The 226931-nt window shown below is 64.0% G+C and carries 217 protein-coding genes, 2 tRNA genes, 2 pseudogenes and 2 riboswitches (2 of these 223 only partly in view); of the genes and pseudogenes, 110 read left to right on the top strand and 111 right to left on the bottom strand.

Annotation, left to right across the window (positions count from 1 at the left end; translation table 11 throughout):
• On the top strand, positions 1–525 hold the end of the coding sequence (locus CI41S_RS05270; protein ID WP_139484478.1) for an MFS transporter. The gene continues 699 nt to the left of window position 1, outside the view; the window shows 525 of its 1224 coding nt (coding positions 700–1224); the start codon falls outside the window, past its left edge; it ends in the stop codon at positions 523–525.
• 472 nt (positions 526–997) lie between these two features.
• On the opposite strand, the gene CI41S_RS05265 is transcribed toward CI41S_RS05270, so the two are convergent.
• From CI41S_RS05265 to CI41S_RS05255, 3 genes are all read right to left on the bottom strand, one after another.
• The gene (locus tag CI41S_RS05265; protein ID WP_139484479.1) at positions 998–1759 is read right to left on the bottom strand and encodes an SDR family oxidoreductase; all 762 of its coding nucleotides are present in this window, start codon (positions 1757–1759) and stop codon (positions 998–1000) included.
• Positions 1760–1770: 11 nt separating this feature from the next.
• A complete protein-coding gene (locus CI41S_RS05260; protein ID WP_139857709.1) occupies positions 1771–2532 on the bottom strand; it encodes a proteasome-type protease in 762 nt (253 codons plus the stop codon).
• A 149-nt stretch (positions 2533–2681) separates the two neighbouring features.
• The gene (locus CI41S_RS05255; RefSeq protein ID WP_139857708.1) at positions 2682–3134 is read right to left on the bottom strand and encodes a hypothetical protein; all 453 of its coding nucleotides are present in this window, start codon (positions 3132–3134) and stop codon (positions 2682–2684) included.
• A gap of 229 nt (positions 3135–3363) precedes the next feature.
• On the opposite strand from CI41S_RS05255, the gene CI41S_RS05250 reads away from it, so the two are divergent.
• Entirely contained in the window at positions 3364–4959 is a 1596-nt protein-coding gene (locus CI41S_RS05250) for an ABC transporter substrate-binding protein (RefSeq protein ID WP_139857707.1), read from the top strand.
• Between the two features lie 77 nt (positions 4960–5036).
• Here the strand turns inward: CI41S_RS05250 and CI41S_RS05245 are convergent, their stop codons facing one another.
• Together CI41S_RS05245 and CI41S_RS05240 are read right to left on the bottom strand one after the other, a co-directional pair.
• Positions 5037–5459 carry a carboxymuconolactone decarboxylase family protein gene (locus tag CI41S_RS05245; protein ID WP_139484483.1) on the bottom strand — a complete coding sequence of 141 codons (423 nt, stop codon included), beginning with the start codon at positions 5457–5459 and terminating at the stop codon, positions 5037–5039.
• A 57-nt stretch (positions 5460–5516) separates the two neighbouring features.
• Positions 5517–6359, bottom strand: coding sequence for an alpha/beta fold hydrolase (locus CI41S_RS05240; RefSeq protein ID WP_430649997.1), 843 nt, complete (start codon positions 6357–6359; stop codon positions 5517–5519).
• Positions 6360–6681: 322 nt separating this feature from the next.
• Between CI41S_RS05240 and CI41S_RS05235 the strand changes: the two genes are divergently transcribed.
• Positions 6682–7413, top strand: coding sequence for a protein-L-isoaspartate(D-aspartate) O-methyltransferase (locus tag CI41S_RS05235; protein ID WP_139857706.1), 732 nt, complete (start codon positions 6682–6684; stop codon positions 7411–7413).
• A 214-nt stretch (positions 7414–7627) separates the two neighbouring features.
• Here the strand turns inward: CI41S_RS05235 and CI41S_RS05230 are convergent, their stop codons facing one another.
• The 3 genes from CI41S_RS05230 to CI41S_RS05220 all read right to left on the bottom strand — a co-directional run bounded on the left by CI41S_RS05230 (position 7628) and on the right by CI41S_RS05220 (position 9010).
• Positions 7628–7984: an Mth938-like domain-containing protein gene (locus tag CI41S_RS05230; protein ID WP_139484485.1), complete on the bottom strand. Its 357-nt coding sequence runs from the start codon at positions 7982–7984 to the stop codon at positions 7628–7630.
• A gap of 200 nt (positions 7985–8184) precedes the next feature.
• Positions 8185–8478 (bottom strand): GYD domain-containing protein, encoded by a 294-nt coding sequence (locus CI41S_RS05225; protein WP_172626983.1) that lies wholly within the window; start codon positions 8476–8478, stop codon positions 8185–8187.
• A 313-nt stretch (positions 8479–8791) separates the two neighbouring features.
• Positions 8792–9010, bottom strand: coding sequence for a hypothetical protein (locus tag CI41S_RS05220; RefSeq protein ID WP_139484487.1), 219 nt, complete (start codon positions 9008–9010; stop codon positions 8792–8794).
• A gap of 134 nt (positions 9011–9144) precedes the next feature.
• Between CI41S_RS05220 and pdhA the strand changes: the two genes are divergently transcribed.
• Genes pdhA through CI41S_RS05205 form a run of 3 tightly spaced genes read left to right on the top strand, consistent with a single transcriptional unit; the run spans position 9145 to position 12335 of the window.
• On the top strand, positions 9145–10242 hold the full coding sequence (pdhA, locus tag CI41S_RS05215; RefSeq protein ID WP_139857705.1) for a pyruvate dehydrogenase (acetyl-transferring) E1 component subunit alpha: 1098 nt from the start codon (positions 9145–9147) through the stop codon (positions 10240–10242).
• Positions 10235–11215, top strand: a complete 981-nt coding sequence (locus CI41S_RS05210) for an alpha-ketoacid dehydrogenase subunit beta (protein ID WP_139858573.1) — start codon at positions 10235–10237, stop codon at positions 11213–11215. Before pdhA ends, CI41S_RS05210 begins: the two co-directional genes overlap by 8 nt.
• A gap of 19 nt (positions 11216–11234) precedes the next feature.
• Entirely contained in the window at positions 11235–12335 is a 1101-nt protein-coding gene (locus tag CI41S_RS05205) for a dihydrolipoamide acetyltransferase family protein (RefSeq protein WP_139857704.1), read from the top strand.
• 36 nt (positions 12336–12371) lie between these two features.
• On the opposite strand, the gene CI41S_RS05200 is transcribed toward CI41S_RS05205, so the two are convergent.
• The 3 genes from CI41S_RS05200 to CI41S_RS05190 form a co-directional block, all read right to left on the bottom strand.
• Entirely contained in the window at positions 12372–13214 is an 843-nt protein-coding gene (locus CI41S_RS05200) for a transglutaminase family protein (protein ID WP_139857703.1), read from the bottom strand.
• Positions 13215–13253: 39 nt separating this feature from the next.
• Entirely contained in the window at positions 13254–14198 is a 945-nt protein-coding gene (locus tag CI41S_RS05195; RefSeq protein WP_139857702.1) for an alpha-E domain-containing protein, read from the bottom strand.
• 176 nt (positions 14199–14374) lie between these two features.
• Complete coding sequence (locus CI41S_RS05190) at positions 14375–15793, bottom strand: circularly permuted type 2 ATP-grasp protein (protein ID WP_139857701.1); 1419 nt, start codon at positions 15791–15793, stop codon at positions 14375–14377.
• Positions 15794–16018: 225 nt separating this feature from the next.
• Here CI41S_RS05190 and CI41S_RS05185 point away from each other — a divergent pair, with 225 nt between their 5' ends.
• The 3 genes from CI41S_RS05185 to CI41S_RS05175 all read left to right on the top strand — a co-directional run bounded on the left by CI41S_RS05185 (position 16019) and on the right by CI41S_RS05175 (position 18082).
• Positions 16019–16774: a competence/damage-inducible protein A gene (locus CI41S_RS05185; protein WP_139857700.1), complete on the top strand. Its 756-nt coding sequence runs from the start codon at positions 16019–16021 to the stop codon at positions 16772–16774.
• A gap of 1 nt (position 16775) precedes the next feature.
• A complete protein-coding gene (gene gpt / locus CI41S_RS05180; RefSeq protein ID WP_139857699.1) occupies positions 16776–17303 on the top strand; it encodes a xanthine phosphoribosyltransferase in 528 nt (175 codons plus the stop codon).
• Positions 17304–17467: 164 nt separating this feature from the next.
• Complete coding sequence (locus CI41S_RS05175) at positions 17468–18082, top strand: hypothetical protein (protein ID WP_139484495.1); 615 nt, start codon at positions 17468–17470, stop codon at positions 18080–18082.
• Positions 18083–18256: 174 nt separating this feature from the next.
• Here CI41S_RS05175 and CI41S_RS05170 read toward each other — a convergent pair whose 3' ends face one another.
• Positions 18257–19279, bottom strand: coding sequence for a methionine synthase (locus CI41S_RS05170; protein ID WP_139857698.1), 1023 nt, complete (start codon positions 19277–19279; stop codon positions 18257–18259).
• A 100-nt stretch (positions 19280–19379) separates the two neighbouring features.
• Between CI41S_RS05170 and CI41S_RS05165 the strand changes: the two genes are divergently transcribed.
• From CI41S_RS05165 to CI41S_RS05150, 4 genes are all read left to right on the top strand, one after another.
• On the top strand, positions 19380–20099 hold the full coding sequence (locus tag CI41S_RS05165; RefSeq protein WP_139857697.1) for a glutathione binding-like protein: 720 nt from the start codon (positions 19380–19382) through the stop codon (positions 20097–20099).
• A 161-nt stretch (positions 20100–20260) separates the two neighbouring features.
• Complete coding sequence (locus CI41S_RS05160) at positions 20261–20872, top strand: 2-hydroxychromene-2-carboxylate isomerase (protein ID WP_139857696.1); 612 nt, start codon at positions 20261–20263, stop codon at positions 20870–20872.
• On the top strand, positions 20872–21846 hold the full coding sequence (locus CI41S_RS05155) for an NADPH:quinone oxidoreductase family protein (protein WP_139857695.1): 975 nt from the start codon (positions 20872–20874) through the stop codon (positions 21844–21846). The genes CI41S_RS05160 and CI41S_RS05155 overlap by 1 nt, the downstream gene beginning before the upstream one ends.
• A 113-nt stretch (positions 21847–21959) precedes the next feature.
• Positions 21960–24005, top strand: coding sequence for a methyl-accepting chemotaxis protein (locus tag CI41S_RS05150; RefSeq protein ID WP_139857694.1), 2046 nt, complete (start codon positions 21960–21962; stop codon positions 24003–24005).
• Here the strand turns inward: CI41S_RS05150 and CI41S_RS05145 are convergent, their stop codons facing one another.
• The 11 genes from CI41S_RS05145 to CI41S_RS05095 form a co-directional block, all read right to left on the bottom strand.
• Positions 24006–24686, bottom strand: coding sequence for an alpha/beta hydrolase (locus CI41S_RS05145; RefSeq protein WP_139857693.1), 681 nt, complete (start codon positions 24684–24686; stop codon positions 24006–24008).
• Positions 24683–25573, bottom strand: a complete 891-nt coding sequence (locus CI41S_RS05140) for a crotonase/enoyl-CoA hydratase family protein (protein WP_139484501.1) — start codon at positions 25571–25573, stop codon at positions 24683–24685. The genes CI41S_RS05145 and CI41S_RS05140 overlap by 4 nt, the downstream gene beginning before the upstream one ends.
• 134 nt (positions 25574–25707) lie before the next feature.
• Positions 25708–27126 carry an amidase gene (locus CI41S_RS05135; RefSeq protein ID WP_139857692.1) on the bottom strand — a complete coding sequence of 473 codons (1419 nt, stop codon included), beginning with the start codon at positions 27124–27126 and terminating at the stop codon, positions 25708–25710.
• Positions 27119–28291: a M20 aminoacylase family protein gene (locus CI41S_RS05130; RefSeq protein ID WP_139857691.1), complete on the bottom strand. Its 1173-nt coding sequence runs from the start codon at positions 28289–28291 to the stop codon at positions 27119–27121. Before CI41S_RS05130 ends, CI41S_RS05135 begins: the two co-directional genes overlap by 8 nt.
• 7 nt (positions 28292–28298) lie before the next feature.
• Entirely contained in the window at positions 28299–29819 is a 1521-nt protein-coding gene (locus tag CI41S_RS05125) for a M81 family metallopeptidase (RefSeq protein ID WP_139857690.1), read from the bottom strand.
• Between the two features lie 252 nt (positions 29820–30071).
• Positions 30072–31712 (bottom strand): ABC transporter ATP-binding protein, encoded by a 1641-nt coding sequence (locus CI41S_RS05120; RefSeq protein WP_139857689.1) that lies wholly within the window; start codon positions 31710–31712, stop codon positions 30072–30074.
• A gap of 118 nt (positions 31713–31830) precedes the next feature.
• A complete protein-coding gene (locus CI41S_RS05115) occupies positions 31831–32718 on the bottom strand; it encodes an ABC transporter permease (protein WP_139857688.1) in 888 nt (295 codons plus the stop codon).
• Between the two features lie 3 nt (positions 32719–32721).
• Entirely contained in the window at positions 32722–33663 is a 942-nt protein-coding gene (locus CI41S_RS05110; RefSeq protein ID WP_139857687.1) for an ABC transporter permease, read from the bottom strand.
• Positions 33664–33999: 336 nt separating this feature from the next.
• Positions 34000–35298 carry an ArgE/DapE family deacylase gene (locus tag CI41S_RS05105; RefSeq protein WP_139857686.1) on the bottom strand — a complete coding sequence of 433 codons (1299 nt, stop codon included), beginning with the start codon at positions 35296–35298 and terminating at the stop codon, positions 34000–34002.
• 197 nt (positions 35299–35495) lie between these two features.
• Positions 35496–36803: a D-amino acid dehydrogenase gene (locus CI41S_RS05100; protein ID WP_139857685.1), complete on the bottom strand. Its 1308-nt coding sequence runs from the start codon at positions 36801–36803 to the stop codon at positions 35496–35498.
• A gap of 66 nt (positions 36804–36869) precedes the next feature.
• A riboswitch (glycine riboswitch) is annotated at positions 36870–36984 on the bottom strand.
• A gap of 3 nt (positions 36985–36987) precedes the next feature.
• Positions 36988–37092: riboswitch (glycine riboswitch) on the bottom strand.
• 89 nt (positions 37093–37181) lie between these two features.
• Positions 37182–38312: a M20/M25/M40 family metallo-hydrolase gene (locus tag CI41S_RS05095; RefSeq protein ID WP_139857684.1), complete on the bottom strand. Its 1131-nt coding sequence runs from the start codon at positions 38310–38312 to the stop codon at positions 37182–37184.
• Between the two features lie 258 nt (positions 38313–38570).
• Here CI41S_RS05095 and CI41S_RS05090 point away from each other — a divergent pair, with 258 nt between their 5' ends.
• On the top strand, positions 38571–40172 hold the full coding sequence (locus tag CI41S_RS05090) for an ABC transporter substrate-binding protein (RefSeq protein ID WP_139857683.1): 1602 nt from the start codon (positions 38571–38573) through the stop codon (positions 40170–40172).
• 99 nt (positions 40173–40271) lie between these two features.
• On the opposite strand, the gene CI41S_RS43295 is transcribed toward CI41S_RS05090, so the two are convergent.
• Both CI41S_RS43295 and CI41S_RS05085 read right to left on the bottom strand, forming a co-directional pair.
• The gene (locus CI41S_RS43295) at positions 40272–40415 is read right to left on the bottom strand and encodes a hypothetical protein (RefSeq protein WP_172626984.1); all 144 of its coding nucleotides are present in this window, start codon (positions 40413–40415) and stop codon (positions 40272–40274) included.
• Between the two features lie 299 nt (positions 40416–40714).
• A tRNA-Leu gene (locus CI41S_RS05085) sits at positions 40715–40801 on the bottom strand.
• Positions 40802–41037: 236 nt separating this feature from the next.
• On the opposite strand from CI41S_RS05085, the gene CI41S_RS05080 reads away from it, so the two are divergent.
• Positions 41038–41460: a twin-arginine translocation pathway signal gene (locus tag CI41S_RS05080; protein ID WP_139857682.1), complete on the top strand. Its 423-nt coding sequence runs from the start codon at positions 41038–41040 to the stop codon at positions 41458–41460.
• Between the two features lie 60 nt (positions 41461–41520).
• Here CI41S_RS05080 and CI41S_RS05075 read toward each other — a convergent pair whose 3' ends face one another.
• Entirely contained in the window at positions 41521–42723 is a 1203-nt protein-coding gene (locus CI41S_RS05075) for an FAD-dependent monooxygenase (protein ID WP_139857681.1), read from the bottom strand.
• Positions 42724–42730: 7 nt separating this feature from the next.
• Positions 42731–42976, bottom strand: coding sequence for a zinc-finger domain-containing protein (locus CI41S_RS05070; protein ID WP_139484603.1), 246 nt, complete (start codon positions 42974–42976; stop codon positions 42731–42733).
• 251 nt (positions 42977–43227) lie between these two features.
• On the opposite strand from CI41S_RS05070, the gene CI41S_RS05065 reads away from it, so the two are divergent.
• Together CI41S_RS05065 and CI41S_RS05060 are read left to right on the top strand one after the other, a co-directional pair.
• Entirely contained in the window at positions 43228–44364 is a 1137-nt protein-coding gene (locus tag CI41S_RS05065) for a hypothetical protein (protein ID WP_139857680.1), read from the top strand.
• Positions 44365–44422: 58 nt separating this feature from the next.
• Entirely contained in the window at positions 44423–45175 is a 753-nt protein-coding gene (locus tag CI41S_RS05060; RefSeq protein ID WP_139857679.1) for an alpha/beta fold hydrolase, read from the top strand.
• Here CI41S_RS05060 and CI41S_RS05055 read toward each other — a convergent pair.
• A complete protein-coding gene (locus tag CI41S_RS05055) occupies positions 45161–46558 on the bottom strand; it encodes a hypothetical protein (RefSeq protein WP_139857678.1) in 1398 nt (465 codons plus the stop codon). The two genes, CI41S_RS05060 and CI41S_RS05055, sit on opposite strands and share 15 nt — an antisense overlap.
• Before the next feature lie 209 nt (positions 46559–46767).
• Between CI41S_RS05055 and cysE the strand changes: the two genes are divergently transcribed.
• The gene (gene cysE, locus CI41S_RS05050) at positions 46768–47595 is read left to right on the top strand and encodes a serine O-acetyltransferase (RefSeq protein ID WP_139484517.1); all 828 of its coding nucleotides are present in this window, start codon (positions 46768–46770) and stop codon (positions 47593–47595) included.
• A gap of 131 nt (positions 47596–47726) precedes the next feature.
• Positions 47727–47942 carry a DUF3126 family protein gene (locus CI41S_RS05045; RefSeq protein ID WP_139484518.1) on the top strand — a complete coding sequence of 72 codons (216 nt, stop codon included), beginning with the start codon at positions 47727–47729 and terminating at the stop codon, positions 47940–47942.
• Between the two features lie 55 nt (positions 47943–47997).
• Here the strand turns inward: CI41S_RS05045 and CI41S_RS05040 are convergent, their stop codons facing one another.
• Positions 47998–48708, bottom strand: a complete 711-nt coding sequence (locus tag CI41S_RS05040; RefSeq protein ID WP_139857677.1) for a hypothetical protein — start codon at positions 48706–48708, stop codon at positions 47998–48000.
• A 217-nt stretch (positions 48709–48925) separates the two neighbouring features.
• On the opposite strand from CI41S_RS05040, the gene CI41S_RS05035 reads away from it, so the two are divergent.
• Entirely contained in the window at positions 48926–49255 is a 330-nt protein-coding gene (locus CI41S_RS05035) for a DUF6949 family protein (RefSeq protein WP_139857676.1), read from the top strand.
• 159 nt (positions 49256–49414) lie between these two features.
• On the top strand, positions 49415–49945 hold the full coding sequence (locus CI41S_RS05030) for a gamma carbonic anhydrase family protein (protein ID WP_139857675.1): 531 nt from the start codon (positions 49415–49417) through the stop codon (positions 49943–49945).
• Positions 49946–49963: 18 nt separating this feature from the next.
• Here the strand turns inward: CI41S_RS05030 and CI41S_RS05025 are convergent, their stop codons facing one another.
• Positions 49964–50218 carry a hypothetical protein gene (locus tag CI41S_RS05025; protein WP_139857674.1) on the bottom strand — a complete coding sequence of 85 codons (255 nt, stop codon included), beginning with the start codon at positions 50216–50218 and terminating at the stop codon, positions 49964–49966.
• Positions 50219–50287: 69 nt separating this feature from the next.
• On the opposite strand from CI41S_RS05025, the gene CI41S_RS05020 reads away from it, so the two are divergent.
• Both CI41S_RS05020 and CI41S_RS05015 read left to right on the top strand, forming a co-directional pair.
• Positions 50288–50596 (top strand): hypothetical protein, encoded by a 309-nt coding sequence (locus tag CI41S_RS05020; protein ID WP_139857673.1) that lies wholly within the window; start codon positions 50288–50290, stop codon positions 50594–50596.
• Between the two features lie 148 nt (positions 50597–50744).
• Positions 50745–51278, top strand: a complete 534-nt coding sequence (locus CI41S_RS05015) for a hypothetical protein (RefSeq protein WP_175607148.1) — start codon at positions 50745–50747, stop codon at positions 51276–51278.
• A gap of 126 nt (positions 51279–51404) precedes the next feature.
• Here the strand turns inward: CI41S_RS05015 and CI41S_RS05010 are convergent, their stop codons facing one another.
• From CI41S_RS05010 to CI41S_RS04970, 9 genes are all read right to left on the bottom strand, one after another.
• Complete coding sequence (locus tag CI41S_RS05010; RefSeq protein WP_430650005.1) at positions 51405–52214, bottom strand: dienelactone hydrolase family protein; 810 nt, start codon at positions 52212–52214, stop codon at positions 51405–51407.
• 357 nt (positions 52215–52571) lie between these two features.
• The gene (locus tag CI41S_RS05005; protein ID WP_139858571.1) at positions 52572–53057 is read right to left on the bottom strand and encodes a hypothetical protein; all 486 of its coding nucleotides are present in this window, start codon (positions 53055–53057) and stop codon (positions 52572–52574) included.
• A 178-nt stretch (positions 53058–53235) separates the two neighbouring features.
• The gene (gene fabA / locus CI41S_RS05000; RefSeq protein WP_139857671.1) at positions 53236–53766 is read right to left on the bottom strand and encodes a bifunctional 3-hydroxydecanoyl-ACP dehydratase/trans-2-decenoyl-ACP isomerase; all 531 of its coding nucleotides are present in this window, start codon (positions 53764–53766) and stop codon (positions 53236–53238) included.
• 33 nt (positions 53767–53799) lie between these two features.
• Positions 53800–54411, bottom strand: coding sequence for a TetR/AcrR family transcriptional regulator (locus tag CI41S_RS04995; protein ID WP_172627921.1), 612 nt, complete (start codon positions 54409–54411; stop codon positions 53800–53802).
• Between the two features lie 156 nt (positions 54412–54567).
• Complete coding sequence (locus tag CI41S_RS04990; protein WP_139857669.1) at positions 54568–54954, bottom strand: helix-turn-helix domain-containing protein; 387 nt, start codon at positions 54952–54954, stop codon at positions 54568–54570.
• 10 nt (positions 54955–54964) lie between these two features.
• Complete coding sequence (locus CI41S_RS04985; protein ID WP_430649996.1) at positions 54965–55249, bottom strand: type II toxin-antitoxin system RelE family toxin; 285 nt, start codon at positions 55247–55249, stop codon at positions 54965–54967.
• A gap of 73 nt (positions 55250–55322) precedes the next feature.
• A complete protein-coding gene (locus CI41S_RS04980) occupies positions 55323–55583 on the bottom strand; it encodes a hypothetical protein (RefSeq protein ID WP_139857668.1) in 261 nt (86 codons plus the stop codon).
• A 162-nt stretch (positions 55584–55745) separates the two neighbouring features.
• Entirely contained in the window at positions 55746–56360 is a 615-nt protein-coding gene (locus tag CI41S_RS04975) for a transglutaminase-like cysteine peptidase (protein ID WP_172626986.1), read from the bottom strand.
• Between the two features lie 333 nt (positions 56361–56693).
• Complete coding sequence (locus CI41S_RS04970) at positions 56694–57311, bottom strand: PilZ domain-containing protein (RefSeq protein WP_139484529.1); 618 nt, start codon at positions 57309–57311, stop codon at positions 56694–56696.
• Between the two features lie 313 nt (positions 57312–57624).
• On the opposite strand from CI41S_RS04970, the gene CI41S_RS04965 reads away from it, so the two are divergent.
• From CI41S_RS04965 to CI41S_RS04955, 3 genes are all read left to right on the top strand, one after another.
• Positions 57625–58776, top strand: a complete 1152-nt coding sequence (locus CI41S_RS04965; RefSeq protein ID WP_139857667.1) for a zinc-binding dehydrogenase — start codon at positions 57625–57627, stop codon at positions 58774–58776.
• 185 nt (positions 58777–58961) lie between these two features.
• Entirely contained in the window at positions 58962–60824 is a 1863-nt protein-coding gene (locus tag CI41S_RS04960) for a cyclic nucleotide-binding and patatin-like phospholipase domain-containing protein (protein WP_244626407.1), read from the top strand.
• A gap of 202 nt (positions 60825–61026) precedes the next feature.
• A complete protein-coding gene (locus tag CI41S_RS04955; protein ID WP_139857665.1) occupies positions 61027–62166 on the top strand; it encodes an amidohydrolase/deacetylase family metallohydrolase in 1140 nt (379 codons plus the stop codon).
• 206 nt (positions 62167–62372) lie between these two features.
• On the opposite strand, the gene CI41S_RS04950 is transcribed toward CI41S_RS04955, so the two are convergent.
• Positions 62373–63593: an ABC transporter substrate-binding protein gene (locus CI41S_RS04950; RefSeq protein WP_139857664.1), complete on the bottom strand. Its 1221-nt coding sequence runs from the start codon at positions 63591–63593 to the stop codon at positions 62373–62375.
• A gap of 355 nt (positions 63594–63948) precedes the next feature.
• Between CI41S_RS04950 and CI41S_RS04945 the strand changes: the two genes are divergently transcribed.
• Positions 63949–65958: an SPFH domain-containing protein gene (locus CI41S_RS04945; RefSeq protein ID WP_139857663.1), complete on the top strand. Its 2010-nt coding sequence runs from the start codon at positions 63949–63951 to the stop codon at positions 65956–65958.
• Positions 65959–66116: 158 nt separating this feature from the next.
• On the opposite strand, the gene CI41S_RS04940 is transcribed toward CI41S_RS04945, so the two are convergent.
• Positions 66117–67721: an ABC transporter substrate-binding protein gene (locus tag CI41S_RS04940; protein WP_139857662.1), complete on the bottom strand. Its 1605-nt coding sequence runs from the start codon at positions 67719–67721 to the stop codon at positions 66117–66119.
• Positions 67722–68034: 313 nt separating this feature from the next.
• Between CI41S_RS04940 and CI41S_RS04935 the strand changes: the two genes are divergently transcribed.
• The 6 genes from CI41S_RS04935 (at position 68035) to CI41S_RS04910 (ending at position 76781) form a co-directional block, all read left to right on the top strand.
• Positions 68035–68895, top strand: coding sequence for an FAD binding domain-containing protein (locus CI41S_RS04935; RefSeq protein ID WP_139858569.1), 861 nt, complete (start codon positions 68035–68037; stop codon positions 68893–68895).
• A 4-nt stretch (positions 68896–68899) separates the two neighbouring features.
• On the top strand, positions 68900–69394 hold the full coding sequence (locus CI41S_RS04930; protein ID WP_139857661.1) for a (2Fe-2S)-binding protein: 495 nt from the start codon (positions 68900–68902) through the stop codon (positions 69392–69394).
• Entirely contained in the window at positions 69391–71649 is a 2259-nt protein-coding gene (locus CI41S_RS04925; protein ID WP_139857660.1) for a xanthine dehydrogenase family protein molybdopterin-binding subunit, read from the top strand. The genes CI41S_RS04930 and CI41S_RS04925 overlap by 4 nt, the downstream gene beginning before the upstream one ends.
• Positions 71650–71826: 177 nt before the next feature.
• A complete protein-coding gene (locus CI41S_RS04920) occupies positions 71827–72903 on the top strand; it encodes an AraC family transcriptional regulator (RefSeq protein ID WP_172627920.1) in 1077 nt (358 codons plus the stop codon).
• Between the two features lie 126 nt (positions 72904–73029).
• Positions 73030–75027, top strand: a complete 1998-nt coding sequence (locus tag CI41S_RS04915; protein WP_139857658.1) for a serine hydrolase — start codon at positions 73030–73032, stop codon at positions 75025–75027.
• A 176-nt stretch (positions 75028–75203) separates the two neighbouring features.
• Entirely contained in the window at positions 75204–76781 is a 1578-nt protein-coding gene (locus CI41S_RS04910) for a winged helix-turn-helix domain-containing tetratricopeptide repeat protein (protein ID WP_172627919.1), read from the top strand.
• A 69-nt stretch (positions 76782–76850) separates the two neighbouring features.
• Here CI41S_RS04910 and CI41S_RS44925 read toward each other — a convergent pair whose 3' ends face one another.
• Entirely contained in the window at positions 76851–76979 is a 129-nt protein-coding gene (locus CI41S_RS44925; protein ID WP_283813062.1) for a hypothetical protein, read from the bottom strand.
• Here CI41S_RS44925 and CI41S_RS04905 point away from each other — a divergent pair.
• Entirely contained in the window at positions 76978–77790 is an 813-nt protein-coding gene (locus tag CI41S_RS04905) for an alpha/beta fold hydrolase (RefSeq protein ID WP_139857656.1), read from the top strand. The genes CI41S_RS44925 and CI41S_RS04905 overlap by 2 nt on opposite strands.
• 154 nt (positions 77791–77944) lie before the next feature.
• On the opposite strand, the gene CI41S_RS04900 is transcribed toward CI41S_RS04905, so the two are convergent.
• On the bottom strand, positions 77945–78751 hold the full coding sequence (locus CI41S_RS04900; protein ID WP_244626406.1) for an ornithine cyclodeaminase family protein: 807 nt from the start codon (positions 78749–78751) through the stop codon (positions 77945–77947).
• Between the two features lie 525 nt (positions 78752–79276).
• Here CI41S_RS04900 and CI41S_RS04895 point away from each other — a divergent pair.
• Complete coding sequence (locus tag CI41S_RS04895; protein WP_139857655.1) at positions 79277–80017, top strand: bestrophin-like domain; 741 nt, start codon at positions 79277–79279, stop codon at positions 80015–80017.
• Positions 80018–80162: 145 nt separating this feature from the next.
• Positions 80163–80543, top strand: a complete 381-nt coding sequence (locus tag CI41S_RS04890; RefSeq protein WP_139857654.1) for a COG4315 family predicted lipoprotein — start codon at positions 80163–80165, stop codon at positions 80541–80543.
• Positions 80544–80601: 58 nt separating this feature from the next.
• Here CI41S_RS04890 and CI41S_RS04885 read toward each other — a convergent pair whose 3' ends face one another.
• Positions 80602–81174, bottom strand: coding sequence for an HdeD family acid-resistance protein (locus CI41S_RS04885; protein ID WP_194475346.1), 573 nt, complete (start codon positions 81172–81174; stop codon positions 80602–80604).
• A gap of 222 nt (positions 81175–81396) precedes the next feature.
• Between CI41S_RS04885 and CI41S_RS04880 the strand changes: the two genes are divergently transcribed.
• Entirely contained in the window at positions 81397–81618 is a 222-nt protein-coding gene (locus CI41S_RS04880; RefSeq protein WP_139484547.1) for a dodecin, read from the top strand.
• A gap of 166 nt (positions 81619–81784) precedes the next feature.
• Here the strand turns inward: CI41S_RS04880 and CI41S_RS04875 are convergent, their stop codons facing one another.
• Positions 81785–82345 carry a GNAT family N-acetyltransferase gene (locus CI41S_RS04875; protein ID WP_139857653.1) on the bottom strand — a complete coding sequence of 187 codons (561 nt, stop codon included), beginning with the start codon at positions 82343–82345 and terminating at the stop codon, positions 81785–81787.
• An 18-nt stretch (positions 82346–82363) separates the two neighbouring features.
• Positions 82364–84721, bottom strand: a complete 2358-nt coding sequence (locus CI41S_RS04870; RefSeq protein WP_139857652.1) for an Orn/Lys/Arg family decarboxylase — start codon at positions 84719–84721, stop codon at positions 82364–82366.
• Between the two features lie 226 nt (positions 84722–84947).
• On the opposite strand from CI41S_RS04870, the gene CI41S_RS04865 reads away from it, so the two are divergent.
• Positions 84948–86105, top strand: coding sequence for an acyl-CoA dehydrogenase family protein (locus tag CI41S_RS04865; RefSeq protein WP_172627917.1), 1158 nt, complete (start codon positions 84948–84950; stop codon positions 86103–86105).
• Between the two features lie 31 nt (positions 86106–86136).
• On the opposite strand, the pseudogene CI41S_RS04860 reads toward CI41S_RS04865, so the two are convergent.
• Positions 86137–87276: pseudogene (locus CI41S_RS04860) on the bottom strand (DJ-1/PfpI family protein); the annotation flags it as partial.
• A gap of 191 nt (positions 87277–87467) precedes the next feature.
• Between CI41S_RS04860 and CI41S_RS04855 the strand changes: the two are divergent.
• Positions 87468–87863: an ester cyclase gene (locus CI41S_RS04855; RefSeq protein ID WP_139857649.1), complete on the top strand. Its 396-nt coding sequence runs from the start codon at positions 87468–87470 to the stop codon at positions 87861–87863.
• 71 nt (positions 87864–87934) lie between these two features.
• Here CI41S_RS04855 and CI41S_RS04850 read toward each other — a convergent pair whose 3' ends face one another.
• The 4 genes from CI41S_RS04850 to CI41S_RS04835 form a co-directional block, all read right to left on the bottom strand.
• The gene (locus tag CI41S_RS04850) at positions 87935–88543 is read right to left on the bottom strand and encodes a tetratricopeptide repeat protein (protein ID WP_139857648.1); all 609 of its coding nucleotides are present in this window, start codon (positions 88541–88543) and stop codon (positions 87935–87937) included.
• 237 nt (positions 88544–88780) lie between these two features.
• Entirely contained in the window at positions 88781–90514 is a 1734-nt protein-coding gene (locus CI41S_RS04845; RefSeq protein ID WP_139857647.1) for an adenylate/guanylate cyclase domain-containing protein, read from the bottom strand.
• A gap of 133 nt (positions 90515–90647) precedes the next feature.
• Positions 90648–91088 carry a cupin domain-containing protein gene (locus tag CI41S_RS04840; protein WP_139857646.1) on the bottom strand — a complete coding sequence of 147 codons (441 nt, stop codon included), beginning with the start codon at positions 91086–91088 and terminating at the stop codon, positions 90648–90650.
• 62 nt (positions 91089–91150) lie between these two features.
• Positions 91151–91705, bottom strand: coding sequence for a PAS domain-containing protein (locus CI41S_RS04835; RefSeq protein ID WP_139857645.1), 555 nt, complete (start codon positions 91703–91705; stop codon positions 91151–91153).
• Positions 91706–92444: 739 nt separating this feature from the next.
• On the opposite strand from CI41S_RS04835, the gene CI41S_RS04830 reads away from it, so the two are divergent.
• The gene (locus tag CI41S_RS04830) at positions 92445–93242 is read left to right on the top strand and encodes a rhomboid family intramembrane serine protease (RefSeq protein ID WP_139857644.1); all 798 of its coding nucleotides are present in this window, start codon (positions 92445–92447) and stop codon (positions 93240–93242) included.
• 189 nt (positions 93243–93431) lie between these two features.
• Positions 93432–93860 (top strand): CBS domain-containing protein, encoded by a 429-nt coding sequence (locus tag CI41S_RS04825; protein ID WP_139484558.1) that lies wholly within the window; start codon positions 93432–93434, stop codon positions 93858–93860.
• Between the two features lie 2 nt (positions 93861–93862).
• Here the strand turns inward: CI41S_RS04825 and CI41S_RS04820 are convergent, their stop codons facing one another.
• On the bottom strand, positions 93863–94912 hold the full coding sequence (locus tag CI41S_RS04820; protein ID WP_139857643.1) for a patatin-like phospholipase family protein: 1050 nt from the start codon (positions 94910–94912) through the stop codon (positions 93863–93865).
• Between the two features lie 239 nt (positions 94913–95151).
• Between CI41S_RS04820 and CI41S_RS04815 the strand changes: the two genes are divergently transcribed.
• From CI41S_RS04815 to CI41S_RS04800, 3 genes are all read left to right on the top strand, one after another.
• Positions 95152–96225 (top strand): hypothetical protein, encoded by a 1074-nt coding sequence (locus tag CI41S_RS04815; RefSeq protein WP_430649995.1) that lies wholly within the window; start codon positions 95152–95154, stop codon positions 96223–96225.
• A gap of 276 nt (positions 96226–96501) precedes the next feature.
• Complete coding sequence (locus tag CI41S_RS04810) at positions 96502–98985, top strand: putative bifunctional diguanylate cyclase/phosphodiesterase (protein ID WP_139857641.1); 2484 nt, start codon at positions 96502–96504, stop codon at positions 98983–98985.
• Between the two features lie 454 nt (positions 98986–99439).
• A complete protein-coding gene (locus tag CI41S_RS04800; protein WP_139857639.1) occupies positions 99440–100219 on the top strand; it encodes a molybdate ABC transporter substrate-binding protein in 780 nt (259 codons plus the stop codon).
• Between the two features lie 336 nt (positions 100220–100555).
• Here the strand turns inward: CI41S_RS04800 and CI41S_RS04790 are convergent, their stop codons facing one another.
• Both CI41S_RS04790 and thrS read right to left on the bottom strand, forming a co-directional pair.
• A complete protein-coding gene (locus CI41S_RS04790; RefSeq protein WP_139484565.1) occupies positions 100556–101119 on the bottom strand; it encodes a nitroreductase family protein in 564 nt (187 codons plus the stop codon).
• An 88-nt stretch (positions 101120–101207) separates the two neighbouring features.
• Complete coding sequence (thrS, locus tag CI41S_RS04785; RefSeq protein WP_139857637.1) at positions 101208–103253, bottom strand: threonine--tRNA ligase; 2046 nt, start codon at positions 103251–103253, stop codon at positions 101208–101210.
• A 208-nt stretch (positions 103254–103461) separates the two neighbouring features.
• On the opposite strand from thrS, the gene CI41S_RS04780 reads away from it, so the two are divergent.
• On the top strand, positions 103462–104769 hold the full coding sequence (locus tag CI41S_RS04780; protein ID WP_139857636.1) for a COG3904 family protein: 1308 nt from the start codon (positions 103462–103464) through the stop codon (positions 104767–104769).
• A 106-nt stretch (positions 104770–104875) separates the two neighbouring features.
• Positions 104876–106012 carry an MFS transporter gene (locus CI41S_RS04775; RefSeq protein ID WP_139858567.1) on the top strand — a complete coding sequence of 379 codons (1137 nt, stop codon included), beginning with the start codon at positions 104876–104878 and terminating at the stop codon, positions 106010–106012.
• Between the two features lie 230 nt (positions 106013–106242).
• Here CI41S_RS04775 and CI41S_RS04770 read toward each other — a convergent pair whose 3' ends face one another.
• Entirely contained in the window at positions 106243–107544 is a 1302-nt protein-coding gene (locus CI41S_RS04770) for an alpha/beta hydrolase (protein WP_430649994.1), read from the bottom strand.
• A gap of 308 nt (positions 107545–107852) precedes the next feature.
• Between CI41S_RS04770 and CI41S_RS04765 the strand changes: the two genes are divergently transcribed.
• Positions 107853–109223, top strand: coding sequence for an APC family permease (locus CI41S_RS04765; RefSeq protein ID WP_139857634.1), 1371 nt, complete (start codon positions 107853–107855; stop codon positions 109221–109223).
• Between the two features lies 1 nt (position 109224).
• Entirely contained in the window at positions 109225–110430 is a 1206-nt protein-coding gene (locus CI41S_RS04760; protein WP_139857633.1) for a hypothetical protein, read from the top strand.
• A gap of 399 nt (positions 110431–110829) precedes the next feature.
• Here the strand turns inward: CI41S_RS04760 and CI41S_RS43290 are convergent, their stop codons facing one another.
• Positions 110830–110997, bottom strand: coding sequence for a hypothetical protein (locus CI41S_RS43290; protein ID WP_172626989.1), 168 nt, complete (start codon positions 110995–110997; stop codon positions 110830–110832).
• Positions 110998–111072: 75 nt separating this feature from the next.
• Positions 111073–111387: a membrane protein insertion efficiency factor YidD gene (gene yidD / locus CI41S_RS04755; protein ID WP_139484570.1), complete on the bottom strand. Its 315-nt coding sequence runs from the start codon at positions 111385–111387 to the stop codon at positions 111073–111075.
• A 311-nt stretch (positions 111388–111698) separates the two neighbouring features.
• Here yidD and CI41S_RS04750 point away from each other — a divergent pair, with 311 nt between their 5' ends.
• Together CI41S_RS04750 and CI41S_RS04745 are read left to right on the top strand one after the other, a co-directional pair.
• Complete coding sequence (locus CI41S_RS04750) at positions 111699–112622, top strand: COG3904 family protein (protein WP_172627916.1); 924 nt, start codon at positions 111699–111701, stop codon at positions 112620–112622.
• A 751-nt stretch (positions 112623–113373) separates the two neighbouring features.
• On the top strand, positions 113374–113520 hold the full coding sequence (locus CI41S_RS04745; protein WP_244626405.1) for a hypothetical protein: 147 nt from the start codon (positions 113374–113376) through the stop codon (positions 113518–113520).
• Positions 113521–113619: 99 nt separating this feature from the next.
• Here CI41S_RS04745 and CI41S_RS04740 read toward each other — a convergent pair whose 3' ends face one another.
• From CI41S_RS04740 to CI41S_RS04730, 3 genes are all read right to left on the bottom strand, one after another.
• Positions 113620–113808 (bottom strand): hypothetical protein, encoded by a 189-nt coding sequence (locus CI41S_RS04740; protein ID WP_139484572.1) that lies wholly within the window; start codon positions 113806–113808, stop codon positions 113620–113622.
• 597 nt (positions 113809–114405) lie between these two features.
• Positions 114406–114669: a hypothetical protein gene (locus CI41S_RS04735; RefSeq protein ID WP_139857631.1), complete on the bottom strand. Its 264-nt coding sequence runs from the start codon at positions 114667–114669 to the stop codon at positions 114406–114408.
• A gap of 766 nt (positions 114670–115435) precedes the next feature.
• On the bottom strand, positions 115436–115882 hold the full coding sequence (locus CI41S_RS04730) for an iron-sulfur cluster assembly scaffold protein (protein ID WP_139857630.1): 447 nt from the start codon (positions 115880–115882) through the stop codon (positions 115436–115438).
• A gap of 241 nt (positions 115883–116123) precedes the next feature.
• Here CI41S_RS04730 and folE point away from each other — a divergent pair, with 241 nt between their 5' ends.
• The 4 genes from folE (at position 116124) to CI41S_RS04710 (ending at position 119727) form a co-directional block, all read left to right on the top strand.
• Entirely contained in the window at positions 116124–116819 is a 696-nt protein-coding gene (folE, locus tag CI41S_RS04725; RefSeq protein ID WP_139484577.1) for a GTP cyclohydrolase I FolE, read from the top strand.
• Positions 116820–116846: 27 nt separating this feature from the next.
• The gene (gene hisI, locus CI41S_RS04720) at positions 116847–117275 is read left to right on the top strand and encodes a phosphoribosyl-AMP cyclohydrolase (protein WP_139857629.1); all 429 of its coding nucleotides are present in this window, start codon (positions 116847–116849) and stop codon (positions 117273–117275) included.
• Between the two features lie 117 nt (positions 117276–117392).
• Complete coding sequence (locus tag CI41S_RS04715; protein ID WP_139857628.1) at positions 117393–118394, top strand: transglycosylase SLT domain-containing protein; 1002 nt, start codon at positions 117393–117395, stop codon at positions 118392–118394.
• A 154-nt stretch (positions 118395–118548) separates the two neighbouring features.
• A complete protein-coding gene (locus tag CI41S_RS04710; protein WP_139857627.1) occupies positions 118549–119727 on the top strand; it encodes a DUF2336 domain-containing protein in 1179 nt (392 codons plus the stop codon).
• Positions 119728–119781: 54 nt separating this feature from the next.
• On the opposite strand, the gene CI41S_RS04705 is transcribed toward CI41S_RS04710, so the two are convergent.
• The 3 genes from CI41S_RS04705 to CI41S_RS04695 all read right to left on the bottom strand — a co-directional run bounded on the left by CI41S_RS04705 (position 119782) and on the right by CI41S_RS04695 (position 121850).
• On the bottom strand, positions 119782–120360 hold the full coding sequence (locus tag CI41S_RS04705; protein WP_139484581.1) for an Hpt domain-containing protein: 579 nt from the start codon (positions 120358–120360) through the stop codon (positions 119782–119784).
• A gap of 9 nt (positions 120361–120369) precedes the next feature.
• A complete protein-coding gene (locus tag CI41S_RS04700; protein WP_139484582.1) occupies positions 120370–120915 on the bottom strand; it encodes a response regulator in 546 nt (181 codons plus the stop codon).
• A 155-nt stretch (positions 120916–121070) separates the two neighbouring features.
• Positions 121071–121850: an NAD kinase gene (locus CI41S_RS04695; protein WP_139484583.1), complete on the bottom strand. Its 780-nt coding sequence runs from the start codon at positions 121848–121850 to the stop codon at positions 121071–121073.
• A gap of 158 nt (positions 121851–122008) precedes the next feature.
• Between CI41S_RS04695 and CI41S_RS04690 the strand changes: the two genes are divergently transcribed.
• From CI41S_RS04690 to CI41S_RS04685, 3 genes are all read left to right on the top strand, one after another.
• On the top strand, positions 122009–123583 hold the full coding sequence (locus CI41S_RS04690; protein WP_139857626.1) for a S10 family peptidase: 1575 nt from the start codon (positions 122009–122011) through the stop codon (positions 123581–123583).
• 310 nt (positions 123584–123893) lie between these two features.
• Entirely contained in the window at positions 123894–124025 is a 132-nt protein-coding gene (locus CI41S_RS44920) for a hypothetical protein (RefSeq protein ID WP_283813061.1), read from the top strand.
• A gap of 268 nt (positions 124026–124293) precedes the next feature.
• Positions 124294–124512: a hypothetical protein gene (locus CI41S_RS04685; protein WP_139857625.1), complete on the top strand. Its 219-nt coding sequence runs from the start codon at positions 124294–124296 to the stop codon at positions 124510–124512.
• Between the two features lie 196 nt (positions 124513–124708).
• Here CI41S_RS04685 and CI41S_RS04680 read toward each other — a convergent pair whose 3' ends face one another.
• The 3 genes from CI41S_RS04680 to CI41S_RS04670 form a co-directional block, all read right to left on the bottom strand.
• The gene (locus tag CI41S_RS04680) at positions 124709–125656 is read right to left on the bottom strand and encodes a fumarylacetoacetate hydrolase family protein (protein ID WP_139857624.1); all 948 of its coding nucleotides are present in this window, start codon (positions 125654–125656) and stop codon (positions 124709–124711) included.
• Positions 125657–125673: 17 nt separating this feature from the next.
• Complete coding sequence (locus CI41S_RS04675) at positions 125674–126258, bottom strand: ferric reductase-like transmembrane domain-containing protein (RefSeq protein WP_244626404.1); 585 nt, start codon at positions 126256–126258, stop codon at positions 125674–125676.
• Positions 126259–126332: 74 nt separating this feature from the next.
• On the bottom strand, positions 126333–126824 hold the full coding sequence (locus CI41S_RS04670) for a peptidase associated/transthyretin-like domain-containing protein (protein WP_139857622.1): 492 nt from the start codon (positions 126822–126824) through the stop codon (positions 126333–126335).
• 342 nt (positions 126825–127166) lie between these two features.
• On the opposite strand from CI41S_RS04670, the gene CI41S_RS04665 reads away from it, so the two are divergent.
• Complete coding sequence (locus CI41S_RS04665) at positions 127167–127739, top strand: cysteine dioxygenase family protein (RefSeq protein ID WP_139857621.1); 573 nt, start codon at positions 127167–127169, stop codon at positions 127737–127739.
• A 36-nt stretch (positions 127740–127775) separates the two neighbouring features.
• Here the strand turns inward: CI41S_RS04665 and CI41S_RS04660 are convergent, their stop codons facing one another.
• A complete protein-coding gene (locus CI41S_RS04660; RefSeq protein WP_139857620.1) occupies positions 127776–128657 on the bottom strand; it encodes a LysR family transcriptional regulator in 882 nt (293 codons plus the stop codon).
• A 192-nt stretch (positions 128658–128849) separates the two neighbouring features.
• On the opposite strand from CI41S_RS04660, the gene CI41S_RS04655 reads away from it, so the two are divergent.
• Both CI41S_RS04655 and CI41S_RS04650 read left to right on the top strand, forming a co-directional pair.
• Positions 128850–129311 (top strand): (2Fe-2S)-binding protein, encoded by a 462-nt coding sequence (locus tag CI41S_RS04655; RefSeq protein WP_139484592.1) that lies wholly within the window; start codon positions 128850–128852, stop codon positions 129309–129311.
• Positions 129312–129313: 2 nt separating this feature from the next.
• The gene (locus CI41S_RS04650) at positions 129314–131488 is read left to right on the top strand and encodes a xanthine dehydrogenase family protein molybdopterin-binding subunit (RefSeq protein WP_139857619.1); all 2175 of its coding nucleotides are present in this window, start codon (positions 129314–129316) and stop codon (positions 131486–131488) included.
• A gap of 25 nt (positions 131489–131513) precedes the next feature.
• Here CI41S_RS04650 and CI41S_RS04645 read toward each other — a convergent pair whose 3' ends face one another.
• On the bottom strand, positions 131514–131732 hold the full coding sequence (locus CI41S_RS04645) for a GDCCVxC domain-containing (seleno)protein (RefSeq protein ID WP_139858565.1): 219 nt from the start codon (positions 131730–131732) through the stop codon (positions 131514–131516).
• 266 nt (positions 131733–131998) lie between these two features.
• Between CI41S_RS04645 and CI41S_RS04640 the strand changes: the two genes are divergently transcribed.
• The 8 genes from CI41S_RS04640 (at position 131999) to CI41S_RS04605 (ending at position 137939) form a co-directional block, all read left to right on the top strand.
• A complete protein-coding gene (locus CI41S_RS04640; RefSeq protein WP_172627960.1) occupies positions 131999–132433 on the top strand; it encodes a hypothetical protein in 435 nt (144 codons plus the stop codon).
• Between the two features lie 73 nt (positions 132434–132506).
• On the top strand, positions 132507–132803 hold the full coding sequence (locus CI41S_RS04635) for a hypothetical protein (protein WP_139857618.1): 297 nt from the start codon (positions 132507–132509) through the stop codon (positions 132801–132803).
• A 9-nt stretch (positions 132804–132812) separates the two neighbouring features.
• The gene (locus CI41S_RS04630) at positions 132813–134240 is read left to right on the top strand and encodes a TolC family protein (protein ID WP_139857617.1); all 1428 of its coding nucleotides are present in this window, start codon (positions 132813–132815) and stop codon (positions 134238–134240) included.
• 13 nt (positions 134241–134253) lie between these two features.
• Positions 134254–135609 (top strand): multicopper oxidase family protein, encoded by a 1356-nt coding sequence (locus tag CI41S_RS04625; protein WP_139857616.1) that lies wholly within the window; start codon positions 134254–134256, stop codon positions 135607–135609.
• Positions 135610–135663: 54 nt separating this feature from the next.
• Positions 135664–136125: a cupredoxin domain-containing protein gene (locus CI41S_RS04620; protein WP_139857615.1), complete on the top strand. Its 462-nt coding sequence runs from the start codon at positions 135664–135666 to the stop codon at positions 136123–136125.
• Between the two features lie 28 nt (positions 136126–136153).
• Positions 136154–136450: a copper-binding protein gene (locus CI41S_RS04615; protein WP_139858563.1), complete on the top strand. Its 297-nt coding sequence runs from the start codon at positions 136154–136156 to the stop codon at positions 136448–136450.
• Positions 136451–136586: 136 nt separating this feature from the next.
• Positions 136587–136856 carry a hypothetical protein gene (locus tag CI41S_RS04610; RefSeq protein ID WP_139857614.1) on the top strand — a complete coding sequence of 90 codons (270 nt, stop codon included), beginning with the start codon at positions 136587–136589 and terminating at the stop codon, positions 136854–136856.
• A 168-nt stretch (positions 136857–137024) separates the two neighbouring features.
• Positions 137025–137939 (top strand): NAD(P)-dependent oxidoreductase, encoded by a 915-nt coding sequence (locus CI41S_RS04605; RefSeq protein WP_139857613.1) that lies wholly within the window; start codon positions 137025–137027, stop codon positions 137937–137939.
• A gap of 109 nt (positions 137940–138048) precedes the next feature.
• Here the strand turns inward: CI41S_RS04605 and CI41S_RS04600 are convergent, their stop codons facing one another.
• A complete protein-coding gene (locus tag CI41S_RS04600; protein ID WP_139484261.1) occupies positions 138049–138591 on the bottom strand; it encodes a tetratricopeptide repeat protein in 543 nt (180 codons plus the stop codon).
• Between the two features lie 321 nt (positions 138592–138912).
• Between CI41S_RS04600 and CI41S_RS04595 the strand changes: the two genes are divergently transcribed.
• Entirely contained in the window at positions 138913–139242 is a 330-nt protein-coding gene (locus tag CI41S_RS04595) for a His-rich protein BRANT (protein WP_244626403.1), read from the top strand.
• 128 nt (positions 139243–139370) lie between these two features.
• Here the strand turns inward: CI41S_RS04595 and CI41S_RS04590 are convergent, their stop codons facing one another.
• The 5 genes from CI41S_RS04590 to CI41S_RS04570 form a co-directional block, all read right to left on the bottom strand.
• Positions 139371–139820 carry a DUF3237 domain-containing protein gene (locus CI41S_RS04590; RefSeq protein ID WP_139857612.1) on the bottom strand — a complete coding sequence of 150 codons (450 nt, stop codon included), beginning with the start codon at positions 139818–139820 and terminating at the stop codon, positions 139371–139373.
• 5 nt (positions 139821–139825) lie between these two features.
• Entirely contained in the window at positions 139826–140836 is a 1011-nt protein-coding gene (locus CI41S_RS04585) for an NADP-dependent oxidoreductase (protein ID WP_139857611.1), read from the bottom strand.
• Between the two features lie 15 nt (positions 140837–140851).
• Entirely contained in the window at positions 140852–141826 is a 975-nt protein-coding gene (locus CI41S_RS04580; RefSeq protein ID WP_139857610.1) for a zinc-dependent alcohol dehydrogenase family protein, read from the bottom strand.
• A gap of 219 nt (positions 141827–142045) precedes the next feature.
• Entirely contained in the window at positions 142046–143164 is a 1119-nt protein-coding gene (locus CI41S_RS04575; protein ID WP_139857609.1) for an alkene reductase, read from the bottom strand.
• 66 nt (positions 143165–143230) lie between these two features.
• Positions 143231–143794, bottom strand: a complete 564-nt coding sequence (locus CI41S_RS04570; protein WP_172627915.1) for a TetR/AcrR family transcriptional regulator — start codon at positions 143792–143794, stop codon at positions 143231–143233.
• Positions 143795–144031: 237 nt separating this feature from the next.
• Here CI41S_RS04570 and CI41S_RS04565 point away from each other — a divergent pair, with 237 nt between their 5' ends.
• From CI41S_RS04565 to CI41S_RS04555, 3 genes are all read left to right on the top strand, one after another.
• The gene (locus CI41S_RS04565) at positions 144032–144427 is read left to right on the top strand and encodes a hypothetical protein (protein ID WP_371815123.1); all 396 of its coding nucleotides are present in this window, start codon (positions 144032–144034) and stop codon (positions 144425–144427) included.
• Between the two features lie 431 nt (positions 144428–144858).
• The gene (locus CI41S_RS04560) at positions 144859–145575 is read left to right on the top strand and encodes an outer membrane protein (protein ID WP_139484267.1); all 717 of its coding nucleotides are present in this window, start codon (positions 144859–144861) and stop codon (positions 145573–145575) included.
• Between the two features lie 186 nt (positions 145576–145761).
• Positions 145762–146001, top strand: a complete 240-nt coding sequence (locus tag CI41S_RS04555) for a DUF6719 family protein (protein ID WP_139857607.1) — start codon at positions 145762–145764, stop codon at positions 145999–146001.
• Positions 146002–146056: 55 nt separating this feature from the next.
• On the opposite strand, the gene CI41S_RS04550 is transcribed toward CI41S_RS04555, so the two are convergent.
• Positions 146057–146311, bottom strand: coding sequence for a hypothetical protein (locus CI41S_RS04550; protein WP_139484269.1), 255 nt, complete (start codon positions 146309–146311; stop codon positions 146057–146059).
• 506 nt (positions 146312–146817) lie between these two features.
• Here CI41S_RS04550 and CI41S_RS04545 point away from each other — a divergent pair.
• Together CI41S_RS04545 and CI41S_RS04540 are read left to right on the top strand one after the other, a co-directional pair.
• Positions 146818–147186: a hypothetical protein gene (locus CI41S_RS04545; protein WP_244626402.1), complete on the top strand. Its 369-nt coding sequence runs from the start codon at positions 146818–146820 to the stop codon at positions 147184–147186.
• Complete coding sequence (locus tag CI41S_RS04540; protein WP_139857606.1) at positions 147183–148031, top strand: alpha/beta fold hydrolase; 849 nt, start codon at positions 147183–147185, stop codon at positions 148029–148031. Before CI41S_RS04545 ends, CI41S_RS04540 begins: the two co-directional genes overlap by 4 nt.
• 89 nt (positions 148032–148120) lie before the next feature.
• Here CI41S_RS04540 and CI41S_RS04535 read toward each other — a convergent pair whose 3' ends face one another.
• The 4 genes from CI41S_RS04535 to CI41S_RS04525 form a co-directional block, all read right to left on the bottom strand.
• Positions 148121–148603: a hypothetical protein gene (locus CI41S_RS04535; protein ID WP_139857605.1), complete on the bottom strand. Its 483-nt coding sequence runs from the start codon at positions 148601–148603 to the stop codon at positions 148121–148123.
• A 133-nt stretch (positions 148604–148736) separates the two neighbouring features.
• Positions 148737–148940 (bottom strand): hypothetical protein, encoded by a 204-nt coding sequence (locus tag CI41S_RS04530; RefSeq protein ID WP_139857604.1) that lies wholly within the window; start codon positions 148938–148940, stop codon positions 148737–148739.
• Positions 148941–149067: 127 nt separating this feature from the next.
• Positions 149068–149244, bottom strand: coding sequence for a hypothetical protein (locus CI41S_RS43285; protein ID WP_172627914.1), 177 nt, complete (start codon positions 149242–149244; stop codon positions 149068–149070).
• Positions 149245–149289: 45 nt separating this feature from the next.
• Positions 149290–149478 (bottom strand): hypothetical protein, encoded by a 189-nt coding sequence (locus CI41S_RS04525; protein ID WP_139484274.1) that lies wholly within the window; start codon positions 149476–149478, stop codon positions 149290–149292.
• A gap of 194 nt (positions 149479–149672) precedes the next feature.
• Here CI41S_RS04525 and CI41S_RS04520 point away from each other — a divergent pair.
• The 4 genes from CI41S_RS04520 to CI41S_RS04505 all read left to right on the top strand — a co-directional run bounded on the left by CI41S_RS04520 (position 149673) and on the right by CI41S_RS04505 (position 151786).
• A tRNA-Thr gene (locus CI41S_RS04520) sits at positions 149673–149747 on the top strand.
• Between the two features lie 179 nt (positions 149748–149926).
• Positions 149927–150634, top strand: a complete 708-nt coding sequence (locus CI41S_RS04515) for a HoxN/HupN/NixA family nickel/cobalt transporter (protein ID WP_139857603.1) — start codon at positions 149927–149929, stop codon at positions 150632–150634.
• Between the two features lie 170 nt (positions 150635–150804).
• Positions 150805–151278, top strand: a complete 474-nt coding sequence (locus tag CI41S_RS04510) for a hypothetical protein (protein ID WP_139484276.1) — start codon at positions 150805–150807, stop codon at positions 151276–151278.
• 55 nt (positions 151279–151333) lie between these two features.
• Complete coding sequence (locus tag CI41S_RS04505; RefSeq protein ID WP_172627913.1) at positions 151334–151786, top strand: hypothetical protein; 453 nt, start codon at positions 151334–151336, stop codon at positions 151784–151786.
• 250 nt (positions 151787–152036) lie between these two features.
• Here CI41S_RS04505 and CI41S_RS04500 read toward each other — a convergent pair whose 3' ends face one another.
• The 3 genes from CI41S_RS04500 to CI41S_RS04490 all read right to left on the bottom strand — a co-directional run bounded on the left by CI41S_RS04500 (position 152037) and on the right by CI41S_RS04490 (position 155715).
• Positions 152037–153353: an ISNCY family transposase gene (locus CI41S_RS04500; RefSeq protein ID WP_172627912.1), complete on the bottom strand. Its 1317-nt coding sequence runs from the start codon at positions 153351–153353 to the stop codon at positions 152037–152039.
• Between the two features lie 223 nt (positions 153354–153576).
• Positions 153577–154953 (bottom strand): sensor histidine kinase, encoded by a 1377-nt coding sequence (locus CI41S_RS04495; protein WP_139857601.1) that lies wholly within the window; start codon positions 154951–154953, stop codon positions 153577–153579.
• Between the two features lie 90 nt (positions 154954–155043).
• Positions 155044–155715, bottom strand: coding sequence for a response regulator transcription factor (locus CI41S_RS04490; protein WP_139482397.1), 672 nt, complete (start codon positions 155713–155715; stop codon positions 155044–155046).
• Between the two features lie 748 nt (positions 155716–156463).
• Here CI41S_RS04490 and CI41S_RS04485 point away from each other — a divergent pair.
• Positions 156464–157006: a D-glycero-alpha-D-manno-heptose-1,7-bisphosphate 7-phosphatase gene (locus tag CI41S_RS04485; RefSeq protein ID WP_139857600.1), complete on the top strand. Its 543-nt coding sequence runs from the start codon at positions 156464–156466 to the stop codon at positions 157004–157006.
• A 244-nt stretch (positions 157007–157250) separates the two neighbouring features.
• Positions 157251–157631: a VanZ family protein gene (locus tag CI41S_RS04480; RefSeq protein ID WP_139482396.1), complete on the top strand. Its 381-nt coding sequence runs from the start codon at positions 157251–157253 to the stop codon at positions 157629–157631.
• Here CI41S_RS04480 and CI41S_RS04475 read toward each other — a convergent pair.
• Entirely contained in the window at positions 157628–159040 is a 1413-nt protein-coding gene (locus tag CI41S_RS04475) for a mannose-1-phosphate guanylyltransferase/mannose-6-phosphate isomerase (RefSeq protein ID WP_139857599.1), read from the bottom strand. The two genes, CI41S_RS04480 and CI41S_RS04475, sit on opposite strands and share 4 nt — an antisense overlap.
• A gap of 438 nt (positions 159041–159478) precedes the next feature.
• Here CI41S_RS04475 and galE (CI41S_RS04470) point away from each other — a divergent pair, with 438 nt between their 5' ends.
• On the top strand, positions 159479–160483 hold the full coding sequence (gene galE, locus CI41S_RS04470) for a UDP-glucose 4-epimerase GalE (protein ID WP_139857598.1): 1005 nt from the start codon (positions 159479–159481) through the stop codon (positions 160481–160483).
• Between the two features lie 59 nt (positions 160484–160542).
• Here the strand turns inward: galE (CI41S_RS04470) and CI41S_RS04465 are convergent, their stop codons facing one another.
• Positions 160543–160767, bottom strand: a complete 225-nt coding sequence (locus CI41S_RS04465) for a hypothetical protein (protein WP_244626401.1) — start codon at positions 160765–160767, stop codon at positions 160543–160545.
• A gap of 174 nt (positions 160768–160941) precedes the next feature.
• Here CI41S_RS04465 and CI41S_RS04460 point away from each other — a divergent pair, with 174 nt between their 5' ends.
• Entirely contained in the window at positions 160942–162105 is a 1164-nt protein-coding gene (locus CI41S_RS04460; protein WP_139857597.1) for a hypothetical protein, read from the top strand.
• Between the two features lie 224 nt (positions 162106–162329).
• Here CI41S_RS04460 and CI41S_RS04455 read toward each other — a convergent pair whose 3' ends face one another.
• The 7 genes from CI41S_RS04455 to CI41S_RS04425 form a co-directional block, all read right to left on the bottom strand.
• Positions 162330–167276: an Ig-like domain-containing protein gene (locus CI41S_RS04455; protein ID WP_139857596.1), complete on the bottom strand. Its 4947-nt coding sequence runs from the start codon at positions 167274–167276 to the stop codon at positions 162330–162332.
• A 318-nt stretch (positions 167277–167594) separates the two neighbouring features.
• The gene (locus CI41S_RS04450) at positions 167595–169427 is read right to left on the bottom strand and encodes an ABC transporter ATP-binding protein (RefSeq protein WP_139857595.1); all 1833 of its coding nucleotides are present in this window, start codon (positions 169425–169427) and stop codon (positions 167595–167597) included.
• Positions 169427–170419: a glycosyltransferase family 2 protein gene (locus CI41S_RS04445; protein ID WP_139857594.1), complete on the bottom strand. Its 993-nt coding sequence runs from the start codon at positions 170417–170419 to the stop codon at positions 169427–169429. The genes CI41S_RS04450 and CI41S_RS04445 overlap by 1 nt, the downstream gene beginning before the upstream one ends.
• The gene (locus tag CI41S_RS04440; RefSeq protein ID WP_139857593.1) at positions 170416–173355 is read right to left on the bottom strand and encodes a trifunctional glycosyltransferase/class I SAM-dependent methyltransferase/polysaccharide deacetylase; all 2940 of its coding nucleotides are present in this window, start codon (positions 173353–173355) and stop codon (positions 170416–170418) included. Before CI41S_RS04440 ends, CI41S_RS04445 begins: the two co-directional genes overlap by 4 nt.
• Positions 173352–174515 carry a glycosyltransferase family 2 protein gene (locus CI41S_RS04435; RefSeq protein WP_244626400.1) on the bottom strand — a complete coding sequence of 388 codons (1164 nt, stop codon included), beginning with the start codon at positions 174513–174515 and terminating at the stop codon, positions 173352–173354. The genes CI41S_RS04440 and CI41S_RS04435 overlap by 4 nt, the downstream gene beginning before the upstream one ends.
• Positions 174516–174527: 12 nt before the next feature.
• The gene (galE, locus tag CI41S_RS04430) at positions 174528–175511 is read right to left on the bottom strand and encodes a UDP-glucose 4-epimerase GalE (RefSeq protein WP_139482388.1); all 984 of its coding nucleotides are present in this window, start codon (positions 175509–175511) and stop codon (positions 174528–174530) included.
• A 646-nt stretch (positions 175512–176157) separates the two neighbouring features.
• Entirely contained in the window at positions 176158–176475 is a 318-nt protein-coding gene (locus CI41S_RS04425) for a hypothetical protein (protein WP_139857592.1), read from the bottom strand.
• A gap of 569 nt (positions 176476–177044) precedes the next feature.
• Between CI41S_RS04425 and CI41S_RS04420 the strand changes: the two genes are divergently transcribed.
• From CI41S_RS04420 to CI41S_RS04400, 5 genes are all read left to right on the top strand, one after another.
• On the top strand, positions 177045–178259 hold the full coding sequence (locus tag CI41S_RS04420) for a glycosyltransferase family 4 protein (protein WP_139857591.1): 1215 nt from the start codon (positions 177045–177047) through the stop codon (positions 178257–178259).
• Complete coding sequence (locus tag CI41S_RS04415; protein ID WP_244622245.1) at positions 178259–179251, top strand: NAD-dependent epimerase/dehydratase family protein; 993 nt, start codon at positions 178259–178261, stop codon at positions 179249–179251. The genes CI41S_RS04420 and CI41S_RS04415 overlap by 1 nt, the downstream gene beginning before the upstream one ends.
• Positions 179252–179355: 104 nt before the next feature.
• Positions 179356–180183 carry an FkbM family methyltransferase gene (locus CI41S_RS04410; protein WP_139482385.1) on the top strand — a complete coding sequence of 276 codons (828 nt, stop codon included), beginning with the start codon at positions 179356–179358 and terminating at the stop codon, positions 180181–180183.
• On the top strand, positions 180170–181225 hold the full coding sequence (locus CI41S_RS04405; RefSeq protein WP_172627911.1) for a glycosyltransferase family 2 protein: 1056 nt from the start codon (positions 180170–180172) through the stop codon (positions 181223–181225). The genes CI41S_RS04410 and CI41S_RS04405 overlap by 14 nt, the downstream gene beginning before the upstream one ends.
• 7 nt (positions 181226–181232) lie before the next feature.
• Positions 181233–182567 carry a hypothetical protein gene (locus CI41S_RS04400; RefSeq protein WP_139857589.1) on the top strand — a complete coding sequence of 445 codons (1335 nt, stop codon included), beginning with the start codon at positions 181233–181235 and terminating at the stop codon, positions 182565–182567.
• A gap of 30 nt (positions 182568–182597) precedes the next feature.
• On the opposite strand, the gene CI41S_RS04395 is transcribed toward CI41S_RS04400, so the two are convergent.
• From CI41S_RS04395 to CI41S_RS04375, 5 genes are all read right to left on the bottom strand, one after another.
• Positions 182598–183416: a polysaccharide pyruvyl transferase family protein gene (locus CI41S_RS04395; RefSeq protein ID WP_172627910.1), complete on the bottom strand. Its 819-nt coding sequence runs from the start codon at positions 183414–183416 to the stop codon at positions 182598–182600.
• A 59-nt stretch (positions 183417–183475) separates the two neighbouring features.
• Positions 183476–184333, bottom strand: a complete 858-nt coding sequence (locus CI41S_RS04390; RefSeq protein WP_139857587.1) for a glycosyltransferase family 2 protein — start codon at positions 184331–184333, stop codon at positions 183476–183478.
• A gap of 105 nt (positions 184334–184438) precedes the next feature.
• Entirely contained in the window at positions 184439–185944 is a 1506-nt protein-coding gene (locus CI41S_RS04385) for a lipopolysaccharide biosynthesis protein (protein WP_172627909.1), read from the bottom strand.
• 426 nt (positions 185945–186370) lie between these two features.
• The gene (locus CI41S_RS04380) at positions 186371–187276 is read right to left on the bottom strand and encodes a beta-1,6-N-acetylglucosaminyltransferase (protein WP_139857585.1); all 906 of its coding nucleotides are present in this window, start codon (positions 187274–187276) and stop codon (positions 186371–186373) included.
• Between the two features lie 320 nt (positions 187277–187596).
• Positions 187597–188730, bottom strand: a complete 1134-nt coding sequence (locus CI41S_RS04375) for an acyltransferase family protein (protein ID WP_139857584.1) — start codon at positions 188728–188730, stop codon at positions 187597–187599.
• A gap of 269 nt (positions 188731–188999) precedes the next feature.
• On the opposite strand from CI41S_RS04375, the gene CI41S_RS04370 reads away from it, so the two are divergent.
• Positions 189000–189806, top strand: a complete 807-nt coding sequence (locus CI41S_RS04370; RefSeq protein ID WP_139857583.1) for a galactosyl transferase — start codon at positions 189000–189002, stop codon at positions 189804–189806.
• Between the two features lie 75 nt (positions 189807–189881).
• On the opposite strand, the gene CI41S_RS04365 is transcribed toward CI41S_RS04370, so the two are convergent.
• On the bottom strand, positions 189882–191237 hold the full coding sequence (locus CI41S_RS04365; RefSeq protein WP_139857582.1) for a glycoside hydrolase family 16 protein: 1356 nt from the start codon (positions 191235–191237) through the stop codon (positions 189882–189884).
• A gap of 294 nt (positions 191238–191531) precedes the next feature.
• On the opposite strand from CI41S_RS04365, the gene CI41S_RS04360 reads away from it, so the two are divergent.
• The 4 genes from CI41S_RS04360 to CI41S_RS04345 all read left to right on the top strand — a co-directional run bounded on the left by CI41S_RS04360 (position 191532) and on the right by CI41S_RS04345 (position 196277).
• Complete coding sequence (locus tag CI41S_RS04360) at positions 191532–192329, top strand: glycosyltransferase family 25 protein (RefSeq protein ID WP_172627908.1); 798 nt, start codon at positions 191532–191534, stop codon at positions 192327–192329.
• A 73-nt stretch (positions 192330–192402) separates the two neighbouring features.
• Complete coding sequence (locus CI41S_RS04355) at positions 192403–193593, top strand: glycosyltransferase (RefSeq protein ID WP_172627907.1); 1191 nt, start codon at positions 192403–192405, stop codon at positions 193591–193593.
• Between the two features lie 100 nt (positions 193594–193693).
• Positions 193694–194947 carry a hypothetical protein gene (locus tag CI41S_RS04350; RefSeq protein ID WP_172627906.1) on the top strand — a complete coding sequence of 418 codons (1254 nt, stop codon included), beginning with the start codon at positions 193694–193696 and terminating at the stop codon, positions 194945–194947.
• 319 nt (positions 194948–195266) lie between these two features.
• Positions 195267–196277, top strand: coding sequence for an acyltransferase family protein (locus tag CI41S_RS04345; protein ID WP_172627905.1), 1011 nt, complete (start codon positions 195267–195269; stop codon positions 196275–196277).
• 18 nt (positions 196278–196295) lie between these two features.
• Here CI41S_RS04345 and CI41S_RS04340 read toward each other — a convergent pair whose 3' ends face one another.
• Entirely contained in the window at positions 196296–197369 is a 1074-nt protein-coding gene (locus CI41S_RS04340) for a glycosyltransferase family 2 protein (protein ID WP_172627904.1), read from the bottom strand.
• 254 nt (positions 197370–197623) lie between these two features.
• Between CI41S_RS04340 and CI41S_RS04335 the strand changes: the two genes are divergently transcribed.
• From CI41S_RS04335 to CI41S_RS04300, 9 genes and pseudogenes are all read left to right on the top strand, one after another.
• Complete coding sequence (locus CI41S_RS04335; RefSeq protein ID WP_139857576.1) at positions 197624–199546, top strand: HAD-IIIC family phosphatase; 1923 nt, start codon at positions 197624–197626, stop codon at positions 199544–199546.
• 58 nt (positions 199547–199604) lie between these two features.
• On the top strand, positions 199605–201041 hold the full coding sequence (locus tag CI41S_RS04330) for an MBOAT family O-acyltransferase (RefSeq protein WP_139857575.1): 1437 nt from the start codon (positions 199605–199607) through the stop codon (positions 201039–201041).
• A 59-nt stretch (positions 201042–201100) separates the two neighbouring features.
• Positions 201101–202198 (top strand): hypothetical protein, encoded by a 1098-nt coding sequence (locus CI41S_RS04325; protein ID WP_139857574.1) that lies wholly within the window; start codon positions 201101–201103, stop codon positions 202196–202198.
• A 57-nt stretch (positions 202199–202255) separates the two neighbouring features.
• Complete coding sequence (locus CI41S_RS04320; RefSeq protein ID WP_139857573.1) at positions 202256–202495, top strand: acyl carrier protein; 240 nt, start codon at positions 202256–202258, stop codon at positions 202493–202495.
• A gap of 6 nt (positions 202496–202501) precedes the next feature.
• Complete coding sequence (locus CI41S_RS04315; protein ID WP_139857572.1) at positions 202502–202963, top strand: VOC family protein; 462 nt, start codon at positions 202502–202504, stop codon at positions 202961–202963.
• Positions 202960–203421, top strand: a complete 462-nt coding sequence (locus CI41S_RS04310) for a hypothetical protein (protein ID WP_139482365.1) — start codon at positions 202960–202962, stop codon at positions 203419–203421. The genes CI41S_RS04315 and CI41S_RS04310 overlap by 4 nt, the downstream gene beginning before the upstream one ends.
• Positions 203422–203556: 135 nt before the next feature.
• On the top strand, positions 203557–204540 hold the full coding sequence (locus CI41S_RS04305) for an NAD-dependent epimerase/dehydratase family protein (protein WP_139482768.1): 984 nt from the start codon (positions 203557–203559) through the stop codon (positions 204538–204540).
• Positions 204541–205075: 535 nt separating this feature from the next.
• Positions 205076–205360: pseudogene (locus CI41S_RS45130) on the top strand (Wzz/FepE/Etk N-terminal domain-containing protein); the annotation flags it as partial.
• Between the two features lie 294 nt (positions 205361–205654).
• Complete coding sequence (locus CI41S_RS04300; protein ID WP_244626436.1) at positions 205655–207490, top strand: polysaccharide biosynthesis tyrosine autokinase; 1836 nt, start codon at positions 205655–205657, stop codon at positions 207488–207490.
• Between the two features lie 363 nt (positions 207491–207853).
• Here the strand turns inward: CI41S_RS04300 and CI41S_RS04295 are convergent, their stop codons facing one another.
• A complete protein-coding gene (locus CI41S_RS04295) occupies positions 207854–208981 on the bottom strand; it encodes a polysaccharide biosynthesis/export family protein (RefSeq protein WP_139482767.1) in 1128 nt (375 codons plus the stop codon).
• A gap of 691 nt (positions 208982–209672) precedes the next feature.
• On the opposite strand from CI41S_RS04295, the gene CI41S_RS04290 reads away from it, so the two are divergent.
• The 3 genes from CI41S_RS04290 to CI41S_RS04280 all read left to right on the top strand — a co-directional run bounded on the left by CI41S_RS04290 (position 209673) and on the right by CI41S_RS04280 (position 212553).
• Positions 209673–210194, top strand: coding sequence for a hypothetical protein (locus CI41S_RS04290; protein WP_139857571.1), 522 nt, complete (start codon positions 209673–209675; stop codon positions 210192–210194).
• Positions 210195–210385: 191 nt separating this feature from the next.
• On the top strand, positions 210386–211690 hold the full coding sequence (locus CI41S_RS04285) for a hypothetical protein (RefSeq protein WP_139857570.1): 1305 nt from the start codon (positions 210386–210388) through the stop codon (positions 211688–211690).
• 224 nt (positions 211691–211914) lie between these two features.
• A complete protein-coding gene (locus tag CI41S_RS04280) occupies positions 211915–212553 on the top strand; it encodes a hypothetical protein (RefSeq protein ID WP_172627903.1) in 639 nt (212 codons plus the stop codon).
• Between the two features lie 109 nt (positions 212554–212662).
• On the opposite strand, the gene CI41S_RS04275 is transcribed toward CI41S_RS04280, so the two are convergent.
• Positions 212663–212995: a hypothetical protein gene (locus CI41S_RS04275; RefSeq protein ID WP_139857568.1), complete on the bottom strand. Its 333-nt coding sequence runs from the start codon at positions 212993–212995 to the stop codon at positions 212663–212665.
• A gap of 1194 nt (positions 212996–214189) precedes the next feature.
• Between CI41S_RS04275 and CI41S_RS04270 the strand changes: the two genes are divergently transcribed.
• The gene (locus CI41S_RS04270; RefSeq protein ID WP_229173195.1) at positions 214190–214858 is read left to right on the top strand and encodes a metallophosphoesterase family protein; all 669 of its coding nucleotides are present in this window, start codon (positions 214190–214192) and stop codon (positions 214856–214858) included.
• A gap of 163 nt (positions 214859–215021) precedes the next feature.
• Here CI41S_RS04270 and CI41S_RS04265 read toward each other — a convergent pair whose 3' ends face one another.
• From CI41S_RS04265 to CI41S_RS43275, 4 genes are all read right to left on the bottom strand, one after another.
• Positions 215022–216398 carry an undecaprenyl-phosphate glucose phosphotransferase gene (locus tag CI41S_RS04265; protein WP_244626399.1) on the bottom strand — a complete coding sequence of 459 codons (1377 nt, stop codon included), beginning with the start codon at positions 216396–216398 and terminating at the stop codon, positions 215022–215024.
• A gap of 696 nt (positions 216399–217094) precedes the next feature.
• Positions 217095–217367 carry a hypothetical protein gene (locus CI41S_RS04260; protein ID WP_139857566.1) on the bottom strand — a complete coding sequence of 91 codons (273 nt, stop codon included), beginning with the start codon at positions 217365–217367 and terminating at the stop codon, positions 217095–217097.
• Between the two features lie 523 nt (positions 217368–217890).
• A complete protein-coding gene (locus CI41S_RS43280; protein WP_172627902.1) occupies positions 217891–218043 on the bottom strand; it encodes a hypothetical protein in 153 nt (50 codons plus the stop codon).
• 204 nt (positions 218044–218247) lie between these two features.
• Positions 218248–218388, bottom strand: a complete 141-nt coding sequence (locus CI41S_RS43275) for a hypothetical protein (RefSeq protein ID WP_172627901.1) — start codon at positions 218386–218388, stop codon at positions 218248–218250.
• Between the two features lie 211 nt (positions 218389–218599).
• Here CI41S_RS43275 and CI41S_RS04255 point away from each other — a divergent pair, with 211 nt between their 5' ends.
• Together CI41S_RS04255 and CI41S_RS04250 are read left to right on the top strand one after the other, a co-directional pair.
• Positions 218600–219628: a UDP-glucuronic acid decarboxylase family protein gene (locus CI41S_RS04255; RefSeq protein ID WP_139857565.1), complete on the top strand. Its 1029-nt coding sequence runs from the start codon at positions 218600–218602 to the stop codon at positions 219626–219628.
• 198 nt (positions 219629–219826) lie between these two features.
• The gene (locus tag CI41S_RS04250; RefSeq protein WP_139857564.1) at positions 219827–221146 is read left to right on the top strand and encodes a UDP-glucose dehydrogenase family protein; all 1320 of its coding nucleotides are present in this window, start codon (positions 219827–219829) and stop codon (positions 221144–221146) included.
• An 8-nt stretch (positions 221147–221154) separates the two neighbouring features.
• Here CI41S_RS04250 and CI41S_RS04245 read toward each other — a convergent pair whose 3' ends face one another.
• The 6 genes from CI41S_RS04245 to CI41S_RS43270 all read right to left on the bottom strand — a co-directional run bounded on the left by CI41S_RS04245 (position 221155) and on the right by CI41S_RS43270 (position 223862).
• Positions 221155–222189 carry an NAD-dependent epimerase gene (locus CI41S_RS04245; protein WP_139857563.1) on the bottom strand — a complete coding sequence of 345 codons (1035 nt, stop codon included), beginning with the start codon at positions 222187–222189 and terminating at the stop codon, positions 221155–221157.
• Between the two features lie 127 nt (positions 222190–222316).
• Positions 222317–222718 carry a hypothetical protein gene (locus CI41S_RS04240; protein WP_139857562.1) on the bottom strand — a complete coding sequence of 134 codons (402 nt, stop codon included), beginning with the start codon at positions 222716–222718 and terminating at the stop codon, positions 222317–222319.
• Positions 222719–222774: 56 nt separating this feature from the next.
• Entirely contained in the window at positions 222775–223050 is a 276-nt protein-coding gene (locus tag CI41S_RS04235) for a hypothetical protein (RefSeq protein WP_139857561.1), read from the bottom strand.
• A 57-nt stretch (positions 223051–223107) separates the two neighbouring features.
• Complete coding sequence (locus CI41S_RS44915) at positions 223108–223230, bottom strand: hypothetical protein (RefSeq protein ID WP_283813060.1); 123 nt, start codon at positions 223228–223230, stop codon at positions 223108–223110.
• Between the two features lie 127 nt (positions 223231–223357).
• Positions 223358–223552, bottom strand: coding sequence for a hypothetical protein (locus CI41S_RS04230; RefSeq protein WP_139482349.1), 195 nt, complete (start codon positions 223550–223552; stop codon positions 223358–223360).
• Between the two features lie 154 nt (positions 223553–223706).
• On the bottom strand, positions 223707–223862 hold the full coding sequence (locus CI41S_RS43270; RefSeq protein ID WP_172626826.1) for a hypothetical protein: 156 nt from the start codon (positions 223860–223862) through the stop codon (positions 223707–223709).
• A gap of 498 nt (positions 223863–224360) precedes the next feature.
• Here CI41S_RS43270 and rfbA point away from each other — a divergent pair, with 498 nt between their 5' ends.
• Together rfbA and rfbB are read left to right on the top strand one after the other, a co-directional pair.
• Positions 224361–225245: a glucose-1-phosphate thymidylyltransferase RfbA gene (gene rfbA, locus CI41S_RS04225; RefSeq protein WP_139857560.1), complete on the top strand. Its 885-nt coding sequence runs from the start codon at positions 224361–224363 to the stop codon at positions 225243–225245.
• 7 nt (positions 225246–225252) lie between these two features.
• Positions 225253–226344, top strand: coding sequence for a dTDP-glucose 4,6-dehydratase (rfbB, locus tag CI41S_RS04220; RefSeq protein ID WP_139857559.1), 1092 nt, complete (start codon positions 225253–225255; stop codon positions 226342–226344).
• 66 nt (positions 226345–226410) lie between these two features.
• Here rfbB and CI41S_RS43265 read toward each other — a convergent pair whose 3' ends face one another.
• Positions 226411–226563, bottom strand: coding sequence for a hypothetical protein (locus CI41S_RS43265; protein ID WP_172627900.1), 153 nt, complete (start codon positions 226561–226563; stop codon positions 226411–226413).
• A gap of 253 nt (positions 226564–226816) precedes the next feature.
• On the opposite strand from CI41S_RS43265, the gene ku reads away from it, so the two are divergent.
• Positions 226817–226931, top strand: the beginning of a protein-coding gene (gene ku, locus CI41S_RS04215) for a non-homologous end joining protein Ku (protein WP_139857558.1). 854 nt of this gene lie beyond the right edge of the window; the window shows 115 of its 969 coding nt (coding positions 1–115); the start codon lies at positions 226817–226819; the stop codon falls past the right edge of the window.

Raw genomic sequence — 226931 nt, 5'->3', positions numbered from 1 at the left:
GCGGTGCTGTTCGGCGGCGTCACCGCGCTGCTGCCGATCTATGCCCGCGATATCCTGCAGGCCGGTCCGCTCGGCCTCGGCATCCTGCGCGCCGCGCCCGCGGTCGGCGCGCTGTTGATGACGATGGTGCTGGCGCGGCACACGATCAATCGTCGGGTCGGGATGCGCATGTTCCAGGCGGTGATCGTGTTCGGTGTGGCGACGGTGGTGTTCGCGTTGTCGCAGTGGATGTGGCTGTCGGCGCTGGCGCTCGCGGTGCTGGGCGCCGCCGATACGATCAGCGTCGTGATCCGCTTCTCGCTGGTGCAGCTCGCCACCCCCGACGCGATGCGCGGCCGCGTCGGCGCGGTGAACTTCCTGTTCATCAACGCCTCCAACCAGCTCGGCCAGTTCGAAAGCGGCGTCGCCGCGGCGCTGCTCGGCACCGTACCGTCAGCCGTGCTCGGCGGCGTCGCCACCGTCGCCATCGCGCTGCTCTGGATGAAGCTGTTCCCGACGCTGCGCAACGTGGAGAAGCTGGAGTAGGGCGGGCTCTCGCCACCGTCATTGCGAGCGAAGCGAAGCAATCCACCCTTCCCCCGCGGGGACAGATGGATTGCTTCGCTGCGCTCGCAATGACGGTGCTTGTTGGTTCACCTCGCCCCGCTCACGTCCGCCGAAGCCTTGGCGAAGGCGGATGCGGGGAGAGGTCGGATTGCATCGTCAGATGCAATCCGGGTGAGGGGGACTCTCCGCGAGTCGGCTCTCACCTTGTAGGGCGGACTCCCCCTCATCCCATGGCGGGGGTGCTTGCATGATTTCGGAATATTGGAAGATTACCCCTGACTTGCCCGACATGTCAAGCCGCCATGTCGAGCGCCGGCCGCCGGCTACTTTGCATGGGGTTGTTTTCGCCATATTGGCGGTTCGCCCCTGCGACGGGCCCTCATCCCGACCTTCTCCCCGCATCCGCCTTCGCCAAGGCTTCGGCGGACGGGAGCGGGGAGAAGGAGGAAGATCAGCCGCGGCCGACGAACGGCATCTTGGTGGCCATCACCGTCATGAACAGCACGTTGGCGTCGAGCGGCAGGCCGGCCATGTAGGCGACCGCGTCGCCGACCGCCTTGGCGTCCATGCGCGGCTCGTGCCTGGTGGTGCCGTCCGGCTGCAGCACGCCGGGGCCGGCGACCATGCGGTCGGTCATCGGGGTCGCGGCGTTGCCGATGTCGACCTGGCCGACCGCGATGTCGTACATGCGGCCGTCGAGATTGGAGGACTTGGTCAGGCCGGTGATGGCGTGCTTGGTCGAGGTGTAGGCCGCCGAGAACGGCCGCGGCGCATGCGCCGAGATCGAGCCGTTGTTGATGATGCGGCCGCCGCGCGGCGTCTGGTCCTTCATGATACGGAAGGCGTGCTGGGTGCACAGGAACGGCGCGGTGAGGTTGGTGTTGACCACCGCCTGCCACTGCTCGAGCGACAGGTCCTCGAAATTGACCGGCGGCGCGCCCATGCCGGCATTGTTGAACAGCACGTCGAGCCGGCCATAGGTCGCCTTCACCTTGTCGAACAGCGCGGCGATCGCGGCCGGGCTGGTCATGTCGGCGGTGACGCAGAGGCTCTTGCCGGCGGGGCCGAGCTTGGCGGTCTCCTCCAGCATCTCGAGGCGGCGCCCGGCGAGCACGACGGTGTAGCCTGCGTTCATCAGGGCGAGCGATGCCGCGCGTCCGACGCCGGTGCCGGCACCGGTGACGAGCGCGATCTTGTTGGTGGCCTCAGACATCTGGTTTCCTCTTACTTGGTTTTTGCTTCGGTTTCGTTCTTGTAGGGCGGCCGCGGGATGTTCTGGTGCGCCGCGCGCAGCGCCGCCGACCAGCGCGAGCGCAGATCGTGGAAATAGGGCTCGCCGGCCTCGATGCGGTGGTTGAGGTCGGCCTCGCAGGCATCGGTGCGGACCACCAGCACGTCGATCGGCAGCCCGACCCCGAGATTGGAGCGCATCGTCGAATCCATCGAGATCAGGCCGGTCTTGAGCGCCTCATAGAGCTCGACGTCGTAATGCATGGCGCGGTCGAGCACCGGCTTGCCGTATTTGTGCTCGCCGATCTGCAGGTAGGGCGTGTCGATGGTGCATTCGATGAAGTTGCCGGCGGTGTAGACCATGAACAGGCGCATCCGCGAGCCCTTGATCTGGCCGCCGAACAGGAACGAGACGTCGAAGGAGATGTCCTCGGCGCGCAGCGCATCGCCCTCGTTGGCATGCACGGCGCGGATGGCGCGGCCGATCCGCTGCGCCGCCTGGAACATGGTCGGCGCGTTCATCAGCGTCTCGACCTCGCCGCTGTTCGGGTCCTGCATGCCCTCGGTCAGGGTCGACAGCACCGACTGGCTGATCGCGAGATTCCCGGCGCTGGCAATCGCCATGATGCGATCGCCGGGCTTTTCGAAGATGTGCAGCTTGCGGAAGGTCGAGACGTTGTCGAGCCCCGCATTGGTGCGGGTGTCCGCGATCATGACGAGCCCGTCCCGCACCAGAATTCCGCAGCAATAGGTCATTTCCAGTCCCCGAACGGCCCGAGTTTTCGGCGCCAAACTAGTAGCCAATTTCGGAGGCGCATCCAACCCCAATTCCCTGGCGCGGGAGGGGCGGCGAATGGGGAAATGGTCCTTGGGGCAGGGGCTCGGCCGCGCGTTTCGGGGCGGGATCAGAACCAGTCGAGCATGTTCGACACGATGTAGAGGATCGCGAGCACGAACAGGATGCCGATCAGGAACATCGACACCTCGACGGCGATCGCGCAGACGCCGAGCGTGGCGGACACGCCGGCCAGGAGCTTCTCCTCGCGGAAGATCACCGAGAATACGGCGAACGCGATCGCAAGCAGGCCGAGCGTGATCGCGGCCAGCGAGAAGTTGCCGTGCAGGCGGCTGCCGAGCGATGGCTCGCGGTGCGGCGCCTGGTACTCGACGCCCTTCAGCCGGGCGACGAGGCGGTCCTTCACGCGCGATCCGGTATCGACCACGACCTGATCGACCGGTGGCGGCGGTGCGACCACGGGGATCACCCACTGCGGCAAAATGGCCGCCATCAGCGCCAGCAGGCCGACAATGCTGCCGATGATTCCAAGTCGGCGGTTGTGTGCAATGGAGGCGGTCATCGAAGCTATGTGTCAAAGGTCCGATTGCCCTTTAGTTGCCGCCGGTGTCGGCAAGGTTCATGGGTGATCCGGAACCCCGTGGTATTCAGGCACTCGGGCAGGTTTCACCTGACGATCTGCGTTGCGCGCATCCGGCAATGAACTCACGCGCCGCCGATTGCGACGCGCTTTGCCTTATGCTCGACTGCTTGCGGGAAGCGACAAGAACAAGAAATTCCGGGAGGCGAGAATGGGGTTGAGACTGGCTGCGTGCGTCGCGGCATTGGGCATCGCAGCAATGGCCGCCAGCCCCGCATCGGCGCAGAAGAAGGGCGGTACGCTGCGGCTCTACCACAACGACAATCCGCCCTCGACCTCGCTGCTGGAGGAATCCACCATCGCCTCGGTGATGCCGTTCGCGGCGGTGTTCAACAATCTCGTGGTGTTCGATCCGGCCAAGGTGCACGAATCCATCGACACCGTGATCCCCGATCTCGCCGAGAGCTGGTCGTGGGATTCGACCAGCACCAAACTGACCTTCAAGCTCCGTCACGGCGTGAAATGGCACGACGGCCAGCCGTTCACCGCCAAGGACGTGCAGTGCACGTGGCGGATGCTGATCGGCAAGGCCGAGACCCAGGACTTCAAGCGCAACCCGCGCAAGGTCTGGTACACGAAGCTGCAGGACGTCAGCATCAAAGGCGACGATGAGGCGACCTTCGAACTGACCGAGCCGCAGCCCGGCCTGCTGGCGCTGCTCGCCAGCGCTTTCTCGGTGGTCTATCCCTGCCACGTGCCGCAGCAGGTGATGCGCACCAAGCCGGTCGGCACCGGGCCGTTCAAATTCGTCGAGTTCCGCCGCGGCGATTCCATTCGCCTGGTGCGCAACCCGGATTACTTCAAGAAGGACCGGCCGTATCTCGACGAGATCACGGTGCGGAGCATCGACAGCCGCGCCACGCGGATGCTGGCGTTTTCGACCGGCGACTACGACATCACCTTTCCCTCCGACGTCAGCGTTCCCCTGATGAAGGACGTCAAGGCGCGGGCGCCGAGCGCGATCTGCGAGATGACGGCGACCAACACCCAGATCAATCTCCTGGTCAACCGGGTCAATCCGCCGTTCGACAATCCGGACATCCGCCACGCGATGTCGCTGGCGCTCGACCGCAAGGCCTTCAACACCATCCTGTTCGAGGGCAGTGCGCGGCTCGGCGGCGCGATGCTGGCGAAGCCGGAAGGCGAGTGGGGCATGCCGGCCGAGGTGCTGTCGACGCTGATGGGCTACAGCCCCGATACCGAAAAGAGCCTCACTGAAGCGCAGGCGATCATGCAGAAGCTCGGCTACAGCGACGCCAAGCCGCTGTCGATCAAGATCCAGACCCGCAATCTGCCGACCTACCGCGATCCGGCCGTGATCCTCGCCGACCAGCTCAAGAAGATCTACATCGTGGCCGAGCTGGATATTCTGGACACGCCGCGCTGGTACTCGCGGCTGCAGCGCAAGGATTATACGATCGGCCTCAACGTCACCGGCGTCAGCGTCGACGATCCCGACGGCAACCTGGTCGAAAACTATTCCTGCAACTCCGAGCGCAACTACACCCAGTATTGCAACGCCGACGTCGACAAACTGCTTGCCGCGCAGTCGCGCGAGCTCGACAAGGACAAGCGGAGGAAGCTCGTGTTCGACATCGAGCGCATCCTGGTCGACGATGCGGCGCGGCCGATCATCCTGCACTCATCGGCCGGCAATTGCTGGCAGCCCTATGTGCGGAATTTCCATCCGCACGACAACAGCCAGTACAACAATCTGCGCTTCGAGGATGTATGGCTCGACAAATGACAGATGCGTAGGGTGGGTAGAGCCAACGGGGCCGCGCGTAGCGCTGACCCGTTGGTTCCACCCATCCTACGACGCATCTACTCCTGTCCACGTCCCGCCGGCGCATCGACGAGGAACGCGTCGTCCACGGGCACGCCGAGCGCGGTGACCAGCCGGTTGGTCTCAGCGGCCATGCCGACGATCGCCAGCAGCTCGTGATACTCGGCCTCGGTCATGCCCTTGGCGCGGGCGGCCGCGGTGTGGGAATGAATGCAGTAGCTGCAGCCGTGGGCCACCGAGACTGCGACGTAGAGCATCTCCTTGACCTTCGGATCGAGCGCGCCCGGCGCCATCACCTCCTTGATGCTCTCCCAGGTTCGCCGCAAGGTTTTCGGATCATGCGCCAGCGCGCGCCAGAAATTGTTGACGAAGTCCGATTTGCGCGTGTTGCGGATATCGTCGAAGACGGCGCGCGCCTCCGTGGAAAGTTCGTTATCGGAGAGCAGTTTTACTGTTGCCACGGCTTCTCTCTTTGCACCGGTTTGAAACGACGGCGATCATAGCAGTTCAGGCTCCGATCAGGAGCCCAGAAAATCCAGCAGCGCCGCGTTGAACAGCACGGGATCCTGCAGGAAGGCGAAGTGGCTGGCATTGGGCAGGATCAGCAGGCCGGCGCCCGGAATGGTCGCGGCCATGTATTCGGTATGCTCGCGCTTGATGCCCTCGTCATACTGGCCGTCGGCGATCAGCACCGGCGCGCGGATTGCGCGGAGCTGCTCGTCGGTCCAATTCGGCTGGGTCTCCCACATTTTCTCGATCTGCTGCAGGAACTGGTCATATTCGCCCGGCGTCGGCGAGAGCCGCTCATACTCGGTCTTCGCCCGCGCGATGAATTGCGCGAAGGTCGGGTTCTTGTCGATGTCCGGCTTGAGGCCCGACGTCTGGGTATTGGCGCCGAACGCAAACACGCGGGTGACCCGATCGGGATGGCGCATCGCCATGTCCAACCCGATGATGGCACCGTCGCTCCAGCCGACGATCGCGGCCCGCGGAATCTGCAGATGATCGAGCAGGGCGACGACGTCGTCCGTCATCAGATCGTAGCCGAACGGCTGCGCGTTGCGGGTGCTGCGGCCATGGCCGCGGCTGTCGACGCAAATCACGCGATGCCGGCGCGCCACCTCCGGCACCTGCAGGCCGAAATAGTCGGAATTGGACAGCCCGCCATGGAGAAACACCACCGGGCTTCCTTCACCGGTCTCGACATGGAACAGGCTGATGCCGTTGATCTCGGCGCGTGCGCTGCGCCCTGCGATGGGCGGCGGCGTCGCCGGCAGCATCTGCCAGCGCTCGGCAGCTATGGCGTGCGGGATGCGCGCCAGGCCGAACAGCGCAGTTGCCAGAAAGAGACGTCGGTCCACGGTTCAATCTCCTCAATCGGACGCAGTGGTGCAGCGTCCACAGCTTGGCCGCCGATTGTGGAGGGATAAGGATTCCGGGCGCGTGCCAGGCGATCGCTCTAAAATGTGATCCCGGACGAGGGCAGGAAGGAAACGATCTACTGTCCGTGGAGTGAAGCGGGGCTCCGTCCGATCCCGCCGTTTCGCGGCAATGCGTGCGAGGAGCCAGCTTACCGACGCGATGCAATCGTGGTATGAAGTCGCACTGGAGGATCGCCCGACCGATCTGGCTCAACGGTGATCGGTCGGCGCGAACGATGCACCGCTCGTAGAGCGCACGGTCATGAAGCCGCTGCTGCTGTTCGTGCTTTCCATGGTTACCTTCGCGCGGGACGCGGCCGCAGAGGATGCGGAATGCGTCCGTGAGCGCGGTGCCATGATCGAAACCATCCGGGCCTATGCCCAGTCCGACGCCCGTGCCTTGGGACCGCAGGGCCTGTCGGAGCGGGTCCTTGAGGCCATGAAGCAAACGAAACGCCACCTGTTCATCGCCGAGCGATCTTGTTCCATCGCATACGTGGACGGGCCGGTCCCGATCGGACTCGGACAGACCATATCACAACCTTACATCGTGGCCTTGATGACCCAGTTGGCCGCGGTCGCGCCCGATCATGTCGTGCTCGAAGTCGGTACCGGTTCGGGCTACCAGGCCGCGATCCTTGCGCAGTTGGCGCGAAAGGTTTGCACCATCGAAATCATCCCGCAATTGGCCGAAGGCGCCGCGAAAACACTCAAGAAGCTCGCGTATGACAATGTGAGCGTCAGGCTCGGCGACGGCTATGATGGCTGGCCCGAATGCAGTCCCTTTGACGCCATCGTCGTGACCGCAGCGCTCGGGGAGGTGCCGCCGCCTCTGATCGAGCAGCTAAGAGTGGGTGGCCGGCTGGTGATGCCGGTAGGGGCCGGTTACAGCACTCAGCAACTCACGGTCGTCGAGAAGATCGCCCCCGGCAAGACGGCGACGCGCGCGGTCGCCCTCGTGCGCTTCGTACCCTTCACACGTTCAAATGATTAGCAGTTGCCGACCGTGGTCACCCTTCAAACGAAGGTTGGCGTTCAAACTTGACTCGGTAGGCTGGCCGCCAGCATGAGGAGGCGGCCGTTGAAAACTGCGCTCCCAAACAGTCTTGAGGCAGTCCGACTGGATACCCCGAACGTCCCGGGTGCGAGAACGTTTATCGTGTTGATGAACATGGCTCATCGAGCGCCCACCCCACATGAACACCGATTCAACAAGTTACGTGAAAAAGACCGATCTTCCTCGCACGCGAGCCGTTGAACGTTTGAATCGCCTCGGGAGTCGGCTGCAATAGGACCGTGCAACTCCTCTTCGCAAGATAGGCTTCGGCTTCCTGCGATAGATGCACATTTCCGAATTGGCCCGTGCCCAAAATCAGCTGCTTGCATCCGTCCTCGAAGACGAACTTCGCTTCGTCCTTCGAGACGATATGCGAGGTGCCGTAGTATTTCTTCGACAGCTTTTTCTTCCGTTTCGTCACTTCGCCGGACAGGCGAATGATCACGTCGTGTTCATAGGTCTTTCCGTCAATCGTGATACTGCCGAATGTGGTGCCTTCGATTTCCATGGCATGACCTCCTCATGATCGCGGCACAAAGCCCGGTTTCTTCCGCGGCAGACGAACCTGGTATCGAAGCATCATGGCCCAAAACAGTGCAGATATGCCTCCTTTCGATGAAGGATTGTGCTACCCGCGCACGGGTGTTGAAATCGCGACGGCCGCAATCGATCACGCCGCGCAGAGGCTCGTCGTGAAATCCGAAGCCGCTACGGAAGCTCGGATATCAGCTTGGTCCACTCCGCCTCGGGCCAGGCACGTGAGGTGCTGGTACGCACGTTTCCCTGAGAACCGATTGCAAGCGCGAATTTTGTGACGTGGTCGCCGAGAGGCGCTTCGGCGATGACAAGGATGTCATGCGCGCCGGAGGTAAGATAAACCTCCTTGAGCTCGACCCCGAATTTCTTAGCGAGCTCTTTCGCCGCCGCGCTGCGCTTGGGAGCATCCTTGACAGCCCGAATTCCCTGGTCGGTCCAGTTGATCGTCAATACGAATGTCGCCATGTCGTCCTCCAAGGGTTGCACATCCCTTGCTTGCCGCATACGCGCGGCAGGCCAACCTGCTCCATGTGGAAGTTGAGGTCGCGCCACAAAGGTCGGCGCTGCTTTCAGAATGCGATGCCTGCCGACGGCATGATCGCTGCCCGTTCCATCAAACGGCGACCTCGGCCCGTCCCGTCTTCACGGCAGCTCGTCACAGACTACGCCATATCGTGTGCTCGAAAAAGAGGACTCCGCATCGTCATCGGAGGCGCGGTGTCGACTCTAGGCGCCGCAGCAAGCGTTCGACACTACATCGACGGCCATCTGGTGCCGGTCAGGTGTGGGTGTAGTCGCCGGGCTTCAATCCGAGCGCCTTGACGGCGGCTTCCGGAAGCGGCCCCCACGCTTCGACGCTTTCATTCGGGGCCATCATGTCCGCAATAATCGCCGTGGCCTTGGCCGGATCCCCTTCAGCCACGAAGAAGACCGAGCGAACCGGCGGGCCGCCGTCCAACGGCGCAGTTGTTACCAGGACAACCTGACCATTTGCCATGCTCTCATATACCGCTATCGCGGTGCGGTTTCCACGATCGCGTCAGTCGATCTCCGTTAACCTGGTATTGCGTCGTCCCAGCACGAACACCAAATGATCGACATGGGAGGCGGGATCGCTCCAGGAGTGAGAGCGTGGCCAGCAAAAGGGCAAACGAAGAGCTCCCCGTGATTGCGCGCTTTGAGGTGCGCCGCCGCAATTGCCTCGCGCCGGACGGTTCGGCGGTCCGGCCGCTGCCCGCCTTCGCCGCTGATGCCAAGCTGCTCGTCGAGCTTTACCGGTCCATGGTGCTGCTGCGCCTGTTTGATCGAAAGGCTGTTGCATTGCAGCGCACCGGTCGGCTGGGAACCTATGCCGTTTCGCTGGGCCAGGAGGCGGTATCGGTCGGAGTAGCGAGTGCGATGCGGGAAGAGGACGTCCTGCTACCCTCCTATCGCGACAATGGCGCGTTGCTCTGGCGTGGTGTCAGGCTGGAGGAGATATTGCTGTTCTGGGGCGGCGACGAACGGGGCAATCAATTCTCCGGTCCAGTCCACGATTTCCCGTTTTGCGTTCCCGTCGGATCGCAGGCGCCGCATGCCGCGGGCGTCGCCTATGCCTTGAAGCTGCGCAAGGAGCCGCGTGTCGCCGTATGTCTGTTCGGCGACGGCGCCACCTCGAAAGGCGATGTTTACGAGGCAATGAATTTTGCCGGCGCACACAAATTGCCGGTTGTGTTCGTCGCCACCAACAATCAATGGGCCATATCGGTACCGTTGCGGCTTCAGACCGGTTCTGAAACGCTGGCGCAGAAGGCCATCGCCGCAGGCTTCAGCGGCGAGCAGGTGGACGGGAATGACGTGGTGGCCATGCGCGCCGCCGCCGAGGAAGCCATTGCCGCTGCTCGCAACGGCACAGGCCCTCGCTTCATCGAAGCGGTCACCTACCGGCTCGGCGATCACACGACCTCCGATGATGCATTGCGCTATCGCTCGCCTGAAGAAGTCCAGGCGCATTGGAAGGAAGAGCCGCTTGCGCGCTTCCGGTCATATCTCGTGGGCCAGAAGATGTGGACCAAGGCGGACGAGGAGCGGCTTGCCGCCGAGTGCCATGAGCGCATCGAGGCGGCGGTCGAGTGCTATCTGTCAACGCCGCCGCGCCGACCCGAAACCATGTTCGACAACCTTTATGCCGATCTGCCCGAGACGTATGTCGCGCAGCGGCACGAACTCGCGGGAGAGGACGATGCCTGAGGTCACGTTGGTCGAAGCCATCAATCTGGCGCTCGGCCGCGCGATGGAGGATGATCCCGATGTGGTCGTGCTTGGCGAAGATGTCGGCCTCAATGGCGGCGTGTTCCGCGCCACCGTGGGCTTGCAAGAGCGCTTCGGTTCGGAGCGCGTTCTCGATACGCCGCTTGCCGAACTCCTGATCAGCGGGCTCTGCGTCGGCATGGCGGCGCAGGGGCTGAAACCCGTCGGCGAAATCCAGTTCATGGGATTTCTCTACCCCTGCCTCGATCAACTGGTGAACCATGCATCCCGAATGCGCAACCGGACCCAGGGACGGCTCACCTGTCCGATGGTTCTGCGCACGCCGCATGGCGCGGGAATCCGTGCACCCGAGCATCATTCCGAAAGCACCGAGGCGATGCTGGCCCACATACCCGGCTTGCGTGTGGTCATGCCTTCGTCGCCGGACCGCGCCTATGGACTTCTGCTCGCCGCGATCCGCGATCCCGATCCCGTGGTGTTTCTGGAACCGACGCGGCTCTACCGCGCGGCGAAAGGCGAGGTCGAGGATAATGGCGAAGCCTTGCCGCTGGATCTCGCCTTTGTCCTGCGGGAAGGTCGCGACGTCACGCTGATCAGCTGGGGCGCGATGGTGAAGGAAACGATGGCCGCCGCCGAAGCACTTTCTGCCGAGCGCATTGCTGCCGAGGTCATCGATCTCGCCACCCTCAAGCCCTATGACGAAAATACCGTGCTTGGTTCGGTCGCAAAGACCGGACGCTGCGTCATCGTGCATGAGGCGGCGCACACCGGCGGATTTGGCGCGGAGATCGCAGCCCTGGTCGCCGAGCGCGGCCTGTCCTCCCTGCTTGCACCCGTGATCCGCGTCACCGGCTACGACACGATCGTGCCGATGGCGCGTCTTGAGCAACACTACATGCCTTCGGTCGAACGCATCGTGACCGCAGCCCGGAAGGCATGCCAGTACAACTGAACTCCAACGGACCTGTCCCATGCGCCAGTTCATGTTGCCGGATCTTGGCGAGGGTCTTGAAGAAGCGGAAATCGTCACCTGGTACGTCAACGAAGGCGACCACGTCGTCACCGACCAGCCGCTCGTTTCTGTCGAGACCGACAAGGCGGTGGTCGAGATACCGTCGCCGTCGAGCGGACGCATCGCGCACCTGTTCGGCGCCAAGGGCGACATCGTGAAGGTCGGCGCGCCGCTCGTGGAGTTTGCCGAGGGTGCCGAGCAGGACACCGGCACGATTGTCGGCGAGCTCGCTACAGGCGAGGAGCAGCCGGCGGCCGCTACCCGTTCTGAGTCGCCTGCGCGGCCGGACGCTCAAGCATTTCCGGCGGTGCGTGCACTCGCACGCAAGCTCAACGTCGCGCTTGATCTCGTCGAAGCGACGGGGCCGGGCGGCACCATCACCCGGGCCGATGTCGAGCGGGCTGCGAAGCGGATGTCTCACAGCGGGCCGGCTGAGCCCCTGCGCGGTTTGCGGCGCGCGATGGCCCAGCGCATGGCGGCTGCGCATGCCGAAATCGTCCCTGCCACAGTCACTGATGAAGCCGATATCGAGGATTGGCGGCAGGGCGAGGATGTGACGATCCGGCTGGTGCGCGCCATCGCCGCCGCCTGCAAGGCTGAGCCTGCGCTCAATTCCTGGTATCATTCCGACACTGCAGAGCGGCGTCTGATCGAACGCATCGATCTCGGTATCGCCGTCGACACCGGAGGCGGCCTCATCGTTCCGGTGTTGCGCAACGTCGCGGAGCGGAGCGTAACGGACTTGCGGGCGGGACTCGACCGCCTGCGGGCTGACGCAATCGCGCGCTCGATACCCCCGGAAGAGCTGCGCGGTGCGACGATCACGCTGTCGAACTTCGGAATGATCGGTGGCCGGTTCGCCAATCTGGTCATCGTGCCGCCGCAGGCGGCAATCATAGGCGCCGGCCGGATTTCGAATCGGGTGATCGCACACCGGGGGCAGCCTGCAGTCAGACGCGTGCTGCCGTTGTCGCTCACCTTCGACCATCGGGTGGTGACGGGCGGCGAAGCTGCCCGCTTCCTGGTCGTCCTCAAGTCCGACCTCGAACTGACCTCGTGAGCCACCCAGTTCTGCGCCGCGCATCGCGGAGGCGGCTTACGACTGCGTCTGGCTCTGCCACTGCCCGGGACGCCCGGCCTGGTCGACCTTGACGGCAACCGTCAGCGTTTCGTTGCCGCCGCCGTAGCGGGTGCCGCGCACCGGCGCGGCGCCGAGATAGTCGAGGCCGATCGCGACGCGGGCGTGGGCGTCGGTGGTGCAGATGCCGTTGGCGGCATCGAAGCCGACCCAGCCGAGATCGGGCACGAACGCCTCGGCCCAGGCATGGCCGGCCTGCTGGTTGACCATGCCGTCGGAGCGCAGGAAGTGGCCGGAGACGAACCGCGCCGGCACGCCGCCGGCGCGCGCGCAGGCGATCAGGATGTGCGCGTAGTCCTGGCAGACGCCGCGCTTCAGCGCGAACGCCTCGGAGGCCGAGGTCGCGCTGGTGGTCGGATCCTCGTCGAAGGTCATATGCTCGTAGATCTGCACCATCAGCGCGTGCAGAAAGCCGAGCACGTCGCCGTCGGCTTCCGCGCGCAAATCACGCACGAACGTCGACATCGCCGGGTTGAGATCGGTGAGTGGCGTCGGGCGCAGGAATAGGCTCGGCGGAAACCGCTCGTCGCTGCCGCGCAGCACGCCGCCGGTGTCGTGGGTCTCGATCAGGCCTTCGCAGTGGATGGTGAGGTCGGTGATCGGTCCATGCGTGAGCACATGAGTGAGGTTGCCGAACGCGTCCTCATGGCTGTCGAGTCGGGAATCGGTCGAGACGTCGATCTGCCAGTCCGCGACATACTGCCCGTCATGGCTGCCCGGCGTCATCCGCAGGATCTGGATCACGTTCGAGGCCGCCGGCTCGTAGCGATAGGTGGTGGTATGGGCTATCCGCAGGCGCATGGCACCAGGTCCGAATTGAAGGCAGCGGCGACGTAGTCGCTACATCAGATACTGCTTGGCGATGATTTCGCCCAGCCGCGAGTTATCCGCAAGGAATTCCTGGATGAACTCGTGCACGCCGTGCTGGAAGATATCGTCCATATGGCTGTGTTCAAGCCGGTTCCGGATGCCGCGGGCGTGGCGCTGGGCGGCGCCCTGGCGGCCATAGGCGACCCCGATCTGGTCGAGATTGCGCACCAGATTGCTGTAGCAGCTGGCAAGCGACCGCGGCAGCGTGTCGTTGAGGATCAGCAAGTCGGCGATCAGCCAGGGTTTCAGGGTTTCCCGGTAGACCCAGTGATAGGCCGTGGTCGCCGACACCGAGCGCAGGATCGAGGTCCACTGGTAGTAGTCCAGGGGACCGCCGACATGCTCCTCCTCGGGCAGCAGCACGTGGTACTTCACGTCGAGAATGCGCGCGGTGTTGTCGGCGCGCTCGAGATGCACCCCGAGCCGCGAGAACCAATAGGCGTCGTTGCGCAGCATGGTCCGGTAGGCCGAGCCGTCGAAGCGCAGCGAGGTCTCCTGCACGAAGCGGAGAAATTTGGCCAGTTCCTCGCGGTTGGCGGGCGCCTTGTTCCAGACCGCCTGCAGTTCGATCCAGGCCGAGTTGATGGTGTCCCACATCTCCGACGTCAGCGCGGTGCGCACCGAGCGCGAGTTCAGCCGCGCGGCCTCGATGCAATTGCGGATCGAGGAAGGGTTTTCCGGCGAGAACGAGAGGTATTCGACGACGCTCTCCGCGTTGGCTTCCTTGTAGTGGTTGTAGAAATTCGCACCGACCCCGGCGGTCAGCAGCGCGGAATCCCACTCATTGGTCTTGCCGATATAGGCCGCCGGCAGCGCGGTGACGCGCAAGGTCGCGTCGATGGTGCGTGCAAGGTATTCGGCGCGCTCGACATAGCGGGCCAGCCAGAACAGGTTTTCGGCGGTGCGCGACAGCATCCGGCAATCCTCACAAAGCGTGACGCATTTCGAGTTCACCTCCCCCTGAAAGGGGGAGGTCGGCGCGCAGCGCCGGGTGGGGGTCTTCTCTCCATTCGGCGTATGCGGCCGACCCCCATCCCGACCTTCCCCCTTGCAGGGGGAAGGGGTACTTCCGTGCCAAGCTCTGCTTCAAATCACTCACTCAATATCCAGGTGTCCTTGGTGCCGCCGCCCTGGCTCGAATTGACCACGAGCGAGCCTTCCTTCAGTGCCACCCGGGTGAGACCGCCGGGCACGATGGTGGTGTGGCTCGAGCCGGTCAGCACGAACGGGCGGAGGTCGACATGGCGCGGCGCCAGCCCCTTGTCGGTGCAGGTCGGGCAGGTCGACAGCGCCAGCGTCGGCTGCGCGATAAAGCCCTCCGGCTCGCGCTTGAGCTTGTCGCGGAACGCCTCGATGGTCGCCTTGGTGGCGGCGGGGCCGATCAGCATGCCGTAGCCGCCGGAGCCGTGCACCTCCTTGACGACGAGGTCGGCGAGGTTGTCGAGCACATAGGACAGATCCTGCGCCTCGCGGCAGCGCCAGGTCTGCACGTTCTTCAGGATCGGCTCCTCGCTGAGGTAGAATTTCACGATGTCGGGCATGTAGGAGTAGATCGCCTTGTCGTCGGCGATCCCGGTGCCGACGGCGTTGGCGAGCGTGATGTTGCCGGCGGCATAGGCCGACATCAGGCCGGGCACGCCGAGCGCGGAATCCGGCCGGAAGGTGAGGGGATCGAGGAAGTCGTCGTCGACGCGGCGGTAGATCACGTCGACCCGCTTCAGCCCCTCGGTGGTGCGCATGAACACCTCGTCGTTCTTGACGATGAGGTCGCGGCCCTCGACCAGCTCGATGCCGAGCTTGTCGGCGAGGAACGAGTGCTCGTAATAGGCCGAGTTGTAGACGCCCGGCGTCATCAGCGCGACCGTCGGCTCGGCCGAGGCACTGTGCGGCGCCACCGAGCGCAGCGCCGAGAGCAGTTCGTCCGGATAGCGCTCCACCGGGGCGACGCGGTGGCGGGCGAACAGGTCCGGAAACAGCCGCATCATGATCTCGCGGTTTTCCAGCATGTAGGACACGCCGGACGGCGTGCGCGCATTATCCTCCAGCACGATGAAGTTTTCGGCGTCGGTGCGGATGATGTCGATGCCGGCGATATGGACGTAGATGTCGTGCGGCACGTCCTGGCCGTTCATCTCCGGCCGGAACACCGGGTTCTGGAAGATCAGGTCCTCGGGGATGATGTCGGCGCGCAGGATGTCGCGGCCGTGATAGATGTCCTTGAGGAACAGGTTGAGCGCGAGCACGCGCTGCTTCAGGCCCGTTTCCAGCAGCGTCCATTCGCTGGCCGACATGATCCGCGGGATCACGTCGAACGGGATCAGCCGCTCCTGGGCTTCGGCGTCGCCATAGACCGCGAAGGTGATGCCGATCCGCCGGAACAGCAGTTCGGCCTCCTGGCGGCGATATTCCAGCGCATCCGGCGGCGTCTCCTTGAGCCAGCGGGACAGCTCCTGGTAGGCCGGGCGCAGATCCTCGCCGAGGCCGTTCATCTCATCGAACGCAGCTGCCATAAGTCTCGACTGCCCTCCCAAGCCACGTGACACAGTGCATGAGTTGAGGTGTGGGTAGCAAGGGGCGGGCCAGCGCGATATGCATTGGCCTGTGGCATCTGCCGGGGGATAGCTCGGCGAGCTGCCCGAAAAACCGGCTGAGCTCTGCTTAATTCGGCGGCAAAATCCCGTGACATCAAGCCGTTGGATCGGCAAAGTCAGGGGGCAAGTTAAGGAAATGAGACCATGAGCGAGATCGTCACGGCAGGGCTTCTGGTGATCGGCGACGAGATCCTGTCCGGCCGGACCAAGGACAAGAATATCGGCTTCATCGCCGAATACCTGACCAACATCGGGATCGACCTGAAGGAAGTCCGCGTCGTCGCCGACGAGGAGGCCGACATCGTGGCCGCCCTTGATGCGCTGCGGCATAGATACACCTATGTCTTCACCACCGGCGGCATCGGGCCCACCCATGACGACATCACCGCCGACAGCGTGGCGAAAGCGTTCGGGGTCGACATCCACCATCACCCCGAGGTGGTGGCGCGGTTCAGGGAGCGCTGGAGCGGACAGGACCTCAACGAGGCCCGGCTGCGTATGGCGCGTGTGCCCGACGGCGCCGAGCTGATCCAGAGCGCGACCATTCTGGCGCCCGGGTTCAAGCTCGGCAATGTCATCGTGATGGCCGGCATCCCCAGCATCATGCAGGCGATGATGGACATCGTGGCGCCGACCCTGAAATCCGGCGTGCGGATGCTGTCGGATTCGGTGCGGGCCGATGCGCGCGAAGGCGATATCGGCGGTCCGCTGCGGGCGATCGCGCTGGCGCATCCTGACACCATCATCGGCAGCTATCCGTTCCAGGACGAGAACCAGAAGCCGAACACCAATCTGGTGGTGCGCTCGCGGGATCCGGACAAGCTGGCCGCTGCGATGGCGGAGGTGAAGGAGATGCTGAAGCAGCTGCATGCCGCGCAGAACAAACCGGCGGTGGGTTGATATGGCCGATAAGCCTTCCGATCAGATCGCACAGGAGCGCGCCGGCCGGCCGTTTCCGGTCTCATGGGATCAATTCCACCGCGATTGCCGGGCGCTGACCTGGCGGCTCAATGAGGTCGGGCCGTTCCATGCGGTGATTGCGATCACGCGCGGCGGGCTGGTGCCAGCCGCGATCGTGGCGCGCGAACTCGGCTTGCGCGTGATCGACACGGTCTGCATCGCCAGCTACGACCACGACAAGCAGGGTGACCTGAAGGTGCTCAAGGGCATTTCGGAGCAAACAGCAAAACTCGGCGGCGGCACCGGCAAGGGTCTTCTGATCGTCGACGACCTCGTCGACACCGGCAAGACCGGCAAACTGGTCCGCGAGCTGCTGCCCGACGCGCATTTTGCGACCGTCTACGCCAAGCCGAAGGGACGCCCGCTGGTCGACACCTACATCACCGAGGTGTCGCAGGATACCTGGATCTACTTCCCGTGGGACACCGCGCTGTCGTTCCAGCCGCCGATCCGCGACGGCGCGGCCTAGAGAGTCACCTCGCCCCGCTTGCGGGGAGAGGTCGGATCGCATGCAGCGAAGCGGAATGCGATCCGGGTGAGGGGGACTCACCGCGAGCCCAATGCTCACCGACCTTGCGGAACGCCCCCTCATCCCGACCTTCTTCCCGCAAGCGGGGAGAAGGAGAAAACAAGATGCCCCTGCAAAACCGCGTCACACCGACCGGCGAGATCGTCGCCACAGAACATCGCGGCACCTTCACCGGCAATCGCGGCATCATCCATGATCCCGCGACGCGGACGCTGCTAAACAAGCGTTGGTCGACGCCGGCCTGGCTCACCTGTGTCTGCGAGTTCAGGGGACGGCGACGCGAGGTGATGAGCCGGCAAAGCTGGACCGAGCTGTTCTTCCTCGACGAGGCCACTGCGTTTGCGGCGGGGCACCGGCCCTGCTTCTACTGCCGCCGCGACGATGCAAAACGGTTTCGTGCCGCCTGGGAGACGGCCAACGGCGTCAGCGATCTCAAGGTCAAGGCGATGGACGCGGTGCTGCATGCCGAACGGCTCGATCGCCGCAACAAGCGGCTGCATCCGCTGCCGATGCCGCTGCATCAATTGCCCGATGGCACGATGGTGCAGGCGGACGGGCAGAGCTATCTCGTCGTTGATGGTGCCACGCTGCGTTGGTCGTTCGCGGGCTACAGCCGGGCTGATGTAACGGACGACGTCATGCTGTTGACGCCGCCCTCGACGGTGCGGGCGTTTCAGGCCGGCTACCGGCCGGTGCTGCATCCGAGTGCTGCACTTTAGGCTCTGCGCTTTAGGCTCCCTCTCCCCGTTCTTTACGGGGAGAGGGGCGGGGTGAGGGGGCTGGCCCCGCATGCTCCGTTGACGGATGGATTTTCGGAGACTCCCCCTCACCCGAAATTCAAGCTTCGCTTGAATTTCGACCTCTCCCCGCAAGCGGGGAGAGGTGCAGCGCGACTACGCCAGCTGCTGCCGCGCCAGCTTTGCGCCGGCGCCGAGCGCGACCAGCTTCGCTTCCGCGATGTCCCGCCGCATCGGCGCCATGCCGCAATTGGTGGTCGCGATGATGTTGCTCTTCGGCACGAATTTCGACACGGCCTCGATCACCTTGACCACGTCCTCCGCAGTCTCGACCTCGTCGCTGGCGACGTCGATCACGCCGGCCTGCACGATCTTGCCGGGCAGCGCCGCCAGCAATTCCAGCGGCACCTTGGAATTGCGGCACTCGATCGCGACCTGCTGGATCGCGCTCTTGTCGATCACCGGAAACGTCTCTTCGTACTGCCGCCACTCGCCGCCGAGCGTCTGTTTCCAGTCGGTGTTGGCCTTGATGCCGTAGCCGTAGCAGATGTGAACCGCGGTGGCGCAGGTCAGTCCCTCGGCGGCGCGCTCCAGCGCCTTGATGCCCCAGTCGCGGACCTCGTCCATGTAGACGTTGAAGGCGGGCTCGTCGAACTGGATCATGTCGACGCCGTCGGCCTGCAGCGCCTTGGCTTCCTGGTTCAACAGCTCGGCGAAGGCGAACGCCATCTTGACGCGGTCGCCGTAATACTGGTCGGCGATGGTGTCGATGATCGTCATCGGGCCGGGCAGGGTGAACTTCAGCCTGTTCGTCGTATGGGCGCGCGCGACCCGCGCCTCGCTTTCATGGACGCGGCCCTTCAGCTGCAGCGGCGCCACCACCTGCGGCACCATGGCTTTGTAGCGGTCCTTGCGGATGCCCATCTCGACCTTGTGGGCGAAGTCGATGCCCTCGATCTTTTCCAGGAAGCCGTGCACGAAATGCTGGCGAGCCTGCTCGCCCTCGGTGACGATGTCGACGCCGGCATCCTCCTGCAGCTTGACCGCGAGCATGGTGGCGTCGCGCTTGGCGCGGACGAGCTCGGCGCCCACCGACCTCCAGGGCGCCCACAGCACATTCGGCTCCGCCAGCCATTCCGGCTTGGGCAGGGATCCGGCGATCGTGGTTGGAAACAGCATGGGAGCCTCCCGGACGGTTCGGATTGAGCGCCTGTCTGCCATGTCCTATGCTCGCCGTACAGAACAACAAAAATCTGTGTGACGGGGAATAAAAACGCCGATGATCGACCTGCACTACGCGCCGACGCCGAACGGCTGGAAAATCTCGATCATGCTGGAGGAACTGGGGCTGCCCTACACGGTCATCCCGGTGAACATCCGCGCCGGCGAGCAGTTTCGCCCCGAGTTCCTGGCGATCAGCCCGAACAACCGAATTCCTGCGATCGTCGACCATGCGCCCGCCGACGGCGGCGGGCCGTTCTCGGTGTTCGAGACCGGCGCGATCCTGATCTATCTCGCCGACAAGACCGGGCGCTTCCTATCCAAGGAGTTGCGTGCGCGTTCGACCGTCATCCAATGGGTGATGTGGCAGATGGGCGGGCTCGGGCCGATGCTCGGCCAGCACGGCCATTTCGCGCTCTATGCGGCGGAGAAGATTCCCTACGCCATCGAGCGCTACCGCGACGAGACGGCGCGGCTCTACGGCGTGCTCGACCGCCAGCTCGGCAAGACCGGCGCCTATATCGCCGGCGGCGATTATTCGATTGCCGACATCGCCTGCTTCCCCTGGACCATGACCCACAAGGCGCAGGGCTTTACCCTCGACGACTTCCCGAACATCAAGCGCTGGTACGCCATCGTGCGCGCGCGCCCGCAGGTGCAGGCCGGGCTTGCGATCGGCAAGTTCGTCAAGGAGCCGTTCGACGAGGAGTCGCGCAAGAACATGTTCGGCGCGAGGGCGAAGGAGTTGAGTGGAAAAACGGAAGTACCGTCATCCTGAGGTGCGAGCCTCTTCGGCGAGCCTCGAAGGATGAATCGGCCCGGCTGGTGGCCGTCGATCCTTCGAGGCTCGCAAGAGCTCGCACCTCCAGCGACAAAGGCAAAGCCTTTGCGCGGGGATGGCGGAGATGCAGCACTGCAAACACGATAAAAGGAAACGCCATGATCGAATTCTTCTTCGACTGCTCCAGCCCCTGGACCTATCTCGCCTGGCACAACATCCAGCCGCTGGCGAAGGAATTTGGCACGGCGATCAGCTGGCGGCCGATCCTGGTCGGCGGCATCTTCAACACCGTCAATCCGTCGGTCTATGCGCAGCGCGAGACGCCGGTGCCGCTGAAGGCGCGCTACATGAAGAAGGACCTCGGCGACTGGGCCCGCTCGGCGGGGCTCGCGATCAAGATGCCGCCGACGGTGTTTCCGGTGAACAGCGTCAAGGCGATGCGCGGCTGCATCTGGCTCGGCAACGAGGCGATGGTGCCGTTCGCCCGCGCCGTGTTCGAGGCCTATTGGGGCGACGACAAGGACATCTCGCAGGACGCGGTGCTGGGCGAGATCTGCGCCAAGGTCGGGATCGATCCGGCGAAGTTTTTTGCCGGCATCGGCGATCAGGCGATCAAGGATCAGCTCAAGGCCAACACCGACGAGGTGATGGCGCGCGGCGGCTTCGGCTCGCCGACCATCTTCATCGGCAAGACCGACATGTATTTCGGCAACGACCGCCTGCCGCTGATCCGCGAGGCGTTGGCCCGCAGCAAGGCGAGCGCCGCCTGATGCCGAAAGCCGTCGTTTGCCGCGAGCTCGGACCGCCCGAGCGATTGCAGCTTGAGAGCTTTGCTTCGGCGCCGCTGAAGCCGGGCGAGGTGCGGGTCGCGATCCGCGCCGCCGGGATCAATTTCCCCGACATCTTGATGGCTGCGGGCGAGTATCAGCTCAAGCCGCCGCTGCCGTTCACCCCGGGCTCGGAAGCATCAGGCGATGTCGTCGAGGTCAACGAGGCCGCGGGCGTCGCCGTCGGCGACAAGGTGATCGTCAAGATGCGCTTCGGCGCCTATTGCGACGAGACGGTGGCGACGCCTTCGCAGCTCGTGCCGGTGCCCTCGACCTTCGACTATGCGGAGGGCGCGACGTTTCTGGCCGCGCATGGCACCGCCTATCACGCGCTGATCGACCGCGGCCAGATCAAGCCGGGCGAGGTGCTGCTGGTGCACGGCGCCGGCGGCGGCGTCGGGCTCGCCGCCGTCGAGATCGGCAAGCTGCTCGGCGCCACCGTGATCGCGGCCGCCTCGAGCGAGGAGAAGCTCGCGATCGCCAAGGCGCGCGGCGCGGATCATCTCGTGCTTTACGCGCGCGAGCCGTTCCGCGACGCGGTCAAGCGCCTCACCGACGGCCGCGGCGCCGACGTCGTGTTCGATCCAGTCGGCGGCGAAGTGTTCGAGAACTCGATGCGCTGCATCAACTGGGGCGCGCGAATCCTGGTGGTCGGTTTCACCGGCGGCATCGGGCTGGCACGGACCAATCTCCTGATGATTAAGGGCGCCAGCGTGCTCGGTGTCCGCGCCGGCGAGGCGGTGCGGAAAGACCCCGCGCTCGGCGAGGTCAGGATCAAGGCGCTCAGCGAGTGGGCCGAGGCCGGCAAGGTCCGGCCGAACATCTCGCACCGCCTGCCGCTGGAGGATTTTGCGAGGGCGATGCGGCTGCTTATCGAGCGCAAGGCGATCGGGCGCGTGGCGCTGATCACTCGGTAGAAGTACGTATATTGCGCGCGCTATGCGCATCGCGTGCTCAAAACTTGAGCCGCGGTGCCCAAAGGCTTTTTTACCAATCGGCCGTACTCATGATTCAACGGGAATTTTGAATCATGTTGAAAAACACCAGGATACTTTATCGTATTGCCTTTTCCGCTCTGCTGCCTCTGATCGCCTTCGCTGCACTGGCGATCTACGACATCTCGGCGAAGTGGTCCGTGCGAGCCGACATCGCCCAAATGCAGCCGATCGCCGAGGGCGTCGGCAAGCTTAGCCGCCTGGTGCATCAGCTGCAGCGCGAGCGCGGCCTGTCGTCGGCCTATCTCGCCAGCAAGGGCGCTCAGATGCGAACGGAGCTCGGCGAACAGCGCAAGCATACCGACGCCGAGCGGGCGGTCGCCGCGCCGGTGCTTGCGGACCTGAAGCGATCGGGAACCGTGGAACTTGCCGCGGCTGCGCAGGCCGCGCAGGACGGCCTCGACAAGCTCGAGCCCCGTCGCACCGAGATCGATGCTCTCGCCATCGCGCCGCCCGCCGCGGTGGGCTATCTCACCGACACGATCGGCCGGCTGATCACGGTGATCACCGGTATCGCGAAGCTCAGCAGCGATGACGAAATCTCGAAGTCGATTGCAGCTTACGCCAATTTGATCGAGGGCAAGGAGCGCGCCGGGCAGGAGCGTGCGGCGGTTGCCGGCGGTATTGCGGCGGGCCGCTTCGAACCTCAACTCTACGTGCGTGCTATCGGTCTCGCCGCTGCGCAGGAAGGCTTCTTCAGCGCGTTCCGCGCAGTGGGCACACGCCAGGCGCGCGAGCTGTTCAGCGGGACGATGTCAGGTCCGGCGATCGATACGTTCAACGCCATGCGCAGGACCGTGGAGCAGGGCGGGCTCGTCGGCGACTTCAAGTCGCTCGACAGCAAGTCGTGGTTCGACGCCGCCACGGTCCGGATCGACATGCTCAAGAGCGTCGAGGATGGCCTGGCCGCTGAGTTGGCGCGCCTGATGACGGACAAGAAGGAAGAGGCGACGATGAGCCTCGACCTGGTTGCCGGCATGATGCTGCTGGCTTTGCTGCTGGGATCATTGGCGGTGCTGGCGATGGCACGCAGCATCACTGGCCCGATCAACACGCTGGCATCCAACATGACCGGGCTCGCGGAAGGGCGCCTCGATCTGCAGGTCGGCGCCACCGACCGTGGCGACGAGATCGGCGTGATGGCGCGCGCCGTGCAGTTTTTCAAGGAAAGCATGATCCGCGCGGCCGAGCTCGCCGCGAAGGACGCCGAGGCCGTCAACCAGCGCACGGCCCGTGCCGCGCGCGTCGGTGACCTGACTGACCGGTTCCACGACGATATCGGTGTCGTCATCGACTCCGTGATCACGGCGTCGTCGCAGCTCGAAGCGACAGCTGCGCAGATGAGCAAAAGTGCCGACATCACCAGCAGTCAGGCGGCAAGCGTCGCCGAAGCGACGCATGCGGCGTCCGGCAACATGCAGACCGTCGCCGCAGCGACCGAGGAGTTGTCGGGCTCGGTCAGCGAGATCGGGCGTCAGGTGACGCAGTCGGCGCAGATTGCGCAGCGGGCGGCGGCCGACGGGCGGCGCACCAACGAGACGGTGCAGGGCCTTTCCGCCGCTGCGGAGAAGATCGGTGACGTCGTCAAGCTGATCAGCGAGATCGCCAGCCAGACTAATCTTCTGGCGCTCAATGCCACGATCGAAGCGGCCCGTGCCGGCGACGCCGGCCGCGGCTTCGCAGTGGTCGCCGCCGAAGTCAAGACACTGGCGGAGCAGACCGCCAGGGCGACCGACGATATCCGCGCGCAGATCGGCGCAATCCAGATGACATCAGGTGACGTCGTCACCGCAATCCGCGGCATGACGGCCACGATCGACGAGATCAACGAGATCGCCTCGTCGATCGCCAGCGCCGTGGAAGAGCAGGGCGCAGCGACCCAGGAAATCGCCCGCAACGTGCAGCACGCGGCCGAGGGAACCGGCGACATCTCGGCCAATATCAGCGTGGTCACGGGCTCGGCGAACGAATCCGGGCGGGCCGCCAGCCGGGTGCTCGGCGCGTCGGAAGAGCTGTCGCTTCAATCGGCGCGGATGCGAAGCCAGGTCGAGAGCTTCATCAACAGCATCAAGGCTGCCTGATCACCGCGCGTCTTTTGCAAACTGCCCGTCCCGCAGGAACGCGATCGTCTGCGCGATCGCGCCCCTATTGCGCACCAGCCAGGGATGCGAGCTGCGGATCACGATGTGATCGGCCATGCCGTCGAGTTTGGTGTTGGCCACTGACACCCGTCCGTCATGCGGCCGCGGCAGCATCACCGAGGTGATCGGATAGATCGAGCGGCTGCCGGCGATGATGCCGAGCGGATAGTCGGGTCGCGGCAGCAGCGCGGCGGTAGCGGCGTCGCGCAGCGTGCCGAGCTGTTGGCCGGCCGGGCCGAAGAAGGCGCGATAGGCGGAAAAATCCTTCAGGCGGTCGGCGATCTCGCTGCCGCCGTTCGGCGTGCCCAGCATCACGACGCGGCCGAGCCGCGGCGGGCGATGTCTTGCAAGATAGACGCGGGCGAGCAGACCGCCCATGGAATGGCAGACGAAATGCACCGCGCCGCCGCGGCCGTTCGCGAACAACTCGATCGCAGGATGGATGTCTTCGGCCAGCGCATCGAGCGGTTTGCGCCGGCTGTCATAGTCGAGGTTGAGGGTGGCAAAGCCTGCGGCCTCAAGCGCCAGCTCCATCCGGCGGAACGAGCGCGCCGTCCTGCTGATGCCATGCAGCAGGACGACGCCATCGGATGCAGACGCCTCGGGAGGCCGTTCGTTCACTTATACTCGCGCTCTGGCCACCACGGGAAATAGTCGGGCATGTCCGAGGAGACCTTGTTCTTGAACTGCGCCGGGCGTTTTTCCAGGAACGACACCACGCCTTCCTTGACGTCGTCGGAGCGGCCGCGGGCATAGATGCCGCGGCTGTCGACCTTGTGCGCCTCCATCGGATCGTCGGCGCCCATCATCCGCCACATCATCTGGCGGATCAACGCCACCGACACCGGTGCGGTCTTCGCCGCGAACTCCTTTGCGAGCGCGCGCGCCGTCGGCAGCAGATCGTCCGGCGGCACCACCTTGCTGATGAGCCGGCCGGCAAGCGCTTCCTGCGCCGGGAACACGCGGCCCGAGTAGCACCATTCCAGCGCCTGCGAGATGCCGACGATGCGCGGCAGGAACCAGCTCGAGGCGGCCTCCGGCACGATGCCGCGCTGCGAGAACACGAAGCCGAAACGCGCGGCCTCCGACGCGATGCGGATATCCATCGCAAGCTGCATGGTGACGCCGATGCCGACCGCCGGGCCGTTCACCGCGGCGATCACAGGCTTCAGGCACTTGAAGATGCGCAGCGTCACCTGGCCGCCGCCGTCGCGCACCTGCGGATCGCTGTAGTCGACGCTGCCGTCGGCATTGCGTTTGACCGGGCCGCGCCGCGCGTCGCGATCGAAGGTGTTGGCGCCGGAGGAGAGGTCGGCGCCGGCGCAGAAGCCGCGGCCGGCGCCGGTGACGATGATCGCCCTGACGTCGTCGTCCTTGTCGGCCTTGTCGAACGCGTCGATCAGCTCCTGCTGCATCGTGGCGTTGAAGGCGTTGAGCTTGTCGGGCCGATTGAGCGTGATGGTGAGAATCTGCTCGGCGACCTCGTACTTGATCGTCTCATACGCCATGGGGATGATTTCCTCTCGGTTTTCTTGAATGGAGCGCGCAACGCGCGTCTCCATCCAGTTAACCCGGCAATGCATCCCTTGTGAAGAAGTCGGATGCGCGGTGTACCCCACGCATCGCGACTTGCGTTGAGGCGCTACTTCTTCGGCGGCGTCGGCCACGGCTTCTGCGGGCCGCGCAGGCCCTCGAATGCCTTGCCCATGCCGAGCACGCCGATGTCGTCGAAGCGGCGGCCGATGATCTGGACGCCGATCGGAAAGCCCTTCTTGTCGTAGCCGCCGTTGATCGACAGCGCCGGGTTCTCCGACATATTCCACGGCACGGTAAAGCAGATGTGCTCGAACGGCTTTGCCGGGTCGTTGAGCGGCGCGGCGAACTCCGCCGGGAAGTTCACCACCGGCGACACCGGCGAGATCACGTAGTCGACGTCGCAGAACAGTTTTGCGGCGGCGGCGCGGATCGCCATCGTGGTGTTGAAGCCGCGCACCACGTCGACGCCTGAGAGCTTTGCGCCGGCCTCGGCCCAGCTGAAGATGTAGGGCAGGGTCTTCTCGCGCTCGGCCTGCGACAATTTCGACAGCTCGTCCCAGGTCCGCGCCCGCCAGAAATGGTCGAGCCCCCCGAGGATCTCCGGCGTCATGATGCCGTCGATCTCGGTCACCACGGCGCCGCCGGATTCGAACGCCTTGGCCGCCTTGACGACGACCTCGCGGACTTCCTTCTCGACCTTCTGGCCGGCGCCGGCGTCGAGCATCAGCCCGATGCGCAGCTTGCGCGGCGACTTCTCCAGTGCCTTCCAGTTCACCTCCAGCGCCGGCAGGCTCATGCCGTCGCGGCGGTCGGGACGCGACAGCACGCTCATCATCAGCGCGGCGTCGTCGACCGTGCGGGTCATCGGACCTGCGACGCGGCCGACATAGGGCGGGTCGATCGGCACGCGGCCCAGACTCGGCTTCAGCGCGACGAGGCCGCACCAGGCGGCCGGCAGCCGCACCGAGCCGCCGATGTCGGTGCCGAGATGCAGCGGGCCGTAGCCGGCGGCGCCGGCCGCACCGGCGCCGGCGCTGGAGCCGCCGGGGTTCTTGCTGACATCCCAGGGATTGCGGGTGAGCGGATGGAACGACGACAGCCCCGAAGACAGCATGCCGTAATCCGGCATCGTGGTCTTGGAGAAGATCACGCAGCCGGCCTCGCGCAACCGCGCCGCCGGCGGCGCATCCTTCTCGGCCGGCACGAGCTTGACGCTGGCGGCGCCCAGCGGCACCGGCTGACCCTTGGTCGCGACGTTGTCCTTGATGGTGGCGGGAACGCCATCGAGCGTGCCGGTCGGCTCGCTCTGCTGCCAGCGCTCGGTCGAGGCCTTCGCGACCTTCCGCGCGCCATCTGGATCGTAGAGGTAGAGCGCCTTGATGTGCGGCTCCCAGCTCGCGACCTGGGCGATGATCTCCTCCAGCACCTCCGACGGCGAGAACTGCTTGGCGCGATAGCCGGCCAGCAGGTCGGTGGCGGAGAGATCGTGCAGCGAAGTGATGGCGTCCTGCTTCGGCTTATGCATGGGCACCTACCGGCAGGCGTTTCTCGATGATGCGGGCGAACATGCTGGCGCCGATCGGCAGGATCTTGTCGTCGAGAACGTAGCCGGGATTGTGCACGGGCACGGAACCATCATGGCCGACCCAGAAATAGGCGCCGGGCACGGCCTGCATCATGTCGGCGAAATCCTCGCTGCCCATCTTGGGCGTCGAACGCGTGATCACCTTGGCCGGATCGACAACGGTGCGCGCGACTTCCTCGACGACGCGGGACTGCTCTTCCTGATTCACCAGCACGCTGAAGCCGTCGCGGATCTCGACCGAGATTTCGGCGTCATACGCCGCCGCGAAGCCGGCGGCGATTTCGCGCATGCGCTTGCGGATCAGCGCGCGGATCTCGTCGGAGAAGCAGCGCACCGTGCCGCACATCCAGGCGTCGCCGGGAATGACGTTGTAGGCCGAACCGGAGTGGATCTGCGTGATCGACAGCACCGCAGCCTGCAGCGGATCGACGTTGCGGCTGACGATCGACTGCAACGCCTGTCCGAGCGACATGGCGATCACGACCGCGTCCTTGGAGCGCTCCGGCATCGCGCCGTGCGCGCCGTAGCCCTGAATCCTGATGTCGAAGAAGTCGGCGGCGGCCATCGCTGGGCCGGGCAGGATCGCGATCTCGCCATGGTTGAGGTCGGGCGCGTTGTGCAGGCCATAGACCTCGTCGCAGGGGAATTTCTGGAACAGGCCGTCCTTGATCATGGCGCGGGCGCCGCCGAGGCCTTCCTCGGCCGGCTGGAAGATGAAATGCACGGTGCCGTCGAAATTGCGGGTCTCGGCGAGATAGCGCGCCGAGCCGAGCAGCATCGTGGTGTGGCCGTCATGGCCGCAGCCGTGGAAGCGGCCCGGGATGGTCGAGCGCCACTTCAGATTGGTGTTCTCCTCCATCGGCAGTGCGTCCATGTCCGCGCGCAGGCCGATCTTCTTGCCGCTCGTGCCCTTGCCCTTGAGCACGCCGACCACGCCGGTGCCGCCGAGGCCGCGGTGCACCTCGATGCCCCAGCTCGTCAGCTTGTCGGCGACGATGCCCGAGGTCCGCACCTCCTCGAACCCGATCTCGGGATGGGCATGCAGGTCCCGCCTGATCGCGGTGAGCTCGTCGGCAAAACTGTCGATGCGGTCAATGGTGGGCATGATCTCTCTATCCGTTGCTGCGTGATGGGGAGGAGGGTGTGAAGGCGGGGCCGTTCGGCTTGATGCGGATGCCGGGACGCAGATGCTTCCACGGCAGCGTCGCGGGATCGGCCGGCATCGGGCCGGGCGCGGCGCAGATCAACAGCTTCTCGGCGATCGGCTCGAAGTCGGCGCGGAAATGCACCGAGCTCTTGTTGACCAGGATTTTCTGCGCGGTCGGCTCGATGCCGACATAGCGGTACATCGCCTGGTCGGCGAGCTGAGCCTTGTAGGAGGCGACCACGACGCGAACGTCGCCGATGCGCAAACAGGCCGACGGCCCCATGTCCATGTCGCGGCCGCCATAGAACGGCCCGGGCGCGATGAACTTGCCGTCCGAGAGTGTTTCGACGAGGAAGCTCTCGCGATATGGCGCATCGCCGGGCGTGCCGGACTTGCCGCCGAGCTCGAGCGTGACGGTCGCGCCTACGCCGGCTTCATGCGCCGCCTGCGCCGATTGCGGATCGCAGATCACGCCGGTGGCGCCGCTCGCTCCGTTGCGCACCAGCGCGCGCAGCATGCCGGTGGTATCGGACGTGCCGCCGGCGCCGGGATTGTCCTGGGTGTCGGCAATGACGATCGGTTTTGCTGCCGATCGCGCCAGCTCCATCGCGTACCTGATACCATCGTCGGGAGAATAGATGCGGCCGTCGAAATCGTCTTCATGGCCTTCGACCAGCGCGGCGACGCTGTCGGCCGCGGCATCCGCATCGGCCTGCGTGCGGCCATAGGCGAACACGCTCGGGCCGCAATCCCTGAAATCGGCGGCCGGGAAGCCAAACGCAAATGAAAGCGTCGGCACCGCCGCGCTCTCCAGCGCCGCGAGCTTCTGATAGATGCCCTTGGCCGGCTGGTCATTGGTGCATTGCCAGCTGATCGGGATCAGGAACGGCAACTGCCGGAACGCTTTTGCGAGCCGCTGTCCAGACTTGAGCAGCAAGGCAAGATGCCTGGCGCTGGCACGGCCGGTGTCGGCCATGTCGACATGCGGATAGGTGCGGTAGGCGATCAGCGCGTCGGCATGCGCGATCATCTCGGGCGAAACGTTCGCATGCAGGTCGAGGCTCGCGACCAGCGGCACATCCGGGCCGATCGCCTTGCGAACGCGGGCGAGGATCTCGCCTTCGCCGTCGTCAAGGTGCTCGGTCACCATCGCGCCGTGCAAATCGAGATAGACGCCATCGACCGCGCCGGCGGCGGCAATGCCGTCGACCATCTCGGTCACGATGCGCTCGAAGGCGTCCTTCGTCACATGCGCCGACGGGGTGGCGCCGGCGGCGACGGTGGGGACCAGCTCCCAGCCATGGGCCTCCGCCGTCTCGACGAAGCCGGCGAGACCGGCGTTGATCCGGCGCATCACCTTGAGCACGCCGGCGCCATGCGTCATCGCCGGCCAGCCGCCGCCATGCACGAAATCATCGTAGGTTGCCTTCGTCGGCGCGAAGGTGTTGGTCTCGTGCAGGAAGCCGCCAACGGCGATGCGGGTCATCAAGTGGTCTCGACACTTTTCTTCGATCGTGATGCGATTGGAAGGGATCGCGTCATGACCTGGTCTGTTTGCTGAGCTTGATCTTCCGGACAACCGGCGGCCGCTTCCGGATCATGCTCTGGCGGGCGACGTTAAGCGTGTCGTCGCGCCCAGCGCAAGCCGTCGAGCACCTCCGGATTTGCATGCCCTCAACGCAGTCCGTCATTCCGGGGTGATGCAGCAGCATCGAGCCCGGAATGACGGCGGAGGGGGTTACTCCGCCGCTTCGGAAACCGGACGGAAATTCGCAAAATCCCAGCCGCGTCCGGGGGCGGCGTCGAGCAGTGCGCGGGTATAGGCCTGCTGCGGATTGGTCAGCACCTCGGCCGCCGGTCCCTGTTCCACGACGCGGCCATGCTGCATCACGGCGACGTCGTCGCAGATCTGCGCGGCGACCCGCAAATCATGGGTGATGAACAGCAGCGCGATGCCGAGCCGCTTCTGGATTTCGTCGAGCAGATCGAGCACCTGCGCCTGCACCGAGACGTCGAGCGCAGACACCGCTTCATCCGCCACCAGCACGTCAGGATCGAGCGCCAGCGCGCGCGCAATCGCGATGCGTTGCCGCTGGCCGCCGGAGAACTGATGCGGATAGCGCGAGATGGCGTCCGGCGGCAGGTGGACGAGCTTGAGCAGCTGGCGCGCCCGGGCCAGCGCATCCTTGCGCGGCATGCCGTAGTTGATCGGTCCCTCCGCGATGCTCTCGCCGACCGTGACGCGCGGATTGAGCGAGCGGTAGGGGTCCTGGAAGATGATCTGGATCTTCTGCCGATGCGGCTGCAGCAGCCGGCGCGACAGGTCGGAGATCTCGCGGCCGGCAAGCCGCACGCCGCCCGAGGTCGGATCGATCAGGCGGACGATGCAGCGCGCCACCGTCGACTTGCCGGAACCGCTTTCGCCGACGATACCGAGCGTGCGGCCCTTGCGCAACGTGAGGGTGACGTTCTGCGCGGCGGCGACCTCGCGGGCTTTGCCGAACAGCGAACGCTCCCGGTAGACCTTGCCGAGCTCGTTGGCCTCCAGCACGACCGGCTCGGTGGTCTCGGGGCGCGGCGTCCGCGGCACCAGGCTCGGCACCGAGGACAGCAGGTTCCTGGTGTATTCCATCTTGGGATGGCGCAGCACGTCCTGCAGCGGACCGGTCTCGACCAGCCGGCCGTGCCGCATCACCGCGACGCGGTCGGCGATCTCGGCGACCACGCCCATGTCGTGGGTGATGAACAGCACCGCGGTGCCGTGATCGCGCTGCAGGTCGCGGATCAGGGTCAGGATCTGCTTCTGGGTGGTGACGTCGAGCGCGGTGGTCGGCTCGTCCGCGATCAAAAGCTTCGGCTCCAGCACCAGCGCCATCGCGATCATGATGCGCTGGCGCTGTCCGCCGGAAAGGCGGTGCGGGTAGGAGGCGAAGATGCGTTCGACGTCGGGCAGCCGCACATGCTCCATCATCGCCAGAATCTTCTGGCGGCGTGCGCGGGCGTCAAGGTCGGTGTGGGCGCGCAACACCTCGTCGATCTGGCGGCCGACATGCACCACCGGATTGAGCGCGGTCATCGGCTCCTGGAAGATCATCGCCATCCGCGTGGCGCGCAGCTGGCGCAGCCGCCGGTCGCTCGCGGTCAGCAATTCCTCGCCGACCAGCTTGACGCTGCCGCCCGACGGAATCAGCGTGCCCTTCTGCTGCAGGCCCATCACCGTCAGCGACGTCACCGACTTGCCGGAGCCGCTTTCGCCGACCAGGCAGAGCGTTTCGCCCTCGGCTACCCGCAGCGACAGGTCGTCGATGATGCGGTGCGCATCGGCCTTGCGGCCGAGGCCGACGACGAGGTTGTTGATGTCGAGGACGACGTTGGTCATCTGGTCTCTCCGCCGTCATTGCGAGCGAAGCGAAGCAATCCATCGCGCCGCCGAAAGAAAGAGTGGATTGCTTCGTCGCTGCGCTCCTCGCAATGACGACATGGCACACTTACCACCATCATTTCCCCTCACGTTGCTTCATGCGGGGATCGAGCGCGTCGCGAGCGGCATCGCCGATCAGGTTGACGCTGAGGATGGCGATCGAGAGCAGCAGGCCCGGCCAGAAGATCAGCTGCGGCTTGACCTGAAAATAGGCGCGGCCTTCGGCCATGATGTTGCCCCAGGTCGGCGTTTCCGGCGAGATGCCCGCGCCGAGGAACGACAGGATCGCCTCGGTCAGGATCGCGGATGCGCAGACATAGGTGCCTTGCACGATCAAAGGCGCGATCGTGTTCGGCATCAGATGCCGCCACATGATCTTGGGCAGGCTGGAGCCGACCGAGATCGCGGCCTCGACATAGGGTTCCTCGCGCGCGGTGAGCACCACCGAGCGCACCAGCCGCGCCACGCGCGGGATTTCGGGAATGGTGATCGCGACCATCACGGTCCAGATGCTGGCGCCCGACAGCGACACCACGGCGATGGCGAGCAGGATGGAGGGGATCGCCATCAAGCCGTCCATCACCCGCATCATCACGGCATCGACCCAGCGGAAGAAGCCGGAGACGAGCCCGATCAGCAGCCCGATCACGATCGAACAGACCGCGGCGCCGAGCCCGATCACCAGCGAGATCCGCGCGCCGTAGATGATGCGGGACATGAGGTCGCGGCCAAAGGCGTCGGTGCCGAGCAGGAACTGAGCGCTGGCGGGCTTCAGCCGCTGCGCCGGCGCCAGCAGCAGCGGATCGTGCGGCGCCAGCAGCGGTGCGAAGATCGCCATCAGGATGATGAGGGCGAGGCAGATCGTCGCAACCGCAATGATCGGCGTCGCGGTGAGGAAGCCGAGCCGCAGGCGGAACGGCCGCGTGACCGGTATGGAGGACTCTGGAAGGGTATCGATCGCCATCGCTCAGTACCGGATACGAGGATCGAGCAGGGTGTAGGCGAGGTCAATCAACAGATTGACCGCGACATAGATGCCCGACGTTAACAGGATCATCGCCTGGATCACCGGATAGTCGCGCGCCAGCACCGCATCGACGGTGAGGCGGCCGATGCCGGGCAGGTTGAACACGCTCTCGGTGACGACGACGCCGGAGATCAACAGCGCAAAGCCGGAGCCGATCACGGTGATGACCGGCACCGCGGCATTGCGCAGCGCGTGGCGCAGCAGCACGCCGGCCTCGCCGATGCCCTTGGCGCGCGCGGTGCGGACGTAGTCCTCGCCCAGCACGTCGAGCATCGAGGCGCGCGTCATGCGCGCGATCAGCGCGACATAGATGAAGGAGAGGGTGCAGGTCGGCAGGATGAGCCGCTCGAAGAACGGGCCGAAGCCGGCCGAGAGGCTCTTGAAGCCCTGCACCGGCACCCAGCGCAGGTCGATCGCGAAGATCTGGATCAAGACGTAGCCGATCACGAACACCGGCACCGAGAAGCCGAGCACCGACAGCCCCATCACGAAACGGTCGATCCAGGTGCCGTGCTTCCACGCCGCAATGACGCCGAGCGGCACCGCGACCAGGATCGAGAGGATGATGGTCGCCAGCGCGACCGAAATCGAGGGCTCGAGGCGCGGACCGATCATCTCGAGGATCGGCTTGTTCGAAATCAGGGACACGCCGAGATCGCCGTGCAGCAGCTTCATGATCCAGGTGTAGAACTGGATGTAGATCGGCTCGTTGAGTCCGAGCGAAGCGCGGATGCGATCGAGTTGCTCGGGCGTCGCGTTGTCGCCGGCGAGGATAGCGGCGGGATCGCCCGGCGTCAGCCGCAGCAGCAGGAACACGAACAGCGCCACCACGCCCATCACGGGAATGGCGGCGAGGATGCGGCGAAGGAGATAGCCGAGCATTGCGTTATCTCCTGCCGCCAAACGGTGCGAAGCGAAGGCTGGACCGCATCATGTCATTGATGTTCCTGTGATGTGTCTCATGCGCTTCTGCGTCTTTGGTCGCAAATTTAGCGCGAAAGGCAATGAATTTGCAGGCAAATCTTGTGCCAACGGGGCCGCAATATCAAGGCGCGGGTCAGGCGGTCTGAGGCCCGGGGAGCGCGATGTGGTGCCAACATCTGTACCGTTTTGACGTCCCCTAATCGTCCCCTCCCGTTTGCCTGAAGCTGCGATCTCGAATTGCACATGCGCTCGGCCATCGACCTGAAGCGACAGCCCCGCTCACACCCAGCCTGCTCACGTCTTTGTCACTCCGCACCATCCGGCGACGAACAGCGCGATGCTCTGCGTTGTCTTGCGAAGGCTCTCGAGCTCGACACGTTCGTTGAATGCGTGCGGGCCGATGCCGTAAGGACCATAGCAGAGTGCAGGGATGCCGTAGTCGACGCAATAGTAGCGGGTGTCGTTGACCGCCGTGGACAGCCGCTCCTCCATCGGAGCCCGGAACACGGATTGATGGGCGGCGGACAGCACAGCTTCCGCCGCACTGCCGGGCTCGCACACCGCGGCGTCAGCCTGAAAACCGCTCCACACCAGTTCGGCCGGATTGTCTGCGAGGAAGTCGTCGGCCTTGTGCGCCTCGGCGAGGCATTCTTCGATGCCGCGCATTGCATCCTGCGGCGTCTCGCCCGGCAGCAGGCCGAGCCGGCAGTCGAGCTCGCACCAGGCCGCGGTCGAGCTTGCCCAGTCGCCACCCTTGATGATGCCGACGTTGAACTTGATTGGGTTCTTGACGCCGCGGAACCAGCTGTTGTCGAGCGCCCGTGCGTTGAGTGCCTTGGTGTAATCCTGGAACGCGCGCACCAGATGCATCGCCGACAGGATGGCGCTGGTGCCGGTCTCGGAGTAGGCGACGTGCACCGGCGTGCCGCGCACGCGCAGCCGAAACCAGATCGCGCCGACCTGGGCGCGGGTGAGCGTGTGGCCGGTGGGTTCGGGAATCAGGCACGCGTCGGCGCGATAGCCGCGCATCAGGGTCGATAGCGCGCCGTTGCCGGTGCTCTCTTCCTCGGTCACGGTCTGCAGATGGATGCGGCCATTCGGCGCATAGCCGGCGCCTCTGATCGCATCGAGCGCGAAGATCATCGCCGATACGCCGGCCTTCATGTCCTGCGCGCCGCGCCCGAACATCCAGCCGTCGCGCACGGTGGCTGCGAACGGCGGCACTTCCCAGAGGTCGGCGGGGCCCTCCGGCACCACGTCGATGTGGCCCTGCAGGATCAGGCTGCGTCCGCTGCCTTTGCCGTTGAGGGTCGCGACAACCTGCCGCGATCCGGCCAGATCGATGCCGTCCATCGGCGCCGCCTTCGGATGGCTCATCAGATCGACGTCCGCCAGGCTGAACGTATCGACGTCGTAGCCGCGCTTTGCGAACTGCTCGGCCAGCCAGCGCTGTTGCGGCGCTTCCTGTCCGCGCAGGCTACGGAACTGCACCATGCGCGACAGGAACGCGACCTGATCATCGAAATGTCGGCCGACGGCCGCGCACAGCTCGCCGGCAATCTGATCCGGCCTGGTCAACGTCTCAGTGGTCATGTCCCGCCTTTCTTCTCGTTCACAAGCCCATGGACCGCCATGTCACGCATGCGCGCAGCTGCGATGCGCAATGTCCGCTCCTGAAATGGCTTGCTTCTCCCCATGGTAAGGCTAATCCCTGTCACGTGGTGGTTCTCAGCGAATTCCGGCCTGCCCACACTCTCATACGCTCATATTCCTTCGCTTCGGCCGGATAATTAGAGGAAAGCTGCGTGAGCGGTCTCGGCCGCATCGGTCTGCGACGGCACCATCGGCGGCGCACCAAGGCCGCGCCAATCGTCGATCGCCTGGGCCACCAGCTGCGCTGTCGCGGCCGACAGGGTCCAGCCGAGATGACCGTGGCCGGTGTTGTAGAACACGCCGGGAATGCGCCCTGCACGGACCACCGGCATCATGTTCGGCATCATCGGGCGCAGGCCCGCCCACGGCGCGATTTTCGAGGTGTCGACTGCCGGGAAATGATGTCGCACCCAGTCCACCAGCGGCTGGATACGGTCGGCGCGAATGTCGCGGTTGAAGCCGTTGAACTCGGCGGTGCCGGCGACGCGGAAGCGGTCGGCGCCGAGCCGGCTGGTCACGATCTTCGCCGCTTCATCGAGCAGGCTGACCGTCGGCGCGGCCTGCCGGCTTTGCGGCGCATCGAGCTCGACGGTGATCGAATATCCCTTCACCGGATAGACGTTCACCCGGTCATGAAGCATCGCAGCGAAGTGACGGCTCGCCACTCCCGCGCAAATGACGATGCCGTCCGCTTGCAGTTCGTGCCGCGCGGCAACCGCCGCGTCATGCGCGGCCGCCTCGCTCCAACTGACGCGGAATCCGTCGTCGTGGCGGACGATCGCATCGACATTGGCTTCGTGAATCATGGTCGCGCCGCGGCGGCTGCAGGCGTCGGCGAGGCCACGGGTGAATTTGTGGATATCGCCGGTCGCATCCGACGGCGTGAAGAAGCCGCCATAGCACGGCGTCTGCAGCGCCGGCTCGATGCTGCGGATTTCATCTGGCGTCACCGGCCGGCGATCGAGCCCGCCCTGCTGCAGCAGCGTGTTGACCCGCAGGCCCGCATCGAAGCCGGCCTTGTCGTGATAGATGTGCAGGATGCCGCGCCGTTCGAGATCGAAGGCGATGTTCTCGCGCTCGGCGATGGAAAACAGATGCTTGCGCGCCTCGATGGCGAGCCGCGTGGTCTCGATGGTGTTGTCGCGATAGCGGCCGATGCTGCCGACGAATTCGCCGATCCATGAGTATTTGTGCCAGCTCGGCATCGGATTCATCAGCAGCGGCGCGTCGCTTCTGAGCATCCAGCGCAGCCCCTTGAGAATGGTCGCGGCGCTGTTCCACACTTCGGCATTGCTGGCGGAGAGTTGTCCGCCATTGGCGAACGACGTCTCCATCGCAGCGTAGCGATGCCTGTCGAGGACAGTCACCCGGTAGCCGCGTTCGAGTAGGGCGTAGGCCGTCGTCACGCCGGTGATGCCGGCGCCAATGATCGCGATGTGAGGCATGATGGTCTTCAGGCTCCCGTGTTGTTAGAGTCGCCGAGCCGCCGGTGAAACCGGTGTCGGCGCCCCATCTGTCACGGTACCTGAGAGCTTGATCCGCATCGGGCCGAGGCCAGATCGCGGACTATCCCCTTCGGTGGACGCACGGCCTGTCGTGTTGGGCCATGTTCGTCTCTCTCCAGATCGTCCTGACGATACGGTCCTTTTGCCTGAGAGTTTCCGGGGCGGTTGCTCCGTCGGCGCCGATGCGAATGCGTGATGCATTCGCGTCGATCTCTCCCGCATCGTCGATTTGGACGGCCGGACCGTAGGCGAAGCCAAAAAATTGGACAAGGCTAAATTTCGATCCGGCGCTGCCAACGTGTTGTGCAGTGCAATCGATTAGTCCAGCGTCGCCAGCAATGCTGCCATCAGCCGGCCGCGCTCGGCGAGGCTGTCGACTTCGATGTGCTCGTTGAGCGTGTGCGCATCGGCGCCGCGCACGCCGAGACCATCGAGCGTCGGGATCCCCATCGCACCGGTGAAATTGCCGTCGGAGCCGCCGCCGGCGCTGCCATGCGGCAGGTCGAGCCCCATCGCGCCCGCGAGGCTTTTGGCCTTTTCGTACAGCGCCATGGTGCCGGCGTCCGGCTCCCACACCGGGCGGGTGACGCCGCGCGTCACCTTGAACGTCACGTCGTTGGACGTGCCCGACAGCGCCAGCATGCGCTCGACGCCGCGGTCGAGATCGGCCTGGCGCTTGGCCATGCTGAGCGCCTCACCGGTGCAGGTTGTCGCAACGCAATTGACCCACTGGCCGCCATGCACGATGCCGACCGAGAAGGTGCAGTCCTCGGTGGTCATGCCGTCGATGGCGAGGATCTGCCGCGCCATCTCGCGGATCGCAGAGCGTCCGGAGGACAGCGTCGCACCGGCGTGGCTCGGCTTGCCGACGGCCTCCAGATTGAAGCGCGCGATCGCGTAGCGGCCGGTGACGACGCCGTTGTTGGGCCGGCCGGGCTCGGGCACCAGCACATATTTGTTGCGCGCGGCTTCCGCTTCGATGATGTCGCGGGTCGACGGCGTGCCGACTTCTTCATCGGGCGTGAACAGCACGGTGATCGGCAGCGGCGTCGTGAACGCGGCGCGCGCCAGTTGTCTGATCGCCTCGAGCGAGAGGTAGTTGCCGCCCTTCATGTCGAAGATGCCGGGGCCGAAGCATTTATTCCCCTCGCGCCGCCATGCGAGCTTCTCGATGGTTCCGACCGGATGCACGGTGTCGAGATGGCCGGCGATCAGGATGCCGGGCTGGCCCTGTTTCGGATGCGGAAAGCGGGCGCGGACGCAGCCGGCAAAGCCCTGGCGTCCGGCGATGCGCTCGATCGTCGCACCCATGATCGCCATCTCGCGCGCGGCGAGGTCGAGCATCCGCTCGACCGCGGCAGCGTCCCAGGTCGGGCTCTCGCATTCCACCCAGCTGCGCAGGCCCTGCAGCATCGCTTCGGAATCAAAGGGAAGATTGGCTGGGTTCATGATTTTTTCTCTTCTGTTGTTATGGCGACGGCCGCGCGCCTACGAAAATCGCAGGCGACGACTTTGTAAAGTCAAAATGCTGGCGCGGCACAATTCGTTTGTGTACGTGCGATCTCCCTTGAAACCGATTGACGCGCACCGTGCTTGATGCAAGTCTCGATTTCGCAAGCCATACAGCAGGTTAGTTCGCCCAAACAACGAACCGCATGCATAACGAATAAGCCGGCTTTGACCAATTACACGTCAGGAGAAATCGTAATGTTGCCTATCTCGCGTTGGAAGCGCCGCACGATAGCGGCCGCGTTGTCGGCGATCGCGCTGTCGTTCGCGGCGCCGCAAGCCATGGCCGCGCCCAAGACCGTCACCGCGGTGATGCATTCGGATCTGCGCGTGATCGATCCGATCATGACCACGGCCTATATCACCCGCGATCACGGCTACATGGTCTACGACACGCTGCTGGCGACGGATTCCAGTTTCAAGATTCAGCCGCAGATGGCGGACTGGAAGATTTCCGACGACAAGCTGACCTACACCTTCACGCTGCGTGATGGCCTGAAGTGGCACGACGGCGCGCCGGTGACGGCGGAGGACTGCGTCGCTTCGCTCAAGCGCTGGGGCAAGGCCGACGGCATGGGCCAGAAGCTGATGGACTTCGTCGCCAGCCTCGAGGCCACCGATGCCAAGACCATCACGCTGAAGCTGAAGGAGCCCTACGGCCTGGTGCTGGAATCGATCGGCAAGCCGTCCTCGCGCGTGCCGTTCATGATGCCGAAGCGTCTCGCCGAGACGCTGCCGGACAAGGCGATCCCCGAGCAGATCGGATCGGGTCCGTTCAAGTTCGTGCAGGGCGAATTCCAGCCCGGCGTGAAGGCGGTCTATGAGAAGAACAAGGACTACGTGCCGCGCAAGGAGCCGGCAAGCTGGACCGCCGGCGGCAAGGTCGTGAAGGTCGACCGCGTCGAATGGATCACGATGCCCGACGCGCAGACCGCGGTGAACGCGCTGCAGTCCGGCGATATCGATTTCATGGAGCAGCTGCCGTTCGACATGCTGCCGGTGCTGGAGGCAAGCAAGGATCTCAAGATCGAGGTGTTGAACAAGTTCGGCTTCCAGACGCTCGGGCGCATGAACTTCCTGTACCCGCCGTTCGACAATCCGAAGGTGCGTCGCGCCGCGTTCCTGGCGATGAACCAGAAGGACGTGCTCGATGCGCTGGTCGGCAATGCCAAGTATCAGCAGGTCTGCGGCGCGTTCTTCGTGTGCGGCACGCCGCTCGAGACCGACGTCGGCGCCGAAACGCTGGTCAAGGGCAACGGCTTGGCGCAGGCCAAGAAGGCGCTCGCCGAATCGGGCTATGACGGCACGCCGGTCGTGGTCATGGCGCCGGGCGACGTCACCACGCTGAAGGCCCAGCCGATCGTTGCGGCCCAGCTGTTGCGCGATGCCGGCTTCAAGGTCGATCTGCAGGCCACCGACTGGCAGACCGTGGTGACCCGCCGCGCCAGCCAGAAGCCGCCGAAGGAAGGCGGCTGGAACATGTTCTTCACCAACTGGGTTGCCGCCGACGTTGCCGATCCCATCGTCAACGCATCGATCACCGGGCGCGGCAAGAACGGCGGCTGGTTCGGTTGGGCCGAGGATCCCAAGATCGAGGAACTGCGCGACAAGTTCGCGCGCGCGGGCTCGGCTGAGGAGAAGAAGAAGATCGCCGCCGAGATCCAGACCGAGGCCTATGATCAGGTGATCTACATTCCGCTCGGCCAGTATACGGTCCCGAGCGGATGGCGGAAGTCGCTGACCGGCGTGCTCGACGGTCCGGCCACCCCGATCTTCTGGAACATCGACAAGTCGGAGTAGGGCGAAGCGACGAACCGTCACGCGACGCCAATACATCGCACAAATGAAAATGGCCGGGCATCGCCCCGGCCATTTTGCTTTTCGCCCGGTTCCCGGCGGTCAGGTGTGACTGTCGCGCACCTGCTCGAGGCCGTCCTGCACCGGCGGTCCACCCTGCGGCGGCTTGCGCTCGGGCGACGGCGGATCCTTGCGCCGGTCCTGTTCACTCGCCGCGGGCTTGTCGGAAGGATACTCGTTCGTCATCGTCATGCTCCAATTGCTGCATGACAACAATTCTGCTGCGGAGATGTTCCAGAGCTGCATGGTCGCTAGCTTGCGCGTGTTGCAACAGGCGGGTCAGCGCCGCGGTACCCGCCTTGCATGTTGAATGTCTTGTTGAATGTCTTGAAAAGTTCGCAAGTGTCGTCGCGATGATGACGGGGCTCATTGAGCAGAATGTGTTGTTGCGTGCCATCGCGGCATTCGCGGTGTCTGCTTTGTGCGAGGACACGTCGTGGCACGTTGCGGCCTGCCGAGCCGTGACTCTCTCCGCGAGCGAAGGCTGGTGCGGGCGGTGGGACTCGAACCCACACGACGTTGCCATCGAGGGATTTTAAGTCCCTTGCGTCTACCAATTCCGCCACGTCCGCGTTGCCTTGCGCGTTGCGCCAGGCGCGCCGATATCTAGCGCGTTTGGTGCCGGAGTGGAATTGCCATTATCCGGCGCGAATGGATGCGGTTTCAATGGTTTAGCGCGGCGGCCGCAATCCCCATTGCGTCCGGCGCCGGTTAAGGGATAAGGCTGCGCGCCGCCGCGATTGAGCCTCAATCCGGACACCGGCGGCTGCTTTAGGCAATCTCAATACTGTCTGACTAAGAAAGCCGAATGTCCGTTCGCATCCCACGCTGCCGAAGCTCGCGCGCAGCGGCTGCAATTGCGCTGCTCGCTCTCGCGGCGGGCGCCTCCGGCTGCGCGCAGATCGGCGACAGCCTCTCGCCGGCCTTTGTCGATCCGGCCAAGTACGAGCTTTACGACTGCAAGCAGCTCGAAACCGAGCGCAAGAACCTCGTCAGCCGTGCCAAGGACCAGGAAGCGCTGATGAACAAGGCGCAGACCGGCGTCGGCGGCACCGTGGTCTCCGAGATGGTCTATCGCAACGAGCTGATCTCGATCCGCGCCCAGCAGAAGCTCGCGGAGGAATCCTGGCGCAGCGGCAAGTGCCATGAAACCCCGCCGGAGACGGCCTCGGCGGCGCCGCCGCCCGCACCTCCGCCCGGCGCGAAGCCGTCGCGGTCCGGGCTGCGTTGAGACACCAGCGCGTTTTCGCATCAAGTGGAATCCGTTTCGCGTGAAGACGGCGCGTCCGCTTCACGCCCGCCAGTCGTAGATCCAGTCCTGCCGCGCCAGCATGCGCTGCGGCCCGATCGCGCGGATCGCAAGATCGCGCGCGATCGCCGCAGGCCCGCTCAAATGATAGATGCGGCCCTGCCGCCGCGCCAGCCGCTGCACCTTGAGCACGCGTGCGCGCCGCATCTGTGCGTAGCGCTGCAGCGCGGCGGGAATGCCGGCGATGCTTTCACCGGTGCTGTCGCTCAACGCCTTGGCGAGCACCGCCGCGTCCTCGATCGCCATGCCGGCGCCCTGTGCGGCAAACGGCAGCATCGCGTGCGCGGCGTCGCCGAGCAGTGTCACCGCACCTTCGCTCCAGCGGCCGATATCGGGCAGGGTGAACAGCGCCCATTTGCGCCAGCCGTCGACCGCACCGATCAGCATCCGCGCGGTCGCCGGCCAGCGCTGTGAGGCGAATGCGTCCTTGATCTCTCTGGTGTCGCCGGGCGCGCTCCAGCCCGGCCGGTTCCAGGTGCCGGCGACGATCGCGACCACGTTGATCTGGCGCCCGGCCGAAATCGGGTAGGCCACGAGATGCGCGTCCGGTCCCATCCAGAGCTGCACCCGCGGCGAGGTGTATTCACGGGGCAGGGCGGTCGCGTCCAGCGTGCCGCGCCAGGCGATCAGGCCGGAGAATTGCGGCTGCAGGTCCGGGAACAGATGTCCGCGCACCGACGACCAGATGCCGTCGGCACCGATCAGCGCCACCGCAAGTTCCTGCTGCCGTGCATTGCCGCGGCGCTGGACCACGGTCAGCCCTTTGGCGTGCTTGGTCACATCCTCGAACTGGCAGCCGAGGCGGAGATCGATGTCGGGATGATCGTTGACCGCGGCCTCCAGCGCGGCCTGCAGGTCGGCGCGGTGGATCACCCAATAGGGTGAGCCGGCGCGGAACGCCGCCGCCTCGCCGAGCGGCATCCGCACGATCTCGCCGCCGGCCCGCGCGCTCATGATGGCGACGGATTCCGGCGTCACCGCGCGCCGCGCCAGCCGTTCCTTGAGCCCGAGCTCGACCAGCACGCGGCTGGCATTGGGGGAGATTTGAATGCCGGCGCCGGCTTCCTCGAGCCGCTCGGCCTTTTCCAATACGACGACGCGGAACCCTTGTGCCGCCAGGGTCAGCGACGCGGTCAGTCCTCCGATTCCGGCGCCTGCAACGATGACGGTTCGCGTCAGCGCCACGGAACGGTCAGGCGACCTTGTCTTTCAGCACGCATTCGGGCGGACGCGCCTCACCGGGCGCCAGGTCGGAGGCGAAGCGATACAGCGTCGAGCAATACGGGCAGATGATCTCGTTGTCGTTGCCGAGGTCGAGGAACACATGGGGGTGGTCGAACGGCGGGTTGGCGCCCACGCACATGAACTCCTGCGAGCCGATCTCGATCACTGAAACACCGGCATCGTTATGGAAGTGCGGAACGACGTGGTCGGACATATTCTCACCTTGGATGGCAAAGACGACAAAAACGCAATCAGCAGCATGCAGCATCGCGAAATGCCGCGCACCATACTGGCGGGAACAGTTGATTCCTAGAGCCCCGACGGCCCATTTGCTCATGCAAATTCGACACAATCTTGTCGTCCCAGAGAAGCCCTTCTTTGGTCGCAGCCGTTGTGTCGCAAAAACGGCACACTATTTCCAAGGCTACTCAAACTAAGGCGAATTAAACCAGAGGTTTCGGTGGAATGAACCGGGTGCGGCTCAGTTTTGCGGTGGCAGGCCTCGCGGCAAGTGCTGTGCTGGGTACGGCCATTTGGCCGCACGCCCGCGACGCCGGTGTGGTGCTGGCCGCACGGGACGATCCTGCTGCGCTCGCCGATCTCAGGATCAATGCGGCCCTGCGCGACAACCCGGCGTTGATCGCTGATAACATCGAGGCTGCCCTTGCGTCCGGTGACGCCGATCTCGCGGCGAGCTTCGTCGCGCTCGCGCGTGAGAAAAATATCGCGCTCGATGACAGCATCACCAAGCGCGTCGACGATGCGATCGCCGAGCAAGCAACCACGATGCATTTCGCCAAGGGGTTCGCGACGGGCCTCGTGACCGGCAATGCCGACGATGTCGCAAGCCTGTCCGGCACTGTCGCAGGCGATCTGTTCGTGTTCGGCGACATCAGGGATGTGGTGCGCGAGAGCAAGCATCTGGCGATGGGTGAGGATACCGATCATCTGGTGCTTGGGCTTGCAACCGCGGGCCTCGCAGTGACGGCGGCGACCTACGTCTCGGTCGGTGGCGCCGGACCGCTCCGCGCCGGGCTGACGCTGGTCAAGGATACCCGCAAGGCCGGACGGCTGAGCGAGGGGCTGATCGCATGGGCGGGACGCTCGACGCGCGAGGTCGTCGACGGGCCGGCGCTGAAAGAAGCCGTCGCATCCGGTTCGGTGCTGCGGCCGGCGGAAACCGCGAGCGCGATCCGCGCCGCGTTCCGGGCCGAGAAAGCCGGCGCGCTGGTGCGCGTCGCCAAGGATGTCGGGCGCATCGGCGAAGCGGCCGGCGTTCGCGCGGCGCGCGACACGCTGAAAGTCGCGGAGAACCCGAAGGAGCTCGCGCGCGCCGCCCGCATTGCCGAAGCCAAGGGCGGCCAGACCCGCGCGATCCTGAAGCTGCTCGGCCGCGGCGCGCTGTTGCTGGTGGCCGGGACATTCAACCTGACGATGTGGCTGTTCGGCGCGCTGCTTGCGCTGTTTGGCTTCCTGTCCTCGATCAAGGCAACCACCGAGCGGGCCACCGCCTGGTGGCTGAGGCGGAGCAAGGCGCGCCGCCTGCAGCGGCAACTGGCGGCCGCTCCCGTCGCGCTGGCGGGCGCTGCAGTCCAGGGCTAAGCTTGCGACCGGCTGCCGGTCGCCAATCCCAAACCTCCCAGAAAAAACGGAACTGACGATGCCGAGTTTCCATCACGGCGATGTTGAAATCGCCTATCTCGACGAAGGCGAGGGCGAACCGATCGTGCTGGTGCACGGTTTTGCGTCGAGCAAGAACGTCAACTGGGTCTATCCGACCTGGGTATCGGATCTGGTCAAGGCCGGCCGGCGCGTCATCGCGCTCGACAATCGCGGCCACGGCGACTCGGCAAAGCTCTACGATGCCGAACAGTACGAGATCGCGATCATGGCAAGCGATGTGATCGCGCTGATGGATCACCTCGGAATCGCGCGCGCCGATATCATGGGCTATTCGCTGGGCTCGCGGATGACGGCGATCCTGGCGCTGCAGAATCCGGATCGGCTGCGCTCGGCGATCCTCGGCGGCATCGGCATCGGGCTGATCGAGGGCGGCGGGCCTGGCGAGAATGTCGCCCTGGCGCTCGAAGCGCCGTCGCTTGAGGATGTCACCGATCCGGTCGGCCGCACCTTTCGCGCCTTTGCCGACCAGACCCGCTCCGACCGGGCTGCACTCGCGGCCTGCCTACGCGGCTCGCGCCGGCTGATGACGCGCGAGGAGGCGGCCGCGATCCGCGTGCCGGTGCTGGTTGCAGTGGGCAGCAAGGACGAGATCGCCGGCTCGGCGTTCGCGCTCGGCAAGGTCATCCCGGGTTCGGAAGTGCTCGATATCCCGAACCGCGATCACATGCGGGCGGTCGGCGACAAGGTCTACAAGACCGGCGTCATCGACTTCCTGTCACGGCGCAAGTAGGTCGTCGACCTCATCGTCCCCAGTGAAGGCGCGCGCTGCCGCGATCAGCACCACAAAGGTCGCGACCCAGGCCATGCGCGCGCCGTAACGGTCGTGCGGGCCGGAGATCACGCCGCACACCACGGCATTGCCGAGCAATGCGAGCGTCACCGTGCCCGCAAGCAGCGTGAGGTCGTCGCGCTTCCGCCGCCACAGTCCGCGACCGAACAGCAGCGCGACCAGCAGCATCGAGGCCAGCGCGACCGGCACGTGGAAGCGGTTGATCGTAGTGAAATCGACCTGCCATTGCTGTTGCTTGGCCTTGCGCATCGGCGCGAGCTGCGCCGGGATGTAGCGCTCGATGATGCCGTAGGTATGCGGGATCCAGCCATTGGTGCCTTCGCCGGTCGCGACGTGCATCAGCTGGTCGGCGGTCGCGGCCAGCGCGGCCTCTGCCTGCCATGCCGGATAGGCGGCCAGCGAGTGCAGCACGATGAAGCCCATCTCGTCGTTCAGGCCCTGGAAGCGGCCGAGCGCGTTGAACATGCTGTTGCCCCACAGGAAGTCGTCGGCGGTCGGCGGCAGCTGGTCGCGATAGGGGCAGAGTTTCAGTTTCTCGTTCGCACAATGATCGCGCAGATATTGCGCGACGATGCCATCCTGCAGCATGCGGCCGAACGGGACGCCGTAGCCGCCGGGCGTCCAGGCGAGCTGTCCCGACAGCGAAAAATTCGCCGCCAGCAGCATCACAGCTCCAGCGACGATGGTCAGGCTGCCCTGCGCGAGACCTGCGAGCGGGATTTGCCGGCGCAGCCACGGGCGTGCGATCCAGCCGACGCAGCACAGGCCGAGCAGCACCGCGAGCGTCGCGCTGTGGGTCGCGGCCGAGAACGCCGTGAACACGAACAGCGCGGCTTTCTCCAGCGCCGAAATCCGCGCGCCGTGCAGCACGAGGACGAACAGGGCGAGCACCGACAGGCCGGCAAAGATGTCGGTCAGCAGCATGCTCGAAAGCCAGGGCAGGGCGGTGGTTGCGATCAGCGCGAGACTGATGGCGACCAACCGGACCGGGCGGGCAAGGTCGAGCACGCGCAGCACGAGTTGCAGGATCCACAGCGTTGCCAGGCTCTGGATGCCGAGATTGAGCCAGAAGCTCGCTTGCTCGCCGAGATGCAGGTAGATGCCGAACACCGTGGACCGGCTCGGCACCAGGTACCCCTCATACCAGCGCGCGAGGTAGCCGCCGGTGTCCCACTGGAGCAGCGGATAGCCGTTCCAGAAGGCAGGCGCCAGCAGCAGCAAGGGAATGGCAATGGTGGCGATCCAGACCGACCGCGTATCGGCCCGGCGCGCCCCTAAGACCTGGGTCTTGATGGTGTATCCCCCCGTAAGTGGGCCGACCATGCCCAAAACCACGGTCGGGACGAAATCCGCCAATAGTTGCAGAGGGACGGCTTGATTTCGGCAAAATCCCGACCACCTGCCCTAGGCGTGCTCAAGGCGTCCTTGGGGCCGCGTTCGGCTGGGGGTTTACCGTTACCGAGCCATCCCGGGACGCAGATAGTGCGCCGTGCTATAATCTACAACCGAACAACCGAATTGCGAGAGCAGCTATGGCAGTTCATCAGGTCAATCCGCAGGGGGGCAAGCTTGCGGCACTCGATCCGATCTGGGATCGCATCCGCAACGAGGCGGAAGACATCGTCCGGCGCGAGCCGGAACTTGCGTCCTTCATCTATGCGACCGTGCTGCATCATGACCGCCTCGAAGATTCGGTGGTGCACCGGCTTGTCGAGCGGCTCGATCACGCCGCGCTGTCGGGCGATTTGATCCGCCAGGCCTATGCCGAGGCACTGCGCGATGCGCCCGATATCGGCAATGCCTTCCGCGCCGATCTCGTCGCGGTCTACGATCGCGATCCGGCGACCTCGCGCTTCATCGATCCCTTGCTCTACTTCAAGGGCTTTCACGCGCTGCAGACCCACCGTCTCGCGCACTGGCTGTACCAGAAGGGCCGCAAGGATTTTGCCTTCTACCTGCAGAGTCGTTCGTCGGCCGTGTTCCAGACCGATATCAACCCGGCCGCCAGGATCGGCCGCGGCATCTTCCTCGATCATGCCACCGGTTTCGTCTGCGGCGAGACTGCGGTCATCGAGGACGACGTCTCGATCCTGCACGGTGTCACGCTCGGCGGCACCGGCAAGGAGAACGAGGATCGCCATCCAAAAATCCGTCATGGCGTCCTGATCGGCGCCGGCGCCAAGATCCTCGGCAACATCGAGATCGGTCATTGCGCGCGCATCGCCGCCGGCTCCGTCGTGGTCAAGCCGGTGCCGCACAACGTGACGGTTGCGGGCGTGCCCGCGAAGATCGTCGGTGAAGCCGGCTGCGCCGAGCCGTCGCGCACCATGGATCAGATGCTCGGCGCGATCGGGCTTTGATTTCATTCGTTTTCTGAGCACGCACTGTGTGCGTGAACGTCACGTTGCCGGAGCCTGAAAAGGCTCTGGCGATCCGTGTCGTCTCGTCCTAAAACCTCCCCGGAAAATGATCGACCAGATTGGAGACTGCCGTGGACGTTCAGGAAGTCAGGAAGCTTGACGCGTATCTCAAACGCGTATTCGGCAATCCCAAGATCCGCGTGGTGCCGCGGCCGAAGAAGGACGACTCCGCCGAGGTCTACATCGGCGAGGAATTCATCGGCGTGCTGTTCGTCGACGACGAGGACGACGATCGCTCGTTCCAGTTCCAGATGGCGATCCTGGAAGAGGATCTCAGCGAGTCATAGTTCGGCGCGATGCCGAACGGTGGGCAAAGGCGCGGAGAATGAATCTAGGTCTGCGCTAGCCCTTCGCGCTGTGCATCTGTGCGGCGAGGCGCTCCATCGCGTTGGCGATATCGCGCCATTGTGCGAGCCAGCTGCGCGGGAAGCGGAAGGTCAGGTCGGCGCCATCGATGCGCCGCTCGCTCAGGCACATGCCCGGCGTTGAGGTGTCGCGCGTGCAGCGCGCGGTCAGCGCCGGCTCGCTCGCGCTGAACAGATCCTCGCCGGCATAGGGCGAGCCGTCGCGAAACGCGCGGCTCGTCAGGCCGTCGTCGGTGGCGGCGGCGGCGTCGAGATAGCGCGGATAGATCGTACGGATGCGAACCTCGGGCGCCATGGAATCGTGGTGCGCCGCGATCGACACGAAGATGCGGTCGATCGGCTGCACCTTGTCCTCGACGGTGTCGGCGCTGTAGTGCTTCGGCGCCGCGGGCGCCTCGAGCGACGGATAGAGGAAGCTGAGGTCGACGCGCTCCTGCGGCCCGGAATGGCGCTGGACCTTCATCCGCACCGCCGCGGTCGGCACGTTGAACAGCGTGCCGCCGACGCTGACCGGCAGCCGCGACGGGTCGCTTGCCGGAACCGTGGTGTAGGTCGGCCACAACAAATACGCGACGAGCGCGATCGCGCCGGCAGCTAACACCGCCGACAGCATGATCGGAACGATGTGCGCGCGCGGATTGCGGCGGGTGTCGCGGGCGAGATGCTGGGCCGTCGAGAGCAGGGTCATGAGCGAGGCAAGGGGACCGGGGCGGGAGTAACCGAATCACCTGCCGACTATGCCACGCGATGGCGGATTTCCGTATGATTCCAATGGAATCCCGGCACCGCCGGCCATGCGCAAATGCGTCGTCCACCACGCCGGATTAACCTTTTCTTAAGGATGCTGTGGCGGTGGCCCGGCAATTCTGCGAAGCAGGGTGGCCAGTTGCGTAGCGGAAGTTCCGATGTCGCCCGATACCTTGAATTCGCTGTTCTCGCTCTTCATCGGCTTTGCGCTCGCGGGCGCGTTGGCCAGCGGCTATCAGGCGATGGCCGAGCGTCCGGCCGGGTTCGGCCTGCTGCACGAGGGCGTGGCCCCGAAGACGTTCGCCGCGGTTCCTTTCCTGGTGTTTGCCGCGCCCTTCATCATCATGCGCAACACGCTGCGCGGCGCCCGGATCGAGCGCCGCCGCTTCGAATTCGTGATGATGGCAACGATCATCTCCGGCTTCTGGAGCCTGATGTCGGGCACCTTCTTCGTGATGACGCTGCGCGCCGCGGGCCTGATCGCCTGATCCGCCTCCCGCTTGCTTGAAACCATATCCGCCGCTGTGCCAAGGTCGCCTCGACCGGGGCTTCGGTCCTGATTGAATCAGAGCCGAAGCTGCGGATGGATTTGACGCGTTTTCGTCACGCGAAGGAGTGTCGCGCGAAAACGCTCCAGGGAGACCTTGATGGCGATCTACGAGCTCGACGGGCAGGCGCCCGATCTTCCCGCCGACGGCAACTTTTTCGTCGCTGATACTGCCGTGGTGATCGGCAAGGTGCGCCTCAAGCCGCGGGCGAGCGTCTGGTTCGGCGCCGTGCTGCGTGGCGACAATGAATGGATCGAGGTCGGCGAGGGCTCCAACGTCCAGGACAATTCGACCCTGCACGTCGACCCCGGCTTTCCGCTCGTGATCGGCAACGACGTCACCATCGGCCACAACGCGATCGTGCACGGCTGCACGCTGGAGGACGGCGTGCTGATCGGGATGGGATCGATCGTGATGAACGGCGCGCGGATCCGGCGCGGCAGCGTCGTCGGTGCCGGCGCCGTGATCACCGAGGGCAAGGAATTTCCGGAGTACTCCCTGATCATCGGCGCGCCGGCGCGCGCGATCCGGACGCTCGATGCCGCCCAGATCGAGCAGATGACGAGGCCAGCCAAGTCGTATGCGATCAGGGGACCGCAATACAAGGCAGGACTTAAGAAGGTCGGTTGAGGAAGATCGGCTGAGGCGTCAGCTCTTCCGGCCGCGCTTGCGCGCGTTCTTCGGCTGAGCTGCAGGGCCTTGCTTCGTTGCGTCTTGCTTTTTCGCGTCCTGCAGCCGCGCGCTCTTGCGCAGCGCGTCCTTCAGGTCGATCGGAATGCCGTGCTTCTTGAGCAGGTCGGCAAAGGCCTCGTCGGCGAGCTCCTGCAAGGTCGCCATCCGGTCGCGCGCGAGCTGCTTCAGCTTGTCGAACGTGTCGTCGTCAAACTCGATCAGCTTGCGCAAATTGCATTGCTCCAATGTCAGCCGGAACTGCCGCCTTGCGGGTCGGTTGATCTCCGCAAGGAGATTCCCATGCGCAAATTATCCGCCACCGCCGCACTCGCGACAATCGCAATTCTGCTGGCGCCTGTGGTTGCCGTCGCCCAGAGCACGGGCACCGGCACCGGCAGCTCCTCAACCGGCAGCTCCAGTCCGACGTCGCCGCAGACGTCGTCACCGCCAGGCACCAACAGCGCCGGCACCGCACAATCCTCGGGCCGGCCGAACACCGGCGCAGGTGTTACGACCGGGTCGGCGCCGGCTCCAAGCTTCGACAAGGCCATCGAGGATGAGAACCGGCAGGTCGATCGGCGGTTGAAGGGCATCTGCCGAGGTTGCTAGGCTCTCGGGCCGCCGTTCTGGTTAACGCTGGTCGCGCAGAAGTGAGCGCGACATAGCGCGCGGGCGGGAAGCTGCGGTCTTACATTGGTTTAGCATGATCGGACGCAGGGACGCGTCGAAGGATTCTTCTTTAGAGGAGTAACGGGTGATGTTGCGTAAAACGATGATTGCCTTGATGGCGACGGCCGCGGTCGGCCTGCTCACGGTCGACGCCGCGTCCGCACGTGGTGGCTTTGGCGGCGGCGGCTTCCGCGGCGGCGGCGGCGGTTTTCACGGCGGCGGCTTCGGCGGCTTCCGCGGCGGTGGGTTTGGCGGCGGTGGCTTCCGCGCGATGGGCGGCGGCTTCCGGGCCGCGGCGATCGGCGCTCCCGGCTTCCGTGGCGGCGCATGGGCAGGCCGTGGCTGGCACGGCGGCGGCTGGTATCGTCGCGGCTGGGGTTACCCGCTCGCGGCGGCAGCGATCGGCGCCGGACTGGCCTACGGAGCCTACGGTGGTTATGGCTATTACGACGACTATTATGGCGGCGGCTATCCGTACTACGCCGGCTATGGCTACGGTTACGGCCCCGGATACGGTTACGATGACGGATACGGTTATGGAGACGGCGGCTGCTACCTCGTCCGCCGCGGCGTCATGACGCCCTACGGCTGGCGGGTCCGCAGCGTGCAGGTTTGCAACTGACGTTAACGAACGACGCCGGCCGATCGACTTGATCACCCTGCCGGCTGTTGTTGCGGCCTCGGCGCTTTGCGCCGGGGCCGTTATCTTGCCGGGCGCATCGCGCAAGCCCGCCGACGCCCAACGTCGTCAGCCGAGCACGCCGTATTTCTTCAGCCAGGCCTGCATCTGCTTCCAGCCGTCCTCGGCGGCCTCCTTGCGATAGCTCGCGCGATAGTCGGCATGGAAGCCGTGCGGCGCACCGGGATAGATCTTGAACTCGGCGGTCTTGTTGTTTGCGGCCAGCGCTGCCTTGAAGGCTTCCACGCTGGCAACCGAAATGCCGGTATCCGCTTCGCCGTAGAGGCCAAGCACCGGCGCCTTCATGTCAGGTGCGAGCTGCATCGGGCTCTTCGGCCACAGCGGGTTCGGCGGATCGAGCGGCGCGCCGTAGAAGGCGACGCCGGCCTTCAGCGCGGTCGAATGCGCGGCGTACTCCCACACCGTGCGTCCGCCGCGGCAGAAACCGACGATGCCAAGCCGCGAGGTATCGCCGCCCTGCGATTTGGCCCAGGCCACCGTCGAGTCGAGGTCACCCAGCAGTTCGGCATCGGGCTTGCCGTTCACGAGTTGCACCAGCTGCGGGGTATCGGTGATCTTGGTGAGGTCGCCCTTGCGGAAATAGTAATCCGGCGCCACCGCGAAGGCGCCAAGCTTGGCGAGCCGGCGCGTCACGTCCTTGATGTATTCGTGGATGCCGAAGATCTCCATTGCGACCAGCACCACCGGCGGATTGTTGACGCCGGCGGGGCGGGCGAAATAGCCGGGCATCTCGCCATCGGCGACCTTGATCCTGGCGTCGCCGACCGTCAGCCCGCTGGTGTCAGTCGTGATCACGTCGGCACGCACGGGACCTGCGGCCAGCGTGTAGCCCGCCGCAACCGCGGCCGATGCGGTCATGAAGCCGCGGCGCGATACCGGCGCGGGTTTTGTCAATCCGATGACATCCTGGGTCAGAATGGGTTCGGCGCTCATCAACGTCCTCCTGCGGGATCAAGGAGGCGCATTCAGCAAACAAAGCGTCCGCTGGCAAATCACCAGCCTGCGAGGATGGCGCGCAAAAAAACAAGGCCGTCGACGTAGTATACCGTCAACGACCTTGCCAGCCCCGGATATTGAAATCGGCTCACGCCATCCGGTGATTTAAGGATGACTCGGATTCGAAGGGCGATATGTGAACCACTTCACAAACCCTGCGATTAATTCACGCTAGCGGGCGAACCGGAGAAATACGGGGTTTGGTCGGACGGCAAGGGATCAGCCGCGCGAGCGGTGGCGCTTGCGATAGGCGCTCCGCTTCGACCGCTTTCGCGGCGAGGGCTCCGCGGCCGGCTCATTGGCTTGCGCGTTGGCCTGCGCCTGGCGCAGACCCTCGATCTGCTCGGTCAGCGCGGCGATCTGTTCGGAGAGCTTCTTGTTGTCGGCCTGCTGCGCGGCGATCTGCCGGCGCAGGGTCTGCAGCTGGTCCTGCACCGTCTGCAACTGGTCGATCGATTCCTGCTGGGTCGCTTCCAGCCCCTTGGTCTTTTCCACCAGGGCCTCGGAGACCTGCGCGGTCTTCGCCTGCAGCTGGCGGGCGGCCACCATCCGATCGGTCTCGGGCATGTTGCCGGTAAAGCTGCGGTAAAGCGCGATCGAGCCGATCCCGAACAGCACCAGCACCAGCGCCACCGCGCCGATCGCAATTGGCTGCACACCAATACGGCTGCTCAGCTCTGCATTCCGGGGGGCAAGTTCGACCATGCGACCAAAACCGGACATCAACTGAAAGGTTCCGATTAGCACAACCTCTCGGCGCGGGCAAAACCGGGCATTCAAGCGGGCCGCCACCCGATCGGCGAAATGCCGCAAATTCGAAGCTTTTGCCCCAAACCGGGACGGGGCCGGGGCGGAGTGTGCCCGCGCGCGCCCCGGCCGCGTCTCAGGTCGCGGACGCGATCAGGCCGACTCTCATGTCTCTGGCGACATAGACGCAGGTGTCGTCGGCCAGCACCCGGCCATCCGCGATGCCGAGAACCAGCCGGCCACGCCTGACCTGGCGCATATCGACTTCATAGCGCACCCGCCGGACCGCCGGCGTGATGTGTCCCCTGAACTTGACCTCGCCGACACCGACCGCGCGGCCTCGGCCGGCGGAGCCGGACCAGCCCAGCCAGAAGCCGACAATCTGCCACATCGCGTCGAGGCCGAGGCATCCCGGCATCACCGGGTCGCCGGCAAAGTGGCAGGCGAAGAACCAGTGCTCCGACGTGATGTCCAACTCGCCGACGACATGGCCCTTGCCGTACGCGCCGCCGTCCAGGCTGATCTCGGTGATGCGGTCCATCATCAGCATCGGCGGCGCCGGCAGCTGCGCATTGCCGGGGCCGAAATAGCCACCCTCGCTCGAGCGCTGCAGATCCAGCTTGCTGTAGGACGATTGCGGCGTGTGAAAATCGTGCGGATTGAACATGATGACATCAGATCTTTGACTTCTGGCTGAACCTTAGCTGCCGCGCCTCGAGGGCCGGATCTGCGCCTTCGCCGGCAGCTTCAGCGCGGCGGCCATGAAGGCCCAGATGTCGTCGGTGAGCCTCGCCCGATCGGGCCGCCGTTCGCCGGTGAACGCACCGATCAGCGCCTGGCGGATGCCGCCGATCATCAGCGCGATGGTGAGGTCGGGATCGATGTCGGCGGAGACGATGCCGTCACGCTGCGCCGCCTCAATCATGCGTGCGCCACCCGCGAGCTGCCGGCGGGTGAAGGCCGTCTCGACATCCAGCACCTCCGGCGCCCGGCTCAGCGGACCGATCACCAGCGGCGCAAACGGGTGGTCGTAGTGAAACGCGACATAGGCGCCGATCCGGGCTTTCTCCCGGACCGCCCAGCTCGTTGCCGGCAGCTTGGCCCCGGCAAACGCCGCCTCATCGAGCTGGCCATAGAACGCCTCGACGACGGCGGCGATCAGGCCGGCCTTCGATCCGAAGTGATGATAGGCGAGCCCGACCGACACACGCGCGCGCCTGGCGACGGCCTGCATTTCGAGGTGGCCGTGGCCTTCGATCAGCTCGTCCTGCGCCGCGGCGAGCAGCTTTTCGCGTGTCCCAAGGCCCGTCACAATTATCTTCCGTTGGCTGAATTGAATTCAATTCAAGCCTGCGCTCATGAACGTGTCAAGCGGACAAACTGCAACGGACGAGGTCGCTCGCCGATGCTGCGAGAACGTGATGTTCAAGTTGTGGGCGAACGCCAATGCACGGCTGTGCCGATCGACCTAAGGGCCCGCGAGCCACGCAACAGGCACGTCAAGGGCGCGGGCAAGAGCCTCGATCGTTTCGGGAGTGCCCGGCTTTTGTCCGGTTTCGATTTCGGAAAGATACCCTTGGCCGATGCCCGCCGTTTCAGAAAGCGTAACTTGCGACACGTTGCGCCACTTGCGTATTGCCTTGAGCCGGCTCGCACCGCGCAGAATCAGTTCGGTCACCTCCGACGGCAACAGAGCAATGGGATCGCCTGCCAATTCCGCTTTGCGGGCGTCATACATCGCGATGTCATCGGCATCTTCGCGATCGCCGGCTGCAGCGACCAACGCGTCATATTCGCTGCGCGGCATAACCACCATTTCATCTCCGTTCGGGGCTTTGATAATCTGAACGCTCATGGTTGCCTCGTCATCGATAGGTGGTTGTTTCGCGCTTGCCGATGTAGATCGCAAGGATCGTGGTCTGGTCTTCGTCAAACAGAACCCGATAGCGCCCGACACGCATACGATAGCCATCGCGTCCTTGAAGGCGCTTCACGTCACCGAGGCCGGTCATGGCATAGCGGTGAAGGGCGTCTGCAATCGCGGCGCGAGGCGCCGCCGGGAGCTGGTCGAGGTCTTTCGCCGCCGCGTGGGTGAGAATGATCGTCTTCACAGCGATAATATCGCCGAAAATGGCGATAAAATCAAACAAAACAGCGATATTTCGCGCAGTGCCAGCGATACTTTTGCAAGCCGACAAGATGGGCAGCCGGACTCTAAACGGACTACCGCCTTATCCAAGGCTTCCCGCCCATCGCCACCCAGACCAGGTAGAGCGCGGCCACGAGGGTGAACGCATTGCAGCCGATATTGAAGACGTAGGTGAACGGCGCCTCACCGTAGGAGAGAAGGCGAGGCGGGTAGTTCTTGCGGTATTGCAAGATATCGCCGTGGTCGATCCAGTATTGGAGCCTGCCACCAACGGTGAATGCAACAAACAGCCCCGCGGCACCCAATCCGATCCTGGCTGCGATCCTGCTCCACATGTCTCGGTCATCGCGTAGTCGCTCTACGCCCCGTTTATCGGCTTGCCCCCCAAAAAAGGGTGCGCCCAGGCTTTGGGGGAAGCCTGGGCGCGCGCGAACCGGTCTGGGACGGGGAGGGGTGGGGATGTGACCGGGTCGCGTAACCAAAAATCCTTCTTCGCTTCAGCGCGAGCTTGCCGTCGAGATCGCCGGGCGGCTGTCACCGAGCGAGACCCACACGTTGGGATCGCTCTGCGATTGCCGCTTGACGAAGCGGTAGCCGGTGTCGGTCCAGGCGACGATGCTCTCGTTCTGATTGTCGAGCACGAACTCGCCCTTGTCGGTCTTCACCGTCAGCACCGCGTGGCCTTCGCCCTTCTTGTCGCGGACGACCGTGATCAACAGCGCCTCGCGCGGCCAGCCGGCATCCATCAGCATCTTGCGCTTCAGGAGCACGTAGTCCTCGCAGTCGCCATAGCCGTCTGATGGCAACGACCATTTCTCGATCACGCCCCAATGATCCATATCGGTCATCGGCTTGATGGTCTCGTTGACCCACTTGTTGACCCGCACGAGGTCGCGCCAAGCGGTCTGCGACAACACGATGTCGCGTGGTTGCGTCGCACCGCCGCGGCAGTCGCCCGGATTCTCGGTGCAGAATTCGACCCAGCCGATCGGCGAACGTGCGACGTCGCCGAGGCTGGCATAGACCACGTCGCCGGCCTTGGCCGACGCGCAAGTCGCAAACAGGATGGCGGCAACCGCCAAACCTTTCCCCTGTCCCCTGAACCCAAACATTGTGGCCCCCGTTCTTCTTGTTGGGACCATGTTTGACACAAAGGATTTGCACCGCCGCTAAGTGCGTGAAGTCGATTTGACGCGAATACTGGTAAAAGCTGCGGCGAATTCGATCTGTACTTGAATCGAATTTGCGTAAAATTTGAAACGACTGCAGTTGATTCAAATTTTACGCATTAACCGGCCGCCGCCTTGTTCCATCGCGATTTGCCGGCCAAACGGAACCGCCGTTAACCGCCGAAATGCATGCGCCCAAACGCGGCGAAGGCGGCCGCCGGAGCTCCGGGGCCGCCTTCGCGCGCTGAATGTATGGGTTTTGCGCGGTCTTGCGCTTTACCTGGCGGTAACGCTCTCTTCGAGCGTTTCCGCGGCCTGCTCGTGCACGAACTCGAGTGCAAAGCCTTCCTCGAGGTTTCGCACCACCCGGGCCTGCACCTTGCCGAGCATCACCAGCGACTTCAGCGGCGGGCGGTTCTCGGCGGCGATGGCCGCGCCCGACAGCGAGAGGTCGATGATCCGGCAGGTCATCCGCGTGCCGTCCTCCTGGGTCAGGAGGGCGATCGGGTTGCGCGGCACGATGCGGTCGTGGCGGCGATCCTCCGGCAGGTTGAGGATGTCGCGGTTGGCGAGCCAGGTGAGCTGGGCGGCGAGCTTGTCACGCTTGCGCGCGGTGGCCCCGATCGTCATCGCAAAGCCGTTGTCGATGATCCGGGTGATGCGGCCCTCGACCCGGCCGATATGGTCGAGATAGGCGATCACGCGGTCGCCGACATTGCCGATGCCGGGCGCCAGCAGCGCGAGGCCGCCCGGGGACATGTTGATAATCTGGCAGGGAAACTCGCGCCGGTCGGGCAGCATGTAGCGGCCGAGCAGGTGGACCTTGACGCGCTGGAAGCGCCGCCGTTCCTCGGCTACGGGGACGACGGTAGTTTTCTTCTGTGCAAACGACATCACCACAAACCCGACCACCGTCCATCCGGAGCCCCGACGACCCTAAGGCTGATAGGGTTAACGGGGCGTTACGGCGGCGTGCATCAAGTACAGGCAACAGGCCTGCGGTTGAGTGACGCGCCGCATGTCGGCCGCCAGTGGAACCAGACGCGGCTGATCCGCCCGAGACGATCGCGCCGGCCGCGATCAGCAAGGCGCGCGAAGGGCCGCGGTGCCGCGGGCGACATTGGCATCTCCAATGGCTTCACCTAGCCTGTCGCTGAGGGCGCGCCCTAACAAGCGCCATAACGACAACAACAGGGAGGAACAACCGATGCAGCAGATTCGCGTCTGCACGCATGAAGGGCCGGGCGCAAAGCCGGTGATCCGCACCGTGCCGTGGCCCGAGGTCGGCAAGAAGGCGGCGCTGATCAAGGTCGGCGCCTGCGGCGTCTGCGGCACCGATCTGCACATCCTGAAAGGGCACTGGCCGAAGCCGCTGCCATGGCCGTTCACGCTCGGCCACGAGCTCGGCGGCGTCATCGTCGAATGCGGCGGCGAGTTCACCGAGGATTTCATGAGCAAGCCGCTGCAGGTGGGCTCGAAGGTGATGATCCCGCCGTTGATGCCGTGCGGCCGCTGCTACTACTGCATCCACTATCCGCAAAGCGCCAACAAATGCCTGACGCCGGTCTATTACGGCCGCTATCTCGGCTTCGACAAGCCGCCGCACATGTGGGGCGGCTGGGCCGAATATGTCTATGTCGATCTCGACATGCTGCCGGGCACCAAGATCTACAAATTGCCCGACGACATGTCGCTGCGGCTCGGGGCGCTGTCCGAGCCCTTGACCTCCTGCATCCGCGCCTTCAATCGCGCCACGCGGGCGGGCGGCTTCAGCTGGGGCGACACGGTGGTGATCCAGGGCTCGGGACCGATCGGCATTCTCGCGGTGGCTGCGGCGCAGGAGATGGGCGCGGGACGCGTGATCTGCGTCGGCGCGCCGGAGACGCCGCGGCTGGCGCTGGCGCGAAAGTTCGGCGCCGAGGCGACCGTCGACATCGAGCAGCTGAAGACGCCGGACGAGCGCATCAAGGCCGTACGCGACATCGTCGGCGGCTTCGGCGCCGATCTGGTGATGGACTGCTCTGGGCATCCGACCGCGGGGCCCGAGGGCATCGAGATGCTGCGCGACGGCGGCACCTATGTCGAGATGGGCCAGTTCACCGATGCCGGCTCGATCGACACGTCGTGGCATCGCATCTGCACCAAGGACCTCAACGTGCTCGGCTCCTGGGGCTTTACCGGCAACGACCTGCCGCTCGGCGTCGACATGCTCTATCGCACGCGGAGCAAATATCCCTGGCTCGACATGCAGACCATCTACCCGTTCACGGAGGAAGGTGTCGGCCAGGCGGTCGCCGACGCGATGGCGATGAAGACGGTGAAGTCGACCATCGTGCCGTGGCCGGAACTGGTGGGGTGATCGCCATGCGCGCGCCGACGCAATTCGTGTTGCAGCGCTTCCAAGGGTGTCGAGGCTGCGGCGGTAACACGCAGGTACCCTTGATATTACTCGCGGGCGCGGCGGCCCGGCGCTAACATCCCGTCATGCAATCGAACCGGGTACCGCCCACGGAGGGCGCGAGCGCGACATTTGCGTGGGGGAACGTGTCGGACGAATTCGCGCTGTTCAAGACGCTCAGCGCGGAACAGCGGCTGAGGGCCCTTGCGGCAATGACCCGGCAGGATCTGGTGCGCGGCCAGCTGCTGGTCGAGCAGGGCGGATCGTCGGACGCATTGTACCTCGTGCTGCACGGTGCGCTCGCCGTGTACCGGACCAATCATCCCGAACCGATCGCCGAGCTTCGCGCCGGTGAACTGGTCGGCGAGATCGGCTTCTTTGCCAACATCCCGCGCACCGCCAATGTGATCGCCATCAGGGACTCAAGCGTGCTGGTGCTGACGCGCGCGGCCTATGCGACGCTGGTACAGGAAGCGCCGGCCATCGGCGATGCGTTGTTAGCTGCGCTCGCGCAGCGCTTTGCCCGCGAAACCGCGCGCCTGATCCCGGTGCGGGCGTCGCCGAAGGCGCGAACCGTCGCGCTGATCGACTGCGGCCGCGAGCCGGTGCCTGCCGGCTTTGAGCACCGGTTGCGTCAGGCGCTGGCTGCGGCCGGCGCCGAGATCGTCGATCTCGCACGCCTTCAGGCGATGTTTCCCCGACGCGCGCTGGACGCGTCCGAGATCTCCGACTGGCTCAATCAGCTCGAACACAACGCGCCGCTGGTGGCTTATTTCGGCGGCTGCAAAGCCTCCGAGTGGACGCACAAGGCGATCAGGCAGGCCGACCTCGTCGTGTTCGTCTGCCGCGGCGATGCGCCCGCGCCTGATCTCACCGAAGTCGAAAGCTTCGCCTGCACAGTTCATCCGGTCGCGGCGCGCCGGCTGGTGCGTGTTCATGATTATCGGCGCCACGAGGTCAGCGGCACCGCGGCGTGGCTGGCGCGGCTGCCGTGCTTCATGCATCACCATGTCGCGCTCGAAGACCAGATCGATATCGACAGTCTGGTCCGCTTCCTGTGCGGACGCGCCGTCGGATTTGTCGCCGGCGGCGGCGGCAGTCAGGGCACCGCCCATGTCGGGGTCTACAAGGCGTTTTGCGAGCGCGGCGTCACGTTCGACATCTTCGTCGGCACCAGCGTCGGCTCGGCGATGGCGGCCGGCTTTGCCAAGAACTACGATGCCGAGCATCTCGAGCGCGGCACCCACGAGATCTTCGTCTCCAGCCGCAGCTTCCGCCGTCCGACCTGGCCACGCTACGCGCTGCTGGACCATAAGGATTTCGACGCCGCGCTCGCCGATCAGTACGGCCATAATTGCCGGATCGAGGATTGCTGGCGGCCGTTTGCGGCGGTCGCCACCAATCTGTCGACGCACAGCCTCGAACTGATCCGGACCGGCCTGCTCTGGCAGGCGGTGCGCGCCTCGAGCGCGATCCCCGGCCTGCTGCCGCCGTTCTACACCGGTGACGGATTGATGCTGGTCGACGGATGCCTGGTCGACAACGTGCCGCTGGGGCCGATGCAGCAGCTGAAGAGCGGCCCCAATCTGGTGGTCCATTTCGGCGATCCGGCAACCGAGATGTTCAATGTCGACTATGCCGCGCTGCCCGGGCGTCTCGAACTGCTTGCGGCAATGCTGCTGCCGTTCGGCAGGAAGACGCTTCCCGCGGCGCCGAGCGCCGTCAACGTGTTGTGGCGCAGCCTCGTCGCGCATCAGCGCTACGACACCTTGCCGACCACGCCGTCAGACGTGGTGATGCGGCCGCCGACGCCGTTCGGCATCGACGTGACGGACTTCGACCGCCATCGGGAGATCTTTCAGTCCTCCTACCTCTGGGCCCGCGACACCATCGCCGGCATGGAGGCGGCGCATCATCCCGCCCTTGCGGCGATCGTCGCGTCGGTCGGTCGCGCGGACAGCACGGCGCCCGCGACCGCGGCGGCCTCGCAGGCTTCGCTCGTGCCCTGAGCGGTCGGCCTGACCCGGCATATCCCGATTGGCTGCACCGCATCGGTGGCGGTTGCGCATGCCGGCGGACTCGACCATCGTCCCGCGCCAGAGCGTTTTCCAGCGAAGTGGATACCGGTTCGCGTCAAGAAAACGCGTCAAAAAAGAATCTAGACCTCCGTTCCGATTCAATCGGAACGGAGCTCTTAATCCGGAGATGATGATGCCTTTTGACTTGATCCTGCGCGGCGGCCGGGTGATCGACCCCTCGCAGAAGCTCGATGCCGTGACCGATGTGGCGTTCAGGGGCGGCAAGGTCGCCGCGGTCGGCGACGCGCTTGCCGCCGATCCTGCGACCGAGGTGCGCGACGTGTCCGGGCTGATCGTCACGCCGGGGATCATCGACCTGCACACCCATGTCTATTGGGGCGGCACCTCGCTCGGCATCGATGCGGAGGAATTTTGCCGCACTTCGGGCGTCACCACCGCGGTCGATACCGGCAGCGCCGGCCCGGGCAACTTTGCCGGCTTCCGCAAGCATGTGATCGAGCCGAGCCAGGTCCGCATCCTCGCCTATCTGCACGTCTCGCATGCCGGCATCTTCGGCTTCTCCGACCGGGTGATGGTCGGCGAGAGCGAGGAATTGCGGCTGATGAACCCGGTCGACGCCGCGCGCGTCGCCGACGAGAACCGCGACCTCATCGTCGGCATCAAGGTGCGGGTCGGGCTGTTCGCCTCCGGCACGTCGGGCATCGTGCCGCTCGAGATCGCGCTCGAGGTCGCCGAGCAAGTCGGCATGCCCTTGATGGCGCATATCGACCATCCGCCGCCGAGCTATGAGGAAGTGCTGGCGCGCCTGCGCCCCGGCGATGTGCTGACCCACGCGTTCCGTCCATTCCCGAACACGCCCGCGACTGCGCAGGGCACGGTGAAAAGGAGCGTGCTGGAGGCGCGCGAGCGCGGCGTGATCTTCGACATCGGTCACGGTAAGGGGTCGTTCGCGTTCAAGACCGCGCGCGCGATGCTCGCCAACGGCTTCTATCCGGACACCATCTCGTCGGATATCCATCAGCTTTGCATCGACGGCCCCGCGTTCGACCAGGTGACGACGATGTCGAAATTCCTCTGCATGGGGATGCCGCTGCCCGATGTGATCGCAGCCTCAACCGTCAACGCCGCGATGGCGCTGCGCCGGCCGGAGCTCGGCAGCCTCAAGCCGGGCAGCGTCGGCGACGCCACGCTGATCTCGGTGCGGGAAGGGCGGTTCGACTATGTCGACGTGGTCGGCGAGCACCTGGCGGGTGATCGCAAGATCGCGTCGGAAGGCGTCGTGATCGGCGGCCGCTGGTGGCATCCGACATGACGAGCGCCGGCGCTTCACCTCTCCCCGTCGGGGAGAGGTCGGATTGCGCTCGGCGATGCGAAGCATCGTCCGGTGCAATCCGGGTGAGGGGTCTTGCTCTCGATAGACTGTAACCCCTCACCCGATTTGCTGCGCAAATCGACCTCTCCCAAGGGAGAGGTGGACCTGCTGTGCTGCTGCAGATGAACGCAATCAATCATGCATGTCTAATCAGCGACGATCGGCCCGAACGGCTCCCATCGCTCGCCGGTGAAGCGCATCATGCGGAACTGCTTGATCACGCGATAGTCGGCGCGGCTGGTGTTGATGGCAAGGCCGGGCAGCAGCAGATCGAGCTCGACACTGTTCAGGCTGGCGGCCTGGCGCATGATGTTATCGCGCGAGACATCGTCGCCGCATTGTTGCAGCACCTGCACCAGCAGCTCGGCCGCGCTGTAGCCGTAGACCGTGAACAGGCTCTTGCGGTCGCCCTCCGGATAGTACGCGTCCATGAATGCGCGCCATCGCTTCATGCCGGTATCGTCAGCCCAGCTAGGGTCGCTTGCCTCCTTGAACGAGCTCGCCGAGATCAGTCCCTTGGCATTCCCGACTCCCGCCGGTACCAGCACCGCGTCGATCGAGGACGAACCGACGCCGAGCAGGTGCAGTGGTTGCCAGCCGAGTTCGGCCGCCTTGCGGATGGCCTGGGCGGCGAATTTCGGCGCGGCCATGTCGATCAGAACGTCGATCCCGGCGGCCTTGAGACGGACCACCTGCGTATCGATGGTCGGGTCCGTCACGTCATAGGGGGCTTCGGCCGCGAGCATGGCCGGCGCCCGCGCGCCGAGCGCGTCCTTCAGCCCCGCGAGATATTCCTTTCCGCTCTCGTCGTTCTGGTAGAGCAGGCCGATCCTGGCATTAGGATGATTGTCGAGAATGAAACGCACATAGACGCGGATCTCGGTGCGCAGGTTCGGCGCAAATCCCATGGTCCATGGAAAATTGACCGGATCCTCGAACCGCGTGGCGCGCCCGCCCGCAAACAGTTGAGGGATGTGGCGATCGTTGAGGTATTTCTGCACGGCGATGTTTGGCGCGTTGCCGACGCCCTGGAACGTGAACAGGACCTCGTCGCGTTCGACCAGCTTGCGAACCTGCTCGACCGTCTTGGCCGGCGTCGCGGCATCATCATAGGAGATCAGATTGATCCGGCGGCCGTTGATGCCGCCGCGGTCATTGATCATGCGGAAATAGGCCTCCTGCACCTTGCCGATGACCGCGAAGGCCGACACCGGGCCGCTATACGGCATCGTCTGTCCAACCTTGATTTCGGTGTCGCTCGCGCCGGGATCGTATTTGCGGCTTTCGGCGCGCATCTCGGCCGCGGCGAATAGACCGAGGCTGATGACTGCTGCTCCGATCGCCGGTCTGCGCCATCTTCCAGGCATCGCGGACTCCACGGTCGGCGGTAAGACGAAACATCAAGCGCGTGCCGGTTCTTGCGACGCGTCGATGCAGCAAACCGACTCTATCGCATTAGCGCGCAAGCGGTCTCGCAATGTCGTCGGGCGTTTTGCCCGAAGCGGCGTGGAAATACTCCTGATCAGCAATCGCGGCAACGTGATCGCGCGGATGTCGCGCGATTCGTTCCGCGGTTCATGCTGTCAGCAAAAAAAGATTGGCACGACGCACTGCGTCCCTCGCCTTGTGCCGGAACGGCCGCGCACCACATCTCCGCACCGCAATTCTTGGGTGCAGGTTTGGGTTCCCAGACCGCCCAGTTGCGAATTGTGGAGATGGACTATGGACTTCCTCGGTTTTCTTAATGGCTCAGGTTTAACCCAACCGGCCATTTGGATCGCTGCAGCGGTCGCATGTGTGATCCTGCTGCGCGTATCAAACGTATTTCGCTACATTCCGAACAATCAGGTCGGCATCGTCGAAAAGCTGTGGTCGCCGAAGGGCTCGATCGACGACGGCTTCATCGCGCTGAACGGTGAGGCCGGCTACGAGCCCGAGGTGCTGCGCGGCGGCCTGCACATGATGTTTCCCTTCATGTACCGGATTCACACCTCCGACCTCGTGACCGTCGGCCAGGGCAAGATCGCCTACGTGTTCGCGCGCGACGGTGCGCCGCTTGAGCCCTCGCAGGTGCTCGGCGCCAACGACACCGACGACAAATCCGACTTCCAGGATGCGCGCCGCTTCCTGCTCGGCGGCGGCCAGAAAGGCCCGCAGCGCAAGGTGCTGCGCGAGGGTACCTATGCGATCAACACCACGCAGTTCGCCGTCATTACCGACGAGCGCGTCTATGGCCATGCCTTGAGCGAGCGCGAGCGCGGCGTGCTCGGGAGCATGCAGCTCACGATCACCGAGCGCTGGGGCTTTGCCCCGGTGGTGCTGGCGGCCGATCACGACCTGGTCGGCGTCGTCACCGTGCATGACGGTCCGTCGCTGCCTCCGGGCGAGATCATCGCGCCGGAGGTCGGCACCGACCTGCGCGAGGAGGCGACCTTTCACAACAATTTCCAGGAGCCCGAGAAATTTCTGGCCGGCGGCGGCTATCGCGGCCGCCAGCTGCAGGTGATCGTCGAGGGCACCTGGTACATCAACCGCCTGTTCGCGACCGTCGAGGCGGTGCCGAAAACCGTGATCCCGGTCGGCAATGTCGGCGTCGTCATCTTCTACACCGGTCCGCGCACCGACGACGTCTCCGGCGAGCAGTATCGCCATGGCGAGCTCGTGCTCAACGGCAGCCGCGGCGTCTGGAAGGATCCGCTGCTGCCGGGCAAGTACGCCTTCAACACCTATGCCGGCAAGATCGAGATCATCCCGACCGTCAACTTCATCCTGAAATGGGTGCGCGGCGAGGTCGGCGCGATGAAGCTCGACGAGAACCTGTCGGAGATCTCGCTGATCACCAAGGACGCGTTCGAGCCGACGCTGCCGCTTTCGGTGGTGATGCATATCGACTACAAGAAGGCGCCGATGATCATCCAGCGCTTCGGCGACGTGAAGAAGCTGGTCGAGCAGACGCTCGATCCGATGGTCTCGGCGTTCTTCAAGAACATCGCGCAGAAGATGACGCTGATCGAGCTGCTGCAGAACCGCGCCGCGGTCCAGGCGGAGGCGGCGGACGAGATGAAGGCGAAGTTCGAGAGCTACTCGCTCGACCTCCAGGAGGTGCTGATCGGCACACCGCGCGCGGCTGCGGGTGACCACACCATCGAGAACATCCTGATCCAGCTGCGCTCGCGCCAGATCGCGCGCGAGCAGATCGAGACCTATCAGGAGCAGGAGAAGGCCGCGGTGCAGGAGCGCGCGCTGAACGAGGCCAAGGCGACGGCGGCGGCGCAGACCGCGCTGACGCAGTCGCTGATCCAGGTCAAGGTCAATGAGAACGAGGGCGCGGCGGCGCTGGCGCGTGCGCAGAAGGACGCCGAGACCCGCAAGGTCACGGCAGCCGCGGTCGGCGAGCAGTCGCGGCTCGAAGGCCAGGGCGAGGCGGACCGGGTGCTTGCGGTCGGCGCCGCCAATGCGCAGGCGACCAAGCTGGCGGTCGATGCCTATGGCGGCCCGGAGTACCGGCTGGCCGAGCAGAACTTTGCAAAGTTCGCCGACGCCCTGACCCGGATCAACCAGCCGCTGGTGCCGCAATTCCTGATGTCGGGCGGCCCGGCGGGCGAAGGAAGTAGCGCGGGTCTGATCCCGACCGCGATGCTGAGCTCGATGTTCGGACAAATGATGCCCGGCGCGCTGGAAAAGCTGAAGGACGAGGCGCCGAAGCCCGCGCGCCGCGCCAACGGCCAGTGATGTTGCGCGCTGCCACCTCTCCCTCTGGGAGAGGTCGGCGCGCAGCGCCGGGTGAGGGGTTACGGTCCCTCGTGGGCACCGTGGCCCCTCACCCGATTTGCTGCGCAAATCGACCTCTCCCAAGGGAGAGGTGAACCGAGTCTGCGGCTCGATCCATGCTATTCGCTCTTGTCGACGTTCCAGAACACCGGCGGCGCCGGGCCTTCCAGCACCCCGCTCAGCGATTTCCTCCAGGCGCTCGGCAGCCGGAACTGGCCGAGGGGGATGTAGACCACCTGCTCATAGGCCTGCTTCTGGATCTCGAGCGCGAGCTGCTTCTGCTCCTCGATGGAGGTCGCACGCGCATAGGCGTCGCGCATCTGCTCGATCTTGGCGTCCTCCGGCCAGCCGAACCAGGCGCGCTTGCCGTTGGCGGCGATCTGGTTGTTGACGATCGGGTTCATCACCTCGGTGGCGCCGGTGAAGGTGAAGAACATGTTCCAGCCGCCTTCCTTCGGCGGCTTCTGGCTGGCGCGGCGGCTGACCACGGTCTGCCAGTCGGTCGCCTGCGCGTCGACGTTGAAGCCGGCCTCGCGCAGCCGTTGCGCCGCCACGATCGGCGGTCCCTTCAGGGTCTGGACATCGCCGGGTACCATGATCACGACCGGCGTGCCGTCATAGCCCGAGGCGGCCAGCGCCTTCTTGGCCTCGGCCATGCCGCCTCCCTTGATCAGCGTCCCGGCGCCGGTGTCGCTGGCGAGCGGGGTGTCGCAGGCGAAATAGGCGCCGCAGATCTCATAATATTTCGAGTTGCCGACGGTGGCGTCCAGCACGTCCTTCTGGTTCAGCGCCAGCAATGCGGCGCGGCGGATTTTGACGTTGTCGAACGGCGGGTGCAGAAAATTCATCCGGCCGTTGATCTGGAAGCCGAACTTGTTGAGCACCGCGACATTGAGATCGGCATTGGCCTCCAGCACCGGCAACAGGTCGATCGACGGCTGCTCCAGGAAATCGATGTCGCCGGATTGCAGCGCGTTGATCGCGGTCTGCGCGTCCGGCATCGTGATCCACTCGACGCGATCGACCTTGGCGACCTTGCCGCCTGAGGTCCACTCCGGCTTCTCCTTGCGCGGCACATAGTCGGCGTTGCGCTCATAGACCGCCTTCACGCCGGGCTGGAATTCGCCGGCCAAGAACTTGAACGGGCCTGAGCCGATCTGCTCCGGGATCTGTTTGCCCGCCGGCGTCTCCGCCAGCCGCTTCGGCATCATGAACGCGACATAGGACGACGGCTTTGAGATCGTCTCCAGCACCAGGCCGTAGGGCTCCTTGAGCTTGAGCACGATGTCCTTCGGTCCGCCGGCCTCGAGGCTCGCGGTGAAATCCATCAGCTTCTGCGCCATGCCGTCGACGGTGGCCCAGCGCTTCAGCGAGGCGACGCAGTCCTCCGCCGTGACCGGGGCGCCGTCGTGCCATTTCAACCCGTCGCGCAGCGTGAAGGTGTAGGTGAGCTTGTCGTCGGAGACCGTCCATTCCGCCATCTGCGGCCGGACCTTGAAGCTCGCATCGATGCCGAGCAGGGTGTCGTAGACCATGTAGCCGTGATCGCGGGTGATGTAGGCGGTGGTGAAGCCGGGATCGGTGATGCGGAGGTCCGAATGCATCACCGCGGTGATGGTCTTGCCCTTGCCGGCGGCCATGGCCCGCGACGGCAGCACGGCGGGCATCGCGATCGGCACGCTGGCCGCAAGCTTGAGGAGAGTTCGGCGCGAAACATGGGGCATCGCTATCTCCTGAAATTGACCGCCGCATGCTTCACTAATCCGCGATCCAAAGCAAGCAAGGGTCCGATCGGATCGAGGGCCGGCGATGCTGCAACTCTGCCGCGCAAGCGCGCATCCTGCATAGGAGCCTGCGCATTCCACCGCATCTCGAAGGCTGTTCGGACCGCGGTCCGCCGTGTAGGCTTGCGCTCTGCCGGCCAGAGACTGTTCGGACCGCGGTCCGCCGTGTAGGCTTGCGCTCTGCCGGCCAGAGATAAGGCCCCCGCCAAGGGAACAAGCAGCCGAGGGAGACTAAAGTAGCCACATGACCGATATCCGATACGTAGCACCGCGCACGCTTGATGAAGCGATTGGCGCATTCGCTGCCGCCGGAAGTGCCGCCCGCATTATGGCAGGCGGCACCGATTTGTTGGTGCAAATGCGCTCCGGCCTGGTGCGGCCGGGATTGATCGTCGACATCAAGAAAATCGGCGAGATGACCGAAATCACCGAAACCGCCGACGGCGGCTTTCGGGTCGGCGCCGCCGTCTCCGGCATGGAGCTGTTGGAGCATCCGCGCTTCGGCAAGGTCTGGCCCGGCGTGCTCGAGGCCGTCAATCTGATTGGCTCCAAACAGGTGCAGGGCCGGGCATCCGCCGGCGGCAATCTCTGCAACGGCTCGCCGGCCGGCGACAGCGTGCCGGCGATGATCGCGGCCGGTGCCGTCGTCACGCTGCAAGGCCCGAACGGCCGCCGCGAGCTCAAGGTCGAGGATGTGCCGGCCGGCCCTGGCCGCACCAACCTCAAGCCGGGCGAGATCCTGGTCGGCTTTGCGCTCCCGCCGCGCCCTGCAGGTTCGAGCGATGCTTACCTGCGGATGATCCCGCGCACCGAGATGGACATCGCGGTGGTCGGCCTCGGCGTCAGCCTGACACTGAAGGACGGCGTCTGCACCGTGGCTCGCGTCGGCCTCGGCGCGGTGGCGCCGACCGCGCTGCTGGTCGATGCGGCGGCCAAGGCGCTGATCGGCTCGAAGCTCGACGATGCGGCGCTGGAAGCCGCGGCCGCCGCCTGTCGCGCCGCCTGCCGTCCGATCGACGACAAGCGCGGCACCATTGCCTATCGCGTCAAAACCGCAGGCGTGCTGCTCAAGCGCACCGCCGCGATCGCCGCCAAGCGCGCCGGAGGACATTAGCACCATGGCGAAACTGCACGTCACCACCACTGTCAACGGCGAGCCGATGGAATTTTTGTGCGAGCCGTATGAGACCATGCTCGACGCGCTGCGCGGCCAGCTCGGGCTCACCGGCTCCAAGGAGGGCTGCTCGTCCGGCGATTGCGGCGCCTGCTCGATCACGCTCGACGACCGCCTGGTGTGCTCCTGCCTGATGCTCGCGGCCGAGGCCGAGGGGCACGAGATCCGGACCATCGAGGGCATGGCCAACGGCGAAAGGCTGCATCCGCTGCAGCAGAAGTTCCTCGAGCACGCCGCGCTCCAGTGCGGCATCTGCACCTCGGGCATGCTGGTCGCCTCCGATGCGCTCTTGAAGAAGAATCCGGACCCGACCGAGGAGGAGGTCCGGTTCTGGCTCGCCGGCAATCTCTGCCGGTGCACCGGTTACGACAAGATCGTCCGCGCGGTGATGGAGACCGCCGCCGAAATGCGCCAGGGAATTCAGGAGGCAGCGCAATGAACGTCCTCAACAACAAATGGATCGGCCAGCGCACCATCCGGCCCGACGGCGTCGACAAGGTGACGGGACGCGCGGCGTTTGCCGCCGACACCACGATGCCCGGCATGATCTGGGGCAAGGTGCTGCGCAGCCCGCATCCGCATGCCCGGATCAAGTCGATCAACACGGCGAAGGCCGAGGCGCTGCCCGGCGTGAAGGCGGTCGTCACCTCGCGTGACATCGTCGATTTCACGATCGAGAAGGGCGCCGTGATGCTCGGCATCCAGGACATGCGCTGGATGTGCCGCAACGTAATGGCGCGCGACAAGGCGCTGTTCCCCGGCCACCCCGTCGCCGCGGTGGCGGCCACCACGGAAGCGATCGCCACTGAGGCCTGCAAGCTGATCGAGGTCGATTACGAGGTGCTGCCCTGGGCGATCGAGATCGACGACGCGCTGAAGGACGGCGCGCCGATCCTGCACGAGTTCAACAAGTTCGACGGCAAGCCCTCGAACATCATGGGCCGGATCGAATCCAAAAAGGGCGACATCGCTGTTGGCTTCAAGGACGCCGAGATCGTGATCGAGCGCTCCTTCACCACGCGCCCGGTGCACCAGGGCTATATCGAGCCGCATGCCTGCCTGATTTCGGTTGCGGCCGACGGCAAGACCACGATCTGGTCGTCGAGCCAGGGCCAGTTCATGGTGCGCGCGATGACCTCGATGCTCACAGGCATCCCGCAGAGCGACATCCGCGCCATCCCGGCCGAGATCGGCGGCGGCTTTGGCGGCAAGACCATCGTCTATCTCGAGCCGCTGGCGACCCTGCTCGCGAAAAAATCCGGCCGCCCGGTGAAGATGGTGATGACGCGCGAGGAGGTGATGCGCGCCACCGGTCCGACCTCGGGCTCGAAGAGCACGGTGAAGATCGGCGCGAAGAAGGACGGCACCATCGTCGCCGCCCACGGCGCGTTCTACCTGCAGGCCGGCGCCTTCCCGGGCTCGCCGATCCGCGGCGCGGTCGGCTGCAGCTTTGCGCCCTACGACATCCCGCATATTCTGTCGGAAGGCTTTGACGTCTGCTCCAACCGCTCCAAGGTCGCGGCCTATCGCGCCCCGGGCGCGCCGATCGGCGCCTATGCGGTGGAATGCGTGCTCGACGAGCTCGCCGAGGCCTTGAAGATGGACCCGCTCGCGCTGCGGCTGAAGAACGCGGCGAAAGAGGGCACCAAGGCGGCGCATGGCCCGGTGTTCCCGCGCATCGGCTACATCGAGACGCTGGAGGCGGCGAAGAACCACCCGCATTATGCCGCGCCGCTCGGCAAGCTGCAGGGACGGGGCGTGGCGTCGGGCTTCTGGTTCAACGCCGGCGGCGAATCCTCCGCGCAGGTCAACATCACCGAGGACGGCAACGTCGTCGTCACCACCGGTCACCCCGATATCGGCGGCTCGCGCGCCGGCATCGCCAACATCTGCGCCGAACTGCTCGGCATCGACTACAAGCGCATCTCCGTCATCATCGGCGACACTCAGACGGTCGGCTTCTCCAACCTGACCGGCGGCAGCCGCGTGCTGTTCGCCTCCTCGATGGTGGTGACGCAGGCGACCGACAAGATCATCGCCACCTTGCGCGAGCGCGCGGCGAAGATCTGGGAGATCGACCCCGAGGCGGTCAAGTGGGAGGACGGCGCCGCGCATCCGGTGAGCCCGAATGCTGGCGAGTTCAAGCCGCTGACGCTCGCCGACCTCGCCGAGAAGGCGCCGTCGCAGGGCGGCCCGATCGGCGCCAGCGTGCAGCTCAACACGCAAGGCGCCGAGGGCGGCTTCGGCACCCACATCTGCGACGTCGAGGTCGATGTCGATCTCGGCATCGTCCGCGTGATCCGCTACACCGCGGTGCAGGATGTCGGCCGCGCCATCCATCCGAGCTATGTCGAGGGCCAGCTCCAGGGCGGCGTCGCGCAAGGCATCGGCTGGGCGCTGAACGAGGAGTACATCTACAACAAGGACGGCAAGGTCGATAATCCGGGCTTCCTGGACTATCGCATGCCGGTCTGCTCCGATTTGCCGATGCTCGACTGCGCGCTGGTCGAAGTGCCGAACCCGAAACATCCGCAGGGCGTCAAGGGCGTCGGCGAAGTGCCGCTGGTGCCTGTGATGGCCGCGGTGGCCAACGCGGTGCACAACGCGCTCGGCAAACGCTTCTACAGCCTGCCGATGTCGCCGCCGAAGGTCTCGGAAGCGCTGGACGCGCCAACGCAACAGGCGGCGGAGTAGAATCGGTAGGGCGGGTTAGGCGAAGCCGTAACCCGCCATCTCCTCCTTGACGAACTTCGGCGGGTTACGCTTCGCTAACCCGCCCTACTTTCTGGCCAATCGACAGCCACCGCGCCCTGTTGACACCACGCCCCCCGATGCGCTCCTCTCGGGATCTCAATCGGGCCGTTGAACCGGATGTCGACCCTGGAAGCCGCATTGCGAGGCGGGGCAGTCGTGCTGCTGCTGTTCCGCATCGTGACGCTCGCCCGCGACGCGCGCGGCAATCCGGTCAGCCGCTATTCGGCGCTGCTGCTCACCGGCATCGTGGCCTATGTCGTCGAATCCGCTCCCGATTTCGGTGCGCTGGATCTGCGCTGGCGGTTTCTCGTCCACCTCGTCGGCGCCGGCACGCCGGTCGCATTCTGGCTCACGATGGGTGCGATCTTCACCGATGAATTTCGCCCGCGCTGGTACCACGCGCTCGCCTGGCTGGTGTTCATCATGCTCGGCGTGCTCGAAACTCTGGGCCGGCCGACTTACACCAGCGCGGCGCTGCACTCCGCCTTGCTGCTGCTTTGCCTGCTGCTCGGGATCTGGCATGTGCTGGCTGGCCGGGCGACCGACCTGGTGGAGGGAAGGCGCCGGCTTCGCGTCTGGTATGCGGTTGCGATCGCGCTCTACACGGTGCTGAGCGTCGCGTCGGACTGGATCTGGCCGGGCGCGCTGTCGTCCGCGCCCTTCAGTCTCGCCAATGCCGCAGCTCTGGCCGGGTTGATCTTCCTGTTCGCGGCGGTGGGCTCGCTGCCATCGAGCGGCGCACCACTGGTGCCGACTGCGGCGCGTGCCGCGCAGAAGCCAACCTCCAACGACAGCCCCCCGGCCGCGTCGCCCGATGTGGCACTGATCGAGGCGCTGCGCAGGCTGATCGATCACGACAAGATCTATCGCGAGCCGGACCTCAGCGTCACGTCGTTGGCGCAAAAGCTCGACATTCCCGAGTATCGGCTGCGCCGCCTGATCAACGGGCAGCTCGGCCATCGCAATTTCAGCGCCTTCGTCAACGGCTATCGGCTGGCCGAGGCCGAGGCCGCACTGCGCGATCCCGGCCAGGCCGAGGTGCCGATCCTGACGATTGCGCTCGACGCCGGCTTCGGCTCGATCGGGCCCTTCAACCGCGCCTTCAAGGCCCATACCGGACTAACGCCGACAGAGTACCGGCGCGCCCACCTCGGTGGCGCTGAGGGCGCCGAACCATTGCCGATTCCGAAATAATCCAGGCCGTTTGCAGAAATCGGCCAGCCCGGGCGCCGGAATCGGCGCGCGGCGCGACTTCACATGTGCGAGCTTCAACTCGCGCGGACAGGCCCGCGACGCTGCGGTCCATGTGGAGACGTCAGGATGAAGCTCATCGCATCACTGTGGAGCATTCCGATCGTGCTTTGCCTATCGGGGCCGGCGTCCGCCGACGACCTCACGGCATCGGGCGATGCCAGGAGCCTGGGCTTCTCCGCCGCGCGTCTGGCGCGGATCGCGCCCTGGTATCAGTCCCGCTTCGATGCGTTCCCGCCGACCGAGGGTCTGCTTCCCGGCGCCGTCGTCGCCATCGCCAAGGACGGCAAGCTCGCCTACCTGCAGGCGGTCGGCTTTCAGGACCGCGCCAAAACGGTCCCGATGCAGACGAACTCCATCTTCTGGATTGCCTCGATGACCAAGCCGGTGACCAGCGTCGCCGCCATGATCCTGGTCGATGACGGCAAGCTGGAGCTCGACGCGCCCGTGGCCCGCTATCTGCCCGAGCTCGCGGAGATGCGGGTCGCATTCCGAAAGACCGATGCAGCCAGCGGCAAGACCGAGTACGGGCTCGAGCCGCCAAAACGGCCGATGACGGTGCGCGACCTGCTGCGCCATACCTCCGGTCTGGTCTATCCGGAAATGGATTTTGCCTATCCGGAGCGCGGCCTTTCCGACCCGAACGACGCGCAGGAGATTCGCACCATCCACATGCTCTATGGCTGGAGGGCGGTATTCAGGCGCGACAAGACGCTGGCCGATTTCGTGTCCAGCCTCGCCAGCCTGCCGCTCGCCCATCAGCCTGGCGAGGTTCATGAATATGGCTGGAACGCCGACGTGCTGGGCCGCGTCGTCGAAGTTGCATCCGGCCAACCCCTCGATCAGTTCCTGCAGGAGCGCATCTTTGCGCCGCTGCATATGATCGACACCGGCTTTTACGTGCCCAAGGAGAAACTTGACCGCCTGGTCGATTCGCCGATGCCGGAACGGCCGCCGATCTGGGATGTCACGACGCCGCCAAAACTGTTTGCCGGCGGCGGCGGGCTGGTCTCGACCGCCCCCGACTATCTCCGCTTCTGCCAGATGCTGCTGAATGACGGCGAGCTCGACGGCGTGCGCGTGCTCACGGCGCAGGCGGTGAAGCAGATGACGACGAACGCGCTGTCGCCGGACGTCCGCATCTTCGGCGGCGACGAGGTCGGCGCCCGCGCCGGGACGACCTTCGGGCTCGGCTTTGGTATCCGCGCCAATCCCGTCTTCAGCTGGATCCCGGGAGCGGTCGGCAGCTACTCCTGGGCCGGATTGTGGGGCACCTATTTCTGGATCGATCCGGCGGAGAAACTGATCGGCTTGCAGATGGTTCAGGCCACGCCCGGCAGCAAGGGGCGCGCGGCGGTGATCTCGGCGGGAATCAATCGTCTCACATACGGTGCGCTCGAAGTTTCGCAGCCGCCCTCGACCGCGTCGGCGGTGCCGGCGACGGTCAGCCCCGAAGTGCTCGCCGATTACGTCGGGAGCTACGACTTCGGCTCCTCCGTGAGTTCGCGTGACCGGCAGGGCCTCGCCGACGGCAAGACCGGATGGCTCGGGATCGAGGCATTCGTCGCCATGGAGCCCGAGGGCCTGCGGATCAACCGGCCGATCGCGAACAGCCCCGCGACCAGGGCCGGCCTTGCGGCGGGCGATCTCGTCACCGAGCTCGACGGCGCGCCGCTCAAGGGCCTTTCGCTCGCCGACGTTCTGGCCCGGCTGCGCGGGCCCGCCGACACCACGCTCAAGTTGAAAATCGTCCGCAAGGGTGAGACGGGCGGAAGCGAGCTCAGCGTCGTCAGAGCCGCGCGCCGCGCCAACGCGGTCCAGCTTCAGCTTCGCGTCGAGCAGGGCCGGCTCGTCGCGGAGGCCACGGGCGCGTGGCCGATCCTCGCATTCGAGCACGGCAAGACAACGCCGCTGGCGGCGACGTCGGCCAACGACTTTATCGTCGACGACGAAGATCACACCCGCATCACCTTCGTCCGCGATGCCGCAGGCAAGGTCTCGGGCCTGATCCTCAATCCCGGACCCTTCGAGCAGAAGGCGGCGCTGATCGTGTCGGGAGCAAACTAGGGCGCGTACTTGTAAATCTTCGTCGATGTCCGGTTTGCCCCGACACCGACCGCCCTTGGCAACCGCAGCAAATGTCGCGATCAGCCACAAGCGGACTTCCCTCCGAACCAGCGGCCGCTTATTTTTACGCTCCAACCGTTACTGAGCCGTCGGCACGGTACGCAAGGAACGATAGTTTGCGCTATTTATTTGATGATTTCATTCTCGATACCGACCGGCGTGAGCTACGGCGGGGCGCCGACTTGGTTCCGACGCCGCCGCAGGTCTTCGATCTACTCGATTACTTGATCGGCAATAGGGACCGCGTCGTTAGCAAGGACGATCTCATCAGCGCGGTTTGGAATGGACGCATCGTGTCAGATGCCGCGCTGGCGACCCGGCTAAATGCCGCTCGGGCCGCAGTCGGTGACGCCGGTGATAAGCAGCGCTTAATCAAGACGATGCAGCGCAAGGGCTTTCGCTTCGTAGGCACAGTTCAGGAAGTTAAAACGTCCACAGATCAGCCGGTTGGCACGGCGGCGCATGGCGGCGACTTGACGCCAAGCTCGTCATCACCACGTCTGTCCATCGTGGCGTTGCCGTTTGCTAACCTCAGCAGCGATCCAACGCAAGACTACTTCGTCGACGGTGTGACCGAAAGCCTGACCACCGACCTGTCACGGATTCGTGGCTCGTTCGTCATCGGTCGACATACCGCCTTTACCTACAAGGGGAAGCAGGTTGATCTCAAACAGATTGGCCGCGAATTGAATGTTCGCTATGTCCTCGAAGGCTCGGTACAGCGTAGTGGGAAGCGGCTAAGGGTAAATGTACAGCTGATCTCTGCGGAAACCGGAAATCATCTTTGGGCTGAGCGCTTTGACAAGCCGCTTGCTGACCTGTTCGATCTACAGGACGAAATAGTATCAAGGCTCGCTAATACGTTAGAAGCCCAGCTCATCGAAGCGGAGGCACGTCGAGCGGAAAGTACGCTGCATCCCGATGCCTTGGATCTCTACTTTCTGGGCGGGGCAACCGCGAACAAGGCGCAGACCCTCGAGAATCTGATGCAAGCAAGGAGCTTTTTCGAGCGTGCTCTGGCGCTGGAGCCCGCACATGTCGAGGCGCTGGTGGGCACAGCGCTGGTCGATCTATCAATAGCAGGCCTTTTTCTGACGGACGATCGCACGGGACGATTTGCGGCGGCGGAGGCAGCCTCGACCAAGGCGCTGAGCCTCGCGCCGGACTTTGCCGCAGCTCATTTCGCCCTAGGGGCCATCTACATCGCCACCAATCGCGCTGCCGACGGCATTGCAGAATGCGAACAGGCTCTGGCGCTCAATCAAAATCTTGCCGACGCTCACGCCGCCATCGGTTGGGCCAAATTCCTCCTCGGTCACGGGGCGGAAACCGAAGCTCACGTTAACGAGGCGCTTCGCCAGTCCCCCCGCGACATCAGCTCCTTCCGGTGGATGGCGTTCGTCGGTCTCGCCAAAGCGCAGGTCGGCGCCGACGCGGAAGCGGTCACATGGCTGCGCCGAAGCATCGATGCCAACCGCAATGTGCCCCTTACACATTTCAACCTTGCCGCTACCCTAGCGTTGTTGGGGCGCTTTGAGGAGGCGCGGACTGCTGCGCAAACTGGGCTTGCGCTCGACCCAAGTTTCACCATCCGCCGTTACCAGCGCAATCTATCGAGCGATAATCCGACTTTTCTCGCCAAACGTGAGCGCGTCTATGAGGGCATGCGGTTGGCCGGGGTGCCCGAGGGGTGATGTCCGCTTCGGGGCACGAGCGTCACCCTCTGCGATAGACGGCAGCCTGTCGATTTCCGTTATGTCCTGCTAACGACCGAGGATCGTGTGGCGGCGCAAAGTGTCGCGATCGGCCATTTGTAGAAATTCGGCCGCGTAGTTTTGTGCGGTTCGTGGTATTTTATGGATACGGATCACGTCCACGCGCGGGTCAGCCATGGTCGAATATCCTGCTAGACGGATCGACTATCGCGAGCAAGGATTGGGGCCGACAATTCTTTTCGTGCCCGGCTCGTGGAGTACGGGAGCAATGTGGCGTGGTGTGATCGCGCTGTTGGGAGATCGCTTTCGGGCGGTGACAACAAGCCTACTCGGTTATGGCGACACCGAAGAGCGCCGGACGCCGGACGACGTTTTGATCGAACGGGAGATCGACGTCATCGAGGCCGTCATCCAGCGCACCAACAGCACTGTCCACCTCGTTGGGCATTCGTACGGTGGCACCGTATGCCTAGCGACCGCTCTCCGTGACCGGACCAAAATCGCAAGCATGACCTTGATCGAGGCGACCCCGTTCAACCTGCTTCGTCATTCGGGCGATCTCGGGCTGTACCAGCAAGTGCGCTCCATGAGCGACGCTTATGTTCGCTCGTATCACAGCGGAAAACAGCTGGCTGCACGGAGCATCATCGACTTCTACGGCGGTGACGGCAGCTTTGATACATTCTCAGCCCGGATCCGGGACTACATTGTTGCCACCACGCCGACGAACATTCTGGACTGGTCGTCGGAGGAGTGTTTCGACTTGCGGCTTGCCGCTTATGCCGGCATCACTGCGCCAAGTCTGCTCGTGCGAGGCCAACACTCTCCTCCACCCATTCAACGCGTCGCCGAGGTGTTGAGTGGCGCAATCCCCGGATCGTCGCTGGTGACCGTTCCCGGCGCTAGTCATTTCATGGTCGAGACCCATCCGGCGGACGTCGCGAGGCTCATCCGTGAACATGTCGCGACGGTCGAGACGCTGCGCTAACCTCGCTTCTGCTTTGGGTCATTTTGGACGGCTTTATCGGGGATTGTCGGAGGCTTGATGTCAGCTTCTGCCCGAAAGCGCCGAACAGGCTGAGCCCATTCAACCCCCGTCAATCAGGCTAGAATGGCTGTAATGCATCCGCCGCGCTGCGCCGTCAGCGTAGCTCCTTGCCCAGCCGCCGAAACACCGTCTCGCAGGTCATCAGATCGAGGTGGCCGCCGCCGGCGTTCTTGAAGAAGGTGATGTCGTCGGCCGCGAGCCGGCCGGCGACCTTGCCGGTGGCGAGGTCGTAGTGATCGCCGAGCACGTCGGTCTCGCGGATCGCGCCGCTGGCGATCGGCTGCAGGATGTCGCCGACGCCGTCGAATGCGGATTCGCGGCGGTCGACGAACACCCGGGCGCGGCGCGCCGCCTCGTCGTCGGCTTCGCGAGTCTCCGGCGTGAAGCCGCCGACCAGGTCGAGATGGGTGCCGGGCCGCAAGTTCGCGCCTTTGACGAGCGGTTCGCGCGAGCGGGTGCAGGTGGTGATGATGTCGGCCTCGCGGGTTGCGGCGTCGAGATCGGTCACCGCCTCGGCGGCGATGCCTTCACCTGCGAGCCGGGTGGCGAGCGCCTCGGCACGCTCCGCCGTCCGGTTCCAGATCACCACGCGCCGCAGCGACGGCCGCGCGGTGCGGTGCCCGCGCACCAGCCAGTGCGCCATCTCGCCGGCGCCGACCACCAGCAGCGTCTCGACGTCGGCGCGCGCCAGGTGTTTGGCGCCGAGCGCGGAGTCCGCCGCGGTCTTCCAGTGGGTGATCTCGGCGGCATCCATCACCGCGAGCGGCCGGCCGTCATTGCCGTCGAACAGCACGCAGACCGCCTGCACGGCCGGCAGCTTGCCGGCGGCGAGGTTGCCCGGAAAGCTGGTGTACAGTTTTGTCATCATGAAGCGGCCGGCATCGACCGCGCTGCGGGTCACCAGCTGCTGGCCCCTTGTCGTCGCCGAGATAGCCGTCCCGCACGGCAATCTTCGGCCGCCGGTGCGCGGCCTCGATCGCCTCGATCAGGATAGGGAGGCTCAGGACGCGGTTGACCTCGCGGTCGTCGACAAAATGCACAATGGTCTCCTCTGGAGCATGATCCGGAAAAGTGCGTAGCGGTTTTCCGAAAAGATCATGCTCAAACAAAAAGCTAAAGCGCGATGATTCCATCGCGCTTTGGGACCCTTGATGGATACCGATTGGGGAGGGCGAGGGGCGTTTGCGGATTTCGGAATATTGGAAGGTTAATGCTGAGTTGCCCGACGTGTCAAGTCGCCTGTTCGAGCGCGGTCCGCCACCACCGGCTACCGCCGGCCCGCCATTCGGCTACTTTGCATGGGGTTGTTTTTCGGCATTTGGTCGGCGCGCCCCCACGACGGCGGTTGGGGAGGCCCGACCGGCATGCGCCGCCGCGCCGCAGTTGCTATCCTGTGGCCTGATTCTCTCGCAGGTTTCGCAAGGCCGTGGTTGCATTCGTCATCGCTGTCCTGATTTTCGTGCTGCTCAGCGGTGCCGCGCTTGCCACCATGGCCGTTCATGGCCGGCTCAAGGAGCATCATCGCTCCGACGAGACCAACACCTCGGTGCGGCTGGTCGCGACGCTGTTCGTCACCATGCCCTCGCTGCTGCTCGGCCTGATGATGAACAATGCGGCCAACACCTATGTGGCGGTCGACCGCAATCTGCATGTCTTCGCCACCGACATCATCCTGCTCGACCGCAGCATGCGGCCGCTCGGCGAGAGCGCCGACGAGCCGCGCCGGCGGCTGCTCGCCTATGTCGAGCAGGTGTTGAAGGATGTGCCGATCTCGCGCGCGAGCGAGGTGTCGGAGCATCTGCTCGACGAGGTCGGCAACAGCCTGCGCGAGCTGCGGTTCGACGACGAGCAGAAGGTCGCGCTGTGGAACGACGCGCGCTCGGTCTATCGGCAAGCGGTGCAGCAGCGCTGGACCTTTGTCGAGCAGTCCGACGGTTCGTTTCCGTCGCCGCTGATCTGCATCCTGGTCGGCTGGCTGACGCTGATGTTCGCGACGCTGGGCTTTCGCGCGCCGCGCAATGCGGTGGTGATCTCGATCTACATCGCTGCGGCGGCGCTGATCTCGGCCGCGATCTACCTGATCATCGAGATGAGCACGCCGTTCTCCGGCCCGATCCAGCTCTCCGACCGCCCGCTGGTGCGCGCCGTCGAGGAGATCAGGCGGTAGCGGCCGGTATCGGCACGCGCTTTCGGCTTTATTCCCCTCGGATTGATGGCTGTCTGTAAAATTGTTTCCGCGGCGTCGGCGGAATAGGGGAGGTCGCGCGGCGTCCTACCCATGCAAGCCATTTGCATTCGAAACGGGAGACACCATGAAGACTTCGCTCGTACTCGCCACCGCCATGTCGTTCGCGCTCGCCTCGGCCGCGCTGGCGGCGCCGCCGACCAAGACCGGAACCACGCCGAAGGGCTCCGTGCTGACCGATGCCAAGGGCATGACGCTCTACACCTTCGACAAGGACAGCGACGGCAAATCGGCGTGCAACGGTCCGTGCGCGACCAACTGGCCGGTGCTGAAGGCTGAAGCCAGCGACAAGGCCGACGGCGGCTACAGCGTCATCACCCGCGACGACGGCTCCAAGCAGTGGGCCTACAAGGGCAAGCCGCTCTACACCTTCGCCAAGGACCAGAAGCCCGGCGACATCACCGGCGACGGCTTTCTGAACGGCGCCTGGCATCTTGCGCAGCCGTGAGGCCGCATCGTAGGGCGGGTTACGCTTCGTTAGCCCGTCCTACGGATGCGCGACGACGTTACGTCCTGCGCTTCAGCGCCAGCCCCATCGTGATCCAGCTGACGCCGGCGCAGATCAGATCGACGCTGAGGAAGATGCCGAGCACCCACAGGCTCGAGACCGGCCAGCCGGCGAGGATCATGACGCCGAGCACGAACGTGATCAGGCCGGACAGCGCGACCAGCCCCCAGGACGAGGCGGCATTCATGCCGAAGGCGAGGAAGATGCGGACGATGCCGGAGACCACCAGCGCGACGCCGAGGAACAGCGTCAAGGTGACGGCGGCGAGCAGCGGGTTCTCGAAGGTGACGAAGCCGGCAATGACATAGAGCGCGCCGAGCGCCATCCAGAGCAGGAACTTGCCCCACGACTTGAACTGAAACGCGTTCACGATCTCGGCGACGCCGGCGACGATCATCATCGCGCCGACGAACAGCACGCTGACGACGGTGGCAAACAGCACGCTGCCGAAGGCGAGCACGCCGGCGATCAGGTAGATCACGCCAAGCGCGACGATCCAGCCCCACTTGGCGCGAAGGCTGGCAACTCCCGATCCGAGGCTGTGAGGAGGGGTGGCGGGTGAGCTCGACATGGTGGACATGATATCGCTCCCATAGACTGCACCTCCCCATGCTACCATAGGTGCCCGCACCGACAAGGCGGGTGACGCGGTTGGCACCACAAGCGCCGCGACACGTTAACCCACGATGCCGGGTGTGCTGCCGCGCAGCAATGGCGGCCGGCCGACGGCATCAGGCAATTTTGAGGAGACTACCGGTCCCACCATCCCGTCCAAACCACAGAGGAGATCGACATGCCCGCCACTCACGACAAGGACCACGTCTACAAGATGCTGGATCTGGTCGGATCATCGGAGAAGAGCATCGAAGCGGCGATCGAGAACGCCATTGGCCGCGCGTCAAAGACGATCCGGGAAATGAAGTGGTTCGAGGTCGTGCAGACGCGCGGCCATATCGAGGACGGCAAGGTCCGGCACTATCAGGTGACGCTGCGGGTCGGGTTTACGCTGGAATAGGCGAGCGACGCGGCTTTAACCGTCTCGTCATTGCGAGGAGCGAAGCGACGAAGCAATCCATTCCTCCACACATGCGGAGAGGTGGATTGCTTCGCGGAGCCTGTCATCCGCCGGCGCTTCGCGCCGACCGGTGGCTCGCAATGACGTGGAGCGGGCGTGCCGTCGATCACCGCCGCGACAGCGGCGCGGGCGGCGGCGGCGCGGTTGCGCCGGCGGCGAGCGAGCGCTGCACCATCACGGTGTCGGACCAGCGGCCGTAGCGGTAGGCGACGCCGGGCAGATGCCCGACGCGGGCGAAGCCGAAGCGGTCGTGCAGCTTGAGCGAGGCGGCGTTGTCGGCGTCGATATAGCCGATCATCTGGCGAAAACCGGCCGCGGCGCAGGTGTCGATCAATTCCTGCAGCAGCCTGCCGCCGACGCCGCGCGCGGTGAAACGGTGATGCACGTAGATCGAATGCTTCACCGTGTAGCGGTAGGCCGGCCGCTTGCGGAACAGCACGACATAGGCGTAGCCGACCACCTCGCCGTCGCAGACCGCGACCAGATGCGGCAGGCGAGTGTTGCGCAAATTCTTGCGGCGGTCGCGCAGATCGTCGGGCTCCGGCGTGCCGCTGTCGTCGACGCTCTCCTCGACGCCGCGGCGGATGTGATGGCGGTAGATCGACAGCATCGCATCGACATCGCTGTCGCGGGACGCACGCACCGTGATCTTGTGATCATTCTCCATTGTTGGCGGTCCGCTCGCTTACTCGGCAACGACATAGGTGTAGAAGCGGACGCGGCCGGCATCGTCGATCTCCTTGTAGATGCCCTGGACCTCGACCTCGAAGCCGGGAAACGCGTTGAAGCTCGCCTCGAACATCTTGAGATAGTCGATCATCGGCTTGCTGCGTTCGGTGAGCCGCTCGCCGGGCACGATGGTGGCGATGCCGGGCGGGTAGACCACAAACGGCGTCGCGGTGATGCGGCCGAAGATCTCGCCGATCGGCAGGTAGTCGACGTCGTTGCGCACCAGATAGCGCGAGGCCTCGCGCGGCGACATCGCGATCTCCGGCAGATGCTCGGGCAGGAACTGCCAGGCCTGCAGCGCGCTGACATTGGCGTCGCGGAAGAAGCGGTGCATGTCGCCGCAGAGATCGCGCAGCCGCACCCCGGCATAGCGGTTCGGGCGGCGGCGGTAGAATTCCGGGATGACGTCCTCGATCAGCGCGTTGTCGTCATGCAGCTTCTTGAACGCGACGAGGCCCGAGATCAGCGTGCCGGCCTTGCTGGCCTCGACGCCCGGCGTCAGCAGGAACAGCAGCGAGTTGAGGTCGTTCTTCTCGGCGACGATGCGGTTCTCGCGCAGATAATGCGCGACGACGGGGGCGGGGACGCCGTGGTCGGCGTAGACGCCGGTGGCGTGATCGAAGCCCGGCGTCAGCAATGTCAGCTTGTTCGGGTCGGTCATGGCAAAGCCTTCCGTCAACTCCGGGAAGCCGTGCCAGCTTTGGCCGGGGTTGAGCTGCCAGTAGGACGGATTGGTCGCGAGCTGGTCGGTCGAGATCGTCTCCCAGGCGACATTGTGCACGCCGTTCTCGCGCGCGACATCCGGGATCGCCACGCGATCCGGCACGAACGGCTCGAAGAACCAGCGCCGCTCGGTCCGCGTCTCGTTCTCCTCGAACTCGCGCTTCACGGCGCGGACCTTCTTGCGCAGCTCGATGCCGAGCCGGATCGTGTCGTCCCACAGCACCTCGCCGGAGCGGCCCTTCATCATCTGCGCGCCGACGTCGAGCGAAGCGAACAGCGGATAGAACGGCGAGGTCGAGGCGTGCTGCATAAAACTTTCGTTGAAGCGGCGGTGCTCGACGCGGCGCTTCTGGCCCTTGATGTGGCGGTCGCGGATGTGGATCTGCGAGGCCTGCGAGAAGCTCGCCAGCTGCTTGTGGGTCGACTGCGTCGCGATGATGCCCGGCGCCTCGGGGCCGAGATCGGCCAGCCCCATCGCGAAGCGGCCGGCATAGATCGGGTGGAATTTCATGAAGCCGGCCCAGGCCTCGTCGAACAGGATGTAGTCGCAGAGATGGCCGATCCGCTTCAGGATCATCTCGGCGGAGTGGATGGTACCGTCATAGGTGCACTGCTCGACCACGGCGACGCGGAACGGGCGGGGCTTCTTCCAGGCGTTCTCGTCCTTGACCAGCGGGTGCTTGCGGATGTGGTCGCGCAGCGCTCCTTCGTCGAGCAGGTCCCAGCGCATCGGCCCGATCAGGCCCCAGGCGTTGCGCACCGTCGGCACATAGACCGGGATGCCGCCGCCGATCAGAAGCGCGCCGTGATGGGCGGCCTTGTGGTTGTTGCGGTCGAACAGCACGAGGTCGCCGTCGGTGACCAGCGAGCCGAGCGCGACCTTGTTTGAGGTCGAGGTGCCGTTGAGCACGAAATAGGTCTTCTCCGCGCCAAAGATCCGCGCCGCCTCCTTCTGCGCCTTCAGCGCCGGCCCCTCATGGGTGAGGAGGTCGCCGAGGTCGAGGACGGAATTGTCGAGGTCGTCGCGAAACACCGCCTCGCCGAGATGCTCGACGAACACACGGCCGATCGGGCTGCGGCTGTAGAACACGCCGCCATTGTGGCCGGGGCAGGTCCAGAGCTGGTTGCCTTCCTCGGCATAGTCGACCAGGGCGCCGAAGAACGGTGTCTTCAGGTTCTCGGCATATTGCTTGAGCCGGCTGATCAGGTTTTTCGCGATGAAGGGCGGGGTTTCCTCGGACAGGAACACGTAGCCGTCGATGAAATCGAGCACCTCGACCGGCAGGTCCTCGAACCGCTTGCGGCGGATCAACAGGATGATCGGGAAGTCGAGGCCGCGGCGGCGCATCAAATTGATCAGCGCCGCGGTCTTGCCCTCAAGACCCTTCTTGCCCCAGTCGACCACCATGCAGCCGATCGCGGCATCGGTTTGCACCGCGATTTCGGCATCCTCCAGCTTGCGGGCGCGGACCACCTCGAAGCCGGACCGCTCGATCTCGCTGATGATCTGGTTGAAGCGGATGCCTTCGAGATCGTCCGATTCGAACACCGGCGCGGCGAACAGGAAGTTGAAGCGTTTGAAGTAGTCCATGCGAGTCCCCGAAACTGGTCCGGCTGAACCTGTCGGCACATTTCATGACGATGAGATGACAATGGGTGGGCGCCTGACACGTGATGCGCGGAGTCCGGTCACCGAAGGGAGTTTGCGCATGGGAGGGGGTCTAGATGAATTCAGTTCATCTGCGGCTGAATTCTTCGGATTTGCGCGGCGCGAGAGGTTGTCCGACAATCCGCATGTTCCGGCTGGAGAGGGCACCATGCATGCACGCGCGGAAGCCAGTGTTGCGGACCATCTTGCTGCGGTGGCGCGGCTGGCGCCGCTGATTGCCGAGCAACGGCAGCATTTCGATCGCGAGCGCAGGCTACCCGATGCCGTCTTCCGGGCGCTGGCCGAGGCCGGACTGTTTCGGCTGTATCTGCCGAAGGCGCTCGGCGGGCCGGAATTCTCGCCATTCGACTTCATGACCATCGTCGAGGCGGCGTCCGCGCTTGACGGCTCGGTCGGCTGGCTGGTCGGCAACGGCGCCGGCATGAGCCGGATCGGCGGCTACCTGCCCGCAGACGTGGTGCGGAGCTGGTTCGCCGATCCAATGGCGTTCATCGCCAGCGCTACCGGTGCGGTCGGAACGGCGGTGGAGGTCGAGGGCGGCTACCGCGTCAGCGGGCGCTGGCCGTTCGGCAGCGGCGCGCATCATGCGACGCGGTTCATGGGGCTCGCCAGCGTGAAGGGGCCCGACGGCAAGGACGGCCCGTCGCTGTGCTGCTACTTCGACCGCGCCGAGGTCCGCGTTCACGACACCTGGTTCGTATCCGGACTGCGCGGGACCGGAAGCTGCGATTTCGAGATTGAGGACAGCTTCCTGCCCGCCAGCCACGTCCACCCGCTGATCGATTTCCAGCCGACGCAGTCCGCGGTGATCTACCGCCTGCCGGCGCTGTCGGCGTTTCCCTGGACGGTCTCGGTGGTCCCGCTCGGAATTGCGCACGGCGCGCTCGACGCCTTCATCGCGCTGGCGAGCAAGAAACCGCGGATGGCCGGCGGCGGCCAACTCCGTGACGGCGAACTGGTTCAGGCGCTGGTCGGCCGCGCCGAGGCCGCAGTGCGGTCTGCGCGGGCGTTATTGATCGAGGCGATGACCGAGCTGATGGCCGCGGTCGATGCCGGCGGCGATCGTCTGATCGAGGCGCGGGTGTTGTTTCGGGTTGCCTGCGCCAACGCCGCGGAGAGCGCCGCGCGCGTGGTCGAGATGCTCGCGGCACCGGCCGGGACCGCGGCGATCTTCGAGACCGGCACGCTCGAGCGGTCGATCCGCGACGTTCAGGCGGCGATCAAGCATGTGGCGATGACCCAGAACAGCTACGTGCTCGCGGGGCGCATCAGCCTCGGCCTGCCGCTCGGCACGACGCGGTTTTGAATGGGCCTGCCGGCTGTTCCGTGCGCGACGCCGGTGACCGCGGATATTCGAGCTGCATCGCGACGAAGTCGGCCGTATCAGCGCCATAGCGGGTCTGGATTGCGCGCAAGGCGGTGTCGAGCGCCTGCGCCGGCGGCGTGGCTCCGACGGCGGGCAGCAGGCGCTCCGCGGGCCAGGTCGCCGCAACCTGTTGCGGATAGATGCGCAGGCCGTTGCGCGTGGTCTGCGCTGCGTCGGTCTTTGCAAATGTCACCGCATGCGAGCGATAGGTCCGCGACCAGCTGTCGGCGACCAGCGCCAGCGACACCTCGTCGACATCGGCGCTCAGCGCGAGGCCGAGCTGCTCCCGGTTCCAGAACGCCAGCGTGTTACGGATCGCAGTCAGCGCGAACGGGCGGGTGAACTTGAAAGCGCCGCTGTCGTGGCGCGCATTCCAATCGGGCAGGCCGATCTCGCGGGCGACCGCCTCGGCCTTGCCGCGGCCCGCAATCGCCTCGATCAGGGTGAGCGACATCGGCATCGACGCCGAGATGCCCGTCGTCGTCGCGACGCCGCGGTCGACCACGATGCGGCGGTCCGCGACGTACCGGATCCCGGGATGCTTGTCCTGCCAGCCCTTCAGGTAGAACCAGTGCGTGGTGGCGCGCCTGCCGTCGAGCAGCCCGGTCGAGGCAACGACCTTGCCGCCGGCACAGATGCCGACGATCACGGCGCCTTTCTCGGCCTGACGCTGGATCCACGGCACCACGACCGGATCGTCGTCGCGGCTCATCGCCGGCACGATGACGTAGTCGGCGCCGTCGGGATGCGCGGTGTCGAATGCGGCTGTCGTTGTATCAGGCTCGACCTTCAGCACCGGGAACAGCGTCACCGGCCCGGGGCCCGTCGCCAGCGTCACGACATCGGCAACGTCGGCGCGCTTGAGAATGCCGTAAGGCATCAGATAGTCGGTGGTCTCGGTCATGTCGTTGATGCCGACGATCGCGATCAGCGGGCGCGCTCGCCTCAGTGGCTTCAGCGCCGCGAGCGTTGCGTCATGCTCCTGCTGCGCGATCGGTGGCGGAACCTTGATGGCCGATGCGGCGGGAAGGGTGAGCAGCCAGGCGCCGCCGACGATTGGAACCAGCGCGGCGATGGCAGCGCCACTCCATGCAAGAAATCGCCAATTCATGATCCATCTCAACGTATGCGTTCGCGTCGCCCGGCGCGCAAACTATCCAGCGACCCCATCGGTCGAAATGGCGAAATTCCCGCAAAAACGGACACGCCTGGACGTGACGCGCAGGCGTTGGTTGCGCCGGCGCTCCGACTACCCACATGGCAATGCGTGCCGGAGCGAACTCGCAGACCTGGAGGCGATCGATGACCCAAGACCTTCCCGGCATCTACCGGAACTACATCGCTTGCCTGAACCGGCAGGACTGGTCGCGGCTTGGTCAGTTCGTCGACGACGACGTATCTCACAACGGTCGGCGGATCGGTCTGCCGGGCTATCGCGAGATGCTGGAGCAGGACTTTCGTGACATTCCCGACCTTCACTTCAACATCGAGTTGCTGGTGTCCGACGCGAGCTACGTCGCGAGCCGGCTCGCCTTCAACTGCTCGCCGAAGGGCAGGTTTCTCGGCCTCGATGTCGACGGCCGGCGCGTCGCGTTTGCCGAGAACGTGTTCTATGAATTCCGCGAGGGCAAGATCGTGCAGGTCTGGTCGGTGATCGACAAGGCCGCGATCGAGGCGCAGCTAGTGAAGAAAGCGTAGCCCGGAGGAGCGCAGCGACACCCGGGTTCAATTCTCCCGCATATCGCTGCGCTCATGCGGGCTACGATCTCTCAATACACCAGCCCGGTCCCGGGCGGCTTTTCGAGCGCCGCCGCCAGCGAACGATATTCGTCGCAGCCGGTGCCGCAGATCGCGGCAATCCGGGTCAGATGATATTGCGCCTGCTCGCGGTTGCCTTGCTCGATCTGCCAGAGGCCGTAATAGTTCCAGGTCAGCACGTGGTTTGGATCCGCTTTCAGCGCGCGCTCGTACCAGAGTTGCGCCTCCCTGAAGTCGCCGAGCTTGCGATAGGAGTAGCCGATCAGATTGGCGACGTTGGGTTGGTCGTCATGCTTGAGCGCGTGCAGCTGATCGATCGCCGCGAGATAGTCGTTGCGTTCGTAGATCGTTGCATAGGCCGTGCGGTAGGCTTCGCGAAACGCCGGATCATCGAAGGCCGACTGCTTGGTTGGCTTCTTGGTTCGGCGCGTGGTCTTTCTGTCCCTCTGCTGCGGGGACGATGACGCGGGACCGCTGTAGCTCGATCCGTAGGGATCGCCACCACCGCCTCCGCCGCCACCGCCACCTCCGCCTGCGGCGATAACCGGCGGCGAGACCAGGAAGAACGGCGCTGTCAGGAACGTCGCAACCGCTGCAAGCTTGATCGGTGACTTGATCATGGGGACCTCCCGCTTCGACCGGGCGAGTGCCGGTTTGAAGCAATAACTCCCCGTCGCCTCGCGCATTCCCTTCAATGCGAAAAATTGTCTGCGGCGACGCGTGTGACAGTCGCGCTGTCGTTTTCAAAGAGTGAAGCGCGCAGGTGAGGGCGTATGCGATACCAGGACGGCACAGCCGAAACTGACATCGGTGTCAGGATTCGACGCGGTGAGCGGCCCGGCCGCGCGCAGTGATCGCTATTTGCTCTCCAGACGCCACGCGCCGTCCCAGCCCGGCGCCGGCGGATTTTGCCGAAAGCTCTCGACGCGCGCCTTCAGGGCGAGCGATGGTCCGTCGCCGGGGACGGCTTCCAGCGCGGCGACGAAGGCGCGCGCCGCGTCGTCCCAGCTGCGTGCGCGGTACGCCGCGAGGCCTTCCGCATAGTGCTGGCACAGCAGCGTTTGCGCCGGCGTCAGGGCGTCCTTCTGGCCCATGATCTCGAATACGGTCTGCGGCTGGGTCTGGCCGACCACGATCAGCCGGTCGATCTCGCGCAGCGCGATGGTATCGGCGCAGCCGGCGGCGGTGGCTTCCGAGATCAGGCTGCGGCTGCCGTAATATTTGTTGGCGCCCTCCAGCCGCGAGGCGAGGTTCACGGTGTCGCCGAGCACGGTGTAGCTCATCATGAATTCGGAGCCGATGCTGCCGACCAGCGCTTCGCCGGTGGCGATGCCGATGCGGACGTCGCAGTCGGTCGGGATCGCGCGCACGCCGAGCAGCTCGGGCAGATCCTTGCGCAGCTGGGCGACGCGCCCGGTCATGTCGATCGCGGCGAGCGCGGCGAGATGGGTCTGCTCGTTTTCCTCGACAAACGGCGCGCCCCAATAGGCCATGATGGCATCGCCGATATATTTGTCGATGATGCCGCGATGGGCGTGGATCGGCTCCGACATGGTCGAGAGATAGAGGTTCATGATCTTGACCAGGCCGCGCGGCGTCACGCCTTCGCTCAAGGACGTAAAGCCCTTCATGTCGCAGAACATCACCGTCATGACGCGGCGCTGTCCTTCGGTGGCGGCGATCGCCGGCTGGTCGAGCAGGCCTTCGGCGATCCGCGGATTGATGTAGCGGCCGAAGGTTTCGCGGATGCGCTGGTTGTTGCGCAGCGTCTCGATCATCCGGTTGAAGGCGGCCGAGAGCTGGCCGATCTCGTCCTGGGTCGTGATGGTGATGCTGCCGTCGAGCTTGCCGGCCTCGACCGCGCGGGTGCCTTCCAGGAGCCGCATCACCGGTCCGGTGATGCCGCTGCCGACCAGCATCGCGAACACGAAGCCGAGGATCGCGGCGATGCCGGTGACGACGGCCGAGACGATGATGGCGTTCTGCTGGGCGCCCATTACCGTCGCCGCGGCGGCGGCGACCTGGGCCAGCATGTCGGAGCGGATGGCGTCGACCCTGGTGTTGAACTCGTCGCGCAGCACGTCCGCGCGCAGCGAGGTCTGGCGCGCGGCGGCAATGTCCTTGGCCTCGATCTGCTCGAGCAAGGTCTTGTTCTCGGCGTTCAGCCGCACCAGGAGATCGTTGACCGCGTTGTCGATGCGGTCATCGAGGCGCCCGAGCGCCGCATTGTCCGACGGCGTCGAGGGATCGGCGATGATCGCGTCGATGAGTTGGCGCGCGGCATCGGCCTCGTGCTTGATCAGGGGCTCGATCTCCTCGAAGGATTTCCGCGCGGTCTCGTAGCTGGCGTCTTCCGCCGGCCCCTGCATCTTCGCCATCATCATCCGCCGCATCGCCAGCGAGCGCTCCAGCGCGCGGACATTGACGCGGGCGAGATGGCCGTAGGCGGGGATATAGCGGTTAGTGAGTTCGTCGAGCAGATGGCCGACGCGGCCCGCCATCACCATCGACAGCAGCGAGGTCACGACCGCGAGGATGATCAGCCCCGCGGCGATGCCGACGATCTTCTGCCTGATCGAGCTTCGAAACATGCCCCTGCGCCAGCCCGGCCGCGGATGCCAACTGCGGGAAGGCGACCCGTCATCCCGGCGGACCAGCTAATAGAGTTCCACGGCGCGCCGCGCAAGCGCGCCGCCGGAAGCAGGACGGGGCAGGGCGAGGGCCTCAAGACTTCCGCGTATGTCCCCAGGCCTCATCCCAGTCCTGGCCGCTGGCATCGACCACGCGGCCGTCGGCCTCGAAGAACTTGTTCGGTACCTGGAAGATCGCGAGCATCAGGCCGCCTTGCGGACACCAGGCGACATGGCGGCTGCCGGCCTCGCGCCAGATGAACTCGCCGGCGCCGCAAATCATGCCCTCGGCCGGGCCTTCCTTGTCGACGAGGGCGCCTTCGAGCACAAAAGTCTGCTCGATATTGACATGCTCATGATCGGGCAGCACCGCGCCCGGCGCGAAGCGCATCAGGGCGGTCATCAATCCGGTCTTGCGATCGAACAGCAGCGTCTTGGCCTCGCAGCCCGGGAAGCGGGTCTGCTGCCATTCCATCTCCTGCGGGCGAACGATATGGGAATGCGTGTCGGCACGCTGCGGCGTCACGGCGTCCATGCGATGATGCTCCGTCCTCGTGAACGGTGGATCGTAGCATCATCGTGGGTAGGCGTCTCTCGCTAGCTCAGGCCCTCATAGACGGTGAAGCCGCGCGCGATGGCGAGCTTTCGCAGTGCACGCGGCACGAACCGCTCCGGCGGATGCAGATAGCGCCATGAGGTCAGCGTCAGGTCGCGCAGCGCCGTGGCATCGTCCTCGAACGGGGCGAGCAGGCCGGTCAGGCTCGCCGGCACATGGACGCGCGCGGTGAAGGGCAGCAGCAGCAATTCGAGATGCGCCTTGGCGCCGCTCCCGGTGGTCGCGGTCACGCCGGCGATCGCCGGCAGCCTCTCCTCCGCAACGCAGGTGATGATGTCGTCGACCTCGCGACGGCTGGCGCCGCTGAACATGGCGGAGAAGCTTCGCCCCTTGAGGTCGCAGCCGAGCAGGGCGGAGGTGCGGGTGCCGGCGACGCGGAACGGGTAACCGGCCTCGCCGTCATACGACAGCACGAAAATGTCAGCCAGCAGCTCGCGCACCGCTGACGGTTCGAACTCGCTCCGGTCGGGTGCGCGCGCAGGGCCGCGCTTCGCATTCCAGTAAGCGAAAAACGCGCGGCTGGACGAGTGTTTCATCTAAAGAACCTTGCCCGGCGCCTGTCTCACCACGACACATCTGTCCCGGTTCCGCTCAAACGCCTTCCCTTCTCTGTTGTGCAGGGAAGGCATTGCAGCGTCCATGCCGGGGGCGCGTTTTCGGCGCGTTATCGACGGTTTTGCGCTGTTAACGTAAATTTAACTATAGGCTTGGCGACCGCGGCCGGCCCGCGTAGGGTCCCGCGCATTCCCGTTCGCGCCGGCTGCCCCAAGCGCCGGCGTCGCACGTTTACAGGTGGCGTCAAACAGTTTGGTCGTCGCGCGGGGAGGGGTGGGGATGCACCCCCGATCCCTCAGGGGCGCGAGAAGATCAGCAGAGTCGGGAGGGGTGTTCTCAGCGCCCCTCCCTTTTTCTTTTTGGTTCTGTCACACGGGCACGTCGCGTCATCGACCGCTGCGTACGAATGCAGGGGATCGGCGATTGCCGCGCTGTCGTGAGCGGCATGCGCGGATGCCTGCACCGACCTCGATTGTGCGCCAGCGAAGCGAACCGGGCGGGACGATGCGAGCCGGGCAGCCGCAATCGGCCGCGCTTCTGCGGCTGCCGCGGGTTGATGAAACGGGCCATCCTCTCAGGACGTGCTGCAACGCACCCGCAAACGCAGCTCCGCTCGCCCTCAGCCGCCGCGGCCCAAACTCTTTTCCCGATTGTGCACTTGCACAGCGCCGCCAAAGCCGCCTATCTGAGGCTTATTCCGCATGCGAGGTCGTCGGCCCCTTGGACTCCCATCCCGAATCCCCGATCGCCCCGCCGCCGGAGGCGCCGCGCGAGCCGATCCTGACCTTGCCGCCGGCGCTCACCGCCTACATCGTGTTGATTGCGGTGATCCATCTGCGGGTGCTGCTGCCGCCCGAGCTCGAGAATTGGACCATCGACGTCTTCGGCTTCATCCCGAAGCGCTACGATTCGACGCTGCTCGACGTCACCTTTCCAGGCGGCGACGGCGCCAAGGTCTGGACCTTCGTCACCTATTCGCTGCTGCACGCCAATCTCACCCATATCGGCTTCAACGTGCTCTGGCTGTTGCCGTTCGGCAGCGCGCTGGCACGGCGTTTTGGCGCGGTGCGCTTCTTCGTCTTCATGGCGGTGACGGCGGCCGCCGGCGCGCTCGCGCATCTGTTGACCCATGAGCACGCCATCGCACCGATGATCGGCGCATCGGCGTCGGTGTCGGGCACGATGGCGGCGGCGATCCGCTTTGCCTTCGTCCGCGGCAGCTTCCTGTCGTTCAGCCGGGGCGATGCCGACGCGGCGGCCCGGGTGCCAGCGCTGTCATTGTCGCGCGCGCTGCGCAACGGGCGCGTGCTGGCCTTCCTGGCGATCTGGTTCGGCGTCAACATCGTGTTCGGCGTCGGCTCGCTGGCGATCGGCGGCGACAATGTCAGTGTCGCCTGGCAGGCGCATATCGGCGGCTTCCTGGCCGGGCTCGTGCTGTTCTCGCTGTTCGATCCGGTGCCGCGCGCGCGGGATGATGCTGCAGATGCGTCATCGGTGGACCAGTCCGGCCGCGTCTGAACGCCGCTTGCGGCTCACGGCGAATTCCTCCATCATCCTTACAACGCGAGATGAAACCGGCTGAGACATACAGCCCCGCTGTCAACCGCGCCCCGGAACCGAAATCGGCGCGGAACTGTTGATTGAAGACTCTGGCGAACAGGTTCGATCCCCGCGCAAGGGGACGCGATCGGATTCAGGGAGACGACAATGACGGTACGCTCCATTCTCGATACCAAGGGCCACCAGATCATGAGCGTCGAGCCGAGCGCAAAGCTTTCGGCTGCGGTCAAGCTGCTCGGCGAACGCAAGATCGGCGCGGTGCTGGTGATGGATCAGGGCCGGATTGAAGGCATCCTCTCGGAGCGCGACGTCGTGCGCGTGCTCGGGGAACGCGGCGCCGGCGCGCTGGACGAGCCGGTCAGCGCGGTGATGACGCGGAAGGTCGTGAGCTGCCGCGAGTCCGACACGGTCAGCGGCATCATGGAGATGATGACCACCGGCAAATTCCGCCATCTGCCCGTGGTCGAGGACGGCAAGGTGGTCGGGCTGATCTCGATCGGCGATATCGTCAAGTGGCGCGTGCAGGAATACGAGCTCGAGCAGGAAGCGCTGCGCGACTACATCAAGACGGCCTGATTCTATTTGCCCGCGCTGCCGTTGCCGGTGGACGGCGGCACCAGGATATCGATCGCTTCCTCGATCGCGCCGATGGCGCGCTCGGCCGCGCGGATGCCATGCGCGATCAGGTCGTCGGCTCGGTGGAAGTCGAACCAGCCGATCTGGCCGACGCGCGGCGAAATCAGCATGTCCGGCGGATCGCCGGCGAGGCGCGCGCGGGTGATGCGGTCCTGCATGATGTTGAAGGCGTCGACCATGACGCTGGAGATGCCGGGCCGGGTCGCGCTGCCGAAGAACTCGCGCTTGACGGTGCGCTCGGCGGAGAAGAAGCGGCCGAACCGGCGTTTCGGCGGCTCGGGTTCGATCTCGGCCTCGGCGGTCACCGCCACCGTCACTTCGGGGGCCGGCGCTGCCGCACCGTGATTGTAGATCGTGGTCGAGTGCGCGAACACGTCGCTGGAGAGGTTGGCGGCGATCACGATCTCGGCGCCGAGCGCGCGCGCCGCCGACACCGGCACCGGATTGACCAGCGCGCCGTCGACCAGCCAGCGGTCGCCGATCAGGACCGGCGCGAAGATGCCGGGCAGGGCGTAGGAGGCGCGCATGGCGTCGACCACGCGGCCGTGGGTCAGCCAGATCTCGTGGCCGGTGCGCACTTCGGTCGCGACGCTGGCGAATTTGACCGTCAGATCCTCGATCAGGATCTGGCCCAGCGCCGCCTCGATCTCGGCGGCGAGCTTGGCGCCGCGGATCAGGCCGGAGCCGTTGAGGCGGATGTCGAGATAGCCGAGCACGCTGCGCGGCTGCAGGCTGCGGGCCCATTGCTCCAGCGTCTCGATATGCCCGGCGGCATAGGCGCCGCCGACCACCGAGCCGATCGAGGTGCCGACGACGACGTTGGGGACGATGCCGTGGGCGAGCAGGGTCTTGATGATGCCGATATGGGCAAAGCCGCGCGCGGCCCCGCCGCCAAGCGCGAGCCCGATCACCGGGCGGCGGACCGGTCCCAGTCCGACCTTGTCGGGGCCGTCGGAGCTCTTGTGGCCTCGGCCCATCCAGCTATCCAACACGACAAATCTCCTGCCAGCACGAGATTAGGCCTCGCAGCGCGGCTCCGCTACACTTGCCCATCTTCATGGTTAGTCCTGAAGGCATGATTCAGGCCACTGACCGCCGTAGGTAGGGATTGTGACTGGACCGCGACGTGGAGCTAACATCCGCTTGATCGGCGGGTTCCTGGCGGGGGACGGCTGCATCCCGGCCGTCACCAAGGCTTGAATTTGCCGCGTTTTCGTTGAAAAGCATGACGATGACTTCCAGGGGCGGCAATGGCATCGGCGGATGCGGGCGGGGCAGGCGGCTGCTTCCGCTCATTGCGCTTGCCGCCATGGCACTCGCCCTGATCCCTACTTCCGCGTCAGCTCAATGGTTTAGCGACCGGCCACCGCCGGTTCCGCCGGCCTCGGTCCCCGAGGCGCCGTCCGCCCCGGCGCTCAATCTGGCGCCGCCCTCCGGGGCCGGATCCGCACCGACCTTGCCGGGCCCGCTGAGCCAGCCGACCATCGTCCAGCCGTCGATCGCCACGGTCCCGCCGGCGCCGCCGCCGCCCGGCACCCCGACCTCGGCCCAGGCCGTGCTCTCGCTGACGGCGAAATACGGCAAGGACCTGCCCGCGATCAATGGCGGACTGGTGTGGCGGGTGTTCGCCGACAAGCCGGACGAGAACGGTACCTTCAAGCTGATCCGCGAGGACCGCGGGGCGACGCCCAACATCGTGCTGCCGCCGGGCAATTACGTCGTCCATGTCGCGCTTGGCCTGGTCAGCGCGGTGCGCGCCGTCAGCTTGAAGTCGGAGACCGACCGCGAGTCCTTCGTGCTGCCGGCCGGCGGCCTGCGGATCGAGGGCCGGGTCGGCGGCAGCAAGATCCCCGGCAACCAGATCTCGTTTGCGATTTTCAAGGGCAGCCAGTTCGACGGCTCGGACCGCGGTGCGCTGGTGCCCAACGTCGCCGCCGGCGACGTCGCGCTGCTGCCGGAAGGCACCTACTACATCGTCTCCAACTACGGCGACGCCAACTCGGTGGTGCGCTCCGATATCCGCGTCACCGCCGGCAAGCTGACCGACGTCACCGTTACCCATCGCGCCGCCGTCATCACGCTGAAGCTGGTCGGCGAGAAGGGTGGCGAAGCGCTCGCCAACACCGCATGGTCGGTGATCACGCCGGGCGGCGACGTCATCAAGGAATCGATCGGCGCGTTCCCGCGCGTCGTGCTCTCGGAAGGCGAGTATCGCGCCATCGCCAAGAACGAGGGCAAGGTGTTCGAGCGGCCCTTCAACGTCGTCAACGGCGTCGACGGCGAGGTCGAGGTCATCGCGCGCTGACAGCGGCAGCCGCTGCATTTCATGCAACTGTCATAGTCGCTAAGACCGACGAACCATCACACCAATTTCTGCCGTCATAATCGCTCGCCGATGCGCGGAACTGGGCCTTTTTTACATGGCGTTAAGCGGGGTTGACTTGGATGCCGCGGGGACAAGCGCGGCGCGATCGGGTCGAACCATCGTCGCGCTCTAACTTCTGCCTGAGCATTATCGTCCGGGAAGCTGCTTCGCACTTTTCCGGATCATGCTCCGGCGCTTGCGTGAACGGGGCGTGCCATGGCGATGGCCAACAAGAAATCAGCAAAGACATCGGCCAAATTCAATTCCGAGATGTTCGCTGACGTGCCGGTTCTGCAGCGCAAGTGGCAGGCGGCGGTGCGTCCCGGCGAGAAGCTGCCGCAATATGAAGACGTGATGCTCGGCAGCCTCGGCCGTCTTGCGGATCATATCGTGCTGCTGCGCGACGTCGACGGCGTGCTGCGCGTCTCGCAACCCGGCCGCTACATCCAGACCTGGTTGAACGACGAGCGCTGGGACATTCCGCTCGGCGCGCTGCCGCCGGACTGCGCCACCGCGCTGACCGAAGCTGCGGCGAACGCGCGCCAGAACTGCCGGCCCTATCTCGCCTTGGCGCATTGCGTGCGCGACGGCCTGGTGCGGACCTATGACGTGCTGGCGCTGCCGACGCGCTCGCGCTGGGGCGGCGTGCTGGTCGGCGTCTACGTCAACGAGCGCAACGCGCAGTACAATCTCTTGGACACGATCTTCTCCGCCACCGACGAGGGCGTGCTGTCGCTCGCCGCGATCCGCGATGCGCGGGGTGAGCCGGCCGACTTCCAGATCGTCCATCTCAACCAGGGCGCCGCACGGCTGTTGATGCAGCCCGCGACCGAACTGCTGTGGCGCCGGCTCGGCGCCGGCGGCAACCCGCTCGCGGCGCCCGACGTGATCGGCCGGCTGCGCGCATTCGTCGGCGGCGGTCCCGGCGGACAGTTCGAGATCGACAGCGGCGATCGCTGTCTGCGGCTCGGCGTCACCGCGTTCGGCGACATGCTGTCGCTGACGGTCTCCGACGTCACCGCGCTGAAGCAGCGCGAGGTGTCGTTCCGCCTGCTGTTCGAGAACAACCCGATGCCGATGTGGGTGTTCGACGCCGACACCATGGCGTTCCTGAGCGTCAACGACGCTGCCGTGCAGCACTATGGCTACGCCCGCGAAAAATTCCTCGGCATGACGTTGCGCGAGATCTGGCCGGAGGATGAATGGGCGGTGCACAGCGCTGCGCTCCGGCAGATCGGCGACGTCTATCAATCCAGCCGCGACTGGCGGCACGTCCGCGCCGACGGCACCGAGATCCATGTGCTGACCTTCGGGCGCAAGGTGACCTTCGATGGCAGTGACGGCTATCTGGTCGCGGTGGTCGACATCACCGAGCGTCGCGCCGCCGAGGCGCGGATCGCCCACATGGCGCACCATGACGGGCTGACCAACCTGCCGAACCGCGACTTCTACCAGGAGCGCCTCGGCGCGGCGCTGGAGCGCGGCCGCTCCGGCAACAAGCGCGTTGCCGTGATGTGCGTCGACCTCGACCTGTTCAAGAACGTCAACGACTCCTTCGGCCATCCGATGGGCGACCGGCTGCTCAAGCAGGTCGCGGAGCGGCTGCGCGCGGAGGTCCGGGGCGACAATGTAGCCGCCCGTCTCGGCGGCGACGAATTTGCGATCGTGCTCGCGGCCGACGTGTCGCCGAAGGACGCCAGCGCCTTCGCGGAACGGCTGATCGAGGTCCTGAGCGCGCCCTATGACATCGACGGGCTCGAGGTCGTGGTCGGCGCCAGCATCGGGATCGCACTGTCGCCCGGCGACGGCACGACGTCGGAAGAACTGATGCGCAATGCCGACATGGCGCTGTACCGCGCCAAGTCCGAGGCCGGCGGCACGCATCATTTCTTCGAACCCGAGATGGACCAGCAGGCGCAGAAGCGCCGCGACATGGAGCGCGACCTGCGCGCGGCCTTCTCTAATGGCGAGTTCGAGCTGCACTACCAGCCGCTGGTCGATATCGCGGCCGACCGCATCAGTGGGTTCGAGTCGCTCTTGCGCTGGCGACACCCGCAGAAGGGCATGGTGTCGCCGGCGGAGTTCATCCCGGTCGCCGAAGACATCGGCCTGATCGTGGCCCTCGGCGAATGGGTGCTTCGCGAGGCCTGTGCGGAGGCGATGAAGTGGCCCGCCGACGTCAAGATCGCGGTCAACCTGTCGCCGGTCCAGTTCCGCAGCCGCAACCTGGTCCAGGCGGTGATCTCGGCGCTGGCGCATTCCGGCCTGCCGGCGCGGCGGCTTGAACTGGAGATCACCGAGTCGGTGTTTCTGGCGGAGACCGAGGCCAACCTTGCGATCCTGCATCAGCTGCGCGAGCTCGGCGTCAGCATCTCGATGGATGATTTCGGCACCGGCTATTCCAGCCTGAGCTATCTGCGCAGCTTTCCGTTCGACAAGATCAAGATCGACCGCTCGTTCGTGAAGGACCTGGCGCGGCGCTCCGATTGCGTCGCGATCGTGCGCGCGATCTCCGGCCTCGGCCGCAGCCTCAAGATCACCACGACGGCGGAGGGTGTCGAGACCGTCGACCAGCTCGACTGGCTGCGCGCCGAAGGCTGCAACGAGGTGCAGGGCTTTCTGTTCAGCGCGGCGAAGCCGGGGAGTGAGATCGCGGCGCTGCTGACCGGCTTTGCCAAGCGCGCATCGAAGGCGGCTTGACGGTTCCCACGCCCGTCATGGCCGGGCTTGACCCGGCCATCCATCTTCTTTTGCAAGAATCTCTTGTCTCGATGGATTGCCGGATCAAGCCCGGCAATGACACCGCAGATGCGGCCCTATCCCCGTCATTGCGAGCGAAGCGAAGCAATCCATCGTGCGGCATGCGCGGAAGCATGGATTGCTTCGTCGCTTCAGCGCAAATTGCTCTGCAATTTTGTTGCGAGCTCCTCGCAACGACGGGCCGCAATCACCGGCGCTCGTAGCGCAGGGCTCTTCCGGGGCGATCCCAAACTGCGGTAGCTTGACGGGAAAGCCGCCCGCAGGCGCGTGCCAAATCCCGCTCGTTTTTCAAGGCAGCGCTGGTGCTATCGGCAATAGGCGCCTTCCAAAGGCTCGTTGAGCTGCAAGTGCATTTGTGACCGGCATTTTCAAATAGTTTGTACGGAGGAACAACATGAATCGGTGCAACATACTGAGTGTCTCCGCGACCATCGCATTGGGACTTGCCTTGCTCGGCAGCACTGCCGGGACTATCGCCGGAGCCGCCGAGATCAGGCTTCTAAGCGCTGTGGCTTTGCATCCGGCAATTGACGCGCTGATACCCGATTTTGAAAAGATCTCGGGACACAAAATAACGGTCGCCTACGGAACCGCGGGTGCTGTCGCGGACCGTGTTCAAAAGGGTGAAGCTGCCGATATTGTAATAAGCTCTGCGCCAATGATCGACCGACTTCAAGCACAAGGCAAGGTCATCGCCGGCGAGCGCGTCATCTTCGCGAAGGTTGGTGTTGGTGCATTTGTGCGCAAGGGCGCCGCGAAGCCCGATATCAGCTCAGCCGACGCGTTCAAACGCGCGGTGTTAGCCGCAGCATCGATTACTTACCCTGATCCGGCGGGTGGGGGTGCCAGCGGCATCTATGTGGACGGCCTACTCGAACGTTTGGGCATCGCTGCGGAAATGAAGCCCAAGACCAAGCTGCTGCCACCAACGGAAAAGCTGTATGGAAGCGTCGCCAGCGGCGACGTCGAGATCGGATTCAATCAAATCAGCGAAATATTGGCTCAACCAACCGTCGAGCTCGCTGGCCCGTTGCCGTCAGCGATTCAGAACTACACTCAATTCGCCCCTGGCATCGTGACCGGTAGCACTCGCGCTGACGCAGCAAGAGCGCTGGTCGCGTTCCTTTCCTCGCCTCGCGCCGAGAGCGTCCTGAAAGCAAAGGGGTTCGAATAGGACGCGTGCGGCGAAACCTCGCTGCCGACTATCTTCCGATCGCATCACCGGCGAATTTGAGCCACGGCCGGGGCGAAGTCCGAATGGGTCATGCGGGCTACGATGCCATCCCCGTCATTGCGAGCGAAGCGAAGCAATCCATCGTGCGGCATGCGCGGAAGCGTGGATTGCTTCGTCGCTATCGCTCCTCGCAATGACGGACCGCAATCACCAGCGCTCGTAGCTCGGGTGAGCGCAACGACACCCGGGGTGAAGGTCCCGCATATCGCTGAGCCTGCCATCGGGCGCGTGTTCGCGCGACCCGTTGGCTCATACGGGCTACAGCGCCCCCACGTTCTAAAACCGCGTGACGATATCCGACAGCGCGGGGCGCGGGCGGTCTTCGCTCGGCTTGGTCGGGGTGCCGATGTGGATCAGGCCGGCGAGCTTTTCGTCCGGCTTCAGGCCGAGGCCGTCGAGCACGTCGCGGTCGAAGGCGAACCAGCCGGTCAGCCAGCAGGCGCCGTAGCCGAGCGCGGTTGCTGCGGTGACGATGTTCATCGCGCTCGCGCCGGCCGACAATTCCTGCTCCCACGGCGGCACCTTCGGGTGCGGCCTGGTGAACGACACCACGCCGATCACCAGCGGCGCATCGGTCAGGCGCTTCTTCTCGACCTCGATGTCGGCCGCCGGCGCGCCGGGGTTCTTCCGCGCGAACACTTTTGCGATGACGTCGCCGGCCCGCGCGCGGGCGTCGCCCTCGAACACGATGAAGCGCCACGGCGCGAGCTTGCCGTGGTCGGGCACCCGCGCGCCGATCGTCAAAATGGTCTCGAGCTCGGCCGCCGACGGGCCGGGGGAGGTCATCTCGCGCGGTTTCATCGAGCGGCGGGTCTTCAGAAGTTCAATGGCATCGGGCACGGAAATGTCCTCAGGGAATGATGGCCGTGCCCTCGAGATAGGGGCACGGCCGGGCCGGTGAAAGCCTTCTTTAGACCGATTGTGAGGATCAGGCGGCCGCCCGCGCCCGCTTCACGTCCGGCGGCGTCGCCTCATCCACCAGCGCGGCGAGCGCCTCCTCGGTCGGCATCACGGTCTGCCGCTCGCTGCCGAGCCGGCGGACCGAGACCGAATGGGTCTCGGCCTCCTTCTTGCCGACGACAAGCAGGGCCGGGATCTTGGCCAGCGAGTGCTCGCGGACCTTGTAGTTGATCTTCTCGTTGCGCAGGTCGATCTCGACCCGCAGGCCGGCCCGCCGCGCGGCGGCGGCCACTACCTTGGCGTACTCGTCGCCCTCGGAGGTGATGGTGGTGACGACGACTTGCGTCGGCGCCAGCCAGAGCGGGAAGTTGCCCGCATAGTGCTCGATCAAAATGCCGATGAAGCGCTCCATCGAGCCGCAGATCGCGCGGTGCACCATAACAGGCACCTTCTTCGAGCCGTCATGGTCGATGTAGAACGCGCCGAAACGTTCCGGCAGGTTGAAGTCGACCTGGGTGGTGCCGCACTGCCAGTCGCGGCCGATGGCGTCGCGCAGCACGTATTCGAACTTCGGCCCGTAGAACGCGCCTTCGCCCGGATTGATCTCGGTCTTGATACGGTTGCTGCCGCTGGCCTTGATCTCGGACAGCACGGTTGCCATCACGCGCTCGGCGTGATCCCACATTTCGTCGGTGCCGACCCGCTTCTCGGGCCGCGTCGACAGCTTGACGGTGAGCTCGCCCTCGAAGCCGAAATCGGCGTAGGTCGACAGGATCAGATCGTTGATCTTGAGGCACTCGTCGGCGAGCTGCTGCTCGGTGCAGAACACATGCGCGTCGTCCTGGGTGAAGCCGCGCACGCGCATCAGGCCGTGCATCGCGCCGGAAGCTTCGTAGCGATGCACCACGCCGAACTCGGCGAGCCGCAGCGGCAGGTCGCGGTAGCTCTTCAGGCCGTGCTTGAAGATCTGCACGTGGCCCGGGCAGTTCATCGGCTTCAGCGCGAACCAGCGCTTGTCCTCGGCCTCGTCGCCGGCGGACTGCGCGGCGAACATGTTCTCGCGGTACCAGTCCCAGTGGCCCGAGGTCTCCCACAGCACCTTGTCGAGGATCTGCGGCGCGTTGACCTCGTCATAGTCGCCGGTCAGCCGCCGCCGCATATAGGCGATCAGCTGCTGGAAGATGGTCCAGCCCTTCGGGTGCCAGAACACCACGCCCGGGCCTTCCTCCTGGAAATGGAACAGGTCGAGCTCGCGGCCGAGCTTGCGGTGGTCGCGCTTCTCGGCCTCCTCGATCTGCTTGAGATAGGCGTCGAGGTCCTCCTGCCTGGCGAACGCCGTGCCGTAGATCCGGGTCAGCATCGGATTGTTCGAATCACCGCGCCAATAGGCGCCCGCGACCTTCATCAGGCGGAAGGCGTTGCCGACCTTGCCGGTCGAGGTCATGTGCGGGCCGCGGCACAGATCGAACCAGTCGCCCTGGAAGTAGATCTTGATCGGCTCGTCGCCGGGAATGGCGTCGACCAGCTCGACCTTGAAGGCCTCGCCCTTGTCGCGGAACACCTGTTTTGTCTTTTCGCGATCCCAGACCTCTTTGGTGAACGGCTTGTCGCGCGCGATGATCTCGCGCATCCGCTTCTCGATCGCGGTAAAATCCTCCGGGGTGAACGGCTCGTTGCGGAAGAAGTCGTAATAGAAGCCGTTCTCGATCACCGGGCCGATCGTGACCTGGGTGCCCGGCCACAGCGACTGCACCGCTTCCGCCAGCACATGCGCGGCGTCGTGCCGGATCAGCTCGAGCGCGCGCGGATCCTCGCGGTTGATCAGCTCGATCCTGGCGTCCTGCTCGATCGGATCGTTGAGGTCGGCGAGCACACCGTCCAGCGCCATCGCGACGGTGCGCTTGGCGAGCGAGGGCGAGATGCCCTTGGCGATGTCGAGGCCGGTGGTTCCGCGGGCGAATTCGCGCGTCGCCCCATCCGGAAAGGTGAGGGCGATCTTGTGCACGGGTTCTGCGGGCTTGAGGTTGGAGAGGCTGTACTGGAATCCGGACTCGGATTTGGGCGTATCGGGCATCAAGGGCTCCTGTGGCTCACTCCTGCGAACGAACGCAGGTAAGCGGAAAGCAGCGGTATAGCAGGGGATTCGACGCCTGCAATCCGGCAATATCAAGAAATTCGGCCTGCGCGGGCGGCTGCATCGCATGCGACCTGCCGTTGCGGCTGCGCCGCGCGTCGTCTAACGTCCGGCCGCCATTTTCCGCGGTTCGCGATCAGCAAATTTCATGTTTGGCCGTCTCCTGTTTTTCGTGGGTTTGCTGTCGATCTCCGGCGCGTTGCGGGCGCAGGAGACGCCTGCCGAGAAGGTCGAATTTGCCCCGAAGCTGACGATCTACCTCGCCAAGGGCACTGCGAACGCCTGCGGCGCCGGCTGCGATCGCTGGATCGCAATCGAAGGCGAGATCGATCGCGGCGCCGCGGCGCGGATCCGCAGCTTCCTCGCCAAGGTCAAGGACACGCAACGGCCGATCTATCTCTATTCGCCGGGCGGCAATGTCGAGCAGTCCTACGCCATCGCGCGGCTGCTCCGCGCCCGCAAGGCGATTGCCCGGGTCGGCCGGACCATCGTCGGCGCCTGCGCCACGGGCACGCAGGTCGACGCCAAATGCCTGACGATCAAGAATGCCGTCGGCGAGGTCGAGGCCGAGCTCACCACCCGCAACGCGATGTGCAATTCCGCTTGCGGCTATCTGTTCCTCGGCGCTGTCAGCCGCGAGGTGGCGCCGGATGCCGTCATTGCCGTGCATAATTCGAGGCTGACCTTCACGGTGCACGGACATCCGCCGCCGGAGATCGTGGCGGCGTACCGGCAGCGTCAGCTCGTGACCGCCGATCGCGATCGCGCCGCCTTCGTCGCGGCGATGGGGATCAAGCGTGAGCTCAACGATCTGATCAAGACGGTGAAGTTCGAAAGCATGCACGTGCTGACGCGGCCGGAGCTGTATCGCTTCGGGATCGACACAAGGCCGTTGCCGGAGACGATGTGGACCCTGGAAAAGGTCGCGCGGCCCTACGTGCGCAAGATCGCGCTGGAGAAGCGCGGCGACGGCGCCGCGTTCCGGATGCTGGAGTGGCGGTTGTTCTGCGAGACCAGGGAGCGGGCGCGGCTGATGTTCGTGCGCGAGTTCGACGAGGGCACAGTGGGCAAGAGCACGGTGGCGATGATGGCCGGCACCGGCAAGACCGTGGCGTTCGGCAGACTGGCGGTGCGGCTCGGCAAATACGAGGTGTGGAGCGATGCGGTGACGCCGGACACCGTTAAGGCGATGCTGGCGGAGCCTCATCTGCAGGTCGACGAAAGCACGCAAGGTTCCGACGGCAAGCCGAATCCGGCGACGTTCGACATCGACACCACCGGTCTCGAGCCGGCGTGGACGCAACTGATGACGTCGTGCCCGGCGGCGCCGGCCGCCGCAAAGCCGTCGACCGCGTCGCCGGCGGCGGCGCCGCCGAGCGCCATTGCAACGCCCTCGAGCGCCAGCGCCGCGCCATCCGGCGGCCGGGCGGCGCCGGGTGAAACGCCGTCGCCGTGAGCGCAAGGGGCGCGATCCGGCCGGCGGCCATGCATTTAGATGCAGTTGCATCGAACTTGCGGTCTGCTACCAACGCCGGGTGAAACGCTTCGCTCCCACCGCCCTGATGCTCGGCAACACCGTCACCGGTTGCTCGGTGATGGCGCCGGCGGGCATGCTCGCGGAACTGTCCGGCGGCCTCGGCGTCACCATTCATGCCGCGGGCCTTTTGATCACCTTTGGCGCGATCGTGCTGTGCGTGGGCTCGCCGGTGACGGCGTGGCTGACCAGCCGGATCGAGCGGCGCACGCTGCTCACGGTGACGCTGCTGGTGCTGGCGCTGACCAACGCCGTCTCCGCCGTCGCGCCCGACTACGCCAGTCTGCTGATCATCCGCTTGGTGATGCTCGCGATCGGCGTGCTCTACACGCCGCAGGCGGCGGGCACCGCGGCGCTGATCGTGCCGGTGGAGAAGCGCGGCAGCACCATCGCCTACATCTTCCTCGGCTGGTCGCTCGCCGCAGCGGTCGGGCTGCCGCTGATCACCTTCATCGCCAGCCGCTATGGATTCCGCACGGCGTATGGCGCGGTCGCGCTGACCGGCTTCATCAGCGTCGCGCTGCTGTGGTGGCGGTTGCCGGGTGGCTTGCAGGGCGTGCCGGTCGACTTGCGGACCTGGCTCGATCTCGGCCGCAACCGCATGATCGTCCTGTTGCTCGCGATCACGACGCTGCAGATGTCCGGCCAGTTCGTGGTGTTCACCTTCATGGGGCCGCTGCTCGCCAAGCTCACCGGCGCGAGCTCTGACGCCATCGGCATTGTGTTCGCGCTCTACGGTATCTGCGGCTTCGTCGGCATCATGATCGCAACGCGGATCGTCGACACCTGGGGCGCCTGGCGGACCTCGGTGCTGTTCACCGGACTGCTGCTGGCCGGCGTCGCCGGCTGGGCCGTGAGCGCCGGCGTCTATGGGCTGATGGCGGTCTCTGTCGCGCTGTGGGGGCTCGGCTTTGCATCGACCAATTCGATGCAGCAGGTGCGCCTCGTCGCTGCAGCGCCGCCGTTTGCGTCGGCGTCGGTCTCGCTCAACACCTCGGTGCTCTATGTCGGCCAGGCCGTCGGCTCGGCGATCGGCGGCTTGCTGTTCGCGCGCGAGTGGCTGCACAGCGCGGGCTACGTCGCAGCCGCTTTCGTTGCCGTGGCCCTGACGATCGTGATCATCACGCGGCCGCGCCGCACCGCGCGTGCCGTCGCGGCCGAGTAAATCAATCGGCGATCCGCGTCATCACCGCCTTGAAGTTCACGCCGGGCATCTGCAGCGCCTCGCCTTCGAAGTCGACCATGCCGCCGTTCCCCAAAAAATCGTCGTCCCAATATCAGCACCCTATGGTGCACACGCGAGGCAAACAATGCCGCGCATTGCAAATCGTTCGATCATCAACACAGCAATTTTTGTGCAACCCCGAGGCAGCGTCCACGGCGCTGAATGCGCGATCAGCGGCTCGCCGCTGCAGGGGCGCTCGCCAGCCGCGTCAGCGCCGGCGTTGCCGCCATCTTGGTCAGCACTTCCTTGATCGGCAGCTCGGTCCAGGCCTGGGTCACGTAGCTGCGATGGGTGATGCCGTCGCGCGTCTGCACGAATACCACGCTACCGGGATGCAGCGGACCCTGCATGCTCTCGCTGACCGTGATGCCCTTGTCGCGCAGCATCGACATCAGCTCGCGGTCGCGCTGCCTGGTGTAGCGCGTATAGGACGAGATGAAGAAGCCGGTGCGGTTCTTCTCGATCCAGGAAGCGAACTTGTCGAGCTCGCCATAGACGGCGTCGAGCAGCACCACGCCGCGGACCCGATCGGTGGCGCCGCCGACCGCGAGACTCCAGGCGGTCGGCAGGAAGCCGCCGCTGTAGCCGACGATCACCACCGGCATGTTGGAAAACGTCTGCGCGGATTTGGGATCGCCGTAGAGGCGGGCGAGGTGGGTGGCGGATTCGTCGAGGAAGCGCTTGAGGCCGCCCGCCTGCCAGAACTTGCCGGCGCTGGAGTCGGCGGCATCGACCGCCATTTGCGGCGCAAGCAGCACGGCGTTGAGCCCGGACTCGGTGATCTGCTGCGGCACCAGCTGGCGGTCGCGCACGTCGCGCTCCAGCGTCGCGCCGTTGCCGTGGAAGAACACCACGATCACGCCCGGCTTGCCGGCGTCAAAGCTTTCCGGCACGTGCACCAGCACGCGGCTGTCGTTGTAGGTCTCGTTCTGCCAGTAGACGCGGCCGGAGAGGCTGCGGTGGCCGCGGCGCTCTCCCTTGCCGACGTTGAGGAACGGGACGTCGTTGCGCGGATTGTTGCCGAAATACGGGAAGGCTGACGATTTCATGCTGACCAGCGTGGTCAGCTCATCACGCTCGGTCGCGCGCGGCAGCGTCAGGGTCGGCGAGATCGAGGCGAGGCGGACCGGCGAGGCCGCGGCCTTGGGCGCCGGCGCAGCCGGGGCCGGCGCGAGCGCGACGGTCCGCTGATACGGCGCAAAACTTTCCTTCTCGGTCGGAAAGCGATCGCTGAATTGCGGTGCCGGGAAGCGATCCTCGAAGCTGTCGCCGCCGGTCGCTCCGGTCACTTGGGAATTGGCCGCGACCATCTCGGCGTTCGGCGCCTTGCCGCAGTGGGCGAGCGGCAGCGCAAGCGGGAGCAGGATCGCGGCGGCGAGGATCCGGCGCGACCGAGCAAATCGTGGCGCGGAGGGTGCTATCACCCCGCGCGCACAATCATCGCCGTCGAATTTCGGTTGCGCCCCGACCATCCACCCGTTGCCTTGACCCCACCGGCAAACGACGCATTTGAGCTTGTCGGTGTTGAGGTCACGTTAAGCTTCCGGAAGCTTTCCCCACATCCGGAAGGCATTATGAAACCATCCAATCGTGTCTTGATTGTGGGAGGGCTGTCCCGTTTGCGATCCAGGCCTTTGTTAGACTCGGTGGCCTGATCGGATTGTGGTATCTTGGCACCTCTCAACGTCCAGATTTAAACCCTTGTTAACACTGCTTGAATTGCGCGGCGTGAGCCTGCACGATGGGCGCTCCGGCGCGCGGCGGCTTGAGGGGACGGTCGATGGCGGCATCACACACCGAAAGCGCGGCGCTGCGCGGCCCGTTTCCCGGCACCGGCTCGACCGTTTCGGTCCTGACCGCGACCGCCATCGTCGTCGCCGACATGGTCGGGGTCGGCGTCTTCACCAGCCTCGGCTTTCAGGTCAAGGACATCCCCTCCGGCTTCTCGATCCTGCTGCTGTGGACGGTCGGCGGCATCGTCGCGCTGTGCGGCGTGTTCTCCTATGGCGAACTCGGCGCGATGTTTCCGCGCTCGAGCGGCGAGTACAATTTCCTCGGCCGCGCCTATCATCCGGCGTTCGGCTTCGTCGCCGGCTGGGTTTCGGCGACGGTCGGCTTTGCCGCACCGGTCGCGCTGGCGGCGATGGCGTTCGGCGAGTATGGCCGCGCGATCCTTCCCGATGCGCCGCCGCTACTGCTCGCGATCGGTGTGGTGTGGCTGGTCTCGATCGTCCAGCTCACCGGGGTGAAGCATTCCTCGACCTTCCAGCTGATCGCGACGGTCCTCAAGGTGGTGCTGATCGTCGGCTTCCTGGTCACCGGCTTCGTGATCGCGACGCCGCAGCCGACCTCGTTCGCACCGACATCGGCCGCGCTCGGCCAGGTCTTGAGCGCGCCGTTCGCGATCAGCCTGGTGTTCGTGATGTATTCGTTCTCGGGCTGGAATGCCGCGACCTACATCATCGGCGAGATGCGGATGCCGGAACGCAATCTGCCGCGCGCGATGCTGACGGGCACGCTGATCGTGCTGGTGCTCTACGTGGCGCTCAACGCGGTGTTCCTGCACACCGCGCCGATCGACAAGCTCGCCGGCCAACTCGACGTCGCCCGCATCTCCGGCAGCTACATCTTCGGCGAGGTCGGCGGCCGCATCGTCGGCGCGATGATCTGCGTCGGGCTGATCTCCTCGATCTCCGCGATGATGTGGATCGGCCCGCGCGTGATGATGACGATGGGCGAGGACATCCCGGCGCTACAGCTGTTCGCGCGGCGCTCGAGCCGCGGCGCGCCGGTCCCTGCCATCCTGTTTCAGCTTGCGGTGGCCAGCGTGATGCTGCTCACACGCAGCTTCGAGGCGGTGCTCGATTTCATCCAGTTCGCGCTGCTGTTCTGTTCGTTCTTTGCGGTGGCGGGCGTGATCAAGCTGCGCATCACCCATCCCGACCTGCCGCGTCCGTACCGGGCCTGGGGATACCCGATCACACCGCTGGTTTTCCTGCTCGTGACCGCCTTCATGATGTACTATCTTCTGACGCAACGCCCGCTGCAGTCGGCGCTTGGTACCTTGATCATGGTTTCCGGCCTTGTGATTTACGCGATCTTCCGCAAGCGGCCCGATCATCCCAGAAGCGAACGCCCGGGTAGTGAATGACATGCCATTGTTTGTGAGGATGTTGACGCTGGCAGCAAGCCTGCTGCTGGCTGCGCCGGCGGCGCGCGCCGCCGAGGTGACGGCCGACGATACGGCACGCTTTCTCGCCGGCATGGCGCCGTCGGCGGAGTCGCCGCTGACGCCGTTGACCAAGAGCCCGGCCTGGCAGCGTCACGCAAGATTTTTCGACTCGGCCTTCGGCCAGCTCGAGCAGCGGCAATTGTCGAAGATCCGCGCCTGGTCCGACGCCAATCTCGCCGCGCCGAAGCCGACCATGTTCTACATGTTCTCGGGTCCCGACTTCCTCTACGCCGACGCGTTCTACGGCAAGGCGACCACCTATGTGCTGAGCGCGCTGGAGCCGCCCGGCAACGTTGCCGACCTGACCAGACTGCCGCCCGGCGGCCTCAGTGCGGCGCTCGCCAATGTCGAACATTCGCTGCAGTCGATCCTGAGCTTCTCGTTCTTCATCACCAAGAACATGAAGACCGACCTGCATGCCAGCCAGGTCGGCGGCACCTTGCCGATCCTCTATGTGTTCCTGGCGCGCTCCGGCAAGACGGTGCGTGACGTCAAGCCGGTCACGCTCGACGACAACGGCACCTTGGCCGTCGGCACCGACGTGTCGGCGCGCAGCAATGCGCGCGGCATCCGCATCCTGTTTGCCGGGCCCGACCGGGTGGAGAAGACGCTGTACTACTTCTCGACCGATCTCTCCAATTCCGGCGTCAAGGCGAGCGGCTTCCTCAAGTTTTGCGCGACGCTGGCGCCAGGCAACAGCCTGATCAAGAGCGCGTCCTATCTGATGCACGGCGGCAATTTCACCACGGTGCGCAACTTCATCCTCGCCAACAGCGCGACCATCATCCAGGACGATTCCGGAATTCCGCTGACCTACTACAATGCGAAGAAGTGGCGCTTCTTCCCGTTCGGCCGCTATCTCGGTCCGATCGACAAGTTTCCCGGCCGCTATCAGGCATCCTACGCGCAGCTGTTCAGCCGGGCGCAGCCGATCGATTTCGGCATCGGCTATCGCTGGCGCACCCATGAATCCAATGTGCTGCTGTCGGTGAAATTGCCCGATGACGGCACCGGCGCCGCGGAGGCCGCGGCCGCGCCCGAGGAGATTGCGCCGGCGCCGCCGCCAAGGCCGCGGCCGCGCAAGCCGCGTCCGCTCCCGCCACCGCCGTTCTGGTTCTGGCGTTAGCGAGCGCCCGTAGTCCGGATGCAGCGAAGCGAAACCCGGGGCCGGTTGCGCCACGGACCCCCACCTCCCCTTGAAAAGGGGAGATCGCTTTGCTCGCAGAGCAAAGCGGGTGGGGATCTGCTCTCTCCATGGACACCGTCGCCTGCGGCTGACCCCCATCCCGACCTTCCCCCTTTCAGGGGGAAGGAGAAGACCGGTAGTCCGGATGCAGTGAAGCGCAATCCGGGGCCGGTTGCGCCACGGACCCCCACCTCCCCTTGAAAAGGGGAGGTCGCTTTGCTCGCAGAGCAAAGCGGGTGGGGATCTGCTCTCTCCATGGACACCGTCGCCTGCGGCTGACCCCCATCCCGACCTTCCCCCTTTCAGGGGAAGGAGAAGACCATAGCCCGGATGCGCGTCTCACCACTTCACGCTCTGGCTCGGCACGATGAATGCTGTGGTGTTCGGCTTGCCCGGGTCGTGGATGAAGTAGGCGTAGGCGGCAACGATCAGGACGAGGAGCGCAAGCACGGCCAGCAGATCGATCTGCCGGGGATCGTGCCCATTGTGGCTGATTTTCCAGCGCATTGTTGTTTCCTCCCCAAAGGGGCAACACGACAATGCGGCAGCTTCGCCACAGTTCCGCGCAGCAGCAATGCGCGCTCATCCATTCTCGTTGACGCCGCGCCAGCGGCCATAGCGCCAGGGCAGGTACCAGCGCGCACCTGGCGGCCTGGTCTGCGGCACGTTGTCGATTCCCGACGTGCCGAACGGGTGGCAGCGCAGCAGCCGCGCCAGGGTCATCCAGCCGCCACCCCACAATCCGAAGCGCTCGATCGCCTCATCGCCATAGACCGAGCAGGTCGGCAGGTGCCGGCAGTTGTAGCCGACCAGCGGCGACAGCGTGTGGCGGTAGATCCAGATCAGCGCGCGGCCGAAATTGCGCGGCAGGCGGCGCACGAAGCTGGCACACTCCATGCATCCGTTGATGCATCGAGAAGGATGTGACGTTGGATGATCTGTCGGCAGCATGATCCCACTATGTACGTAGTCTTGCGGGGGTTCCAAGCCAAGGAACTCAGTTGCTGCAGATATTTACGCCACAGTTCGCAATTATCGCAGTGCACCGGTAGCGCTGCAGCAAGCGGTCCTATGGACGGTTCGCCTTGGCAACGCTACCGTTCCAGCAACGCGCAGATGACAGAATCATGGCGCGCTGACATGGGGCCATTGCCACCGCCGCTCGCGACCTTTGACTCGCGAAGTGGGGCTTGGGGGAAGGAACCAACTTGACGTTTCTGAGATCGCTTTCATTGCCCGGCTGGGCGCTGCTCGGCGCCGTTGCGATTTGCATCGCAGGTTCCGGCACGGTCACGACGCTGGGCAGTCAGGCGCGCGCAGGCTCGACCCTCGAGGAGCGCAAGCTGCCGATGAAGTTCAGCTGGGTCGCCTGCCAGCCGAATTGCCGGGGCTGGGTGTCGGCGGTCGGCATCATCACCGCCGACAGCCCGAAGGAATTCGACGAATTCGCCCGCGGCCGCCAGCTCAATGGCGCCACCATCGTGCTCGATTCCTCCGGCGGTTCCGTCAACGACGCGATCGCGCTCGGCCGCCGCTTCCGCAGCCTGGGCGCGCTGACCACGGTCGGCACCAGCGTCGTCAGCCAGGCCGGGCCGGGCGACCGCGCCGGCGTGATGCCGGAGGCCTATTGTGAGTCGATGTGCGTGTTCCTGCTGCTGTCGGGCAAGACCCGCTACGTGCCGCCAGCCGCCCATGTCCGCGTTCACCAGATCTGGATGGGCGACCGCGCCGACGACGCGCGGGCCGCAAGCTACACCGCGCAGGACCTGATGATCGTCGAGCGCGACATCGGCCGGCTCGCCAAATACACGTTTGATATGGGCGGGGCAGGCGAGCTGCTCGCGCTCGCGCTCAGCGTGCCGCCGTGGGAGGATCTGCACGAATTGTCGGCCGACGAATTGCGGCTGACCAATCTCGTCACCACGGATGCGGTCGCCGACGTGCTGCCGCGCAAGGACGACGCCACTCCCGTCGCCGACGCCAAGCCGAAGGACCGCGACCGCTTCGTGAGCAGCGCGGCGGACGGCGAGGCCCAGCCGCAGCCGGTGCGGGCGACCAAGACCGCCGAGGTCGTGGCGACCGGCGGCACCGCGCCGCCGCCGCCGGCACCGGGGCAGCCGGCCAATCATTGATTGTCGTTGCGGAGCGCGCAGCGAAACGCCGCCCCGTTGGATCATTGGGTCGGGGTGTCTTCCCATACGATTACGGGAAAGAATGGCACGAACTGCACTTTGCGTGGTTGCCGCCTTGTCAAAGGTTGAGCGCCTTGTATTGAGGCGCACGTCATGTCCGAAGTTATTTCCAGCGCGGGCATCGTCGTACTCGGACTTTGTCCGGTCGCATTAACAGCCGTCGCTCTATTCATTTGATGGAAGTCCACCTGCCCAGTTGCGCCACTCGGGTCGGTAGAGCCTCAGCAACTGCCCCTGCACAGGCCCCCTAATGTTGCTGGGGTCGCATAGGGAAGGCCGCTTCATCAGCGGCCTTTCTGCTGCCATCTCCGGCAGTGTTGTTCCGGAGCGCGTAGCGAGAGTAGCGAGCAGCCCGCATGAGCACAGCGACATGCGCAAACCGGTGAACCCTGCACATCGCTCCGCTGATGCGGGCTACGCTTTCTGCGTTTGCCGCACGCACGGCATCGAGTGGCATAGAACCTGCACTTCGTTTTTGTGCTGGGAATTTCAGTGTCCCAGTTCGGGAATAAAGCACCGCTGAGTGCGTTTTGAAACTGAAGGTGCATTTTGCGGGTCACCGGCTGGTCTGAACGGTCCCACACAACGGCATCTGGAAATTCCGAAGAGCACGTCATTTTGAGGGAAGATGTTGAGCCAAGCACCTCCACGACAGGCCAGGTTCGTCGTTCGGACAGGAGGCACCGGCTGGATGGTTTACGACCGGGAGCGCAAGGGGCCGGCGTTTTTAAAGAACGCCGGCTTTGCCGAGAAACTGACGAAGGAGCAGGCCGAACAACTAAAGCAGACGCTGACGGACGCCGTCACACCAACGAATACGGGCAAGCCTCGGCCGTGAATGGCGCGTGGATTCGCCAAAGACAGCTTCCGTCTGCGGTCGCTCAATCGTGTGGAAGACGCTATGGGATTTGAAGATCGCGATTTCGAGCCGGTGTGATCAGCGCCTTTCGTGAGGGTGCTTGTCGATATTCGCCTTTGCCTCGGCGATGGCTTGCTGCCTGCTCTGATACGTCACGGTCCGGATGATTTGGCCTCCCGCGGGCGGCGTGATCTCGACGAAGAAGCCGCCGCCGGGCTGTTCGATGACCGCCAGCTGGTGACTTTGGTACTCAAGCTCGTCCGGCATCGTTTCTTTCCTGCTGGCGTCCGACCGCCATCGGCAATGAGGGCGCTGCACCAAAGCCAGGCTCGTCATGTACCGAGACAGCCCCAGCTCCGGGGGGCTTAGGGGCATTGAAGAGCCGGGGCCATCCCAGGTCGGGGGCGGCGGGCACCCGACCGTTCCAACGGCGGCCCGCCGCGGACGTTCCAAACGGGCGGGAACCGGTGCTTGAGGGCTTTCGGAGCCGGAACGTCGCTTATCCCGCTTTCGGCCGTTGCTGATGTTGACCGCCCTCAGGTGTCCAAAATCATGTCGCGAGAGTGCCAAGCTGCCGTCCCACCCACAACTGTCATCGCCCGGCCTGTGCGCAATTGCGCACATGGACCGGGCGATCCAGTACGCCGCGGCCTCTCGGCTCAATCACTGCCGTCTCTGGAATACTGGATCACCCGCATGCGCGGGTGATGACACCGCGATTGCTGATAGTGGACCCACTGTCGTCCTGGCGAAAGCCCGCATGAGCCAACGGGTCGCGCGAATGCGCGCCCGATGACAGGCTCCGCGACATGCGGCATCCGGTGAACCCCGCATATCGCGCCGCTCATTCGGGCCGGAGTGCGCTTAGATCGGGAATCCAAGTTCTTGCCGGACCGCCCTGCGAAGCGCTGTTATCAAGGTGCCGACGGCAAACGTGTGCGAGGTGCCATATCGAGCACTTACGAAATCTTCGACCAGCATTGAAATTGACGGTATCTTGGCTGATCCATCTTCATGAAGTTGATTAACTTCGCGGTCCTTAAGGCTCGTCCAAAGGATATCATCCCGTCGTGCCACCTCGACGAGGTCCGCGATTTGTTCCTTCGTCATCAATACTGCGCGCACCATGTGAGCCTCTTCGATGCGCGGCTTGACCGATGAAAGCCTGCCCTCGGCGACGGAGCTGTCCGCAGGAATTTAATCAGTGAGTTGCCCGACAGCGCAAGTCCCTACTGCGAAAATAATTCGCTTTATCCGAACGGCAACTCAAAGTATAGTCCGCCCGTCTCATCCGATTGAGGGGCGCTTCGCGATCGTCACGGGTGTTGCGGTGAGATGCGGTGGCCGCTGCGGCGCGCGAGACGAACGTCCCGGGCGGACGGTGAAATCGTGTGGGCCTGACGCCCCAATGGTTGGTGTCTTCTTGCACGACGCGCAAGCGTCGTTGCCGGGACGGTGACAACAAAGCCCGGTCTCGCCGGGGTGAGCACGTATAAGCCGTAAAGCCATTGCGCAGGGAATGCCGGAGTTGCCTCCGCTGAACCTGTATGCTCGTGTGCGTTTCTTTTTCTACCCATGCACGCGAGACCGCGGGTGCAGCGCGCACCCGGCATTCCCTGCGCCCTCTGTTTTCAGAGAGGGCGGAACGAAGAGCAAAGCTCGGGCAAGAGATGTCGCGAGAATGCCCAGTTATGTTTCCCGTCATCCTGAGGCGCGAGCCTTGCGGCGCACTTGCGCCGCTGCGCGAGCCTCGAAGGATGCACGGCCCGGCTGGTGGCCGATTCATCCTTCGAGGCTCGCAAGGGCTCGCGCCTCCAGCGACAAAGGCTTCGCCTTTGCGCGGGGATGACGGGTCTGGCGGGCGCTGCGTCGCGCGAACGGCGCCAACGGCCGCCTACGCCGGCTGCTTCGCCTTGGCCTCGATCTGGCCGATCGCATCGACAACCGCATCGAACGTCAAGAGGGTCGAGGCATGGCGGGCCTTGTAGTCGCGGACCGGCTCGAGCAGGGCGATGTCGGCCCATTTGCCGCCGGCCGGCGGCTGGCCGTTGTCCTTCAGCATTTTGCGGACGGTCTCGCGCAGGTCGCGCAGTTCGTCCGCGCTGGAGCCGACCACGTGGCTCGCCATGATTGAGGACGAGGCCTGGCCGAGCGCGCAGGCTTTGACGTCATGGGCGAAGTCGGTGACCACGCCGCCGTCCATCTTGAGGTCGACCTTTACGGTCGAGCCGCACAGTTTGGAGTGGGCGGTGGCGCTGGCGTCGGGATCCTTGAGCCGTCCGAGGCGCGGAATATTGCCGGCCAACTCGATGATCCGCTTGTTGTAAATGTCGTTCAGCATGGGGACCGATGCCTGGTTCCGGCGCGCTTCCGGCGCTCTTGGCGGTTACGTTTCACCGTCCTATATATGGACCGCAACGCCGGAAACATAGTCCGGCCATGCGGCCGGCGCGGCCCACCTCCGCTCGCGACGGTGCTATAAGTATGGGACTCAGGCGCCCGGCGGCGTGAAATCCGCCCCGTCTGCCCGGTGACACATCCGGCCCACAGGCGCGCGCCAGGGCCGGTCGAACGGAGAAGACATGGACGCCTTGATCAAATCGATCCGCCCCAACAAGCCGACCGACGCCAAAACCCCTGAAGCCCGTCCGGGCGAGCTCGACCCCGCCGAATTCCTGGCGGCCGCCGTCCGTGCCGACCAGCCGCGGCCGTCGCGCGCCGAGGCCGAGGCGGCGGTGAGGACGCTGCTCGACTATATCGGCGAGAATGTGAGCCGCGAGGGCCTGCTCGACACGCCGCGCCGCGTCGTCGAGGCCTATGACGAGCTCTATCAGGGCTACCATCAGTGCCCGGCCGAGGTGCTCAACCGCACCTTCGGCGAGACCGCCGGCTATGACGACTTCGTTCTCATCCGCGACATCGAGTTCACCTCGCAGTGCGAGCATCACATGATGCCGTTCTACGGCAAGGCGCACATCGCCTATACGCCGGTGGAGCGGGTCGTCGGCCTGTCGAAGCTGGCGCGGCTGACCGACATCTTCGCCCGCCGGCTGCAGACCCAGGAGCATCTCACCGCGCAGATCGCAGCCGCGATCGACGAGGTGCTGAAGCCGCGCGGCGTTGCGGTGCTGATCGAGGCCGAGCATACCTGCATGTCGGTGCGCGGCGTCGCCAAGCATGGCGCATCGACGTTCACCAGCCGCTTCACCGGGATGTTCCGTGACAATCCCGCCGAGCAGCAGCGCTTCCTGTCCCTGGTGCGAGGACCGAGCCGGTAACCTCGCGTTGTCTTGCCGAGGTTTTCCGTGTCCGCATCGACCCACGATCACGACCGCGAGGAGGGGCTGGCGTTCCAGCCCAAGTTCGACGCCGCAGGTCTCGTCACCTGCGTCGCGACTGATGTTGCGACCGGCGACGTGCTGATGGTCGCGCATATGAACGACGAGGCGTTGCGCAAGACCATTGCGACCGGCGAGGGCTGGTACTTCAGCCGCTCGCGCGGCGCGCTGTGGCGCAAGGGCGAAAGCTCCGGCCAGACCCAGCGTGTGGTCGAGATCCGCCTGGACTGCGACCAGGACGCGGTGTGGCTCAAGGTCGAGCAGCAGGGCGCCGCCTGTCACACCGGCCGCCGCTCCTGCTTCTATCGCGCGGCAAAGGCGGAGGGCGGCGCAGTCATCCTGTCGTTCGTCGACGCCGACCGGCTGTTCGACCCGGCAGAGGTCTATCGCAAGTAGGGTCGGCGGGGCTTAACGCGCCGTTAACCATAATTGCGGCAGGTTGACATCATATGGGCGCCGATTGCTGGCGTCCGGCAGGGAACCGGCAAGGCACCGGACAAAGGCACCGAAGAGATGGCGGTCGACCTCTTCAATGCCACCAACGCGGCAGGTGCCGACCGCTCACGCCTGCAGATCGCAGGCTCGATCAAGCAGGCGGCCTCGACCACCGGCGCGAGCTTCCAATACCTGCTGACCACCGCGAAGATGGAATCCAATTTCAATCCGCGGGCCTCTGCCTCGACCTCGTCGGCGCGCGGACTGTTTCAGTTCATCGACCAGACCTGGCTCGGCACCGTCAAGGAAGCCGGCAGCCAACTCGGGTATAGCCAGTACGCCGACGCCATCACGAAGAATGCTGATGGCAGCTATTCGGTCAGCGATCCCAGTGCGCGCAACGCGATCATGAAGCTGCGCGACGATCCGGATGCGGCATCCGCGATGGCAGCGGTGCTGACGCAGTCCAACAGCTTCAAGCTCACCGGCAAGATCGGCCGCCGCCCGACCGATGCCGAGCTCTATATGGCGCATTTCATGGGGGTCGGCGGCGCCGCCAAGCTGATCTCGAGCGCCGAGGATTCGCCGAGCACCAATGCGGCGGCGATGTTCCCGAAGGCCGCCGCCGCCAATCAATCGATCTTCTACGACAGGTCCGGCAGCGCGCGCAGCGTCGCGCAGGTCTATTCGGTGCTGACCTCGCGCTATGTCGCGGCGGCCAATTCGCAGGACACGCGGACCGCGTTCGCGGCGGCGGGCGGCGACACCACGAACCCGGTTGCGGTCGCGGGCGCAGCGCCGACGCTGGCGCTGACCATGGACACCGCGTCCTATCTCTCGACCTTCCCGGATGGGCGCGGCGTCACGCCGGTCGGCGCGACGTCGACCACGGCAGCGGTGCAGCCGGTGCCGGCGTTCCGCTCGCTGTACCAGGGCGGCGATCGCCCGCAGCCGATCTCGCCGGCGGTGCAGGAATTGTGGGGCAATTCCTCCTCGCTGACGTCAGCGGCGACGCCTTCGGTCCGCGCGCCTGGCCGGCTCGACCTGTTCAGCGATCCCAACGGCACCTACAGCGGCTAGCGCTTGACGCTCGTCCGTCGCACGCGGCGGCATTAACGAAACGTCAATAATCCCAAACGTTTATGGTGAACCCTTTGTTAAGCGTCATGGTTTATTTTTGGTTTTAGGGGGCATCGCAGTCCGATGCCGTTTCGTTGCGTAAGCCGGCAGGACCATGATCGTTCGGCAGTTCATTAGTTGGATTAGAACCGCTCCGGCAGGCGAGCGGGCGGAGGCCACCCGAGCGTTGGCGCGGGCCTGGCTGATTTCAGATCTCACCGAGGACGACCGCATCGCCGCCGAAGGCGCGCTGTTGATGCTGCTCGACGACCCGTCGCCCTTGGTGCGGCAGGCGATGGCCGAGGTCTTCGCGCGCAGTGCCGAGGCGCCGGCCGCGATCGTGCGGGCGCTGTCGGCCGACCAGCCGGCGATCGCGCTGCCGGTGCTGGAACATTCGCCGCTGTTGATCGATGCCGATCTGGTCGACATCGTCGCGACCGGCTCTGACGAGATGCAATGTGCGATCGCGCGCCGCATCAACCTGCCGGCCTCCGTCTCCGCCGCGATCGCCGAGGTCGGCTCGGCGGCGGCGGCGCTGGAGCTGATCGAGAATCCCTATGCGGGGCTCGCGCCGTTCTCCTGGGACCGCATCGTCGAGCGCCACGGCCATCTCGCCGCGATCCGGGAATCGATGCTGGAGCTCGAGGACCTGCCGTCGGTGACCCGGATGGCGCTGGTGGCAAAACTGTCCGACACGCTGGCGCAGTTCGTCGTGGCGCGGAACTGGCTCGGCGCCGACCGCGCCGAACGGATCGCCGGCGAGGCGCGGGAGCGCTCGACGGTGAACATCGCCGCGCGCGCCTTCGGCGACGACATGCAGAACCTGATCACCCATCTGCGCGCCACCGGCCAGCTCACCGCGGGGCTGATCCTGCGCGCGCTGCTGTCCGGCAATCTCGATCTGTTCGGCGCCGCGCTCGCCGAACTGTCCGGGCTGCCCTACGGCCGCGTCTCCGCGCTGCTCAACGACCGCGGCGGCAGCGGGCTGCAGGCGCTGCTGCGCAAGGCCGGCCTGCCGGAAACCACCTATGCGGCGTTCCGCGTCGCGCTCGAGGCCAGCCACGAGATCGGCTATGTCGATACCGGCGACGGTGCGGCGCGGCTGCACCGGCGGATGGTGGAGCGGGTGTTGACCCATTGCGAAACCGATCATTCGGCGGCCGAACCGCTGCTGATCCTGCTGCGGCGGTTTGCGACCGAGTCGGCGCGCGAGGATGCGCGGATGTTCTGCGACGAGCTGGTCGCGGAAGACGCCGTTGCGGTCGTGCCTTACGACGATTTGATCGCGGCCTAGGCCGCATCCCGGCGAGAGAGCAACGGCAAAACCGCCGCCGCAATCGCGGCGGCGCTATTCGTTCGGCACGATGCTCGGCGCCAAAATCGCCTCGAGATGCTCGGGGCGGTCGCGGTTGGCGTGGGTCAGGAATTCGTCGGCGATGCCGCGCAGCTGCTTGCTCAGCACGCCGGCTACCACCGCGGTGTCGAGCTTGGTGCGCTCGCGCACGATCGCCTGCACCGCGTTGATGTGGTGGGCGATCAGCTCGGCCGGCACGGCGTCGAGATCCGGCGCGTGCTCGATGATCCGGCACAGGCTCTCCGCCGCCGCCGCCGCCGAGGGATAGCCGAACGTCGCGGCGTCGCCCTTGATGTCGTGGGCGGCGCGGAACAGCTCTTCGCGGGTGCGGTCGTTGAAGCCGTCGCGCTTGATCGCGGCATGCGCCGCGGAGAGGCGGTCGGCCTCGATCGTCATCCATTGCTTGAACTCGCCGGACAGGCCGGCGAGCGCCTTCTCCGCGCGCGCCACGGGATCGTCGAGGTCGCTGTCCGGCACGCGCAGCAGCATCTTGCGCAGCGGATTGGGCTGCGTGATGACGTGATGGGTGCCGAAACTCTTGACCTCGATCATCCCGGGCTTCTCTTTCGCCATGGCGGTATCCTAGATAGTGGTGCGCGCCTTCTCGAGCAGCGACGGTTGCTGCAGCACCTCGACCTCGCCGCTGCCGCGGCGCTCGGGGCCGATATAGGTGTTGGTGGTGTTGCGGCGGCGGTCGGGGCCGAAATAGGTTTTGGTCTTGATGAACGGCCGCGGATTGGCGACCACGTTGAGGATGCGCTGGTAGAGCCCCTTGGCCGAGATCGGTTTTGCCAGGAATTCGGTGACGCCGGCGTCGCGCGCGACCGTGACGCGGCGCTTCTCGGAATGCCCGGTCAGCATGATGATCGGCGCATAGGGGTTGCCCTTGGATTCCGGCTGCCGGATCATCTGCGCGAGCTCGAGCCCGTCGAAGATCGGCATCGACCAGTCGGTGATGACGATGTCGGGCACGTAGTGGGTGTACATTTCGAGCGCGGTGGCGCCGTCCTCGGCTTCATAGACCTCGCGCGCGCCGAACGAATGCAGCAGCGTGCGCAGGATGCGGCGCATGTGCGGATTGTCGTCGCAAATCAGAAATCGCAGCTTGTTGAAATCGATGCGATACATGGTCCGGCCCTGAACGGGCACTACCTCGCCAATGCGGTATTACCCCACGTTAACCATATCCCGCCCGCGGTTAATGAATGGTTGCCGGGCCGGGCCGCCTCCTTGTTGCATGGATCTCTTCGGAAAACCGGTACCCGGTTTTTCGGATCCATGGCTCAGGTGCCGAACTGCTCGCGCAGGATACGCTCCTCCAGCGAATGGCCGGGGTCGAACAGCATCCGCATCGCGATCGTCTTGTCGGACAGGATCTCGACGCGGCGGACGTCGCGCACCTCGTCATGGTCCGCGACCGCCGCGACCGGGCGCTTCTCGCCCTCGATCACCTCGATCACCACGAAGGCGGAGTTCGGCAGCAGCGCGCCGCGCCAGCGCCGCGGCCGGAACGCGCTGATCGGGGTCAGCGCCAGCAGCGCCGCATTGATCGGCAGGATCGGACCCTGGGCCGAGAGGTTGTAGGCGGTCGATCCTGCCGGCGTCGCGACCAGGATGCCGTCGGCCATCAACTCGGGCATCCGCTCATGCTCGTCGATCAAGATGCGCAGCTTCGACACCTGGTAAGTCTGGCGGAACAGCGCGACCTCGTTGATGGCGTGATGCAGGTGGACGGCGCCGTGAATGTCGGTGGCGCGCATCAGCAGCGGATTGATCAAGGACTCCCGCGCCGACGCCAGCCGCTCGCGCAGGTCGTGGGTGGAATACTCGTTCATCAAAAAGCCGACGGTGCCGCGGTGCATGCCGTAGATCGGCTTGCCGGTGCGCATATGGGCGTGCAGCGTCTGCAGCATCAAGCCGTCGCCGCCGAGCGCGACCACGACGTCGGAGTCGTCGACCGGAAGGTTGCCGTACATGGCGGTGAGCTGCGCGAGCGCCGATTGCGCTTCTGCGCTCGGGCTGGCGACGAAGGCGATCCTGTCATACCGCTTGGCGTTGTTCATCGCTCACGAACTCGTTTGGCCCGGACTACGCCGCGCTCGTCTATACATCCTGCGCGGCCTTGTCGAGATGGTCCCCCGATCGACCGTTGCCTCGCCGGAGCCGCCAAATTAACGCAGTTCGCGGCTGGAATCGTTACCGGGCGCAGGGAGTGAACGACATGGCTAACAGTTTTGCGACACGGCTCGCGGCCGCGCTGCTGGTGGTCTGCCTGGCGGCCGCAGCCCGGGCCGATGACGAGGCCCCGCAGCCATCGCCGTCGCCCTCGCCGAGCGCGCAGGCCCCCGCGGGGCAGAAGGGGCGGGCAGGGCGCGGCGAGGCCGGCGCCGCCACCCCCGCCAGCACGCCTGTCGCCGAACAGCACCGCCTGCCGCCGGACGCCTCGACCAAGCAACAGGTCGCGCTGCCCGGGCGGACGCTCGCCTTCAGCGCCACCGCCGGCTCGATCCGCGTGTTCGACGACAAGGGCGAGCCGCTCGCCGACATCGCCTATACGTCCTACCAGCTCGACGGCGCCGACAAGGCGAACCGCCCGGTGACGTTCCTGTTCAACGGCGGTCCCGGCTCGTCGTCGGCCTGGCTGCAATTCGGCAGCGCCGGGCCGTGGCGGCTCTCGTTCCAGGGCGACGGCGCAGTGTCCTCGGCAGCGCCCGACCTCGTGCCGAACGGTGAGACCTGGCTCGACTTCACCGATCTCGTCTTCGTCGATCCGGTCGGCACCGGCTACAGCCGCTTCGTCACCACGTCCGAGGAGGCGCGCAAGCGCTTCTTTTCCGTCGACGGCGACGCCAATGCGGTGGCGCTGGTGATCCGCCGCTGGCTGGAAAAATACGACCGGCTGCCGTCGCCGAAATATGTCGCCGGCGAAAGCTATGGCGGCATCCGCGGACCGAAAGTGGTGCGCAATCTGCAGATGCAGCAGGGCGTCGGCGTCCGCGGCCTTGTGCTGATCTCGCCGGTGCTCGACTTCCGCGAATATGCCGGCTCCAGCATCCTGCAATACGTCAACAGCCTGCCGACCATGGCCGCGGTCGCGCGCCAGGCCAAGGGACCGGTGACGCGCCAGGATCTCGCCGATGTCGAGCGCTACGCGCGAGGCGATTTCCTGCTCGACCTCATCAAGGGCCAGGCCGACAGCGAGGCCACCACGCGGCTCGCCGACAAGGTCGCAAGCCTGACCGGCATCGACGCCGCGGTGAGCCGCCGGCTCGCCGGCCGCTTCGACATCGGCGAATTCCGCCGCGAGTTCGACCGCAAGAACGGCAAGGTGACCGGACGCTACGATGCCTCGGTCGAAGGCTTCGATCCCTATCCCGACTCCAGCTACTTCCATTTCAACGATCCCTCCGGCGATCCCCTGATGGCGCCGCTCACCAGCGCCGCCGTCGACCTCACCACGCGCAAGCTGAACTGGCGGCCGGACGGCTCCTATCATCTGCTCAGCGAGAGCGTGAACAAGGCCTGGGATTTCGGCCACGGCATCAACCCGGCGGAGTCGGTGACGCAGCTGCGCCAGATGCTGGCGCTCGATCCAAAACTCAAGCTCCTGATCGGCCACGGCCTGTTCGACCTCGCCACGCCCTACCTCGCCTCGCAGATCATCCTCGACCAGCTGCCAGCCTTCGCCGGCCGTGATCGCAGCAAGCTCATGGTCTACCCCGGCGGCCACATGTTCTACTCCCGCGACGGCTCGCGCGAAGCGTTCCGCAAAGAGGTTGAGGCGCTGATGAGGTGAGGGGAGTGCGTCGCTCGCTGCCCAATTCCGGTGTCGTCCCGGCCTGCGCCGGGACGACGTTGGGGATGGTTCTCGATTCACCATCAACAACCGCGGTGTCATCACCCGCGAAGGCGGGTGATCCAGTATTCCAGAGACAGCAGTGATTGAGCCGAGAGGTCGCGGCGTACTGGATCGCCCGGTCGAGCCGGGCGATGACAGTGTGGAGGGGGATATAGCTTCGCATTCTCGTGACATGATTTGTCCGAGCTTTGCATTTCGTTTCACATGCCGACCCGTCCCAGGGATGGCTCCTTCCGGGGAGACGGACATGACGAGCAAGCCGCCGCGACTTTCGCCACCTGACGATGGCAGGAAATTTTCGAACCCGGTCGGCCGCGCCGGCGTTCCGAAAATTGCAAGCGCGCGACGATTCCGCACCTTGCAACCACAAAACATTTGACGCGCTGACTTTTCTCTGCGCTTAGATCATCACATTCGCCGCGGGTGAAACAGCCCGCACTCTTGAGGACCCGTCATGCGTAACGCACGCGCAGATATCGTAGAGACCGCCGCCCGCGTCTGGCCGCTTATTCGGCTGGCCGATTGGTCGTGCGTGTCCGCGATGACACGAGGTCCGAATTTTCAGCTCCAGGCCGGGCTGATCCGCAAGGCAAGAGTGTAACACTCGGCGCAGGCCGCTCCCTCCGCCGAAACGGCAGGAGGGCAGGATGAACGCCCGCAACGACGTCAAGAGACCATTCGATCAGACCCTGGACCCGCGGCTTGTGCTGGCCGCGGCGCAACGCCGATTCGCCGCGCGGATAGATGTTCTCGTGGCTCGCTGGCTCGAGCGCTGCGCGACGAACGCCGAGGCCACACAACGGCTGTTCACGCCCGATCAGAAACCGCACGTGAGCTCGGGAATGGGCGTGAGCCTCGGCGCTTGATCTCCAAATTGGCCTGGGTCGCAACATCGAGGCAGTCGGCGGGGTGGGGATCGCGTCCTCGTCCGCCGGCTGCCTCACGCATACGTCTCCACGACAAGATCGATCAGAAAGCAAGCGTGGCCCGCATGAGCGAAGCGACATGCGGGTTACACGCGGTCCCGCATATCGCTTCGCTCGTGCGGGCTACGCCCGAAGCCTACTTCGCGTATTTGCCGGTCAGCTGCGGGGTGTAATCCGGGTAGGCGCCCGGGGTCTTCTCACTGACCTCTTCGTGGATCTGGAGGCGGGTCTTGCGCGCCCAGCCGCGCTTCAGCTCGTCCTTCACGCCGAATCGCAAGCGGCCGAGCCCTTCGGTTTCCAGCTCGATGGTGTCGCCGTCCATGAACGGGTTGAGACCGCGGTGATTGGTGCCGGTGGCGACGATGTCGCCGGGCAGCAGTGTGTGGATGCTCGACAGCCAGGCGATGCATTTGGCGATCTTGTGGCCCATGTCGTCGGTGTTGAAGTTCTGCATCAGCACACCGTTGTTCCACAGCCTGATCTGCAGCGACTGCGGGTCCTTGATCTCGTCTGATGTGACGAGATAGGGGCCGATCGGCGCGAAGGTATCGCGGCTCTTGGTCTGGAAGAACACGTTGTTCGACGGCGGCAGGCCGCGCGCCGAACCGTCGACGAAATTCATGTAGCCGAACACGTAGCTCATCGCCTCGGCTTCGCTGACATGGCTGCATTTCCTGCCGATCACGGCCGCCATTTCGGCTTCGCCCTCGAAGATCGTGGCCGGCACGTCGGGCAGCACCATGGTGTCGCCGTGGCCGATGATCGCGCTCGGCGATTTGTGGAAGGCGTTGATCGGCGCCGGCGCACTGCGCGTGCCATCTTCCATATAGTTGACCGCCATGCAGTCGATGGTGCGCGGGCCCGGCACCGGCGGACGGATGCGGATGCCGGACAGCGGCACGCCGGTGCCGCGCGCGACCGCCGCCTCGAGCCGCGGCATATAGCTGCCCCAATGCTCGATCAGCCCGTTCATCAGATCGCCCGGGCCGATATGCGGGATGTCCTTGACCTCGGCACTGACGTCGACCACGGCGTCGCCCTTCAGCACGCCGAGCTTGAAATCATCGAAATAGACCAGCTTCATCGCGTATTCCTCACCCCTTATGCCGAGCTTGCGCCGACGTCGGTCCGGTCGCGCAACCGCGCGCGCCTTCGCCACATCCAGAGATCCGCCATGACCTTGACGGTCGCGGCAAGGACCAGTGCGCAAAGCGCAAGCTTCGAGACCATCTCCATGGTCCCCTCGATCAGTATGCCATGGACCACGCTCCCGACCACGATGACGATCGCAAGCAGCCTATGCGCGAAGAGCCAAGTTCGCGGCCGCAGTCCCAACCGCCGTCGGAACGCGGCCAACACGGCGACGGCGAAGATCGCCCACATCGCGATCACCCCGAACGGGGAGAACGGCGTCGGCGACGTGAAGGTCAGGGCGTCGATCATGTCGGGCGGACTGGTGATCCAGAGGCCGCCGACGTGGATCACCACCGCCGCGACCAGCGTGGCTCCGGTGAACAGATGGACGCGCCGGCCGATCCGGCCGGGCAGTCCCGGCAGGTATCCGCCGATCAGCACAGGCTGAAACAGCATGACGCCGAGTGCGACGATCCCGGCGAAGCCGGCCAGGGTGTAGAGCGGATCGCGCCACGCGAGCAACGGGCTTGCCGCCGCGGCGGCGATCGGCACGCCAACGGCCAAAATAATGGCGACCCAGATCAGGGTTACCCGGGGCCATCTCCATCCGGTCGTTGGCAACTCGGTCAGGCCGGCTGCAGGACGAAGTGCGCCTCCAGGCTGGTATCCTTGGGGCTCCCCATCACAGGACGCAGGAACACGGTCTTGAATTCACCGCTGTCATAGGCGAGGTGGCCATGCGGCTGGCCGAAAACGGGAATGATCTGCGGAATCTCGAGACGGAACGCGCCGTTCTTGTCGGTGAGCGTGGCGCCATGACTATGCGGTTCATGCTCGCGGCCCTCGATGGTGTGCGCCCAGATCTGGATGCGCTGCCCGGCAAGCGGCGCCCCATCGCCGGCGCGACGCACCGTGCCACTCATCCAGAAGCCACCCTTGCCGATCCGCTCCACGACCGGCGCGCCCGCGAGGTAGTTGTTGGACCCGCCCAGCATCGAGGCGGTCGGTGCGAGGTTCTGCGCGCGGGCCGGCAACAGCAGCCCGGGAACCGCGGATGCTGCCAGCACGGAGCCGCCGGCAGCGAGCAGGGTGCGGCGGTTGAGTAGGACGGCGGTCATGTGAAACCCTCGTGACGTCCGTGGTGCTTCTCCAAGACTACAACAACAGACGCAAGTCGCCCAGTTGAAGGAGGCGAACCGCGCGACGCGTCGCAATAAAAGTGTTGTGAATGGCGCGCCGGTCTCGCAACGCAAAATGCCGAGCCTGCAAATCGCATGGCCGAAGCGGAGCAGGTGAGGTAGTTTGTTCCGCCGCCGCGGTGGACTTGCGCGTGCGCATCAAGCCGATTGTCTCCGTTGTGTGTTAGGGGACCCGGTCGCTCAAGCGTTCATGGAATCTTCAAGCGAGGCAGCTCGCAGACGGTCCAGTTAGCAGCCATTGGTCTCTCATAGGAGATTGGTATGTTTGACCCCGAGCAATTCATCGCCGACTGTCGCGCAGCTTTTGCGGCGGAGCCTACCCACAAGGCGGTTCGTGAAGTCCTTGCACGCGCGGTGTCCGACCCGGCGGCCGTGCTCAGAGGGCTGGGTGAGCCGACGCGCCCAGAAAGCCGCGCGCTGTTCCATTCGGACAAGCTCACGATCCTCAACGTGGTCTGGGCGCCAGGCATGATGGTGATGCCGCACGATCACCGGATGTGGGCCATGATCGGCGTTTACTCGGGGCGCGAAGACAACATCTTCTGGCGCCGCATTCCCGATACGCCAAACAAGGTCGAGGCCGCCGGCGCGCGGGCGCTTTGCGAAGGCGACGCTGTGGCGTTCGGCGCCGACATCATCCACTCGGTCATCAATCCGATCGATCGGCTGACCGGCGCGATCCACATCTATGGCGGCGATTTCTTTGCCGCCGAACGCAGCGAGTGGGACGCGCTGACCCTCGAGGAACACCGCCTGGACCGCGAGCAGAGGCGACGCATGTTCGAGGCGGCGGCTGCCCGCTACGAGGCAGATCATCCCGGCGGCGCACGCTGAGGATTCATTCAGGATCAGCAAGCGCAGCCTGCTGCCTCACCCATACGTCTCCACGACAAAATCGATCAGCGCGCGCAGCTTGGGCGTCATCTTGCGGTGCTTCGGCCACAGGATCTGGCGGGCGCGGGATTGCGTCCGGTAGTCCGGCAGCAGCACCTTGAGCCGGCCGGCGGCGATATCGCCGGCGAGCAGCTCGTCACGCATCAACACGATGCCGGCGCCGGCGAGCGCGGCGTAGCGGATCGCGAAGGTGCTGTTCATGGTGAGGCGGCTCTTGACGTCGACATGGATTTCGCCGTCGGGCCCGAGAAAGGTCCAGCGCTGGCCGTCCGACCAGCCGGGATAACGCAGGCATTCATGGCCGGCGAGGTCGTGCGGATGCGCCGGCGTGCCACGCTCGGCGAGATAGCTCGGCGCGGCGCAGACCACGCCGGTGTAGGGCGACAGCGCGCGCGACATCATGGTGGAGTCGGTCAGCGTGCCGACCCGGATCGCGGCGTCGAGGCCTTCCTCGAGCAGGTCGACCATCTTGTCGCTGAGCACGAGGTCGACCGTGACCTCGGGATAGATTTTCATGAAGCGCACCAGCGCCGGCGCCAGGCTGTAGGAGCCGAACGCGACCGAGGTGGCGACGCGGAGCTTGCCGCGTGGCGCGCTCATCGCTTCCTCGACCAGCGCATCGCCGGCCTCGGCCTCTTCCAGCAGGCGCTTGCAGTGATCGAGGTAGCTGCGGCCGAGCTCGGTCAGGCTCTGCCGCCGCGTCGAGCGGTTGATCAATTGCGAACCGAGCCGTTCCTCCAGGAAGCGGATATGCTTGCCGATCATGGTCGGCGAGATCCGGAGCTCCTTGGCCGCCGCGGTGAAGGAGCCGAGATCGGCGACCTTGGCGAATACGGCCATGCTGGTCAGTCGGTCCATGATTATAAACCAATGGTTCTTTCATAATGGAACAGGGCGTCACTAACGCGGCGCCGGAATTGGATTTATTACCACGAGTGAGTAATCGGCGCGACCAGCGCGCCGGATTGATGCGAAATGCTTGCCGACCGCGCCCGGAGGGGGCGACCGCGCGAGCGTCCTTGCAGGCCGAACCAGGACAGGAGTGTCGCGATGGCCTTCCAGATCAATATCAACGGGACCAGTCATTCGGTCGACGCCGACGGCGATACGCCGCTGCTGTGGGTGCTGCGCGACGTGCTCGGCATGACCGGCACCAAGTTCGGCTGCGGCATGGCGCTGTGCGGCGCCTGCACGGTGCATCTCGACGACACCGCGGTGCGCTCCTGCATCACCACGATCGACAGCATCGGCGATTCCAAGATCACAACCATCGAGGCGGTCGGCAAGACGCCGGCCGGCAAGAAGATCCAGGACGCCTGGCTCGCGCACGAGGTGCCGCAATGCGGCTACTGCCAGTCCGGGCAGATCATGTCGGCGTCGGCGTTGCTCGCCAGCAAGCCGAAGCCGACCGATGCCGATATCGACGACGCGATGGCGGGTAATATCTGCCGCTGCGGCACCTACGTGCGCATTCGCGAAGCGATCAAGCAAGCTGCGCAGTCGGGAGGTTGATCATGACGCTGACGAATCTTTCCGAGCGCGCGGCCGAGCTGTCGCGGCGCAATTTCCTCCGGGCGACGGCGGTGGCCGGCGGCGGCCTGTTGCTCAGCGTCAGCCTGCCGCTCGCCGGCGGCGACGGTGCGCTGGCCGCGTCCGACAATTTCGAGCCGAATGCCTTCGTCAAGATCGGCGGCGACGGCCGCATCGTGCTGACCATGCCCTATGTCGAGATGGGGCAGGGCACCTATACCTCGATCCCGATGCTGATCGCCGAGGAGCTCGAGGTCGAGCTGAAGCAGATACAGCTCGAGCACGCGCCGCCGAGCGACAAGCTCTATGCCAATCCGCTGCTCGGTGTGCAGGCCACCGGCAATTCGAACGCGATGCGCGGCTCGTGGCAGCCGATGCGCAAGGCCGGCGCCACCGCCAAGGCGATGCTGGTCGCCGCCGCGGCGAAGCGCTGGGAAGTCGATCCCGCTTCCTGCCGCGCCGAGAAGGGCGAGGTGCTGCATGCCGCCTCCGGCCGCAAGCTCGGCTATGGCGCGCTGGCCGCCGATGCCGCCAAGCTGCCGGTGCCGGAGCAGGTGACGCTGAAGAGCCCGGCCGATTTCAAGCTGATCGGCACGCCGGCGAAGCGGCTCGATACGCCGTCGAAGATCAACGGCACCGCGATGTATGGCATCGATGCCCGGCCGCCCGGCGTCAAGGTCGCGACGTTGGCGCAGTCGCCGGTGTTCGGCGGCAAGGTCAAGCGCGTCGATGACGCGGCGGCCAAAGCCGTCAAGGGCGTGCGCCAGATCGTGCAGCTCGACGATGCGGTCGCCGTCATCGCCGATCACATGGGCGCGGCGAAGAAGGGCCTTGCCGCGCTGACGATCGAGTGGGACGACGGTCCGCACGCCAAGCTCAACACGGCGGACATCGCGCGCGAGCTCGAGGCCGCCACCACCAGGCCGGGCGCGGTGGCGCAAAATGTCGGCGACGCCGACAAGGCGATGGCGGGCGCGGCGACCAGGGTCGAGTCGACCTATCAGTTGCCGTTCCTCGCCCATGCCACCATGGAGCCGATGAACTGCACCGTGCATGTGCGCGCGGATGGCTGCGAGATCTGGCTCGGCAGCCAGGCGCTGTCGCGCGCGCAGGCGGTGGCGGCGAAGGTGCTGAACCTGCCGCCGGAGGAGGTGGTGGTGCACAATCATCTGCTCGGCGGCGGATTCGGCCGCAGGCTCGAGGTCGACAGCGTGATCCGCGCGGTGCAGATCGCCAAACAGGTCGACGCGCCGGTCAAGCTGGTGTGGACCCGCGAGGAGGACATCCAGCACGACATGTACCGTCCGTACTGGTTCGACCGGATTTCCGTCGGCCTCGATGCGGCGGGCAAGCCGGTCGCCTGGAACAACCGGTTCGCCGGATCGTCGGTGCTCGCGCGCTGGGCGCCGCCGGTGTTTCGCAACGGCCTCGATCCGGATACCACCGAAGGCGCGATCGATCTGGTCTACGACATCCCGAACTTCCACGTCGAATATGTGCGGGTCGAGCCGCCCGGCATTCCGACCGCGTTCTGGCGCAGCGTCGGGCCCTCGCACAACGTGTTCGTCGCCGAAAGCATGATCGACGAGCTGGCGGCGGCGGCGAAGCAGGACCCGGTAGCGTATCGCCGCGCGCTGCTCGGCAAGTCACCGCGCGCCAAGGCGGCGCTGGAGCTTGCAGCGGCCAAGGCCGGCTGGGGCGAGAAGCTGCCGGCCGGGCGCGGCCGCGGCGTGTCCTTGCAATTCGTGTTCGGCAGCTACCTCGCGCAGGTCGCCGAAGTCGAGGTCGCCAAGGACGGCTCGGTGCGCGTGCACCGCGTGGTCTGCGCGATGGATTGCGGCACCGTGGTCAATCCGAACACGGTGCAGGCGCAGCTGCAGAGCGGCATCAATTTCGGCGTCACCGCCGCGCTCTATGGCGAGATCACGCTGAAGGACGGTCGCGTCGAGCAGGGCAATTTCGACAGCTACCAGATGCTGCGGATCGACGCCGCGCCGGCGATCGAGGTGCATATCGTGCCGAGCACGGAGCCGCCGGGCGGCATGGGCGAGACCGGCACGTCGGGCATCGTGCCGGCGATCAGCAACGCGATCTTCGCCGCAACCGGCAAGCGGCTGCGCAAGATGCCGATCGATCCGGCGCTGCTGAAACAGGCGTAAGGCCGCCGCGCCAAAGCTGCTGCGTTCAGGCCGATCGCGCCTGATCGCAGCAGCGTCCTGCGGTCTGGACCGGCGGGCAGGGCACCGATCCGTAGGAGCAGAACACGCAGCAATCGTCGGCCTTGGGCTTGAGACGGCTGCCGCAGCCCTTGCAATCGTAGAAGAACTGGCAGGCGTCGGTCGGCATAGTCTCCGCGGCGGCAAATCCGCAAGCCGGGCAAATGAGGGTCGAGACGAGCTGCATGCGATGCCGGATGATGTCGCCGGCGCGGCGGCCGGGAACCATGACGTCACCATCCTTGCAGGATCGCGCGTGCCGTGGAAGTGGTGTGCCGCGATCGTGATGCCGCGCGCTTGATGCGGTTCGCTTGATGCAGTTCCCTTGTATCGACACGAATTCGCGGGATTGAACAATACCCTGTGGGGGTATATAGCTGACGGCGGTTTGCAGCGAGCCGATTTGCGGCTAGCTTGCGGACGATCGGAGGCGCAAGGCGCGTGTTGGTGCGAATGAACAGGTCGGGACGGATGCGGGCGGGATGTTCCATCATCCTGGCCTATCTGTTTTGCGTCCTCGCGCCGTCCTTCGCGCTGGCGTTCGGCGCGCCGTTTCCGTGCGTGACCGACGAGGTCCAGCCGGTCGCCATGGTGCATGCGCATGAGATGCCGGTGGCGATGGTCCACGACGGCGGCGCCGCGCATGATCACGCCGCCATGCATCAGCATCACGCCGCCGATAGCGATGCCAATATCCCCGCCAAGCACGACCACGACGGCAAGAACTCGCCCGGGCCGTGCTGCGCGATGATGTGCGTGTCGGCGCTGCCGGCCGATCTTCCGTCGGTTGCCGCGCCGCTGCATCCGATCGCGACGCGCATCGCCGAGGCCTCTCAGGGCCTGCGCAGCGAGGCGCCGGCCCGGCTCTATCGTCCCCCCATCGCCTGATCATCGCTGACGTCGTGGCCGCGGGCGCGCAATCGCGCGCGGCCTGTGATTCATTGATGATCGGGACAGATCCATGTTGTCGCATCTCGGGGCGAGGCTCGCCGCCGTGGCCACAAGGCGTGGCCGGCGCACCCAACTCTATTTCCTGACGCGGACCGCCGCCGTGCTGGCGGCCGCATTGCTCGCCGGCTGCATGTCCGACGGCAGGCAAACCGTCGCGGCCGGCCACCCGGCGGACCCGTCGGCGCGGACGGCCGGCGTCGGCTACCGCTCGACCATTGCGCCTTACGACAGCCTGCGTCCTGCGACGCCGCTGCCGTGGCGCGAGCGCAATGACGGCGTGACGCCGCCGGCCAAGCCGAATCAGTAGGAGGGCGCCATGCGACATCGCACCATCGCGCCGCTGCTGCTGCTGGCATCATCCGCGCTTGCCGGCTGCGCCTCGTTCTCGGCCGACCGCGGCATGGGCGTCGTCTCCGACGTGACCGAGCGGGCCATCGGCAAGGACGTCGCCTTCGTGCGTTCCGCCGACGAGGCCGCAACCGTCGACGCTGCGGTGAAACGGCTGCTCGCGCACAACCTGACGGCGGATCACGCGGTCCAGGTCGCGCTGCTCAACAACAAGGGCCTGCAGGCGGCCTATAGCGAGCTGGCGTTGGCTGAGACCGACCTCGTCGCGGAAAGCCTGCCGCCGAACCCGGTGTTCTCGATCTCGCGTATCACCGGCAACGGCGCCAGCGAGGTCGAGCGGCAGGTGGTCGGCGACATCCTTGCGCTGGCGACGTTGCCGGCGCGTTCCGAGATCGCGCGCGATCGGTTCCGCCAGGCGCAGCTGCGCGCCGCGCTCGCCACCCTGCGGCTCGCCGCCGAGGTGCGGCGCGCGCATGTCGCGGCGGTTGCCGCTGGCGAGATGGTCGTGCTGCTCACCGACGCCAAGGCGACCGCCGAATCGACCGCGCAGCTTGCGAAAAAGCTCGGCGAGACCGGCGCGATGAACAAGCTCGACCAGGCCCGCGAGCAGGTGTTTTACGCCGAGATCACCGCCGACCTCGCCAGCGCGCGGCAGAATGCCGCGAGCGCGCGCGAGCGGCTGGCGCGGCTGATGGGGCTGTGGGACGGCGACCTCGGCTTCCGGATCCCGAACACACTGCCGGCGCTGCCGCGGCGGCCGCGGCAGCAGCCGTCGATCGAAGTCGATGCCGTCAGCCATCGTGTCGATCTGCAGATTGCGCGGATGGACCTCGTCGCGCTCGCCAAGACGCTCGACCTCACCGAGGCGACGCGCTTCGTCACCCTGCTCGACGTCGCCGGGATCGACAAGCGCACGCACGATCCGGAAAGCCCGCCGTTCCGCGAGCGCGGCTTCGACGTCCAGTTCCAGATCCCGATCTTCGACGGCGGCGAGGTGCGGGTGCGCCAGGCGGCGGAGACCTACCGGCAGGCGATGAATCGCCTGACCGAGAAAGCGGTCAACGTCCGCTCCGAGGCGCGCGACGCCTACCGCGTCTACCGTTCGGCTTACGACATTGCCAGCCACTACCAGCGCGAGGTGCTGCCGCTGCGCCAGATCATCACCGAGGAGATGCAGCTGCGCTTTTCGAGCATGCAGGTCGACGTGTTCGCGCTGCTGACCGAGGCGCGGCAGCGCCTTGCATCGCTGCGCGCGGCGATCGACGCCAAGCGCGATTTCTGGCTCGCGCAATCCGACCTGCAGACCGCGATCAACGGCGGCGCCGCGACCAGTTCGCCCTCGACACCATCCGCCATCGCCTCGTCCGCACAGTCGGCGGCCGGCGGCGATCACTGAACGGAGACAGCCGATGTATTCACGACGTGGATTTTTGGGGACCGCCGCGCTGGTCACCGCAAGCGCAGTCAGCGGGCGCGTGCAGGCCGCCGCGATTCCGGAGGCGCCGACCATGGACAAAACGGTGATGCAGCCGCCGCTGCATCCGACCAGCGGCCCGGACTACCGGCCGGTGGTGACGCTCAACGGCTGGTCGCTGCCGTGGCGGATGAACGGCGACTGGAAGGAATTCCATCTCGTCGCCGAGCCCGTGGTGCGCGAGTTCGCGCCGGGCATGAAGGCCAATCTCTGGGGCTACAACGGCCAGGCGCCGGGCCCGACCATCGAGGCGGTCGAGGGCGACAAGGTCCGCATCTTCGTCACCAACAAATTGCCGGAGCACACCACCGTGCATTGGCACGGCATGATCGTGCCGAGCGGCATGGACGGTGTCGGCGGCCTCAGCCAGCCGCACATCAAGCCCGGTAAGACCTTCGTCTACGAGTTCGAGATGAAGCACAGCGGCACCTTCATGTACCACCCGCATTCCGACGAGATGGTGCAGATGGCGATGGGCATGATGGGCATGTTCATCGTGCACCCGCGCGATCCGGCGTTCGGCCCGGTCGACCGCGACTTCGTCTTCATCATGAGCAGCTACCTCATCGATCCCGGCACCTATTTGCCGAAGGTCAACGAGATGACCGACTTCAACATGTGGGCGTGGAACAGCCGCGTCTATCCCGGCATCGATCCGATGCCGATCCGGCTCGGCGACAGAGTACGCGTGCGGATCGGCAACCTGACCATGACCAACCATCCGATCCATGTGCACGGGCACAATTTCGCGGTGACCTGCACCGACGGCGGCTGGGTGCCGGAGAGTGCGCAATATCCGGAAACCACCACCGACGTGCCGGTCGGCGCGGTGCGCGCGTTCGACATGCTCGCCGACAATCCCGGCGACTGGGCGTTCCACTGCCACAAGTCGCACCACACCATGAACGCGATGGGCCATGACGTCAGAAACCTCATCGGCGTGTCGCGCCAGGATCTGGCGAAGGCGGTCGGCAAGCTCGCGCCCGACGCGATGGTGATGGGATCGACCGGCATGGCCATGGGCAACATGGAGATGCCGGCGCCCGACAACACGCTGCCGATGATGACCGGCACCGGACCATTCGGGCCGATCGAGATGGGCGGCATGTTTACGGTGATGAAGATCCGCGACGGGCTCGCGCGCGACGATTACGCCGACCCCGGTGCGTACCAGCATCCGCCCGGCACCGTCGCCTATGAGGTCGAGGCGCCGGCCGCCGAGCCCGCGCGGCAGCCGCCGCCAGCGCCCGAGCGAAAGGCCAAGCCATCGATGAAGGGAATGAAGATGTAGTGGATCGAAACCGTCGTCTCACAAACAGCAGCATCAAACCCAAATGGAGAAACGATGAATCACTTCACCAGGATCGGCATCGCGCTGGCTGCGCTGTCGGTCACCGCGGCGGCCTCGCGCGGTCATGAAAAACACGGTCACGAAACCTACTCGGCCGGCGAGCCCGGCGATCCGAGCAAGCCGTCGCGCACGGTCGAGATCGAGATGAAGGAGATGGAGTTCACGCCGTTCCGCGTCGAGGTCAGGCGCGGCGAGCAGATCCGCTTCGTGATCCGTAACGCCGGCACCGAGGATCATGAATTCCTGCTCGCCACCACCGAGGAGAATTTGAAGCATGCCGAAGTGATGAAGAAGCATCCGCACATGGAGCATGACGATCCGAACGGCGTCCGCCTGGCGCCGAAGAAGACCGCGGAGATCGTCTGGAAATTCACCAAGGCCGGAACGTTCGAATATTCCTGCCTGATCCCCGACCATCGCGACTACGGCATGACCGGCCGCGTCGTCGTGAAATGACAACCAGCGAACAGAAAGACCAGCCATGATGAACAAGACGATCCGGATTGCCGCCGCCACCATGTTCGCCCTCGCATTGGGCTCGGCCTTCGCGCAGGCCGCGCCGATCAGCGGCGAGGTCAAGAAGATCGACGAGAACGCCGGCAAGATCACCCTCAAGCACGGCCCGGCCAAGAGCCTCGGCATGGATGAGCCGATGACGATGGTCTACCGCGTCAAGGACCCGGGCCTGCTCAAGCAGGTCAAGGTCGGCGACAAGGTCCAGTTCGAGGCCGAGGGAGGCGATGCCGGCTACACCGTCACCAAAATCCAGAAGGCGAGGTGAGGCCGGCGGCGGCCGCCGGTCCTCCGGGCTGCGGCCGCCGTTAGGTCAGCATTAACTCTGCCGCGCCAGCGCCGCGTCTGGGAACGCGATCGGCGCTGGCGCGTTGCTGTGCATCTTGCGCAGAAGGACCCCTTCCATGAGACTCAACGCGGCAATCCTGATGGCGGCACTGGTGGTATCGGGAACCGTGTTGGCGCAGAGTTCGGGTCCCTCGGCGGGTCCCGCCCAGGCCGGGCAGGGTGCTAACGTGACGACGACGGGCCAGGCCCAGAACAGCAACAAGAAGACCGGCGACAGCGGCCCGCCGATCGAGCAGGCGGCGCGTCCGGCCAAGCCCGATGCCGGCGGCAGCACCGTCGGTGCAAATCGGCCGAAACCCGACCGGCGCAACGAGCACTATCCATAAACCCGCAGACCGGCCGCGGCGCGCCCGAGCCGCCGATTGCGGCCTGACTGTTCACAGCTTCGTACTACCCATCCACGCAGCGCGATCCCCCGGCACATTTCTTGCCTCGTATCGGCTGTCCGATCGAGCGCGAGCGATCGGGCGCTCAGCATGACGCGGAGGGTTGCGATGACCCAACAGAGGATCGGCTTTGTCGGTTTCGGCGAGGCAGCGCAGTGCTTCGCGGCCCATCTCGTCAGCAAAGGCGCAGCCGCGCCACTGGTGTTTTGCGAAGGAAAAACCAACCATCCGCCATACCCCGAGGCGTTCCGTAGCATGGCCGCGGCGCACGGCGTTGAGCTGCTCGACAGCCTGCACGAACTGATGGCGCGTGCCGATGTCGTGTTTTCGGCGGTGGTGGTCGCGACAGCGGTGCCGGTCGGCCAGGCGATCGCCGCGCGGGTCCGGCCGGGTATGCTGGTGATCGACATCAACGCCTCGACGCCGAGGGCCAAGCGCCTGGTCGGCGACGCGGTGGCGGCGCGTGGCGGCAGCTTCGTCGATGCCAATCTGATGGGCGCGGTCAGCATCTACGGCGCCGCGGTGCCGCTATACTGTTCCGGCGAGGGCGCGGTGCGCTTCGCCGAGACATTTGCGCCGCTCGGCTTCACCATCGAGCTCGCCGGTCCGCAGGCCGGCACGGCGGCGGCGGTGAAGATGCTGCGCAGCGTGGTGACCAAAGGCATGGAGGCGCTGATCGTGGAAGCGCTGACTGCCGCATCGCTCGCCGGCGTGCGCAACGAGGCGCTGCGCGGCATCTGCGAGCCGATGGACGCGACACGCTACAGCAAGTTCGTCGACATGTGCGTGCGTACCGATGTGCTGCACGCCGAGCGCCGCGCGGTGGAAATGGATGGTGTTGTTGAGGGGCTGCGCGAGATCGGATTGCAGCCGATCATGACGGAGGCTACGGCTGCGCGGCTCAGGACATCGGCAGGGCTCGGCCTGCGCGACGATTTTGCGGCGCGGCCGGCGTATAGCGCAGACGACGTGCTCGATGCATATGCCGCGAAGCTGGCGACGTTGGCCGATCGCAGGCTGTAGGCCGTAGGATGGGTAGCAAAAAGCCGGCGCAGTCGTGGCGACTGGCCGGCTTGGTGCAGCGAGCACGGTGGGCACGGCGCTATGCGCCTTTGCCCACCCCACGCATCGCTCAATAGACGAGGCCGGTGCCCGGGGGCTTTTCCATCGCCGCGGCGAGCGAGCGGTATTCGTCGCTGTTGGTGCCGGCGAGCTGGGCGATCTTGTTCAGGTGATACTGCGCCTGATCGCGGTTGCCTTGTTCGACCTGCCACAGGCCGTAATACTGCCAGGTGCGCACATGCGCGGGATCGGCCTTCAACGCGCGCTCGTACCAGACCTGCGACACCTTGTAGTCGCCGAGCTTGCGATAGGAGTAGCCGATCAGATTGGCGACGTCGGCGCGGTCGTCCTGGCCCAGCGCCTTCAGCTGATCGATCGCGGCCGTGTAGTCGTGACGATCGTAGATCGTGGCGTAGGCGGCGCGATAGCCGGCCAGGAACTTCTGATCGTCGATCGCCGAGCTCCTGTCCTTCTTCGACTTCTTGCCCTTGGTGTTGCTGTCGGACGCCGGCGGTGACGGATTGTCGCCGCCCGCGGCATAGGCCGAGATGACGGGACTGGCCACCAGGGCCGCCGAGAGCACCGCGAGGGTCAAAAACCGTGTCTTTCTCATTCTCTGTCGCTCCTGATCGTTTCTGATCGTGCTCGGTAATCGTACACCGAAGCCCGCTGACTTGAACACCCATGGTCTCGGAACATTCCCGCCGCCCCGACGATTCCCCGTGATCGGTAAGCCCGGTCGCACTGGTGTGACCCGGTCGCACTGACGATTTTGTCGCACCCGCGGAACATGACATGAATGTCATGCAGATGAATGAAGTCCGTCTGCGCCCTTCAGAACGGGTTCAGTGCGCGGCCGCTACGGTCGCATGCACTGATCGGCGAGGCCGACCATCCGGCCGGACACCTCTCGATCCCGAAGAGGAGGACCACCATGCTCAAGACGATTTCCGCCGCGCTGCTTGCCTTGTCCGTGATCGCAGCGCCCGCGCTCGCCGCCGAGACCGGCAAGGCCGCAACGCCCGCGCCGGCGACCAAGACCGCTCCCGCGACCAAGCCCGCTCCCGTGATCAAGAGCGAGCAGCTGCCGTCGAAGGTGCAGAACGCCAACGCCAAGATGGGCGGTCATCACAGCAAGCACTATCGCCATCACCGCCACCACAAGCACATGGCTATGCTGAAGGTGAAGGCGCCGAAGCACGCGACCAACCACGTCCACGGCAAGGTCGCGATCAAGCACGTCGCGCCGGCCAAGCGCGGCTGAATCTGATCCGCAGGGCGCGGGTTCGATCCACATTGCCCCGCCGCGTCCTTCGGATGTCAGACCCGGCCCGCCCGTCCATTGCTTCCCCAATGGCGGCGGGCCGGTTGCGCTTGTGCCACGGAACGAGGTCAGGCGACCTCGTAGAAGGCGTAGCGGAGTTGGCGCGTCGCTGGATCGAACAGGCCGGTGCCGATCGCCTGGATGCTGTTGAGCCAGCCATAGCGGGGATCGCCGGTCTCGAAGCGCGGCGCGACGACGGCCCTGTGCGGTCCCGTCGCCGAGAAGCGCAGGCGGCCGTTGTACTGGACGAAGATCAGCGCATCGTCGTCGGTCCGCACGGTGAAGCGCACGTCGAGCATGGCAAAGGAACGGTCGGGCGCCACGATCAGCCAGTCGGCCGCGGCCTTGCCCGCCAGCGAGGCGTTCAGGCGGCGGCCGCTGATCCGGAGCGTGTTGACCTCCGACACCGCGCGCTCGCCGAGCGGCGTGCCTGATAACGCGAAGCGCTCACCCATCTCGGCAAGAACCTCGCAGATCGGCGTCAGTGCCGGCGGCGGCAGGCTGTCAGCGAAAGTCATTGCCGTTACTCCGCACCGGCCAGGCGCACCATCAGCTTGCCGAAATTCTTGCCGTTCAGCATGCCGATGAAGGCTGAGGACGCCTTGTCGAGGCCATCGACGACGTCGTCGCGCGTCCTGATCTTGCCCTCACGCAACAGCGTGGCGACCTGCCGGACCGCGTTCGGGATCTCCGCGACGTGGTCGGAGATGATGAAGCCGCGCACATTGATGCGATTGCGCAGGAGCGTGCTCCAGTCCGGTCCGAGCGAGGGGGCAGTCTGGTTGTATTGTGCGATCAGGCCCGACACCACCGCGCGGGAATACCGGTTCATCCGCGGCCACACCGCATCGAGCACCGCGCCGCCGACATTCTCGAAATTGATGTCGATGCCGTCGGGCGTGGCCTTGGCGAGGTCGCCGATGAGATTGCCGGCCTTGTAGTCGACGCAGGCGTCGAATCCGACCTCGTCGACGACATAGCGGCATTTGTCGGGGCCGCCGGCGATGCCGACGACGCGGCAGCCCGCGATTCTGGCCAACTGGCCCGCCACCGTGCCGACGGCACCGGCCGCCGAAGACACCACTACCGTCTCGCCCGGCTTCGGTGAGGCGAGGTCCATCAGGCCGATATAGGCGGTCCAGCCGGGCAGGCCGAGCGGCCCGAGCCAGGCCGGCAACGGCGCCAGCGCCGGATCGATCTTGCGCCATGTGCCGGCTGCAGTGGCGACGTTGTAGTGCTGCCAGCCGCCCATGCCGTGAACGTGGTCGCCGGGCACGAGCGTCGCCGACCGCGACTCGACCACGATTCCGACGACGTGGCCGCGCATCGCCTCGCCGAGCTTGACCGGCGGGAGATAGGAATCCTTCTCGTCCATGATCCCGCGCATGTAGGGGTCCAGCGAGAGATAGAGCGTCTTCACCAGCGCCTCGCCGTCGGCGAGCCCGGCCGTGCTGCGCTCGGACAATTCGAAATCGGCCTCGGTCGGCATGCCCACCGGGCGGCGCTTGAGCAGGATCATCTGATTTGCAGGCATCGTGAACTCCAGAGGTCAGGACGCGGTAAAGAGGATCTTGCCCTTGGCGCGCGCCGCGTGGCTGATCGCCTCGCGGGCCGACGACAGCGGGTAGATGTGCTCGACGGGCACCTTGATCGAACCGTCTGCGATCAGCGGCAGCACCTCGTGCTGGATTTCGGCGACCAATCTGGGATCCGCCGATCTGAACCACTTGATCAGCCAGAAACCGCGGATGGTGAGGTCGCGGAAGATCAAATGCGGCGGAAACGCCACCGCCGGCTGCGCGCTCATGCCGGCATAGACCACCAGCTTGCCGCCTTCTGCGACCGTACCGGTGAGGGAGCGCATCGCTTCGCCGGCGACGCCTTCGAGGCCAAGCCGGATCGGCGCACTGCCGGTTGCCGCGGCCACGCGCTTCGGCAGGTCTTGGCCATCCACCAGCACCACATCGCCGCCGGCAGCCTTCAGCTCATCGATCAGCTCCGGGCGGCGCACCACGTTGACCGTCCGCAATCCGCGCGCTTTGGCGATCGCGATCACCGCGCGACCGACGCCGGAATTCGCGGCGTTCTGGATCACGAACTCGCCGGGCGCGAGATCGACGAAGTCGGTCAGCATCAGGCGTGCGGTGAACGGATTGATCATCGCCATCGACGCCTGCGCGTCGTCGATGCCGGCGGGCACCTTGACCGCGCGTTTTGCGGAGATCGTCAGATGATCGGCCCAGGTATCATGTCCGTAGGGAATGATGACGCGGTCGCCGCGCTTGAAGTCGGTGCCCTCGCCGACATCGACGACGGAGGCGACACCTTCGCCACCCATGCCCATGGGCAGCGACGGGCGCTTGCCGTAGAGCCCGCGCATCAACAGCAGATCCGCCGGATGGATCGGCGCGGCCAGCAGCTTGACCTTGAGCTGTCCTGGGGGAGGCGACGGCGGCTCGGTGGCCTCCATCGTTCTGACGACTTCCCACGGTTTTCCGTAATCGACGACCTGCACCGCAAGCATGCGTTTCCTCCAGATTGTTTTTGTTCGTACTCAGGATGATGGGTTGGTTTGCTCAATTTGCTCGATGTCATCACCCGCGCATGCGGGTGATCCAGTATTCCAGAGACGCCAGCGATAGAAGCGAGGGGGCGCGGCGTACTGGATCGCCCGGTCCATGTGCGCAATTGCGCACAGGCCGGGCGATGACAGCGGTAGATGAGGACAAAAGCTCACATCCCCTCAGGCGACGCCGTCCGCGACGAGCGCGGGATAGTCGGTGTAGCCGCGCTCGCCGCCGCCATAGAAGGTGCCGGCGTCGGGGGTGTTGAGCGGCGCGCCGATCGCGAAGCGATGCGGCAGGTCCGGATTGGCGATGAAGGCGCGGCCGAACGCGATCGCATCCGCATTGCCGTTTTTCAGCTCGGCTTCGGCGGACTGCTGCGTGAAGCCGCCGGAGGCGATCAAGGGGCCGTTGAACAGCTTGCGGTACAGCGTGGTGACGGAGGCGGGCGCCTCGAGGTTGAGTCCGTCGCGGATGCCGGCGTTCGCCCGCGGTTCGATCAGATGCAGATAGGCGATCTGCCGCGCCGACAGCGCCTCGATCGCATGGCCGAACAGCGCGGCCGGATCGGAATCGGCGATGTCGCCGACGGCGCCGAACGGCGACAGCCGGACGCCGACGCGGTCGGCGCCGCAGACCTCGATCAGGCTCTCGGTCGCCTCCAGCAGCAGGCGCACGCGATTTTCGATTCCGCCGCCGTAGCGATCGGTCCGCCGGTTGGTGCGGTCCTGGAGGAATTGGTCGATCAGATAGCCGTTGGCGCCGTGCAGCTCGACGCCGTCGAACCCGGCCGCCAGCGCGTTGCGCGCCGCACGCCGGTAGTCCGCGACGATATTAGCGATCTCGCCAGTCTCCAGCGCGCGCGGCGTCTCATAGGGCAGGCGCTCGAACGCGACGCCGAACGCCTGTCCGGCCGGCGCCACCGCCGAGGCGGAGACGGGGAGGGAGCGGTCGCTGCGATGGCTGGAATGCGAGATGCGGCCGGTGTGCCAAAGCTGCAAGAAGATCACGCCGCCCTTGGCGTGAACCGCGTCGACGACGGCCTTCCAGCCGGCGATCTGTTCGTCGGAGTGGATGCCCGGCGTGCGCGGATAGCCCTTGCCCTGCCAGGAGATCTGCGAGGCCTCCGAGATGATGAGGCCGGATTGGCTCGCGCGCTGTCCGTAATATCGGGCGTTGAGCGCGCCGGGTGTCGCGCCGGGATCGGACGCGCGCATCCGCGTCAGCGGCGCCATCACCACCCGGTGGGCGAGCTGATGGCGACCGATCTTGAGGGGAGAATGCAGCGTAGGGTTCATCGGATGCTCCTAAGATGACCAGTCATATTGAAGCCGGTTAAAGCGAGGTGTTGCGGGTTTGGGTTGTCATCGTGTGAGGCTGGTGAACACCACCGTTTCGAACGCCTCCAGCGCGGCGCGGTCCTTGTCGACCTTGCTGCGCATGACGGTGCCTTCCCAGGCGTTGAGCAGGAATGCGGCGATCATTCTGGCATCGATGTCGCGCCGCATCGAGCCGTCGGCCTGGGCTTCGCGGACGCAGGATTCGATGCCGCGGGTCCATGCGGCCATCACGATGGCCAGTCGTTCGCGGATCGGGCGGCTCTGGTCCGACATCTCGGTCGCCATGTTGCCGATCAGGCAGCCATTCTCATACTTCTTCTTGCGGGAGATTTCGTCGAGGGCGCGGAAATATGACTTGAGCCGGACAATGGGTGGGACGTTCGCGTCGTTCAGCATGCCCAGGCCGGCCAGCGCGCGCTGCCAATAGCGCTCGATCACCTCGATGCCGAGTTCTTCCTTGCTCTCGAAATGATTGTAGAACGAGCCCTTCGGCACGCCTGCCGCATCGGTGATGTCCTGCACGCCGGTGGCGTTGAAACCCTGCCGGTGCAGGGTCTCAAGTGCCGCCGCGACGATATTCTCTTTCACGCTCGGTCTCGCCATGGCGTTCAATATGACCGATCGTCTTAAGGGCGTCAATGGCGCTGTGAAGACGCATCGGCGGCGAGGCGGTCGCGGGTCGGACCGGCCGGTCCTGATGCCGCCGGGGGATAACCGAGTTGCGAATTCCCTTCGACGGCGCGGCGGTTTAAGAGACCCGCACCGGGGATCAGGGACTTGCGACGCTTGAGATTTCAGCTGGGGATTGCAACCAAACTTGCGGCGATGCTGCTGTCGCTTCCGTTGGCCGGCTGCCTCACCAGCGACGACAGCAGCGGGCCGACTACCTTTACCGGCGACCGCGGCGTGGACAACCAGCCAGTCCCGACCAACTCCCGCGCCCAGATCCTGGCGTTCATGCGCACCTATCTGAACGATCCGGTCGGCGTGCGGGAGGCTGCGATCGCCGAGCCGGTGCAGCGCACGGTCGGCGGCCGGCTGCGCTACGTTGTCTGCCTGCGCTACAGCGCCAGGGATACCGACGGCAATTACCGCCCCTCGCGCGAGCGCGGCATCGTCTTCGTCGATGGCCGGCTCGACCGCATCCTCGAGAACGCCACCGAGCCCTGCGGCGGGGCGTCCTACGGGCCGTTCGCCGAGCTGGAGAAAATGACGCGCTGACGCTGCCGGCGCAATTTTAAGCCAGTCCCGCCATTGCGCGCGAAACCGATGACCGGGGTCCCTCGTAGCTGGAGCGTCGGCTCACTTCTTCCAGACGACTACGAGCTGGCTGGGGTCGTTCGAACTACCCAGTCGCGAGCGGCCCCAATCTGTTCCAGCGATTGATTGCGTCGGGCACCCGGGAGGCGTCACCGGCCCGTTAGTGATGTCCGATCACTTTTCGGCGAGCCCTGAACCTGCCCTTAGGCATTTGCGACATCCATGCAGCCGAAATGCGGCTGCTTAAAACCTTCGGTGACAAGGAACAAACGGGCCTTGTTGCGGCGTCGTCACAGTTCGTGAACTTCACAGCTGCGGCATTGCCCCAAAGCAACCCAATTGGGGTCACGTTGTTTGTCTTGATAGCGCAACGTTCGTAACGGGGATCAGAGATGAAAAAGTTATTGCTCGGCACGGTCGCGCTGGCCGCTCTTGCGAGCCCTGCGTTCGCGGCTGACATCCCGGCCCGCACCTATACCAAGGCACCGCCGCCGGTGACCGCGCCGGCACTGGTCTACAACTGGACCGGCTTCTATATCGGCGGCCATGTCGGTGGCGGCTTCACCGACGGCACCAACCTGATGGGCAGCGATGCGCGCTTTCTGGGTGGTGTGCAGGGCGGTTTCGACTATCAGTTCGCGCCGAACTGGGTGGTGGGCGCCGAGGCGCAGTATTCCTGGCTGACCGGCGGCTCGAACAACGGCACGCTATTCCCGGGCGGCACGCTGGTGACCGGCAACACCGACCAGCTCGGCTCGGTCACCGGCCGGTTCGGCTACACCTGGGGTCCGGCGCTGCTCTACGCCAAGGGCGGTTACGCCTGGCGCGACGCCACCAACATCAACGCCACGGTCGGCGGCGTGCCGACGGCCTTCACCACCGACGGCAACCACAAGGACGGCTATACGGTCGGCGCCGGCCTCGAATACATGTTCGCCCCGAACTGGTCGGCCAAGGCCGAGTACCAGTACTACAATTTCGGCAAGACCACCTTCACTGCGGGGCCGCCCGACATCGTCGGCACGAGCTTCCGGAACGACGAGCACACCGTCAAGGTCGGCATCAACTACCGCTTCGGTTGGGGCGGGCCGACCGGCTCCCGCTACTGATCGAGAGGTTCGCTCTCTAAGACTAAAGGCCGACCTTCGGGTCGGCCTTTTTTATTGGCGCGACGGCTGCCATTCAGCCGGCGTTCACGCCTGATCGTGCAATGCAGAAAATAATCCCTGCATTGCACGGAACCTTCATCGTGATGCGCTATTATGGGATTTGCCGGGGCTGGTGGACAAACAAACATGCGTAGCTTTGCGTTAGGGCTGATCCTCTCTGCGGTCTGCGCGCCGTGCCTTGCCCAGACCATCCTGAAATCCGAACCGCTGGCGCTTGCGCCCTATGAGGTCGTGTTTGTGCAGGATGCGTCGTGCCCGTCCGGCAAGGTGCTCAAGGTGACCGGCGCGATCCGCGGCCTGCATCGGCGCAAGGTCTGCGTCTCGCTCGCCGCGGAGCAGGCCTCGCTGGCGACGGCGACGCCGTAACCCTTCTCAGCGCCGACGGCTGCAGCCCGCGCTTGCGCGAGGGCACTGCTCGACCTCACGAATTCAGCCGCGGCTCCAGACGAGCTTCGCGATCGGCGTCGGCCTTGTTCTTGTCCGGGTCCTCGTTCGGGTCGAGCTGGCAGGGGCGGATTTCGTAATCATTGTCGAGCACCGGGCGGGGCACCGATGTCTCCTCCTCGGAGATGGCGTCGACCACCAGGCCGGACTTCTGCGCGAGCTTCCAGACGTCGGCCTCGGTCGGATAGGCCTTGCTCAGTTTGGCATCCTGGTAGAACAGCGCGTAGGGCATTGGTCATCTTCCCCCAATCTGACAATTCATCGACAACGCGAGCACCGCCCGCTGGTTTCAGGTCGCGGGTCCGGTCACGGAACCGTGAGCAAGCGCTTGAAAATATGAGTCATTTCGGCCCTTTCGCGAGCCGTGCCTGAGTCCTTAACGAGCGGTAAATCCGGCAAAAAAGAATCCTCGGGACTCTCCGGGTAGAATCGCCGGATGCTCTTCGGCATGAGAGCGATCCTTCAGACCCCCCATGACCGCGTGCAGCTCGCGCTCGCCGTCGCGCTGCTTGCGGCCTGCGCCGCGAACGTCGCGCTGGTCTGGTCCTGGCTCTAAAGTTTGTTTGACGCGTTTTCTTTACGCGAACCGGCATCCACTTCGCTCGAAAACGCTATCGCTACGCGAAAACGCCGTGGCACCGCGACGCCGGCAGCAATTGACGGCCCGCCCAATCCTCCCATCATTGTCCGCATAACAAGGCCTGCCATTAGGCGGACCGTTGCCGGGTGGGAGCGAGCATGATCGAAGCGCTGCAGGAGCGGGTGAACGGCGATGCTTCCCTGGTGCGGCGCGGCCGCTACCTGACGACGACCTTCCTGCTGGAGATCGGCACCACGGCCTGGCTGATCACGATCCATGAGGGGCGCATCGTGTCGGTGACGAAGGGGCCGTTCGTGATGCCGTCGTCGACCTTCGCGCTGCGCACCTCAGGCGAGGAATGGGACCGTTTCTGCGAACAGCGGCCGCCGCCGGGCTCCAACGATGTGATGGCGCTGATCAAGCGCCGGGTGCTGAAGGCCGAAGGCGACCTGCAGGTGTTCATGGCGAACCTGCGCTACTTCAAGGACGCGCTGGCAAAACTGCGCCGCGACGGAGTGGCGGCATGAGCGCAAAATTCGAACCGATCATCGGCCGCTACATGCATCTCGATCTGTCCGGCCGGGCGCACCGCCTCTATGTCGAGGAGGCCGGCGCGGGCACGTCGCTGCTCTGCCTGCACACCGCGGGTGCCGACGGGCGGCAATATCGCGGCCTGATGAACGATCCGCGGATCACCCGCAATCATCGCGTCATCGCCTTCGACATGCCCCGGCACGGCAAGTCGTCGCCGCCGTCAGGCTGGCATGACGAAGAGTATCAGCTCACCTCACTGCAATACACGGCGATGATCCTCGCCGTGATCGACGCGCTCGCGCTGGAGAAGCCGATCGTGATGGGCTGCTCGATCGGCGGCCGCATCGCGCTGCATCTGGCGCTCGAGCATCCCGAGCGCTTTCGCGCCATCATCGGCCTGCAGGCCGGCGCGCATGTCGATCCCTACTACGATCTGAATTTCCTGCACCGGCCGGACGTGCATGGCGGCGAGGTCGCGGCTGCCATCGTCTCGGGCCTGGTCGGGCCCGATGCGCCGGAGAGCGAAAAGTGGGAGACGCTGTGGCACTACATGCAAGGCGGCCCCGGCGTGTTCAAGGGCGATCTGTATTTCTACAAGATCGACGGCGACATCCGCGCCCGCGTCGCCGAGATCGACACCAACCGCTGCCCGCTGTTTTTGCTGTCCGGCGAATACGATTATTCCTGCACGCCGGAGGAGACGCTGGCGGTGGCGAACAGCATTCCAGGCTGCGAGGCCACCATCATGAAGGGCCTTGGCCATTTCCCGATGAGCGAAAATCCGGGCGAGTTTCTCAAGCACCTGTTGCCGGTGCTGGAGAAGATCGGCGGGCGGTGAAGCATGATCCGGAAAAGTGCGAAGCGGTTTTCCGACAAGATCGTGCTCAAATAGCCAAAGCGCGATGACGATCGCGCTTTGAAAGGGCGCTATTTGCCGGAGCGCGGCAGCTCGCTGTTGTCGCGGATCGCGGCGCGCACCTTGGCCATGGTGGAGGAGCAATACTCTTCGCGCTCCCTGATGAAGCGCTGCTGATTGGCGCGGAAATTCGCGACACGGGCCCGCACCTCGGAGCCGAAGTCGCCGCGGATGTCGAGCGTTGCGAATTGCGGCAGCGGCGCGGGCGCCGGCGGCGCTTCGCCGACGGTCACAGCGACCGCAGCAGGCGGCGCGGGCGGCGGCACCTCGATCACCGTCGGCACCGGCAGCGGGGACGGCGTGGCGGCTTCCGGGTCGGCCGCGACTTTCGGTGTCGCGGCGATCGGAACAGCAACCTGTGGCGCGGGGGCGGGCGGATTGGCCTTTGACGGCGCAGCCATCAGCGCCTCGGCGTCGGGCCGCTTGCCCGTCACCGACTGTACGAAGGCCATTGTCTGCGCGATCAACAGATCGCGTTCCTGCATCCACTTCATGGCGCACCTTGAGCGCGCGGATTCCAGCAAAGCAACTTTGCGGAATCAAGCTTTGATCATCATCATGGTTGATGAAGACGCCTGTTTCGTAGGCGCGGTGACAAAATTGTGACACGGGCCTGCCGGCCAGGCCTCAGCGCTGGCGCGGATTCGTGTTGGGGATGAACGGGGTACCGACGATCCGGACCGGCGGCAGGTCGGCGGCGGCCGGCCGGGACGCTGCACTGGCCGGTGCCGGCGCCGAATCCAGCGCCGCGACCAGGCCGGCGCCGGCAACGCTGAGCAGCATGAAGGCGCCGAGCAGCAGCATGTTCCAGGTGACTTCGCGTCCTCTCATGAAGGGAGAACAGCGTGTGGGGCCTTGGGGTTCCGAAGCGATCTTCAGGCGTCTTCGAGCGGGTGCGGGCGCGCGTTAAGACAATGCCTCAAGGGAAAGGGTGAAAGCGCTGGACAGGCTGATCAACTTAGGCCGCCGCCTCGGCGACGACGTGTTCGGCGGCGCGGGCCTCGATCAGGTCGGCGTAGCGGCCGTACTCCTCGGCCATTTCGAGCAGCTTTTCGCGCACGGCGGCGTCGGTGACCTGACGCGCCAGCCGTTTGGCTTGATCGGACTGGAAACGATAGTGGGCTGTATCGGACATGGCAGCGGCTCCTCACACGTTAGGTAAGGAGGCGTCTTGAAAGGTTCATTGAAGCGTTTGTGAACGCTCCCCTGGCGCGGCTGAAGCCGGGCACGCCGTCGTATCCTCGCGGATCTCGACTTCGAACCAGCCCATCTCCCGCAACTCATGCGCCTTCTTCGCGGCCGCGTCCTCGCTGTCGCGCTTCAGCACGATTCGACTGGTGCCATCCCGGGCAAGGATCAAATAGGTCATTGGCTGAGTCCACCCCACTACTGCATACACGATTTCGGGCCGAAATGACAGAATCAATACGAGATCATGCGTGGTCTTGCGGAGGGTATCCCACGATTCCTGCCAACGCCGCGGGCGGCGCGGGGACCGCCGCTTCTGGTTCTGGCCCTGACCGGCCAAGTCTGCTATGCGAGCCCGCGCAATCCTTGCCATTCGCCGGCTTAGCTCAGCGGTAGAGCAGCAGTTTTGTAAACTGAAGGTCGGGGGTTCAATCCCCTCAGCCGGCACCAGCCGCGCCCGTTCCACCGGACCGGAAAGGGGCCCTGCGGCGCCGAGGACCTTGCCTCCCAGACTTGATGCGGTTTAGGCGATCGTATCGCGCTCGATGGCGTCAATTGTGCTTCCGGCCTGACACGGCCGGCGATCTGGTGTTTGATCCGCTGGCCGGTGGGGCGCGGACAGGGATGAGATGTTCGGTATTCTAGGTCTTGGTTTTCTGCTCGGGATGCAGCATGCGCTCGAGCCCGATCACATCGCCGCCGTCTCCAGCATCGCGGCGCGCCGCACCAGCATCAGTGACATCGTCAAGCACGGCCTGACCTGGGGTTTTGGCCACACGCTGACGCTGTTCATCTTTGCCGGCGCCGCCATCCTGCTCGGCCGCACGATCCCCGAGACGGTGGCGCAGCCGATCGAGACCGCGGTCGGCATCATGCTGGTCGGCCTCGGCGCGCATGTGTGGTGGCGGCTGTGGCGCGACCGCGTGCACTTCCATGGCCATGCGCATGGCGACGGCACCGCGCATTTCCATGCCCACAGCCATGCCGGCGAGACCTTGTCGCGCACCGTGCCGCACGCCCGTGCGCCGCATGCCCATGCGCACGGCTTCCGCTGGCGCACGCTCCTGGTCGGGCTGATGCACGGCATGGCGGGCTCGGCGGCGCTGCTGGTGCTGACGGTGTCGCAGGCGCCGACCCCGGTGATCGGGCTTGGCTATGTCGCGCTGTTCGGCATCGGCTCGATGATCGGGATGGGCGCGCTGTCGAGCGTGATCGCGCTGCCGCTGGCGGCCTCGGCGCGCTGGCTGACCTGGGCCAATCGCGGCCTCCAGGTCGCGGTCGGCGCCGTCACCATCGCGATCGGCATTCATTCGATCGTCGAGAACGCCTTCACCTGACGCGCCGACGCATCCCGGCCGCCGTTAACGATTCCTGATCCCGTTCGGACGCATTGACCTGATGGTGATGCTTACACGTTAGGCTTACCGGCAGTTCGCGCCGCGGCCTTAACCCTTGCGCCGAGGCGTTGGATTAGGGTGGGGACGGAACAATCGGGATGTAGGGTGGCATGCGCGTTGGCGTTGCACTGGCGATCTTGGCTGCGACGACCTCGGCGGCGTCGGCCGGCGGCGGCTTCGACATCGTCGTGCCGGTGCGTCCCGGCGTGCCGATCATCATCAACGGCGTCGACGCCTCCTATGCCGTGATCGAAAGCGCGATGGGGCTCGCCCGCAACGAGTCGCTGGTGCCGACCGTCTATGGCGGCCGCCCGATCTCGCCCGAGCCGAATGTCGGCCACTATTATCCAAGCCTCGGCCGCATGCCGGGCTACGGCCGCCTCGAGATCGAGCCGCCGGCCAATCGCCGCCTGCCGAAGCCGGCCGAGAGCTATCACGAATCATGGTCGGCGCAGTCCGCGCCGCTGCCGGCGCAGTCCAACGTGCCGGTGGATCCGCCGCCGGTGATCTACGCGCCGGAGTTCAACGGCCCGCCGCGGCCGTATCCGCGTCCGATCCCGCGGCCGCTGCCGAGGAGGCCATAACCGTCAACGAGCTACGCGACGACAAACCGACAGAAAATACCGACAGGAGAGAGTAATGCGTCGAATGATGACTGGACTGATCGCGGCGGTCGCCGTGATGGCGAGCGCGCCCGCGATGGCGTGTGGCTTTGATCTCTGCGCCCCGCCGGTCTATTCGGCGCCGGTCGCGAACTACGGTTATGGCTACGGCTACGGCGGTGGCTGCGGCGGATGCGGCGGCGGCTGGGCCGGCGTCGAGCGTCTGCCCGATCCGGACCGCTACTACATCAGCCCGGCGCAGCAGTACTATTACGTCAACCAGGGCCCGATCTACACCGGTCCGGGCAACTGGGCGCCGCGTCCCTACTATCGCGAGGGCTACGCGCGGCCGTATTACGGCTATCGCCGCCACTACGGCTACCGCCACTACGGTTATCGGCCCGCGTACCACCGTCCGCACTACGGCTACCGCGCCTATGGCTATCGCCATGGCTACCGCCACGGCCCCGTGCTGCGCCGCTACTACTGATCGTTCGACCGGTCGAACCGCTGCGCCCGTTCGCGTCATGCGAGCGGGCGTTTTGCTGTGGAGCAGGGGCGCTCTACCAAAATGCCGAAAAACAACCCCATGCAAAGTAGCCGGCGGTGGCTAGCCGATGGTCGATCAGGCCGCTGTCCGTAGCGGGTGAAGATGTCGTGTTTTTGTAGCTCGTGATCTGTCGCCTTCGTTTTGGAGTTTTGGGCGCCCGCGGAAGGCGTGGACGGGAGCGCCGGGTTTGTCATGCCATGGATGGAGCGGTCTGGTCAGCCCTGGGGGCGGGTTTCTTTGTTCGATTTGAAGCCCGTTTCTCCGTCCCGACCCGCGCTTTCTCGACGGCGGCGCGCGCAGGAGCGGTCAAGGACGCGCGCTTGCGCGCCCGCCAGGGCTTGTCCTTGACGGCTCCGAGCACGCTGCCAGGCTGAGGCGCGTCGGGGCTGATCTGCTGTCCGTTGGCGCTAAACCTCGCCAATCGATGCGGGCCGAGGAACACGCTGACGGTGCCATCGGGATACTCATGCACCCGCACCAGGGCCCTGACGAAGTGAGGCCTCAGCCGGCTCTCCGGCAACTGCAGCCGGCGACCTTTCCATGCGACGGTATTGTCGTTGGCGACGGTTCGCTCCTCGATCACGCACAGCGCCTCGCGCCAGGCCTCGTGGCGGTCGGCAACGAAGGCGGTGCCTTGCTGTTCGGCCTTGATCGCAAATGCGGCGTTGTGTTCGGCGATGTAATGCGCCTTCAACCACGCATTGGCGGCTTCGACCGTCTTGATCCCGGCGAGCCGCAGCTCCTTTGGCAGGCGGTCCTGCAGCGTGCCAAACAGCCGCTCGGAGCGCCCCCGCGCCTGCGGCGAATAGGCTGCGATATGCTCGATCCCAAGATGCGACAAAGCCCGTCCCACCTGGGTTTGTTGCGTCTTCGAGACCTTCTCGCCAGCCTTCGGGGTAAGGAAATAATGGCTGCCGCGATCGGTGTAGAGCGCACAGAACAAGCCGCGCTCGCCAATCACCTCGCCCAGGGCCAGGAACGTCGAGGCCGTGCCTTCTTCCTCGACCAGCAGCATCGAGTAGACCTCGCTGGTCGCATCGTCCATCGTCACGATCAGGTCCATCGCCGGCAGATCCTCGATCCAGACGTGGCGCGATCCGTCCTGGTGCAGCAGCATCCCCGGCAGCGGCCGGCGTGGGCGCTTCTTACGGTGCGCCGAACGCTTCGGCGCCTTCCGGACCAGGCCCGCCGCCTGCAGCGCGAGCTTGGTCACCGTATAGCCCAGCACATAGTCATGCCGCTTTTGCANCTGCTCGTGGAAGTGCTTCACCGTGAAGTCCGCGTATTTGTCGCGGAACAGNCCCAGCATCCGCTCCAGNTCTTCCTCCGGCGCCCGCCGTGGCGATCGCCGTCCCATGCGTCGGTCGACCAGCCCGTCATCGCCCTCCGCCTCGTAACGCTCCGCCCAGCGTTGGAAGGTCCGCACACTGACCCCGAGAAGCTCCGCAGCGCCCTCCTGCGTCAGTTCCCTCGCCTCCGTCCGTTCCAGCAAATCTGAAAACCGCATCCGTCGTACACCCTCGTGAATGGATGCCGTGCCCATCGTGCCCCCTTTGTCCCGGGGCACCAAAAACACGACACTTCACGAGCTACAAACAGGCGACAGATCACGAGCTACTGACATGCTCGACCAGGCCACTTGACACGTCGGGCAAGTCAACGTTACTCTTCCAATATTCCGAAATCGCGCAATCACCCCCCTCGCCCCGCCGCGGCGGGACAGAACCGGCCTAGACCGTCGGCAGCACGAGCTCGGCCCGCAGGCCGCCGATCGGGGCGTTGCTCAGCGTGAGGCTGCCGCCGTAGAGGCCCGCCAGGTCGGTCACGATCGACAGGCCGAGCCCCGAGCCGGGCTTGGATTCGTCGAGCCGCTGGCCGCGCCGCGACACCTGGGCGCGTTCGGCCTCGGACAGGCCGCGGCCATCGTCATCAACCATGACGCGCAGCTTCGGCACCACGCCTGGCGCCTCCGGCGTGACCACGACCACCTCGATGAACACCTGCGAGGCCGCCCATTTGCAGGCGTTGTCGACGAGGTTACCGACCATCTCCTCCAAGTCCTGCCGCTCGCCGCGGAAGCGCGCCGCCGGATCGGCCTTCACCTCGATCGCGATCTCGCGATCGCGATGGATCTTCTCCATGGTCCGGCGCAAGCCCTCGATCGCCGGCGCCACCTCGGTGATGGTGCTGACGATGGTGGCGCGGGCGGCGATGCGGGCGCGCTCCAGATGATGCGCGACCTGGTCCCGCATCACCTCGGCCTGCTCCAGCACCTTGCTGGCAAAGGGATCGGCGGCATGGGCGCCGGCTTCGTTGACGATCACCGACAGCGGCGTCTTGATGGCATGCGCGAGATTGCCGACATGGGTGCGCGAGCGCTCGATAATCTCCCGGTTGGCATCGATCAGTGCGTTGGTCTCGCGCGCCAGCGGCGCGATCTCGACCGGAAAGCGGCCCTCCAGCCGCTCGGCGCGGCCGGAGCGGATGTCGGCGATCGCCTCGGAAATGCGCTTGAGCGGCGCCAGGCCATAGCGGACCTGGAAGATCGTGGTCAGCAGCAGCACGACGCCGAGCGCGGTGAAGGTGCCGCCGAGATAATAGTCGAAGCTGCGCGTCTCATCGAAGATCTCGGTGGCATCGCCGGCGACGCTGACCAAGAATTTGCCGTCGGCGCCGAGGTCGACCGGCCGCTCCACCATGCGCAGGCTCTGGCCTTCGGGACCGTCGACATAGCCGAGGCGGACGCCGGCGGCGGACAGGTCGACGCCGTGCTCCTCAAGCTTCGGCAGCTTCTTGTCCCACAGCGAGCGCGAGGCGCGGGTGTCGCCCTTCTCGGTGTCGGTGCGGGTGATCTGCCAGTACCAGCCCGACAGTGGCAGGTCGAACAGCGGCTCGCCGAGCGACTGGAACTGGCGGTCCGCCGGCTCGTCCGGCGTCGCCACCTCGGCGATCAGCGTACGCAGGTACAGATTGAGCCGCCGGTCGAAGGCGCGCTCGGTGGCATCGCGATAGACCGACGACAGGATGACGCCGGTGATCGCCAGGATGATCACCAGCCAGGCGGTCGCCGAAACGAACAGGCGGGTCGCAAGTGAACTTCCGCCCATCAGGGCACGGTCGCAAAAGTCATGGCAGCGGGCCTCGGCAGGGCAAATCCGGTCATTAGCGGAAGGATCATGCCGATGCCCGCGCGCCGATCAAGCGCCGGAGGGCGGCGGCGCCAGCATGTAGCCGAGGCCGCGCACGGTCTGGATGATGTCGACCTCGAGCTTCTTGCGGATGCGGCCGACGAACACCTCGATGGTGTTGGAGTCGCGGTCGAAATCCTGGTCGTAGAGATGCTCGACCAGCTCGGTGCGCGACACCACCCGCCCGGTGTGGTGCATCAGGTAATCCAGCAGATTGTATTCGTGCGAGGTCAGCTTGATCGGGTTGCCGTTGACGCTGACCCGCTTGGTGCGGGTGTTCAGGATCACCGGGCCGCAGACCAATTCGACCTGGGCGTGTCCCGTGGAGCGGCGCAGCAGCGCGCGGATCCGCGCCAGCACTTCCTCGAGGTGAAACGGCTTTGCGACGTAATCGTCGGCGCCGGCGTCGAAGCCCTGAACCTTGTCGCTCCAGCGGTCGCGCGCGGTCAGGATCAAGACCGGCATCACCCGCTTGTTGCGCCGCCATGCCTCCAGCACCGAAATGCCGTCCATCTTCGGCAGGCCGATATCGAGAACGACGGCGTCATAGGGCTCGCTGTCGCCGAGGAAATGCCCCTCCTCGCCGTCGAATGCACGGTCGACCACATAGCCGGCATCGGTCAGCGCCGTGGTGAGCTGACGATTCAGATCCGGATCATCCTCAACGACGAGCAGACGCACTTTGGCCTCCGAGAGTGAGCATTGCGATTCCCGACATCAAATGAGGCTTTCGGCGGTGAATGGCCTATGAACAAATTGAACCGGGGCAGATTACCGTTTGTTCAGGAACGGCATTACTCAATCGACTGCCACAGAAAAATCTTCGGGTCGAGGTGGCCAGCCCGGCTGGCTGCCCCGCCGGTAAAATAGCTGCAAAACGAGTGACTTACGACAGGATAACTGGCGTGAGCCGACAGCCGATCTTCAGCGCCGCGCAGCCGGAAGGCTCTGACCAAGAAACTTGCCAGGGGAGCAGTCGAGACCCAGGCCCTACACCTTAAGATAGCGCACACACGAGACCGCTACTCAGTTGCACAATCTCCGGCTTCGGCACCTTGCTTGCTGGTGCGGCCTCGCAATGAAGCAAGCAGAGTCCGTGTATGACTTGCACCGTGCACTGACGGACCGCGACGTGCGGCAGCGCGCGCCTCTGGTCCAACTCTTGAATCTCGCGCTCGAGCACCGCAATCAGCGCCGCAATCTTCGATTGTCCGGATCAGTGCCGATGCGCTTCTCGAGCTTGCGATATCGCTCAAGCTTTTTTCTCGAGTCCGCGCGCCTGTCCCGTTCCGTCATGGAAGCCTCCAATCATCCGGAACGACGCAGCCGAGCTTGTGTTGCGCCTGTTGTTCGAACAGATAGGAATATGCGCGGTATGATACAGTTTCTGCGTTGAAGATATCTGCCAATTTTGGATACCATGACCTCGATGAAGCCAGCAGTGTTTTTTGATCGCGATGGTGTTCTCAATGAAGACCATGGCTATTTGTTCGAGCCGGGCAAGCTGCAATGGATCGAGGGCGCGCGCGAGGCGGTGAAGGCGGTCAACGATGCCGGCTATTTCGCCTTCGTGGTCACCAATCAGTCGGGCGTCGCCAGAGGCTTCTATGCCGAACGCGACGTCGAGGTCCTGCACCTCTGGATGAGCGATGAGCTTGCCAAGGTCGGTGCACGCATCGATGCATTCGAGTACTGCCCGCATCACCCCGATGCCGTCGTCGCGCAGTATCGCGTTGCGTGCGTTTGCCGCAAACCGGGTCCGGGGATGATCCGCACGCTGCTCGGCCGTCACGCCGTCGATGTCGCACGAAGCTTTCTGATCGGCGACAAGGCCAGTGATGTCGAAGCCGCCGAGGCCGCCGGCATCAGGGGGCACTTGTTCCAGGGAGGGAACCTGGAGTATTTTGTGGGACAGCTCCTGCGTCAGAGCGGGTGTGCGGCGACGCCGGACTGTCCGAGCGCTTCATTCTGAGGCAGTTGGTTCGGACGTGCCTTTACCTTGGCGTCGACGCGGACCGGCGGGCTTGCCGCCGTTTACCTTGTGCGGACAATTGTACGTTTTGTGCGTCGCGGTCGGCTATATGGTCGAGATGCCGGTCGCATGACCCCAGATAGAGTATTTCAGTGTTGGTTTCGAAGGTTTGTAGCCTCTACACGATCGTTGGCAGGATAGCGTTTGCGCCTCGCAAACTGCGTTGGTCGAGGGGAGATCGGCCTTGACCGACGCAGGAATCCGGAGGCTGTTGATCTGTGCTGCCTGGCTGGCGCTGATCGTGATCGCGATCACGACGGTGGCGCCGATCTACGACCGCCCCACGTTTGGCCACGCGCGCATCGAGCGTCTCGTCGCATTCATGGCCTTGGGCGCCATGTTCGCATGGAGCTATCCAAATCGACTGCTCTTCAGCGTCCTGATCGTGTCCTGCGGCGCGTTCGGGCTTGAAGCGCTGCAATTGATCACGCCGGACCGCCATGCCCGCCTCCTCGACGCGTTTGTGAAGCTGGCCGGCGGCTGGAGCGGCCTCGGCTTTGGGCACCTCACCATGTCTTTCATGCGCGCAGGCCGGCTCCGTCTCGGGAGCCAGGGCGACGGCTAGGCCCGTTGGTAATCATCCTGGATGCGGATGATGTCGTCTTCGCCAAGATAGCTGCCGGTCTGCACCTCGATCAGCTCGAGGTGGATCTTGCCCGGATTCTCCAGCCGGTGCACCGCGCCGATCGGGATGTAGATCGACTCGTTCTCGTGCACCGTCTTGATCAATTCGTTGACGGTGACCTGCGCGGTGCCTCGCACCACGATCCAGTGCTCGGAGCGATGGTGATGCTTCTGCAGGCTGAGACGTCCGCCCGGCTTGACGACGATGCGCTTGACCTGATGGCGGTCGCCATTGTCGACCGACTGGTAGGAGCCCCAGGGACGATGCACCTTGATGTGGCTCTCGGTCACCTCGGGCGCCGTCACCTTCAGTTTGGCGACCAGCCGCTTCAGCCCGTTGGCGTCCTGCTGCCGCGACACCAGCACCGCGTCCTGGGTCGCGATCACGACGAGATCGTCGACGCCCTCGAGCGCGACCAGCGCGCGGTCGGTGGTGACGTTGCAGTTGCGGGAATCCTCGAACACCGCCATGCCGCGCGAGGCGTTGCCCTGGCTGTCCTTCTCGGACAGCTCCCAGACCTGGCGCCACGAGCCGATGTCCGACCAGCCGCAGGCCACCGGCACCACCGCCGCGCGCGCGGTCTTTTCCATCACCGCATAGTCGATTGAGATCGCCTTCGCCGCGGCAAAGGACGGCGCATCGAGCTTGACGAAGCCGAGATCGCGCTCGGCGTTGGCAACCGAGGTCTCGACGGTGGCGACGCTGTCGGCATCGACATTGCGGTACTCATCGAGCAGCACCGCGGCGCGGAACATGAAGTTGCCGCTGTTCCAGAGATAGCCGGCATCGATATAGCCGGCCGCGGTTGCGGCATCCGGCTTCTCGACGAATTTGGCCACCGCCCTCACCTCGCCGGCGACGGTCTCGCCCGGGTTGATGTAGCCGTATTCGGTGGCGGGCCGTTCCGGCCTGACGCCGAAGGTAACGATGCGGCCGCGCTCGGCCGCGGCCAATCCCTCGCGGCAGGCGGCGACGAAGGCCGGCGTATCGCGCACCAGATGATCGGCGGCGAGCGCCAGCACGATCGCATCGGCATCGCGCGCTTGCGCGAACGCGGCACCGACCGCAATTGCGGGGCCAGAATCGCGGCGCATCGGCTCGAGCAGCACATCGGCCTCGCGGCCGATCTCGGCAAGCTGCTCTTGCACCATGAAGCGATAGGTTTCGTTGGTGATCACCATTGGTCGCGCGAACAGTGTGGTGTCCGACACGCGAAGCAACGTCTCCTGGAAGGTCGAGCGCGCCCCGAACAGCGACAGGAACTGCTTCGGATGCACCTCGCGCGAGGCCGGCCACAGCCGCGTGCCCGCGCCGCCACACATGATCAAGGGGATAATTTGCCGTACCATCGGTATGCCTCAAGCTTGACAAGATCTCGTCATGGCGCAGCAAGAATGGTGCCACCAGCAGCAACACGAGTTCTGCTGATTCAAGCGTCCGCGCTTGCTGCAAGAAAGACGACGACAACCTCATCCCTGTGAAAGTTGGCCGAACAAGGACCATGCCACCACACTTGCACCGTCATATTTCTGTCCCCTGCGATCGGTCTGCGGCCTTCGTCTCTCGACCCACGCCTCTGCGGCGATCGGGACAGCGCAGTTGTTGCTTACCCATTCCACCCGTCCAAATGCCGTTGTATTGTTCATACCGATGAAGGACGTTCGCCCTCGACATGGTTACACTTTTAGAAAGAACTTTCCCGTGTGATGACGACGGCTATCCGACACCGACCCGCCGGAGGCGCACATGCAGCCGGCACATCCAATCCAACAACGTAGAGACGCTGAATGATCCTGGTAACTGGAGGCGCCGGCTATATCGGCTCACACGCTTGTGTTGCCCTGCTGTCAGCGGGTGAAGACGTCGTTGTCCTGGACAATTTCTGCAACAGCAGTCCGCTGGCGCTGGAGCGGATCCAGCAGATCTGCGGCAAGCGGCTCACGGTGGTCGAAGCCGATATTCGCGACCAGAGCGCGATCGAGGAGGTGCTGGTCCAACACGGGTGCACAGCGGTGATGCATTTTGCCGGCCTGAAATCCGTGCAGGACTCGGTCGCCCAGCCACTCGAGTATTACGACCAGAACGTCATCGGCTCGCACCGTCTGCTCCGCGCCATGCAAAAGACCGGCGTGAAGAAGATCGTGTTCTCTTCATCCGCGACAGTCTACGGCACGCCGAAATTCCTGCCCTACACCGAGGATCATCCGCTCAACGCGATCAATCCGTATGGCCGCACCAAGCTCATGATCGAGGACATGCTGCGCGATCAATATACCAGCGATCCGACCTGGGCCGTGGCGATCCTGCGCTACTTCAATCCGGTTGGCGCCCACGAGAGCGGCTTGATCGGCGAGGACCCGAAGGGTGTTCCGAACAATCTGGTGCCGTTCGTCGCGCAGGTCGCGATCGGGCGGCGTGAACGGCTCAGCGTCTGGGGCGGCGATTACGATACGCCTGACGGGACCGGCGTCCGAGACTATATCCATGTGATGGATCTCGCCGACGGCCATGTATCCGCGCTTTCGCTGCTGAGCAGCCCGAAATGTTTTGCCGTCAATCTGGGCACGGGTGCGGGAAGCAGCGTGATCGAGGTGATCCGCGCGTTTGAAGCGGCAAGCGGAAAGCAGATTCCCTACGACATCAAGCCGCGCCGCGCCGGCGATCTTGCCGCCTATTACGCCGCAACCGACTACGCCACCAAGCTGTTGGGTTGGAAAGCAACCCGCTCGCTTGAAACGATGTGTGCCGATCACTGGCGGTGGCAAAGCTCCAATCCAAACGGATACGCCTGAGGGGTCGCTTGCAGCTGACTTTGGGCGCGGCGGCTTCTTGATCGATCATGTCTAACCGGTCATTTCGGAGCCGCGCCCTCGTCCGGCTTGCCGCCATTCGCCACACATTTGTTGTAATAGTCGATTTGCGCACGCCCCGATCCTTTGGCGCTTCCCGCCGCCGGATTTCCGGGCAGACGCGGCGGAAATTGTGCCGCCGTGAGCGCTTGGCACTTTCGGGCGACTTCGGCCGTAATCGCCGAAGCGACATTGGGAACCAGGCTGGCCGCCAGGCCTGCCAGCACCAGCGTGCATCCGAACTTCAAGCTGGGGAACATCGGATCCTCATCTCACCTGCCGGGCCGCGCCGACAACTCGCCGCCACTGTTGGCACATATTCTAGTCAGAATGCCGCGATTTGGTTCAAGCGAAAAGCCCATATAACGTAACGGGGATCGCAGCTGGCTAAGTCTGCAACCATGCAGAGAACGACCCGGCAGGAAGCGGTGGCTTCAGACGACTTGGCGCGGAACGATGATGGCCCGTTGGATCACGGTTCCGACGAGGTGCAATTTGCGCTCGTCATCGCCCGCATGATCGACACTGTCGAACACAACCCGGACCACCTGCGCCAAGCGGTCTACGATCTCGCCCGTTACAAGCTGCGCGAGCAGTTCACTTCCCTGGATGAAAAGAGCATCGAGCGGATGCAGCTTGCCCTCGAAGCCGCCATTCGTGGCGTCGAGGAGTTTTCAAAGCAGCAGATCGCCCTCGCACCACCGCAGGTTCCGAGACTGGAAGACGGTTCCGGCGCGGCGCGCGGCCTCCCTGCCGGCGACCTCGACCGACCGGTTCGGCAACCACGGCCGGCCGTTTCGATCGATCCTGCCCCTGCTGCACGCGGAAGGGCCCGCTACCCATTTTCGCCGCTCGTCATGAGGACCATCGCGGTGTTGCTCGTCGTGGGCGGGGCCGCGGGCGTCATCCAGCAGAGGGAGCGGCTGGCGTCCTGGCTGCAGGATCGGTCGCACGCGCAAGAACCGGCCGCGATCTCCATCCAAGGGCGCGCGCCGATCCCCGCGACCGCTGCCGTCGCGCCGTCCCCGCCCCCGAAGCCCAATCCGCTGCGACCAACGGATTACGGAGTCTACGCGATCGAAGGCGATTCCCTGACCGAATTGCAGCTACTGCCTGCCCGCCCGCCGGACATCCGCGTCGCCGTGTCGCCGGTGCTGAGAACGCCGAGCCACACGATGCTGTCGAAGAAACAGCCCAGGTTCATCGTGTTCCGCCGCGATGCGGCGACCAACATCTCGGACCGCGCGGAGGTTCGCGTGATTGCCAGGATCGCGCGAGAATTCTCTGCCGAAGTTGCAGGCAAACGACCCGAGGATGGCGATAGCTGGGTCATACGAAACGTCACGTTCCCGTTTCGAGTGTCACCGCTGCCCGACAATCCGGAAATGTACGAGCTGCACAGCGAAGATCCCGCGTTTGAGCTGACGCCCGGCCGCTACGCGCTGATCGTCAAGAACCAGGCCTATGATTTCACCGTGGACGGCGAAGTCGTCGATCCCAAGCAGTGCATCGAGCGAATCGTTACGGCCAACGGCACCTTCTACTCCGACTGCAAGAAGCCCTGATCCTTTCCAGGAGATCTGGGAAATTGCCGCCGGATTCCCGGCGACGCGACCGGACCCCGGGCTTTCGACCTAAAGCGCGATGAGATTAGGTTGAGTCATCATCGCGCTTTAGCTCTTTGTTTGAGCATGATCTCCGCGCAAACGCTTCGCGTTTGTCGCGAGGGAAAACCGCTTCACACTTTTCCGGATCATGCTCTAGGTCCGACCGTCGTTTGTCGGAGGCCCTAGTGGTGAAGCATGAAGTTGTGAAACTCCGCGAGATGTGTATCCGCCGATATCGTAACGACGGGGAGCTCGACTTGGTCGGTCGCAGGCTGCTCTGACCGGAGGTGGCTGTCGAGCTGCAGCATCGCAGGGTGGTTGACCGATTCAAAACTGAAATCGGCCCCGCTTGCCGATGAGCCGAAACGATCAAAGGTAAAGTTGTCGCTCGCCGGAGCATGTGGGAGCGATGTCGGTTGCGGCGTCGAAACCGAGCCGAGATCCGATCCATCCTTGGGCGGATCAATCACCAGCGTGCCGCCGGTGCCATCGTTCGAAAGATTGAAGGTCGAATGAGTGTAATCGCCGACCAGCGAAAGGCGCGCCGTGTGGTTTTGGGCATCAACCACGGTCAGCACGCCGCCGGATGCATCTCCTGAATAGGACGCGGTCGTTCCGGTTCCGAAGGCGATGTCCTTCAGGTCGATCAGGTTCGAATTGGATAGGGTGTTGTCCCCGCTGAGGTGGATCAGCTTTCCACCAAACTGCGACGCGTGATCGAGCACCAGCGTGCCGGTGGCGGCATTGAAGGTGATCGATCCGGAAACGGCGCCGGTCAATTCGAGGCTGGCCCCGGCTTCGATCATGACCGACTGGCTCATGTTGCCCAACGGCAGCACAATCTTCCCGGAAATATCGAGGACCGTGGATGGGGTGTTGATCACGCCATCGCCGTTGAGGTCCTGGTGGAAGACGGTTTCGAGTGACTTGAGTGACGCGTCGGCTCCAGACACGCTATTGATGATCTTGGACGCGAAGTTGCCGTTACTGTCAGTGCTCCAAACCGAGTACTGGCCGCTGACCGAGTCCTTCCAGGCCACGTAGTAGCCGCCCGACGTTGCTTCCGCGCCAACCGGCGACCAGCTGCCGAATTGCCCGGCGACAACCGCAGCACCACCGTATTTCAACGTTGGTCCCTGGCTGCCGCCAATCGCGTCGAGCAAGTAGTTGCTGCCAAGTTTGTCCAGACTGGTTGCACCGGACGCTTCGATCGCGGTTTTTGGGGCCGGTGGCGAGCTGAGCGGCGGGATACCGATCACGCCATCGCCATTCAGGTCCTGGTGAAAAACCGGCTCGATCGACTGAAACGACGAACTGGATCCCGACACATTGTTCAGGATCTTGGAGACGAAGTTGCCATAGCGGTCGGTGGTCCAGACCGCGTACTGCCCGCTCGCGGAATCTTTCCAGGCCACATCATACCCGCTTGAGGTCACCTCTGCCGCCACCGGCGACCACGTACCGAACTGACCGGCCGTAACCGCCGCACCAGCGTACTTCAGCAGCACCGCGGCGTCGGCGACCGACATGTAATAGTTGTTCCCGACCCTGGTGAATGACGTCGTGCCGATCGCCTCGATCGTCGTACCGATCACCTCCACCAGGACATTGGACGATGGGCTTCGATTGCCAACCTCGTCGGTCGCGGTTGCGGAGAGCATGTGTCCGCCGGTGGCGAGCGTACCGGTACTGACGCTCCACGTGCCGTTGGATGCCGCGACCGTGGTGCCGAGCAAAACCGTCCCGTCATACAATTTAACAGTGCTTCCGGCCTCCGCCGCGCCGGACGCGGTGATCCTGCCAGAGGCAACCGTCGCCGAGATCAGATTGGGAGCCAGGGGCGCCTGCGTATCGACCGTGACGTTCAACGCGGCGGACGGTCCGCTCGGATTTCCGATGGCATCCACTGCCTGGATGGTGAAGACGTGACTGCCGTCAGCCAGCGTTGGCGTCGCGAACGACCAGGCGCCGGATGCGTCGGCGACCGCGGTGCCGACGAATGTTGCCTGATCAAAGACTTCGACTGTGACACCGGCTTGGGCACTTCCAGTCAGAGTCAGGTGATTTGCTGCGGTGAGGCCCGAGGCAGTCACACCGCTATCGGCTGAGAACGAGGCCGTCGGAGCCGACAGCCCCGTCATCGTCATCGGCGTGTTCCAGTCAGTGACGAATGCGACGTCCGACGCGGTCAGCTGGGTAACGCCGACCAGCCGCAGCGTGTCCGTTCCTCTCGCATCGTGGACGGTCCAGACGTCACCGACGTTCGTCAGGTAGGCGGAGGCGTCATAACCCTTCAGCGAGAGCATGTCGTGCTCGGAACTGGTGCCGGTCAGGGCGTGGAAATCGGCGATCGTGACATCGCCGCTGCCGGGGGTGTAGACGAACGTGTCGTTCCCCGCTCCTCCCGAAATCCAGTCGTTGCCGCCGCCACCATTGAGCACGTCGTCGCCGCTTGAGCCCACGATGCGGTTGGCCAGCAGATTGCCGGTGCCGGTGAGCCCGCCCATCATCATGGTGAGGTTTTCGACGTTGTCCGGCAAGGCGTAGGAGGTCCAGGCTTCAACACTGTCGATGCCCCCGCGGGGATTCTCGACGATCTTCTGGTTCGCATTGTTGACGACATAGGTGTCGTCCCCGTTCCATCCGATCATCGTGTCGTCGACGTTGAATGCCGTGATATCGTCGTTGGCCGAAGTGCCATAGATCGTGTGGCTGGCGACGCTTCCGTTGATCCAGGATGTGATCAGGCCGCCGACCGGAAGCGAACCGGGAAGCTGGAAATCGTCGCTGGTCAGCGACGAGATCGTCGTGTTGCGGAACACAAGGGTGTCCTGGCTCGTCAGCGCCAGATAGACGTCGTTCCCGACCTGGGTCATCGCCGCCTGGATGTCGCTGAACGAGGTGAAGGCAAAGCCGTTGAGCTGGATGACGTCGTGTCCAGCCCCCGAGCCCGGGCTGAAATCGGTGATGATGTCCGAGCCGTCGCCGGCATTGAAGACGAAGGTATCCGCGCCGCCGCCGCCAGTCAGGATGTCGTTGCCTAGCCCGCCGGTGATGACGTTCGCGGCATCATTGCCGATGATGATGTTGGACTGCCAGTTGCCGGTGGCGTTGATAGCGTCCGGGCCCGTGAGCGTCAGGTTCTCGACATAGTTGGGAAGCTGGTAGGTGACGTACGACTTTATCGTGTCGATGCCACCGCCAGCGGCTTCGACGACCTTAGCGTTCGGGTCGGCGACGATATAGGTGTCGTCGCCGGCTCCGCCGCTTATGGTGTCGGCGCCCCCTGCTCCGGTGATCAGATCGTTGCCCGATGTACCGGTCAAGGTGTCTGCGCCCGCCGTCCCGGTGAGGGTGTTGGTCGGCGCTCCGCTGGCGAGCAGCGTGTAATTTGCGAGCGTGTATTCCGGCAGCTGATACGCAGTGATCGAATCGATCGTGACGCTCGCCGTCGCGTCAGGGGCCGCATTGCCGGCCCAGCTCCCGCCGATCGCAAGGTTGGCGATCATGTACATCGCCGTGTTCATGTCGGAGGGCGTGGCCATCTGCCCCACCTCGGCGCCATCGACGAAAAAGGTCAGCGTGTACGGCGTCCATTCCACCGCGAACGTGTGCTGGCCAGCAGTCAGGTTGGCGGTATTCGACCAAAATCCCTGATCAGGACCAGTCGAGGATCGGGCACCCCAATGCGACTGATCGGGATGGGTGCCAAGCGATTCGAGCACGTCGAGCTCGGTGTCGAGGCCGTGCGGGTTGGTGGGCAGCATCCAGAACGCGGGCCACGCGCCGGGCGTGCCGGACAGCGTGGCCGTCATCTGAAAGTAGCCGTAGGTCTGGGCGAAGCTGTTCTGGGTCGAGATCATCCCTGACGAAAACTGGTGGCCGCCGACATAGGGCGCAGCGCTCGCGGGCAGCGGCTGCGCGGTGATGACGAGATGGCCGTCCTGGATCGAAAATGGGTTGAGGCCGAGCGGCGCCGACGCCTGGCTGCCCGGCAATCCCGAAAAGCTCGGATCGACATAGACCTGCTGCTCGCCTGCGAGCGAGTAGCTTGCCGGGCCGCTCCAGGCATAGCTCGTACGCCATATCAGATGCGGGTCCTGGCCCGCCGAGAGCGTGCTGAAATCGTCATTGAAGGTCTGCACCAGGTCGGTGCGCGGCGTGACGATATTGACGTTGGCCGCGGTGAAATCCCCGACCTTGGTATTATTGAGCCTGATCGTTTCGCCGCTGCTGAGCGTAAGGACGGTATCGGTGCCGACCTGCTTCATCGCAGCGGTGACATCGGACAGAGTGTGGAAGCCCGTGCGGTTGAGTTGCAGGATGTCGCCGCCGGCGCCGGTTGCGAATCCGCTAATGATATCGTTGCCGTTGCCCACGGCGATGACAAAGGTGTCGCTGCCGCCGCCACCGTTGAGCACGTCGTTGCCCTTGCCGCCATCCATGACGTTGTTGCCGGCATTCCCGACGATGATGTTGTCGAGATCGTTGCCGGTCGCAGGCGATGGATCGCTGCCCGCCAAAATCAGGTTTTCGACTTTCTGCGCATTGACGAGGCTGTAGCCGTCGACCATGCCGTCGTAGATGGTATCGATGCCCTGGCCGGCCTGTTCGACGACCTTGGTGTTGTGGTCGAACATGAAGTAGCTGTCATCTCCCGCGCCTCCGATCAGCGTGGCCCCGGCTCCGTACGCCTGCAGGGAGTCGTTCATCGCACTGCCGGTCAGCGTGCCGCCGGCCTGGACCGAGAGCGCCACTGTATTCGGCGACGCGCTGCCCTGAAGCGGATTGTCGACGACGACGTTGGAGGCGACGAGCGACGACAGTGCGACATTCTGCAACGTCAGGGTTTCGGTGCTCGACAGGGTAACGATCGTGTCGGACCCCACCTGCCTGGCAGCGGCGACGAAGGCAGCGAAGTTCGCAAACCCGTAGTTCTGAACACGCAGGATGTCACCGCCGGCGCCGGTCTGAAAGTCGCTGATCGTGTCGGAGCCGTACCCCTTCGAGATTGCGAAGGTGTCGCTGCCGGCTCCGCCGGTGAGAAGGTCGTTTCCGGTGCCTCCGAAGAGAACATCCGATCCAGAGGTTCCGACGATAACGCTCGCGTAGGTTGGGTTTATTGCCATGATGGTGCCAGTGCTCCTTTGCACCCCACGCACCACGAAAGAGTTCAGGCCGGTTTACGAACTTCAGGACAAATTGAAGTGTGCGCCTGAATGCACGTACTCATATGCAATGACTGCGAAGGTTCCTCCGGCGGAACAGCGTGCAACAAGCGCTCAACTCGCACTCAGTTCTGCAGTCGAGCGCCCGGCTTTGATCTGATCCGTGGTACTACGGACGTGATACTACGGATGAGGAAGTGATCGCGGCACGTCGATATGCGGGGTTGCAGCATACTCGAGCCCTGGTGATCCGCGCTGAATGATTGCGCGACGACGAGCTCAATGTCCGGCTCTGCCGGTTCCCACGCGAAGGTTCCGGGAAAAGACATTGCTGGAGTCCGCAAGCAGCTTCGCCGGAGCTCCTTCCGCGCAAACCCGGCCAGCCTCGAGGCACACCACGTGATCCGCGTCGAGCACCGACTCCAGACGGTGGGTAATGAGCAACAAGGTCCGCCCGTTGAGCTGCTGCTGGATGGCGCGCTTGACGCTCTCCTCCAACGAACGATCGAGTGCGCTCATGGCCTCGTCAAGGATCAGGAACTCCGGCTTGCGCACGATCGCGCGGGCCAGGCCAAGACGTTGTCGCTGGCCACCCGAAAAGCGGGTGCCGTGCTGCCCGATCCAGGAATTGTACTTGTCGGGCAGCGCCTCGACCATTTCCGAAATGCCCGCGACGCGGAGCGCGTCCAAAATCTCCTCCTCCGATGCGTCGTTCTTCGACATGCGCACGTTGTCGATCACGGTGCCTTCGACAAGGTCGACGTCCTGGCCGGCAATCGCGAGCAGGCCAAGCCATTCCGTCCGGCGAAGATCCCCGATAGGACGATCATCGACCCGGATGCATCCCTCAGTCGCCGAATAAAGACCCAGCAGAAGATTCACGATCGTGGTCTTGCCCGCCCCGCTCGCGCCGACCAGCGCGGTGATCTTGCCCACCGGAATGTCGAAGGAGACGTCGCGAAGCGCCGAATCGGATCGGGCATCGTACCGGAAGGTCACGTTGCGGAACGAGATCTTGTCGACCAGCCTGCTGATCGCGAGATGTCCAGGCTTCGGATATTCCTTGTCGTCCTTCGCCAGCATGAGGCGGATGGAGCGCAACTGCGGTTCAATCTGCGCCATGTACAACAGGCTTGTCTCCAGCTCGCGCATATGCGGCTGCAGTCGGTAGAGCAAGGCAACCGCGGTAAGACTGGTAGCGAATCCGATTCCCCACATGTTGGCGGACGCGATGACAAGGCAAAGCACCACGAGATATCCGACTTCCGTAAGCGGAGACACCAACGCTGATAGACGGGCAAGTCCCAGCGCGACCCGGCGCGCTTCCGCAGACGCGCCCTCGAAGCGCTCCTGATGCACCTTCTCCTGGCCATAGGCACGGATCGTCCGCATGCCCTGAAGCGTCATCAGCATGTGCTCTCCCAGTCTCTGATGAACCAGCTTCACTCCGCTGCCCAGCTGCTGCATCGGCCTGGAAAGATGACGCATCCCGGCCGACACGACCATCGAAGCTGCGACAGCCATCACCGTAATCTTCACCGAGAGCGCAAGGAGAAACGACAGGAAGAGAAAGATCGAACAGGAGCTGACGATGATCCGGGTAAGGCTGCTGTACGCCCCGGAGATCAACCATGTTTCGGTCCCGAGGACCTCCATCAGGTAGGCCTCATCATGGCGCTGAAAGAACGAGTATGAGGTCGACAGATACTGCAGATGGACGCGGTTGCGGGCGACTTCGTTGATCTGCTCGCCGACATGTGCGCTGATCAGCGTATTGGCGAAGGCCAGCGCGCCACGCACTATGATGAGGAGAAGTACCACCAGAGCGGTTTCAGTCGAGCTGTGAAACCAGCCGGTCGCATGCCGAAGCGCATCGCCCAACACGCCGCTCGTCGACGTCGCGAGCTCGACCTGGCCCATGGCGAGGTAGAAGAAGAGCAACACGAGCGTTATCCCGACGGTCTCCGCCAGCGATGAAGCCACGCCAAGCGCGATCAGCAGCGGCGTAGCCCAACGCGGCAGCGGGGCCACCTTGAGCAGCCGCCACAATTCGGCCAGTGCCGCGCGCCGCGCGGCTCTCGGCCTCTTCATGTCGTCCGTGTTTTCTGCCATCAGGATTGACTGGGGTCGCCGATCAAGAACGACGGCAAGGGCCGTCGGAGCTCTCTGTGTCGCAGGCTGAGGAACGTCCACCATGTCGCGGAGACGATATCCCGCGGCAGGCCAAGCGCTGCCACCCTGACAGCCAGTGACGGGTTCCGTCGGAATAGCAGCAGGAGGACCGATACAAAGTACTGCAAGCGGCCGCCGGCCAGCGCTCTGCGAAGCAGCCACCGGGCGTAGTTGCTGACTCCGCGGTCCAGCAAGGCGGCGCGATCGGGATGCCGGGCCGCCATCTCCTCGGCGACCAGCATCCAGGAGCGGAACATGCGCGTCATGTCGCTGGACATGTTGTTCGGCAGGTAGCGGTAACCGATCTGATATTCCGGCACCACCGCGAAGCGATAGGATTCCGCGACGCGGCAATAGAACAGCAGATCTTCGCAGCCCTGAGCACCCGACGCCCGGAGGCCACTCTCGAATCCGCGTGCCGTGATCAGGGCTTCCCTGCGAACCATCGCCGCACTTCCGTTACCGATGAAGTTGCCCTCGAACAAATAATCCAGCACCTCGCCAGCATGAAACACCGGATCGGACTTAACGCTCACGCGGCTCTTGGCATCGATCCAGGCGTACCAGCTATAGACGAGACCTGTTCGCTCCCCCCCGTCGATCATGGCCTGGAGCTGCCGTTCGACCTTGCCCGGCGTCCACAGATCGTCGGCATCGATGAACGCGATGAACTCCGCACGCGCGGCCTGCCAGCCGGCGTTGCGAGCGGCCGCGACGCCGGCGTTGTCCTGCCTGATGATCGTAATGCGCGCATCGCGATCCGCATGCCGCTCCGCGACCGCAAGCGTGTCGTCGGTGGATCCATCGTCCACTACGATGATCTCAAGCTGATCGTGCGATTGCGACCGGACGCTGCGAAGCGTCTCATCGATCGTCGCTTCGGCGTTGAACGCTGGAATGACGACACTGACCAGGCACGCATTTGTACTCATTGATACTGCTCCAAGCAGTGCACAAACGCCTCCAGACCATGGTCGCCTCTCACCTCGATGCGCGGAAGGTCGAGTAGATCATCCTGCAACCCGGCAGCCCGGTCGACCGTGTTGAATATCGCCTTATAGCCGCACTCCGCCGCGAGAATTCGAAGCCGCTGGTCGGTGCATCCAAATGGAGCCGCAAGCGACGTCATCGGTCGCTCCAGCCAGGTCTCCAGCTGTATGCGGGATCGCAACAGTTCCTCGGCGAGTTCTGCGCTTGAAAGCCTGTCGCTTCGTGGATGGCGTGCGAGGTGGCTGCCAAACATCGCACCTTCTCCGGCAAGTGCGATGATCCTGTCGACATCCATCAGCGGTGCCGGCGTTCCGAACGATGCATCCCATTCGGCCCGCGCGCCAACCAGATCGGTGACGATGAACACCTCCGCGGAAAGGTCATTGGATTTCAGTATGGGCCACGCCTGTTCGGCAAAGTCCTGATATCCATCGTCGAATGTGATCAGCAGCGGCCTGCCCTCAAAGGGGTAGTTGTTGGCAACAAACCATGCGAGCTGTTCCGAGTTGATCGTGTGGTAGCCATTTCTCCGCAGCCACAGCATCTGGTCCGCAAAGAGATCCGGATCGACGCGATAGCGCGCAAGCTGCTCCGGCCCATCGGTTGCGATTCGATGGTACATCAAGACCGGAACGTGCGAGCGCCGCTCCGATTGCCGGACCTCCGATCGCCGCCTGACGGCGCCATGCCGCACGACAAACCGCGCAACCTCGCTTTCGATCGGTGCATCGATCCCGGCGGTCGTCACCTGCGGGTCGGGCCTCATCTCGCCGGGCGCAAGGCGCTTGTAGCGATCGACGCGATAGAGCTCGGTCTGCATCGATGCCTCAAGCGCAAGCTCGGGCAACCGCGCCATCACCCGTGCAATCGTCTCGGCCCCGTACGGACTTTCCCAATCAAATCCGGTACGAGAGGTGTCGTCCTTCAGGACGTAACTATGAGCCGAGATGAGATGACCGCCGGGACGCAAGGCCTGCGCAATTCGTTGCACGACACCCGCCAGTTCGGCTTCGTCGTCCAGGTAGTAGAGCGCCTCGGAGCAGCAGATGAGATCCATCGAATCGGGGAGACGGTCGGCCGACAGATCAAGCTTGGCGAAATCCACATTGCGGATCCCTTGGCAACGCATGCGCGCCCGCTCCAGCGCGGTCGATGAAATATCGGATGCCGTGAGGTGTCCGATCCTTGGCGCCAGTTGCCGACTAAAATGCCCTTCCGCGCACGCCAGCTCGATCGCACGTTCCGGCCGCTCAGGCGGCAACAGTTCCAGTTGCCGCCGGTACTTCTCCTGCTCGTAGGGCGAGCTGTAGTTCCACGGATCTTCCCTCTCGAAGAACCTTTCCCAGAACAACTCGCGTCCAACGTCGCGTGGACCTGCTTCAAGCGCATGGCTCTCGCCTTTGTCCGGAACGGGCACGCTTGACGCAAACCGCGGTCTGACTTCGCCGGACATGCGGCCCTGCAACACCTGCAGCCGATGCTGGTGGCTATCGGGCCCTCCCCGCGCAAGTCGCCCTATTCGCTCTATCACCTTGGCGAGCCGGCTCAGATGTCGAAGTCGCCATCGCCTGCCCATCCGTACCGGCAGGTGCGCAAGGTGTGCGCGAACCAGCTTCACCCAGAACTCGAAATCCACCGCCCCGAGCAATCCGACATCGAGCAAAGCCAGGACTTGCGGTCCATCGCAAATGTAGGCGTAGAGCCGGTCCACATGTTGGGGCGGACAAAACGTCGGAAGTTGCCGAAGGTCGACGCGGAGACCCACCGTCAAGGCGAGCTCGCGCGGCGCCGACAGGTCATCATAGTCGAGCAGCACGCGCTCGAATCGATACTGGGTCCTTCGGGCTTCGCCCGGGTCATTCCAGACCTTTCCGATTGCAGTGATCAGCTTGGTCACACGGGCGCCGAATTGCGGCCAGCGACCGGCCAGTCTCTCCGGCGTTGCACGAGCCCCCACCGAGATTGCGTCGAGCAGGCAAAAGGCGATCTGATCCACCGCGGTGGCCGATTGCGGTATCTCGGCAAGCACCTCTCTGGAAAGGCGGTTCTCCCTTCCGCGCCCGCAATCAATGCCCCAGCACCAAAGTGCAAAATAGGCCTGCGCTGCCGCCTGCGGCCTGCCGCCGGCACAAGATGCTCCGTTCCGATGTTCCACCGCCGGCTTCTTCACCCGCTGGTCGGTGGAAAATCCTCGCGCAATAACGGCGGTCCCGTCAGCCAGCATCTGCTGGACGTTGCCGGACAGCGAATGCTCGCTCGACCAATAGTAGCTGAGCAGCTCATCGACATGAATCCAGTTGCCGCCGGTTCGCGCAATCCGCTGCCAGAGATCCCATTCCTCGCAGGTACGAAGATTGGCGTCAAAGCCGCCAACGCCCACGACTGCGCTTCTTTTGACAAGAACGCTGTGAACCGCGACGGGACAACTGCGCGCGAACGCTTCGAATGGATTGGCCGCAACCGCTGCATTGCTATAGCGAGGCGTTTGGCCGCCATCAGGCATCACGCGACAATGATCGCAGCAAGCGGCGATCGCCGAGGGATCGCCGTCCATCGCAGCGTTCATCTTGATCAGAAATTGCGGGTCCATCCAATCGTCGCTGTCGAGAAACAGCATCCGTTCGCCGTTTGCGCTGGATAGGCCGACATTGCGAGCCGCCGATACACCCCGTCCGTCAGATCGAAGCAGAATGAAGCGGGGGTCCCGCGCAGCATATCCGGCAACGATTGCCGGCGTTGCATCCACGGAGCCGTCGTCAACGATCAGCGCTTCCCATCCTGGATCGGTTTGGGCCAACAGGCTGTCGAGCGTTCTAGCGATGGTCTGCTCGGCATCGCGCGAGGGGATTACGATCGAGGTAGGTGAACCGGCCGTCATTCGCGCTTCCCCTTGCCGTGATAGAAGCGGAATCCTGACGCACAGCCGGCGATCTCCTCCTTGAGGAAACGGTCGGCGATACGCTTGCGACCGATCGCCCTGCGAAGCAGTCGGTAAGCATACCATGTCGGAAGATACAGATACGCACGCACCCGGTTCCCCTGGAGAGCTGTTCGCTCATGTTGGACCAGCAGCGCCGCGACATGGCCCCGCATGTAGTAAAAGATCTGGCTCGCGAGCCCCTCGATCGTGCGTCGATGAGAGTGGAACGCAACGGAGGACGGCGCGTAGCGGCAGGTGTACCCGTTTGCGAGTAGCCGGTACCAATATTCCGAATCGCCGGAACATCCGGCCTGGCCGACGTCGAGACGTTCGTCGAACAAACCGATCCGCTCGAACACGTCGCGGCGAAACGCCATGCTGGCCCCAGCACCGATTTCCCACGCCGGAAACGCGTCCCTGCGATGCGACTTGAAGCTGGAACTGTCGAAGTCGCGCTCCAAATAGCCCTTGCCAAATCCCCAATAGGTCTCGAAGTGACGCTGCGCCTCGGTCGCGAGTTCTGCCGGAAGGACGAGCCCGGTCACGGCGGCGACTTGCGGCCGATCGAATGCCGCCACCAGCCGCTCCAGCCACTTCGGATGAAGCAAGACATCGTCGTCGGTGAAGGCCACGATGTCGCCGGTTGCGCGAAGCACGCCTGCATTACGGGCGATATCGAGCCCAGGCCTGTCTTCGCGTATGTAGATCACTCCCGCCGCCAACGCGACATCGTGCGTGCGCGGATCCGATGACGCATTATCGACAACGATGATCTCGCGCGGCCGGTAGCTTTGCCGTGGCAATGACGCAAGGCATGCGGCGAGTTGATCCGGCCGGTCCCGCGTACAGATCACCACGCTTGCGGAGACAGTCGGCCTGACTTGTCTCTGCAGCTCGTGCCCGATAGCCGGGATAAAGTCGGCGTCGATGTGATCGATATGCGTGCCGATCTGCCATCCCTCATGCATCAGCACGTGACCGATCGGTCGGTCGCCGTGCCAGAACACGGTCATGCCGTCGCGCAATCCAGCTCCGACAATGTCCGCTGGCGACGTCACCGCGACATGCGTGACCCCCTCGCCTAGCGGCAGGTCTGCGATAGAAGGGAGCATGGTCATGTCGTTGTTGCGTCAGGCCGGCGGATGGCGATCTCGCCACTCAAGTGCAGTCTTGATGATGAAGTCGATATCGGATTGCTGCGGCCGCCAGCCGAGCTCTCGCTCGGCCTTCGCGAACGATGCGACGAGCCTCGCGGGATCGCCTGCCCGGCGCTCGCCACGGCGCACGACCGGCTCTCGCCCGGCGGCGCGCTTCACCGCCTCGATCAATTCAAGCACGCTGGTGCCGACGCCGGTTCCCAGATTGAACACATGGGTGCCACGCCGCTCGAGCAGCATTTCGCCTGCAAGCACGTGGGCTCGCGCCAGATCGTTGACGTGGATGTAGTCCCTGATGGCGCTGCCGTCCGCCGTCGGAAAATCCGTGCCAAGTATCGTAAACGGCCGATCGGTACGGCGCGCAGCTTCGATCGCAAGCGGGATAGCGTGAGTTTCGGGATCATGCCGCTCGCCAATTTCACCGTCAGGATCGGCACCGGCCGCATTGAAATAGCGCAAGGACACCGATCCGATTCCGTAAGCCCGACCAAAATCCTCCAGCATCCGCTCGATGATCATCTTCGACCAGCCATAGGGGTTGATCGGTGCCTGCGGATGACTTTCATCGATCGGGACGTGCAGGGGGATACCGTAACTGGCGCAGGTGCTGGAGAACAGTATGTGACGACACCCTGTTGCACGCATCGCGTTCAGCAGCGCAAGCGTGCCGGCGGTGTTGTTCTCGTAGTAGATCGCCGGATTTTCGACTGACTCGCCCACATAGGCAAACGCGGCGAAATGCGCGACCAGATCCGGCCCGTGCGTCTCCAGCGCTTCCCGCACCGCGAGTGGATCGCGAACATCGCATTCCACCAATGGCCCCCAACGCACCGCGTCACGCCACCCGCGCGAGAGGTTGTCGAGCGTCACAACATTCCAGCCTGCGCTGGCGAACGCCTTGCAGCAATGGGAGCCCACATATCCCGCACCGCCGGTGACCAGTACTGTCCTGGTCATGCCCACTCTCCGGCGTGGTAACAGCTCGGCTTTCTGATGCAACAGGTGATCGGCCATGCAAGTCGGCGACACGATCGCAACGACGAGAGGCTATCGCGCACATACATCATGACGGCATGGCCTTCGGAAACTGGGAGCACGCTAAAAACTCGATTGTCTGCCGCCGAAATCGGATTGGCATCACTCGTCGCGCAATGTTTTCCTTCAATGTGGCGCGGCAGTGTTTCCGGTTGACCGCCAACCTATCGGTTCAAAATGCGGCTTCTTCACGATGAACGCACGCCACCATGCACTACGGACACTCCGGCTCACATTCGCGGCGTTTACGGCGCGAATATTGTGCAGGGCTGCACGCTATGTCGTCGGCGCCCGCCCATCGAAGTTCCACCATGTCAGTTGCGACGACAACACGCTTGCCGCATCACTGCGCACACATGTGCCTCTGGATGAGCATATTCACGCCTGCAATTGCGGCTGCAAAGTTCCGTCAACAAGTTCCGTCAACAGGTTCCGTCAAGCGGCGACAATGTGGCGGCTCGCGCATGAGCGCATCAATCCAGCGTGTGAAGAAAATGGCGACAGGCACATTCCCGAGCGGTTCCCGACGATCCAGCGATGTCATCCGACCGGTCGCGGGAGTTCAAGGTTAGTGCTGTGCAAGCTCATCCGAGGGATAGTAGCGCGCCTTGCGCGCCTCGGACAAAACCTCTCCGGTCGCCGACTTGGCCTGCGCCGTCCATTGGTACACGCCCGGGTTGCACGGTGCGAAAGTTCGAAAGGTTCCAGACGGCAATATGCCATTCTGGGGAATGGGTAATTCCTGCCCGCCCATCTCCCTGGCGCCCTTAGTCAGCGTCAGCGACAGGCGCTTGGCACCTGCGGGAACATTGCGGAGATGAAACTCCGGATTCGGGAACAGCGAGACGCAACCCTTCTCTCCCCCCCAGGAGAAATCCAGCGTCATGGGATCAGCGAAGGCTGCATGACATCCAGCCAGCCATCCGGCCAGGGCCACAACAACGCACCTAGATGACATAGGACCCCCAAGGAACGATCTATTCGAAAGGCGCACTGCACGCGTCAACCTCAGTGCAACCGGGCGACGAGAGCAAGACGATATAATGTGCGGCGCGAACGCGGGATCAAGCCACCGACGCGTAGGCACTCCTTATGTGGCCGCTTTGAGGCAAGGACGCATGCCTCGACGAATTTTGAGCACGCGTGTTGCGGTCGCTCGCCGTTGCCGTCACTTGGCATCGATTTTGAATTCACACCGACACAAGATCTTCTTAGTCGTCGAATAGAAGCCGCGATCATGCCTCACTCAGCTGTTGTCGAGTATTCGAGCAGAGTGCCTCCGAAACATGAAGCCCACAGGCACGCCAGGTTGCGTCGCGTTCAACAAGGTTCGAAATTGAGGATAATGCAAACCGACGACAGACAGCTTCGATCCACCGACATGCGTCGAACGATCCTGCGCTGCGAGCATCTTAGTGACGGTCACGTGCCGGTTGCGGGATTGGCGGTGCGGTTGTGAAGATCTTTGTGCACGACTACGCGGGCCACCCGTTCCAGGTCGATCTCAGCCGCGAACTGGCTTTCCGGGGGCATGAAGTCAGCCATGCCTACTTCCACGGCGATCTCGGCCCAAAAGGCAAGCTGGCGAGATCGGCTGCCGATCCCGCCCATCTCTCCTTTACCGGCGTCAAGCTGTCACGTCCCTACGACAAGGCGTCTTTCGTTCGCCGCCGATTCGACGACGTCGCCTACGGCAAGGCGGTTGCGAAATTGGTGCATTCGGACAAGCCGGACATCGTGATATCGGGCAATACGCCGACGGAAGCGCAATCGGCCATCGTCAACGCGTGCAAGCAGACCGGCTCGAAGTTCGTGTTCTGGGTTCAGGACTTCTACAGCGTTGCCGTCTCGCAGCTGTTGCGCAAGAAGCTGGGGCCGCCCGGTGCCATGGTCGGAGCCTACTATCGGTTTCTTGAGCGACGCCAGTTTCAGAGTTCCGATGCGGTCGTCGTTATCACAAACGCGTTCTCGCCGCTTGCAAGCAAGTGGACCGGCACCGAAGACAACGTCTTTGTGATCGAGAACTGGGGTGCGTTGAATGACATCGCACCTCACCCCAAGGACAACGCCTGGGCCCGCCGTCACGGGCTGCACGATTCGTTCAACTTTCTCTATTCGGGAACGCTCGGGCTGAAGCACAATCCCGATCTGTTGGTGCAACTCGCCAAGATGGTGAAAGGGCGCGCCAATGTCGTGACCGTCAGCCAGGGCGTTGGCGTCACCCATCTCGAGCAGGCCAAGGCCGAGCTCGGACTGGACAATCTCGTCCTGCTGCCGCTGCAACCTTTCGAGGATCTCCCGATGGTGCTCGCTACCGCCGACGTCGCGGTTGCGACGATCGAACCGGAGGCAGGAATATTCTCAGTGCCCTCAAAGGTGCAATCCTATTTCTGCGCCGGACGTCCAGTGCTGCTTGCCGCGCCGCAGGAAAATCTCGCTTCCGATCTGGTTCGCCGCAATGGCGCCGGATTAGTCGTCGATCCCGTGGATCAGGCGGCCTTCCTGGAAGCGGCGTTGCGGCTTCTCGATGATGAAGTCTTGAGAGCAGATGCAGCCGCCAAAGCAAGGTCGTTTGCGCTCGAAAACTACGACATCAAATCGGTGACGGACCGATTTGAAACAGTATTTGACTATGCAATCGGTTCGGGAACTGTGGAAAGGAAAATCTAATGGCGACGAAGAACATGTCCACCGCGCTCGTCTGCGGCGCGGGTGGCTTCATTGGCGGGCACCTGGTCAAGCGACTGAAGCGTGAAGGCTTCTGGGTGCGCGGTGTCGACCTGAAATTTCCACCATTCGCGGAGACTGAGGCGGATGATTTCGTAGTTGGCGATCTTCGCGACCAGAGTTTCTGCAGACAGATCACCGATCGCAAGTTCGACGAGGTCTATCAGCTCGCGGCCGACATGGGCGGCGCCGGCTACATCTTCACCGGCGAACATGATGCCGACGTGATGCATAATTCGGCAACCATCAACCTCAACATGCTCGATGCCTGCCAGAAGCGGAACGTGCGCGGCATGTTCTATTCGTCGTCGGCCTGCATGTATCCGGAATATAACCAGAAGGACCCCGACAATCCGAATTGCGCCGAAGATTCGGCCTATCCGGCAGCGCCCGACAGCGAATATGGCTGGGAAAAGCTGTTTTCGGAGAGATTATATCTCGCCTACAACCGCAACCATGGCATGCGGAACCGCGTCGCGCGCTATCACAACATCTTCGGGCCCGAGGGCACCTGGGAGGGTGGCAAGGAGAAGGCGCCCGCCGCGGTGTGTCGCAAGGTTGCCCAGGCCGCCAGTCATGGCGAGGTCGAGATCTGGGGCGACGGCACCCAGACGCGCTCGTTCCTCTATATCGATGAGTGCCTGGAAGGCACCATTCGCCTGACCCGGTCGGACTTCGAAGGTCCGGTCAATGTCGGCTCGGAGGAGATGGTCACAATCAACCAGCTTGTCGATCTGGTGTCCGACATCGCCGGGAAGAAGGTGATCAAGAAGCACATTCCGGGTCCGCTCGGCGTGCGCGGCCGCAACTCGGACAACCGTCTGATTGGCCAGAAGCTCGGTTGGAAGCCGTCCGCGACACTCCGTTCCGGTCTGGAGAAGACCTATGAATGGATCGAACGCCAGGTCCGCAGCAATATCAGGGCCGCCGCCTGACGGGCGGCCCGACCGGCCGGGCTCACGAGACAGGAGAACGTTCGCGCGGAGCTGGGCCAACAATCATTTTGAAGACTTGATGGGCAACCGATAGGAGCTTCGCAATGATTGCAGACCTGATTTACGACGTTGGCCTGCACAAGGGCGAGGATGCCGCCTTTTATCTCAAGAAGGGCTTCAAGGTTCTTGGGATAGAGGCCAATCCGGAGCTCGTGCAGCATTGCCGTTCGCGATTTCGCAACGAGGTCGCGAACGGGCAGTTGCGGATCATCGAGGGCGCCATCGCACCGGCGTCCGAGGGACCCGCCATCCCTTTCTACATGAATTCGGACTCCGTCCTCTCCACCATCAACAGGAACAGAGCCGAGCGCACCGAGAAACTGGGCCACAAGAGCGAATGCGTCGTGCTGCCTCGCGTCGACGTTGCCGATGTCTACCGCTCCTGCGGCGTGCCGTATTTTCTCAAGGTCGACGTCGAGGGCGCCGATCATCTGGTGTTGGAGGAACTGAAGCAGCAACCCAATCGCCCTCAATACATCTCGGTCGAATCCGACAAGGTCGACTTCGACGAGGTGGAGATCCAGCTCGGCCTCTTGCGCGACCTTGGCTATCGGAAGTTCAAGGCAGTGCAGCAGCAGCGAATTCCTGGATCGCGGGTCGACACCACGGCGCTCGACGGCTCAAATGTCGCGCATGTCTTCGAGGGCGGCGCTTCCGGTCCGTTTGGCGATGACCTCGGCAGTCAATGGTTGGACTTTGACGGCATCATCCGCCGCTACCAATCGATATTCCGGGATTATCGCTACTTCGGCGACGACTCCCTGCTCGCCAAGTTTCCCGTTTTGGCCTTGCCGTTCAAGGCGGTCTACAAGCTCGGCACAGGTCACCGCGGTTCGCTGCCCGGATGGTACGATACACATGCCAGTCTGTAGCGGGACCGCTTCCGACACTATCGAGGTCAGCCTCCCTGCCCCGCGACGGGCGCAGGACCCGATTGCGGACACCGATCCAACCAGAGAGATCGACGTATCGATCGTCATCTGCACGCGCAACCGTGCGCGCCGTCTGTCGGGGACGCTGGGCGCCCTGCAGGCGTTACGCACCGATAAGGCCTACGAGGTAATCTGGGTCGACAACGCGTCCACCGACGATACAGCGGCCGTGCTGCAGCGCGCATTCGCCAACGACCCGGTGTCGAGACAGACCCTGTGCGAGCGGATCGGACTCGGCGCTGCCCGCAATCTCGGCTGGGAAAACGCCCGTGGCAGAATTGTCGCCTTTACTGACGACGACTGCTATCCTGCGCCCGACTATGTTGATGCGATCCTCGCGGCGTTTGCCGATCATCCCGGCGCGGGCGTGATCGGAGGCCGCATCCTGCTCCACAATCCGAACCACGCCAGGATCACGATCGAGGAAAGCACAGCGCCGCGGGTCTACCCCAAGCGGACTTTTGTCAGGGCGGGGACGCTGCAAGGTGCAAATCTTGCATTTCGGCGCGAGGCGCTGCAGGCGATCGGCGGCATCGATCCCGATCTCGGCGCGGGCACGCGCTTTCCCTGCGAGGACATTGATGCGGTGACCGCGGTGCTGTGGGCCGGATTCGACGCCTGCTTCGACCCCCGCCCCACCGTGCAGCACGATCATGGCCGCGTCGATGCGGACGTGCCGGCGCTGCTCAACTCGTATGATCGCGGCCGCGGCAGCTTTTATGCCAAGTATATCCTGCGGCCCGATACCCGCACGACCTTCATCCTGCGCTGGCTCAGCTCGACCTGGCGCCGGCGCGACTGGCAAGGGCTTCGTACCTTGCGGACCGAGCTGCGCACGGCTGGCCAATACGCCATCGCCAAACGCAAATTTGGCGCGCTAGCACTGGCCCTCCCGTTCGGCCTTGCCGCGCTGGCAGTGCAAGCTCTCGTGTCCTTTGGGTTCTCGTCCGGGCGCCGCCTTTGGGAGACAAGGAGCCGGTGAAGCCGAGATGATGCGCGCGACGCGAAGGACGCTGCTCAAGGGCTCGGTCGGACTTGCATTGACGGCCATCGGCCCGCTCACGGTTTTCGACACAGCGGCCGCAGCAGACGGCGTCTTGTCGTTTGGCGACGCCACCATCACCGTGGTGGACACCACTGTCGGATCCGCCGAACTCTGGGCGGAAGTGCCGGTCAAGCTCACGGCGCCGACCACCTGCACCATCGTGCTGGAATATGAGACGCTCAACGGCAACGGAACGATCGGGGTGTTGCCGGGCACGGCGACGGCTGGCGCCGACTTCGTCGTGGCTCGCGGCTTTCTGGTGTTTCAGCCGGGCGAGCAGGTCAAACTGGTGAGAATCCCCCTTGTGCGGCCGCTCGAGGCAGGCAAGTCAATCATTCTCCAGATATCGGACTACGGATATCCGCTGTTCGGCTTTGCCCACACCGCCGGCGAGGTGAGATCGAGCGAGCAACCCTCGATCGCCACCGCGTATGCGAATGACGAGGTGGCGCTGCCGCCGCTGCCTTCGCACGGCTCGGTGATATTTTCGGATCGTCTGCTCGATCGCGATTTCGCTAGCGATGACGGACATTCGCCCAGCGGCGCGCCATGCTGGCAAAGCCGTCTTGCCACCGGACGCCGCCAGGACGGCAACAGGGAATTGGGTTACTATGCCGATCCGGCACTCAACCCGGAAACGACGGTGTGGGGAATAGATCCGGCAACGGGCTGCCGCTTCATCCAGGCCGAATATCACGACGAGGGGCTGTCGGATGGACAGGGCGGAAAACTGGCGCCGGGTTGGCGGAAGGAAACGCCGTTCCGATTCTCTGCTGCGATAGTGACGTCGCGGACTCTCTTCAACCGCATCACCATCGATAGCTACGTCGAGTTCGATATCAGAATGATGAAGGTCCCGGGCAGTTGGCCGGGGCTATGGCTGCTGCCCGTCGCCCCCGGCTGGCCGCCTGAGATCGACATTCTCGAGGCCTACATCACCGCGTCGCCGCAGTATCGGGACGACGTCATATTCTCCAGCATTCACTGGAAGGGCGAAAAGGGACCCGACGCCCGCGGCGCGGCGATGCCGCTGGGGCTGGTGGAAGACGGCGCCACCCTGTTTTCCCGGTTCAACCGCTTCGGCTGCCTGATCGGGAAGCAACAGATCGTCTACTACTTCAACGACAAGCCGTATTGCGCCATGCCGAACCTGGTCGGCGCCGGGCCTTGGTACATGTTGATGGATGTTGCCGTCGGCGGTCCGGCGGGGGAGCCGAGCGATCCCGGCGCCTTTCCCGCCAGACTGTATATTGCCGGCGTCAAGGTGATCCAGTTCTGAAGCCTGTCGCAGACGCGCGGCGGCTCGCGTTCAACGATCAAAATCTCGCCGGATCTGATCGGCCGCTTCCTCCAACTTCACGACGGCCCTCGCTAGCGCGATATCGGAGCTGAGTACCGGCTCCATCTCGCTCAGCCGCCGCAACCCGCGCGCGGCAACATAGGGCAGCGTGTCATTGGCTGCTCCGACCGCCAGTTGAATCAGCCGATTCTTGCTGGACATCCAGTTGCCATCCCTGCCCGTCTTGGAAACCCAAAGGTCGTGCAACGTCGCGGGAAAGGTCGGGTACGGTCTGAGATTGATCTCGAGGGCGCCGGCCCAATCCGACCATTTGAATCGATGAGACCGGTGGAACGGAAGAACCGGCACCCACGGCACCCGCAGCGCGTCCGCCACGATGGCGCCGTGCATCGCCTCGGTTATGACCGTGTTCGAGGCCTGGATCATTTCGAGGACCCGATCGACCGGCCAACGCGGATCGATCAGTTCGACGTCAGCCAACTCGCAGGCCCTCGGCCAATTGCCGTTCAGCAGGCTCTGCCAATGCGGAATGTAGCTGAACTTGAAGCGTTTCGGGACCTCTCTCTTCATGTGACGATTGACCAGCACAGCGGCATCGGCTGCGACCAGCCGCTCGTCGAGTCCCAGCGCCTGCGCGGTCAGCGGTCCGCGGACGCAATAGAACTTCCAGCGCTCGTCGAGCCGAGGCGCCGCGGTGTACTGCCCGAATCCCGATCCAAACACCACTTTCATGGCCTGCTGCGGATGGTGGTCGAACAGGACCGACCCGATCGCGAGGAACAGGACCACCTCGTCTTCATCGAAGAAGCGCGGGAAAACCTTCGGCATCAGCGCGTTGTTCAGATCGTCACCGAAGTTCGGTGCGATGCTCCGATAGTAGTAGAGTTTCATGATCGCGCCTGACGCAGCATGGTCGAATAATATTGCACGGCTCCTCCGAGCAGCGGACCCACAGCGGCGCGCTTCCTGATCTGTCGGCGGATGTCCCGCGCGATCTCCACGACCGTCGCGGGAGCATGCGCGGTCAAGAGGTGTTTGGCGTACACGGCGCCGGCGCCGATGTCGTAGTAGTGCCCGCGAACGAACGCTTCGCTGTCAAAGCGGCCGTGATCGTGGGCCACGCTCGGCTCCGGGAAGTACCCGCCCCTCCAGCCGGCATACGACGCTCTGACGGCGACTTCCCATTCCTCGCCGGCAAACGGAGTGCCGGCGCCAAAGCGGCTGTCGAACAGGCCGGCATCGGTCAGGCACTGACGCCTGAAGGCCATGTTGGACCCTTGGACGAAGCCGCGCTGAACAAAGGTGGACTGGGAAAGTATCTGCGTCGTGGTGCTGGTGTTGCAACCAAGCGGCGACTGCCGCGCGTCATACGGCAGGATCCTTCCGGAGCCAAAGCCCAATCCGGGATCTCCCGCGAATATCGCTCTCCAGGCGGATGCAAAGCCGCGATCAGGGTAGCAATCATCGTCGATGAAAAGGATCACCTCGCCGGAAGATGCGGCAATCCCGGTATTTCGCCCGGCCGAATTGCCCGGTTTGGTCTCCAGGATGGCGCGCCACAGAGCTGGGTTGGCCGCGCAGAACTCCTGCATGGCCGCGAAGGTGCCATCCGTCGATCCGTTGTCGACGAGCACGACTTCGACGGCGTCAGCGCCATCCATCGACCGGATCTGGTTCAGACACTCTCCGATGGTCCTCATCCCATTTCGGGAGCACAGGATCAACGTTAACGCAACTTCGTGCATTCTATTTGCTCGGGCCTTGGCCAGGTTCGAGAAACGACAGACATGTAATGCAGCGAACGTCGGGCGTCATTATGATCATTGAGGCAGGTGGTGCAATCGACATATTCAACCAGGCGTCGACGCCACTCCCCGGTGTCCTCGCGACTTCGACCCGATAGATCCGGCGAGCAGCCTCGCGACATCCATGGCCTGGTCTCTGGCAATCACCAGCATGGTCGCAAGATATGACAGTGCTCCGGCGGCAATGCAGATACTCAGCGCAACAACCGGGGGAAGCTCAGGAAGAACATGCCGAACCGCGGCAATGACCGCTACCATGACTACGCTTGAGCCAGCCGGGCCGACGAAGACGCGCAGATACTCCGACACCGGCTCCGACAGGAGCCGAGAGGTCTTGACCACGGCAAACGGCCATCGAGCGATGGTCGCGATCAGGACGGTGGCCAGTAGCGCGGTCACACCGAACCTCGACATCACCACCAGAATGCCCAGGGTGACTATTCCGGCGGCAAGTTGATAATAGAACCACCAATGCGCATGCCCGCGGCTGTTGATGAGGCTTCCCTGAATCACACCGATACAGGCCATCAGACCCAAGCCACAATACAGCCGGATCGGGTCAACTGTATCGATCCAGCGCGATCCGAATACGACGGGAACCGCGAGGTCCGCCACCATCGCAAACCCGATGAAGACCGGAAACGACAACGCCGAAGACAGAAATGTCGCCAGCAGGAAGCCCTTCCTGACCCGATCCACATTCTCCTGGATGGACGAGAACATCGGATGGGCCACCGCGCCGATCGGTGTCGCCAGGACGCTGAGGATCATTTGGAAGAGATTCCGGGAAAAGGCATAGATACCCGCCTGATGCGGCCCCAGATAAAGTCCCACGATCGCCGGATCCGCCTGCGTCGTCAGAGCCTGCATGGCACGGGTCCCCGACGAAAACGCGCCGTACCGCGCGAGCGATTTGAGCGCATCCAGACTGATGCGGAATTTCGGCCGCCAGCACGCGCCCCACATCGCGGCCACCGCCGCGGTGACCGATGAAGATAGTTGCGCGATCAGGAGCGCCCAAACACCATAGCCGGCCAAGAGAAGAAGCACGGTCAGCGCGGCCGATACCATCGTCGCGAGCAATGTCCGACCGGCAATCAATTCAAAGGACATTCTTCGCGTAATGATGGCCTGCGGGACGATGCCGGCGGCATCCGCGAACAACCTGAGCCCTGCGACGGGCAGCAGCACGGCAACCCATTCCGAGCCGAGCATTCGACTGAACGGTCCACTGCAGATCGCAAGCACGGCATACGCGATCAGCGCGCAGACCGATGCAGCCCAGAACGTAGAGTCGAGATGAATATCGTCCACGGACGACCTCTGAACGATCGCCTCGGCAAAACCCGTCGGCAACAGCACCGCGAGCAGTGCGACCAGACTGCCGGCAAGGGCGACGACGCCGAATTCCGCCGGACCGAGATAGCGCGATGTCACCAGGAAAACGAGAAAACCGGCGAGCGATGGAATGACCGAATTGACGCTCGACCAGAACACGCCCCGGATCGCGCGAACGGCGTGTGTACGGTTGCCAGGCTCCGTGCCTACCATCAGCAGTGTTCTTCCCAGCTCGTGATGCTTCGGGCGCTGTAACCGGCGGGCGCGATCAATGCATCGAACCGTGCAAAGATCGGCTCGCGCGCAGCCGACTGGCCTGCGGGCAGCTTCCGACATCCATGCGACTTGATTGTCATCAAATGGTCCTGGAACGGGGATCAGCCGAACATGCGCCCGGCCCGGGCCGCGCGACCCGTGCGCCGCCAATCAGCCGAGGAGACCGCTGGCAAGCAATCCGACCTGCACATGCAGGAGACATGCCTGCCCTTCGCGACTTCTGTGCGGATCAACGCTTTACCAGCTCCGAAATGCGACCAAATTGCAGCAGAGACGCCGCGCCTGAGATGATCTGCGTCGGGCAGACATAGTCTGCGCACGGTTTCCTGCGCCATCAAATGCGAGCAATGCGACGAGAGCGTGTCACATACGCGCATTCCGTTGCCGGATCATGGCCGCAAGTTGATCGGAGACTGCGGCGTCGGTGACCTTGCGACAAAACAGCAGCTCACCGGAGCCGTAGATGCCATCGATCCTCATGCGGGGATTGGCGCGGAACATCGCGATGTGGCGCTCGCCGATCTCTGACGGATTTGCTCCGCCTCCGCTCCAGTCCGAATACGTGATGCTGCGCCGCATGTTCGAGCGAAACGGCGAGTTCGCAAGGATGGTCTGAAACACCATCTCATCCGGCACATGGGTGTTCTCATAAAACTTCATAAACTTCGGATGATGGGCGGCGAATCTCTGAATGTAGATGCAAGCGTCGCGCGTCAGAGCCCACCATTGGTTGCCGGCGTGGGGGACGAGCTCGCCCAACCACCTCTTGTAGTCGCGCGCCAGCGGCATCACGCCGAGTTCTCCGAGCAGCCTGCGGCTCTTGCCGACCCACCAGCCGACTGGTCCCGGACGGCCCTTATAGCGTGTCAGGCGGGATAGCGGCTTTGCGGCAGCCTCGGACGGCATCGCAATCGAATCGATGAATTCGATGCCATTGTTCTGGCGAAAGAAATCCTCGATCTCTCCCGCCGAGCGCAGCGGATAATCCGTCCCGCTGATCAAGACCAGATAGTCGAAGCGGCGCGGTGATGCCAAGGCCGTCTCCATGAGCACAAGGGCCGCCCTGATCAACGAATAGTCACTCCACTGACTCGGAATTCGATTCGCCGTAAAACTCGCTTGGGAACCGACCGCCCGCCGGAACGGCTCGATGTCGGAATGGGCATCGATATGCACAAACACCTCCGACGACGGAGCCTGGAGTTCGCGAACCAGCCGGGCAAGCTGCTCCGGCCGGTCGTGGGCAAGAATGAGATAGGCAACATTCATCTCTTGATCCGTCCCGATATGGTCACGCGATCGCGTGACGAGAGCGCTGGGGTTCAGTGACGAAGTCAGAACGCTGGTGGGCCGTGCCCAAAAATCGTTATGAGGGTTGCCGATTCCGCAACCTGGTCTCGCAATCGAGCTTCAACGGAAGCTCACACTTAACGCAACGCCGCCCGCCGGGATCCCCGGCAGTCTTCTTGAGGACCGCAGACTGCAGAGCGCCTCTGCGTCACGGGCATTCCTGACGTGGCCAGTTCCGCGAGAGGAAGGAGTCCGCTCCATAAGACTTCGCTCAGGAATTAGGCAGAACAGTGCCCGCACTACTCTCCCGCCGACTGGACCACCGAGACCGACGAGCCAGCCTCCCGCAATCGCGGGCGCGTACCTCCGCGCTCGACCGCGAAGACAGTAAGAAATCGCGAGCGTAGCCAACGTGTCATCGGGCGCTCGATCTTGAAGTAGACCACAAATCCCACCAACAGCGAGGCCGCCGCAGCGAAAATTGCAAATGACGCGAACTGCAGCACGCCTTCCAACGGAAGCCGAAGAAACAGGCGGCGAACGACGAAGAGCGTCAGTGCGTGCGTGAGATAGATCGAGTAGCTCGCATCCCCCAGCAACCGAAGCCATCCGATGTCGCGAATCCTGAAGGATCGTTCGGCCGCGATCGCACCGACCATGATCAATGCTGCACATAATCCGTTTTGTAGGAACAGGTACGGAAGCCGCACGACATGTGCCGCGAACAGCGCCAGAAACCCTATCGGCAACAGCAGCCAGACATTGGGAATCTTCCCGTTCAGGAACAACCATCCCAACACGATGCCCGCCGCAAACTCCAGCATCAGCGGGTGCGTATACATCAGGAGTGGGTGCGTATAGGTGTGAAAGATCGATTCATCGGTCGAGACAAAGAATCCGAACACAACGAGCAGCGAAATCAGACAAAGCGAGATCAGCAGCGGCTTGCGAAAAAAGAGGCCAATCGCAAAGATCAGATAGAAGAACATTTCGAAATAGAGGGTCCAGCCCGGATTCAGCACCGGCCAGATGGTGCCGGAAAAGATCGAGCTGTGGTGTGGAACGAACATCGCGGAAAGCATCACGTCGTTCGCGAGCGCCAAGCCCGGCTTGGCGCCTCCGAACAGCAGAAGCAGACCCACCGCGCAGAGCGTCAGGACCCAGTACAGAGGCGCGACCCGAATGAGCCGCAATCCGACGAAGACCGCGGGCGATTCAACCCGCGACGACACGTACATCACCACACCACTGATGATGAAAAAGATGTCGACACCGGCTTCTCCCATGTCGAACGTCTCGAGCGGATTGTACAGATTCGGCCATGGATTTCGGATGTGGTGCAGGACCACCATCACCGACGCGACGCCGCGCAGATACTGGATGGTCAATAGCTGCGTGGAAGATTTTTGATCCAGCGCCGTTCCAGGAGTCATCAGCCGTCACATCGAAAAGGGAGAAAATTGCGCTGAACCGTTCAGCAGCAGCGGATTGTTCCGAAGCTGGTCAGGAAGCGTCCGAAGATTGGACAAGAGGTCCTTGCACACGCAAGAGGCATCTCGCTTCACAGCTTTGCCACAAACCTCCCGCTGAGAGTTCATGTGAACTTGCTGCTATGCATCTACTACGCCAACGGGGCATGCTACCTTGGCGGAGCCATCGCGCGATGCGCACCAGAGCCCACGACGTCCATGCGAGACAATTCATGTTGACCTTCATCATACCGGTTCGCCATCCGGCAAATTCCAAGAACTGGGACGCTCTCAAGGCGCGGCTTGCGCAAACCATAACATCGATCTCGGGTCAGAATAGTGACCGCTGGCAAGCCATCATTGTGGCGAACAAAGGTGCAGACCTCCCTGATCTGCCGAAAGGCTTCTCCATCGAACGCGTCGATTTTGCACCGAACCCGCAGCACGACCGCATTGCCACTGACGATATTGAGGTTTTTCGCGATTTCTTCCGTATCGACAAGGGGCGCCGCGTGCGCGCCGGAATGCTGGCCGCACAGAACATGACTTTCTTCATGATTGTCGACGACGACGATTTCGTCAGCTCCCGCCTTGCCGAATACGTAGCGCAGCATCCCGATGAAAACGGCTGGTATATCGATCGCGGCTACATGTGGAGCGAAGGCACCCCGCTGCTCGGGGCCATTTCAAAGTTCTTCATGCTGTGCGGCACGTCCCACATCATCAACGCCCGGTTGTATGATCTGGAGAAGCTCAAGGGAAACGATGCGGACGAGTACCTGAAGCGCATGCTTGGCGGCCATATCGCCGTCGCCCAGGAGCTGGCCACGGCGGGCACCCCGCTCAAGGCGCTGCCCTTCTTCGGCGCGATCTATCGCGTCGGCCATGCGGGAGCCCATAGCAACTCCCCAGGGCTGATCGCAACTTTCTTCAAGAAGGCAACGCTCGCCAATCCGCTCCGCTTCATCAAGACCGCGCTGTCGCTCAGGCTCCTGACACCGAAACTGCGACGCGAATTCTTCGGAGCCGAGCGCGCCTAGCCAACAGGCGCCATGCCACCGTCCATCGGTTGGCATGGATGACAGCGTGGTGCGATCGGCCCCTCCCCCGCGCCCTCAGTGCGACTGAGCCTGCACATCCAGGTTCAACAGCTTGCACACCGTGGCCTTGGGGGGCTGGACAACGTCCGTGCTGCAAGTCACCGGACTGGACAACGTGCTGTTGGCAACCTGTGCGGACAGCCGGCCAAATAGGATATAGTTTCCAGGGCGCTGAATGGCAGGCAGAGAAGCCACGGCAATGGTGGGGCCGTCGGTCCGCTCCTTGTCGGGTTGGACCTGCAGTTTGGTATCGGCCGACGACACGATAGACCCTGTCGCCTTGTCGTAAACGGTCAGCTGAAGCGTCCGGTTGGACGGATAGTCGGCCGGGACTTTGATCGGTATTTCGACATTGAGCTTGTCGCCGGTGCTCAGCGCGAGGACGCCTGCGTTGGGCTGCTTGCCGGCGACCACCTTGTTGACGGCCAGGAACGCCGGCTTCGCCATATCGTTAACTGGCGCGGAATAGCCGAATTGCTTCGGATCCGGCGTCGATTGGCTCGGCCCACATTGCCGACCGCCGCGGTCGGAGGTCGTGTACTGACATACGCGCACATAGTCGACCTTGAAGGTTTGCGGAAACGCGGCCTCGTCAATGCCGTGCCGTCCTGCCCATTTGCTGCCGCCGACAGCGAAGTTAAGATCTACATGCGCGGGTGGTCCAAGCTTTCCATCGCTGCGCAACCACTGGTAGTTTCGCGTGTAGATCAGCTTGCCATCCCAGAACATCGAAATCTTGTCAGGCGCCCACACGAAGCCAACGGTATGCCAGCCCTGGTTGAGATCCTCGCTTCCATACATGTTCTGGAACTTGAGCTCGAAGGAACGATCGACATAGGTGTATTGCTTTGGATCGATGGGTGCCACCACGTTCGAATGCAGCGAGTTTGCCTTGTCCTCGACTCCATTGATCACATACTCGAAGATGTCGATCTCCGGCGGATGCCAGGTCTTGCCGTCGATGTCGTAGTCCGCCTCGAGCCAGAACGCCGGCCAGATTCCCTTGGCGTTGGGCAGAAACACACGAGCTTCGTAGTACCCGTAGTAGAACGTTTGATGACTGCGGATCATCGCGGATTCGTACAGGCTCGGCGACCCGGGCATCTTCTTCGCAATCAGGTTGAGAATGCCATCCGCCACGACGTGGCCATCGCGATAGCGCTGGTTCTCATCGTTGAAGTGGTCCATCGTCTCGTTCGAATAGAGATAACGCGTGGCCCATTTGTTACGATCAAGCTTGTCGCCGTTGAACTCGTCCGAAAACACCAGTTCCCACCCTGCCGACTGCGCCGGTGTCGGAGCTGCTGTCAGAGCCGCTATCAGCAACACCAGTATCGGGAGAACACGTTTGGCAGTCTCGATGAGGTTCATTCAGCGAGCCTTCTGGCTGATCGTTATGAGGTTTCGATGACAAGACCGCCGTCATCGACGCGCAGCGATCAAGTTGACAGCCCTGCATCGGTAAGACAGGTTAGCCCTGCACTCCAGGCGTTACCAACGGTCGGTCGTTCACATTGACGAATTGGACGAAGACGTCACCTGGGATAAAACATATCAAGCTTGTCGATGATGTGGTCGCGCTGCCGAATTTGTGTCCGGAGGATGACGAAATTTGCGGCAGCGTCGCTCGCGTTGTGCAAGCGGTAAATCAAACGTGAGAGGATCGTGGGAACCGACGCAAACATACCAGCCTTCGTGATCAACCTTGATCGGGACATCGCACGATGGCAGGACATCTCGGGTGCGCTGACGCGGCTCGAAGTCCCCTTTGAACGAATCCCCGCGATCGATGCCAAGAAACGGATGACGCTTATTCGCCGAGTGATCCGTCGCGACTTCCAATTTGCGCCGGCCAATCGCGCGATGAAGGCGGGTGAAATCGGCTGCTACCTATCGCACATCGCGGCGCTGAAACGCATCGTGCGCAAAAACCTGCCGGCGGCGATCATCTTCGAGGACGATGCCGCCTTCGACGTACGTTTTCCGCAATTCTATAGACACGACCTGCCGCGCTTCCTGATGACGAGCGATATTGTGAAGTTCGAAGGCATTCACTATGTGCACACGTCCAAATCGGGCGTTTCGCTCATCAAGGGTGAAGCGGCTCAGCTCGTCGTCCCCCTGAAGCCCGCGCTCGGATCTGCCGCCTATGCCGTCACCCGAACGGGCGCAATCAAGCTCATCAAAGCGCTGTCGGTCGCTGACCGGCCATTGGACCACAAGCTGGTCTACTACGATCGGCACGGAATCGATTTTGCCGAGACCCAACCGTTTCTCGTCAGACAAGCGGACTACGACAGCAGCATCGAGCTGCGCAATCTCGATGCGCCCCCGCTACAGCCCGCGGAGCGGCTTCGCCGAGAGGTTGCCTCCGTTGGTCGTGGCGCGAAGCGGATCGCCTATGTCGCAAGGCTGTTGATCAAGCGGCGACTGCTCGGCGCGAAATCTCCCTCTGCCGCCTGATCCCGAGCAGCCGATGCGCGCCTTCGGCGTCGGCATCGGCACTCCGTTCCGAGTGTTCATTCGAGATCGAGCGATGAAGAAGATTCTCTGGATCGTCGGCCGCATCCCCTCGCCGCTCTTCAGTGGCGACGCGCTCTATTCCGCGGGGATACTCACGGCGCTGTCGAGAACCGGACAGACCGAGGTGACAGTGGTCGGCTGCCGGCGTGAGGACGCGCCGGTCGACGATCGCCTGCTTCGCCTGCCGGGCACAGTTTTTCCCGAGGCGCCGTGGCCGCGACGGCTCGGAATCCGGAGCTTGCTGACATCATCGCCGAGAGACGCCTATTGCCTCGCACCACCTTCGATCGGGACGACGCTCGCCGAGCTCCTGAACCAGCGCTGGGACTGGATCGTGTTCGATCACGCGCGATCAGGCGCGTTGCTACCGATGGTCCTGAAGCAGCGCAAGCGAGCCTCGATCTGCTATCTGGCGCATAACGCCGAGGGCAAGATCAGGCCCGCGATCGCCAATGACTTCACCAACCCGCTGCGCCGCGCGATCATGCGCTGGGATGCTGAAAAGTACCGGCGGCTGGAGCAACGCATCGTCGACGCCGCCGACAGCATTCTCTGCATCACCGACGCCGACGCCGCCTATTTCGCGCAGCCCGGCAAGACCACGTTCGTGGTCCCGCCGATCTATCTCGGAGCGGCCGCGCCGAGCGATCGCATCGAGTCGACCCGACCGAAGTCCATCCTGCTGCTCGGCTCGTTCGAATGGGTCGCAAAACAGCGCAATCTCGAGCACATCATCGGCACGCTGCTGCCGCCTCTGAAGCGCCAGAACGTCACCCTGGATGTGGTCGGAAACGTTCCTGAGGACATCAAGGCGCGTTATGCCCATGAACGGCCGCACCTGGTGTTCCATGGTCCGGTGGCCGATCTCGCGAACGTGCTTGCGAGATCGCGCGCAGGGCTTGTTGCGGAGACGCTTGGCGGAGGGTTCAAATTGAAACTCTTGGACTACGCCTTCGCACGGCTTCCCATCTTCGGACTTCGCGCGGCGGTCGACGGCACCACGGCCGACGAGCAATCGGCGATGTATCTCGCCGACACCATGGACGACCTGGCAAAGACCATCGTGGACGGAATCGACGACCTGGCTGGCCTCAACCGGAACCAGACCAAACTGTTCGAACTGATGTCGAACCGCTTCGGGCTCGAGCAGGGAACCAGGCGCCTGCACGATATCCTGGTAGAGAGGGCTGGCGCGGCGCCATGACTGGAACCGTGCATCGATCGATACAAGTTGCCGGATTGTGCTAGCGTGACCTCGATCCACCCGGGCAAACGTCGCTATGACTCTTGAGATTCAGGTTCCGATGGCGCCCCTGGGCGGGGCAGCGCAGCTGGCACCGTCGGGCACCGAACTCAGCAAGTCGGGCCGGCGTGCTGTCTGGATGTCGCTCATCTCCGTTCTGTTCCTGTCGCAGATCGCCTACAACATCAACACGTTCCCGGCATCGACCGACCTCATCTGCTATGCCGCCGTGACGGCCTATCTGCTGGTCAGCGGCTTTGCGTCGATCGGGTTCCTGTCTCTGGCGCTGTTCATCGCCGCGCTGGTGATGGCCTGCTTCGGGACGGCGACCGCGACGTCGTCGACGTCGTGGACTTCGCTGATGCTGCTTTTCGTTCTCTATGCGCCGTTCGCCATTCGGTTGAAGGGGGAGCCGGAAGGCGCCCACGAGTATGTCCTGTCTGCCTATGTTTCAGCAGCGACCTGCATCGCCTGCGTTGCGATCGTCCAGATCGTACTGGTCAACGCCACCAAATCGTCGCTACTGACCAACATCTACTTTACCCTGCCCGAAGCCATTCGCGGTGCCGGACACTACACCTTCGTTCGCGAGGGCGGCGGAATCATCAAACCAAACGGCTTTTTTCTCCGCGAGTCGGCCGATCTTTCGCTCGTCGTTGCGCTGGCGCTCCTGATCGAGTTCGGGTCGCGGGCGAGGCTGCGCATCATGGGCATTCTCGCGGCGGGACTGCTTTGCTCGCTATCCGGCACCGGCCTCCTCGCGATCACCGCCGGGTTTTTGCTGCCAAGATCGCTCCTTCGTATTCCGCTCTTCGTCGTCTATCTCACCGCACTGGTCCTGGCGCTGTATCTGCTCTACAGCCTTGGCATCCCGGGCCTGGACCTGTGGTTCGATCGCCTCTCCGAATTTCAGACGCCGAATACCAGCGCTTATGCGCGCTTCGTCGCACCAATGGAAATGATCGGTCACAGCCTGGACAACGGTCCTCTCGCCACCTGGTTCGGCAACGGCGCAGGCAGCTATCTCAGGGACGTTCAGCTCTATCACATGAACTATGAGGTCAACGACCCGACCTGGGCGAAGCTCATCTATGAGTACGGCGTGCTCGGATTTGTCCTGATCTTTGCCATTCTCGCGCAACGATTGTATTCGAGCCGGCTGCGCATTGAGATCTGCAACTTTCTGATGTTCAGCTGGATCAGCGTCGGCGTCGTGCTCAAGCCGAGCTTCGCGCTTGTCGTCTGGTTGCTGACACTGGTCGGACAGTCGGCAAGCCGACCGACGACCCAACGCGCAAGACCACGAGCGGGTTGAGCTCCCTCCAGCTTGCTGTGGCGCAGGTTGCGCATGATCTTTCTCTCACGCGCTCCTTGCAGCGCGACGCCCGATTGAACGTTGCTCTGGTTCAAGCGGACCCTGGTCGCAAAAACAACGCATAGCGTCCACACGAACAACGAAGTCAGTCGGAATATGGGAGGCCTCGTCAAAGAACCGGCCGCCATGAGCATCGGCGGCCGTGCTTCGCACCGCAGACGCCCGAAATGCGATGGACCGATGGCCGCGCATGCAAGGTGTTGCGCGGATCCATTGGGGACGCCTTTCGGGCAGTGGCGATCAGCTTCGGGAGACCGCGTTGCCCAGGCTCCTCTCCATCCAGTATTTGAGAGCGTTTGCGGCCTTCGGGGTCGTCGCCTTTCACGCGCAAGGCTTCACCTACGGCCGGGCGCTTGTCATTGGCAGCGCCGGCGTCGACATATTCTTTGTCGTCAGCGGATTTGTGATGTGGACAGTGTCCGCGTACCGCCCGCAGACGCCGGCAGAGTTCTTTGTGAACCGCCTAATTCGGATCGTCCCGATGTACTGGTTCGTGACGCTGTCCTTCGTTGCCGCGGCCATCGTGCTTCCAACGCTGTTTCCGCGGCTGGTCGTCAGCGCCACACACACGCTCGCATCCCTTTTCTTTGTTCCAATGCGATCTCCGAGCAACGGCGAGATCTGGCCGGTCGTGGTGCCGGGGTGGACCCTGAACTGCGAGATGTTCTTCTATGCCGTCTTTGCCCTGGCACTCTTCCTCACGAGCACCACGACACGGCTCGTCTTTCTCGCCATGACGTTCTTCGTGCTTATCCTGGTCGGCCGCATCTACACCGGCGACAATCCGGCGATCACATTCTACACCGACCCAATCATGCTCGAGTTCCCGTCGGGGATTCTGCTGGGCAGAGCCCTCGAGCAGGATCGCTTGCCGCGGCTGCGCTGGGGCTATGTGCTACTGGTCGCAGGTGCGTTGCTGTTTGCCGTTTCCGCCTGGCTCGATGTCAGCTCACCGCGCGTGCTGGCGTGGGGTATTCCTGCGTTTCTGGTCGTGGCTGGGGCCGTTATCATCGAAAAGAACCGGAGCGTCCCGCTTGTTCCTGCACTTGCCCTGCTCGGCGATGCCTCATACTCGATCTACCTCACGCACACTCTCACCATTTCCGCGATCGGGAAATTCAAGGCGTATTTCAATGCACCGACATTCTTCGTCGCCAGCCTGACGCTTTCCGCCTTGATCGGCGTTGCGGCATGGCGGCTGGTCGAGCGCCCGTTCGCCGAGTTTCTGAAGCCACGTCCCAGGCTCCGGCAGCCGCATCTGGCCGAGTGAATCGTGCCTGGTTTTGCATCAGGCGGCCGCTGGCGCTTTCTTCACCACCCGGAGCAGGCTGAGCGCTCGCTTCATCCATTGCGGCCGCGCCGTCGGCACATAACGCCAGCCCACCACGGCGCGCCGCAAGCCGCGTGGGCCGAACAGCGCAAGGATCATCCACAGCAACAGTGACGTCCGCTGCGCCTGTGAGAAACCTTGCGAAAATGCCAATGCCTTGAAAGTGGCAGATGCAATCTGCATCGCACTGTCATCGGCAATAGGATGGATGTCGGGCCGCAGGGAATACGACGCTGCACGCAGGCAAAGGAACAGCAAATTCCTGTTGAGCGCGCCCGCATCCACCGGCATGCCCGCGCTGCTCGCCACTTCCGTGAAGAATTTGTGACGCCGACGCGTGAGGTCGACTTCGCGCGCGAAGCGGCTGTCGTCCAGCTCAAGATGCGCGCCATGGTTTAATCCATGAACGCGATAGTCGACCAGCGGCTTGGGAATCGTGATGACGTCGCCATACACAGGCGCTGCCGCGATCAGATAACTGTCGGGCGCGCGATCGATGAAATCAGATTCAAAATTGAAGATTCGCTCGACCACCGACCGCGGATAGGCGCTGCCCGATCCCGGAGGTGTCGGATAGACACCGGTCGTCGTAACCCAGGAGCGAATGTCCTGAGGGGTGGGATGTGAGTAATACTGCGGCAGGATGCTGCCCGTCGGGTTTCCCCGGGCGTCGACAACTCGCATCTGAAACTGAAACTTGCTCGCCGCATCGGACCAGGCTGCCGCAATTTCAGTCATGATGTCCGGATGAAGGGCATCGTCGGAGTCGAGAAAGATCACGACGTCGCCGGTGCAGCGACGGAACCCGTTGACACAAGACGGCATCTGGCCAGCGTTCGCCTGGCTGATGACGGTGATCTTGTCGGCATACGCCTTGATCACCTCGAGCGAGTTGTCCGTCGATCCATCATCAACGACGATCACCTCGACGTTCGGCCAGCGAATGTCGAGCGCGCTCCTGACCGCGGTGCCTACGTAATCGGCGTAATTGTGATTGGGAATTACGACCGACAAGGCGAGTTCATTCGTCACTTCGGGTTCCTCATGCGCAATCCAAACCGAGTTCCTATTGCGTATTTGCGCGGCGTGACAACAGATTATCGCAGCACCCGCAAGCGTTGCATTCCTGATAGCGTCGTAATCGTGTCATTGCGTCCGCATATGTGGCCGCGTCTTCACTCGCCATGAAACTGTCGAATTATGGATAAAGATTGTGGCTAACAACAGCGAGGGGAAACGCAAGCAAGTCGGGCAATGATCCAGTTGCCAAGATAAAGGAAACGGCCGTGTCCGCAGAGCTGTATCGAGAACTCGCCTGGCTTCCAAAACCTCCGTCCGATTTCTCGATCCGCTGCAAGGAACTCGCAAACGGTTCCGGCGACGCGCTCGGAAAGAAAATCAGAGCACTCGCGACCTACGCACTTGATGAGACGCAACTGTCCAGACTCGGACGGACGATTCGATCGTTGCAACTCGGCGGCGCCTCCCTCGCACCGCTCGTGCCATTTCGGCTCGGCCTGATCGGGAACGGAACGCTCGATCTGATGGTTCCCGTTCTGGTTGCAACGGCCGCTCGCCATGGTTTCGCGCTCGAATGCGTCACGGGTGCCTATGATCAGTATCTGCAGGACGCGCTGCAGCCGGACTCCCTTCTCAACAAGGCGCGGCCCGACGCGGTTCTCGTTGCGCTCGATCATCGGGGACTGTCGCTGCAACCGTGCCCAGGCAATGAGCAACTGGCCGCCGAAGCCGTTGACGCGGCAATTGGATTGCTCGATTCGATCCGCACCGGCATTTCGCGCAACAGCGGCGCGCTGTGCATCCTGCAAACGCTCGCCGCGCCACCCGAAAGCCTGTTCGGATCCTTCGACCGCTCTCTGGTTGGCACAGCCCGCAATCTGGTCGACCGCTTCAATCAGAAGATCTCCGCCGCCGTGCTGCAGTCGACCGACATGATGCTCGACGTCGCCGGCATCGCCGAGACCGTTGGCCTGGCCGATTGGCACTCTCCGGCACAGTGGAATCTCGCAAAATTGCCATTCGCGGACGCTCTGGTGCCACTCTACGCCGAGCATGTCGTGCGCATCATCGGCGCGCTTCGCGGCAAGAGCCGTCGCGTTCTCGTGCTCGATCTCGATAACACCGTCTGGGGCGGCGTAATCGGCGACGACGGCATGGAAGGCATCCAGATCGCCCAGGGCGATGCCACCGGCGAGGCCCATCTTGCCGTGCAGCAACTCGCGTTGGCGGTACGGGCGCGCGGCATCGTGCTCGCGGTGAGCTCGAAAAATACCGACAGCGTTGCGCGGCGGCCGTTCAGGGAACACCCCGACATGCTGTTGAAGGAAGAGCATATCGCTGTGTTCCAGGCCAACTGGAACGACAAGGCGACCAACATCCGCGCCATCGCCAAGGAGCTCGCTCTCGGCCTCGATTCCTTCGTCTTCCTCGATGACAATCCGGTCGAACGCGGCTTGATCCGGCAGGAGCTTCCGGAGGTGGCGGTGCCCGAATTGGATGCCGATCCCGCCAGCTACGCCCGCACGCTGGCCGCTGCCGGCTACTTCGAGGCCATCAATTTCTCCGAGGAGGACCGCGCACGCGCCGAAATGTATCAGGCCAATGCACGCCGGCTCAGCCTGCAGGGCCAGGCAACCGATCTGAAGTCCTATCTGCGGTCGTTGGATATGCGCATCGTGTTCGGCCCCTTCGACCGGACGACGCGCGCCCGCGTGACGCAGCTCATCAACAAGAGCAACCAGTTCAATCTGACGACGCGACGCTACACTGAATCGCAGGTCGAGCAGTTGGAAGGCGACGACGCTGTCATGACGCTGCATGCGCGACTGATCGACAAGTTCGGCGACAACGGCATCATCTGCGTGGTCATCTGTCGTGCGACCAGCCGTGAGACCTGGACGATTGATAGCTGGTTGATGAGCTGCCGGGTGCTTGGAAGATGCGTCGAGCAAGCCGTGCTGGCCGAGATCGTGCTGCAGGCACGCGCCGCCGGCGTCACGACCCTGGAGGGCGTCTATCTTCCGACCGACAGGAACGAGATGGTCCGCGACCACTACGGCAAGCTCGGCTTCGTGCGCCTCGACGATGGCGCCGACGGAAGCAGCCGCTGGGCGCTCCGGACCGACGTTGAACTGGAGACCTTACCAATGACGGTTCAGCGCGAGGAGAAGCAGTTTGAGCCGGCTTGATCGGATCAGATCGCCGACAACTTGAACGAAAACCTCGGACAGCCTTGAGCCAACGGACATGAGTCTGACATCCCCTCTGTTTTTTGCTTTTCTTGCTGCGGTCGTTATCGCCTTTCACATCAGTGAATCGGTCCCCTACCGACGATTCGTGCTCGGGGCCGCGAACGCGATCTTCATCGCAAGCTACCTGAGCAACGTCACGCAGGTGCTGCCGCTGCTCGCCTTCCTGGGGCTCGGCTATGCCTCCATATACGCGCTTTACCGCCGCCAATCGCCTCTCGTGCTGGCGGCGGGCGTCGTCGCGATCCTGTGCTGCTATGTATTTCTGAAACGATTCTCATTCTTCGAGGGGTTGGGCCAGCTTCCGTTCCCGTATCTGACCATCGGGCTGTCCTACATCCTGTTCCGCATCCTGCACATCATGGTGGATGTGCGATCCGGGGACCTCACCGAGCGAATTGGTCCGCTGGCATTCTTTCGTTTCACTTGCAACTTCCTGTGCTTCGTCTCCGGCCCGATCCAGCGTTATCAGGACTTCAGCGCGATGGACGGGAAGGCGGCGGTTCAGATCGACGCATCGGTGGTTTATGCCGCGTTTTCCAGAATCGCCACCGGCTATGTGAAGTTTGTCATCATTGCCGCAACCGCCGACTACGCCTTCACGTTCGTCAGTCCGCACCTGCTGCAGCCGTCCGGCTATTCGTTCCTCAAGCTTTGCGCCGTCTACGCCACGGTCGCATCGCTCTATACGGTCTATCTGTACTTCAATTTCTCCGGGTACATGGACATCGTGATCGGTATCGGAACCCTGCTCGGGCAGACGTTGCCGGAGAACTTCGACCGGCCGTTCTCGGCGCGCAGCTTCCTTGAATTCTGGCAGCGCTGGCACATGACACTGTCGCAGTGGTTCAAATTCTATCTATTCAACCCGCTCCTGATGCTCCTGATGACCTGGCTGCCCTCGCCGGCGCTCACGTCCTACCTGGGTGTCCTCGCGTTCTTCATCACGTTCGGTGTGATGGGCATCTGGCACGGCACGACCGCGGTCTTCGTCATCTACGGCCTCCTGATGGGTGCCGGCGCCAGCATCAACAAGCTCTGGCAGGTGGCGTGCACCGAACGCCTTGGCAAGAAGCGCTATCGCGCGCTGACCGAATCCACCGCCTACATTTATTCGGCGCGCGGCCTTACGGTTGCCTATTTCGTGCTGGCATTGACCTGCCTCTGGGTCCCCGAACTGCCTCAATTCACCACTCTGCTGGCGCGGCTCGGCATCGCCGGCGTAGTTGCCACTTTCGTCGTGGTGGCGGCCGCGTTCGGGATCGCAGCGTTCATCCTGGATGTCGTCCAGGCTCGCCTTCGCATCCCGACGCTGTCGGGGATCAACGGCGGCGCGATCACCAGAAATCTGCACCTGGCAGGCAAGATGATGGCAATCGTCGCCGTCGCGACCCTGCTGCATAAGGCACCGGACTTCGTCTACAAGGCGTTCTGAAATTGAAATACATCCTTCGACAGTCGGCGTTGACCTTGTTGTCGTTCGCCTTTCTTTACGTGCTGCTCGCCGGCGCGTCGTTCCTCGTCTTTCCCGATCCATCGAGCGCCGGCCCGCGGGATTTCCAGGCCGCGGAACGAACGCTCTACATGACAGTTCCTAAATACGTCTTCCTCGGCCGCAGTGTGCTCGCCAACCCGGACCGGAAGATCATTCTGGTGGGAGCGTCGAATACCGGGGTCGGGTTCCGGCAGAAGCTCGTGCAGTCGAAACTCGGTTGCGCCAAGGTCAGCAACCTCGCGATGGGCGGCGCCAACATCTCCGAGGTCAAGCAGGTGATCAACCTGGTCCACGAGGTGCAGACCGATCGGGAACGCCAGCAGAACACCTTCGTCATCGGCATCTGGTTCGGCATGTTCATGGATTCGGATGTGCATTTCTCAGACGGCGATCGCCATCGCGGCGAGACCGATGTCGATATCGAACGATACCGGTACGGCTTCTATCGTCGCACCTCGGATGGTCCGGTTGCGGTGCTGCCACCGCAATGGCTCGACGCGGGTGTGATGGCGATCCGGCCGTTCCTGCTGATCGAGAAGGTCGCGCGCGAGGCCAGAGCCGGCGTCAATCTTCTGCTGACCGGCCGCACCAGCGCACAGCGTACCGACGACGAGCGCGAAAGCGTCGTGATGTCGGACGCGGACAAGCAAAAGGCGCTGGCGTACTGGAAGGAGAGCATGGGGCGAACGAGCGACATTTCTCCAGCCCAGGTCGACATCCTGAAACAGACCGTTCAGGCGCTGCTGAGTTCGGGAGAGAATGTCGTGCTCGTCGACCTGCCGATCCCCGCCTGGCATCGCGATGCCAGCCCGTATGAACCGAGCTACCGACTGGCACTGAAGGACTTGCTTCGGGAATTCGGCGACCATCCGAACTTTTTGTCGCTGAGCATGGACGACCTCGACAACGACCTCGACTATTCGGACGAGGTGCATGCCAAGCGGCATTTGGCCGATGTCTGGTCGATCAGGCTGGCGAACACGCTGGATTCGTTCGTCTGCCGACAGAAGCCCGACAACGCTCCGCGGGTTACCACCCTGCGCTCTTCGGAGTTGATCGCAAACGACCCGCAGGTGAAGACCGTCCCGGGCAATTGACCGGCACGCGATCCGCACGCCGGCGCCACCACAAATCAATCGACAAAGGAAGATGCAATGCAGAAGACCGAAGTCTACAGCAAGCTCACCGCTGTTTTTCAGGACGTGTTTGACGAGGACGACCTTGCCCTTACGCCGCAAACCACGGCCGACGACGTCGATGGCTGGGACAGCCTGTCCCATATCCGCCTTGTGCTTGCCGTTTCGAAGGCGTTCGGCGTGAAATTCTCCGCATCCGAAATCGGTAACCTCAAGAATGTCGGCGAGTTCGCCGACCTGATCGAGAAGAAAGCGTAACGGCGCGTGGACTCTCCAGCGAACGACATCGCGTCGGCAACGGCGGCACTGGCTTTCCACCACTTCGGGCTTGCGGTCGCCGCTCCGGAGGAGGCTTTTCGTTACCTGGCGTCACTCGGCTATCTCGCGGGTAACTCCGCGTTTGACCCGATACAGCGGGTCAATCTCGCCATGCGGCATCACCCGGTCATGCCGGACGTCGAAGTAATCTGGCCAGGTCACGGTCCCTCTCCCATCGACAAGCTGATCAAGCGGACCGGCACCATGATCTACCATCTGTGCTACGCATGCCCCAATGCCGAACAGGCGCTGGACGCGCTGGCTGCGTCCGGGGTCGAGATCGTGCCGGTCGGCGTGCCTGCGCCGGCAGTCTTGTTCGGCGGCCAGAAAGTCTCGTTTCACCACGTTTCCGGCTTCGGCCTCATCGAGCTTCTCGAAACCGGCACTGAACCTCAAGCGATCGCATGAACAACGAGCACCGGTCACACCGCTTCGGTCACCTCATCCGCGTTCCGTGCGGCCTGGCGATCGCTGCACTGCTTGCCGCATCGTCGGCACAGGCCCAGACCGTCGGCTTCGGAAGATCGACGGCGCCAATGTACGGAGGAACCGGCGTGTCGCCAATGCCTGCGAACCCGTTCCCACCGATGAAGGGTACATATGCTCCCCCCCACAAAGCCCCGGACGGGACAGTCTGCATATCTGTTCGTCCATCTGCGCATCCGCAAACCATCAATCCGAAGATCATCGATCAGATCGTGACCGTGAACAACACTTGCGGCCAGTCCATCAACGTTCAGGTCTGCTATGCCGGCAGTTCGGACTGCATCAAGGTCGCACTGAGCGGCTATCAGAAGCTGCAACGGATTCTCGGGATCTCGGCGGGATCGACCGCATTTCGCTACGAGTACCGCGAGCTCTATTGATGCAAGTGACACCAACCGCAGTCTTGGTCGGGTGGCACGTCGCTTGCCCGTCAATTCATATGGTCGCTCATGACATCCCGACGGAGATCCATCGCGCCGAATACAGCATCCTCACCCGAACCGGACGTTGAGCGCATGTCGAACACCACTCAGGCCATCGTGTTCGGAGGTGCCGGCTTCATCGGAACGCATCTGATGAACCGGCTCGTCGCCTCCGGACAATATGATCGGATCATTGCCGTCGACATCGGCAAACCGAGGAGCCTTGTTGCCGGCGTCGAATATGTCCATCACGATGTCCGTGAACCGGTCGACCCGAAGCTTGCAGGCGGCGTGCCCGCCGACGTCTTCAATCTGGCGGCAATCCACACGACGCCAGGCCACCCGGATGGCGAGTATTACTACACCAATGTCCTCGGTGCCGTGAACGTGTGCCGGTTTGCCAACGAGACCGGCAGCCGGAACATCATCTTCACAAGCTCGATATCCATCTACGGTCCGAGCGAAGCCCCGCTTGATGAAGACTCTCAGCCCGCGCCGGTCAGCGCCTACGGCCGTTCGAAGCTATCAGCCGAAGCCATCCATCGCCTGTGGCAGTCCGAGGACGCGGCACGCCGACTCACGATCGTTCGCCCTGCCGTCATCTACGGCCTCCATGAGGGAGGAAACTTCACGCGGCTGTCGAAGCTGATGGAGCGACGGGCTTTCGTCTATCCCGGCCGGACCGACACCATCAAGTCGTGCGGTTATGTGAAGGACCTGGTTTCGTCGATGCTTTTCATGGCGGCACGCAACGATGGCGTGTCGGTATACAACTTCTGCTACGAGCACCGCTACACGATCAGCGAGATCTGCGCAGCGTTCTCGCAAGCCGCCGGCTACAAGAGGCCGACGCTGACCATTCCGATATGGTTCATGAATCTCGCCGTCCTTCCGTTCGAGGTGCTGCACAAGGCCGGCATCAAGACCGGGATCAATCGCGAACGCATTCGGAAACTATGGTTCTCAACGAACATCCTGCCGAAGCGGTTGGTCGCCAGCGGGTTCAAGTTCGACTATGACGTGCCAAGCTCGCTTCGCGAATGGAAGCACGACTCCGGCGTCAGCGACTTCGACTGATCGTCGCGCCCGGCCTCGCACTGCTCTTTCACGGAGCAAAGACGTTCCTGAGCATTGCCTGGTCGAACGGCGGGTCCGCGACGAGTCGCCTGGGCCTGGCATCCCGCTGCTCGAACCGGCGCTGCGGTTCTCCGTCGGCACCAGAGCTGGTGCGCCGCGGACGAGGGTTCCCGTCTCATTCATGGAACTCGAATCTCGCGCGGTGCTGCCGCCGGGATAAACGTCCTGATAGCGATGACGATCATCCACTCGGTCATTCTGGTTGCATTTTGCCTGCTCGCTCGCGGCTCGCCAATTTCCTGACGATTTGTTGTGCACATATGTGGCCGCGGCAACCGGCACGGGAATTGCTCTGTCCTACTGGAACCAGGGTTGACCGGTGACGACCCGGCGCGACTACTGCAAATGCATGATGCACTGCACTCTTGCTGACACATTTGTTTGGCACGTTCGCGCCGCTGATGCATTCAGCCTGGGCTGTTTGCTCACTCCGACACGGCACAATCCAGGAACTCAAGCCAGGTAGACGAGCCGTATGCTCCAAACTCGAATCACACATCCTCGCGAGATCGAATCTCCCACACAAGAATCGGCCTCGCTGGAGCAGACGGTCTCTTCCGCAATCGCGCTGATTGGCCGTCAGTACCCCGTGATCATCTTCGTGATGTGCCTGTGCATCGGCCTGGCCGGTGTTTATTTGCTGACCGCACCGAAGCGATATACCGGCACCGCCGTGCTGCTGATCGACAGCCGCAAGATGCAGGGCCTCCAGACCCAGCAGGCAACCGGCGCCGACAGTTCGATCGACTCGGCGATGGTCGACAGCCAGGTCGAAGTGCTGAAGTCGGAGACCATTGCAACAAACGTCATCAAGCAACTGCACCTGCTCGATTCGCCTGAGTTCACCGACGATGAAGCCGGGCTGCTCACCAGCATTTCGAACCTGTTTTCCTGGATGTTTCCCGAGCAACGTCCGTCCGAGGCCGCGTTGATGCGAATCGCGATTGGCAAGGTGCTCGGGTATCTCTCGATCAAGCGCGTCGGCCTGAGCTATGTTATCGAGATTTCCTATCAGTCGCGTTCACCCGACGAGGCCGCCCGCATCGCCAATGCGGTGGCCGAAGGCTACATCAACGATTCGCTGGAATCGAAGTATCAGGCGTCGCGGCGCGCAGCGGTTTGGCTGCAGGATCGGCTGAAAGAGCTGCGGACGGAGGCTTCCACTGCAGAACGCGCTGTCGTCGACTTCAAGGCGAAGAACAACATCGTCGATGCCGGCGGGCGCCTGCTTACCGAGCAGCAGCTGGCGGAGATCAACAGTTCGCTGACGCAGGCTCGCGCGCAGCGCGCCGAAGCGCAGGCCAAGCTCGAGCGGATCACGGCGATCCTGAATTCGGATGACGGCGACTCCAAGGTCATTCTGAACGACCTGGCGACCGTGACCGACACCATGAACAATCCGGTGATCACCAAGCTGCGGCAGACCTATCTCGATTATGCCGCGCGTGAGTCCGACTGGTCCAATCGATACGGGCCGACCCACCTTGCGGTCGTCAACCTGCGCAACCAGATGCGCGAAATCAGGCATTCGATCACCGACGAGCTGCGGCGCACGGCCGAGGTCTACAAGAGCGACCTCGCGATCGCGAAAGCGCGTGAGGAATCCAGCCAAAAAAGCCTGAACGACACGATCACGCTGTCCAATGGCACCAACCAGGCACAGATCGCCTTGCGCGATCTGGAGAGCAATGCACAGAGCGCCCGCGCGCTGTCCGACAACTTCCTGCAGCTCTATATGGTCTCGGTTCAGCAGCAATCGTTTCCGATCACGGAAGCACGCGTGATCACGCAGGCGTCCAACGCTCCCAACAAGACATCGCCCAAGACAACCCTCATTCTGCTGGCGACGCTGATTGGCGGCGCCATCCTCGCTGGAGGCGTTGCCGTTCTGCTCGACATGATGGACCGGGTATTCAGAACGGTGTCCCAGGTCGAGCAATACCTCCGCACCAGCTGTCTTGCTTCGATCCCGACGATCGGGAGCGAGCAGAACCAGGGTCTGGCCGGGCACACCCTGCTGTCCAGGGCAGGACGGCTGCTCGCAAGGCGGAGGAAGCAACCCCAGCCGGCGGCACCGAAGTCGGTTCCCGCGGCAGCTTCGGGTCCGCCGCTGGGAAAATCCGAACCCAGATCGAAACAACCGCAGCCGCATGGCGATCGTCTGCTGACGGCCAACCAGAGCGTCGGCAGATACGTGATCAACTCGCCGTTCTCGCGTTTTGCCGAAGGCTTTCGCTCGATCAAGCTTGCATGCGATCTCAGCAGCTACGGATCGGCCAACAAGGTGGTGGGCATTACCTCCGGGCTTCCCAATGAAGGCAAATCCACCGTCAGCGAGGCGCTCGCCCAGACTGTCGCACAAAGCGGTGCCCGCACGCTCCTGATCGACGGCGACATCCGCAATCCAAGCCTCACTGCGAGGCTGGCCCCCTCCGCGCATGCCGGCTTGATCGATGTCGTTATTGGCAGGGTGGATTGGACGGATGCGGTTTGGATCGATCCCCAGACCAATCTCCATTTCATGCCCTGCGTCGTGACCTCACGCTTCTCCAATTCCAGCGACGTGCTGGCCTCGCCGCAAATGGAACGGCTGTTCCAGAATCTGCGGGAACACTACGATCGCATCATCCTCGACCTTAGCCCGCTCGCACCGGTGATCGACGTTCGGGCCACCGGCGCGTTGGCGGACTCGTACATTCTGGTCGTCGAATGGGCCAAGGCCAAGGTCGATATTCTCGAGCGCGTGCTGAGCGAGACTCCGATCGTCCGCGAACGCATGCTTGGCGCAATCCTCAACAAGGTGAACATGGCGGTGATGAGCCGTTACGACATTTACAGCGCCGGCTACTACCGCAATCGGTACTACAAGAGATACGGATACGTCGACTAAGCATGATCCGTCGAAGGACCGGACCTGATCGTCCGGTCGGTCAGCGGCGCGGGTCGCTCGGCTGCGCCCATTCTTTGTGTCCCGGAGCGCCCGCGGTCGGGTTCGGGCGTAGCGGCCGCGCTCACTGGATGGCCTTTAGCTAGAGCATAATCCGGAAAAGTGTGACGCGGTTTTCCCGCGCGATAAACGCGAAGCGTTTGCGCGGAGATCATGCTCAAATGAAGAGCTAAAGCGCGATGATGATTCAACCTGATCTCATCGCGCTTTAGCCAAACGGCATCGCGCCCCGGCCTCGATCCGCGATGCGATCCCACGGGGCGCCGAGACGGCGATGCCGGCCCAGCGTCCCTGATTACGCGAGCATCACTGCCGCGAGTTGATCCGCAGGATCTGCGCGTTGTTCGCGGCGACGATCGTGCTGTTGGCGGTGCCGACCACCGCCTGGACGAACGTCAGGAACTTGGTCGTGTCGACCGTGGCAGCGTTTGCGGCAAACAACACATCCTTATCCCGCATTTCAAACTTGCTGGCGAGGAAGAAGCCGGACGGATCGCGGAAGTCGGCGTTGTAGACCACGGGCACCAGCGGGCCGGTGAACTTGGAGCAGTCGACACCCAGCCGCTCCACCAGCTCACGCGGCTCGCGCCGATAGACGTAGACGCCCGCCGGCTCGGCCTGCGCGTCAATCAGGCCGCCGGCCTTGGCCATCGCCTGCGCCATCGTGATCTTCCACATATCGAATGGGAACTGGGCCTGACCGCCGAAGTTTCCGCCGATCGTGAACGCGCCGAAGGCAAGGAAGACCTGCGGTTCGCGATAGACATAGATCGTGTCGCCGGGATGGATCCAGACGTTGTTAGCCGGCTGATACATCAGCGCTCCGAACGGAACGGTGGCGCGCTTGCCGCCGCGCTCCAGCGTCACCCAGCTCTCCCAGCCCGGCCCCGCCAAGCCGCCGGCGCGCGCGATCAAGTCAAGGATACGCTCGCCGGCCGCATTGGCCGTCAAGCGAGCTGGCGTTTTCACTTCGCCCAGCACGCTGATGAGTGACGTGTTTTGCGTGATCAGGGACACCACCACCTGGGGCTCAATGGCGCGGTTTCCAATCGCCTTCACGATGTCCCGCTGGATATCAACCGGGGTCCGGCCGTTGGCCTTCACTTGACCTGCATAGGGGACGGTAATGTTCCCGTTCAAATCAACATTCTGGTTTGGCAACGCCACAAAGTTACCTGGCCGCACGCCCGCTTCTGCCGGGATAAACAATCCACCGGCAGCAGCTTCAAAGATCGACACCGCCACCGTGTCCCCGATGCCAAACCGGATGCCCGGCGGAGGCCGATGATCAGGAAATGACCCGGCGATGGCGCCAGGGCCGTATTCCTTCAAAATGTCGACGGCGGTCGGTGTGAGCTTGACCAATACGTAGTCCGGGCCCGATCTTGTAATCTCGCTCTTGATGACGTGATCCTCGGGGCCCGACGACGGCATGATCGAGCATCCTGCGGAAGAAAGCAGAATGCCGAGCAAGACTCCCCATACTAAAACGCTACGCCTCACAACGCGTCCCCCTCACACCAAGATACACTTCGTCAAAATCCCCAAGCCGCGTCAACGAAGCCTTAGGAGATGGTCAGAATAAGGAGACGTTGTTGCAGCGCAGTTACAGGCGACCGGATTCTGAATGGACAGGAGGGCTGCCCGATACGGGAACATTGCCCAATATTTGATATCGACGCGCAAGTTCCAGTCGATGTCCAGGAAATCGACACCCATCATTAGTTCCATGCGGCCCAGCTCGACTGCGGAACATCGTCTTCAAATGTTCCGTTTGACGTAGGTGGCGAAATGCATCACTGGCACCGGATCGCCACAGCGACCGGCGCTTGAGCAAAATCGAAATCAAGCCCAGCGGATCATGGCAACGTCTGCGAGCGGAACCGGCGGCAGAGAGGCCGCCCTGACGCAGCGGCATTGCCGTTGCTTGCAGCAAATTGAGCGATGCCATCGATCATCTTTGATGCTAGTGCGGCGTAGTCGGGCAACGCCCGCACCGGCTCAAATGAAGGTTCCGCTGTCATTGCCCATGATACGATCAACATTGCTCTGCACGGCTCTGATGGTTCTCGCCCATGGTTCCGCGCGGGCTGAGGCCCCGCGTCCGAGTGTGCCGCGTCCAGGCATGATGAATTGCGCAGCCGGGGTCAGTCCCGAGCAGCGACGACGCTGCGACGAGGAGGCCTTCCGGCAAGTCGAGTCCGGCAGTCAATCGACACAACTCGAGGGCGGATGGCGATTGGTGAGAAGCAGAGACCCCGAAGGCGGCGCTGACGCCATTTCAGTGATGCATGTTGTCGACAGCTCGAAATCGGACCCGCGCCTTGCCGGCTTGAGCCTGCAATGCGGACGCGGCGGGATTGACGTCGCGCTCATCGTCCTCGAACCCTTGTCGCGTTCGGAACGGCCGACCGTGGCCTTGGCGGCGGGAGGAAAGCGCGCGGAGTTCGAAGCATCCGTGGTCCAGGGCGGCGCGGCACTACGGCTGCCCGCGGACGCGTCGAAGCTTGCGGCCGGCGACTGGCAGAGCGCCGCCGACCTCTCGGTCGAAATCGCGAGCAAGCCGAACGCGATCTTTGGTGTGGTGCCGATCGGCGGATTGTCGACGGCTCTCAGCTATCTGTCGCAAAACTGCCATGCCAGATAGGGTGGTGGCGGGAACCTCGCCGGTTCCCTCTTTGAAGACGTGCTCCCCAGCATCGGTTTCGGTCTCGACCAGCAGCGATTGGCCACGCGTGTTGGCGTCGCGTATTCCCATATGCGATAGTCGGGGCTGGCCGCCTCCTGTCGCGGTGAAATCATTCCCGCCCCTTCCCAGCCAGCTTCGAAGTCTCGCATTTGACGGTCGCCTCTTCCCTCCTCACCATATTATTGGCTGCGATTCCGCCCCTGATCATCGCAAATGGCGGTTTCGCTCAGCATGCGCTCGCACTCGTCGCCGCTGTCATCCTGGCGGCGGCAGTCAGAGGTGCGGACGCTGAACTCACATCGACCGCGCAGCTGCTGAAGCGATTTTCAGTCACGATCCTGGTCCCCGCTATCTGGATGATGGTGCAGATCCTGCCGTTGCCATTCTCGTCGCTGGTAAATCCGATCTGGTCGGCGACTTCGATCGCGTTGAACGAACCCTCGCTACGGGGCCGCATCAGCCTTGATCCGGGCGCTACATTCGAAAGCCTGTTTGTCTATCTCGTCTACGTGTCGCTGGTGGTGTCGACTGTCATCATTTGCAGGGATCGCCACAGAGCCGAAACGATCCTGTTCGTGTTGTGCGCGGTGACGACCTTCATGTCGCTCGAAGTCGTGCTCGGCCGGCTTGATTGGTTCGCCGCCATGACTCCCGCCACAGACGCCCCGATGAGTCCGTTCCCCGCAGCAGCCGCGCTGGCCACGGTCGCCAACACCGCGCTCGTTGCCCGGGCGCTCGAAAGACACCTGCACCGACGGGACATCCGCAATCTGGCCTCTATCCGGCTTTGGCTCGGTGTCCTTACCGGCATGTTCGGAATTGTCGTGGGGATCATTGCGATCGCGGCCCTGGCGCGATACATGCTGCTGGTGGCGGCTGGCTTCGGACTGACTGCGATCGCCTTCATCGCCGCGGTTCGCCGCCTCGGATTTCGCTCGTGGCCGTCCGCGGTCTTGTTTGCAGTACTCGTAACGATCGTCGGCGCTCTCACTGTGCCGCGCTTGCAGTCCGGCGGTTCAAGCCTGCTTGGACTTGTCACGTTCCCTCAAGAAACAGTGGCATTGGCAGGGCGCCTGCTCTCCGATGCACCGTGGCTGGGAAACGGAGTCGGAACATTTTCCGTGGCGTCTCGGGCCTATCAGGGCGTTGATGCCGCAGAGCAGGTTATCCCCCCTTCTACGGCGGTCCTGGTCGCGATCGAGTCGGGGCGACTGGCGCTCGTGATCCTGGCAGGCTTCGCCGCCCAGCTTTTTGTCTTTATGTTTCGCGGCGCCGTTCGGCGAGGACGAGATTCCTTTTTCGCATCGGCCGCCGCCGCCGGCGTTCTGATCGTGTTCTGCGAAGGCTTCCTTGACGCAAGCCTCGCGAGCCCCGCGACGAGGATCATCGTTGCCGTCATGATCGGGCTGGGACTTGCACAATCCGCCGGCCGAACAAGCGGCCTCAAACGCTAGAGCATGATCCGGAAACGTGTGAAGCGGTTTTCCCTCGCGACAGACGCGAAGCGTTTGCGCGGAGATCATGCTCAAACAAAGAGCTAAAGCGCGATGATGATTCAACCTAATCTCATCGCGCTTTGGGCGAACCTTGTGGTCGCGCAACAGAATGCCTTTACATTGAACTGCGCCTGAGCTCTCGACCGGACATGGCCTCATTGAGCAGAATTCGCATCCCCCTGATGGCACTGGCACTGACCGTCGGATGTTATGTCGTGGTCTCCGCCGTAGTGCGGACGACGGCGCTGGATCGCGCGGCATTTCCATCCGATGCCGCCAAGATCAGTTCGCCCTGGGACGGAAAGGTTCCATTCCTGTCGGAAGTGCTCTCACCTTTCAAATCGGAGCTGGAAAGCAACCACGCTTTGATCGTCGCGCTGCAGGCGATCGAGGCCGGCCGGAAAAAGCCGACGACCGTGCAATCCGCCCAGTACACCGACGCCATCCGCCGGGTCAGGCAAATGCTGTCGATCTCGCCTTACAATCCCGAACTGTGGCTCGCGCTGGCGCTGCTTCAGGCTCAGCGCGACCCGCACGATCCCATCGTGTTCGAGGCGCTGAAGATGGCCTATTTTACTGCTCCGAACGACACGCGGTTTGTGCCGGTGCGGCTCGACGTCGCGGGCCGATTTGATCTGCTTGCCGACCCGGACATCAAGGACCTCGCCCGGAACGACATTCGGCTGATCATGACCCGCCGGCCGGAGCTGAAGCCGGCGATCGTGTCGGCCTTTCGCCGGGCATCGGACCGCGGCAAGGCTTTCCTGCAAGACGCGGTTCAGTCGATCGATCCGGCCTTCGTTCCGATGCTGCGTGGCTAAAAAATCGGCGCGGAACGATCACGAATTCAGCCGGCTGACCGGCGGCGCTTGGCGAGAACGAGGGCGGTGCCAGCTCTCGTCGGCCGATTCACCGCCATTTGAATCCGGCTTAATACTGAAACACCAGATCGGGATTGCGCGGATTCACATAGCGGACGTAGGTCCGGTTACGTCCATAGTAATAGTGTGGCTCGTCGCTCCTGGTGCGCGGATCGAACGTGTAGGGATAGGCCTGCTCGAGCGAGCGGTGCCGAACATAGACCGGGGCGGGGCAGCCGCATTGCGGGCCGCAATAAGGGTTCGGCCCACGGTCAATCTGCAGCACCGATGCCGCCGAGCGCGCTTTCCGCGGATGGACCGCATAGTCGGCGGCAAACGCCGGCGCGGCCGAAATGATCATCGTCGAGGCGAGTACAACCAGACCGGCATAGGATCGTGACATTGCTTCTGTCCCCCTGATCGCAATTGAACCTTAGGTGCTCGCGCCGAGACAAGCAACCAGACAAATATTCCGACCGAAGGTTGGACGAAGTGTGACCAGGACGGGTCCGCGACTGCCGGCGCCTTGCCTTGCCGATGCGGCTTGATCGAGCCGACGGATGGCCACGGCCCAGAGCAGCGTGAAGCGGTTTTCCGGAAAGATCATGCTCAAACAAGGAGCTAAAGCGCGATGACGGTTCAACCCAATCTCATCGCGCTTAGGGGCGCGATCGAGACAGCTCCCAAGCCTTACGCGATATCCCGTGCTCTAAATCGTTCGAGCGTCGGCTGGCTGTCAGACGATGCGCGCCACGACTCAGGAAAGCTCGAGCCGCTTTGCGAGGATACATAGCGACCATACATCATGTAGTGCGCGCGAAGCTTGCGCGATCGCCATGCACGCGTCGCGTAGCCAAGGCAGAATCCGAGCAGAAAAGACACCGCCAAGATCAAGGCTGGAAGCATTTTTTAGGTCCTGTGCAGCTCGAGGATATTTCCACTTCTGGGCTATGACGTCATCATGATTCCCGCTCCGCACGACCGGTCACCCACTCAAATTATTGTGCAGGGCAACACGCTGCAGATGCGCCAGGCCGCAAACTCGCCAAATTCCTACACGGTTGGTGTAACGCCCGGTAAGCCTCATTCACCGAGACGTCTGGAATCCGCCCTGCAAGCAGGCGACAATCCAGCGCACTTGCGCGGAGCGACCCGCGGGGCGCTTGCGCAGGGTCCGTGGTAAGACTATGCAATTCGTGATCCGACGCGGAGCTCAGACGCTTGGCGGGCGTAACCCAACACGGTGACGATCGGAATGCCGAGCCACGCTTGCTCCTCGACCTCTACAGCGGCGCCTTGTGTCGGCCCAGCCGGGTCCGCGAGCGTGTGTGCGCGCATTTCACTTCGCGCCGCGCCAGCAGGTCTGCGCACGGCTACTCTCATGATGTCGTACCTGGACCTCTTCGGCGCGTGCCTTGGCACTCCAACAAGCGCTTGCGAATCTTGATTCGCGAGACCGCGCTCCCGGTTGGAGCCCATCAGAGCTGACATGTTCCGATCCTTTCGCGAGAGCCCCCGCCGCAAGCTGCTGTCACCGCGCCGATCTCACCCATCGAGGCACAAGCCGCGACTGCCCGACGGGGTACGCATCTATGCGATGAGCGATATTCACGGTTGCGCCCATTTGCTGAAGCAGATGCTGCGGGTGATCGACGCCGACGTCGCGCGGAGCCGTCCGCGTCACGCCATCGAGGTGTACATGGGTGACTACGTCGACCGTGGCCCGGACTCACGAGCCACCCTCGATATCCTGATCAACCGAAGCCGCCGGGGCAACACCGTCTTCCTGAAGGGAAACCACGAGGTGTTTCTCGGCAACGTCCTGCGCAATCCGTCGCTCCTGACCGAGTGGCTCCACGTTGGCGGGTTGTATACGCTGATGTCCTATGGGTTGGCGCCGTCCAGTGCCCCGGGAGAAGAGGAGCGGCAGGCTTTGGTGCGAGATTTGGCGCGCGCGATGCCGCGCCAACATCTGGAGTTTCTCGCCAGGCTGCGCCTTACATTCAGCTGCGGTGATTTTTTCTTCGTCCATGCTGGTGTCCGCCCGGGAGTGCCGCTTGCCGAGCAGCAGGAGGCAGATCTGCTCTGGATCCGCGAGGAGTTTCTCCGAAGCAAGCAAAATTTCGGCAAATACATTGTGCACGGCCATACACCGGTGCAGATGCCCGAACTGTTGGACAACCGTGCCAATATCGACACGGGTGCCTTTGCGACCGGCAACCTCACATTGTTGACGATCCAGGGCAGCAGCATGCTCGCCGTCTAAAGCGCGATGACGATTCGACCCGATCTCATCGCGCTTTAGGTGACGTCATCGTGGCGGCGGCTGCGCCGCCGGGACATGTCTAACCCTCGGGAAGTCGCCGTTGGCGACGCCAACTGCCACAGGAAGGCGTTGCCCCTCACTGTGGCTGCACGGCGCTTCGGCCTCAATAGGCGTCCTGGTACATCAACGCGGTCGCCGTCCGGATGAGGATCCGGATGTCGAGCCAGATGCTCCAGTTGCTCACATACCAGACGTCATATTCGACGCGCTTTTCCATCAGATCGATGGTCGGGGTCTCGCCGCGGAAGCCGTTGACCTGAGCCCATCCGGTCAGGCCCGGCTTCATGTGGTGCCGGTACACATATTTGCTGATCAGCTGGTCGTAGTAATTATCGTGGGCCAGCGCGTGCGGACGCGGACCTACCAGTGACATCTCGCCGCGCAGCACGTTCCAGAGCTGCGGCAGCTCGTCGATGCTGGTCCTGCGCAGGAAGCGTCCGACCCGCGTCACCCGCTTGTCCTGCCTGATGGCCTGCGTGACATTGGAGCCGTTCTCGGCCACGGTCATGCTGCGGAATTTCCAGATCTTGAACGGCTTGCCGTTGAAGCCGCGGCGCGACTGCCGGAAGATGATCGGGCCGGCAGTATCGAGCTTGACGAGCAGCGCGGCGGTAACGATCAGCGGCGCCAGCATCAACAACGCAAAGGACGCCAGCCCGATGTCGAGGCAGCGCTTCTGGACCCGCTCGAACACCGTCAGCGGCGGCCGCTGGATTTCGATCGCGACGGTTCCGCTGACCGGCAGGAACGGCCGGGAGACCAGGTCGGCGATCGGAAAATCGGGCAGCAGCCGGATCGGCTGCGGAACCACCCGCAGGTGCTGGCTTAGCTTCTGCAGCATCGGCAGCTCGTTCCAGTCGATTGCCACAAGATATTCGTCGACATCGGCGGCACGCGACTGCCTGATCACGTCGGCAACCTGCTCGCTCCAGGCCGCATCGTCCTGGTCCGGGCCGACTGTGAGCACGAAATGACGAACGACGTCGAACCCGTGCCTGCGAAGGTCCTTGAAACGGCTCGACGTGAAGTCCAGCGAACGCAGGCTGAGCAGGATGACCTTGCGGTCGATCAGCCGTTCCTTGGCGAAGGCCGATGACAGGCAGTAGCGCCAGACCACCCGGTGCGTGACAAGTCCGACCGCCCCGATCACGGTGAACAGGATGATCGTGCCGCGCGACAGGTTGGCGGTCGATTTCAGGAGGAAGGCCGCGACGGCCAGCGTCGTCAGCGCGAACAGCCAGGTGAAGACAACCTTTCGCGATTGCCACAGCGTATCGAGCAATTTGTGGTTGTCATACGCGCCCTGAAAATATGCAGCCACCACGAATACCATGCCGACAATCAGGCCGGCGCCGACCGAATTGTCAGGATCGGTCGGCGAATTCATGAACTCGCGATAGAGTGCGCTCGCCGCCATGTAGCAGAGCAGGATGAGAAGGAAGTCGCCGGCGATGATGAAGAGCTGGAACGGTCTCTGCAACGACGTCCCGCGGTTCGACGTGGTTATGCGGAGCCCGTCAGAGCCATACGTTGTTACAGACATCTCGAACCTCATCATCACATCAACGGCCGCGCGCGGCGTGAAAGAAAACGGACAAAGCCAAAATGTCGGGTGAAAAAAGTGACTCGGCTATTGCGAAACGATCTAACACCAAAGCCTTGATTGGGACGTGTGGTTCGCGAGAGCGCGGGCGCAAGGTGTTTACTAAACGCAGCGACATTGTGGCGTCGCACCAGGAAAATCAATTCACTCTTCGCATTGCAAACGTATGACGCGCACTGCGATCACAGCATGATGCATGAGCAATCAATTCGTGATGCGCGATTGTTCAGCGCGGGCACGGAACCTACGCGCCATCAGCGTTGTGCAACGAAAAGCGACCGGTTGCACGACCGGCATCATGCAGCTGACACGTCCTTGAGCAACCGCCCGCTGCACGCAGCACTCGCACGCGAAAGAAAGATCTGTTGATTCTTTTTTCGAGCGTTTGGTTCCTTCCACACACAGCCTTGACGTCAGGACGCCCGCGCTGGGTCGCGACCAGGAGGAACCTTTGGCGGTCAGCGGTTCCACCGAACTGCAATGTAAAGTCTTGCGGCCGAAACACGGCGAAAGCAGACACGGTCCCGATATGGAACGCGTTGCGAGACGATCGCATCCAAAATCGCCTCGTCCTTAGTTGAGAATGGGCAAGTCCTTTTTGCGCGCATTACGCGCACTCTCCATCCACTGCAACCATGCACGATCGTGCTTGCTGTACAATTCGAGCCAACGCTGCGCCGGCCGGCCGCTGGGGTCCCACAGCACGTGCCCGGCATCGTGCAGACCCGACAGATGATCGAGCCGCTCGAACTCGAAGGTCTCCTCAAAAGTGAGACCGATCAAAACGCGCCGGCCGTCATCGTCGATGAAATAGCGCCGTGGCGAGTTCCAACTGAGGTCATTCATTTTACGGGAACTCGTTTTCCAAGCGAGAAGCAGGCTCGAGCCGCAAGCCGCCGGCGAGCTGGTCCGGGCGGGCAGGCAACGGCGATCGGGGGTATTCGCGGAACGACCAACACCCGGTTCCCCTCAGCCAGTTCGACCGAACTGACGCGTTTTCGAGACAGTGGCCATCGCCGGCGGCAACACAGGCGTCCGCACATGATCAAGCCGACGCGTGACTGCGGACGTCATCACAAGGCGCGAGCCTGCTGCGCGACGGCCGGCAAGGCTGGAATGCTAAGGCTGGAATGCTTGTGCGATCGCCAGGCCCGAAGCGCGCAACGGCGAACAAGACCACCGAGAACGTCGTCAACGAGATCAGACCACCAAGCATGTCCATCTTCCCAATTCGTCCCGTTTTCGCATCTACAGTCCGAAGTTGTGACCACATCATGATTCAGCGCGCCGAAAGATTATTCATCTGCCAAATTCTTTGTGCAGCCCAACGGCGCAGAACCGATCACACGCGTGCATGGGGATTGCTTCCTCACGAGAAGAACCATAGCGCAAATTTCAGGAACATCGTGCTCAGCAGATAGATCCATCCCGTCATGGCAAGAACGACCAGGCCAACAAGGACGCCGGCAAGACTCTTCTCTTTCAACTGCGTCAGCAGAGGACACTTGAATCGATAAAACATGTATCCGGCTCGCCCCCAAGTCGACGATCAGGCGTACTCATCAAATTCGATCATCTCATGACGCGCTGTCGCGCAGTGACACGGCACCATGCACATGTCGAACGATCGCATCACAATTGCGCGTACACAGACGCTTGAATCCATCAAGGCGCTCGCCGAGGAGCCTTTTCCGGTCGTAGCGATGGCCAGAATGTTCGTGACTGCTCAATGTCGCGGAACATGCGCGCGCCGCACGCCATTGCCCAGCATGGCTCGGCCGACGAGACCGATAATGTCGGCGGACGCGACGAATGCATCAAACTCGAGGTCGTCCGGCACCTCTGCCGCCGGCATGATCGTCACCATGCCCAATTTGATCGCACGTGTGCATGCAACTCGCTCAGGCGCAGCCGCGACGCGGTACACATTCAACAAGTTCCATTTCTTGTCCTCGCGGTCACGCGATGAACAAACCTTAACTTTGACATGTTCTTCGCATTCTTCGGATAGCAGGACGCTTAGCAGTCACGACATCCTTCGCTTTCCTCGATTGGTTGTCGCAAATGTAGGGGAAGTCATGCCTTACAATCTGGCCGAACGGATTTTGGTGACTGGCGGCTCGGGGTTTCTTGGTTCGCACCTCTGCGAGCGCCTGCTTGCGAGCGGCGCGGAAGTCCTTTGCGTGGACAACTTCTTCACCGGGACACGAAGCAACGTCGAGCATCTTCTCGATCATCATCGCTTCGAGCTGTTGCGTCACGACGTAACGTTCCCGCTCTATGTTGAGGTCGACCAAATCTACAATCTGGCCTGCCCGGCTTCTCCCGTGCATTACCAGCACGACCCGGTTCAAACCACCAAGACCAGCGTGATCGGCGCCATCAATATGCTCGGGCTGGCCAAGCGGCTCAAAGTGAAGATCCTGCAGGCCTCGACCTCCGAGATTTATGGCGATCCTTCAACGCATCCTCAAACCGAAGCGTATTGGGGGAACGTCAACCCGATCGGGCCCCGCTCGTGCTACGATGAGGGAAAACGCTGTGCCGAAACCCTGTTCTTCGATTATCGACGTCAACATGGCATGCCCATCAAGGTTGCGCGCATCTTCAATACCTATGGACCGCGCATGCACCCGAACGACGGTCGCGTGGTTTCGAATTTCATCGTCCAGGCGTTGCGTGGGCAGGACATCACGGTTTACGGCGATGGCCTGCAGAGCCGGGCGTTCTGCTACGTCGACGATCTGATCGATGGGCTGGTGCGCCTGATGCAGTCGCCTGACGAGGTCACCGGACCATTGAATCTCGGCAATCCGCATGAGATCACCATGCGCGAGCTCGCGGAACTGACGATCGAATTGACCGGCTCTCACTCGAAAATCGTCCATCGTCCGCTCCCGCAAGACGATCCGCGGCAACGCCAGCCTGACATTTCGCGCGCCAAGGCCATGCTCGGGTGGGCGCCACGGACGGCGATCCGCCAAGGTCTCGCACGAACGGTCGCCTATTTTGAGGGACTGCTCGCGGACGCCGACGGCCGGCTCGCTCATGGTCCGTCGAGGCGTCCGCATACAGGCAGCCGGGGCATCGCGATCCCTGCAACTTAGGTAACCGGCCAGGACCGAAGGGCCCGGCTCGGCCTGACGCGCGGCGGCGTCCGCCTCATGGTGACGCGCGAGCCCGCGCCGTGGCCCGCGGTGACTCCTCGCGCGACAAGCACGGTTGCCCGGCTCGCTGGGAAAGCTTAGGATCGCGGCGATCCGGCGGAGCCAAAGTCATGTCGCTCGCTTGCACCAAGGCCTGACATGCGCATAACGATGGTCGGGACAGGTTACGTCGGCCTGGTCTCCGGAGCCTGCTTTGCCGATTTCGGCCATCAGGTCATCTGTGTCGACAAGAACGCCGACAAGATCGCGGCGCTCCATCGCGGTGAGATTCCGATCTTCGAGCCGGACCTCGACCGCCTGGTGGCGACCAATGTCCGCGCCGGCCGCCTGACCTTCTCGACCGAGCTCGCCGACCCCGTCAGCAAGTCGGACGCGGTGTTCATCGCGGTCGGAACGCCCTCGCGGCGCGGCGACGGCCATGCCGACCTCAGCTATGTCTACGCCGCCGCGCGCGAGATCGCGGCGAACCTCAAGGATTTCACCGTCGTGATCACCAAGTCGACGGTGCCGGTCGGCACCGGCGACGAGGTCGAGCGGCTGATCCGCGAGGCCAATCCCGCGGCCGACGTCGCGGTCGCATCCAATCCGGAATTTCTGCGCGAGGGCGCCGCGATCCGCGACTTCAAGCACCCCGATCGTATCGTCGCCGGCACCGACGACGAGCGCGCGCGCAAGTTGATCGCCGAAATCTATCGCCCGCTCTATCTCAACCGGGCGCCGGTGATGTTCACCGGGCGGCGCACCGCCGAGCTGATCAAATATGCGGCGAACGCCTTCCTCGCCACCAAGATCACCTTCATCAACGAGATCGCGGACCTCGCCGAGAAGGTCGGCGCCGACGTGCAGGAGATCGCGCGCGGCATCGGCCTCGACAACCGGATCGGCACCAAGTTCCTGCACGCCGGTCCCGGTTTCGGCGGATCGTGCTTCCCGAAGGACACCCGCGCCCTGATCAAGACCGCGCAGGATTACGAGGCGCCGGTCCGCATCGTCGAAGCGGTGATTGCGGTCAACGAGAACCGCAAGCGCGCGATGGCCCGCAAGGTCGCCGCCGTGTTCGGCGGATCGCTGCGCGGCAAGACCGTGGCGCTGCTCGGCCTGACCTTCAAGCCGAACACCGACGACATGCGCGAGTCGCCGTCGATTCCCTTGGTCACCGCGCTGCAGGATCTCGGCGCCACCATCAAGGCCTATGACCCCGAGGGCATGGAGCAGGCGCGCAGCGAGCTGTCCGACGTCAGCTATTGCGATGGCCCCTACGAATGCGCCAAGGACGCCGACGCGCTGGTGATCGTGACCGAATGGGAGCAGTTCCGCGCGCTCGACCTCGCGCGGCTGAAGCGGGAGATGGCCTGCCCCGTGATCGTCGACCTCCGCAACATCTACCGTCCGGACGAGGTCACCGGCCACGGTTTTCAGTACGAAAGCGTCGGCCGCCGCTCTCAGCCGCACATGTAACGAGCCCTTTAGACGCGGTGATACTCGCGATACCAGGCGACGAATTTCGCCACGCCGTCCTCGATCCTGGTCTGCGGCCGGAAGCCGATATCGCGCGCGAGGTCGGTGATGTCGGCGAAGGTTGCGGGCACGTCGCCCGGCTGCATCGGCAGCAGATTCTTCTCGGCTTGCCGGCCGAGCCCCTGCTCGAGCAGCCCGACCACGTGCATCAGCTCTTCCGGCTTGTTGTTGCCGATATTGTAGATCCGCCACGGCGCCTTGCTCGTGCCCGGATCGGGATGGTCGCCCGACCAGGCGGGATCGCCCTGCGGCGCACGGTCGAGCAAGCGGACCATCGCTTCGGCGACGTCGTCGACATAGGTGAAGTCGCGGCGCATGTTGCCGTTGTTGAACAGATTGATCGGCTGTCCCTTGGTGATGGCGTTCGCGAACAGATAGAGCGCCATGTCGGGCCGATACCACGGCCCGTACACGGTGAAGAAGCGCAGGCCGGTGGTCGGCAGCCGATACAGATGACTGTAGGAATGCGCCAGCAGCTCGTTAGCCCTCTTGGTCGCCGCATAGAGGCTGACCGGATGATCGACATTGTCGTGGACCGAGAACGGCAGCTTGGTGTTGGCGCCGTAGACCGACGAGGACGAGGCGAACAGCAAATGCCGGCACGCATTGTGCCGGCAGCCTTCCAGCACGTTGAGGAAGCCTTCCAGGTTGGAATCCGCATAAGCGTGCGGATTCTGCAGCGAATAGCGCACGCCGGCCTGCGCCGCGAGATGGACCACGACCTCAAAACGGTGGCGCTCGAACAATTCGCGCATCGCCGCCCGGTCGGCCAGATCGACCTGCAGGAAGCTGAAGCCGGACCCCTGATTGAGGCGATCGAGCCGCGCGCGCTTGAGCGCGGGATCGTAATAATCGTTGAGGTTGTCGATGCCGACCACCTTCTGCCCTGCCCGCAACAGATGCTCGACCAGGTGAAAACCGATGAAGCCGGCACACCCCGTGACCAGCAGATTGCCTTGAATCGCTAAGCCTTGGATCGCCATATCTCTGCTCGCACCCTCGTCTGCAGGCTCGCGACCGCCACCGACACGCGGGGTCGCGCGAAGCGCACCTGCGCATCAATATGGCGGACGAAGGACGCGGACTTGGTAATCGGGCGGCGCGGCCGGTTCAAGGCTTGAAATCGGGAAACCGGTTCAGCACCGCGGCTTTCATGAACTTGAAATGCGAAATTTCGGTCGCCAATTCCTTCAGGCGGCGCTGCCCGTTCAGGATCTCCTTGTCGAAGAGATCCTGGTGGTAGTTGTCGAGCGCCTCACGCTCCAGATATTCGTCGGTGCCGTTGCCAAGGGTCACGGCCGCGCGGGCCAGCACGTCCTCGACCCGGCGACTGAGCCCGGCCTGCTCGCTTTCCGCCGCCTCAAGAGCCGCGTCGATCGCAGCCATGATCGAGCCGATCCGGCCGCGGTCGGTCTCGGCATCCCGCTCCGGCGAGCGCGCCTTGAAGGCCTCGCCGCCAAGCCGCGACTTGACGAGGTTTTGCGCGCGGGACTGCAAAAACAGCTGAAACATCTGGGCAAAATCCGATTCAGGCCTGGTCGGTCTGCGCTTTCCAAAATCACCCGGCCTTAGTTAAGGACTGGTAAATTCCGCTCCCGGCGCCCGCGCAGATCGGCGATCCATCGGAGCCAGGCCACGTCGTGCTTGCCGTACAGTTCGCGCCACCGCCGTTCCGGGTTCGACAGCGGCTGATCGGGCCCCGCGCCATCCCGCTGCAGCACCTGGAAGCTGGCCTCGAGCCGTTCGAATTCCGAGGTCTCCTCACGGGAGAGGCCGACCAGAACACGGTGGCCATTGCCGTCGACGACATAACGCCTGGGCGCGTTGCTGGCCGGATCACTCATCGTGCGACACCTCTCGTGCGACCGAGGCTGCGTTCCGCGATCATGCGTCAGGCCACGCTAGTGGTCAAACCTGCGCTCGCCCCGCATGATCCTCTCGTTCTCGTCCAGATAGTAGCGGTGCAATTTGCCCAGGATCAGGACAATTGCACCAGCCAGGATCACGATCAGCACGGTATGCAAGCAACTCACTCCACCGAACACTACACAACCTTGACGCGCGCTGACGTGGCTTACTCGTTGGCTCAATCCGCTCGATCAGCAAGTGTCATGCCAATCGCACTTCACCGACGAGTTCGATCCATTCGATCTAGAACGCGCGCCGCGGATGGCCGAACGTGCTGCTCTTGGCGTTCGGCTTCGGCGCGCCGCCCGACGACATCTGATACGGCGCATACATCTGGTAGTGGGCACGGCGCTTCTGGGAGCGCAAGGCACGCATCCAATAGCCGGCGAAGAATCCCGCAGCAAACGCTGCTGCAAGGGTGAGGAGAGCAGTAGCCATCGCAGTTGTCCCGGTTCGGAATTTTAGTTTGTTGAACTTAGAGTCCGAAGATGTGACCACATGATGGTTCGGCGCGCCGAAAGATTGTTCATCGGTTGAATTTATTGTGCAACCGAGCGCTGCAAAAGTGATCAATGCCAATTGATGCCGATTCTCAGGAAAAGAACCAGAGAACGAATCTAACAAACATCGAACTCAGCAGATAAATCCATCCCACCATCGCGAGCACCGTCAGCGCGACGAAAGCGCCGGAAAGCCCCTTCTCCTTGAACCGCAACAGCAGCGACATCTTTTCCGGTTGAGACGACATGGTGAAGCTCGGGTGCAACGATTCGGGTGTCCTATCAGTCAAATCCGATAGTCTCGTGACGCAATTGTGCGCAAGCCGGTCCGCTTCGAGTTGCGAGTCGGAAAAGCAAAATCGATCTCGACGCTAGCGTTGAGAAACAGCCCCTCGAAGAAATCTGCAATTCAACCTGACTGATCGTGGTTACCGGAGAGACGGAGCTGATGCTTCGACCAGCTAGCAGCGATCATTCCGAGGCAGTGTGAGCGCGTCCACACCTCAGCAGGCTTAAGCGCACTGCGTGTTGGAATGCGCGACATGTGCAACCGGAATCTCACCTCGGCAACGAACGGCGACATCGCACATGCTGCGGCGGGCGGGCGCGGTCCGGCCTGACGCACGCAGCGCGCCCCGGCGGGGCCCACGGGCGGCGGCAAATCCGGCCAATAGCCCCTTCCGCAGGTAAAATCTGTGCTAGAGCTTAGGCTTGTGGCAACCCTCAATCCTGAGGCGAGAGGTGAGATGAAGGGGATAATTCTTGCGGGCGGAACCGGGACACGGCTCTACCCCGTGACCACGGTGGTCTCCAAGCAATTGCTGCCGGTGTTCGACAAGCCGATGATCTACTATCCGCTGTCGACGCTGATGCTCGCGGGAATCAAGGATATCCTGATCATCACCACGCCGGAGGATCAGCACCTGTTCCGCCGGCTGCTCGGCGAAGGCAGCGAGATCGGCCTCAAATTCTCCTATGCGGCGCAGGAGCGGCCACGCGGCCTCGCCGACGCCTTCGTGGTCGGGCGCGAGTTCGTCGGCGACGACAGCGTCGCCCTGATCCTGGGCGACAACATCTTTTATGGTCACGGGCTGGGCGACAAGCTGAAGCGGGCCGGCGACCGGGCCAAGGGCGCGACGATCTTCGGCTACACCGTGTCCTCGCCGCAGAGCTACGGCGTCGTCGAGCTCGACGCGCGGGGCCGGCCGATCTCGATCGAGGAGAAGCCCGTCCATCCGAAATCGGATGTCGCGGTGACCGGGCTGTATTTCTACGACAACACCATCCTCGATATCGCGGCCTCGGTGAAACCGTCGGTGCGCGGCGAAGTCGAGATCACCGACGTCAACCGCGTCTACCTGGAACGCGGCGAGCTCTCGGTCGAGATGCTCCATCGCGGCTTCGCCTGGCTCGACACCGGCACGCACGCCTCGCTGGTCGAGGCCAGCCATTTCGTCCAGATCCTGGAGCAGCGGCAGGGCTTGCGCATTGCCTGCATCGAGGAGATCGCGCTGCGGATGGGAAACATCACGCTCGATCAATTCCACGATCTGGCGCAGCGATCGGCCAAGAGCAGCTATGGCGAATATCTGCTCTCAGTCTATCACAGTTTCGCGAAGTCGCAGCGATAGCTCGGGCATGAGCCAGAACCGATCAACGATCTTCGTGACGGGCGGAGCCGGCTTCATCGGTTCCGCCGTGATCAGGCATTTTCTCGACACCACCGATGTTGCGATCGTCAACATCGACAAGCTGACCTATGCATCCAGCCTGGATTCGATTCCGCAGGCCGCTGCGCAATCGGCGCGCTATGCGCTTGCCACAACCGACATCTGCGACGCCGCGGCGCTGCAGGCGCTGTTTGCCCGCTACCGGCCGCAGGCCGTGATCCATCTCGCCGCCGAAAGCCATGTCGACCGCTCGATCGACGGTCCGCAGGCGTTCATCACCACCAATATCAACGGCACCTTCACGCTGCTGCAGGAGGCGCTGCGCCACTGGCGCGCGCTGACGCCGGCGGAGCGCAGATCGTTCCGCCTGCTGCATGTCTCCACCGACGAGGTGTTCGGCTCGCTCGGCCCGGAGGGTGCGTTCACGGAACAGAGCCCCTACGCGCCGAACTCGCCCTATTCCGCCAGCAAGGCCGCATCGGATCATCTGGTGCGCGCCTGGTGCGAAACCTACGAGCTGCCCTGCCTGATCTCGAACTGCTCCAACAACTACGGGCCATACCAGTTTCCGGAGAAGCTGATCCCGCACATGATCATCAAGGCGCTCGCCGAGGAACCGCTTCCGGTCTATGGCGACGGCCAGAACATCCGCGACTGGCTCTATGTCGAGGATCATGCCCGCGCGCTGCACACCATCCTCGCGCATGGGCGGATCGGCGAGACCTACAATGTCGGCGGCCGCAACGAGCGGACCAATCTCAATGTCGTCGAGACCCTGTGCGGGCTGCTCGACCGCCAGCAACCGTCAGACCACGGCGCTCGGAGCCGGCTGATCTCGTTCGTGACTGACCGCCCCGGCCACGACCGCCGCTATGCTATCGACGCCACGAAGCTCGAACGCGAGCTGGGCTGGCGTGCGACCGAGAACTTTGACAGCGGGCTCGACAAGACTGTCCGCTGGTATCTCGCCAACAGGCCTTGGTGGCAGTCGATCCAGAACTCCGGCTATGAAGCGAAACGCCTCGGGCTTGCGGCGCCGGATCGGCGATCCGGGGCCTGAAAATCCGGCCACCCAGCCGACCAGGCCCCCTCACAGAAGGGCCTGCAGCTGGCGTCGGCCGCTCCGCTACATGCGGAAGAACGAGAACCAGATCACGCCGAAGATCAGGACGGCGAGGCTGGTCGAAGCCGTGAGCAGCGCGAGAACCGAAGGGCCCGGCTCGGCCTGACGCGCTTCGGTCGGGGTTTCGATGGTCTGGCCGTGTCGTTCCATAGCCATGGGGGATTTCTCCGCTTAAGTGCCTGTTATTCCGGGCAATTGCCCGCTCCCCTTGAAACAGCCAACGCACCATCCGGTGCGATGTTCCGGCTCCACAGACCCTCCTCGCCGGCATGGCGCGCTTGCGTCAAACGGGCGCAGCACCAAACCACGGTTAACGCCGTTGCGAGATTCACCGGGCCCCGTTGTTTCAAACTGGGGTTCCCGGTGTTATCCTTGACCGTTCCGTCGGTTGCGTAATCGGAGTTTTGCCATGGCCCCCCGCGCCAACTGGAAGGGCTTTTTGCGCCTTTCGCTCGTGACCTGCCCGGTTGCCCTGTACCCTGCGACGTCGGACACCGAAAAGGTCTCGTTCAACCAGATCAACC

The sequence above is a fragment of the Bradyrhizobium ivorense genome (assembly GCF_900696085.1).
Taxonomy (GTDB): Bacteria; Pseudomonadota; Alphaproteobacteria; order Rhizobiales; family Xanthobacteraceae; genus Bradyrhizobium; species Bradyrhizobium ivorense.
The sequence above is the reverse complement of the archived record's forward strand: the minus strand, read 5'-3'. Positions and strand labels throughout refer to the sequence as shown.

Bases quoted from the DNA above. Each gene is read 5' to 3' on its own strand.
- CI41S_RS05135 (WP_139857692.1), bottom strand. From the start codon at position 27,126: ATGCATAAGCCGAAGCAGGACGCCATCACTTCGCTGCACGATCTCTCC.
- CI41S_RS04560 (WP_139484267.1), top strand. From the start codon at position 144,859: ATGAAAAAGTTATTGCTCGGCACGGTCGCGCTGGCCGCTCTTGCGAGC.
- CI41S_RS43290 (WP_172626989.1), bottom strand. From the start codon at position 110,997: ATGCGCTGGAAAATCAGCCACAATGGGCACGATCCCCGGCAGATCGAT.
- CI41S_RS04385 (WP_172627909.1), bottom strand. From the start codon at position 185,944: ATGGTAGGCACGGAGCCTGGCAACCGTACACACGCCGTTCGCGCGATC.
- CI41S_RS04425 (WP_139857592.1), bottom strand. From the start codon at position 176,475: ATGACGCTGGATTTCTCCTGGGGGGGAGAGAAGGGTTGCGTCTCGCTG.
- gpt (WP_139857699.1), top strand. From the start codon at position 16,776: ATGGCCGATAAGCCTTCCGATCAGATCGCACAGGAGCGCGCCGGCCGG.
- CI41S_RS05030 (WP_139857675.1), top strand. From the start codon at position 49,415: ATGGCGATCTACGAGCTCGACGGGCAGGCGCCCGATCTTCCCGCCGAC.
- CI41S_RS04530 (WP_139857604.1), bottom strand. From the start codon at position 148,940: ATGAGAGGACGCGAAGTCACCTGGAACATGCTGCTGCTCGGCGCCTTC.
- CI41S_RS04305 (WP_139482768.1), top strand. From the start codon at position 203,557: ATGTCGAACACCACTCAGGCCATCGTGTTCGGAGGTGCCGGCTTCATC.
- CI41S_RS04645 (WP_139858565.1), bottom strand. From the start codon at position 131,732: ATGCAGCTCGTCTCGACCCTCATTTGCCCGGCTTGCGGATTTGCCGCC.
- CI41S_RS04240 (WP_139857562.1), bottom strand. From the start codon at position 222,718: ATGTTTCAGCTGTTTTTGCAGTCCCGCGCGCAAAACCTCGTCAAGTCG.
- CI41S_RS05040 (WP_139857677.1), bottom strand. From the start codon at position 48,708: ATGACCCTGCTCTCGACGGCCCAGCATCTCGCCCGCGACACCCGCCGC.
- CI41S_RS05155 (WP_139857695.1), top strand. From the start codon at position 20,872: ATGCCGAAAGCCGTCGTTTGCCGCGAGCTCGGACCGCCCGAGCGATTG.
- CI41S_RS04955 (WP_139857665.1), top strand. From the start codon at position 61,027: ATGCCTTTTGACTTGATCCTGCGCGGCGGCCGGGTGATCGACCCCTCG.
- CI41S_RS04780 (WP_139857636.1), top strand. From the start codon at position 103,462: ATGTTTGGCCGTCTCCTGTTTTTCGTGGGTTTGCTGTCGATCTCCGGC.
- CI41S_RS05015 (WP_175607148.1), top strand. From the start codon at position 50,745: ATGTTGCGTAAAACGATGATTGCCTTGATGGCGACGGCCGCGGTCGGC.
- CI41S_RS04275 (WP_139857568.1), bottom strand. From the start codon at position 212,995: ATGTCACGATCCTATGCCGGTCTGGTTGTACTCGCCTCGACGATGATC.
- CI41S_RS04975 (WP_172626986.1), bottom strand. From the start codon at position 56,360: ATGTTTGGGTTCAGGGGACAGGGGAAAGGTTTGGCGGTTGCCGCCATC.
- CI41S_RS04730 (WP_139857630.1), bottom strand. From the start codon at position 115,882: ATGCTGAACGACATTTACAACAAGCGGATCATCGAGTTGGCCGGCAAT.
- CI41S_RS04525 (WP_139484274.1), bottom strand. From the start codon at position 149,478: ATGACCTATTTGATCCTTGCCCGGGATGGCACCAGTCGAATCGTGCTG.
- CI41S_RS05225 (WP_172626983.1), bottom strand. From the start codon at position 8,478: ATGGCGACATTCGTATTGACGATCAACTGGACCGACCAGGGAATTCGG.
- CI41S_RS04380 (WP_139857585.1), bottom strand. From the start codon at position 187,276: ATGAATGTTGCCTATCTCATTCTTGCCCACGACCGGCCGGAGCAGCTT.
- CI41S_RS05255 (WP_139857708.1), bottom strand. From the start codon at position 3,134: ATGACCGCCTCCATTGCACACAACCGCCGACTTGGAATCATCGGCAGC.
- CI41S_RS04650 (WP_139857619.1), top strand. From the start codon at position 129,314: ATGACGCTGACGAATCTTTCCGAGCGCGCGGCCGAGCTGTCGCGGCGC.
- CI41S_RS05095 (WP_139857684.1), bottom strand. From the start codon at position 38,312: ATGAACCCAGCCAATCTTCCCTTTGATTCCGAAGCGATGCTGCAGGGC.
- CI41S_RS04255 (WP_139857565.1), top strand. From the start codon at position 218,600: ATGCCTTACAATCTGGCCGAACGGATTTTGGTGACTGGCGGCTCGGGG.
- CI41S_RS04880 (WP_139484547.1), top strand. From the start codon at position 81,397: ATGCCCGCCACTCACGACAAGGACCACGTCTACAAGATGCTGGATCTG.
- CI41S_RS04760 (WP_139857633.1), top strand. From the start codon at position 109,225: ATGCCATTGTTTGTGAGGATGTTGACGCTGGCAGCAAGCCTGCTGCTG.
- CI41S_RS04405 (WP_172627911.1), top strand. From the start codon at position 180,170: ATGCCAGTCTGTAGCGGGACCGCTTCCGACACTATCGAGGTCAGCCTC.
- thrS (WP_139857637.1), bottom strand. From the start codon at position 103,253: ATGCCCGATACGCCCAAATCCGAGTCCGGATTCCAGTACAGCCTCTCC.
- CI41S_RS44920 (WP_283813061.1), top strand. From the start codon at position 123,894: ATGACGAGCAAGCCGCCGCGACTTTCGCCACCTGACGATGGCAGGAAA.
- CI41S_RS05055 (WP_139857678.1), bottom strand. From the start codon at position 46,558: ATGGTCGGCCCACTTACGGGGGGATACACCATCAAGACCCAGGTCTTA.
- CI41S_RS43270 (WP_172626826.1), bottom strand. From the start codon at position 223,862: ATGTCGTCTCAACCGGAAAAGATGTCGCTGCTGTTGCGGTTCAAGGAG.
- CI41S_RS43280 (WP_172627902.1), bottom strand. From the start codon at position 218,043: ATGTTTTATCGATTCAAGTGTCCTCTGCTGACGCAGTTGAAAGAGAAG.
- CI41S_RS04950 (WP_139857664.1), bottom strand. From the start codon at position 63,593: ATGCCTGGAAGATGGCGCAGACCGGCGATCGGAGCAGCAGTCATCAGC.
- CI41S_RS04655 (WP_139484592.1), top strand. From the start codon at position 128,850: ATGGCCTTCCAGATCAATATCAACGGGACCAGTCATTCGGTCGACGCC.
- CI41S_RS05010 (WP_430650005.1), bottom strand. From the start codon at position 52,214: ATGACCGCATCGGCCGCGGTTGCGGCGGGCTACACGCTGGCCGCAGGT.
- CI41S_RS04250 (WP_139857564.1), top strand. From the start codon at position 219,827: ATGCGCATAACGATGGTCGGGACAGGTTACGTCGGCCTGGTCTCCGGA.
- CI41S_RS05035 (WP_139857676.1), top strand. From the start codon at position 48,926: ATGTCGCCCGATACCTTGAATTCGCTGTTCTCGCTCTTCATCGGCTTT.
- CI41S_RS04740 (WP_139484572.1), bottom strand. From the start codon at position 113,808: ATGCCGGACGAGCTTGAGTACCAAAGTCACCAGCTGGCGGTCATCGAA.
- CI41S_RS05100 (WP_139857685.1), bottom strand. From the start codon at position 36,803: ATGCCTCACATCGCGATCATTGGCGCCGGCATCACCGGCGTGACGACG.
- yidD (WP_139484570.1), bottom strand. From the start codon at position 111,387: ATGGAGTGTGCCAGCTTCGTGCGCCGCCTGCCGCGCAATTTCGGCCGC.
- CI41S_RS05065 (WP_139857680.1), top strand. From the start codon at position 43,228: ATGAACCGGGTGCGGCTCAGTTTTGCGGTGGCAGGCCTCGCGGCAAGT.
- CI41S_RS04545 (WP_244626402.1), top strand. From the start codon at position 146,818: ATGATCGAAGCGCTGCAGGAGCGGGTGAACGGCGATGCTTCCCTGGTG.
- CI41S_RS43275 (WP_172627901.1), bottom strand. From the start codon at position 218,388: ATGGTGACGATCATGCCGGCGGCAGAGGTGCCGGACGACCTCGAGTTT.
- CI41S_RS04875 (WP_139857653.1), bottom strand. From the start codon at position 82,345: ATGGAGAATGATCACAAGATCACGGTGCGTGCGTCCCGCGACAGCGAT.
- CI41S_RS04330 (WP_139857575.1), top strand. From the start codon at position 199,605: ATGAGTCTGACATCCCCTCTGTTTTTTGCTTTTCTTGCTGCGGTCGTT.
- rfbB (WP_139857559.1), top strand. From the start codon at position 225,253: ATGAGCCAGAACCGATCAACGATCTTCGTGACGGGCGGAGCCGGCTTC.
- CI41S_RS05220 (WP_139484487.1), bottom strand. From the start codon at position 9,010: ATGGCAAATGGTCAGGTTGTCCTGGTAACAACTGCGCCGTTGGACGGC.
- CI41S_RS04925 (WP_139857660.1), top strand. From the start codon at position 69,391: ATGAACGTCCTCAACAACAAATGGATCGGCCAGCGCACCATCCGGCCC.
- CI41S_RS04615 (WP_139858563.1), top strand. From the start codon at position 136,154: ATGAACAAGACGATCCGGATTGCCGCCGCCACCATGTTCGCCCTCGCA.
- CI41S_RS04600 (WP_139484261.1), bottom strand. From the start codon at position 138,591: ATGAGAAAGACACGGTTTTTGACCCTCGCGGTGCTCTCGGCGGCCCTG.
- CI41S_RS04555 (WP_139857607.1), top strand. From the start codon at position 145,762: ATGCGTAGCTTTGCGTTAGGGCTGATCCTCTCTGCGGTCTGCGCGCCG.
- CI41S_RS04670 (WP_139857622.1), bottom strand. From the start codon at position 126,824: ATGACCGCCGTCCTACTCAACCGCCGCACCCTGCTCGCTGCCGGCGGC.
- CI41S_RS04495 (WP_139857601.1), bottom strand. From the start codon at position 154,953: ATGGGCGGAAGTTCACTTGCGACCCGCCTGTTCGTTTCGGCGACCGCC.
- CI41S_RS04270 (WP_229173195.1), top strand. From the start codon at position 214,190: ATGAGCGATATTCACGGTTGCGCCCATTTGCTGAAGCAGATGCTGCGG.
- CI41S_RS04355 (WP_172627907.1), top strand. From the start codon at position 192,403: ATGAAGAAGATTCTCTGGATCGTCGGCCGCATCCCCTCGCCGCTCTTC.
- CI41S_RS04620 (WP_139857615.1), top strand. From the start codon at position 135,664: ATGAATCACTTCACCAGGATCGGCATCGCGCTGGCTGCGCTGTCGGTC.
- CI41S_RS04440 (WP_139857593.1), bottom strand. From the start codon at position 173,355: ATGACGGCCGGTTCACCTACCTCGATCGTAATCCCCTCGCGCGATGCC.
- CI41S_RS05115 (WP_139857688.1), bottom strand. From the start codon at position 32,718: ATGGCGATCGATACCCTTCCAGAGTCCTCCATACCGGTCACGCGGCCG.
- CI41S_RS04680 (WP_139857624.1), bottom strand. From the start codon at position 125,656: ATGAAGCTGGTCTATTTCGATGATTTCAAGCTCGGCGTGCTGAAGGGC.
- CI41S_RS04445 (WP_139857594.1), bottom strand. From the start codon at position 170,419: ATGAGTACAAATGCGTGCCTGGTCAGTGTCGTCATTCCAGCGTTCAAC.
- CI41S_RS05110 (WP_139857687.1), bottom strand. From the start codon at position 33,663: ATGCTCGGCTATCTCCTTCGCCGCATCCTCGCCGCCATTCCCGTGATG.
- CI41S_RS04460 (WP_139857597.1), top strand. From the start codon at position 160,942: ATGCAGAGAACGACCCGGCAGGAAGCGGTGGCTTCAGACGACTTGGCG.
- CI41S_RS05235 (WP_139857706.1), top strand. From the start codon at position 6,682: ATGAAGCCGCTGCTGCTGTTCGTGCTTTCCATGGTTACCTTCGCGCGG.
- CI41S_RS43285 (WP_172627914.1), bottom strand. From the start codon at position 149,244: ATGTCCGATACAGCCCACTATCGTTTCCAGTCCGATCAAGCCAAACGG.
- CI41S_RS04595 (WP_244626403.1), top strand. From the start codon at position 138,913: ATGCTCAAGACGATTTCCGCCGCGCTGCTTGCCTTGTCCGTGATCGCA.
- CI41S_RS05140 (WP_139484501.1), bottom strand. From the start codon at position 25,573: ATGGCGTATGAGACGATCAAGTACGAGGTCGCCGAGCAGATTCTCACC.
- CI41S_RS04695 (WP_139484583.1), bottom strand. From the start codon at position 121,850: ATGAACAACGCCAAGCGGTATGACAGGATCGCCTTCGTCGCCAGCCCG.
- CI41S_RS04580 (WP_139857610.1), bottom strand. From the start codon at position 141,826: ATGCTTGCGGTGCAGGTCGTCGATTACGGAAAACCGTGGGAAGTCGTC.
- CI41S_RS04390 (WP_139857587.1), bottom strand. From the start codon at position 184,333: ATGCACGAAGTTGCGTTAACGTTGATCCTGTGCTCCCGAAATGGGATG.
- CI41S_RS05060 (WP_139857679.1), top strand. From the start codon at position 44,423: ATGCCGAGTTTCCATCACGGCGATGTTGAAATCGCCTATCTCGACGAA.
- CI41S_RS04400 (WP_139857589.1), top strand. From the start codon at position 181,233: ATGATGCGCGCGACGCGAAGGACGCTGCTCAAGGGCTCGGTCGGACTT.
- CI41S_RS04735 (WP_139857631.1), bottom strand. From the start codon at position 114,669: ATGGTGCGCGCAGTATTGATGACGAAGGAACAAATCGCGGACCTCGTC.
- CI41S_RS04635 (WP_139857618.1), top strand. From the start codon at position 132,507: ATGTTGTCGCATCTCGGGGCGAGGCTCGCCGCCGTGGCCACAAGGCGT.
- CI41S_RS05195 (WP_139857702.1), bottom strand. From the start codon at position 14,198: ATGCTGTCGCGCACCGCCGAAAACCTGTTCTGGCTGGCCCGCTATGTC.
- CI41S_RS04365 (WP_139857582.1), bottom strand. From the start codon at position 191,237: ATGAACCTCATCGAGACTGCCAAACGTGTTCTCCCGATACTGGTGTTG.
- CI41S_RS05090 (WP_139857683.1), top strand. From the start codon at position 38,571: ATGTTGCCTATCTCGCGTTGGAAGCGCCGCACGATAGCGGCCGCGTTG.
- CI41S_RS04410 (WP_139482385.1), top strand. From the start codon at position 179,356: ATGATTGCAGACCTGATTTACGACGTTGGCCTGCACAAGGGCGAGGAT.
- CI41S_RS04475 (WP_139857599.1), bottom strand. From the start codon at position 159,040: ATGGTACGGCAAATTATCCCCTTGATCATGTGTGGCGGCGCGGGCACG.
- CI41S_RS04540 (WP_139857606.1), top strand. From the start codon at position 147,183: ATGAGCGCAAAATTCGAACCGATCATCGGCCGCTACATGCATCTCGAT.
- CI41S_RS05070 (WP_139484603.1), bottom strand. From the start codon at position 42,976: ATGTCCGACCACGTCGTTCCGCACTTCCATAACGATGCCGGTGTTTCA.
- CI41S_RS04970 (WP_139484529.1), bottom strand. From the start codon at position 57,311: ATGTCGTTTGCACAGAAGAAAACTACCGTCGTCCCCGTAGCCGAGGAA.
- CI41S_RS04835 (WP_139857645.1), bottom strand. From the start codon at position 91,705: ATGAAACACTCGTCCAGCCGCGCGTTTTTCGCTTACTGGAATGCGAAG.
- CI41S_RS04295 (WP_139482767.1), bottom strand. From the start codon at position 208,981: ATGCCGTCGTCGGGCCCCGAGGATCACGTCATCAAGAGCGAGATTACA.
- CI41S_RS04840 (WP_139857646.1), bottom strand. From the start codon at position 91,088: ATGGACGCCGTGACGCCGCAGCGTGCCGACACGCATTCCCATATCGTT.
- CI41S_RS04485 (WP_139857600.1), top strand. From the start codon at position 156,464: ATGAAGCCAGCAGTGTTTTTTGATCGCGATGGTGTTCTCAATGAAGAC.
- CI41S_RS04990 (WP_139857669.1), bottom strand. From the start codon at position 54,954: ATGAGCGTTCAGATTATCAAAGCCCCGAACGGAGATGAAATGGTGGTT.
- CI41S_RS05160 (WP_139857696.1), top strand. From the start codon at position 20,261: ATGATCGAATTCTTCTTCGACTGCTCCAGCCCCTGGACCTATCTCGCC.
- CI41S_RS05020 (WP_139857673.1), top strand. From the start codon at position 50,288: ATGCGCAAATTATCCGCCACCGCCGCACTCGCGACAATCGCAATTCTG.
- galE (WP_139482388.1), bottom strand. From the start codon at position 175,511: ATGACCAGGACAGTACTGGTCACCGGCGGTGCGGGATATGTGGGCTCC.
- CI41S_RS04245 (WP_139857563.1), bottom strand. From the start codon at position 222,189: ATGGCGATCCAAGGCTTAGCGATTCAAGGCAATCTGCTGGTCACGGGG.
- CI41S_RS04510 (WP_139484276.1), top strand. From the start codon at position 150,805: ATGCGCGTTGGCGTTGCACTGGCGATCTTGGCTGCGACGACCTCGGCG.
- CI41S_RS04290 (WP_139857571.1), top strand. From the start codon at position 209,673: ATGATGAATTGCGCAGCCGGGGTCAGTCCCGAGCAGCGACGACGCTGC.
- CI41S_RS43295 (WP_172626984.1), bottom strand. From the start codon at position 40,415: ATGACGAACGAGTATCCTTCCGACAAGCCCGCGGCGAGTGAACAGGAC.
- CI41S_RS04915 (WP_139857658.1), top strand. From the start codon at position 73,030: ATGAAGCTCATCGCATCACTGTGGAGCATTCCGATCGTGCTTTGCCTA.
- CI41S_RS05260 (WP_139857709.1), bottom strand. From the start codon at position 2,532: ATGACCTATTGCTGCGGAATTCTGGTGCGGGACGGGCTCGTCATGATC.
- CI41S_RS04455 (WP_139857596.1), bottom strand. From the start codon at position 167,276: ATGGCAATAAACCCAACCTACGCGAGCGTTATCGTCGGAACCTCTGGA.
- CI41S_RS04810 (WP_139857641.1), top strand. From the start codon at position 96,502: ATGGCGATGGCCAACAAGAAATCAGCAAAGACATCGGCCAAATTCAAT.
- CI41S_RS04930 (WP_139857661.1), top strand. From the start codon at position 68,900: ATGGCGAAACTGCACGTCACCACCACTGTCAACGGCGAGCCGATGGAA.
- CI41S_RS04745 (WP_244626405.1), top strand. From the start codon at position 113,374: ATGGTTTACGACCGGGAGCGCAAGGGGCCGGCGTTTTTAAAGAACGCC.
- CI41S_RS05130 (WP_139857691.1), bottom strand. From the start codon at position 28,291: ATGCCCACCATTGACCGCATCGACAGTTTTGCCGACGAGCTCACCGCG.
- CI41S_RS04415 (WP_244622245.1), top strand. From the start codon at position 178,259: ATGGCGACGAAGAACATGTCCACCGCGCTCGTCTGCGGCGCGGGTGGC.
- CI41S_RS05105 (WP_139857686.1), bottom strand. From the start codon at position 35,298: ATGACCACTGAGACGTTGACCAGGCCGGATCAGATTGCCGGCGAGCTG.
- CI41S_RS04945 (WP_139857663.1), top strand. From the start codon at position 63,949: ATGGACTTCCTCGGTTTTCTTAATGGCTCAGGTTTAACCCAACCGGCC.
- CI41S_RS04550 (WP_139484269.1), bottom strand. From the start codon at position 146,311: ATGCCCTACGCGCTGTTCTACCAGGATGCCAAACTGAGCAAGGCCTAT.
- CI41S_RS04920 (WP_172627920.1), top strand. From the start codon at position 71,827: ATGTCGACCCTGGAAGCCGCATTGCGAGGCGGGGCAGTCGTGCTGCTG.
- CI41S_RS04630 (WP_139857617.1), top strand. From the start codon at position 132,813: ATGCGACATCGCACCATCGCGCCGCTGCTGCTGCTGGCATCATCCGCG.
- CI41S_RS04765 (WP_139857634.1), top strand. From the start codon at position 107,853: ATGGCGGCATCACACACCGAAAGCGCGGCGCTGCGCGGCCCGTTTCCC.
- CI41S_RS05125 (WP_139857690.1), bottom strand. From the start codon at position 29,819: ATGACCCGCATCGCCGTTGGCGGCTTCCTGCACGAGACCAACACCTTC.
- CI41S_RS04435 (WP_244626400.1), bottom strand. From the start codon at position 174,515: ATGACCATGCTCCCTTCTATCGCAGACCTGCCGCTAGGCGAGGGGGTC.
- CI41S_RS04710 (WP_139857627.1), top strand. From the start codon at position 118,549: ATGATCGTTCGGCAGTTCATTAGTTGGATTAGAACCGCTCCGGCAGGC.
- CI41S_RS04395 (WP_172627910.1), bottom strand. From the start codon at position 183,416: ATGCCGAAGGTTTTCCCGCGCTTCTTCGATGAAGACGAGGTGGTCCTG.
- CI41S_RS05200 (WP_139857703.1), bottom strand. From the start codon at position 13,214: ATGCGCCTGCGGATAGCCCATACCACCACCTATCGCTACGAGCCGGCG.
- CI41S_RS05205 (WP_139857704.1), top strand. From the start codon at position 11,235: ATGCGCCAGTTCATGTTGCCGGATCTTGGCGAGGGTCTTGAAGAAGCG.
- CI41S_RS04870 (WP_139857652.1), bottom strand. From the start codon at position 84,721: ATGGACTACTTCAAACGCTTCAACTTCCTGTTCGCCGCGCCGGTGTTC.
- CI41S_RS04450 (WP_139857595.1), bottom strand. From the start codon at position 169,427: ATGGCAGAAAACACGGACGACATGAAGAGGCCGAGAGCCGCGCGGCGC.
- CI41S_RS04685 (WP_139857625.1), top strand. From the start codon at position 124,294: ATGAACGCCCGCAACGACGTCAAGAGACCATTCGATCAGACCCTGGAC.
- CI41S_RS04565 (WP_371815123.1), top strand. From the start codon at position 144,032: ATGCTGCTGTCGCTTCCGTTGGCCGGCTGCCTCACCAGCGACGACAGC.
- CI41S_RS04800 (WP_139857639.1), top strand. From the start codon at position 99,440: ATGAATCGGTGCAACATACTGAGTGTCTCCGCGACCATCGCATTGGGA.
- CI41S_RS05190 (WP_139857701.1), bottom strand. From the start codon at position 15,793: ATGGCAGCTGCGTTCGATGAGATGAACGGCCTCGGCGAGGATCTGCGC.
- CI41S_RS04815 (WP_430649995.1), top strand. From the start codon at position 95,152: ATGACTTCCAGGGGCGGCAATGGCATCGGCGGATGCGGGCGGGGCAGG.
- cysE (WP_139484517.1), top strand. From the start codon at position 46,768: ATGGCAGTTCATCAGGTCAATCCGCAGGGGGGCAAGCTTGCGGCACTC.
- CI41S_RS04775 (WP_139858567.1), top strand. From the start codon at position 104,876: ATGCTCGGCAACACCGTCACCGGTTGCTCGGTGATGGCGCCGGCGGGC.
- CI41S_RS04310 (WP_139482365.1), top strand. From the start codon at position 202,960: ATGAACAACGAGCACCGGTCACACCGCTTCGGTCACCTCATCCGCGTT.
- CI41S_RS04280 (WP_172627903.1), top strand. From the start codon at position 211,915: ATGGCACTGGCACTGACCGTCGGATGTTATGTCGTGGTCTCCGCCGTA.
- CI41S_RS05170 (WP_139857698.1), bottom strand. From the start codon at position 19,279: ATGCTGTTTCCAACCACGATCGCCGGATCCCTGCCCAAGCCGGAATGG.
- CI41S_RS04705 (WP_139484581.1), bottom strand. From the start codon at position 120,360: ATGGCGAAAGAGAAGCCCGGGATGATCGAGGTCAAGAGTTTCGGCACC.
- CI41S_RS04230 (WP_139482349.1), bottom strand. From the start codon at position 223,552: ATGGCTACTGCTCTCCTCACCCTTGCAGCAGCGTTTGCTGCGGGATTC.
- CI41S_RS05265 (WP_139484479.1), bottom strand. From the start codon at position 1,759: ATGTCTGAGGCCACCAACAAGATCGCGCTCGTCACCGGTGCCGGCACC.
- folE (WP_139484577.1), top strand. From the start codon at position 116,124: ATGGACGCCTTGATCAAATCGATCCGCCCCAACAAGCCGACCGACGCC.
- galE (WP_139857598.1), top strand. From the start codon at position 159,479: ATGATCCTGGTAACTGGAGGCGCCGGCTATATCGGCTCACACGCTTGT.
- CI41S_RS04690 (WP_139857626.1), top strand. From the start codon at position 122,009: ATGGCTAACAGTTTTGCGACACGGCTCGCGGCCGCGCTGCTGGTGGTC.
- CI41S_RS04260 (WP_139857566.1), bottom strand. From the start codon at position 217,367: ATGAATGACCTCAGTTGGAACTCGCCACGGCGCTATTTCATCGACGAT.
- CI41S_RS04515 (WP_139857603.1), top strand. From the start codon at position 149,927: ATGTTCGGTATTCTAGGTCTTGGTTTTCTGCTCGGGATGCAGCATGCG.
- CI41S_RS04700 (WP_139484582.1), bottom strand. From the start codon at position 120,915: ATGTATCGCATCGATTTCAACAAGCTGCGATTTCTGATTTGCGACGAC.
- CI41S_RS04505 (WP_172627913.1), top strand. From the start codon at position 151,334: ATGCGTCGAATGATGACTGGACTGATCGCGGCGGTCGCCGTGATGGCG.
- CI41S_RS44925 (WP_283813062.1), bottom strand. From the start codon at position 76,979: ATGGCTGACCCGCGCGTGGACGTGATCCGTATCCATAAAATACCACGA.
- CI41S_RS04350 (WP_172627906.1), top strand. From the start codon at position 193,694: ATGGCGCCCCTGGGCGGGGCAGCGCAGCTGGCACCGTCGGGCACCGAA.
- CI41S_RS04605 (WP_139857613.1), top strand. From the start codon at position 137,025: ATGACCCAACAGAGGATCGGCTTTGTCGGTTTCGGCGAGGCAGCGCAG.
- CI41S_RS05005 (WP_139858571.1), bottom strand. From the start codon at position 53,057: ATGGTCGAACTTGCCCCCCGGAATGCAGAGCTGAGCAGCCGTATTGGT.
- CI41S_RS04320 (WP_139857573.1), top strand. From the start codon at position 202,256: ATGCAGAAGACCGAAGTCTACAGCAAGCTCACCGCTGTTTTTCAGGAC.
- CI41S_RS04850 (WP_139857648.1), bottom strand. From the start codon at position 88,543: ATGATCAAGTCACCGATCAAGCTTGCAGCGGTTGCGACGTTCCTGACA.
- CI41S_RS04375 (WP_139857584.1), bottom strand. From the start codon at position 188,730: ATGACTCCTGGAACGGCGCTGGATCAAAAATCTTCCACGCAGCTATTG.
- CI41S_RS05080 (WP_139857682.1), top strand. From the start codon at position 41,038: ATGTCCGTTCGCATCCCACGCTGCCGAAGCTCGCGCGCAGCGGCTGCA.
- CI41S_RS05210 (WP_139858573.1), top strand. From the start codon at position 10,235: ATGCCTGAGGTCACGTTGGTCGAAGCCATCAATCTGGCGCTCGGCCGC.
- CI41S_RS04890 (WP_139857654.1), top strand. From the start codon at position 80,163: ATGAAGACTTCGCTCGTACTCGCCACCGCCATGTCGTTCGCGCTCGCC.
- CI41S_RS04855 (WP_139857649.1), top strand. From the start codon at position 87,468: ATGACCCAAGACCTTCCCGGCATCTACCGGAACTACATCGCTTGCCTG.
- rfbA (WP_139857560.1), top strand. From the start codon at position 224,361: ATGAAGGGGATAATTCTTGCGGGCGGAACCGGGACACGGCTCTACCCC.
- fabA (WP_139857671.1), bottom strand. From the start codon at position 53,766: ATGTTCAATCCGCACGATTTTCACACGCCGCAATCGTCCTACAGCAAG.
- CI41S_RS05150 (WP_139857694.1), top strand. From the start codon at position 21,960: ATGTTGAAAAACACCAGGATACTTTATCGTATTGCCTTTTCCGCTCTG.
- CI41S_RS43265 (WP_172627900.1), bottom strand. From the start codon at position 226,563: ATGGCTATGGAACGACACGGCCAGACCATCGAAACCCCGACCGAAGCG.
- CI41S_RS04980 (WP_139857668.1), bottom strand. From the start codon at position 55,583: ATGTGGAGCAGGATCGCAGCCAGGATCGGATTGGGTGCCGCGGGGCTG.
- CI41S_RS04965 (WP_139857667.1), top strand. From the start codon at position 57,625: ATGCAGCAGATTCGCGTCTGCACGCATGAAGGGCCGGGCGCAAAGCCG.
- CI41S_RS04905 (WP_139857656.1), top strand. From the start codon at position 76,978: ATGGTCGAATATCCTGCTAGACGGATCGACTATCGCGAGCAAGGATTG.
- CI41S_RS05165 (WP_139857697.1), top strand. From the start codon at position 19,380: ATGATCGACCTGCACTACGCGCCGACGCCGAACGGCTGGAAAATCTCG.
- CI41S_RS04370 (WP_139857583.1), top strand. From the start codon at position 189,000: ATGTTGACCTTCATCATACCGGTTCGCCATCCGGCAAATTCCAAGAAC.
- CI41S_RS04235 (WP_139857561.1), bottom strand. From the start codon at position 223,050: ATGAGTGATCCGGCCAGCAACGCGCCCAGGCGTTATGTCGTCGACGGC.
- CI41S_RS04715 (WP_139857628.1), top strand. From the start codon at position 117,393: ATGGCGGTCGACCTCTTCAATGCCACCAACGCGGCAGGTGCCGACCGC.
- CI41S_RS04625 (WP_139857616.1), top strand. From the start codon at position 134,254: ATGTATTCACGACGTGGATTTTTGGGGACCGCCGCGCTGGTCACCGCA.
- CI41S_RS04585 (WP_139857611.1), bottom strand. From the start codon at position 140,836: ATGCCTGCAAATCAGATGATCCTGCTCAAGCGCCGCCCGGTGGGCATG.
- CI41S_RS04885 (WP_194475346.1), bottom strand. From the start codon at position 81,174: ATGTCGAGCTCACCCGCCACCCCTCCTCACAGCCTCGGATCGGGAGTT.
- CI41S_RS04535 (WP_139857605.1), bottom strand. From the start codon at position 148,603: ATGAAGTGGATGCAGGAACGCGATCTGTTGATCGCGCAGACAATGGCC.
- CI41S_RS04845 (WP_139857647.1), bottom strand. From the start codon at position 90,514: ATGTTTCGAAGCTCGATCAGGCAGAAGATCGTCGGCATCGCCGCGGGG.
- CI41S_RS05120 (WP_139857689.1), bottom strand. From the start codon at position 31,712: ATGACCAACGTCGTCCTCGACATCAACAACCTCGTCGTCGGCCTCGGC.
- CI41S_RS04825 (WP_139484558.1), top strand. From the start codon at position 93,432: ATGACGGTACGCTCCATTCTCGATACCAAGGGCCACCAGATCATGAGC.
- CI41S_RS04940 (WP_139857662.1), bottom strand. From the start codon at position 67,721: ATGCCCCATGTTTCGCGCCGAACTCTCCTCAAGCTTGCGGCCAGCGTG.
- CI41S_RS04640 (WP_172627960.1), top strand. From the start codon at position 131,999: ATGAACAGGTCGGGACGGATGCGGGCGGGATGTTCCATCATCCTGGCC.
- CI41S_RS05230 (WP_139484485.1), bottom strand. From the start codon at position 7,984: ATGGAAATCGAAGGCACCACATTCGGCAGTATCACGATTGACGGAAAG.
- CI41S_RS04660 (WP_139857620.1), bottom strand. From the start codon at position 128,657: ATGGACCGACTGACCAGCATGGCCGTATTCGCCAAGGTCGCCGATCTC.
- CI41S_RS04865 (WP_172627917.1), top strand. From the start codon at position 84,948: ATGCATGCACGCGCGGAAGCCAGTGTTGCGGACCATCTTGCTGCGGTG.
- CI41S_RS04575 (WP_139857609.1), bottom strand. From the start codon at position 143,164: ATGAACCCTACGCTGCATTCTCCCCTCAAGATCGGTCGCCATCAGCTC.
- CI41S_RS05250 (WP_139857707.1), top strand. From the start codon at position 3,364: ATGGGGTTGAGACTGGCTGCGTGCGTCGCGGCATTGGGCATCGCAGCA.
- CI41S_RS05185 (WP_139857700.1), top strand. From the start codon at position 16,019: ATGAGCGAGATCGTCACGGCAGGGCTTCTGGTGATCGGCGACGAGATC.
- CI41S_RS04590 (WP_139857612.1), bottom strand. From the start codon at position 139,820: ATGACTTTCGCTGACAGCCTGCCGCCGCCGGCACTGACGCCGATCTGC.
- CI41S_RS04770 (WP_430649994.1), bottom strand. From the start codon at position 107,544: ATGGTCGGGGCGCAACCGAAATTCGACGGCGATGATTGTGCGCGCGGG.
- CI41S_RS04610 (WP_139857614.1), top strand. From the start codon at position 136,587: ATGAGACTCAACGCGGCAATCCTGATGGCGGCACTGGTGGTATCGGGA.
- CI41S_RS04665 (WP_139857621.1), top strand. From the start codon at position 127,167: ATGTTTGACCCCGAGCAATTCATCGCCGACTGTCGCGCAGCTTTTGCG.
- CI41S_RS05175 (WP_139484495.1), top strand. From the start codon at position 17,468: ATGCCCCTGCAAAACCGCGTCACACCGACCGGCGAGATCGTCGCCACA.